The sequence below is a fragment of the Bradyrhizobium sp. 172 genome, assembly GCF_023101065.1.
In the GTDB taxonomy this organism is placed as follows: domain Bacteria; phylum Pseudomonadota; class Alphaproteobacteria; order Rhizobiales; family Xanthobacteraceae; genus Bradyrhizobium; species Bradyrhizobium canariense_D.
In genome coordinates, this window is the sequence record NZ_CP064701.1 from 4,788,929 (window position 1) to 5,019,614 (window position 230,686).

General features: G+C 59.4%; 192 protein-coding genes and 13 pseudogenes (2 of these 205 cut by a window edge). 80 read left to right on the plus strand and 125 right to left on the minus strand.

What is annotated here, in order from left to right; all coding sequences use genetic code 11:
- The 3 genes in view from gor to rpiA are tightly spaced (at most 55 nt apart) and all read right to left on the minus strand, a layout consistent with a single transcriptional unit that may run on beyond the window.
- On the minus strand, window positions 1-386 hold the beginning of the coding sequence (gor, locus tag IVB07_RS23275; RefSeq protein WP_018459374.1) for a glutathione-disulfide reductase. 1,003 nt of this gene lie to the left of the window's left edge; 386 of the gene's 1,389 nt are visible here — the first part of the coding sequence; it begins with the start codon at window positions 384-386; the stop codon falls past the left edge of the window.
- 55 nt (window positions 387-441) lie between these two features.
- Window positions 442-960 carry a DUF2059 domain-containing protein gene (locus IVB07_RS23280; RefSeq protein WP_018459375.1) on the minus strand — a complete coding sequence of 173 codons (519 nt, stop codon included), beginning with the start codon at window positions 958-960 and terminating at the stop codon, window positions 442-444.
- A gap of 2 nt (window positions 961-962) precedes the next feature.
- Window positions 963-1,676 (minus strand): ribose-5-phosphate isomerase RpiA, encoded by a 714-nt coding sequence (gene rpiA, locus IVB07_RS23285; protein ID WP_026233791.1) that lies wholly within the window; start codon window positions 1,674-1,676, stop codon window positions 963-965.
- A gap of 175 nt (window positions 1,677-1,851) precedes the next feature.
- Here rpiA and IVB07_RS23290 point away from each other — a divergent pair, with 175 nt between their 5' ends.
- The 5 genes from IVB07_RS23290 (at window position 1,852) to IVB07_RS23310 (ending at window position 6,746) form a co-directional block, all read left to right on the plus strand.
- Window positions 1,852-2,541: an HAD-IA family hydrolase gene (locus IVB07_RS23290; protein WP_018459377.1), complete on the plus strand. Its 690-nt coding sequence runs from the start codon at window positions 1,852-1,854 to the stop codon at window positions 2,539-2,541.
- Between the two features lie 139 nt (window positions 2,542-2,680).
- Window positions 2,681-3,178, plus strand: coding sequence for a hypothetical protein (locus tag IVB07_RS23295; protein WP_026233794.1), 498 nt, complete (start codon window positions 2,681-2,683; stop codon window positions 3,176-3,178).
- 107 nt (window positions 3,179-3,285) lie between these two features.
- Window positions 3,286-4,311 (plus strand): GTP 3',8-cyclase MoaA, encoded by a 1,026-nt coding sequence (gene moaA / locus IVB07_RS23300; protein ID WP_018459379.1) that lies wholly within the window; start codon window positions 3,286-3,288, stop codon window positions 4,309-4,311.
- Window positions 4,312-4,481: 170 nt separating this feature from the next.
- The gene (locus tag IVB07_RS23305; RefSeq protein ID WP_018459380.1) at window positions 4,482-5,063 is read left to right on the plus strand and encodes a TRAP transporter small permease subunit; all 582 of its coding nucleotides are present in this window, start codon (window positions 4,482-4,484) and stop codon (window positions 5,061-5,063) included.
- 27 nt (window positions 5,064-5,090) lie between these two features.
- Window positions 5,091-6,746: a TRAP transporter large permease subunit gene (locus IVB07_RS23310; protein WP_018459381.1), complete on the plus strand. Its 1,656-nt coding sequence runs from the start codon at window positions 5,091-5,093 to the stop codon at window positions 6,744-6,746.
- 78 nt (window positions 6,747-6,824) lie between these two features.
- On the opposite strand, the gene IVB07_RS23315 is transcribed toward IVB07_RS23310, so the two are convergent.
- On the minus strand, window positions 6,825-7,913 hold the full coding sequence (locus IVB07_RS23315; protein ID WP_018459382.1) for a TRAP transporter substrate-binding protein: 1,089 nt from the start codon (window positions 7,911-7,913) through the stop codon (window positions 6,825-6,827).
- A gap of 279 nt (window positions 7,914-8,192) precedes the next feature.
- Here IVB07_RS23315 and IVB07_RS23320 point away from each other — a divergent pair, with 279 nt between their 5' ends.
- Window positions 8,193-9,494, plus strand: coding sequence for a M20/M25/M40 family metallo-hydrolase (locus tag IVB07_RS23320; protein WP_039800683.1), 1,302 nt, complete (start codon window positions 8,193-8,195; stop codon window positions 9,492-9,494).
- A 72-nt stretch (window positions 9,495-9,566) separates the two neighbouring features.
- On the opposite strand, the gene IVB07_RS23325 is transcribed toward IVB07_RS23320, so the two are convergent.
- Both IVB07_RS23325 and IVB07_RS23330 read right to left on the minus strand, forming a co-directional pair.
- On the minus strand, window positions 9,567-10,976 hold the full coding sequence (locus tag IVB07_RS23325) for an ATP-binding protein (RefSeq protein ID WP_018459384.1): 1,410 nt from the start codon (window positions 10,974-10,976) through the stop codon (window positions 9,567-9,569).
- Window position 10,977: 1 nt separating this feature from the next.
- On the minus strand, window positions 10,978-11,652 hold the full coding sequence (locus tag IVB07_RS23330) for a response regulator transcription factor (RefSeq protein ID WP_007592584.1): 675 nt from the start codon (window positions 11,650-11,652) through the stop codon (window positions 10,978-10,980).
- Between the two features lie 306 nt (window positions 11,653-11,958).
- Here IVB07_RS23330 and IVB07_RS23335 point away from each other — a divergent pair, with 306 nt between their 5' ends.
- Window positions 11,959-13,005, plus strand: a complete 1,047-nt coding sequence (locus IVB07_RS23335) for an alpha/beta hydrolase (RefSeq protein ID WP_026233795.1) — start codon at window positions 11,959-11,961, stop codon at window positions 13,003-13,005.
- A 227-nt stretch (window positions 13,006-13,232) separates the two neighbouring features.
- The gene (locus tag IVB07_RS23340) at window positions 13,233-14,213 is read left to right on the plus strand and encodes a sensor histidine kinase (protein WP_157643099.1); all 981 of its coding nucleotides are present in this window, start codon (window positions 13,233-13,235) and stop codon (window positions 14,211-14,213) included.
- A 57-nt stretch (window positions 14,214-14,270) separates the two neighbouring features.
- Here IVB07_RS23340 and IVB07_RS23345 read toward each other — a convergent pair whose 3' ends face one another.
- The 4 genes from IVB07_RS23345 to IVB07_RS23360 form a co-directional block, all read right to left on the minus strand.
- On the minus strand, window positions 14,271-14,615 hold the full coding sequence (locus IVB07_RS23345) for a hypothetical protein (RefSeq protein WP_085395846.1): 345 nt from the start codon (window positions 14,613-14,615) through the stop codon (window positions 14,271-14,273).
- Between the two features lie 383 nt (window positions 14,616-14,998).
- Window positions 14,999-16,090, minus strand: coding sequence for a TRAP transporter substrate-binding protein (locus tag IVB07_RS23350; protein WP_018459388.1), 1,092 nt, complete (start codon window positions 16,088-16,090; stop codon window positions 14,999-15,001).
- A gap of 218 nt (window positions 16,091-16,308) precedes the next feature.
- The gene (locus IVB07_RS23355) at window positions 16,309-17,451 is read right to left on the minus strand and encodes an Mrp/NBP35 family ATP-binding protein (protein ID WP_018459389.1); all 1,143 of its coding nucleotides are present in this window, start codon (window positions 17,449-17,451) and stop codon (window positions 16,309-16,311) included.
- Window positions 17,452-17,504: 53 nt separating this feature from the next.
- On the minus strand, window positions 17,505-17,942 hold the full coding sequence (locus IVB07_RS23360; protein ID WP_018459390.1) for a VOC family protein: 438 nt from the start codon (window positions 17,940-17,942) through the stop codon (window positions 17,505-17,507).
- A gap of 182 nt (window positions 17,943-18,124) precedes the next feature.
- On the opposite strand from IVB07_RS23360, the gene IVB07_RS23365 reads away from it, so the two are divergent.
- From IVB07_RS23365 to IVB07_RS23385, 5 genes are all read left to right on the plus strand, one after another.
- On the plus strand, window positions 18,125-18,997 hold the full coding sequence (locus tag IVB07_RS23365) for an NAD(P)-dependent oxidoreductase (protein ID WP_026233796.1): 873 nt from the start codon (window positions 18,125-18,127) through the stop codon (window positions 18,995-18,997).
- Between the two features lie 22 nt (window positions 18,998-19,019).
- Window positions 19,020-20,297, plus strand: coding sequence for a sodium:proton antiporter NhaD (gene nhaD / locus IVB07_RS23370; protein ID WP_018459392.1), 1,278 nt, complete (start codon window positions 19,020-19,022; stop codon window positions 20,295-20,297).
- A 137-nt stretch (window positions 20,298-20,434) separates the two neighbouring features.
- A complete protein-coding gene (locus IVB07_RS23375) occupies window positions 20,435-22,030 on the plus strand; it encodes a HAMP domain-containing sensor histidine kinase (protein ID WP_018459393.1) in 1,596 nt (531 codons plus the stop codon).
- 44 nt (window positions 22,031-22,074) lie between these two features.
- Window positions 22,075-22,278 (plus strand): DUF1289 domain-containing protein, encoded by a 204-nt coding sequence (locus IVB07_RS23380; RefSeq protein ID WP_018459394.1) that lies wholly within the window; start codon window positions 22,075-22,077, stop codon window positions 22,276-22,278.
- A 28-nt stretch (window positions 22,279-22,306) separates the two neighbouring features.
- Entirely contained in the window at window positions 22,307-22,861 is a 555-nt protein-coding gene (locus IVB07_RS23385) for a TIGR02281 family clan AA aspartic protease (protein WP_018459395.1), read from the plus strand.
- 33 nt (window positions 22,862-22,894) lie between these two features.
- Here the strand turns inward: IVB07_RS23385 and dusA are convergent, their stop codons facing one another.
- The 3 genes and pseudogenes from dusA to IVB07_RS23400 all read right to left on the minus strand — a co-directional run bounded on the left by dusA (window position 22,895) and on the right by IVB07_RS23400 (window position 24,379).
- Window positions 22,895-23,890, minus strand: a complete 996-nt coding sequence (gene dusA, locus IVB07_RS23390) for a tRNA dihydrouridine(20/20a) synthase DusA (protein ID WP_018459396.1) — start codon at window positions 23,888-23,890, stop codon at window positions 22,895-22,897.
- Window positions 23,891-24,089: 199 nt separating this feature from the next.
- Window positions 24,090-24,179 (minus strand): annotated as a pseudogene (locus IVB07_RS23395) (DUF3606 domain-containing protein); the annotation flags it as partial.
- A 59-nt stretch (window positions 24,180-24,238) separates the two neighbouring features.
- Window positions 24,239-24,379, minus strand: a complete 141-nt coding sequence (locus IVB07_RS23400) for a hypothetical protein (protein ID WP_018459397.1) — start codon at window positions 24,377-24,379, stop codon at window positions 24,239-24,241.
- A gap of 168 nt (window positions 24,380-24,547) precedes the next feature.
- Here IVB07_RS23400 and IVB07_RS23405 point away from each other — a divergent pair, with 168 nt between their 5' ends.
- From IVB07_RS23405 to IVB07_RS23420, 4 genes and pseudogenes are all read left to right on the plus strand, one after another.
- Entirely contained in the window at window positions 24,548-25,006 is a 459-nt protein-coding gene (locus IVB07_RS23405; protein ID WP_026233798.1) for a YidB family protein, read from the plus strand.
- Between the two features lie 24 nt (window positions 25,007-25,030).
- A complete protein-coding gene (locus IVB07_RS23410) occupies window positions 25,031-25,294 on the plus strand; it encodes a GlsB/YeaQ/YmgE family stress response membrane protein (RefSeq protein WP_018459399.1) in 264 nt (87 codons plus the stop codon).
- A 64-nt stretch (window positions 25,295-25,358) separates the two neighbouring features.
- Window positions 25,359-25,697 (plus strand): hypothetical protein, encoded by a 339-nt coding sequence (locus IVB07_RS23415; protein WP_018459400.1) that lies wholly within the window; start codon window positions 25,359-25,361, stop codon window positions 25,695-25,697.
- Between the two features lie 238 nt (window positions 25,698-25,935).
- Window positions 25,936-26,109 (plus strand): annotated as a pseudogene (locus IVB07_RS23420) (DNA ligase); the annotation flags it as partial.
- 31 nt (window positions 26,110-26,140) lie between these two features.
- On the opposite strand, the gene IVB07_RS23425 reads toward IVB07_RS23420, so the two are convergent.
- On the minus strand, window positions 26,141-26,965 hold the full coding sequence (locus IVB07_RS23425) for a ribonuclease HII (RefSeq protein ID WP_018459402.1): 825 nt from the start codon (window positions 26,963-26,965) through the stop codon (window positions 26,141-26,143).
- Between the two features lie 260 nt (window positions 26,966-27,225).
- Between IVB07_RS23425 and IVB07_RS23430 the strand changes: the two genes are divergently transcribed.
- Together IVB07_RS23430 and IVB07_RS23435 are read left to right on the plus strand one after the other, a co-directional pair.
- Complete coding sequence (locus IVB07_RS23430; RefSeq protein WP_018459403.1) at window positions 27,226-28,329, plus strand: DNA topoisomerase IB; 1,104 nt, start codon at window positions 27,226-27,228, stop codon at window positions 28,327-28,329.
- Window positions 28,330-28,367: 38 nt separating this feature from the next.
- Window positions 28,368-28,505 (plus strand): hypothetical protein, encoded by a 138-nt coding sequence (locus tag IVB07_RS23435; RefSeq protein ID WP_018459404.1) that lies wholly within the window; start codon window positions 28,368-28,370, stop codon window positions 28,503-28,505.
- 169 nt (window positions 28,506-28,674) lie between these two features.
- Here IVB07_RS23435 and IVB07_RS23440 read toward each other — a convergent pair whose 3' ends face one another.
- The 5 genes from IVB07_RS23440 to IVB07_RS23460 are packed head-to-tail and all read right to left on the minus strand — an operon-like array spanning window position 28,675 to window position 33,617.
- Window positions 28,675-29,514, minus strand: coding sequence for an endonuclease/exonuclease/phosphatase family protein (locus IVB07_RS23440; protein WP_085385585.1), 840 nt, complete (start codon window positions 29,512-29,514; stop codon window positions 28,675-28,677).
- Window positions 29,514-30,323 (minus strand): carbohydrate ABC transporter permease, encoded by an 810-nt coding sequence (locus IVB07_RS23445; RefSeq protein WP_026233799.1) that lies wholly within the window; start codon window positions 30,321-30,323, stop codon window positions 29,514-29,516. Before IVB07_RS23445 ends, IVB07_RS23440 begins: the two co-directional genes overlap by 1 nt.
- Window positions 30,320-31,240, minus strand: a complete 921-nt coding sequence (locus IVB07_RS23450; RefSeq protein WP_018459407.1) for a sugar ABC transporter permease — start codon at window positions 31,238-31,240, stop codon at window positions 30,320-30,322. Before IVB07_RS23450 ends, IVB07_RS23445 begins: the two co-directional genes overlap by 4 nt.
- A 45-nt stretch (window positions 31,241-31,285) precedes the next feature.
- Window positions 31,286-32,539 carry an ABC transporter substrate-binding protein gene (locus tag IVB07_RS23455; RefSeq protein WP_018459408.1) on the minus strand — a complete coding sequence of 418 codons (1,254 nt, stop codon included), beginning with the start codon at window positions 32,537-32,539 and terminating at the stop codon, window positions 31,286-31,288.
- Between the two features lie 58 nt (window positions 32,540-32,597).
- Complete coding sequence (locus tag IVB07_RS23460; protein ID WP_018459409.1) at window positions 32,598-33,617, minus strand: ABC transporter ATP-binding protein; 1,020 nt, start codon at window positions 33,615-33,617, stop codon at window positions 32,598-32,600.
- Between the two features lie 232 nt (window positions 33,618-33,849).
- Between IVB07_RS23460 and IVB07_RS23465 the strand changes: the two genes are divergently transcribed.
- On the plus strand, window positions 33,850-34,653 hold the full coding sequence (locus IVB07_RS23465; RefSeq protein WP_018459410.1) for a DeoR/GlpR family DNA-binding transcription regulator: 804 nt from the start codon (window positions 33,850-33,852) through the stop codon (window positions 34,651-34,653).
- 188 nt (window positions 34,654-34,841) lie between these two features.
- Here IVB07_RS23465 and IVB07_RS23470 read toward each other — a convergent pair whose 3' ends face one another.
- Entirely contained in the window at window positions 34,842-35,867 is a 1,026-nt protein-coding gene (locus IVB07_RS23470; protein ID WP_018459411.1) for an aldo/keto reductase, read from the minus strand.
- A 199-nt stretch (window positions 35,868-36,066) separates the two neighbouring features.
- On the opposite strand from IVB07_RS23470, the gene IVB07_RS23475 reads away from it, so the two are divergent.
- A complete protein-coding gene (locus IVB07_RS23475; protein ID WP_018459412.1) occupies window positions 36,067-36,966 on the plus strand; it encodes an SMP-30/gluconolactonase/LRE family protein in 900 nt (299 codons plus the stop codon).
- A gap of 280 nt (window positions 36,967-37,246) precedes the next feature.
- Window positions 37,247-38,467 carry an IS701 family transposase gene (locus tag IVB07_RS23480; RefSeq protein ID WP_247285483.1) on the plus strand — a complete coding sequence of 407 codons (1,221 nt, stop codon included), beginning with the start codon at window positions 37,247-37,249 and terminating at the stop codon, window positions 38,465-38,467.
- A gap of 182 nt (window positions 38,468-38,649) precedes the next feature.
- On the opposite strand, the gene IVB07_RS23485 is transcribed toward IVB07_RS23480, so the two are convergent.
- The 4 genes from IVB07_RS23485 to IVB07_RS23500 all read right to left on the minus strand — a co-directional run bounded on the left by IVB07_RS23485 (window position 38,650) and on the right by IVB07_RS23500 (window position 43,449).
- Window positions 38,650-39,609, minus strand: coding sequence for an ABC transporter permease (locus tag IVB07_RS23485; RefSeq protein WP_018459505.1), 960 nt, complete (start codon window positions 39,607-39,609; stop codon window positions 38,650-38,652).
- Window positions 39,606-40,718, minus strand: a complete 1,113-nt coding sequence (locus IVB07_RS23490) for an ABC transporter permease (protein ID WP_018459504.1) — start codon at window positions 40,716-40,718, stop codon at window positions 39,606-39,608. Before IVB07_RS23490 ends, IVB07_RS23485 begins: the two co-directional genes overlap by 4 nt.
- Window positions 40,711-42,252 (minus strand): sugar ABC transporter ATP-binding protein, encoded by a 1,542-nt coding sequence (locus IVB07_RS23495; RefSeq protein ID WP_018459503.1) that lies wholly within the window; start codon window positions 42,250-42,252, stop codon window positions 40,711-40,713. Before IVB07_RS23495 ends, IVB07_RS23490 begins: the two co-directional genes overlap by 8 nt.
- A gap of 66 nt (window positions 42,253-42,318) precedes the next feature.
- Complete coding sequence (locus IVB07_RS23500) at window positions 42,319-43,449, minus strand: sugar ABC transporter substrate-binding protein (RefSeq protein ID WP_018459502.1); 1,131 nt, start codon at window positions 43,447-43,449, stop codon at window positions 42,319-42,321.
- 688 nt (window positions 43,450-44,137) lie between these two features.
- Here IVB07_RS23500 and IVB07_RS23505 point away from each other — a divergent pair.
- From IVB07_RS23505 to IVB07_RS23530, 6 genes are all read left to right on the plus strand, one after another.
- Window positions 44,138-45,139 (plus strand): autoinducer 2 ABC transporter substrate-binding protein, encoded by a 1,002-nt coding sequence (locus tag IVB07_RS23505; protein ID WP_007608730.1) that lies wholly within the window; start codon window positions 44,138-44,140, stop codon window positions 45,137-45,139.
- A 102-nt stretch (window positions 45,140-45,241) separates the two neighbouring features.
- The gene (locus IVB07_RS23510) at window positions 45,242-46,726 is read left to right on the plus strand and encodes a sugar ABC transporter ATP-binding protein (protein ID WP_026233826.1); all 1,485 of its coding nucleotides are present in this window, start codon (window positions 45,242-45,244) and stop codon (window positions 46,724-46,726) included.
- Window positions 46,719-47,723: an ABC transporter permease gene (locus tag IVB07_RS23515; RefSeq protein ID WP_018459499.1), complete on the plus strand. Its 1,005-nt coding sequence runs from the start codon at window positions 46,719-46,721 to the stop codon at window positions 47,721-47,723. The genes IVB07_RS23510 and IVB07_RS23515 overlap by 8 nt, the downstream gene beginning before the upstream one ends.
- Window positions 47,720-48,727, plus strand: coding sequence for an ABC transporter permease (locus IVB07_RS23520; RefSeq protein WP_018459498.1), 1,008 nt, complete (start codon window positions 47,720-47,722; stop codon window positions 48,725-48,727). Before IVB07_RS23515 ends, IVB07_RS23520 begins: the two co-directional genes overlap by 4 nt.
- 6 nt (window positions 48,728-48,733) lie before the next feature.
- Window positions 48,734-50,152, plus strand: a complete 1,419-nt coding sequence (locus tag IVB07_RS23525; RefSeq protein ID WP_026233825.1) for an FGGY-family carbohydrate kinase — start codon at window positions 48,734-48,736, stop codon at window positions 50,150-50,152.
- Entirely contained in the window at window positions 50,149-50,862 is a 714-nt protein-coding gene (locus tag IVB07_RS23530; protein WP_026233824.1) for a class II aldolase/adducin family protein, read from the plus strand. Before IVB07_RS23525 ends, IVB07_RS23530 begins: the two co-directional genes overlap by 4 nt.
- 433 nt (window positions 50,863-51,295) lie before the next feature.
- On the opposite strand, the pseudogene IVB07_RS23535 reads toward IVB07_RS23530, so the two are convergent.
- A pseudogene (locus tag IVB07_RS23535) lies at window positions 51,296-51,908 on the minus strand (PfkB family carbohydrate kinase); the annotation flags it as partial.
- A gap of 221 nt (window positions 51,909-52,129) precedes the next feature.
- Here IVB07_RS23535 and IVB07_RS23540 point away from each other — a divergent pair.
- Window positions 52,130-52,576 (plus strand): annotated as a pseudogene (locus IVB07_RS23540) (class I SAM-dependent methyltransferase); the annotation flags it as partial.
- Between the two features lie 16 nt (window positions 52,577-52,592).
- The gene (locus IVB07_RS23545; protein ID WP_245288542.1) at window positions 52,593-52,994 is read left to right on the plus strand and encodes a hypothetical protein; all 402 of its coding nucleotides are present in this window, start codon (window positions 52,593-52,595) and stop codon (window positions 52,992-52,994) included.
- A 171-nt stretch (window positions 52,995-53,165) separates the two neighbouring features.
- On the opposite strand, the gene IVB07_RS23550 is transcribed toward IVB07_RS23545, so the two are convergent.
- Window positions 53,166-53,525 carry a hypothetical protein gene (locus IVB07_RS23550; protein WP_247363306.1) on the minus strand — a complete coding sequence of 120 codons (360 nt, stop codon included), beginning with the start codon at window positions 53,523-53,525 and terminating at the stop codon, window positions 53,166-53,168.
- Window positions 53,482-54,525: an adenylate cyclase gene (locus IVB07_RS23555; RefSeq protein ID WP_247363308.1), complete on the minus strand. Its 1,044-nt coding sequence runs from the start codon at window positions 54,523-54,525 to the stop codon at window positions 53,482-53,484. Before IVB07_RS23555 ends, IVB07_RS23550 begins: the two co-directional genes overlap by 44 nt.
- A 1,284-nt stretch (window positions 54,526-55,809) precedes the next feature.
- On the opposite strand from IVB07_RS23555, the gene IVB07_RS23560 reads away from it, so the two are divergent.
- The 3 genes from IVB07_RS23560 (at window position 55,810) to IVB07_RS23570 (ending at window position 57,734) form a co-directional block, all read left to right on the plus strand.
- Complete coding sequence (locus IVB07_RS23560) at window positions 55,810-56,091, plus strand: hypothetical protein (RefSeq protein ID WP_247336339.1); 282 nt, start codon at window positions 55,810-55,812, stop codon at window positions 56,089-56,091.
- Between the two features lie 39 nt (window positions 56,092-56,130).
- Window positions 56,131-56,460, plus strand: coding sequence for a GcrA family cell cycle regulator (locus IVB07_RS23565; protein ID WP_018459493.1), 330 nt, complete (start codon window positions 56,131-56,133; stop codon window positions 56,458-56,460).
- A 518-nt stretch (window positions 56,461-56,978) separates the two neighbouring features.
- The gene (locus tag IVB07_RS23570; protein ID WP_157643109.1) at window positions 56,979-57,734 is read left to right on the plus strand and encodes a ThuA domain-containing protein; all 756 of its coding nucleotides are present in this window, start codon (window positions 56,979-56,981) and stop codon (window positions 57,732-57,734) included.
- On the opposite strand, the gene IVB07_RS23575 is transcribed toward IVB07_RS23570, so the two are convergent.
- The 4 genes and pseudogenes from IVB07_RS23575 to IVB07_RS23590 all read right to left on the minus strand — a co-directional run bounded on the left by IVB07_RS23575 (window position 57,731) and on the right by IVB07_RS23590 (window position 62,070).
- Entirely contained in the window at window positions 57,731-58,186 is a 456-nt protein-coding gene (locus IVB07_RS23575) for an AAA family ATPase (protein WP_247336336.1), read from the minus strand. The genes IVB07_RS23570 and IVB07_RS23575 overlap by 4 nt on opposite strands.
- Before the next feature lie 91 nt (window positions 58,187-58,277).
- Window positions 58,278-58,487 carry an adenylate/guanylate cyclase domain-containing protein gene (locus IVB07_RS23580; RefSeq protein ID WP_245288539.1) on the minus strand — a complete coding sequence of 70 codons (210 nt, stop codon included), beginning with the start codon at window positions 58,485-58,487 and terminating at the stop codon, window positions 58,278-58,280.
- Window positions 58,488-58,980: 493 nt separating this feature from the next.
- Window positions 58,981-60,272: pseudogene (locus IVB07_RS23585) on the minus strand (IS1182 family transposase).
- Between the two features lie 1,312 nt (window positions 60,273-61,584).
- A complete protein-coding gene (locus IVB07_RS23590) occupies window positions 61,585-62,070 on the minus strand; it encodes a hypothetical protein (protein WP_157643136.1) in 486 nt (161 codons plus the stop codon).
- Window positions 62,071-63,548: 1,478 nt separating this feature from the next.
- On the opposite strand from IVB07_RS23590, the gene IVB07_RS23595 reads away from it, so the two are divergent.
- Window positions 63,549-64,373 (plus strand): FkbM family methyltransferase, encoded by an 825-nt coding sequence (locus tag IVB07_RS23595; protein WP_247363309.1) that lies wholly within the window; start codon window positions 63,549-63,551, stop codon window positions 64,371-64,373.
- Between the two features lie 23 nt (window positions 64,374-64,396).
- Here the strand turns inward: IVB07_RS23595 and IVB07_RS23600 are convergent, their stop codons facing one another.
- The gene (locus IVB07_RS23600) at window positions 64,397-65,386 is read right to left on the minus strand and encodes a glycosyltransferase (protein ID WP_247766693.1); all 990 of its coding nucleotides are present in this window, start codon (window positions 65,384-65,386) and stop codon (window positions 64,397-64,399) included.
- Between the two features lie 258 nt (window positions 65,387-65,644).
- Window positions 65,645-66,079 (minus strand): hypothetical protein, encoded by a 435-nt coding sequence (locus tag IVB07_RS23605; RefSeq protein WP_247336328.1) that lies wholly within the window; start codon window positions 66,077-66,079, stop codon window positions 65,645-65,647.
- 597 nt (window positions 66,080-66,676) lie between these two features.
- On the opposite strand from IVB07_RS23605, the gene IVB07_RS23610 reads away from it, so the two are divergent.
- Complete coding sequence (locus IVB07_RS23610; protein WP_018459967.1) at window positions 66,677-67,096, plus strand: DUF2939 domain-containing protein; 420 nt, start codon at window positions 66,677-66,679, stop codon at window positions 67,094-67,096.
- Between the two features lie 2,236 nt (window positions 67,097-69,332).
- Here IVB07_RS23610 and IVB07_RS23615 read toward each other — a convergent pair.
- The 10 genes and pseudogenes from IVB07_RS23615 to ligD form a co-directional block, all read right to left on the minus strand.
- Window positions 69,333-69,659: a hypothetical protein gene (locus IVB07_RS23615; protein ID WP_247336324.1), complete on the minus strand. Its 327-nt coding sequence runs from the start codon at window positions 69,657-69,659 to the stop codon at window positions 69,333-69,335.
- A gap of 76 nt (window positions 69,660-69,735) precedes the next feature.
- A pseudogene (locus IVB07_RS23620) lies at window positions 69,736-70,633 on the minus strand (IS3 family transposase); the annotation flags it as partial.
- Window positions 70,634-72,001, minus strand: a complete 1,368-nt coding sequence (locus tag IVB07_RS23625) for an IS110 family transposase (RefSeq protein ID WP_247337952.1) — start codon at window positions 71,999-72,001, stop codon at window positions 70,634-70,636. It lies immediately after the preceding pseudogene.
- Between the two features lie 237 nt (window positions 72,002-72,238).
- Window positions 72,239-72,493: pseudogene (locus IVB07_RS23630) on the minus strand (transposase); the annotation flags it as partial.
- A 170-nt stretch (window positions 72,494-72,663) separates the two neighbouring features.
- On the minus strand, window positions 72,664-72,927 hold the full coding sequence (locus IVB07_RS23635) for a GlsB/YeaQ/YmgE family stress response membrane protein (RefSeq protein ID WP_247363320.1): 264 nt from the start codon (window positions 72,925-72,927) through the stop codon (window positions 72,664-72,666).
- Between the two features lie 26 nt (window positions 72,928-72,953).
- A complete protein-coding gene (locus IVB07_RS23640) occupies window positions 72,954-73,412 on the minus strand; it encodes a YidB family protein (protein WP_247337956.1) in 459 nt (152 codons plus the stop codon).
- A gap of 201 nt (window positions 73,413-73,613) precedes the next feature.
- Window positions 73,614-73,925, minus strand: a complete 312-nt coding sequence (locus tag IVB07_RS23645) for a hypothetical protein (RefSeq protein ID WP_247337958.1) — start codon at window positions 73,923-73,925, stop codon at window positions 73,614-73,616.
- Between the two features lie 23 nt (window positions 73,926-73,948).
- The gene (locus IVB07_RS23650; protein ID WP_247337960.1) at window positions 73,949-74,356 is read right to left on the minus strand and encodes a PIN domain-containing protein; all 408 of its coding nucleotides are present in this window, start codon (window positions 74,354-74,356) and stop codon (window positions 73,949-73,951) included.
- Between the two features lie 5 nt (window positions 74,357-74,361).
- Window positions 74,362-74,859: a hypothetical protein gene (locus IVB07_RS23655; RefSeq protein ID WP_247337962.1), complete on the minus strand. Its 498-nt coding sequence runs from the start codon at window positions 74,857-74,859 to the stop codon at window positions 74,362-74,364.
- Between the two features lie 5 nt (window positions 74,860-74,864).
- Entirely contained in the window at window positions 74,865-76,682 is a 1,818-nt protein-coding gene (gene ligD, locus IVB07_RS23660) for a DNA ligase D (RefSeq protein WP_247363340.1), read from the minus strand.
- A 499-nt stretch (window positions 76,683-77,181) separates the two neighbouring features.
- Between ligD and IVB07_RS23665 the strand changes: the two genes are divergently transcribed.
- Entirely contained in the window at window positions 77,182-77,649 is a 468-nt protein-coding gene (locus IVB07_RS23665; protein ID WP_247364712.1) for a hypothetical protein, read from the plus strand.
- Between the two features lie 42 nt (window positions 77,650-77,691).
- On the opposite strand, the gene IVB07_RS23670 is transcribed toward IVB07_RS23665, so the two are convergent.
- Together IVB07_RS23670 and IVB07_RS23675 are read right to left on the minus strand one after the other, a co-directional pair.
- Window positions 77,692-77,940, minus strand: coding sequence for a hypothetical protein (locus IVB07_RS23670; RefSeq protein ID WP_247335577.1), 249 nt, complete (start codon window positions 77,938-77,940; stop codon window positions 77,692-77,694).
- Between the two features lies 1 nt (window position 77,941).
- Complete coding sequence (locus tag IVB07_RS23675) at window positions 77,942-78,166, minus strand: hypothetical protein (RefSeq protein WP_026233688.1); 225 nt, start codon at window positions 78,164-78,166, stop codon at window positions 77,942-77,944.
- Between the two features lie 169 nt (window positions 78,167-78,335).
- Between IVB07_RS23675 and IVB07_RS23680 the strand changes: the two genes are divergently transcribed.
- Window positions 78,336-79,262, plus strand: a complete 927-nt coding sequence (locus IVB07_RS23680; protein ID WP_018458923.1) for a Ku protein — start codon at window positions 78,336-78,338, stop codon at window positions 79,260-79,262.
- A gap of 549 nt (window positions 79,263-79,811) precedes the next feature.
- Here IVB07_RS23680 and IVB07_RS23685 read toward each other — a convergent pair.
- From IVB07_RS23685 to IVB07_RS23715, 7 genes are read right to left on the minus strand one after another with little or no spacing between them, the layout of a single operon-like run.
- Window positions 79,812-81,368, minus strand: coding sequence for a class I adenylate-forming enzyme family protein (locus IVB07_RS23685; RefSeq protein ID WP_247363369.1), 1,557 nt, complete (start codon window positions 81,366-81,368; stop codon window positions 79,812-79,814).
- Window positions 81,369-81,378: 10 nt separating this feature from the next.
- The gene (locus IVB07_RS23690) at window positions 81,379-81,795 is read right to left on the minus strand and encodes a Zn-ribbon domain-containing OB-fold protein (RefSeq protein ID WP_018458925.1); all 417 of its coding nucleotides are present in this window, start codon (window positions 81,793-81,795) and stop codon (window positions 81,379-81,381) included.
- Window positions 81,796-82,968, minus strand: a complete 1,173-nt coding sequence (locus tag IVB07_RS23695; protein ID WP_247335553.1) for a thiolase family protein — start codon at window positions 82,966-82,968, stop codon at window positions 81,796-81,798.
- A 2-nt stretch (window positions 82,969-82,970) separates the two neighbouring features.
- Window positions 82,971-83,765: an enoyl-CoA hydratase-related protein gene (locus tag IVB07_RS23700; protein ID WP_018458927.1), complete on the minus strand. Its 795-nt coding sequence runs from the start codon at window positions 83,763-83,765 to the stop codon at window positions 82,971-82,973.
- A gap of 20 nt (window positions 83,766-83,785) precedes the next feature.
- Window positions 83,786-84,547: an ATP-binding cassette domain-containing protein gene (locus IVB07_RS23705; protein ID WP_018458928.1), complete on the minus strand. Its 762-nt coding sequence runs from the start codon at window positions 84,545-84,547 to the stop codon at window positions 83,786-83,788.
- Window positions 84,544-85,401 carry an ABC transporter permease gene (locus IVB07_RS23710; protein ID WP_026233689.1) on the minus strand — a complete coding sequence of 286 codons (858 nt, stop codon included), beginning with the start codon at window positions 85,399-85,401 and terminating at the stop codon, window positions 84,544-84,546. Before IVB07_RS23710 ends, IVB07_RS23705 begins: the two co-directional genes overlap by 4 nt.
- Window positions 85,402-85,422: 21 nt before the next feature.
- Window positions 85,423-86,412, minus strand: coding sequence for an ABC transporter substrate-binding protein (locus IVB07_RS23715; protein ID WP_026233690.1), 990 nt, complete (start codon window positions 86,410-86,412; stop codon window positions 85,423-85,425).
- A 193-nt stretch (window positions 86,413-86,605) separates the two neighbouring features.
- On the opposite strand from IVB07_RS23715, the gene IVB07_RS23720 reads away from it, so the two are divergent.
- The gene (locus tag IVB07_RS23720) at window positions 86,606-87,559 is read left to right on the plus strand and encodes a LysR family transcriptional regulator (RefSeq protein ID WP_018458931.1); all 954 of its coding nucleotides are present in this window, start codon (window positions 86,606-86,608) and stop codon (window positions 87,557-87,559) included.
- Between the two features lie 31 nt (window positions 87,560-87,590).
- Here IVB07_RS23720 and IVB07_RS23725 read toward each other — a convergent pair whose 3' ends face one another.
- The 9 genes from IVB07_RS23725 to IVB07_RS23765 all read right to left on the minus strand — a co-directional run bounded on the left by IVB07_RS23725 (window position 87,591) and on the right by IVB07_RS23765 (window position 99,030).
- Window positions 87,591-89,045, minus strand: a complete 1,455-nt coding sequence (locus IVB07_RS23725) for an aldehyde dehydrogenase family protein (RefSeq protein WP_018458932.1) — start codon at window positions 89,043-89,045, stop codon at window positions 87,591-87,593.
- 93 nt (window positions 89,046-89,138) lie between these two features.
- Window positions 89,139-89,945: an enoyl-CoA hydratase-related protein gene (locus IVB07_RS23730; RefSeq protein WP_018458933.1), complete on the minus strand. Its 807-nt coding sequence runs from the start codon at window positions 89,943-89,945 to the stop codon at window positions 89,139-89,141.
- Window positions 89,946-89,974: 29 nt separating this feature from the next.
- Window positions 89,975-91,528 (minus strand): AMP-binding protein, encoded by a 1,554-nt coding sequence (locus IVB07_RS23735; RefSeq protein ID WP_026233691.1) that lies wholly within the window; start codon window positions 91,526-91,528, stop codon window positions 89,975-89,977.
- Entirely contained in the window at window positions 91,521-92,045 is a 525-nt protein-coding gene (locus IVB07_RS23740; protein ID WP_018458935.1) for a (2Fe-2S)-binding protein, read from the minus strand. Before IVB07_RS23740 ends, IVB07_RS23735 begins: the two co-directional genes overlap by 8 nt.
- On the minus strand, window positions 92,042-92,857 hold the full coding sequence (locus tag IVB07_RS23745; protein WP_018458936.1) for an FAD binding domain-containing protein: 816 nt from the start codon (window positions 92,855-92,857) through the stop codon (window positions 92,042-92,044). The genes IVB07_RS23740 and IVB07_RS23745 overlap by 4 nt, the downstream gene beginning before the upstream one ends.
- On the minus strand, window positions 92,854-95,859 hold the full coding sequence (locus tag IVB07_RS23750; RefSeq protein ID WP_247335551.1) for a molybdopterin cofactor-binding domain-containing protein: 3,006 nt from the start codon (window positions 95,857-95,859) through the stop codon (window positions 92,854-92,856). Before IVB07_RS23750 ends, IVB07_RS23745 begins: the two co-directional genes overlap by 4 nt.
- Window positions 95,860-95,988: 129 nt before the next feature.
- Window positions 95,989-96,828 (minus strand): helix-turn-helix transcriptional regulator, encoded by an 840-nt coding sequence (locus IVB07_RS23755; protein WP_018458938.1) that lies wholly within the window; start codon window positions 96,826-96,828, stop codon window positions 95,989-95,991.
- 130 nt (window positions 96,829-96,958) lie between these two features.
- Window positions 96,959-98,380: a UbiD family decarboxylase gene (locus tag IVB07_RS23760; RefSeq protein ID WP_026233693.1), complete on the minus strand. Its 1,422-nt coding sequence runs from the start codon at window positions 98,378-98,380 to the stop codon at window positions 96,959-96,961.
- A 32-nt stretch (window positions 98,381-98,412) separates the two neighbouring features.
- Window positions 98,413-99,030, minus strand: a complete 618-nt coding sequence (locus tag IVB07_RS23765; RefSeq protein WP_026233694.1) for a UbiX family flavin prenyltransferase — start codon at window positions 99,028-99,030, stop codon at window positions 98,413-98,415.
- Window positions 99,031-99,193: 163 nt separating this feature from the next.
- Here IVB07_RS23765 and IVB07_RS23770 point away from each other — a divergent pair, with 163 nt between their 5' ends.
- The 3 genes from IVB07_RS23770 (at window position 99,194) to IVB07_RS23780 (ending at window position 101,474) form a co-directional block, all read left to right on the plus strand.
- Window positions 99,194-100,159 (plus strand): LysR family transcriptional regulator, encoded by a 966-nt coding sequence (locus IVB07_RS23770; protein ID WP_026233695.1) that lies wholly within the window; start codon window positions 99,194-99,196, stop codon window positions 100,157-100,159.
- A gap of 84 nt (window positions 100,160-100,243) precedes the next feature.
- Window positions 100,244-100,489 carry a hypothetical protein gene (locus IVB07_RS23775; RefSeq protein ID WP_018458942.1) on the plus strand — a complete coding sequence of 82 codons (246 nt, stop codon included), beginning with the start codon at window positions 100,244-100,246 and terminating at the stop codon, window positions 100,487-100,489.
- A 115-nt stretch (window positions 100,490-100,604) separates the two neighbouring features.
- The gene (locus tag IVB07_RS23780) at window positions 100,605-101,474 is read left to right on the plus strand and encodes a tripartite tricarboxylate transporter substrate binding protein (RefSeq protein WP_245288519.1); all 870 of its coding nucleotides are present in this window, start codon (window positions 100,605-100,607) and stop codon (window positions 101,472-101,474) included.
- A 350-nt stretch (window positions 101,475-101,824) separates the two neighbouring features.
- Here the strand turns inward: IVB07_RS23780 and IVB07_RS23785 are convergent, their stop codons facing one another.
- From IVB07_RS23785 to IVB07_RS23815, 7 genes and pseudogenes are all read right to left on the minus strand, one after another.
- Window positions 101,825-102,529 (minus strand): TetR family transcriptional regulator, encoded by a 705-nt coding sequence (locus IVB07_RS23785; RefSeq protein WP_157643080.1) that lies wholly within the window; start codon window positions 102,527-102,529, stop codon window positions 101,825-101,827.
- Between the two features lie 228 nt (window positions 102,530-102,757).
- The gene (locus IVB07_RS23790; protein WP_026233697.1) at window positions 102,758-104,452 is read right to left on the minus strand and encodes a long-chain fatty acid--CoA ligase; all 1,695 of its coding nucleotides are present in this window, start codon (window positions 104,450-104,452) and stop codon (window positions 102,758-102,760) included.
- Window positions 104,453-104,598: 146 nt separating this feature from the next.
- On the minus strand, window positions 104,599-105,813 hold the full coding sequence (locus IVB07_RS23795) for an ABC transporter substrate-binding protein (RefSeq protein ID WP_247335525.1): 1,215 nt from the start codon (window positions 105,811-105,813) through the stop codon (window positions 104,599-104,601).
- Window positions 105,814-105,893: 80 nt separating this feature from the next.
- A complete protein-coding gene (locus IVB07_RS23800; RefSeq protein WP_247363378.1) occupies window positions 105,894-108,029 on the minus strand; it encodes an alpha/beta hydrolase fold domain-containing protein in 2,136 nt (711 codons plus the stop codon).
- A gap of 295 nt (window positions 108,030-108,324) precedes the next feature.
- Window positions 108,325-108,467, minus strand: a pseudogene (locus IVB07_RS23805) (transposase); the annotation flags it as partial.
- Between the two features lie 209 nt (window positions 108,468-108,676).
- Window positions 108,677-108,819: pseudogene (locus tag IVB07_RS40720) on the minus strand (IS5/IS1182 family transposase); the annotation flags it as partial.
- A gap of 772 nt (window positions 108,820-109,591) precedes the next feature.
- A complete protein-coding gene (locus tag IVB07_RS23815) occupies window positions 109,592-109,792 on the minus strand; it encodes a hypothetical protein (protein WP_026233801.1) in 201 nt (66 codons plus the stop codon).
- A gap of 178 nt (window positions 109,793-109,970) precedes the next feature.
- Between IVB07_RS23815 and IVB07_RS23820 the strand changes: the two genes are divergently transcribed.
- Complete coding sequence (locus tag IVB07_RS23820) at window positions 109,971-111,485, plus strand: DUF2235 domain-containing protein (protein ID WP_018459415.1); 1,515 nt, start codon at window positions 109,971-109,973, stop codon at window positions 111,483-111,485.
- A gap of 584 nt (window positions 111,486-112,069) precedes the next feature.
- A complete protein-coding gene (locus tag IVB07_RS23825; protein WP_088930821.1) occupies window positions 112,070-112,861 on the plus strand; it encodes a Crp/Fnr family transcriptional regulator in 792 nt (263 codons plus the stop codon).
- Here IVB07_RS23825 and IVB07_RS23830 read toward each other — a convergent pair.
- On the minus strand, window positions 112,819-113,022 hold the full coding sequence (locus IVB07_RS23830; protein ID WP_083926557.1) for a hypothetical protein: 204 nt from the start codon (window positions 113,020-113,022) through the stop codon (window positions 112,819-112,821). The genes IVB07_RS23825 and IVB07_RS23830 overlap by 43 nt on opposite strands.
- A 119-nt stretch (window positions 113,023-113,141) precedes the next feature.
- On the minus strand, window positions 113,142-113,624 hold the full coding sequence (locus IVB07_RS23835) for a phasin family protein (protein ID WP_018459417.1): 483 nt from the start codon (window positions 113,622-113,624) through the stop codon (window positions 113,142-113,144).
- A 1,374-nt stretch (window positions 113,625-114,998) separates the two neighbouring features.
- Between IVB07_RS23835 and IVB07_RS23840 the strand changes: the two genes are divergently transcribed.
- A complete protein-coding gene (locus IVB07_RS23840) occupies window positions 114,999-115,271 on the plus strand; it encodes a hypothetical protein (RefSeq protein WP_039800762.1) in 273 nt (90 codons plus the stop codon).
- Window positions 115,272-115,283: 12 nt separating this feature from the next.
- Here IVB07_RS23840 and IVB07_RS23845 read toward each other — a convergent pair whose 3' ends face one another.
- Complete coding sequence (locus tag IVB07_RS23845) at window positions 115,284-116,030, minus strand: response regulator transcription factor (RefSeq protein ID WP_018459419.1); 747 nt, start codon at window positions 116,028-116,030, stop codon at window positions 115,284-115,286.
- Between the two features lie 202 nt (window positions 116,031-116,232).
- Between IVB07_RS23845 and IVB07_RS40445 the strand changes: the two genes are divergently transcribed.
- Complete coding sequence (locus IVB07_RS40445) at window positions 116,233-116,364, plus strand: hypothetical protein (protein ID WP_256465122.1); 132 nt, start codon at window positions 116,233-116,235, stop codon at window positions 116,362-116,364.
- Between the two features lie 638 nt (window positions 116,365-117,002).
- The gene (locus tag IVB07_RS23850; RefSeq protein WP_026233804.1) at window positions 117,003-117,344 is read left to right on the plus strand and encodes an H-NS histone family protein; all 342 of its coding nucleotides are present in this window, start codon (window positions 117,003-117,005) and stop codon (window positions 117,342-117,344) included.
- A 55-nt stretch (window positions 117,345-117,399) separates the two neighbouring features.
- On the opposite strand, the gene IVB07_RS23855 is transcribed toward IVB07_RS23850, so the two are convergent.
- On the minus strand, window positions 117,400-117,621 hold the full coding sequence (locus tag IVB07_RS23855) for a hypothetical protein (RefSeq protein ID WP_026233805.1): 222 nt from the start codon (window positions 117,619-117,621) through the stop codon (window positions 117,400-117,402).
- A 463-nt stretch (window positions 117,622-118,084) separates the two neighbouring features.
- Here IVB07_RS23855 and IVB07_RS23860 point away from each other — a divergent pair, with 463 nt between their 5' ends.
- Window positions 118,085-119,077 carry a hypothetical protein gene (locus IVB07_RS23860; protein ID WP_018459422.1) on the plus strand — a complete coding sequence of 331 codons (993 nt, stop codon included), beginning with the start codon at window positions 118,085-118,087 and terminating at the stop codon, window positions 119,075-119,077.
- Here IVB07_RS23860 and IVB07_RS23865 read toward each other — a convergent pair.
- Together IVB07_RS23865 and IVB07_RS23870 are read right to left on the minus strand one after the other, a co-directional pair.
- On the minus strand, window positions 119,067-119,465 hold the full coding sequence (locus tag IVB07_RS23865; protein WP_039800752.1) for a VOC family protein: 399 nt from the start codon (window positions 119,463-119,465) through the stop codon (window positions 119,067-119,069). The genes IVB07_RS23860 and IVB07_RS23865 overlap by 11 nt on opposite strands.
- A 95-nt stretch (window positions 119,466-119,560) precedes the next feature.
- Complete coding sequence (locus IVB07_RS23870; protein ID WP_157643101.1) at window positions 119,561-120,184, minus strand: GNAT family protein; 624 nt, start codon at window positions 120,182-120,184, stop codon at window positions 119,561-119,563.
- 328 nt (window positions 120,185-120,512) lie between these two features.
- On the opposite strand from IVB07_RS23870, the gene IVB07_RS23875 reads away from it, so the two are divergent.
- The 5 genes and pseudogenes from IVB07_RS23875 to IVB07_RS23895 form a co-directional block, all read left to right on the plus strand.
- Window positions 120,513-122,195 (plus strand): HAD-IIIC family phosphatase, encoded by a 1,683-nt coding sequence (locus IVB07_RS23875; protein ID WP_245288536.1) that lies wholly within the window; start codon window positions 120,513-120,515, stop codon window positions 122,193-122,195.
- On the plus strand, window positions 122,182-122,424 hold the full coding sequence (locus IVB07_RS23880) for an acyl carrier protein (RefSeq protein WP_018459426.1): 243 nt from the start codon (window positions 122,182-122,184) through the stop codon (window positions 122,422-122,424). Before IVB07_RS23875 ends, IVB07_RS23880 begins: the two co-directional genes overlap by 14 nt.
- 419 nt (window positions 122,425-122,843) lie before the next feature.
- Window positions 122,844-127,487: a DUF4082 domain-containing protein gene (locus IVB07_RS23885; RefSeq protein WP_247363380.1), complete on the plus strand. Its 4,644-nt coding sequence runs from the start codon at window positions 122,844-122,846 to the stop codon at window positions 127,485-127,487.
- A 15-nt stretch (window positions 127,488-127,502) separates the two neighbouring features.
- Complete coding sequence (locus tag IVB07_RS23890; RefSeq protein ID WP_247338537.1) at window positions 127,503-128,735, plus strand: hypothetical protein; 1,233 nt, start codon at window positions 127,503-127,505, stop codon at window positions 128,733-128,735.
- Between the two features lie 102 nt (window positions 128,736-128,837).
- Window positions 128,838-129,747 (plus strand): annotated as a pseudogene (locus IVB07_RS23895) (IS3 family transposase); the annotation flags it as partial.
- A 286-nt stretch (window positions 129,748-130,033) separates the two neighbouring features.
- On the opposite strand, the pseudogene IVB07_RS23900 reads toward IVB07_RS23895, so the two are convergent.
- Both IVB07_RS23900 and IVB07_RS23905 read right to left on the minus strand, forming a co-directional pair.
- Window positions 130,034-131,064 (minus strand): annotated as a pseudogene (locus tag IVB07_RS23900) (IS110 family transposase).
- A gap of 314 nt (window positions 131,065-131,378) precedes the next feature.
- Entirely contained in the window at window positions 131,379-132,398 is a 1,020-nt protein-coding gene (locus IVB07_RS23905; RefSeq protein WP_247338542.1) for an IS110 family transposase, read from the minus strand.
- A 54-nt stretch (window positions 132,399-132,452) separates the two neighbouring features.
- Between IVB07_RS23905 and IVB07_RS23910 the strand changes: the two are divergent.
- Together IVB07_RS23910 and IVB07_RS23915 are read left to right on the plus strand one after the other, a co-directional pair.
- Window positions 132,453-132,740: pseudogene (locus tag IVB07_RS23910) on the plus strand (transposase); the annotation flags it as partial.
- A gap of 228 nt (window positions 132,741-132,968) precedes the next feature.
- Entirely contained in the window at window positions 132,969-133,205 is a 237-nt protein-coding gene (locus IVB07_RS23915; RefSeq protein ID WP_018459943.1) for a hypothetical protein, read from the plus strand.
- 403 nt (window positions 133,206-133,608) lie between these two features.
- Here IVB07_RS23915 and IVB07_RS23920 read toward each other — a convergent pair whose 3' ends face one another.
- The 17 genes from IVB07_RS23920 to IVB07_RS23995 form a co-directional block, all read right to left on the minus strand.
- Complete coding sequence (locus IVB07_RS23920; RefSeq protein ID WP_018459944.1) at window positions 133,609-134,223, minus strand: transglutaminase-like cysteine peptidase; 615 nt, start codon at window positions 134,221-134,223, stop codon at window positions 133,609-133,611.
- Window positions 134,224-134,931: 708 nt separating this feature from the next.
- Complete coding sequence (locus IVB07_RS40450) at window positions 134,932-135,066, minus strand: hypothetical protein (RefSeq protein ID WP_256374453.1); 135 nt, start codon at window positions 135,064-135,066, stop codon at window positions 134,932-134,934.
- A gap of 34 nt (window positions 135,067-135,100) precedes the next feature.
- The gene (locus IVB07_RS23925; RefSeq protein ID WP_157643133.1) at window positions 135,101-135,697 is read right to left on the minus strand and encodes a 2OG-Fe(II) oxygenase family protein; all 597 of its coding nucleotides are present in this window, start codon (window positions 135,695-135,697) and stop codon (window positions 135,101-135,103) included.
- 99 nt (window positions 135,698-135,796) lie between these two features.
- A complete protein-coding gene (locus IVB07_RS23930) occupies window positions 135,797-137,110 on the minus strand; it encodes an HlyD family type I secretion periplasmic adaptor subunit (RefSeq protein ID WP_018459946.1) in 1,314 nt (437 codons plus the stop codon).
- A complete protein-coding gene (locus tag IVB07_RS23935) occupies window positions 137,107-139,041 on the minus strand; it encodes a type I secretion system permease/ATPase (protein ID WP_247338536.1) in 1,935 nt (644 codons plus the stop codon). The genes IVB07_RS23930 and IVB07_RS23935 overlap by 4 nt, the downstream gene beginning before the upstream one ends.
- 93 nt (window positions 139,042-139,134) lie before the next feature.
- A complete protein-coding gene (locus IVB07_RS23940; protein WP_247363381.1) occupies window positions 139,135-141,597 on the minus strand; it encodes an Ig-like domain-containing protein in 2,463 nt (820 codons plus the stop codon).
- A 527-nt stretch (window positions 141,598-142,124) separates the two neighbouring features.
- Window positions 142,125-143,649, minus strand: a protein-coding gene (locus IVB07_RS23945) for an IS66 family transposase (RefSeq protein ID WP_247338541.1) whose coding sequence is annotated in 2 segments (ribosomal slippage) — window positions 142,125-142,559 and window positions 142,561-143,649 — 1,524 coding nt in all. Because the reading frame shifts where the segments join, the coding sequence is not laid out codon by codon here.
- 121 nt (window positions 143,650-143,770) lie between these two features.
- On the minus strand, window positions 143,771-144,118 hold the full coding sequence (gene tnpB, locus IVB07_RS23950) for an IS66 family insertion sequence element accessory protein TnpB (RefSeq protein WP_018456721.1): 348 nt from the start codon (window positions 144,116-144,118) through the stop codon (window positions 143,771-143,773).
- The gene (locus tag IVB07_RS23955) at window positions 144,115-144,525 is read right to left on the minus strand and encodes a transposase (protein WP_026233229.1); all 411 of its coding nucleotides are present in this window, start codon (window positions 144,523-144,525) and stop codon (window positions 144,115-144,117) included. Before IVB07_RS23955 ends, tnpB begins: the two co-directional genes overlap by 4 nt.
- A gap of 43 nt (window positions 144,526-144,568) precedes the next feature.
- Window positions 144,569-144,847, minus strand: coding sequence for a hypothetical protein (locus IVB07_RS23960; RefSeq protein ID WP_247452512.1), 279 nt, complete (start codon window positions 144,845-144,847; stop codon window positions 144,569-144,571).
- A gap of 17 nt (window positions 144,848-144,864) precedes the next feature.
- Entirely contained in the window at window positions 144,865-146,031 is a 1,167-nt protein-coding gene (locus tag IVB07_RS23965; protein ID WP_245288449.1) for an IS4 family transposase, read from the minus strand.
- A gap of 296 nt (window positions 146,032-146,327) precedes the next feature.
- The gene (locus IVB07_RS23970) at window positions 146,328-147,365 is read right to left on the minus strand and encodes a glycosyltransferase (RefSeq protein WP_026233230.1); all 1,038 of its coding nucleotides are present in this window, start codon (window positions 147,363-147,365) and stop codon (window positions 146,328-146,330) included.
- A 200-nt stretch (window positions 147,366-147,565) separates the two neighbouring features.
- Entirely contained in the window at window positions 147,566-148,291 is a 726-nt protein-coding gene (locus tag IVB07_RS23975; protein ID WP_018456725.1) for a polysaccharide deacetylase family protein, read from the minus strand.
- The gene (locus IVB07_RS23980) at window positions 148,288-149,454 is read right to left on the minus strand and encodes a glycosyltransferase family 4 protein (protein WP_018456726.1); all 1,167 of its coding nucleotides are present in this window, start codon (window positions 149,452-149,454) and stop codon (window positions 148,288-148,290) included. The genes IVB07_RS23975 and IVB07_RS23980 overlap by 4 nt, the downstream gene beginning before the upstream one ends.
- A gap of 398 nt (window positions 149,455-149,852) precedes the next feature.
- Entirely contained in the window at window positions 149,853-150,695 is an 843-nt protein-coding gene (locus IVB07_RS23985) for a glycosyltransferase (RefSeq protein WP_198293373.1), read from the minus strand.
- A gap of 83 nt (window positions 150,696-150,778) precedes the next feature.
- Complete coding sequence (locus IVB07_RS23990) at window positions 150,779-152,227, minus strand: O-antigen ligase family protein (RefSeq protein WP_157642980.1); 1,449 nt, start codon at window positions 152,225-152,227, stop codon at window positions 150,779-150,781.
- A 97-nt stretch (window positions 152,228-152,324) separates the two neighbouring features.
- Complete coding sequence (locus IVB07_RS23995) at window positions 152,325-153,332, minus strand: glycosyltransferase family A protein (RefSeq protein WP_083926440.1); 1,008 nt, start codon at window positions 153,330-153,332, stop codon at window positions 152,325-152,327.
- Between the two features lie 490 nt (window positions 153,333-153,822).
- On the opposite strand from IVB07_RS23995, the gene IVB07_RS24000 reads away from it, so the two are divergent.
- Together IVB07_RS24000 and IVB07_RS24005 are read left to right on the plus strand one after the other, a co-directional pair.
- A complete protein-coding gene (locus tag IVB07_RS24000; protein ID WP_247338534.1) occupies window positions 153,823-154,575 on the plus strand; it encodes a class I SAM-dependent methyltransferase in 753 nt (250 codons plus the stop codon).
- Between the two features lie 126 nt (window positions 154,576-154,701).
- Window positions 154,702-155,595: a class I SAM-dependent methyltransferase gene (locus IVB07_RS24005; protein ID WP_157642981.1), complete on the plus strand. Its 894-nt coding sequence runs from the start codon at window positions 154,702-154,704 to the stop codon at window positions 155,593-155,595.
- 174 nt (window positions 155,596-155,769) lie between these two features.
- On the opposite strand, the gene IVB07_RS24010 is transcribed toward IVB07_RS24005, so the two are convergent.
- The 19 genes from IVB07_RS24010 to rfbC all read right to left on the minus strand — a co-directional run bounded on the left by IVB07_RS24010 (window position 155,770) and on the right by rfbC (window position 182,885).
- Window positions 155,770-156,690, minus strand: coding sequence for a glycosyltransferase family 8 protein (locus IVB07_RS24010; RefSeq protein ID WP_083926442.1), 921 nt, complete (start codon window positions 156,688-156,690; stop codon window positions 155,770-155,772).
- 65 nt (window positions 156,691-156,755) lie between these two features.
- On the minus strand, window positions 156,756-157,736 hold the full coding sequence (locus IVB07_RS24015; protein WP_018456734.1) for a glycosyltransferase: 981 nt from the start codon (window positions 157,734-157,736) through the stop codon (window positions 156,756-156,758).
- Between the two features lie 17 nt (window positions 157,737-157,753).
- Window positions 157,754-158,896 (minus strand): DegT/DnrJ/EryC1/StrS family aminotransferase, encoded by a 1,143-nt coding sequence (locus tag IVB07_RS24020; protein ID WP_018456735.1) that lies wholly within the window; start codon window positions 158,894-158,896, stop codon window positions 157,754-157,756.
- A 452-nt stretch (window positions 158,897-159,348) separates the two neighbouring features.
- Entirely contained in the window at window positions 159,349-159,753 is a 405-nt protein-coding gene (locus IVB07_RS24025) for a hypothetical protein (RefSeq protein WP_018456737.1), read from the minus strand.
- A 299-nt stretch (window positions 159,754-160,052) separates the two neighbouring features.
- Window positions 160,053-160,910 carry a glycosyltransferase gene (locus IVB07_RS24030; protein WP_018456738.1) on the minus strand — a complete coding sequence of 286 codons (858 nt, stop codon included), beginning with the start codon at window positions 160,908-160,910 and terminating at the stop codon, window positions 160,053-160,055.
- Window positions 160,911-161,062: 152 nt separating this feature from the next.
- Window positions 161,063-162,064 carry an NAD-dependent epimerase/dehydratase family protein gene (locus tag IVB07_RS24035; protein ID WP_018456739.1) on the minus strand — a complete coding sequence of 334 codons (1,002 nt, stop codon included), beginning with the start codon at window positions 162,062-162,064 and terminating at the stop codon, window positions 161,063-161,065.
- Entirely contained in the window at window positions 162,061-163,239 is a 1,179-nt protein-coding gene (locus IVB07_RS24040; protein ID WP_247766695.1) for a DegT/DnrJ/EryC1/StrS family aminotransferase, read from the minus strand. The genes IVB07_RS24035 and IVB07_RS24040 overlap by 4 nt, the downstream gene beginning before the upstream one ends.
- A 96-nt stretch (window positions 163,240-163,335) precedes the next feature.
- Window positions 163,336-163,857, minus strand: coding sequence for an acyltransferase (locus IVB07_RS24045; protein ID WP_039799870.1), 522 nt, complete (start codon window positions 163,855-163,857; stop codon window positions 163,336-163,338).
- A gap of 25 nt (window positions 163,858-163,882) precedes the next feature.
- Window positions 163,883-165,385 carry an oligosaccharide flippase family protein gene (locus IVB07_RS24050; protein ID WP_051113004.1) on the minus strand — a complete coding sequence of 501 codons (1,503 nt, stop codon included), beginning with the start codon at window positions 165,383-165,385 and terminating at the stop codon, window positions 163,883-163,885.
- A gap of 22 nt (window positions 165,386-165,407) precedes the next feature.
- A complete protein-coding gene (locus tag IVB07_RS24055) occupies window positions 165,408-166,472 on the minus strand; it encodes a Gfo/Idh/MocA family oxidoreductase (protein WP_018456743.1) in 1,065 nt (354 codons plus the stop codon).
- A gap of 292 nt (window positions 166,473-166,764) precedes the next feature.
- Window positions 166,765-167,274: a glycosyltransferase gene (locus IVB07_RS24060; RefSeq protein WP_051113014.1), complete on the minus strand. Its 510-nt coding sequence runs from the start codon at window positions 167,272-167,274 to the stop codon at window positions 166,765-166,767.
- 852 nt (window positions 167,275-168,126) lie between these two features.
- Window positions 168,127-169,443, minus strand: a complete 1,317-nt coding sequence (locus IVB07_RS24065; protein ID WP_018456745.1) for an HlyD family type I secretion periplasmic adaptor subunit — start codon at window positions 169,441-169,443, stop codon at window positions 168,127-168,129.
- Window positions 169,444-169,550: 107 nt separating this feature from the next.
- Window positions 169,551-171,692: a peptidase domain-containing ABC transporter gene (locus tag IVB07_RS24070; RefSeq protein ID WP_247363385.1), complete on the minus strand. Its 2,142-nt coding sequence runs from the start codon at window positions 171,690-171,692 to the stop codon at window positions 169,551-169,553.
- 49 nt (window positions 171,693-171,741) lie between these two features.
- Entirely contained in the window at window positions 171,742-172,065 is a 324-nt protein-coding gene (locus IVB07_RS24075) for a hypothetical protein (protein WP_018456747.1), read from the minus strand.
- 10 nt (window positions 172,066-172,075) lie between these two features.
- Window positions 172,076-179,353, minus strand: coding sequence for a DUF4082 domain-containing protein (locus tag IVB07_RS24080; RefSeq protein WP_157642983.1), 7,278 nt, complete (start codon window positions 179,351-179,353; stop codon window positions 172,076-172,078).
- Between the two features lie 108 nt (window positions 179,354-179,461).
- Window positions 179,462-180,349, minus strand: coding sequence for a glucose-1-phosphate thymidylyltransferase RfbA (rfbA, locus tag IVB07_RS24085; protein ID WP_051113005.1), 888 nt, complete (start codon window positions 180,347-180,349; stop codon window positions 179,462-179,464).
- On the minus strand, window positions 180,258-181,295 hold the full coding sequence (rfbD, locus tag IVB07_RS24090) for a dTDP-4-dehydrorhamnose reductase (protein ID WP_018456751.1): 1,038 nt from the start codon (window positions 181,293-181,295) through the stop codon (window positions 180,258-180,260). The genes rfbA and rfbD overlap by 92 nt, the downstream gene beginning before the upstream one ends.
- Window positions 181,255-182,313: a dTDP-glucose 4,6-dehydratase gene (rfbB, locus tag IVB07_RS24095; protein ID WP_026233237.1), complete on the minus strand. Its 1,059-nt coding sequence runs from the start codon at window positions 182,311-182,313 to the stop codon at window positions 181,255-181,257. Before rfbB ends, rfbD begins: the two co-directional genes overlap by 41 nt.
- A 14-nt stretch (window positions 182,314-182,327) precedes the next feature.
- Entirely contained in the window at window positions 182,328-182,885 is a 558-nt protein-coding gene (gene rfbC, locus IVB07_RS24100) for a dTDP-4-dehydrorhamnose 3,5-epimerase (protein ID WP_018456753.1), read from the minus strand.
- 349 nt (window positions 182,886-183,234) lie between these two features.
- Between rfbC and IVB07_RS24105 the strand changes: the two genes are divergently transcribed.
- From IVB07_RS24105 to IVB07_RS24115, 3 genes are all read left to right on the plus strand, one after another.
- A complete protein-coding gene (locus IVB07_RS24105; protein ID WP_026233238.1) occupies window positions 183,235-185,568 on the plus strand; it encodes an AAA family ATPase in 2,334 nt (777 codons plus the stop codon).
- A 47-nt stretch (window positions 185,569-185,615) separates the two neighbouring features.
- A complete protein-coding gene (locus IVB07_RS24110; RefSeq protein WP_245288451.1) occupies window positions 185,616-187,652 on the plus strand; it encodes a hypothetical protein in 2,037 nt (678 codons plus the stop codon).
- A 219-nt stretch (window positions 187,653-187,871) separates the two neighbouring features.
- The gene (locus IVB07_RS24115; protein ID WP_245288453.1) at window positions 187,872-189,227 is read left to right on the plus strand and encodes an exopolysaccharide biosynthesis polyprenyl glycosylphosphotransferase; all 1,356 of its coding nucleotides are present in this window, start codon (window positions 187,872-187,874) and stop codon (window positions 189,225-189,227) included.
- Between the two features lie 68 nt (window positions 189,228-189,295).
- Here the strand turns inward: IVB07_RS24115 and IVB07_RS24120 are convergent, their stop codons facing one another.
- The gene (locus IVB07_RS24120) at window positions 189,296-189,664 is read right to left on the minus strand and encodes an H-NS histone family protein (RefSeq protein ID WP_026233240.1); all 369 of its coding nucleotides are present in this window, start codon (window positions 189,662-189,664) and stop codon (window positions 189,296-189,298) included.
- A 713-nt stretch (window positions 189,665-190,377) separates the two neighbouring features.
- On the opposite strand from IVB07_RS24120, the gene IVB07_RS24125 reads away from it, so the two are divergent.
- Entirely contained in the window at window positions 190,378-190,764 is a 387-nt protein-coding gene (locus IVB07_RS24125; RefSeq protein WP_026233241.1) for an H-NS histone family protein, read from the plus strand.
- 144 nt (window positions 190,765-190,908) lie between these two features.
- Here IVB07_RS24125 and IVB07_RS24130 read toward each other — a convergent pair whose 3' ends face one another.
- From IVB07_RS24130 to IVB07_RS24140, 3 genes are all read right to left on the minus strand, one after another.
- Window positions 190,909-191,988, minus strand: coding sequence for a nucleotidyltransferase family protein (locus IVB07_RS24130; RefSeq protein WP_256469147.1), 1,080 nt, complete (start codon window positions 191,986-191,988; stop codon window positions 190,909-190,911).
- Entirely contained in the window at window positions 191,975-193,090 is a 1,116-nt protein-coding gene (locus tag IVB07_RS24135) for a hypothetical protein (protein ID WP_018456760.1), read from the minus strand. The genes IVB07_RS24130 and IVB07_RS24135 overlap by 14 nt, the downstream gene beginning before the upstream one ends.
- Window positions 193,091-193,303: 213 nt before the next feature.
- Window positions 193,304-193,549 (minus strand): hypothetical protein, encoded by a 246-nt coding sequence (locus IVB07_RS24140; RefSeq protein ID WP_018456761.1) that lies wholly within the window; start codon window positions 193,547-193,549, stop codon window positions 193,304-193,306.
- 697 nt (window positions 193,550-194,246) lie between these two features.
- Between IVB07_RS24140 and IVB07_RS24145 the strand changes: the two genes are divergently transcribed.
- The 7 genes from IVB07_RS24145 (at window position 194,247) to IVB07_RS24180 (ending at window position 202,840) form a co-directional block, all read left to right on the plus strand.
- Window positions 194,247-194,462: a hypothetical protein gene (locus IVB07_RS24145; protein WP_083926445.1), complete on the plus strand. Its 216-nt coding sequence runs from the start codon at window positions 194,247-194,249 to the stop codon at window positions 194,460-194,462.
- 2,404 nt (window positions 194,463-196,866) lie between these two features.
- Complete coding sequence (locus IVB07_RS24150; RefSeq protein WP_247363387.1) at window positions 196,867-198,255, plus strand: hypothetical protein; 1,389 nt, start codon at window positions 196,867-196,869, stop codon at window positions 198,253-198,255.
- Window positions 198,256-198,378: 123 nt separating this feature from the next.
- Window positions 198,379-199,398, plus strand: a complete 1,020-nt coding sequence (locus tag IVB07_RS24155) for a TAXI family TRAP transporter solute-binding subunit (RefSeq protein WP_026233243.1) — start codon at window positions 198,379-198,381, stop codon at window positions 199,396-199,398.
- Window positions 199,395-199,946 carry a hypothetical protein gene (locus IVB07_RS24160; protein WP_157642984.1) on the plus strand — a complete coding sequence of 184 codons (552 nt, stop codon included), beginning with the start codon at window positions 199,395-199,397 and terminating at the stop codon, window positions 199,944-199,946. Before IVB07_RS24155 ends, IVB07_RS24160 begins: the two co-directional genes overlap by 4 nt.
- A 34-nt stretch (window positions 199,947-199,980) precedes the next feature.
- Entirely contained in the window at window positions 199,981-200,577 is a 597-nt protein-coding gene (locus tag IVB07_RS24165) for a DsrE family protein (RefSeq protein ID WP_026233244.1), read from the plus strand.
- Window positions 200,578-201,058: 481 nt separating this feature from the next.
- The gene (locus IVB07_RS24170) at window positions 201,059-201,355 is read left to right on the plus strand and encodes a hypothetical protein (protein WP_026233245.1); all 297 of its coding nucleotides are present in this window, start codon (window positions 201,059-201,061) and stop codon (window positions 201,353-201,355) included.
- A gap of 1,326 nt (window positions 201,356-202,681) precedes the next feature.
- Window positions 202,682-202,840, plus strand: coding sequence for a hypothetical protein (locus IVB07_RS24180; RefSeq protein WP_018456767.1), 159 nt, complete (start codon window positions 202,682-202,684; stop codon window positions 202,838-202,840).
- 672 nt (window positions 202,841-203,512) lie between these two features.
- On the opposite strand, the gene IVB07_RS24185 is transcribed toward IVB07_RS24180, so the two are convergent.
- A complete protein-coding gene (locus IVB07_RS24185; RefSeq protein WP_018456770.1) occupies window positions 203,513-203,728 on the minus strand; it encodes a hypothetical protein in 216 nt (71 codons plus the stop codon).
- Window positions 203,729-203,808: 80 nt separating this feature from the next.
- Here IVB07_RS24185 and IVB07_RS24190 point away from each other — a divergent pair, with 80 nt between their 5' ends.
- The 4 genes from IVB07_RS24190 (at window position 203,809) to IVB07_RS24205 (ending at window position 207,189) form a co-directional block, all read left to right on the plus strand.
- Entirely contained in the window at window positions 203,809-204,234 is a 426-nt protein-coding gene (locus IVB07_RS24190; protein WP_157642985.1) for a hypothetical protein, read from the plus strand.
- Between the two features lie 772 nt (window positions 204,235-205,006).
- Window positions 205,007-205,375, plus strand: coding sequence for a hypothetical protein (locus IVB07_RS24195; RefSeq protein WP_143274148.1), 369 nt, complete (start codon window positions 205,007-205,009; stop codon window positions 205,373-205,375).
- Window positions 205,375-205,590, plus strand: a complete 216-nt coding sequence (locus IVB07_RS24200) for a hypothetical protein (RefSeq protein WP_143274149.1) — start codon at window positions 205,375-205,377, stop codon at window positions 205,588-205,590. The genes IVB07_RS24195 and IVB07_RS24200 overlap by 1 nt, the downstream gene beginning before the upstream one ends.
- A gap of 1,386 nt (window positions 205,591-206,976) precedes the next feature.
- Window positions 206,977-207,189: a hypothetical protein gene (locus tag IVB07_RS24205; RefSeq protein WP_018456774.1), complete on the plus strand. Its 213-nt coding sequence runs from the start codon at window positions 206,977-206,979 to the stop codon at window positions 207,187-207,189.
- Between the two features lie 99 nt (window positions 207,190-207,288).
- On the opposite strand, the pseudogene IVB07_RS24210 reads toward IVB07_RS24205, so the two are convergent.
- Both IVB07_RS24210 and IVB07_RS24215 read right to left on the minus strand, forming a co-directional pair.
- Window positions 207,289-207,484 (minus strand): annotated as a pseudogene (locus IVB07_RS24210) (cold-shock protein).
- A 395-nt stretch (window positions 207,485-207,879) separates the two neighbouring features.
- Complete coding sequence (locus IVB07_RS24215; protein ID WP_026233247.1) at window positions 207,880-208,179, minus strand: hypothetical protein; 300 nt, start codon at window positions 208,177-208,179, stop codon at window positions 207,880-207,882.
- Between the two features lie 1,138 nt (window positions 208,180-209,317).
- Here IVB07_RS24215 and IVB07_RS40725 point away from each other — a divergent pair.
- Window positions 209,318-209,623, plus strand: coding sequence for a hypothetical protein (locus IVB07_RS40725; RefSeq protein WP_345947049.1), 306 nt, complete (start codon window positions 209,318-209,320; stop codon window positions 209,621-209,623).
- 1,676 nt (window positions 209,624-211,299) lie between these two features.
- On the opposite strand, the gene IVB07_RS24225 is transcribed toward IVB07_RS40725, so the two are convergent.
- Complete coding sequence (locus tag IVB07_RS24225; RefSeq protein ID WP_240543874.1) at window positions 211,300-211,779, minus strand: hypothetical protein; 480 nt, start codon at window positions 211,777-211,779, stop codon at window positions 211,300-211,302.
- Between the two features lie 628 nt (window positions 211,780-212,407).
- On the opposite strand from IVB07_RS24225, the gene IVB07_RS24230 reads away from it, so the two are divergent.
- Entirely contained in the window at window positions 212,408-212,746 is a 339-nt protein-coding gene (locus IVB07_RS24230) for an H-NS histone family protein (RefSeq protein WP_085357172.1), read from the plus strand.
- A gap of 1,129 nt (window positions 212,747-213,875) precedes the next feature.
- Here IVB07_RS24230 and IVB07_RS24235 read toward each other — a convergent pair.
- Entirely contained in the window at window positions 213,876-214,124 is a 249-nt protein-coding gene (locus tag IVB07_RS24235; RefSeq protein ID WP_158091481.1) for a hypothetical protein, read from the minus strand.
- Between the two features lie 1,233 nt (window positions 214,125-215,357).
- On the opposite strand from IVB07_RS24235, the gene IVB07_RS24240 reads away from it, so the two are divergent.
- Together IVB07_RS24240 and IVB07_RS24245 are read left to right on the plus strand one after the other, a co-directional pair.
- Complete coding sequence (locus tag IVB07_RS24240; protein ID WP_018458808.1) at window positions 215,358-216,098, plus strand: Crp/Fnr family transcriptional regulator; 741 nt, start codon at window positions 215,358-215,360, stop codon at window positions 216,096-216,098.
- Window positions 216,099-216,506: 408 nt separating this feature from the next.
- Window positions 216,507-216,698 (plus strand): hypothetical protein, encoded by a 192-nt coding sequence (locus tag IVB07_RS24245; RefSeq protein WP_026233663.1) that lies wholly within the window; start codon window positions 216,507-216,509, stop codon window positions 216,696-216,698.
- 248 nt (window positions 216,699-216,946) lie between these two features.
- Here IVB07_RS24245 and IVB07_RS24250 read toward each other — a convergent pair whose 3' ends face one another.
- Window positions 216,947-217,210, minus strand: coding sequence for a hypothetical protein (locus tag IVB07_RS24250; RefSeq protein WP_007592736.1), 264 nt, complete (start codon window positions 217,208-217,210; stop codon window positions 216,947-216,949).
- A gap of 1,137 nt (window positions 217,211-218,347) precedes the next feature.
- Here IVB07_RS24250 and IVB07_RS24255 point away from each other — a divergent pair.
- Entirely contained in the window at window positions 218,348-224,227 is a 5,880-nt protein-coding gene (locus IVB07_RS24255; protein WP_247363388.1) for an AAA family ATPase, read from the plus strand.
- Between the two features lie 528 nt (window positions 224,228-224,755).
- Here the strand turns inward: IVB07_RS24255 and IVB07_RS24260 are convergent.
- The gene (locus IVB07_RS24260) at window positions 224,756-224,956 is read right to left on the minus strand and encodes a hypothetical protein (RefSeq protein WP_018458805.1); all 201 of its coding nucleotides are present in this window, start codon (window positions 224,954-224,956) and stop codon (window positions 224,756-224,758) included.
- Between the two features lie 1,435 nt (window positions 224,957-226,391).
- Between IVB07_RS24260 and IVB07_RS40575 the strand changes: the two genes are divergently transcribed.
- The 4 genes from IVB07_RS40575 (at window position 226,392) to IVB07_RS24280 (ending at window position 227,925) form a co-directional block, all read left to right on the plus strand.
- A complete protein-coding gene (locus IVB07_RS40575) occupies window positions 226,392-226,892 on the plus strand; it encodes a dodecin family protein (RefSeq protein WP_275991566.1) in 501 nt (166 codons plus the stop codon).
- Between the two features lie 31 nt (window positions 226,893-226,923).
- Entirely contained in the window at window positions 226,924-227,235 is a 312-nt protein-coding gene (locus IVB07_RS24270) for a hypothetical protein (protein ID WP_018458802.1), read from the plus strand.
- Between the two features lie 152 nt (window positions 227,236-227,387).
- Complete coding sequence (locus IVB07_RS24275) at window positions 227,388-227,558, plus strand: hypothetical protein (RefSeq protein WP_018458801.1); 171 nt, start codon at window positions 227,388-227,390, stop codon at window positions 227,556-227,558.
- A 37-nt stretch (window positions 227,559-227,595) separates the two neighbouring features.
- Window positions 227,596-227,925 (plus strand): GcrA family cell cycle regulator, encoded by a 330-nt coding sequence (locus tag IVB07_RS24280; protein WP_018458800.1) that lies wholly within the window; start codon window positions 227,596-227,598, stop codon window positions 227,923-227,925.
- A 128-nt stretch (window positions 227,926-228,053) separates the two neighbouring features.
- On the opposite strand, the gene IVB07_RS24285 is transcribed toward IVB07_RS24280, so the two are convergent.
- Together IVB07_RS24285 and IVB07_RS24295 are read right to left on the minus strand one after the other, a co-directional pair.
- Window positions 228,054-228,368 (minus strand): hypothetical protein, encoded by a 315-nt coding sequence (locus tag IVB07_RS24285; protein ID WP_157643069.1) that lies wholly within the window; start codon window positions 228,366-228,368, stop codon window positions 228,054-228,056.
- A 1,485-nt stretch (window positions 228,369-229,853) separates the two neighbouring features.
- A protein-coding gene (locus IVB07_RS24295) for a cytochrome b5 domain-containing protein (RefSeq protein WP_018458797.1) crosses the window boundary here: on the minus strand, window positions 229,854-230,686 show its 3' portion. It continues 829 nt past the right edge of the window; the window shows 833 of its 1,662 coding nt (coding positions 830-1,662); its start codon lies beyond the right edge, outside the window; it ends in the stop codon at window positions 229,854-229,856.

Sequence of the window (230,686 nt, forward strand, 5' to 3'; positions counted from 1 at the left end):
TCGTTCTCGAGCAGGCGGACGGTGTGCTTGTCCTCGATCACCGCGCGGCTCTTGACGATTTGCGCGCCCGACTTCTCGACATTGGCGGTGTAAGCCGCCTCCAGACGCGCGATCTCCTTGTCCTTGTTGGCGATCAGCGTCGGCCAGTCGAAGGTCGCAGACGGAACGGTCCAGCCAAAGCCGGCGGCGTCCTCGATCTCATGGCGGAAATGCGAGCCGATGACGAACAGCTTCTTCGGCACACAGCCGCGGATCACGCAGGTCCCGCCCATGCGGTACTCTTCCGCGATCATGACGCGGGCGCCGTAGCCGGCCGCGATGCGGGCGGCGCGCACGCCGCCCGAACCGCCACCGATGACAAAGAGGTCGACGTCGAATTCAGCCATTGTCCACTCCGACCTCTTTCAGAACATGATCCGGATTCCGATCAGATAGGGACTGTCAGATCTCCTTGCCACGCTTGCGCATCTCGGCGCGGAAGGCACCCATCACGGTCTCGGAGAAGTTCTGAGCCCAGGAGTTCATGAAGGCCATGCTCAGCCCGATCGCGCGCGGCTCGGCTTCGATCAGCTTCTTGCCCAGCGGCGACTTGTAGAAGGTGACGAGATCCTTCAGCTCCTGCTCGGTGAACTCGCTGGCATAGACCTGCGCCATGCCTTCTCCGATCTCCTTTTCGCGGCCTGCCAGCTGCTGGTTGACGACCCCGGCGACCTCGGTGAGATCCTTCTGATAGTTGAGGTTTTGCTGGATCAGCGCGATCCTGGTCTTATCGACCAGGCCGGGCACGGCGTTGGCATACATCGCACTGGCGCTCTTGATCGCGAGGATCTCCTTGGCGGCCGCGATGGCCGTCGGCGACGATTTCGGCGGAGCCGCCTGCTGGGCCCCGGCCGGGGCGACCGAGAGGGCCAGTCCCACAGCGAGGGTCGCGACCGGCAACAATTTCAAAACGCTCTTCATTCCTAGTCTCCTTTCGGCTTTCGCCGTTCAATCACGCGAATTCCCTCGCCACCCGCCAAGACAGCCGAGCTGGCCAAGCCGATGAACAAACCATGCTCGACGACGCCGGGGATCGCGCTCAACGCCGTGGCGAGGCGGGCGGGATCCTCAATCTTTTCGAGCTGGGCATCGAGGATCCAGTGGCCGCCATCGGTGACGAAAACGTGGCCGTCCTTGCCGTTGCGGACCGCCATCTGCCCGGAAACGCCGCATTCCGCAAACGCCTTCTCGATCGCGCGTCGCGTTGCGCCGAGCCCGAACGGGATGACCTCGACCGGCAGCGGAAAGCGGCCGAGTGTCGGGACCCATTTGGTGTCGTCGGCAATCACGATCATGCGATCCGAGGCGGCCGCGACGATCTTCTCGCGCAACAGCGCACCGCCGCCGCCCTTGATCAGATTGAGTTCGGGATCGATCTCGTCGGCGCCGTCGACGGTGATGTCGAGATGATCGATCTGATCCAGCGTGGTCAGCGGCACGCCGCAGCGGATTGCATCGAGACGCGTCGCCTCGGAGGTCGGCACGCCGATCACTTTCAGTCCGGCGCGGACCCGCTCGCCGAGCAGCTCGACGAAATGTTTTGCAGTCGAGCCGGTACCGAGCCCGAGTTGCATGCCGTCACGGACGTCCTCGAGGGCGCGCGCCGCAGCCTGCCGCTTCAACTGGTCCATGTTCACGTTGCGCCGTCCCTGAATTACGAGTGTGCTGCCTCATAGGCTCGCGGCGGCCTGTGTAGCCTCGTTTTCCCTCGGAGAACAGGGTCTGGGGGAACCGGCCTCCGGACCCACCTTATAAGGTGATCTTATGGCTTCGGCCCTTGCGCGGGCGGGGCCGGGCCGGTAGCGCTGGACCATGACCCCCTCCCACACCATCGTCTTCGATCTCGACGGCACGCTTGTGGATACGGCGCCCGACCTGATCACCGCGCTCAATTACGTGCTCGACCGCGAAGGGCTGCCGCCCGTGCCGATGGCCTCGGCCCGCAACATGATCGGCGCCGGCGCCCGCAAGCTGATCGAGCGGGGGCTGGAGGCCGAGGGCCGCAGCGTCACGGTTGCCGACATGGACCGGATGACGGCCGATTTCATCGGCTATTACGCCGACAATATCGCCGTCGAATCCCGGCCCTTCGAGGGTCTGGAGGCCGCGCTCGACCATTTTGCAGCCCAGGGCCATCGCCTTGCGGTCTGCACCAACAAGCTGGAATGGTTGTCGAAGCGCCTGCTGGATCAGCTCGACCTGAGCCGGCGCTTCGCCGCGATCTGCGGCGCTGACACTTTTGGCGTCCAGAAGCCCGATCCGACCATTTTCCGGGAAACGGTGGCGCGGGCCGGCGGCGAGGTGAAAGCCAGCATCATGGTCGGCGACGCCGGACCCGATGTCGGCGTGGCCCGGCGCGCCGGAGTTCCCGTGATCGGGGTCAGCTTCGGCTATACGGACGTCCCGATTGCCGAGTTGAAGCCGGACCGGCTGATCCATCACATGCGCGACCTGCCGGCAGCCGCCAGCAGCCTGATGACCGCGCAGGCAGGTCTCAAGTAGCTGAGATAGCTTAGTTATTCCACGGAATCCCGCTTTAACCATCTACTAACGATGTGCGGCCGGCCGGTTGCTCGTTCGGAACGACACTCCTAAGTTTGTCCGGGGATGTGGCGGTTCGTCGCAGTAGAAGTGGATGGTCATGCGTCGTGTCATTGCGATTGCGCTAGCTGGGGTCAGTCTCTTGGGAGCAGCGACCCTTGCCGGCTGCTCCTCGATGTCTTCGACGTCCTGGGACATGTTCAAATCGGCCCCGCCGACCGTGCAGGTCCGGCTCGAATCCAATCCCCCGGGTGCTGACGCCACGACCTCACTGGGTGCCGGCTGCAAGACGCCCTGCTCCGTCGCGGTTCCCGCCCCCGACGCCCCCTTCACGGTCGCTTTCGCGCTCCCAAAATACCAGCCGGTGAGCGTACCGGTGAATGTCATCAAGAATCCCGGCGACCTCACCACGCCCGCCTCGATCACCACCGACCCCAACCCGATTTTCGCGGAGCTCCAGCCGGCCGTTCCGCCAAGACCGGTCCGCAAGCCGCACCGCCCGAAGAAACCGAAACCGGCGGCGGCCGCGGTCGCCCCGGCTGCTGCCGCACCGGCTGCGGGCTCGCCTTTCCCCGATCCGAACGCGGGCAAGCGCTGACCTCCGTCATCCCCCATTTGTCTCTGACGCATTCGATGCTTAGATTGCTTCCAGGACACCGCTGAAGCAAAACTGCTCGCGTTGCCGCAAGTGACAAGGCATTTGGTATGAACGGACTTTCCGCGAGCCCCCTGTCGAGCACGATGACCGATCCGTTCGGACGGACCATCTCGTATTTGCGCGTCTCCGTCACCGACCGCTGCGACCTGCGCTGCTTCTACTGCATGTCGGAAGACATGACGTTCCTGCCCAAGGCGGACCTGCTGACGCTGGAGGAACTCGATCGGCTCTGCTCGGCCTTCATTGCCAAGGGTGTGAAGAAGCTGCGGCTCACCGGCGGCGAACCGCTGGTCCGCCGTAACGTGATGACGCTGGTGCGCTCGCTGTCGCGGCACCTCAAGAGCGGCGCGCTGAGCGAGCTGACGCTGACCACCAACGGCACCCAGCTTGCGAAACATGCCAGCGAACTCGCTGATTGCGGCGTCCGCCGCATCAACGTTTCGCTCGACACGCTCGATCCGCAGAAGTTTCGCGAGATCACCCGCTGGGGCGAGATCGACAAGGTGCTGGAAGGCATCGAGGCCGCACGCGCCGCGGGCCTCGCAGTCAAGATCAACGCCGTTGCGCTGAAGAACCTCAACGAGGACGAACTTCCCGACCTGATGCGCTGGGCCCACGGCAAGGGCATGGGGCTGACGCTGATCGAGGTCATGCCGATGGGCGAGATCGGATCGGGACGAATCGACCAATATCTGCCGCTGTCGCTGGTTCGCGCGCGCCTTGCCCAGCAGTTCACGCTGACCGATCTGGCCGAGAGCACCGGGGGGCCGGCGCGCTATGTCAGCGTCGCCGAGACCGGCGGCAAGCTCGGCTTCATCACCCCGATGACCCATAATTTCTGCGAATCCTGCAATCGCGTGCGCGTCACTTGCACGGGAACGTTGCACACCTGCCTCGGCCACGAGGATGCCTCCGATTTGCGCAAACCTCTGCGTGCATCGGACGACGATTCGCTGCTTGCGGATGCGATCGACCGCGCCATTGGGCTGAAGCCCAAGGGCCACGATTTCATTATCGACCGCCGCCACGACCGCCCCAGCGTCTCCAGGCACATGAGCGTCACCGGCGGCTAACATCGGCTGGCCGGCCGCGGCTTATTCCCCTTAACTATCAACAAACTTCCGATTGACTGGCGGCACGCTCGCTGGTTTGGTGCGGCAGCCTCATGCCTGCGCGGCGAGACAAGCCAACGCGCCCACTCGGCGCAGTCAAGACGGCCGGGGCAAATCGGGGAGGACCAATCTTGCAAGCGCTCCTGAAGCTGAGCAATGGAATTGACGCGTTCACACGTTGGACGGGCAAGCGTCTGGCTTGGCTGATCCTGCTCGCCGTCGTCATCTCGGCGCTGAATGCGATCATCCGAAAGACATTGGACACGTCCTCCAACTCGTGGCTCGAGCTGCAATGGGTGCTTTTCAGCATCGTGTTCCTGCTATGCGCGTCCTGGACGCTGCTCGACAACGAGCACATCCGGATCGACATCTTCAATAGCATGATGCCGAAACGGGCTCGCAACATCATCGACATCATCGGGCACATCTTCTTCCTGATCCCGCTGACCGTTGTCATGATCGTGACCGGAATACCGTTCTTCCTGCGCTCGCTCCAGATCAACGAGCAATCCGGCAATGCGGGCGGCCTGCCACAATGGCCGGCAAAAGCGCTGATCATGATCGGCTTCGCCCTCCTGCTCGTTCAAGGCATCTCCGAGCTGATCAAGCGAATCGCGATCATGCGCGGCATGATCCCGGACCCACACGAGTCGCAGGTGTCCGCACTGGAGGCCGAGGTCGAGCACCTCGTCGAAGCGATCGAAAAGAAGTAGCCGTTGGCGACGGTTTAGGGGGAAGTCATGACCGCGTTTATTATCGCCAATCTGGCGCCCATCATGTTCGCGACGCTCGTCGTCGTGCTGCTGCTCGGCTATCCGGCGGCATTTTCGCTCGGCGCAGTAGGCCTGTTCTTCGCCATCATCGGCGTTCAGCTCGGACAATTTCACCCGGACTTTCTCCAGGCCCTGCCGGAGCGCGTCTACGGCGTGATGAACAACGACACGCTGCTCGCCATTCCCTTCTTCACCTTCATGGGACTGGTGCTCGAGCGCTCCGGCATGGCCGAGGATCTGCTCGACACCATCGGCCAGTTGTTCGGCACCATCCGTGGCGGCCTCGCCTACGCGGTGGTTTTCGTCGGCGCCCTGCTTGCGGCGACGACCGGCGTCGTGGCGGCCTCGGTGATCTCGATGGGCCTGATCTCGCTGCCGATCATGCTGCGTTACGGCTACGACCGCCGCGTGGCGACCGGCATCATCGCGGCCTCCGGCACGCTGGCGCAGATCATTCCGCCCTCACTCGTCCTGATCGTGATGGCCGACCAGCTCGGCAAGTCGGTCGGCGACATGTACGAGGGCGCATTCATTCCGGGCCTGGTGCTCGCCGGCCTCTATGCAGGTTACGCGTTCCTCGTGACCATGATTTTCCCGAAGGCGGCGCCGGGTCTTCCCAAGGAGGCGATCGGCTTCCGCGAGGAGAGCGGCGACCGCGGCCTCAAGTCGCTCGGCGTGCTGTTCCTGGCGAGCTGCGTCTTCGGCTGGTTCATGATGCGGAATTCGGAGACACACGGCGCCGACTTCGTCGTGCTCAGCATGTTCTTCGGCATTCTCTTCGCGTTCTTCGTCGCCATCGCGAACTGGGTCCTCGACAAGCTGACGGGCTACCGCTTCCTCTCGAAGATGGCGCAACAGACCACCTTCGTCATGGTGCCCCCGCTATTCCTGATCTTCCTGGTGCTGGGCACGATCTTCATCGGCGTCGCGACGCCCACCGAAGGCGGTGCGATGGGTGCAGCCGGCGCCCTCATTCTCGGAGCCGCGAAGCGGCGGCTGACCTGGGACCTGATCCGTCAGGCTACCGAATCGACGGCGAAGCTGTCCGCGTTCGTCGTCTTCATCCTGGTCGGGGCACGCGTGTTCTCGCTCACCTTCTACGGCGTCAGCGGCCATGTCTGGGTCGAGCACCTGCTGACATCCCTGCCCGGCGGCCAGATCGGCTTCCTGATCTTCGTCAACGCCTTCGTGTTCGTGCTGGCGTTCTTCCTCGACTTCTTCGAGCTTGCCTTCATCGTGATCCCGCTGCTCGGGCCGGCTGCCGAGCATCTCGGCATCGACCTGATCTGGTTCGGTGTCATCCTCGGCGTCAACATGCAAACGTCATTCATGCATCCGCCGTTCGGATTTGCGCTGTTCTATTTGCGCTCGGTCGCGCCGAAGGAGCGCTATACCGACCGCGTCACCGGCAAACGCATGGAGCCGGTCACGACGGGACAGATCTATTGGGGTGCGGTGCCGTTCGTCGTCATCCAGCTCGTCATGGTGCTGCTCGTGATCATGTTCCCGTCGATGGTGATGCACTACAAGGGTGTGCAGTCCACCGTCGATCCCAACAGCATCAAGATCGACATTCCCCAGATCGATCTGCCGCCGCTCGACTTCGGCCAGCCGAAACAATAGCGCCCGGCCCGCCTACAAAAAGAAACCCGGAGCGAAAGCTCCGGGTTTTTTCGTTTGGGCCGATCGTGCGCTCTGCGATCAGCTCTGCGAGTTGCGCGCCATGAAGTTGTCATAGCCGACTTCGGCGACCTGGAACCACTGATATCCGTTGTTCGAGAACGCGGTCAGCGATTCGTAGACCTTCTTGAAATCCGGGTTGGTGGCCGAGACTTCGGTGTGCAGCTCCTTTGACGCCTTGAAGCAGGCCTGCATGACCTCTGGCGAGAACGGATGCAGCTTGGCACCGGCCGCGAGCAGGCGCCGCAACGCCGGCGGATTGGACTGGTCGTACTTCGCCATCATCCAGTTGTTGGCGTAGTGCCCCGCCTGCTCGAGGATGCTCTGGTAGTGCTTCGGCAGCGCATTCCACTTGTCCTGGTTGACGAAGGCGAGAAGCATGGGCCCGCCTTCCCACCAGCCCGGGAAGTAATAATGCGGCGCGACTTTCACGAAGCCGAGCTTCTCGTCGTCATAGGGCCCGACCCATTCCGCCGCGTCGATGGTGCCCTTCTCCAGCGCCGGATAAATGTCGCCACCGGCGATCTGCTGCGGCACCGCACCGAGTTTGGCCATCACCTTTCCGGCAAAGCCGCCGATGCGGAATTTCAACCCGCTGAAGTCCTGAGGCGTCTTGACCTCCTTGCGGAACCAGCCGCCCATCTGACAGCCGGTGTTGCCGGCAAGCAGCGAGACGACGTTGTACTTCTTGTAGAACTCGTTGAGAATCTCCCTGCCGCCGCCGAGTGTGTACCAGGCCTGGTTGATGCGCATGTTCGGCCCGAACGGCACCGACGATCCGAAGGTGAAGGTCGGGTCCTTGCCGAAATAATAATAAGACGCGGTGTGGCCGATTTCGCAGGTGCCGTTCTGCACGGCATCGAGCACCTGAAGGCCCGGCACGATCTCGCCGCCGGCAAATGTCTGAATCTGGAATTTGTTGTCGGTCGCTTCCGCGACCATCTTGGCCATCATCTCGGCGCCGCCATAGAGCGTGTCGAGCGATTTCGGCCAGCTCGTCGGCATGCGCCATTTGATCTCGGGCGTCGTCTGCGCGATCGCTGGAGCGGCGAGCGTGGCGACACCCGCCGCACCAAGCCCGGTGACCTTGATGAAATCTCGTCTTTTCATGATGTCCTACCCTGATGGATTGTGACGATGGGCCTTCTTGCCGAGGCTTGGAGGCCAGCATGGAACATGTGTCGTCCGATTTCCATCCCTCACGATGTGAGGGACGAAAATGCCCAGCTCCCGCGCCATCCGGTCCTACGACTTTAGGCTTAGACGGCCGCGGCCCTGGCCGTTCCCATCACGCCCGCCTCGGCCGGGCATGACGGGCGCGCCGGGCACGTGAAAAGCGCCGGAAACACGGGCATACCGCGCCATTCCCCCAACCTAAGGCCGCCACGCATGTCGCGATCCTACCCTGCTCCATCGCTCGTTGGTTCGTTGATCGCGTCGCTCTGGCTGGGATGTGCGGCAATGCCGGCGCATGCTGAGCTGAGCGCGAATGTCATGGCCGACGTCCATGCGTTGGCACAAAAAGAGCAGCAGCCGCTGCTCGATACGCTGCGCGATCTCGTCAGCATCGAATCCGGCAGCAAGGATGTCGAAGGTCTGAACCAGATCGCCCAGCGCGTTGCCGGCCAGCTCAAGCAGCTCGGCGGCACGGTGGAGATCCTCGAACCCACCGACGTCTATCGCCTCGACGACACACCCGAGAAGATCGGCCCGGCCGTACACGCCGTATTCAAGGGCACCGGCAGCAAGAAGATCATGCTGATCGCCCACATGGACACCGTGTACCTGAAGGGCATGCTGAAGGATCAACCGTTCCGCATCGACGGCGACAAGGCCTACGGCCTCGGCATTGCCGACGACAAGCAGGGCGTCGCGCTCATTCTTCATACCGTGGCGTTGCTGCAGAAGCTGAGCTTCCGGGATTACGGCACGCTGACGGTGCTCACCAATGGCGACGAGGAGATCTCCTCACCGGGCTGGCGCAGCACCATCACCAGGTTCGCTGCGGATCAGGATGTGGTGTTCTCCTTTGAAGGCGGCGGTACCGACGGCACGCTGCGGCTGGCCACCAGCGGCATCGGCTCGGCCTATCTCACGGTGCAGGGCAAGTCGTCACATGCAGGCTCACGGCCCGAGGGCGGCGTCAACGCGCTGTACGAACTCTCCCACCAGCTGCTGCAGATGAAGGACCTGTCCAAACCAGAGCAGGGCCTGAAACTGAACTGGACGGTCTCCAAGGCCGGCACCAACCGCAACGTGATCCCCGCGGAGGCCACGGCCCAGGCCGACGCACGTGCACTTAAAGTCACCGATTTCGACGAGCTCGAGAAGACACTGCAGGAGAAGATCAAGAATCACCTGCTGCCCGAGTCCAAGGTCGAGCTGAAATTCGAGGTGCGCCGTCCGCCGCTGGAGGCCAACGACGCCTCACGTCGAGTCGCGGCCCACGGCAAGACGATCTATGAGGAGATCGGACTGCCTCTCAAAGTCGACGAGAAGGCGACCGGCGGCGGCACCGACGCGGCGTTTGCCGCACTCAAGACCAGCGGAGCCGTGGTCGAAGGCATGGGTCTGTCGGGCTTCGGCGCGCATTCCAACGACGCCGAATATGTCAAACTCGACAGCATCGTGCCGCGTCTCTATCTGACCACGCGCATGATCATGGATTTGTCCACCGGCAAGCTGAAATAGCCGTCGCTTTCGCCTTCTCCCCTCATGTCCGCCGAAGCCTTGGCGAAGGCGGATGCGGGAGAAGGTGGCGCGTCAGTACCGCACTGCGTTCAAATTAAGGTCGTCCGACTTCTCCGCCAGCCTGAACCGCAGCGTGAACTGCGCGCCGCCGCCCGGAAGATTCTCCACCGCAACCGTCGCCGCGTGATCATCCGCCACGGCGCGCACGATCGACAGCCCGAGGCCGGCGCCGTCGCTGCGCTGGCGGTCGGCGCGCCAGAAGCGGTGGAAGATCAATTCGCGCTCGGCTTCCGCGATTCCCGGCCCGCAATCGCGCACGCGCACCGCGCCATCCTCGCTCACATCGACATCGACCGACGTGTCCATTGCCGTGAACTTGATGGCGTTTTCGGCGAGATTGAAGATCGCGCGCTGGAGCATCACCGAATTGCCGTGGATCAGCACCGGCGCCTCGGTGCCCCTCAGCGCGATATCCTTGTGCTGTGCGATCGCGAGCGGCGCGATCGAACCGACCACCTCGGCGCAGACCGCGCGCAAATCCGCGGTCTCGCCGGGATCGAGCACCAGCGTGTCGAGCTCGGCGATCTCCAGTAGCTGCGCGACGATGCGGCTCATGCCCTCGATGTCCGCATGCAGCGCATGCCGTGCGGCGCCATCGCCGAGCGTCTCGATCCGCGTGCGCAGGATCGCGAGCGGCGTGCGCAATTGATGCGCGGCGTCGGCGGTGAACTGCCGCTGCACCCGAAAGCCGTCCTCGAGGCGGTCGAGCGCCTGGTTGACGGCGGTGACGAGCGGCATGATCTCGCGCGGAATCTGCTCCGTCGGCAGGCGGATGTCCGTGCGCGCCGGGCCGATATTGCTCGCCTCCTCGGAGGCCTTCCATAGCGGCGCAACAGCGCGGCGAAAGATGATGATGTCGATGCCGAGCAGGACCAGCAGGATCGGAATGGTGATCCATCCGACCCGCCGGAAGAAGTTCGATACGATGTCGTCGATGATGACGTCGCGGTGCGCGAGGTCCTCCGCGACGCGAATGCGTATCACCTTGCCGTCGATAGTGCGGGTGACTCCAGCCCCGGAAATCGTTTCGGAGAGCGGCGGTGGCGCGGCCGCCGCAGTGCCGGTCTTGCGCCGCGACGAAAACAGCAGATTCCCCCCGGCATCGCGAATGTCGTACTGGTAGCGGCCATAGGCTTCTGAATAAAGGCCCTTGAGACTGTCCGGCAGGTTGAACGTCAGCAGCCCGTCGGGCTGGGCGACGATGCGCTCGGCCAACACCTCGGCCTGCGCGCGCATGGCATCGCGATGCAGCTGGTCGATCTCTGAATTGAGCAGCCAGAACAGCACCAGCGGCAGGAAGATCGCGACCACCGCGACCGCCACGATGTGCAGGAACACGATGCGCCAGATCAGCGATTTGAACGTCGGCGACCTCCCATGGATCCCGGCGCGGAATCCGGCGTGAGATCCGATCCGGGCCACGCTATTTCTCCTCGGCCATGAGATAGCCGACGCCACGGATGGTGTGGATCACGACCTTGGCGCCATGCTCGGCGAGCTGCTTGCGCAGCCGCGAGACGTAGACCTCGACCGCGTTGGAGGCGACCTCGCCATCGAGGCCGAAGATGTGGTCCTCGACGTTCTTCTTCGGTACCACCCGCCCCTGCCGGCGCAGCAGGATCTCGAGCACCGAGGTCTCGCGCGCGGAGATGATGCGCGGCTGGTCGTCGACGAAGATCTGGCGGCTCTCGGTGTCATAGACGAGGTTGGCGAGGCGCAGCGAGCGGCCAAGCAACTGGCCCGGACGGCGCAGGATCGCCTCCAGTCGCGCCACCAGCTCCTCCATCGCGAACGGTTTTGCGAGATAGTCGTCGGCGCCGCTGCGCAGGCCGCTGACACGATCTTGCAAGCCGCCGCGGGCGGTCAGCACCAGCACCGGCAACGGCTCCATCTGCCGGCGAAGCTCACGCAGCACCGACAGGCCATCGCCGTCGGGTAGTCCGAGGTCGAGGATCATCGCGGCATAGCTGACGCTGCTGACCGCCTCGCGCGCTTCGGCAGCGCTGCCGACGATGTCGCTCTCATAGCCGGCCGCCGACAGCCCGCCGGCAACGAGCCGCGACAGCTCGGCATTGTCCTCGACGATCAGAAGGCGCATCGCATTTTCCCGCGGGATGTTCCGGTGTCACCGCACGGCTTCCGCCGCATCTTCGCTGTCTTCCATCATCCGGGGCATCTCGGCCAGCGAAAAAGCACCCGGCGGGCCGGCCGCTCCCTTCCGTCAGGTTCCTGTAAGCCAGTCCGGGCACGAGCGGATGAGGTCGCGGATGGCCCGGAAATTTACCTCCTTGGGCCCCGCCGCCGTCGGCCCTGCCGAGGAACGAACACCCCCGCGAACCGTTCAACTCAGCTGCAACATTTCTCATTTGATGGGGCGTCGTGCAGACCACCTAAGGTAATGCACATGCGCCTTGCACGACGAACACGTTCCAGCTCCCTTCTATCCGATTGCTTGAGCGCCATCACGCGACATCCAGGCGCCGCCGCGTTTGCTGCCGCAGGTACCCTCGTTGCGGCTACCGCAATCATAAACCGGCGGCTCGCGAACAAAGCGCAACGCGATAATCCTCCGCAGGGTCGGTTCATCGACGTCGAGGGGGTTCGCCTGCACTATTTGGAACGCGGCAGAGGCAAGCCGCTGGTCTTGTTTCACGGCAATGGGAGCATGGTCCAGGATTTCGTCTCGAGTGGATTGATCGATCTCGCAGCCGAGAACTACAGGGTCATGGTGTTCGATCGTCCCGGTTTTGGGCATAGCTCGCGGCCAAGGCACGTCGTCTGGACTCCGGATGCCCAGGCGGACCTGTTCAAGAAGGCCCTCGATCAGTTGGGCGTCTCTCAAGCGATTGTCCTTGGCCATTCATGGGGAGCGTCGGTTGCGGTTGCGCTGGCGACAAGACATCCTTCGTTCGTGCAGGCTCTCGTATTGGCCTCGGGCTATTATTTCCCGACTCCCCGCGCGGACAGCGCGGCGTCGGTGCTGTCCGCCCTACCGGTGGTCGGGGACGTCATCAGCTCCACGATTTCGCCGCTAGCCGGTCGGATGATGTGGCCCGCGATGTTGCGCAAGCTGTTTGGCCCCCGGCCGGTCCCGAACAAGTTCGCCGGCTTTCCGAAAGAAATGGCGTTGCGCCCATCACAGATGCGGGCCACAGCGGCCGAAGCGACCATGTTGATCTCCGCCGCATTCTCAGGTTCGAAGACTTATGCAGAACTCAAGATGCCGACGATCATTATCGCGGGCCAGAACGATCGTCTGATCGATATCAAGCAGTCGGTCAGGCTGCATGGCGAGGTCAAGCAGAGCAAATTGCACCGGATCGACGGAGCGGGACACATGATTCATCATTCCGCAACCGCTGATGTGATGGCGGCCATCGACGAAGCTGCTGCCGAGGCGGTGTTGACTCATGGAAGGGAAGGCCCAGGCGTTTCGCGAAGCAACGCGTAATCGCTCACGAACAACGCCGCTGATCGCCGTCGGCGAACCTCACGGCTCGTTTGCGGAGGATCGCTTCTGAGCCAACTCGGGCGCGGGACCACACTTCAACCCGCCCTCTCGGTCGAACGGAGACCTTTTCGACCGGGTATGGTATCTGTCGATCGCCCGTTGGCCGAGGTGCCGATTGGTCAGATAAAGCGGGAAAACGAAGCACAATGGTTCCTAGCCAGGTGACGATGCCCTTGTGGCACGAAAAGCACCTCCGGGCTGCCACTCGCGCCGCCGGTGTCGCTCTATGGTCCTGGAACGTTGATACCGACGCCATCACCATGGATGAACCCGCGTACGACCTTTGGGAGGTGCCCAAGGGCGAGCAGAAAATTACGTTCGAGATACTGTCCAAGAACATCCACCCTGCCGATCTCGAGAGGGTGAGATCGGCATTTGCCGCTACTCGCGCAGTCGTAGGCTCCTACGAAATAGATTTTCGTATTCTGACCGGCAGCGATATCCGTTGGATTTCCGCGCGGGGCCAGGGCGACGATGCCGACATCGCGGATCGAACGATGTTCGGTATTTTCCTGGACGTCACCCAACGCAAGCAAGCCGAGGAAGCCAACGAGCTCCTGGCGGGCGAGATGAGCCACCGGCTGAAAAACCTTCTCACCGTCGCAACGGCGCTGACGCAAATGAGCTCACGCTCGGCAGCATCAAAAGAGGATATGGCCCAGGAGCTGACCAGTCGCCTGATCGCTCTTGGACGTGCTCAGGACCTTGTGCGCCCGGTACCGGGACGAAATAGAGAAGGGACGCTTCTCGGAGACCTCATCTCTGTTCTGCTTGCGCCGTACGATGAGGAAGGAGCCAGCGTTCGTATTCGTGTCTCGGTCCCCAAGATGAACGTGGGAGAGGCTTCCAGCACAGCACTCGCCTTGGTGATGCATGAACTGGCAACCAACTCTGCGAAATACGGTGCGCTGTCCCTTTCAAGTGGCACCCTGGACGTATCGTGCAACGCTCACGAGGACGAGGTCGTGGTCAAGTGGACGGAGCGGGGTGGTCCCCCCGTTGTCGCTCCAACAAAGCTCGAAGGCTTTGGAAGCCAGTTGGTGCACCGAAGTATGGCCGCCCAGCTTGGCGGGACCATAACTTTTGACTGGTCGGAAGAGGGTGTGGTGGTCATCCTGCGCATGAGCAAAGACCGTCTTGCGAATTGATGTTCAGCTGATTCCCCGCGCCCACTCCTCTCACCCGTCTGCGATCGGCCCTTGGCTTTACTTCGTACGACGCTCCTGAAAAGCGGCTCTGAGTTCGGCCAGTTCATCGCTTGTCGCTCCCAATTCCACATCGGCACGGCTTGCGGGCAAATCCTTGTAAGCAATCGGCTGATCGAACTGGCTCGCCGTGAAGTCGTACCGCCGGCCTCTAATGCGATTGTAAAAATGGTCGCCGGCCGGCAGCGGCGTCCTCAGCAACTCGCCGCCGAAGAGCTCGTGAATCAGCAGCGAGGTGACGTTGCATTGCCCTGCCGCCGGATTGCTCGCCGTCCATTGACTGGCGGTTGCCAACGACCAGGCCTTGCGCAGCGCGCTTTGAACCTCATCGGGATCGAAGCTCATCATCAACCCCAGGCCAGCCGCCGAGGCGCTCATTTCGGATTTTGCGATAATGCCTTTATGCCACTGTTTTGCCCGACGAGTCAAACGATCTCGCTGAAGCACGCGCGCCTGCCCGCTTTGACGCCCAAAAATACGAAGTTGCCCTCGACCGCGCGATGCTCGGGCGTGCCTGCCAATTAGCCCATCGCATCAAGCTGTTGGCTACACTCGCAACGCCTTGTCCTCTCACCCCTCGTCTACTGTGCATGGGGTTGTTTTTCAGATTTTTTGTTGGAGGCCCCGCCCGTCCCCCGGCGACAACGCCGCTCCGCAGCGTCGCCCCAAAGAAAAAGCCCGGCCTCGCGAACGAGACCGGGCGTGTCGTCTTGCGACTTGTTCGAAGATCAGCCGCGGGTGCGCGAGCGGATCATGAAGCTGTCGTAGGTGTATTCGGCGACCTGCCACCACAGATATTCGTCGGAGCGGTAGGCCTGCATGGCGTCGATCGACTTCTTGAAGTCGGGATTCTTGGCCGAGATCTCGCCCCACAATTCGTTGGTCGCCTTGAGGCAGGCTTCCAGAACCTCATTGGTGAACGGGCGAAGCTGCGTTCCGCCGGCGACCAGACGCTTCAGCGCGCCGGGGTTCACCATGTCGTAGCGCGCGGCCATCCAGGTGTTGGTGTTGACGGTCGCGTTGGTGAGGATCGCCTGATAGTTCTTCGGCAGCTCGTTCCACTTGTCGATGTTGGCGAAGGCGTGAACGGTCGGACCGCCTTCCCAGAAGCCCGGGTAGTAGTAGTACTTGGCGACCTTGGCGAAGCCGAGCTTCTCGTCATCGTAGGGACCGACCCATTCGGCCGCGTCGATGGTGCCCTTCTCGAGCGACGGATAGATGTCGCCGCCGGCGAGCTGCTGCGGCACCACGCCGACCTTCTGAAGCACCTGGCCGGCAATGCCGCCGATGCGCATCTTCAGGCCCGACAGGTCGGCAACGGTCTTGATCTCCTTGCGGAACCAGCCGCCCATCTGGGTGCCGGTGTTGCCGCAGGGGAAGCCCACCACGTTCGTCTTCTTGAAGAACTCGTTGGCGAGCTCGTTGCCGCCGCCTTGGTACAGCCAGGAATTCTGCTGGCGTGCATTCAGGCCGAAAGGCACCGACGCGAAAATCGCGAAGGTCGGGTCTTTGCCGACGTAATAATACGACACCGTGTGGCACATCTCGACGGTGCCCTTCTGGGTCGCATCCAGCGCCTGCAGGCCCGGGACGATTTCACCCGCCTGGAAGACCTGGATCTGAAACTTGTTGTCGGTCATCTCGGCGACGTACTTCGCCATCTGCTCGGCACCGCCATAGATGGTGTCGAGCGACTTCGGGAAGCTCGACGTCAGGCGCCACTTGATCTCGGGCGAGGACTGCGCGATCGCCGGCGAGGCCACCGCGGCGGTCGCCGCCGCGCCGGCTGCCGACACTTTCAGGAAATCACGACGCTTCATCTTCAGTCTCTCCTTGTTGGGGCGTTTCCCCTAACTTCCTCTTTGCTGCCGCTCATTCCGGCGACGCGTTCTTGGGCCGCGTCGAACCGAAGGGGCTTGACTGCCGTGGGCCTTTAACACGGAAGCCCTGCTTTCGAAACGCGACATTGGCATGACAGGGCTCTACGAAAGTCGCATGTCCCCAAGGTATTGGTTTCAAGGGATCGGCTTGGATCCGCTTAGGCCGCGGCGATGACGCCCTTGAGCTGGTCCCGCACCTGTCCCGCAATGGCGCGGTAGATCGCCGCATGGGGACCATCCGGCTCGCTGTCCACTACGGGCGTGCCCGCATCCGAGGTGGCGCGAATCGCCATGTGCAGGGGGATCTCGCCCAGGAATGGTACCCCGAGCTTCTCGGCCTCGTGGCGCGCGCCGCCATGGCCGAAAATGTCGGATTTCGTGCCGCATTGCGGGCACTGGAAATAGCTCATGTTCTCGACGATGCCGAGCACGGGCACGTTGACCTTCTTGAACATCGCAAGCCCCCGCCTTGCGTCGATCAGCGAGAGGTCCTGCGGGGTCGAGACGATCACGGCGCCCTTCAAAGGGACGTTCTGCGCCAGCGTGAGCTGGGCATCGCCGGTGCCTGGCGGCATGTCGACGACGAGCACATCGAGCTGGCCCCATACGACGTCGCGCAGCATCTGCGTCACTGCCGACATCACCATCGGCCCGCGCCAGATCATCGCGGTCTCTTCCTCCACCAGGAAGCCGATCGACATGATGGCCAGGCCAAAGCGCCTGAGCGGAATCATCTTGCGCTCGTCGTTCAGCTCCGGCTTCTCGTGCAGGCCCGTCAGCCGCGGCACCGATGGGCCGTAGATGTCGGCATCGAGCAGCCCGACCTTGAGGCCGAGATCGCGCAGACCGAGTGCCAGGTTGAGCGCGGTGGTGGATTTGCCGACACCGCCCTTGCCCGAGGCGACCGCGATCACGGCCGCGACGCCCGGAATCTCGGACTGCCGCGCCATCGGCGATTGGGCGCCGCCCTGCGGCGGCGGCTTGTGGGCGTGGACGGGCTGCACGCCCGGCGTGCCGCGGCTGGGAGTTGGCGGCGGTGGCGGCGCCGCGCCGGCCTTCCGCTCGGCGGTCAGCGCCACCATGACGGTGGTGACGCCGGGAATGGCGCGCACCGCGGCCTCGGCCTCGGCCCGGACGGATTCCCAGGCTCGCGCTTCGGCGGCATCGACATTGATCGAGAAGAACACCTTGCCGTCGGCCGCGCTGATCGCGCTCAGCACATTGGCATTGGTGAGCGCGACCCCGCGGGGCGACTTGATCCTGGCGAGGCTGTCGAGAACCTGTTGCTGCGTCACGCTCAAAGCGCATCTCCTAGAATTCAAGATGCCCCATTAGAGCGGAAACGCCCAAAAGGCTACTGCCTGCCGATATCGTCAGCCATCTCGGCGGGCGCGGCCCCCTGCTCCAGGGCCGCCTCGTAGTTGAGCTCGATCATGACCCCGTTGGGGTCGTGGACGAAGATCTGCCAGAGCTCACCGCCGGGCACTTGGCGGGAGTCGAACTTCATCCCCTTTGAGGCCAGCCGCTGCTTCATGCCGTCAAACCCGCGGCTGGCGAAGGCGACGTGGTGGACAACGCCGGAATCCGGCTTTTGTGGCTCGGCAGTCGGAGAAATATCGACGAGGTGCACCACCGGCTTTCCCTCGCTGTACATCCAGGCGCCGGGGAAGGCGAAATTCGGCCGGGCGCCTTTTTCCAGGCCCAGCACGTCCTCGTAGAAGCGGACGGTTTCGGCCAGATTCCGGGTCCGGACATTGAAATGATCGAGCACGCCCACGCTTACGCCGCCCATGCCTTCGCTCCCTTTTTTTGAAGTCCTTAGGTCCACCATCCTAACACAGGCGGGGGCCAAACGAACCCGTTGCCCTCCGGCCTCAAGGGTTTATGGTGCGCCCGATCTGCCGCAATGGCGGAACCGGACGGCCCTCGCCCGGCAAGAACCGTAAAACCCAAACTACGGACAAGGTACTACAGATGGCTAAAGTCGCTTTCCTCGGTCTCGGCGTGATGGGCTTCCCCATGGCCGGACACCTCGTGAAAAAAGGGGGCCATGAGGTCACCGTCTATAACCGCACCGCGGCCAAGGCGAAGGAGTGGGCGGACAAGTTCGGCGGCAAGACCGCGGCGACCCCGAAGGCCGCGGCCGAGGGCCAGGATTTCGTGATGTGCTGCGTCGGCAACGATAACGATCTGCGCGCGGTCACGATCGGTGCCGACGGCGCGTTTGCCGGCATGAAGAAGGGTGCAACCTTCGTCGACCACACCACCGCTTCCGCCGAGGTCGCGCGTGAGCTCGATGCGGCCGCGACCAAGGCCGGCTTCAAGTTCATCGACGCACCCGTGTCCGGCGGCCAGGCCGGCGCCGAGAACGGCGTGCTGACGGTGATGTGCGGCGGCGCGCAGGACGCCTATGCCGGCGCCGAGCCGATCATCACAGGCGCCTATGCGCGGATGTGCAAATTGCTGGGGCCCGCCGGCTCCGGCCAGCTGACCAAAATGGTCAACCAGATCTGCATCGCCGGCCTCGTCCAGGGCCTCTCCGAGGGTATTCACTTCGCCAAGAAAAGTGGCCTTGACGTCGCCGCCGTGATCGAAACCATCTCCAAGGGCGCCGCGCAGTCCTGGCAGATGGAGAACCGCTACAAGACCATGAACGAGGACAAATACGATTTCGGCTTCGCGGTCGAATGGATGCGCAAGGATCTCTCGATCTCGCTGGCCGAAGCCCGTCGCAATGGCGCCAATCTGCCGGTGACCGCGCTCGTCGACCAGTTCTACGCCGAGGTCGAGAAGATGGGCGGCAAGCGCTGGGATACATCGAGCCTGCTCGCGCGCCTGAATCGCTGACACCTCACGAAGTGATCCTGCCTTGCTGACCGCACTCGCCGCAATCTTCATCCTCGCCTATGCGGCGATCGCGCTCGAGCATCCTATCGGGGTGAACAAGAGCGCGTCTGCGCTACTCGGCGCGGGCGTGCTCTGGACAATCTACGCGCTCGCGACCGGCGACCACACGCTGGTCGGCCGTCAGCTTGACGAGTCCGTCGCTGCCACCGCGCAGATCGTGTTCTTCCTGGTTGGCGCGATGACCATCGTCGAGGTCATCGACGCCCATGACGGTTTCGAGGTCATCACCTCCCGCATCAGCACGACCAGCCAGGTCCGTCTGATATGGCTGATTGGCTTCGTTACCTTCTTCCTCAGTGCAATCCTCGACAATCTGACCACCACCATCGTCATGGTCTCGCTGATCCAGCGGCTGATCGCCAAGCGCGACGACCGCTTGCTGTTCGCCTCCCTCATCGTCATCGCCGCAAATGCCGGCGGCGCATGGACCGTGATCGGCGACGTCACCACGACCATGCTGTGGATCGGCGGACAGATTTCGCCCCTGAAAATCATGAGCGCGGTGTTCCTGCCCTCCTTGCTCAACCTGCTGGTGCCGCTCGCATTCATCAGCTTTTCACTCAAGGGCAAGACCATCGCACCACCGCCGAAAGAGGACGGATTGCAGGGCGTCGATCCGTTCGAGCGGAACGTGATGTTCTATCTCGGACTCGGGGTACTGATCGCGGTGCCCGCCTTCAAGACGGTCACGCACCTGCCGCCCTTCATGGGCGTCCTGCTCGGGCTTGGCATCGTGTGGTTGGTCGGCGAGATCGTTCATCGCAAAAAGGATGAGCATGTCCGCGGTCCCCTCACGCTTGCGAATGCGCTGACGCGGATCGACATGGGCTCGATCGTATTCTTCCTCGGCATCTTGCTCGCGGTCGCCTGCCTCGAACATGCCGGCCTGCTCTCCATGGTGGCCAAATGGCTGGACACCGCGATCGGCCGACAGGACATCATCGTGATCGTGCTCGGCCTGCTCAGTGCTGTCATCGACAACGTGCCGCTGGTCGCCGCGACGATGGGCATGTACGACCTCGCGCATTATCCACCCGACAGCTTCATCTGGGAGTTCATCGCCTATTGCGCCGGAACCGGCGGCTCGATCCTGATCATCGGCTCGGCCGCAGGCGTCGCCGCCATGGGGCTCGAGCGCATCGAGTTCCTCTGGTACGCCCGCCGCATCGCCGTTCCCGCGCTCGCCGGCTATCTGGCGGGCGCCGTGGTGTACATCGCGCAGCACGCGGCGCTGCATTGAGCGGCTCACGCCGGATCCAAAATTAACGCCGGGTTAACGTAATTCTTTAGCTCCTTAAGTCACCTCTTAAGGATTTCTTGCCAGAGATAGACAATGCAGAAGGCCCGTCCCGCGCGGGCAGGAATTGTTGTTGTGCGATGAGTAAACCCGCTGAAAAGCCCGAGGTTGTGCAGCTTCCGGCCGAGCCGGTGAGCGTGCCGTCGGCGAGCCATCGCCGGGCTGCGGCACAGCGGGTGCGCGAGGCGCGCGATAAGTTAACGTCGACCAGTGGAACCCGGCCGGCTTTCGATGCCGAAATGCTGCGCCAGTACGCCCAGACGCGGCTGTCGGCCTCCTATGTCGTGATGCTGCTTGTGGTCGCGACAGGCGTGCTGTTTGGGCTGTGGATGCAGCCGATCCCGGCCGCGGCCTGGACCGCCGGCATGCTTTGCATTCATGCCGCAATGATCCGCAGCTGCCACCGCTTCCTGGCCGAGCCCGCCTCGCCCGCGGCAACGCGCGCATGGCAGACGCGTTTCGTCGTGCTCGACCTGCTCTATGGCCTTTGCTGGATGGCGATCCTGATCCATCCCGTGCTCGACATGATCACGGAAACGCTGATGATGTTCCTGATGCTGCTGGTGATCGCAGTATCAAGCATGCTGGCCGCCAATCTGCCGATCGCCGCCCTCGCCGCCACCGCACCGGTCGCGGTCGCGATGGCGCTGAGCTTCGTGATGACTGGCTCGCTGGATAATTACATCCTGGCCGCGCTCGCCGTCGCCGCCGAAGGCTATTTCGTGTTGCTGGCTCACCGCCTGCACTCTTCGACCTTCGCCACGCTCGAGGCGCGGGCCGAGAAGGACGCGCTGATCGGCGAGCTCGAACAAGCCAAGGCGATCTCGGACGAAGCGCGCCACCGCGCCGAATCCGCCAATGTGGCCAAGTCGCGCTTTCTGGCGCAGATGAGCCACGAACTGCGGACGCCGCTCAATGCAATCCTCGGCTTCTCGGAAGTGATGAAGAGCGAGATTTTCGGCGCGCATGCCGTGCCGGTCTACAAGGAGTACTCGGCCGACATCCACAATTCCGGCGTCCACCTGCTCAACCTCATCAACGAGATCCTCGATCTGTCGCGGATCGAGGCTGGCCGCTACGAGCTCAACGAGGAAGCGGTCTCGCTGGTCGGCATCGTCGCCGACTGCCATCATTTGATGAAGCTGCGCGCCTCGAGCCGTGGCATCACCATCCACGAGGTGTTCGAGCAGGCGATGCCGCGGCTGTGGGCCGACGAGCGCGCGATCCGCCAGGTCGTGCTCAATCTGCTCTCCAACTCGATCAAGTTCACTCCGCAGGGCGGCGAGATCTGGCTCAAGGCCGGCTGGACGGCCTCAGGCGGACAATATCTCTCGGTGAAGGACACCGGCTCCGGGATTCCCGAGGACGAGATCCCGGTCGTGCTCGCATCGTTCGGCCAAGGTTCCAATTCGATCAAGTCGGCCGAACAGGGCGCCGGTCTCGGCCTGCCGATCGCCAAGAATCTGGTCGACCTGCATGGCGGTACATTCACGCTGAAATCGAAGCTGCGCATCGGCACCGAAGTGATCGTCACCTTCCCGCCCGAGCGCGTGATGAGCGCGCTGGCGCCGATGTCGGATGATTCTCCGCCGCTCCAACCCGAGAGTTCCGCGGTGGCGGACGAGAAGCGCCGGCCCCGCCGCAAGCCGATCATGAGCGCGGGTACGGGCTCGTAACGAGATGCTTGCAGACATGCCCGACCATCCGCCACTATGCCCCAATGAGCAAAGAAACGCCGTGCGTGGCGGTCTGCATGATCGACCCCAAGACCAGGCTGTGCTTCGGCTGCGGACGCACATTGCCGGAGATCGCGCGCTGGCACGCCATGGAGAGCGCGGAGCGGCTCGCCCTCATGGCGCTGTTGCCGGCGCGCATGAATCAGGCTGGACTTCCGCCCATCGCGGGATCGCCGAAACACACCTGACCGGTCGGCGCGCATCTGGAAATGCGCAATGATCCGCTTTCTGCTCGTCTTCATCATGCTCGCCTGCACGGCCGGTGCCGTCGTCGCCTATGGCGATTCCGACCAGATCGCGCGCGCAAGCAGCAAGGTCTCGCATATCTTTCGCACGCAGACCGCAGCGCCCGCGCCCGCCGTGCAGATTCCGCGCGGCCAGGGCGGCGAATTCGCGCTGCGCGCGAAGATCAACGGCGTGGCCGCACCGATGGTCATTGACACCGGCGCGACCTCGGTGGTGCTGACCTGGGAAACCGCGAAGGCGATCGGGCTGCCGCTCGAGATGCTCGAATACGACGTCGATCTCGAAACCGCGGGCGGTCATACCAAGGCGGCCCGCCTCACGATCGACCGCCTCTCCGTCGGTCACCTCGTCGAGAAATCGGTGCCAGCCCTCGTCGTACAGCGCGGGCAGATGAAGACCAACCTGCTCGGGATGAGCTTCCTCGATCGCCTGGAGAGCTGGGGCGTGCGCGCCGACAGGCTGATGCTCACGGGTTATCCGGAGCTCCAGACCAGTCGCCGCCGCTCGCGCCTGGCAGTCGACTAGACTCTTGCAATCCGGCTCGTCATGCGATTACGGCTAGGCCGCCGCCTCCGCCGGTGCGCGCGCACCGACACGCGCAATCGCTTCGCGTAGCACCTCGAGGCCAGCGCCCGGCTTCACCCCCTGCTCGGCAAGATGCCGGCGGAAGGCGCGCGCGCCGGGGACGGCGTGGAATGCGCCGACGAAATGCCTCGCCATAGAGTGCAGCCTCGTGCCGCGCGCGAGCTGCTGTTCGATGTAGGGCACCATCCCTTCGAGCGCATCCTGCATCGAGGCATGCGGCGCCGCCTCGCGGAAAATGTCGGTATCGACCGAGAGCAGCCGCCACGGCTCCTGATAGGCGGCTCGTCCAAGCATCGCGCCGTCAACGTGATCGAGATGTGCCCTTGCCTCGTCGACACCGGGGATGCCGCCGTTGATGATGACAGGCACATCCGGCATCGCGCGCTTGAGGCGATAGACGCGATCATAGTCGAGCGGCGGGATGTCGCGATTCTCCTTTGGTGACAAACCGCTGAGCCATGCTTTCCGGGCATGTACGATCAGCGCATCGCAGCCGGAGTCAACGACTGCGTGCGCAAGGTTGTCGAGCGCGACTTCGGGATCCTGGTCGTCGATCCCGATGCGGCACTTCACGGTCACGGGCACGGCCACCTCACCCTTCATCGCCTCGACGCACCTCGCCACGAGATCAGGCTCTGCCATCAGGCAAGCGCCGAAACGGCCGTCCTTCACGCGGTCGGAGGGGCAGCCGACGTTGAGGTTGATTTCGTCATAACCGAACTCCTCGCCGATCCGCGCCGCCAGCGCCAGCTCGCGTGGGTCCGACCCGCCGAGTTGAAGCGCGACCGGGTGCTCGACTAGGTCGAACCCAAGCAGCCGCTTCCGGTCACCATGAATGATGGCGCCAGTGGTCAGCATCTCCGTATAGAGCAGCGCCCGCCTCGTCAGGTGACGGTGGAACACCCGGCAATGCCGGTCGGTCCAATCCATCATGGGCGCCACGGAAAAGCGATATTCTTGATATTCCAAGTAGTTATCCTATCCTTACAATGGACTAGAGCAGGAACAAGTGCACACGTGTGCACTCCAAACTAGCCAAAATTGCACACGTTTGTACCGCGTTTGATCTCCCGGTGCACACTAGCGCACATGAAATCCGGGTGGAGCGCACACGCGGTGCCGACCTTTAAGAAGCTCAAGTCGGGCAGCTGGCGCGTTCAAGTCAGGAGGAATCGTATCGCACTTCGTAGTCCTGGCCGTTAGCCACGCGGGCGCGATCTTGTTTGCGTCCCCGTGCGGTCTCCTTCTTCGCTGCCATCTGCTCCTCCGTCCGCGAAACTCATCGCGGTGCGACGCTTCAAGGAATCGCGAGTTCCTTCAAAGAAGCTGTTGCGAGCGCGAGGCCGAACGAACGCGAGCGACGCAGCATCGCGGCTCCAACTTGGTGGGCTTTTCCATTTTCAGTTCCTCGACCGCCTGCACGAAGGCTTCGTCGCGCCGCATGAGCAAAGCGGCCATTTGGCGCACGTCGCGCGAGCTGGTTTGCTCCGGACTTTCGCCCGGAGCCCGCTCCCGTTTTCTTGCAGATGCTTCTCTAGATCCTCCTAAAACCCACGGCTCGGGAAAACTTGGAACTTCTCAGCCCAGCGTAGGTTGGTTGCCGATCGTTGAACTCAGGAGCCGAAAATGAGCCGCGGAATGCCATCGATGACCGCCCTCTTGGGTATGCTCGCAATCGCGGGGTATCAAAATCGGGACAAGCTGGCGGACATGTTTCGCAATGCGACCTCCGGCCAGCCGGCGGGTGCCAAGGATTCCCTGAGCGGCATGCTCGGCAGCCTTGGCGGCCTAGCGGGCACCGGAGGCGTGGGTTCGCTGCTGAACGGCGGGATCGGCGAATTGCTCGAGCACTTCAGGCAGAACGGGCAAGGCGATGTGGCTCAATCCTGGATCAATCAGGGGCCGAACCGCGAAGTCACCCCGCCCGAACTCCAGCAGGCTATCGGTCCGGACGTCCTTCAAAAACTGGAGCAGCAGACCGGCTTGTCGCAGCAGGAGATTCTCGACCGTTTGTCCCGAGAGCTTCCGACTGCCGTGGACAAATACACGCCTGATGGACGTCTTCCGGCTTCATCGGCGGGATAACACCACAGCGATCGAGGGAGAGACATGAGCATCATCTGGACGATCATCATCGGTTTCATCGCAGGCGTCATCGCGAAGTTCATCATGCCCGGCGACAACGAGCCCTCGGGTTTCATCCTGACCACCATCCTGGGAATAGTGGGCGCGTTCGTTGCGACCTATCTTGGCCAATCTCTCGGCTGGTACCGGCCAGGAGAAGGCGCAGGACTAGTGGGGGCAGTGGTAGGCGCCATCATCGTGCTTTTCGTCTACGGTTTTGTAGCCGGTCGCAGCCGTCGGGCCATCTAACCACAGTGCACGGAATTCTGCGCGTCAGCGGAGAATTCGCCCGGTGTGAAAGGCGATCGGCAAGATGAAATGGATGCTCGTTGTCCTGGTAGGAGGCATGACCCCGGTCAACACCGACCTGGTGTTCGACAAGTTCGCCGATTGCCTTGCCGCCGAGGAGCAGATGCGGAAACATTATACCGACGCCTTCGAAGTCTGGGACCGATGGGCCGCCGCGAATATCGAGCGAAGACGCGAATACACGAAGGTGCGCGACCTCCAGGCCAAACGCCTGCTCAGCAACATCGGTACGTGCGTTCCTCATGCGGGCGGCGACCCCGCGGCGCTTCAGCAGCAGAGCAATCCGACACCTCCCCAAACTCCTCAAGCCGCACCTATGCTTCAGCCAAGTCCGAAAACGTGATGTCTGAACGTTTCGAACAGGCGCAGCCGCAAACGAATGTTGCAGCTGCGCATTCATCGCCCCTGCCTTCATTGTTCTCGCCCGCGCTGACCTTTGGCCTGCTGACGATTATAGGTGAACGCCTAAATGTCGCCCTGACGGACCTGCGGGCTGACGATGTCGGCCGAACTATAGCGCAAGCACCGGCTCAAGGCCCTCCTGCCGCGCCACAAGCTGATCGCGTTCAGCAAGCACCGCAGCCAAAGTAAAGGATGAGCGGGTCACGACCTGGGTGCATCCTTCGTTGGTCGTGGAAGTGAAATTAGCGGAGTGGACCAGCAAGGGCGAGCTGCGCCAGCCGGTCTATCTCGGCCTGAGGTCGGACAAATTGGCCAAGGACGTCGTTCGCGAAAAGAAATGGCCGCGAAAATAGTACGCCGAGACGAAACGTGGACCCCAGGAGTTCAACCAGCGGTGCGCTCGGATGCCGAAGGCCACGGCGGCAGGGGCGGCAGTCCGAGGGCCTTGCGTACTGGTCCGAACGACCTCCGGTGAGCTGCGCATGCACCAAGCCTGGCGAGCGCCTGATAATGAGCCGGCACCGGGTAGCCCTTGTGATCCGCGAATCCGTAGCCGGGGTGACGCACATCGAGCGTCCGCATTATGCGGTCGCGCTCGACTTTCGCGAGGATGGAGGCGGCGGCGATGCTGGCGGACTTGGCGTCGCCTTTAATGATGGACTGCTGAGGGATCTCGATTTCCTTCAACCGCTTCGCGTCAATCAGCAAGTGCTGCGGCGCCAACCCTAGCCCCCGGACCGCACGCTGCATCGCCTGGATGCCTGCCCAATAGATGTTGATCGCGTCGATCTCCTCGACCTCGACGAATGCCACACACCAACTCTCTGCCTTTTCCTTGATCTCCTTCGCGAGTTCTTCGCGAGCGGCGGCATCGAGTTTTTTCGAGTCGTCAATTCCGATTATCCGCGTGCCGGGTTTCAGGATCACGGCGCCGGCGGAGACTGGCCCGGCGAGAGGGCTCATTCCCGCCTCGTCCACGCCTGCCACAATATGATGGCCGCTTGCCCAGAGAGAGGTCTCGAAGCGGAGCATCTTTCGCAGGCGCTGCCCTTCGGACCTGTTTTCGGAGCGCCGTTTATCGATGGAAGCCAGGATGGCACGGGCTCCCGCGCGGGCGTCGGCCCGTAAGACCTGCTCGACGCTGGCCTCGAGGGGTCTTTTCTCGACGACATAGCGCCGCCGCAATTCATCGAGTGAATACTGGGACATGGCGGCCTTCCTGAAGATTGACTGCGGGAAGCGTGTCGGTGAAATTTGTGGCGATTGTCTGAAGCTAGACCATGCCGTCATCGACTGCGCAGCGCCTTGTCGAAAGAACCGGACCGGCTCTCCATCTGAGGTCCCGCTGTTCTGGAGGCCACTGATCCACACCTCGCGTCCACCGACCTCCGAGCGGAACCAACCGGTGTCTTCATCCCTTTAGAATGAGTGGAGCCTCGATCCCAGGGTGCTTCCGAGGGGACCGGCCCATGCTCCGACAAACCAGCAACGAAGAAGAGGTTCTGGACCGCACCGCGGGGGTCGCGGCCACCATCGCGGAAGAAGGCCTCCGGTATGTCAGCGACTCCGCGCCGGGGTACACGCGCAAGCGGACTGGAACCACTTTCAGCTACTACGACAAGGACGGCAAGCGCATCACCGATGCCGCCGTCATCCGACGCATCAAATCAATCGGCATCCCGCCGGCCTACGAATCCGTGTGGATCTGCCCGTCTTCGAACGGCCACATCCAGGCAACCGGGCTCGATGCGCGTGGCCGCAAGCAGTACCGCTACCACGCAAAATGGCGCGAGTTGCGCGACCAGAACAAGTACGAGCACATCATCCAGTTCGCGGCCGCGCTGCCAGCGCTGCGGGAGCGGGTCGCCGCCGACATGAAGCGGGACGGACTGCCCCGCGAGAAGGTGCTGGCCACGATCGCCAGTCTTCTGGAGAAGACGTTGATCCGGGTCGGCAACGCCGAGTATGCCGAGAAAAACAAGTCCTACGGGCTCACCACTATGCGCCGCAAGCACGTCGCGGTCGGGCGCGGCGTCCTTCGGTTCGACTTTACGGGCAAGTCGGGCAAACAGTGGAAGCTTCGCATCGAGGACAAGCGGATAGCCGCGATCGTGAAGCGCTGCGCGGAGATCCCCGGACACGAGCTCTTCAAGTACCTGGACGACGACGGACAGCCCCGCACCGTCGATTCCGGCGACGTCAACGCCTACATCAAGGATATCACGGGCGAGGACTTCAGTGCCAAGGATTTTCGGACTTGGGCGGGAACGGTTCTGGCAGCGTTGGCCCTGACCGAATTCAAGAAGTACGATAGCCAGGCCGAGGCGAAGCGCAACGTCGTCGCCGCCATCGAAAGCGTCTCGAAGCAGCTCGGCAACACACCGGCGATCTGCCGCAAGTGCTACGTGCACCCGGAAGTCCTGAACGCCTACATGTCTGGTGACCTCGTGAAGATGATTGATGCCAAGATCGCGCAGAAGTTCAAGCGCCAGTACGCCAAGCTCACTCCCGACGAGATCGTGGTGCTGGCATTTCTCCGCAAGCGTCTCAATTCTCTGAAGGCGCCCGCCTAGCCTCGCGTACCAGTCTCCGGACGCCCGCGTCCTCCTCGATGCTTGCGCGCACGCCTCGGCAGGTGCCGGAAGCTGTCGAAGGCGAACAGAAGCTGGCCGGCGTGCTTGTTATTGTCGGCTTGCTTGCCGCCTTCGCGCTTTCGGCCAAACGTAAAAGGGCATTGGACGCCTTCTGAATCAATCACGTGTTGGCCCACCTGCCAGAGTGCATAAATTCAGGCGGGGCTTTGGGGTCAGCCGCCGTCGCGTTCATCGTGGCGTGTTTGACCGAGTTCAGACGTATCGCGATGTAGACCGAGGAAGCCCCCCTTGCAACGACAACTTTTTAGTAGCTCCTCTATTCCTCTATTCCGAAACTTCGATTGCAATGGGTTGGTGATCGGATGCATCCGTCGCTTCGTTGACCTCGATGCTGCGAACGTAGCCGGTCAAATCTTCCGTCACGAAAATGAAGTCGCGGCAGTCGGGCCCCTCGGCCCACTGCGCGCGGTCGTAGATTCCGCAAGTCGGCGCACGCGCGCGGCCGGGACGATCGGCGGTCCATGCATCCCGATACGCCAGACCAGGCCGGCCAGATCGGGCAATCAATGCGTGCTGAGGGTCGGCAACGTCAAAATTGAAATCACCACACAGCAGGCTCGACGCCGCGACGGTCTGACTTTCATACGGCTCATCGTGCCGGGAGCCGGCCTGCTTCGGACTCATTGACGCGTCCTCCTGCAAATCCAGCAGGCGAGCGATCTGTGCCTCGCGCTGGCCGGCCGAATGGAACTCGAGATGCGTGTTGACGACGCGGACCACGCCAAACGAGGCCTGAACCGTCACCTCCAGGGCGTGACGGCGCATGCTCCGCACCGCGGCTGCGGCGGGCCATGGCAGCAGATGGTTTGCAATCTGCAGCACCGGCAACCTCGACAGCGTCATGTTACCGAAGCGATGGAGGTTGCCATCAGGATCGACAGTTTCGATCGCGGGCCGGAATATTGCGGAGTAGCCGGGCAAAAGGGCTGCCAGCTGTTCGCTCTGATCCGCTCCATCACCAAATCTCGAGAAGTTCGCGCTCACCTCCTGGAAGCAGAACACGTCCGCATCGAGCGTCTGTCGGGCGACGGCAACGATCCTTGCCAGATCGGTCACGCCGTCGCAGCCCTTTCCGCACTGTATGTTCCAGGTGAGAAGTCTCATTAACGGATGCCTGCACGCATGAATGACTGGACGAACTGACGCTGGAACAGCAGAAACGCGATCAGCAGCGGCGCCATCGTCATCACGGTTGCCGCCGTGATCACTGACCAATCCACGCCGGTCTCAGGCGCGCCGAACACGGCAAGCCCCACGGTGAGCGGCCGCGCTTCCACCGAATTCGTGACGATCAACGGCCACAGGAAATTGTTCCAGTGATAGCTGACGGAGACGAGGCCAAAGGCGACATAGGTCGGGCGAGCCAGCGGGACATAGACCCGCCACAGGATTCCGAGCGGACCCGCTCCCTCGACCCGCGCGGCTTCGACCAACTCCTGGGGCACACCCTTGAAGGTCTGCCGCAGCAGGAAGATGCCGAAGGCGCTCGCGAGATAGGGCAGCGCGATCGCAGGGATCGTATCGAGCAATCCCAACCTTGCGATCGCGCGGTAGTTCTCGACGATCAGGACGTCGGGCATGATCATCAGCTGGAGCAGAACGAGGGCGAAAGCGATGCCGCTGCCCCGGAACCTGAAGCGCGCAAAGGCATAGGCGGCCAGCGTCGACAGGATGAGCTGACCAACCAGGATCAGCGTCACCAGCACCACCGTGTTGAGATAGTACCGAGCGAACGGCGCCTGGTTCCAGGCCCGGGCAAAATTCTCCAGCGTCCAGGGCGCGGACAGGCTGAACGACGTGGCGTAAGCGGCCGGATGCAGCGCGCTCCAAAAGGCATAGGCCAATGGGGCAAGCCAGATCAAAGCCAGGAGCCATGCTGCGACGGCCTCAATGGGGCGTGTCCGGCCTCTCATTGATAGTGGATCCTGCGATCGAGGTAACCGAACTTGATCAGCGCAACCGAGCTCAGCAGCATCAGAAGCACAACCGTCAGCGTTGCCGCGTAAGAGGAATCTTGGAAGGTGAAGGCAACTTCATAAATGTAGTAGAGCAGCAGCGTGCTGGCGTTGTTCGGACCGCCCTTGGTCATGATGACCAGATGGTCCACCAACTTGAAGGAGTTGATGACTGCGTTGATCGTCACGAACAACGTGGTCGGCATCAGCAATGGGAACGTGATCCGGCGGAACGTATACCACCGGCTCGCGCCTTCGATGGACGCGGCCTCTTCGAGGTCCGGCGAGAGCTGCTGCAGCGCCGCCAGGTAGAAAATCATGAAGAAGCCGGCCTCCTTCCAGATCACCATCACGACCAGACAGCCCATCACCGTCGAGGGATCGCCCAGCCAATTCCAGCCGCCGAAACCGAAAAGGCCGCGCAATTGATCCACCAACCCGTAATCCGGCGTGTAGAAGAACAGCCAGATATTGGCGACGGCGATCATCGGCAGCACGGTCGGCGTGAAATAGGCCAGTCGCAGAAAGCCGCGGCCGCGTATGTTGCGATTGACCCAGATCGCCATCACCAGGGCCAGGGCAATCGAGGTCGGGATCGTGCCGAGCGCGAACCAGAAATTATTGACCAGCGCCTTCCAGAAGATCGGATCGGCCGCCATGGACCGATAGCTGTCAAGCCCGACGAAGGCGTCCGTGCCGTTCCGCCGTGTGACGAATAGCGAATGCCGGATCGTCGCCAGAATCGGAAAGTGCGTGAATGCGATCAGCAGGACGGCCGCCGGCAACAGCAGCAGCCAGGCATTCACGGCGTTCCACCACGCCTGCGATCGGACGCGGCGCGGGGCAATCGGCGATGAGGCGATGGAGTCGGACATCTGTGAGCCGGCGGGATGGCGGTGGCGCGCCATCCCGCCACGTCCCTATTTGTAGGCGCGCAAGACGCGGTCGGACTGCTGTTGCGCGGAGGCCAGCGCCTCCTGCGGCTTCTGCGCGCCCGTGATCGCGGCCTGCACGGCATCCCCGATGAACTTGTAGATGCGGCCGTTCTCATGAACGGAGAGCTCCGGCACCGCGTGCTCCAGCTGATCGCGCGCAACTGTGGCCTGCGGGAACGCCTTTGCGTAGGCCTCCATCGTCGGCGTCTTGTAGGCGGCCGGCGACACTGCCACGTAGCCGGTCTTCATGCTCCATTCGGCCGCGCGATCCGGAGCCGTCATCCATTGAATGAACTTGACGGCCGCCTTCTGCTGTTCGGGAGACGCACTCTTGAAGATGTAGAAATTGCCGCCGCCGGTCGGTGATCCGCGCCGCTCTCTGGCCGGCAGCATGGCCACACCGAACTGGAATTTCGCGGCGTCCTTGACCGCCGTCAGATTGCCGGTGGTGTGCCACATCATCGCCGTCTTGCCTTCGAGGAAATCGTTGCGCAGCGTCGCCCAATCGATGCTGCCGGCCGGGGCGACGTTGTGCTTGCGCGACAGGTCGACCCAGTACTCGAGGGCAGCGACCGTCTTCGGAGCGGTCAGATAGACCTCGTTGCCGGGTTCGTTCATCATCTTCTGCCCGTTCTCGATCGCCAGCGCCTGCAGCATCCAGTAGGCATATCCGGTCGAGGGAATTTCGATGCCCCAGCGCGTCGTGTTGCCGCCATCCTTCTTGACCAGCTTCTTCGACATCTCGACCATTTCGTCCCAGGACGCCGGCGCCTTCTCGGGATCAAGGCCCGCCTCCTTGAAGGCGTCCTTGTTCCAGTACAGCACGATGGTCGAACGCTGGAACGGCTCGCTCCAGGTCTTGCCGTCGATCTGCCCGTTCGCCATGAACGCCGGATAGAACTCCTTGAACCAGGCCTTGTCGCCGACGAGATCGTCAAACGGCACGATCGCGTTCTCGTCCATCAGCGTGAACACGTCGGTCGACAGCAACACCGACAGTTGCGGCGGCTGCCCGCCCTTCATGGCGGTCATCGCCTTGGTCATCGTATCCGTGTAGTTGCCGGCATAGACCGCCGTCATCTTGATGTCGGGATTGTCCTTCTCGAAGCGCGAGACCATGTCGTCGATGATCTTGGTGACGGGACCGCCGACCGCGACCGGATAGTACATGGTCAGATCCACCGCGGCGGCCGGGCGTGCAGCCATCGAGAGTACGGCAAACGCCGCTGCCATCAACATCGTTCGTCGCGCAAACATGGGACAATCTCCTTCGTTACTGCGTTTGAAACAGCCGCTGCTATCGACCGGATATCGCCCGCTGGCCCTCTGTGACGATGGTCTCCAAGCGAGTTTCCAAACTTGAATCGAACCGATGCTCGAGCCCGGGTTCCCACGCGATCCGGACATCCTCGCCTGGCCGAACCTTGCTGAAACCTTCGAGCCGCACCGAGATGGGCTGACCATCGACCTCGCACAGAACGATGCTGTCGGCCCCAAGATGCTCGATCGCCCTGACGCGCGCAAAACGGTCCCCGCCCGACACGATGCGGATATGCTCCGGCCGGATGCCGATGAGATGATCACCCTGGCGCAACAGGTTCATCGGCGGCGTGCCGATGAACCGCGCCGTGAATGCCGTCGCCGGCCGGTTATATAGCTCCTCTGGTGTGCCATTCTGCTCGATACGACCATCGCGCATCAGCACGACGCGATCCGCCATCGTCATGGCTTCGGTCTGATCGTGGGTCACGTAGACCATCGTCATTCCGAGCCGCTGTTGCAGGGCGCGGATCTCCGTCCGCATCTCATGCCGCAGCTTGGCGTCCAGATTTGAAAGCGGCTCGTCCATGAGGCAGACCCGCGCTTCCGCAATGATGGCTCGTCCCAGTGCAACCCGCTGGCGCTGGCCGCCAGATAGCTGCGACGGCTTGCGTTCAAGCAGATGCGCAAGGCCAACAATCTCGGCCACACGCCGGAGCCGCTCGTCTCGTTCCGCGCGCGACACGCGACGCACACGCAGTCCGAAGACGATGTTCTCGGCTACGCTCAAATGCGGAAACAGCGCATAGGACTGGAAGACCATGGAGATATTCCGCTGCGCCGGGGTCAGATGGGTCACGTCGACGCCGCCGATGGCGATCGTACCGGCATCAGCATCCTCAAGGCCGGCGATCAGCCGCAGCGTGGTCGACTTACCGCAGCCGGACGGTCCCAGCAGCACAAGCAGCGAGCCCTCGTTCGCCGTCAGACTGACGTCATCGACGGCGCGCATCGCGCCCCAGAACTTGGAGACATGACTCAGCGTGATCGCTGACATGGCCTGTTCGCTCTCACCGTGATGCAGCTACGCCGCTGGCGACGGCTCGCTGCAACGGACCAATGCAACGCCGCTCACCGCAGACAGACCGGTCCATGCGCCCTCCCTCGTGCCACGCGCATTCGTCGGCGTAGCCACTACGATGTTCATTTGAACATAGCGTAACACCATATGAAACAGAAAATTGCGTCCTTGGAGTTCAAATGATACTTTCGTTGAGAACGGAGGGCCTATGCTCAGGACCGCCACGACCCGTCAGACCTACATACTAGAGATCGTGCGCGAGCAAGGCTTCGCCTCCATCGAGCAGCTCGCGGTGCGTTTCGACGTCACTCAGCAGACCATTCGCCGCCTCGTGAATGCACTCTGCGACCAGGGCCTGCTCCGGCGGGTGCATGGCGGGGTCGGCCTCCCGGTCCAGAACCAGAACCTCGCCTATGGCAGCAGGCACAGGTTGAACGCCAGCGCGAAACGGCGGATCGCGCACGCAACCGCCAACCTCATCCCTGACGGGACGTCACTGATGATCGGACTTGGCACGACGCCCGAATACGTCGCGCAGGCGCTCTCCCGCCGTCGGGATCTGCGGGTGATCACCAACAGCCTGAACGTGGCCGCAGCATTCGCGCACAATCCGGACGTGGAGATCAGCATCGCGGGCGGCACGCTGCGGCAACTCGATCGCGATATCATTGGCGAGTCGGCTGCGCGCTTCTTCGCGGGTTTCCGCGCCGACTTTGGTATATTCGGTGTCGGGGGGATTGATGAGGACGGCACGCTGCTCGATTTCCATGCCGATGAAGTCAAGGCGCGTCAATCCATTGTGGCCAATTCGCGAACGTCCGTGCTAGTGGCCGACATCACCAAGTTCGGTCGCAATGCGACGGTCCGGGGCGGCCATCTCGACGACTGCCACCATCTCGTCATCGATGATCGATTGCCTGGATCGTTTAAGCCAATCGCGGACAGGTATGGCGGTCTGATCCACACGGCCCGCGACGCCCGCGCAGATTTCGAACGCCTTGGCCATACCTAGCGGACAACATAGACTCCCTTGCTCAGATCGATCGCGGACTTCAACGCACGCCGACAATCCGCGCCGCAATCGGCACTGAGCCAGTCCCACGTGCCGCGCACCTACGGGGGCGAGCTCGAGCGGTGGGGAGCTGTTTTCCCGGTGATCCGAGCCCTCGGCTTGAACCAATTCAAGCGTGTTCATCCGGTCTACCTCGGAACAGGCGCTTCCGATTCCAGCAGGGACGCGGCCTTGAGATCGCTCCAGAGCGCGCCCGGCACTGTGGTGGTCAGCGCTGCCACATTGCGCTCGACCTCCTGCGCATTATGCGCCCCGAGAACCACGCTCGCGACCGCGGGATGACCCAGCGCAAAATGTAGAGCGGCCGTCGGCAGCGCTACGTCATGAGCTGCGCAGATACGCTGGATCTCAGCAACCTTCGAAAGGATCTGCGGCGGTGCGTCTTGATAATTGTACTTGGCGCCCTTGATGGCGCCCGTCGCCAGAATCCCCGAATTGAACACGCCGCCAAGCAGCACCGCGATGCCCTGCTTCAGCGCCAGCGGCATGAACTCCTCGAGTGCTGGCTGCTCCAGCAGCGAATAACGCCCGGCGAGCAGCATCACCTCGAAGGACCCGGCCTGCGCAAAGCGCACGCACATCTCCGCCTCGTTGACGCCGATCCCGATGCCCGCGACCACACCTTCGGAACGAAGTTTGTCCAGCGCTACATAGGCCCCGGACATCGCTTCGCGAAACCGATCCTCGATCGCGTCCTTACCGTGGGTCCACACATCGACATCATGGATCAGCAACAGGTCGATCCGGTCGGTGCCAAGCCGCAACAGCGACTGCTCGACCGAGCGCATGGTGCCATCATAGGAATAGTCGACGACGGCTCGGTGCGGCTGTCCACCAATAAATCCGGACCGAGTCTCCGGCTGGTGAAACGGATCCATCCAGCGACCAGTTTTTGTGCAAAGCACCACATCCTTGCGCGGCACGCGCCGGAGCGCCGTTCCGCAGCGATGCTCCGACAGGCCGTTGCCATAGTGCGGCGATGTATCGAGCAGATTGATGCCGAGCTCGAAGGCACGGCTCGCTGCGGCAATTGCAGTGTGGTCGTCGAGCTCGAGAAAGAGATCGCCGAGCGGTGCGGTTCCGAACCCGAGGATGGAAACTTCGAGACCGGTCCGGCCAAGTGTGCGGCGCGGCAAAGCCGATTGCGAAACCATGGTGGATTGCTCTTCCTTCTCCGCGCCTCGATCCGCGCTAGTCTCATTGCAGCGACGCGCAGCGTATGTATTTGCCGTCAGGTGTCAACGCGAGGATTACGGGTCTCGTACAAGACTATTCCGCTCATACATTCGGGTTGCTAAGAAAAGCGGAACCGGCACGCGGGCACTTCACGGCCCGCGGCAACGAGGAGGAACGATGCTCCCCTATGTTACGCACGATGCACGCTTTGCTCGCCTGGTCTTTGGTCACGCCAATCTCGAAAAACTCACCAGCGGCTGCCGCTGGGCCGAAGGACCCGCTTACTTTCCGGCCGGCCGCTATTTGATCTGGTCCGACATTCCGAACAACCGGATGATGCGCTTCGACGAGACGGATTCATCGGTGTCGGTGTTCCGCTCGCCGAGCTTCAACTCGAACGGCAACACGACCGATCGCGAGGGGCGGCTCGTCACTTGCGAGCACTTCATGCGCCGCGTCACCCGGACCGAGCATGACGGCTCCATCACGGTGCTTGCCGAGCAGTTCGAAGGGCGTCGGCTGAACTCGCCCAACGATGTCGTGGTGAAATCGGACGGCTCGATCTGGTTTTCGGATCCGACATACGGCATCGACAGCGATTACGAGGGCCAGCAGACCAAATCCGAGATTGGCGCCTCCCACGTGTATCGGATCGATCCAGCGGGCGTCGAGATCAGCCTCGTCGTCTCTGACCGCGTGCAGCCGAACGGGCTGGCGTTCTCGCCAGACGAGAAGCTGCTTTATGTCGCCGATACCGGCGCGACCCACGTCGACGGGCTGCCCGCGACGATCTGGTCCTACAAGGTCCAGGGAAACAAGGTCGCTGAGCCCTCGCTGTTTTCCACCTGCCCCGACGGCCTCTACGACGGATTTCGCTGCGACATCCATGGCAACGTTTGGACGTCGGCGGGACGGAGCGTGTTCTGCTACGCAGCCGACGGGACACATATCGGCACCATTCCCATCGGCGAGATCGTGGCGAATGTCTGTTTCGGCGGTCCGCAGCGCAACCGTCTCTACATTTGCGGACAGACATCGCTGTATTCGATCTTCCTCAATACGCGCGCGGCCGTGTGAGGGAAAAGGCGGCGCGGGGCGGCGTGCGGCGCCATCCTCAGCCGTTCTGACCGCGCTTTCGCCGGCCGTCGGTGCCCTCGTCACCCTGCAGATCGGATTCAAGTTCCTCGATAGCGCGCGATCCGAACTTGCCGGTCTCTGAGCTCGCGGATACTGTGTCGAGCAAGGCAGTTCGTTTCGCTAAAATTTTGATTTACGATGATTTCCAATTTGTAAAGAAGGCGGGCCACCTTAGCATTACAGTTGCTTTTGTTGCGGGCTTCTGAATCCATGGGCAACCATGATTCGAATGTCGTGGGCGCGGGCCGCGTCGGTTGAGGCGACGCTTGCGTTGTGGGCGGCGTCGCTTCGAGAGATCAAGCAACGGATACGTCCGTTGTTCACGCAAGAGCGTGTTGCGACGAATGCAGGTCTGTTCCTGGAAGGTCTGCTCGGAGATGAGCAGCGCAAGACCGGTTGGATGCGCGCGGAGGCGGCTGGCGATCCCGGCCCATGGCGGCAGCAGGCGATTCTGGGTCGTGGAGACTGGGACGCTGATGCCCTGCGCGATATCGTGCACGACTATGTCATCGAGCATTTGGCGGATGACGATGCGGTGCTCGTGATCGACGAGACCGGTTTTCTCAAACAGGGCAAAGCGTCATGCGGAGTGGCGCGGCAATACACTGGTTCGGCAGGAAAGATCACGAACTGCCAGATCGGCGTCTTCGCTGCCTACGTTTCGCGTCATGGCCATGCGTTCATCGATCGCGCGTTGTATCTTCCGAAGGAATGGACCGACGATCCAGATCGTCTGGAAGCCACATATGTGCCTGCCGATGTCGGCTTTGCGACCAAACCAAAGCTTGCGACGAGAATGATCGCACGCGCGATAGCCGGGTCTGTACCATTCAAGTGGGTTGCCGGTGATACCGTCTACGGTGTTGGCAACATCGAACAGCAACTACGTCGGGCAGGCAAAGGCTACGTGCTTGGGGTCAGCAGCGCTCATGTGTTTCGATCCTGGGGCAAGCGACCGCCGGTCGCCGGTACGGCTGCAGACCTCGCCCGGACGCGGCGCTCATCCGACTGGAAGCGCCTGTCGGCGGGAGCCGGAACCAAAGGACCGCGGCTGCACGATTGGTGTTATCTCGAATTGGCGGATCTCGAGGCCGAGCAGTCCAACAGTGCAAATGACGGTTTGTGGACACGCGGTCTACTGATCCGTCGTCGCATTGCCGATGATGACCTCGCCTTCTTCACCACCTGGTGCCCAGCGGGAACAGCCATTGAAACGCTGGTCGCGGTCGAAGGCCATCGATGGGCGATCGAGGACAGCTTTGAAACGGCGAAAAACGAGTTCGGGCTCGATCACAACGAGAGCAGATCCTGGCATGGCTGGCACCGTCATGTGTCCTTGGTGATGCTCGCCTTCGCCATGATGGCCGCGATCCGACATCGCGCTAATCCGCCACCGCCCAAAAAAACGAAACGGCGCCCCCCGGCAAAAGCCAAAACATAACCACCCCACCACTGATCCGTTGGTCAATCCAGGAAATCCGCCGCATTGCTATCAGACTTGCGCGGAAGCGGATTCAACCCGCACACATCATCGCATGGTCCTTCTGGCGCAGAGCTCACCAGGCTGCCGCTCAACGCGCCCACTTCAAATCAAAAAAGCAACTGTAATGTTAGGCTGGCCATCTAGCTCGTGACGCGTTCGCCCCGCCCGTAGACGAGCAGCATGAAGATGATAACGAGACCATAGATCACTTGGCGGCCCGCCTCCGGCATCTCCATGATCGACAATACACTGTTCAGGAGCACGATCAGGACGACGCCGATCAGCGTGCCGAGATAGCGGCCGCGGCCGCCGAGGATGTTGGTGCCTCCAATCACGACGGCGGCGATCGAGGGCAGCAGATAGGCGTCTCCCATGCCTTGGTAGGCCTTGGTGGAATAGCCGGCGAGCAGCACGCCCGCGAGCGCGGCAGCAAGGCCGCAGAGGACGAAGCAGACCACCGTGACGCGGCGCGTGTTGACGCCGGCGAGATAGGCCGCCGCCTCCTTGTTGCCGATGGCGTAGATGTAGCGGCCGAGCGACATGCGCTGCAGGATCACGACCACCAGCACGGACACCCCGGCCCAGACGAACAGCGCGTTGGGAATGCCGAGCGTACGATCGCCCGCCAGCATCCGCATCAGGTCGGTCGCCCCGGTCTGAGGTGCGTAGCCGCCAGTATGCGCGACCATCAGGCCGCGCATCACGGCATTCACGCCCAGCGTAAAGATCATCGAGGGGACCCGCAGATACGCGACCCCGACGCCGTTGACGAGCCCGACCAGAACGCCGACCCCGAGCCCGACCGGAATTGCGAGAGGACCGCCGACCGAGGTCGCCATCATGGCCGCGGCCGCGAGCGTCCAGGGCACCGACAGATCAATCTGCGCTATCAGGATCACGATCATCATGCCGGCCGAGACGATCCCGAGGAACGCACCGATCTGCAATTGCTGCAGAAGATAGGCCGGAGACAACAGGGGAGCGCTGCCGAAACGGGCGAATGTGTAAACCGTACCCGCGACGAGAATGACGACGATGAACACCGCCGCAATCAGGATCGGGCGATCGTCGCGCGAGAGGCTGAATGAGGCCGCCGTCATCGAAACAGCTCCAACGTGTTCTTGACGCGCAGCATACCCAACGCGCCGATGCTGACGGCAGCGAGCAGGATCACGCCCTCGAACAGCGGCTGCAGAAGAGGGGCAATGTCGAAGATGCGGAAGAAGAAGGAAATCACGCGCAAGACCATAGCGCCGAAGATCGACCCGATCGCACTGCCGGTTCCGCCAAGCAGCGAAGTGCCGCCGATCACCACGGAGGCGATCGAGTTGAGCGTATAGGCGCCGGCCTGCGGAATGTCCGCATTCCCAGACGAAGTCTGGATAGCAAGGAAGAGACCGCCGCAGCCGGCGAAGAAGCCCGCGAGCGTGAAGGCGGCGATCTTGGCGCGCTCGATCGGAAGGCCGGACATATAAGCTGCGCCCTCGGCCGAGCCGATCGCATAGACGGCGCGGCCGAGAACGGAGCGGCGGAACGGCACCCATACCAGCAGCGGAATGAGAACGAGAAGCACGAAGGGGACCGGGATCCAGGCGAACGGCGCAAACCAGGCAGCCGCGCCATCGTCGAAGATGTGCACGGTCGAGGCGAAATCGCCGAGCGAGTTAGTCAGCGCCCAGTTCAGATCAACATCGATCTTGCCGCCCGGGGTCGGACGCAGGAAAAGCGCGATGCCGATGTAGACCGCGCCGGTCGCAAGCGTCGCGATGATCGGCTGGATGCGCCCATAGACGACGACGCAACCATTGATAAAGCCGGCAGCCGCGCCGATCACAAGGCACACGGCGATCCCGAGCAGAATGCCGCTCACGCCGCCCGGAAAGGTGCCGAGGCCGAGATGCACGCCGAACAGGTCGAGATGCAGCGGCGCACCACCTGCCGCGCCGGTCAGGAGGTAGCTTGCAAAGCAGCCGACCATGGTCATGACCGCTCCGACGGAGAGATCAAGGCCCGACATTAAGACCGGCACTGTCTGCGCCATCGCCAGCATGGCGAGCGCAAAGATTTCGTCGCCATTCTGCACCAGCACGGCGGAGGAGAAGCCGCGGGGATGCGCGGCGTTGTAGAAAATGTAGAGAGCACAGAACAACAGGATGGCGGTGACCAGACCAATGTTCTGGCGGATCCTGATCGCGAGATCGTCAAGCATGCGCCGCCCTCGCTGCGGTATCGGTGTCGACATTCAGGGAGCTTGCGACAATGTTGGTCTCGGTGAGGTCGTCGCCCTCGAGCTCGCGCACGATGCGGCCGTCATACATGATGACGACGCGGTCGCAGCAGCCGATCAGCTCGTCATAGTCGGTTGAGTAGAACAGGATTGCGGCGCCCTGGTCGGCGAGTTCGCGCATCAGCCGGTAGAGCTCCTGCTTGGTGCCTACGTCGATTCCGCGCGTGGGATCGTTGAGCAGGATGATGCGCGGATCGGTCATCAGCCATTTGGCGAGCACGACCTTCTGCTGGTTTCCGCCCGACAGCGTCGAGACCGCATCACTCGCGGCGTCCAACTTGATCTGCAGCCTCGCGATGGCTCGCTGGATCGCGGTGCGTTCCTTCCCGGTATCGATGAATGGGCCAGTCGAAAGCGCGTCGAGCGATGCGATCGCAAGATTGTCTGCGATCGACATCGGCAGCATCAGTCCTTCGGTCTTGCGGTCCTCAGGCACGAGTGCGATGCCGACCGATTTTGCCGCCGCCGGGGAGCCGGGACGTACCTCGCGATCTGCCACCGTGAGGCGACCAGTGACACCGCGCAAAACACCGAACAGCGCAAGCAACAGGGATTTCTGGCCCTGCCCGTCGAGACCGCCGAGCCCGACGATCTCGCCGGCGCCGATGCTCAGTGAAATGCGATCGAGCTGCCTCTCCCAGCACAGGTTCTCGAGCGCCAGCACCGGCTTCGCGGCATTTCGCGCCGGCTTGGGCGGATACTGGGCCGCGATGTCACGCCCAATCATGAGCTGGATGATATCGGCGGTCGAACGCCTCCCCTTGTCGAAGGTCTCGATATGGCGGCCGTTGCGAAACACCGAGGCCCGGTCGGCGAGCGCCTCGACCTCGTGCATGCGGTGCGAGATGTACAGGATTGCGACGCCCTCGGCCTTGAGCCGCGCCAGCATCGCATAAACCTTCTCCACATCGGCGCTCGTCAGTGCCGATGTCGCCTCGTCGAGGATCAGCAACTGCGGCCGCTTGCCGAGCGCCTTCGCGATCTCGACCACCTGGCGCCTCGATAGGGGCAGATCGCGCACGCGCCTCAGGGGGTTGACGTCCTCACAGCCGATCTCGGACAAAAGCTCTTCGGCGCGGCGGCGCTGCGCCTTCGCATCGATCAGGCCGAACCGCCGCGGCGGGGATGCAATGGAGATGTTGTCCGCGACCGAGAGGTCGGGCATCAGCGATAGTTCCTGAAAGATGCAGACGACACCGGCCGCATTCGCCGCCGACGGCGTGGCGAAGCTGACCTCGCTCCCCGCGAGGCGCATGCGACCGCTGTCGGGCTGCACCACACCGGCAATGATCTTGATCAGGGTCGACTTGCCGGCGCCGTTCTCGCCCAGCACGGCATGAATCTTGCCGCGTTCGCAGGCGAAGTCGACGCCTTCAAGCGCGCGAACGCCGGCATAGCGCTTGGAGATGCCGGCAAGCTCCAGGAAGGCGGATTGCGTCGGATCGGCAGCCGGCATGGCCGGGCCTTCACGCAACGACGGCCCGGCGAATGCCGGGCCGTGACAGAGACATCGCTGGAGCCGTCACTGGGTGTTCTTCTCGCTCTGCGACATGATCTCCGGTGCAGTGAAGTTCACGCCGCACGGTGTGAACTGGTTCGGCGCAAAGAAGTTGGCATTGAGCTCGGGCCAGTAATTCGTGCCCGGCTTGAGATCCTTGTAGGTCGCCACTGGAATCGGGATCGAGATCAGCTGCGGCATAATGTTGCCCTGCAGCGCCGAGATCGCCGCCTTGGTCGCGATCGCCACCAGCGCCGGCGACTGGCCGTAGGACATTCCCTTTAGTCCGTCCTTGGCGTGATCGGCAATCTGTTTGCGGTACTCGTTTTCGCCCTCGCCCGACATCGGCACAAAGGGATGCTTGGCAGCCATCAGTGCCTGCACGGTGCCGTCGGATCCGCCTTGGGTGAATACTCCGTCGAAATGACCATGCACAGCTAACGCATCTGCAGTCACCTTCTGCGAGGTGCCGGTGTCCCAATTACCAACCACCTCGGTGATTTTGAAGCTGTTGCCGGGCGATTCTATTACCTCGCGGAAACCGAGATGACGGTCGCGGTCAACGGAGTTTCCCGGGAGGCCACGGACTTCGAGGATGTCGCCGGATTTCTTGCCGCTCTCGTCGATCAGCCATTTGGCCGACATGCGGCCCATTTCCTTCTGGTCCTCGTTGACCATCATCACCTTGTCGGTGTCGAGGACGTTGTCGAACGGCACCACCACGACGTTGTTCTTGTCGGCAAGACGGATGATGCGATCAAAACCGTCGGGAGCTACCGCAATGGTAACGATTGCGTCGAAGCCTTGGTTGATGAAATCCTCCATCGCGCCAAGTTGCGCCGCGACATCGGTCCCGGTGGAAACAACCTTGAACTCCTTGATGTTCTCCTTGATACCCGGCTGATCGGCGAAAGCCTTGGCAGTCTTCACCATCTGGATGCGCCAGGTGTTGCCGACAAAACCGTTGACCAGCGCGATTCTGTAGGGGCCCGCCTTCTTGGGCCACTGAAAGAATTTGGTCTCGGACGACCACGGCTTGAAGCAGGCGGGGTCGGCGCCGGGACCGGAGACGACCTTTGGACCTGCCAGAGCACTCACCGATGACAACAGCAAGCCGGCGCAAGCCAGCCCCGCCAGACGAAGCGTCCACACCATGTCGTGTCTCCCTGAGCGTTTGTGTTCCACCCTAACGCGGCGCGTAGCCATGCCGGGAATTGACTTTCCCATGCGCGTGTCGGGCTAGGATGGCACGCAGCTTGCGATGCTGACAAGCCGAGGGCGGACGCTCCGGCGCGAGACACGATCTGAACGCACGGCCAAACCGACGGCAATTGTGGAAGCAGAAAACGTAACAATGACAGTCGGGTGTTCGTGGGCGGCAAGGGATTGTGCAACGGCGAAGCTGGCGATGGCCGGGCTTTCATGGTGGCATCCACGCGCGTGACGAAAAAAATGACACTCAGGGAAAAGTGTGAATCGCTACGCGAAGCCGAACGAAGCCCGCTTGCGGAAGCCGGGTTTTGAAAACCAGAGGCTGGGACTACTTGCTTTCGTCCGGCGGCCTGGCGCTCCTCCGCTAAGATAATGGCTGTAGCAACGCCGATCGCTCGCAGCTCCTCACTCAGCAGCTCGACGGCGAGATCAGGTATCGCACCGCGACGGTGGCTGGCGAACATGTCACTTGCTTGACACGTTCTGAAGCGCCGGTCTCTAATGTCCTTCAAGGTCCTGCGGTTGGACAGGCAACACTTTCTGCCCCCAAGCAAGAACAGGCTCGACTGCCCCACCCAGCGACTGTCAGGTCAAGGGTGCGGAATCCAAGATCGTTTCCTGGGAGGGAACAATGGACAGACGCCAGACGCTCAAGCTGATCGGTGGTACGGCCGCGTTGGCCGGTGCCGGTTTTCCGGGCTTTGCCTTTGCGCAAGCCCAAAAGGAAATGGTCACGGTCGTGAAGATCGCGGGAATTCCGTGGTTCAACGCACTTGAAAAGGGAATCCAGAAGGGTGCGAAGGATTTCAGCATTAATGCCACTATGGTTGGCCCGGCGAACGTCGATCCGGCACAGCAAGTAAAGCTGCTTGAGGATCTGATTGCCAAGAAGGTCAACGTGATCGGCTTGGTGCCGCTTGATGTAAAAGTCTGCGAGCCCGTACTGAAGCGCGCCCAGGCCGCCGGAATCAAGGTCATCACGCATGAGGGTCCGGAACAGGAAGGCCGTGACTGGAATGTGGAATTGATCGACTCCGTTCGGTTCGGCGAGGTGCAGATGGAACGTCTCGCCAAGGACATGGGCGGCGAAGGTGATTATGTGGTTTATGTCGGGACTCTTACGACGCCACTTCACAACAAATGGGCCGATGCCGCGATTGCCTACCAGCAGAAAAATTTTCCAAAAATGAAGCTCGTCGCCGACCGCTTCCCTGGCGCCGACGAGATCGACACCAGCCAGCGCACGACGCTTGACGTGATCAAGGCCTATCCCAACCTGCGTGGTATTCTCGGCTTCGGTTCGAACGGACCAATCGGGGCCGGAAATGCTGTGCGTCAGCAACGTCTTGGCAAGAAGATCGCCGTTGTCGGCACCGTGCTGCCAAGCCAGGCGAAGTCGCTTATCGCGGATGATACGATCCGCGAGGGTTTTCTGTGGAATCCCACCGATGCGGGTTACGCGATGGTCGCGGTGGCCAAACTCGTGCTCGATGGCAAGCCGATCACGGATGGCGTCGATGTACCCGGCCTTGGCAAGGCAGCTGTCGACGTTGCAGGAAAGCAGATCAAGGTGGACAAGATCATGCGCATCAACAAGGAAACCATCGACGGTCTGATCGCCGGAGGGCTCTAGGCCGGACCGGTTTAGTCGCCTCGTCGCGCTGCATTCCCGGCCCTTCCGGTCGGGAATGCGGGACCACTCGAGTGATCGCACGACTCCATTGCAGGCGAACCTTTGGTGACTTTCCTGGAAATGTCCGGCATATCGAAGCGCTTCGGCGGCGTGCACGCGCTCCGCGACGTCGATCTCACTCTGGAAGTCGGCGAGGTGCATTGCCTGGTCGGTGAAAACGGCTCCGGCAAGTCCACCCTGATCAAGATCATTTCGGGCGTCGAGGCAGCGGAGCCTGGCGGCCGTATCGCAATTTCCGGCAAGGAATATCCTAAACTGAACCCGGTCTACTCCACGCATTGCGGCATTCAGGTCATCTACCAGGATCTTTCGCTATTCCCCAACCTCACCGTCGCCGAGAATATCGCGATGGCGCACCATCTTGGCGGCCTCCATTCGGTGAACTGGGCCTCAATGCGCGCCACCGCGAAGGCCACAATGGCAAAGATCGGCGTTGCGTTCGACCCGGACGCGAAAGTGTCAGAGCTCAGCATTGCCGGACGCCAGCTGGTCGCGATCTGCCGCGCCTTGGCTGCGGATGCCAAACTCCTGATTATGGATGAGCCGACGGCATCGTTGACCCGCCACGAGGTGAACGCCCTGATCGCGCTCGTAAGCGAGCTGAAGCGTGCCGGCATCTGCGTCGTTTTCGTCAGCCACCGTCTCGATGAGGTGCTTGAAATCGCCCAGCGCGTAACGGTGCTGCGGGATGGCGCCAAAGTCGGTACTTTTGCCGCAGACACAATCGATGGGCGGAAACTCAGCCAGCTGATGACTGGCAAGTCCTTCGAGTATCAGATACAGGCGCCTGAGCTTGCCGCTGGCCCGGTTGTGCTGGAAGTTAAGGGCCTGGGCCGCGAGGGCGAGTATGAGGATGTAAGCTTGCAGTTGCGCGCGGGCGAAGTAGTGGGTCTCACCGGTCTGCTCGGCTCAGGGCGAACCGAATTGGCGCTATCCCTGTTCGGCATGAAGCCGCCCGATCGCGGCACTATCGCACTTGACGGGCGGCCCATCGCCCTCCGTACAAATGCAGAGGCGATCGATCGAGGGATCGCCTACGTATCCGAAGATAGGCTTACGCTTGGTCTCATCCTGAATCAGTCCGTCACGGCGAACGTCACGCTTACGGTGCTGGATCGTCTGGCTGGCGCGTTCGGCCTGATTGCCGCACGCGCGCGACAGACCCATGTCGCTCGGTGGGTTGCTGAACTCGGGATCAAGGTCTCCAATCCCGCCAACCCGGTGAAGACGCTCTCCGGGGGCAACCAGCAGCGGGTCGTGCTCGCCAAATGGATGGCGACCAATCCGCGGGTGCTTATCCTCGATAGCCCCACGGTGGGCGTCGACATCAGCGCCAAGGACGGCATTTACGAAATCATCCGGCGGTTGGCCCGCGACGGCGTCGCGGTCTTGATGATATCGGACGAAATCCCCGAGGTCCTTTATCATAGTCATCGCGTCTTGGTGATGCGGGAAGGTCGTTTGACAACCGACGTGCCTGCCGCAGCCACTTCCGAAGATGCGCTTCGGCAGGCCGTCAATGCCTGAATCGCACATGGCATCATTCGGCAGGTTTCGTCGCAGCCATGAGTTCTGGCTGCTGATAGTGATCCTTGGGCTCTGCGCCAGCTTGGGCTTCGCGAACGCCCAATTCCTGACCATGCAGAATCTGTTTGATCTGCTGACCTCCTATGCATTTGTCGGCATCCTAGCGCTCGGGCTGCTGGTCGTCCTGATCGCCGGCGGAATCGACATCTCATTCACCGCGACCGCGTCGGTGGCGCAATATGTCACACTTTCGCTTGCCAATGCTTACGGGGCGAACTGGATCGGCGTCTTCGCCATCGCGATTGGAATTGGCGGTGCGCTCGGTGCCCTCAACGCGATTTTCATCCAGAAACTTCGAATACCATCGATCATCGTTTCGGTCGCGACGCTGAACATCTTCTATGGGCTTCTGATCTTCTTCACCGGCGGCAAATACATCTATTCGTTGCCCGACTGGTTTGCGACCGGAATATTCTGGTTCGAGTTCGAATGGGGCAAGGATAGCTCGTACGGTGTCAATCTGCAGATCCTCGCGCTCGTGCTGGCATTTCTCGTCACCTGGCTCCTGCTTAACCGAACCAATATCGGCCGGCAAATCTATGCCATGGGAGGCAATACCGACGCCGCACAGCGGCTCGGCTTCCACATTTTCGGCCTCAATATACTGGTCTATTGCTACATGGGTGTCATGGCCGGAATCGCCTCTCTGATTCAGGCACAACTCGCGCAGTCCGTTGCCCCGACGGTGCTGGTGGGCAAGGAACTCGATGTGGTCGCTGCCGTCGTGCTCGGCGGCGCCAGCCTGATGGGCGGCGTCGGCACGGTCTTCGGCACGTTTTTGGGCCTGACACTGCTCGCGGTACTCCAAAATGGAATCATTTTGCTGGGCGTTTCGTCCTACTGGTCGCCGTTCTTCGTCGGCTTGGTTATTCTCATTTCGGTCTCTGCGACCGCCTGGTCGCAGCGCGAGCGGCGAACCCGGAGCGCGCCCCGATGAGCAACGCCCCTGCCCTCTCGCTTCGCCGGCGCATGGTCGGTCTCGCCAGCAGCGGCACAGTCGCCACCCTCATCCTGCTGTTGTTCGCACTCTGGGTCGTGTTTGCGATCACGATCGGCGATCGGTTCTTCTCGGTCAACACGCTGCAATCCATGGCTTTCCAGATGCCCGAACTTGGCATCCTCTCACTGGCGATGATGCTGGCCCTGCTATCTGGTGGACTCAACCTTTCCATCATCGCAACCGCCAATCTGTCCGGACTGACCATCGCCTTCCTGCTGACGCGCTACATCCCGGGGAGCCAGGGCCTTGCCTGGGTCGGCATTCAGGTCTTTGCGATCGCTGCAGGATTTGCAGTGGCTGCATTGGTCGGCCTCCTCAATGGTTTTGTCATCGCCTATCTCGGCGTTTCGCCGATCCTGGCCACGCTCGGCACGATGACGCTCTGCAAGGGTCTCGCGATCGGCCTGTCGCGCGGTAACGTCATCTCCGGATTCCCGGAGCCGATTGTGTTTATCGGCAACGGAACGGTTTTCGGGGTACCCTTTGCTCTGATCGTACTTGCGTTCTGCGCCTTGCCCGTCGCGCTCATGCTGAACGCGACGCCGTTCGGTGCAAAGGTTTACATGATCGGCTCGAACGAGAAGGCGACCCGTTACTCAGGCGTCAATACCCGCGCCGTCCTCCTCAAACTCTATGTATTTTCCAGCTTGCTCGCGGGCGTGGCGGCGGTCGTCATGTTGGCACGTTTCAATTCGGCCAACGCGGCATACGGCGAGAGCTATCTGCTGGTCACCATTCTCGCGGCCGTGCTCGGCGGCATCGATCCGTTTGGCGGCTTCGGCAAAGTCGGCGGGCTATTGCTTGCGTTGATCATCCTTCAGGTGATCTCCTCGGCATTCAACCTTCTGAACCTCAGCCAATTCCTCACGCTAGCGATCTGGGGTGGAATCTTGATTGCCGTCGCGGCGGTTCCTCATGTCGCCGGCAAAGCGCCGCGGTAGCCGGCGATGATGCGCTCGATAGTCTCGAACCCTATTGCAGTTCTCGACATCGGCAAGACCAATCTCAAACTGGTCGTGGCGAGCGACGACGGCTGGCCGCTCGAAACACATGGGCTTCCAAATGTGCCTATGGCTCAGGGGTCGTACCTCGCCTATGACCTTGCCGGGTTAGAAGAGTGGTTTCTCGATACCCTTGCCGACGTGTCTCAACGCCATGCCATTGGCGCCGTGATCGTGGCTGCGCATGGATGCGGCGCGGTTCTCGTCGACGGTGATACGCCAGTGCTGCCGATGATGGACTATGATGCCGTCTCTCCGCCCGCAATCGATGAAGCATATGCCCGGATCGCGCCTGGTTACGATGAGGTGTTTTGCGGAATCGGAGGGGCGATGCGGCTCGGAAAACAGCTGCTTTGGCAGGAAAGCGCGTATCCCGTCGAATTCGCTCGCGCAAAAGCCTATCTGACCACCGCGCAGTTTTTCGCCCTGCGGCTTGGTGGACGTGCGGCCAGCGAAATCTCGCAGCTCGCGGCTCAGAGCCATATCTGGGACCTCATCCACCGTCAGCCTTCTTCTCTTATGCGTAAGCGCGGTTGGAGCCATCTGTTGCCCGAATGCGTACCCGCCGGTGAGGTGCTAGGGACGGTTTCGGAATCTGTAACCAGGCGCACGGGCCTGGCGCAATCGACCGAGATCCTCTGCGGCGTGCATGATTCCAACGCCAACCTGTTTCGCTACAAGGCCGCCGGCATGGCCGATGCCTCGATCCTATCGACCGGTACTTGGATGATCGGCTTTCAGCGCGGCCTCCCCCTGGACAAACTCGATTGCGCGCGCGCGATGGTTCTCAATATCGATGTCGATGGGGAGAATGCACCTTCGACGTTGATCGCGGCCGGCCGCGAATACGACCTCATCCGCGGGGAACATTTTACTTCTGATGCAGCCGTCCTTGCCGCATTGCCCACCCTGCTGTCGAGAGGAACCCTGGCGCTCCCCTCATTCGTCGGCGATGATGGATTGTTTCCGGGCGCTGCTCGCCGCGGACGGGTCATCGGGCCGCCCCCCGAAACGCCTGCCGAATGGCAGGCATTGGCGGTGCTCTACGCAGCGTTCAGCGCAAACCGCTGCCTTGATGCGCTCGAGAGCTCAAAACGCATAGTCATCGATGGTGGCTTTGCCGCAAACCTGCCCTTCGCCCGTTGTCTTGCGACTTTGCGATCCTCGCAGAGTGTCTGGGTGAGTCGATCTCCCGACGGAACGGCGCTTGGCGCTGCGCTGCTGTGGCGGCGATTCTCGCGTACGCTGCCGGTTTCAAGCGTGATCCTTGAAGCCGTCACATCACTCAGCAACGATAGGTTCGAACCGCGCGACCTTTCCACCGCTTACCAGTCCTGGATCGCTTTCTCGGAGCCCGCTTCATGACAGACCGTAATCATGCCGATCTCCGCCAAGGCATTGTCGATACCTGCAGGGAGATGAATCGAAACGGTCTCAATCAGGGCACATCCGGCAATCTTTCGCACCGGATTCCAAACGGCATGCTAATCACGCCTACCAGTCTGCCCTATGATCGGATGCAGCCAGAGGACATTGTCGCGATGGATTTTGCCGCGAACTACCAGGGCAACCATCGGCCTTCATCCGAATGGCGCTTTCATCGCGATATTCTGCGAGCACGCGAAGACGTCAACGTCGTGCTGCATACGCATTCCACCTTCAGCACGATTCTCGCCGTTCACGAACGTGATATTCCCTGCTTCCACTATATGGTCGCAGTTGCGGGTGGCAACGATGTCCGGTGTACGCCATATGCTTGTTTCGGCACGCAGGCACTATCGGACTACGCCCTCAAGGCCCTCGAAGATCGCGACGCTTGCCTCCTTGGCCATCATGGCTTGATCGTGACGGCCCAGACCTTTGAAAAGGCGCTTTGGCTCGCCTTGGAGGTGGAGACGCTGGCGAAGATGTATGTCCATGCGTTGGCTATCGGCGAGCCGCCGCGCCTCAGCGACGCTGAAATGGCGCAGGTACATGAGCAGATGAAACGCATGGGATACGGCCAGGCGCCTGACCTTGACGATGTCGGCGATGTTCCGCGCGCCCTACTGGACTCGAAACGGACAGCACATTGATGGTGGATTTGCTGGACAGCTGCCAGCGAGTTCCTCAGTACCGGCCACGCAGAACGGAGGCCGCGGCCGGATGGGCGGGGTTGACCGTCACAGCTCTTGGGCAGAAGACGCGAGCGAACAATCTGATTTGCTCCCTTCACCACTCAGCCGATCAACGACTTAGCTTGTCGATCGGCGCCGCGTGAATACGGCAGGATGCGCCGTCGCCAACCTTCAGCAGCTTATTCTCATGTCTTGGCGCATGCTGCCTTTCCCATTGTAGCCAGCATGCTCGGGCATGCGGCACGCTGGGTACCGACCTCGCTTGCGGAGCGAACGTCGCGACGGGAGCGCATCGTCAGCACACCGGACCCGACCGCCCGCATCTGCCCTTCGCCGCACCGCCGACCAGATAGAGACATGCTTGATCGGATCGTTCCGCATCATGAGCAGGTCATCCCTTCAACAAAGTTTCAATCTCAGCGCGCCCCGGCATGGCAGGCGCAGCGCCCGCGCGTGTCACGGAAATCCCCGCTGTCGCCGAACCGAAGCGCGCCGCTTCCAGTGGACCGGCGCCACCCGCGAGCGCGCTTGCGAAGCCGCCGACGAATGCATCGCCCGCGCCCGCGGTTTCGACCACCCTTGCCGGCGGCAAACGACGGCACGTGCAGCGAGCGATCCTGCCCGTGAAACAATGCTCCGGCTTCGCCGAGTGTGATCAGCACGGTACCCGCCCCTTTGCCCAGCAGCGCATCTCCGGCGCGGCGGGCGCCGGCAAGATCGCTCACCGGGATTCCAGTCAGCGCCTCGGCCTCAGTCTCGTTGGGAACGACGTAGTCGCATAAGGCAAACAGGCTGTCGTCGAATGCGTCCGCGGGTGCCGGGTTGAACACGGTGATGCTGTCCGCGGCGCGCGCGATCTCGAGGCCGAGCTGCGCAGCTGCGACGGGTTGCTCGAGCTGGGTCACGAAGACGCGGCTAGTGCGGATCGCATCCGCCGCCGCATCGACGTCGGCGGGGCTGAGACCGTCGGTCGGTCCGCTCACCGCGATGATGGCGTTGTCCCCGCGTGTGCGCTCTAAATCGCGTTTCCTTCCGAAGCCTTGTGTCAGTGCGGCTGGCGTAAGTTGTTGGCGCTCTGTTCAGTCGATGGCCAGCTTTCATCGCCTATTCTAGTCTATTGTCCGTACGCGCCAGATCGCCCTAGTACTCAGCGAGACAAGCCGTCCCAGGAAGGATCGGGATGATGGACTCATTGCCCAGCCGCACCGCACTGACAACGTCGCTGATGAGAGCGCTGCATTCGCGGTTCGACCCGTCTCCCCTTTTCGACGATCCCTGGGGCGATCGACTCGTTTCCGAAGCTGAACGCGAAAGGATGACTGAGCGGGTATTGGCCCGCATGGATAAGGACGCGCGTGCCCGTGCCTTGCAGGGACCCGGTTCAGTGTTGGACAACTTCCTGCTGACCAATACCGCACTGCCAGGAGTGGTAATCCGCTCTCGTTATGCGGAGGACGCGTTGCGCGCGGCGACAATCAGGGCATAAGTCAATACGTTCTTATCGGTGCCGGCTGGATAGCTTCGTGTTTCGCCGCCCGCTTTTTCCGACGCCCTGACGATCTTCGAGATAGACCATCCGGTGGCACAAACGATGAAGATCCAGCGTATTAACGAATGCGGCATATCGCTTCCGCCGTCGGTGCATTTCATCGCTGCCGACCTCACGAACGAGGATTTGGTGTCTGCTTTTGCTTGCTCTTGCTTCCGGGAAAGACAAGAAAGCATTCTTCTCGTGGCTCGGCGTTTCGGTGTACCTGACACGTCAAGCCAATCTGGCAGCCTTGCGTGCAGTGGCAACTTGCGGTGCCCCGGGAAGCGAACTTGTATTCACTTATATTGACCAAGCCGAGTTCGCCCAGAACACATCTCAAGCACCACACAACGAGAATGCCAATCTGGTAGCGCAGACCGCCGAACCTTGGATTTCGGGATTCTATCAGGATGACATCGTCAACGATCTCGCCTCTGTTGGACTTGACCTGGTCGAAAATCTGGACGGAAAGGCAATGTGGGAACGCTATCGGCGAGCAAAGCACCACACTCGCACAACCCCCTGCCAGCTTGCACATAGCCCTGGCGCGAGTGGGTAAGGGACATTGGTGAATACTGTCGACGCGGCACGGATGTGGGTTTTCGGGGACAGGTGCTTGTTGAGGCGTCTGGCCCTCAGCGACAGCGGACGTTACCGCGCCTCAAGCGCGTTTCGGCTTAGGGCCAGAAGAGACTCTTCTGGTGAGCAAGCAACGAAGATTCTGGCGACCTCACTGTTCGCGTACGCCAGCCTTTCTAAGTCCATCAAGGATGTTGTCGTACTCACGACGAAACTGCGCATTGCTCGAACGTGCGTAGCCTATTTGACGGAACCATTGGACCGTGAAATCCGGCAGGATTGCATCCAATTCGGCCGTCATTTGCGGGATCATTTCAAGTTGGCCTGTGGCTCCATAGGCTGAAACCAGATCCACATACGGCATCCAGTATAATTTATTCAGATTGATCGAGCGCCTGCATTCCTCAATGGCTTCCTTGTATTGCTGCACATGGACGTGAGCGTGACACAGGAAGAAATGCCAGGTGCTACGCGCCGGATCTTTGGGGCTTAGGCGCAAAGCAATCTGCACTGGTCGAAGGAGATTCGTGCGCGCGTCCCGCTGTAACAAGTGCAATTCCCTTTGTTGCGTCTGCAATCGGCGAATTTGGGTCGGCTTCCGAAGCGGCGTCGAATTCAGGTAATGCCGCCTCGGGATCTCGATAGAGTAAAATATTTCCTTTGGTTATGTGCGCATTCGCGCTCGTTGAAATAACTTGATCAATTAAGCTGGTGGCGATCTTTTTGTCTTCCGTCACGGACGTTGACCATCCGCTGAGTATGCCGTTGGCTATGCGCCACGCTTTACCGAGCATTGCATCAATGTGGTCCGGATCGAGATGCAGCGCGGCCTCAAACAAGTCCTTTGCCTCGGTGATCGTTACCTTGCCCTGAGGTCCATAGACTTTTGCCCACCCGCGCATGGTGAAATCGACGGCATCTGGATTCGCGGGCTGGTCCATCAGACTGCGCCGACTTTCGGCTTGGATGAGTTCAACGTTGAGAGAGCGGGCAAGCCGCGCCGTGACCTGGTCCTGCAAGGCGGCGAGATTCATCCGATCGCCGTCAAAACGATCCGACCAGACGTCACGACTGGCCGAAAGGTCTGCAAGGGATACGTTCATCCGGACCCGATCTCCGGCCCGTTGCACAGCTCCCTGTACCGCCCATCGAATACCAAGGTCCTTGCCGAAGGTCTTGAGATCGACCTGCTTATTCCTATAGGTGAAAGCCGTCCCGCGCCCGATCACGAATGTATCGAGCATTTGCGCGAGGCCGGTCGTCAGATCGGTCGTAATGCCATCGGCGAAATAGTCCTGCTCTGCGTCGTTGTTGAGGTTTGCGAATGGCAGGACAACGAGAGACAAACGGGGAGCAATGTCGGGCCGTGCCGTAGCCTCCTTCTGCGTTTTTTGGCTCTCCGAAAACACGTCTGTGCGGAGCGTCTTCCATACGCTCCAGTAGTCGACGAGGCCGCCCTCGATAGCACCGACGGCGGCAATCGACGCAAGCGCGCCGCCGATCAACTGCAATCGTTCCCGCAAGCGAATCACTTAAACTGCGATCAGATAGGGGCTTCCCCGGTCGCTCCTGATCGGATGCTGGTTTGTCCGGCTGCCTATTTTCGGATGGCGGCTCGCCAGATGGATCGTTGGAGACATCCCAGTTTGTCACTGCTCCCTCCCCGCGCATGGGCCACACGCCCAGATTTTTACCCTAGCAGAATTGCACGGCTTCAGGTTGGGTGGCGGCCTCTGACTCATTCGCGTTCTTTTGAATTGCCGGCTGCTCGAAATATTTTCTCGATTGGGCCAGCCGACGTTCAGAAATTCACTTCACGTCGGCTGGCGGCTTCGGGTTAAAAGCGGTTGGCGCGGCAAGTGCAGCTGGCGTCCGGTTTACCAGCGATTGTGTTGCAAAAGTCGAAAGTTGCAGGGGTCACGATTTTTCGCGAAAACGCTACGCAGCGAGCGACCGCTGATTCGTATGACCTCAATCGCGTTACCGAAGTCGCCTGTGAATTTTGCGTGAGGCCGTGAGGTTCTCGCATCTTGTACGCGAAAGTCGCGCCCACGGCCCGCAGAATTTTGGTCATCGGCGAAAGACGAGTTTTGCAACAATATCCCAGCGACTGCAGACATTGGGGCGGTTGAACCGCTCTTCGGTTTAGGGCCAGAAGCTGACGTGGCTGCGTCCAGTCGATCCTCAGAGAACGGGTTCGTCGGAAGCGCCCGCGAGCAACGCGGGGGCATTATCGCCAGCTGTCGATCGGAAGCGCCAAACAAGAATGGCCTCAGCTCCAAGGGATTGGGGGAGCTGGGGCCCGACTGCATTACGCACTTTGGGACGCGTGCCGGGAACACTCGGTAATCGGCGAAGCGTTCCAAACGCCGCACCGTCGCAAAGACTCGGCCGGCTCAGAGCCTCGGACGAAGTCAAGGGAAGGCTAAAGTTGGCGTGCCACAACTTCAAAGAGATGAACGGGCTGGGGAAACTCGAAAAGGCGTATGCCGCAATGTCGCTCGCGAACGGGACGGAGCGGTTTCGACGGTGATCAGCACGCTCCGCTCCGCTTCGCGCACGCGGGCCCGAAGACACTCCAGTTCGGACAATTGAGACGTAAGCCGTTCTAGGCGCTCATGCAGCCGCACAGTGGCGTCAACCGCTAGACCAGGATGTTCACGCATGTCGTGTAACCCCCAACCAAGCCTTCTAACAAGCTTGGATCATGGCCCGGCGGCGGACCAATCGGGAAAATGATGCAACGGAGACTGAAATCCGCCGACGTTGTTCCAGCATCCACATATGTGAATCGTATGTTGCTGTTGGAAGTTAATTCGGCGGAGTGCATCAGGCGCCGCGCGAAGGCGCAGCCGAACTGTCCGGTGGTGAGCGCCATTCCGCAGCGATGCAGGGCTTTACGTTCGGTCGACCTGTCCCAGCTCAGCGACCCAGCTCTTCTCGCCAGTTGTCCGAACAAGAGACGCGGCGCTGGCTGGGATTTCGTCCACGTCTGCATAGACGACCATTCCCGCGTCGCCTTCTCCGAGATCAAGCTCGACGAACCGGCGGCCGTACGCGAGCCGGACGAAGACTAGATTGACGCGTGTTCGGCCGTGGGTGCTATAATATCCCCCATGGGCTGGGATGCGAAAGACATAGGGCTCCTCATCAGCCTCTGGTCCGCAGGACATAGCGCGGCGCAGATTGCGCGCCGGCTCGGATGCAGTCGTAACGCGGTCTGCGGCATGCTGACCCGTCAGGGCCTGAAGCGCGGTCGCAAGCTGCCAACGGCGAGGCCCAAGATAAGGCCGACCCCAAAGCTGAGGGCGACGTCGTCGGCAGCTTGCGCCGGTCCAGTCGCAAAGAAGGTGTCGCGAAACGCAGCGGAGAGGCAGCGGCCTAAGCAATTCAGCAAGCAGCAGCTTTACGAGATACTGGCTGAGGCGGTCAAAAATACTGGCTAAGAGGTCACCGCGAATGCCGTTGCGCTGCGCTCAGTACCGGCTCGGCTCGACGGTTCGGGGGTCGCGCCCCTTCCCAAGTTCGTCTCATTCGGGTCAAAGTGCGAAGAACCCGACCTGAGCAAAACCAGTCCGCTTCCACCCAGATATTGTTGCAAAAGTCGTCTTTCGCCGATGACCAAAATTCTGCGGGCCGTGGGCGCGACTTTCGCGTACAAGATGCGAGGGACCTCACGGCCTCACGCAAAATTCACAGGCGACTTCGGTAACGCGATTGAGGTCATACGAATCAGTGGTCGCTCGCTGCGTAGCGTTTTCGCGAAAAATCTTGCCCCCTGCAACTTTCGACTTTTTCAACACAATCACCCACGAAGCTGACCTCAATGAGACGATTCGCCACTTCGCTGATGGGCCAGCAGCGTTGCATAGGACGCCAGAGGGCGATGCCCGAAGGCCGGTGCTGGGCTGATCTGTGCTAGGCTTCTTCAAAACATGGTTGGTTGGCGTTGGCGGAGGCGATTGTGAGGCGACGTGAGTTCATCGCGCTCCTCGGCGGCGCGGCGGCAATCCGACCACTCGGCGCGCATGCGGAGCGTCCGCCAGAGCGCATCCTCTATTTCACATACTCCGCTGGCTACCGGCATGATGTCATACCGCTTTCCAAGGCAATCCTGACCCAGCTCGGAAGCAATTCGGGTGTCTTTGAAGTCATTGCAACGGAAGACACGTCCGAATTTTCTACCGAAAACCTCGAGCGCTACGCGGCGGTGATGTTCTACACAACCGGAGAACTTCCAATGAGCGCCGCGCAAAAGAGAGCTCTTCTCAACTTTGTGCGCTCGGGCCGCGGGTTCCTCGGCGTTCATTCGGCGGCGGACACATTCTACACTTGGCCGGACTATCTCGATCTGGTCGGCGGCTACTTCAATGGTCATCCTTGGCATCAGGCCGTGAAGATCGAGGTGGTTGATCCTGGCGATCCCCTGGTGGCTTTGCTCGGGAATTCGTTGCAAGTCGAGGACGAGATCTACCAAATCAGCGACTTCGACTATCGTGGTTCACGCGTGCTCCTGCGCCTCGACCCAAGCTCGGTGGACCTTGGCAAGACCGGCGTGCATCAACGATTCTATGGCTGGCCTCTCACCTGGACCCGATTCTATGGCGAGGGACGAGTATTTTATTCGGCGCTAGGCCACGAGCCGTCAGTTTGGCAGGACGCCCGCTACCAGCGAATCCTCACGAACGCTATCCTCTGGTCTGTGCGAAGGTCGCCCTAGGAGATGCCGCCGCACTTCGCATTTGCGCCACCGCCGGATTCGTCGGGTGGTCTCCGTGCCAGAGGGTTGGCCAGAGGTAGCACTACGCGGTCGGCATCAGCGCCTGACCGAACCAGCAGAGCTTCAAGCTTGGCGAACTTCTCTGCTGCCGGGTCGCTCCGCTCGAGCTGGGCAGTGCGTTCGAGCTGACGGATGAATGGATACAGCGCACTATTAGTGTGGTGCGCCGAGCAGAACTGCCGCACCCTGATGTGCGGTTGGGCGGGGAGTCGCTCATCAAGCGCCAAGGCAATATGCGACTTGCCGATACCGGGCTCACCGGTGAGCATCACCGCGCAACCTTCGCCACGCCTGGCGTGCTGCCAGCGACGGAACAGCATCTCGATTTCCTCGTCGCGCCCAATTGGTGGCGCCAATCGGGTTTTGTGCTGTGCCTCGAAACGGCTATCCACTTCGGTCGTTCCCAGGACCTGCCAGGCTGGTATTGGCTCCGCCCATCCCTTAAGCTCGACAGGACCGATATTGCGGAATTCGAAGTGCCCATCAGTGAGCCGGTGCGTACTCTCTGAGATCAGCACGGTACCGGGATTGGCGAAACGTCAGCAGGCGCGCAGCCAAGTTCGGCGTCCCGCCAATGACGACCTGCTCTTGAGCAGCGCCTTCGCCGGTCAGATCGCCGACGACCACCATACCGGTAGCGATGCCAACGCGAACCTGGAGCTCGGTGGCGGGCTCTGCCTGGAGCTTGGCCACGGCATCGACCAGCGCCCGGCGCGTGTCGCCTGTTCGGCATCATCCTCGTGCGCCTGCGGATAGCCGAAATAGGCGAGCACGCCATCTCCCATGTACCGCGCGATAACGCCCTCATTCCGGGCAACAACCTGTGCGATGCAGCGGTGATAGGTGCCCATTACGGCCCGCAGGTCCTCCAGATCAAGGCGGGCCGAGAGTGCCGACGAGCCGACCAAATCGCAAAACGTGGCCGTAAGTTGACGCCGCCCGGCGTTGTTCGCCGACGCCGGCTTGGTGACCGTTCGAGAACTGTTCGACGCTTCACTACTCCCTCAGGAGCTGCGCGATGCGCTGGAGTCCGCTTTGGGTCTTGGTTGTGTGGAAACACAGCTCAAAGGCGGCGGTGGTCGACAATCGTTGCAGGCCGCCGATGTTTTCGCGTCGGATCGTCTATGTAACCGGCTGAGGTGGTTATTGGGACGCGCGGCGTCGCTTTTGGACGCACTTCCCGCCTTCAGGTAGCTCGGATAGCTGCAATCAGGCTCGGTTTGCCGACGATGTTCATCACCCGAGTGAGGTTATAGGCCAGGACGTGCAACGCCATCTCAGCGGCAACATTCCGTAGGCGCTTCATCAGGAAGTGGGTCGCTCCCATACGGGCTTTAATCGTGCCGAAGGGATGCTCGACTGTCTCACGTCGCGTCCGCATGGCGTCGGGATTGGAATCGAGCCGTCTCTGGACCTCGTCGACGACATGCTCATGCTCCCAGCGCGTGATGCGGCGCTCCTTTGACGGCGTACATTGGCTCTTGATCGCGCAGCCCTGGCACGCTGCTGTCGACCAGTAACGGCGTAGCGTCATTCCATGCTCGATGTTGGTGAAGTGATATGGCAGCAGCTGGCCTGATGGGCAGCGGTAGACATCCTCATCAGGCAGGTAAGCGAAGTCCTGTTTGCCGAACCGGCCCTCAGCCTTGGCGTTCGACGTCATGGGCTTGGGCAAGGTGACTGCAACACCAGCTTCTTCACAGGCTAATATCTCCTCTCCGTCGAAGTAGCCACGATCGGCGACCGCATCGAGTTTGTCCACTTCGAGCACTTCCTTGGCTTGCTTCGACATCCGAGCAAGCTGCCCTCGGTCGTTGCCTACGTTTATGACCTCGTGCGTAACAATCAGATGGTGTTCCGTGTCCACCGCGACCTGGACATTGTAGCCGATGACACCCGATCCGCGTCCGCTGGTGGCCATCGAACGGGCATCTGGATCGGTGAGCGATATCTGTTGATCCGGCGTGTTGCGCATCTGCGCATCTAGCATTTCCAGACGGCTCATCTCCTGCTTCAGCCGAGCGATCTTTTCCTTGATCCGCGTCGTCTTGATGCTGATCGCCTCCGATGGCTCCTGCCGATCGGCGCTATCGAGTTGACGCAGATATCGGCCGACGCTTTCCTCGATCTGCGCCATCCGCCTCGCCATCTTGGCATGCGTGAAGTTGCGGTCGCGGTTGTTCACCGCCTTGAACTTGCTGCCGTCGATCGCGACGCTTGGGCTCTGCAACAGGCCCATTTGCCGGCATAGTGCGATGAACTTCGCACAAACCTTCCTGATCGCCGCACCATTGTCCCTCCGGAAATCGGCGATCGTCTTATGATCGGGACCCAGGCGACCGATCAGCCACATCACCTCGAGATTGCGGCACGCCTCACGTTCCAGGCGGCGACTGGATTGCACCCGATTGAGATAACCGTACAGTCCGGCAAGAGCGTCAGCTGGGATCTGTCCGCGCCTTCAACGAAACGTCCCATCCGTATCCTCCAATCAGGAAGCGGAGGAATAGTAGCCGACTCGTGGCTTTTCACACACCCAGGGTCACTAGCGTCGGTTTAGTCCGCCCGCGATGACTTCCGTTAGCCCCGATGAGCAGACATCTTCGGCGTCCATCGCAGGGTCCAAACGGGCCACAAGGGCTGTAGTCCACTCGGGTGCGCGGACCCGGCAATCTCCGGTCATCAGTATGCAGCGTGATGATATCGAGCAGCCTATGTCGGAGATTTAGTTCGCACTCAGCGACGAGTGCGCGACGTTCCGTGGCTAACTGACGACTTTGAGCGATGGTTTCGTTGGCTCGCTCGAGCAGGCGACGTGTCTCGGCGCTGAATTCTTCGGCCATTCTGCGCTCCTAACATACAAGGCGGAACGCGGAATTCTCTCAGCCACCGACGCCTACAGTCAGACCCTCGGCCGGCGATACGTATCAACGTGCGGAGCCGCCTATCGTTGCTGGCGGTTCCCTGGGGCTCGTCCACTCCCCCTCAGGAGGAGTCAAGGCGCGGTAAGCCAGCCCTTGGAGAGGTTTTAGGAGGAAGCCCACCATGCCTCGGGGAATGGCGTCAGCAAAGTCCGATTGACTTGGTTGTCGTTGCCAGGGGGCCCGATAGCTCCTGCATCCAGCTTGGTGGCACGCGGCGACGGAAGCGGACAGACAGGGCGCCTGGTTCACGACTTCGCAGGCTGCGCGAAACGGGATGTGTCAAGCGTAATGGAGGCACACCGAGGGCCCTCCGCTGCTTCTTCGACTAGACCCCGAAGATATTCCAATTCTGAGAGCTGAGAGGTGAGTTCGCCAAGTCCTTGGGCATAAAGGATTGCGCGAGAGCTTCGCATAAATGTCCTCCCCACCACAACAAAATCACTATCAGGACAGCATCAGAGCAAATGAGAAGACTAAATCAGGGACCGCGCTCGGCTTCATTAAAGCATGTGAATCCCGTCTGCGAGCCCGAGTAGTTCCGGAAATTCGGAACCCCACTGTCTCCACTCAGGTAGGGGGCTGCCGTCTGCTCAAAATGAATTTCTTGACTGCTTGAATCGTGCGAGCAAGCTGTCGCCGCCGGCGCGACCTACGCGGTGGGGTGACTAGCACAACGAAGAGCAGGTTCAGCAGCAGCCAGCAGCCGGCCGCGATGAAAATGTACTTCATAACTCCTCAGAGGTACCCTCGGCTCGCCTGCGCCCGACTCGCGATCGCATCCGACGTGAGGGATGTCGACTGGAGTAGCCTACGGCAGGTCGCCGATGGGCCGATACCCGCCATCAGCTCTTGGCAATCAATGGCGTTCAACGCGGATCTCTCCTGATACCTTCTAGCTCACCCCACGGAAGTCCCTCGCCATTGCACGATGAGTTCACCGCTACGCTAATGACGGGCGTAATGTGCTTAATCAATCCAAGCTCGCGAAGAAATTTGGACCAAAAGTAATCGAGTACTGTCCAGAATACGGGCTGTTGGACGTATACCGTGCCGCGAAAGACAACGAACGAGCAATCTGTAGCTGCAGCAAGATGCCGAATGAGATCCCGGTTCGAGCCATCGGGAATAAGTGTCGCGATCTGCAGATGGCACGAGGCTCTGCTCGCCCGGATAATCGGCGTGTAATTCACGACCTCGTCGGTCACGACGACGTTGAAGTGGTTGCGTTCAAAGAATTTGATAAGGTCGTCCTTTAAATAGTTTTGAGTTTCGGGCTGGCTTGCGATCTTCCATCCAATCGTCAACAAAAGCACGGCAGCAATAGACCACCTAAATGCGCTGGAATAGTTCACGCCGCACCCCAAGAACACTGAAGCCGACTATCAGGCCGAGTATGATTGTGTTGCCGACCGTGTCTCCCCACGGTCCATGGACGGCGGCGTAATGCCATTGGCTCAAACCCATCAAACTTATCCGCGTGACGTTCACAGCTATTACTGAAACGCAGGCCAAAAGGCACCACGACACGTCGTAAACGGATTTCTTGGAGCCCGCTAATTGGCTCAAGGTAACCCAACACAGTACTGCAAGAGACACGTTCGCAAGCGAAGAACAAGCTGGCCAGATTACAAGAACTCCGGATCCGTCAGCAAATTCCACAATGTCTCCGGTCCGATGCGTCCCCAGTATCCAACCAACGAGTGACGCGTCGATCTGCAATATTAGATTTGCAAAAAACTGAAATAGCAATCGGCTCCAAAGCATGGGCACGGTGGTAGCCAGTAATATGAAAGCGCCCCGTCGAGATGAGGCGACATCAGCGGAGATAATGATGTAGAGACTAAGAGCGGTTACTGCGAGCCAGCTTAGGGCTCCGATCGGAAGAATGACCAGAAAGAGAAAACCTGCCCCCAGGGCCAGCTCTGACGGACGCACCCCAAACGTTCGGTCTCGAAGAACAAGAGATACCCCGGCGGCACACGAGATCCACACAATTATGCTAATCCCGAAAGTATTGAAAAGCGCCTCCGCCCATCCAAGCCGGTTAACTGATTGGATGATGCGTGATGCGAGGCCACTTACACAGCCGAGAGTGAATAGTCCCGCAAAGAATTCTCCACGTGACAACCGCCTCGATATTCGCAATGTACCACGTGCAATCCACTCGATTGAATATGCGACCACAAGCCAGCGCCTCGCCTTGTTTTCAGCCGCCGAGTATATGCCAAATCACCATCGAGTCTTGCTTGAGAACCAGAATCCCTTGAACTCTGGCGTAGATGAAAGCGGACACAACGATTTCGTCCGGCTAGTATCAGCGGAGATTGCGATTAACTAACTGCAACGCCTCGCGTGCGCGGCGTGCTCATTACAACAGGCTAGCAATCGCTCTCTTCGGGATTGGCGTGCAGCCCGTTGCGACCGCTTGAAGTACCCACCGAAATATCAGGTAAGACAGGCTGCCCCGGGAAGGCGAGCTACCAGTGTCAGCCAACCTTACGACGGCGTTTAACCAACCAGTAGACACCGTAGCCAATGGCGAATCGGAAGGCCGGCGCCAGCAATCGGACCGGGGGCTCCCCTCACTTGGCCGGGCGCGTTTTCGCAATTTCCATTGCCGTTGCAGGCTAGGGCGGGCGGCGCACAAATTATTAGAGTGAAGGCCAGAGCTAATGCAGACAAAACTCCCGAGGCGATCTTCATTGCTCTGCTCCACATTTTTAAACGGGTCAGATCTTGTTTTTCGGATTTATTGAGCTTTAATTTGCATTAAATGATAGTTAATGCCTACCAAAACGTCAATTGCTGGAAAAACCCCCGAGTGGCAGTCATGCTGACCTTTAAGCGGCTCCTGCAGAATATCGCCTTTAACAAGATGTCGATTGGAATCGCGCATGCGCATCGTTTCCCCCTGCTGCATGAGAAGCATGCGCTCCGCGAACTGCTCGTCTATCTCGACGTCGATTGCGTTTTCGACGTGGGCGCAAACGAGGGGCAACATGCCGAGTTGCTGAGATCTATCGGTTACGACGGCCAGATTGTTTCGTTTGAACCTGTCCCGCGACTCGCAAAGGCGCTGCACGCAAAAGCTGTCTACGACGCGAGTTGGCATGTTGAGAGCGTTGCATTGGATTCAACGCGACGACATGTCGAATTTAATGTGGCATCGTCCCATTCACTATCGTCTCTGCATACGCCGCTGTCGGGTGGCGTGTTTGAGCGGGATATAGCCGCGTCAGAGAGAATCGGCATCGACACAGACACGCTCGATGATTGCTTTCGCAAATATCAGAAAACGCTTGGGTTCAAGCGTGCCTTCCTGAAAATGGATACTCAAGGGCATGACCTCTCCGTTGCCGCGGGAGCCGGCGAGATGCTCTCAGAATTCTATGGCCTCCAATCCGAAGTGGCAATCGCTCCGTTGTACCAAGACCAGCCGAGCCTGAGAGAAGCCGTAACATTTTACGAAGAACGAGGCTTTGCCATAAATGCAGTCCTTCCCACGCACTACGCCTTTCCCACGCTGATCGAGGTCGACTTCCTATTCATAAACAGGCGTCGCATCCACACTGACCCAACAACGAGCTATCGACGGCAGCGCCGTAGATCCGCTGAGGTATGGCCAGGCGCGAACGAAACTAACAAGGTCGTATAGAAGCCCAGTCGTTTTGGCGGTGTTCAGCGGTGGTCCTTCCGCACGATAGATCTAAACCATTCAACTGCAGGCCGCACCAGCTGCCATTCTCGCGACCCAAGAACCTTCTTGCAGGCGAGAAACCACCAACGACGCGATCTTTGAACGCTCGGATCAATACTCAGGGCAAGTTTAGACAGGCGTGCTGAGCTCTCCATCGCGCCTTCATTGAAGGCAGCGCTTGCGCAGCCGATCGCTTCAAGTGCCAACATGTGGTTCATCCGGATACGAAGATCAGCAGCGTTGGTGAACCTCGCGGCGCTACTATCCAGGAAATATTCTATCGCTGCCTTGCGTTGGAGCAGGTCTTGCTCTCGCGAAGGCTCACTTGACATATTGGCCGAGTGCGCTCGATACACGGCTTGGTCAGCGGCAATGACCCCGACATCGCCGTGTGCGGCCAGCCGTAACCACATTTCCATGTCAGAGGCGTAGGGTAAATCAGCCAAATACCCGCCGCGTTTCTGCAGGCATGTGCGAACCACGACGGTTGGTGACAGCACAATGTTTTTTGCGCCGCTAAGTGCAATGAAATCAAGTCCGGACAAAACACGGGTTCTCGATCCCACGCCTGTTCGACGCCGCGAACGCTCCCCGTGTTGATCAAGAACAACCGCGCCGCCGAAGGTGAAAGCGACGGACGGATGATCGTCCATCAGCTCGACTGATCTCGAAAGGGCACCGGGCAACAGGTAATCGTCCGCAGACAGCAGAAGCATGTAGTCGGCTCTCGCCCAGGCGATGCCTTCATTGGCGGTAGCAATCAGCCCTTGATTCGAGGTGTGCCGGCAATAACTGACGCGGGGATCGGAGCAGACTAACCCTTCCGCAACTTCCGCTGTATTGTCCGGCGACGCATCATCGATAATAAGCACGCGCAGTTCGGGGCCGGATTGCGTCAAAACGCTCTCGACGCACTCTCGCAGGAAGCGCCCATACCGGAAGCAGGGAACAACCACGTCTACCGAACTCATTTTCGCAAACAGACCGTCACAAAGAGGGCTGAGCCCGCCTGTCTGAGAAAATCAAATCCAATTAAAAGGGTTCCTGGCCGGCTGCTGCAACAGGCAGCCGGTCGACTCCCTTCAAGGCAGCTGCTACAGCAAGCCTTTCCATTCTCCTGAACTGGCGGACACGGAACGGTACCAAAGGAACAGAACGCGCAGCGGTTGCCGAGGAGCGGCTTAACGCGCTGGCCGCCCCAAGATTCCCGCGGAAGACGCCTTACGCGACTACATCGCAAGCTGGTTAGTTGATGAACCGGTGTATTTGCTCCACGCGCAACGAACAAAAGCCGGCGCACGTCGGCCTAGAGGACTTGGCCACTTGCCTTCTAGGTCAGCAAGAGGCCATGCGGCGCGAAATATGAAATCCTGAGGCCTGAGTGCTTCCTGTACGAGCACGTCGTTGCCTGCGCTGAACGTGATCGTGCTTTCGTGTGCTCTCGTGTCAAATGCCGAGATCGTAAGTTCGCTGAAGTTCTCAATACCAAGCGCAGCGACATCAATGTAGTCGGTTCCTAAATTCGAAATACCCTGGCCAAGATCCGCGACTTTGTCGTGGCCGTTATTGACGTTGAACACGAAGGTGTCGTTGCCTCCTTTCGCGAGCCCAAGCATCACCTGAGCGTCGCCCCACATGTCATCTTTTCCGGTGCCGCTGATCAACTGGTCGTTCCCTCCACGCGCGTTGTCAGCATGGTCTGCCCATCCCCGACAAGCATGGTATCGTATGTTCCGGCAGGAACCGGGCTTGGAACATTGCCTCCGGTCAGACTGTCGTCGCCGCCCTGAGCGTCGCCGGAGATGGTCAGCGCATCGCCGTAAGCTCTGCTCAAGCCGGATGCGATGCCGCCGCGTTGCAATGCGCTGCCGCCGAACTAGGAATTCTCGGCAGGCCGTTACCGCCGTTAGCCTACAGGTTCAGTGCGTGGTGGGGAAACGAGAGTTCGCGCAAAGCTGGGCACACGCAAGCCATGGCGTGACTGCAGTCAGGCTTCGCGGCTAGGGTTTCCCTGAAACAGCGAGCAGTGGAATTTCATCGAACTTGAAGGCTTTCACGGCCACCCACCTTATGAGCAGCACCTTTAGGCCCTGGGTCTTTCCCACACGCCGCAAGTGCGAACGCGGCGCTCATTGCGGCTACTTGCCAACCTCCAACGATCAAGATGATTAAACTTCTCGGCTGACAGCCGCGCAAGAGGCGTTAGAGGTCCTTGCCGATCGCATCTTGGAGCAATGCCCCTCCACCGTGATTGCCGCTCCATGAGGTGGCTCATTGGCATCCTGGCGGCGTTCCTGATCTGCCTCTTCATCTACGCCGGGTCAGCCTTCGTTTCGGTCTTGGGCCTGGTTTCGGCCGTGCGAAGCGCAGACGCCGCTCAGGTGATCGTCCGGACGAATCTGCCGCGGGTCCGCCATTCAATCGTCGATCAGATTGTGTCAGCCTACCTTGATCGAATTGGGCAAAGGCGGCCGGTGCGCCCGTTCGAACGGATGGCAATCAAGGCATTCGGTGCGACAATTGCCGACGATCTCGCGGTCAAGCTCATGACACCAGAAAACTTGTCCGTCCTGTTAAGCAGTGGCAACATCCGGACGCAGCAGAAAACATCGCGTTTGGGACGATGTCGTCGTTGGCCGAGCTCGGCGTTTCGAACATCTTTGTTCTCGCCGGACGGATAACACTGGTGAAGCCGGTCGAGTTTGCGGTGCGGCTCGGAGAAAGTCAGGACACGGGGAGCGTTAGCCTGCATTATGAAACGACGACCTAGAAGCTGCCCGGCATCACGTTGCCGCCAAAGGTCTTGTCCAGCATGGTGGACCGGCTACCGACGCGCTGAGCCCGCCACGTTCAGAAGAAGCGAGGTTCGCGCTCTACTTTGCGCCACGTCCGACAACCAGCCATTGCTGGCGTGCGGGGGGAGGCTTGATGCCGGAGACGAGTTCGTCTCCTGGCAGATGAAACGCTCGCCTCGGACTTTCGAGCTCAAGCCAAGTAGTCCTCCGGCGGCGCCTTCCTTCAGCCCAGAATGATAGTTTCAACTCTCAGGCAGGGCATGCACCTGTAGCGTAGGCGGCGGGCAGGTTTGCAATTGCCGGCAGGGACGCGAGAAACTCCATTGGACGCTGACATCTGTTGCAGATGAGGGTTGGTACCTTTGTCCGTGCCACCGCCTTGCGCCATGGCTGGTCCGCCAAAAGGTGAGAACGGTAATTCCAATGGCCGGCGTTTACACCTCCGGACGACTACCGGGCGGCTGTATCGAAAATAGGCCCCACCACCGTGAGCCGCTATTGCTCCTGAACTGAGACTCAGTTCCGATTTCGATCATTGCGGCCAAATTGCTTGCGGGGGTGATCGTGAACGGCGAAGCCGGATGCACCGTTTGTAGCCAAGCTCGACTCCTCAAAGCTGTTTTCGCCGTGACCAAAGGCTACGAACTGAAGCGTTATGAATGCGCCAGCTGCCGCAGCGATCTGTGGCTAGTTACGCGAGTGTCCCGATCATCCGCGCCTAAGCAGCAAAGCGGAAGATCCCGCCGAGGTACGCGGCTCAAGACCATCGAAGCGGCCTTGAGGGGCGGTCGTGGCACAGCTAATCCCAAGCTGAAAGGCCGGGCAACGTGAACCGCCGGGCTCCTCTTGCCTGGGGTGAAGGCCTTCTGCCGGCTGTGAACAGATCATATCGGTGAGAGCTGAACCCGCCGCTATCGCAATCTTGCACGAAGCCATTTCCCCGCCCCGGCGAAATCTCGCTGAAACAGAGGGGGTCGAAGCTGCCGGCATCGAACACGGGGGATGCTACATGCTAATCCTGATGAACCTGATCTGGCGGCGCCTCGCCTACAAGATGCTGGCCGGTATGCGGTCCAAGCTCGTCCGCCAATGACGAAAAGGGCGGCCGCGTAAGATGGAGAGCATCCGTCAGGACTGTCCACCAGCACGCTCCGGAGCCGGCGCCCTCCCCTTGGGCGCCGCGACTTCACCGCGGGCGGGCCTCCGTACGAAAGGAGCTTCCGTTAGACTGCCAGCGTCGAAGCCGCGACATTCTACGGCGATGCCACCCTGCGCATTAGTGTGTGACTCGTCTTTCGGTCAGGCTTGCCAAGAAGCGGCCCTAGGAGGGGAGAGACCTGAAGCGGAAAAACTGCCTTCCCTCGCCGCCGCAGGGTGATAGGCGAACTAAGCTCGAGACGATGGTGCTTCTGCGCTAGAACGTCCCTCACTATCCGCAACAGGCCAACCAAGTGAACCGGCGCGCCTTGTTTATCGGCCTTGCGCGCGTGCTGAGCCGCTAATGGTCGACGATCGACTCTCGCCGCCATGGCGCGTGAATATCGGCATGCGGCTTCAGAAGATCACCTTTGGTGAGATGCGCGAGATGGCCTAAGCGGCTCCTGATCTGCTGCCATTGCGGTCGCAACTCCCTGGCCAAACGATGTTCGTTGTCTGGTATCGAGCCGCGCGGTGTGTGTGCGCCGGGTGCGGCTACCGAGGGGCGGAGGTCAGGCCGGATTTAGCAGCGGCAAGCGGCCTCAACCTCGAGCGCTCGTTAGCCAACGCGTATTTTGCCAAGGGCAAGGCGCCGCCAGCCTACGTATGCGCGATTACGGACTCGCGGCCCGACGCGTCCGTGTCCGGTGAGATGCGCCGAGCCTAACCATTCGCTGCTTCCCCCTAAGGTTTGGCTAAGTCAAGCATAGTGCGATTCTAGAAGCGGCTGATACGTCTGCGTCTTTGTGAAGCGCTCCTCGCGCTTCGAGCAAAAGGCCCATGTCCGCGGCCACACGTTTGACGGACGCGATATACCTCCCAAGCTCGGCCGCCGTCGAACCTCCGTTGATCATTTTGATCAGGATCTGTACCTCGGCGTCGGAGGGGCTGGCTGCATATTTCACTTGGTCCTTTTAACCCGGCTTCATTTGACCCCGCGGGGCCGCAGCGATTTAACCTCCCGCTGCGGCCTTCGCCGTATGGCCGCCAGCGTGAACCGGTGGGTCGTCCGAAATGGCCGCTCGACAAAGCGCCTGGTCAGTTTTGCTTCCCATGCATGCAGGCGATCACGAACTCCCGCTTGCGCGACCTTGTCCCTTTCCTCTTCCGCCCGCCTCGAAAAACCACGTTCGGTAGCGAGCTGCTGGCTTTTTTCCAATTTTTGCGGGTGGCGAGGCGCGCCCTGCTGAGCCTGTACACCGCCTCCCACCAAAGCCAGAGCAAAGGAAGCAAATAAAATCGCCTTAATCATTCTGCGCACTCCCTACCTGCTGGCGTGAGCCGGCGGGCTTTAGGGTTGAGCTGCTGCCGGTTTGATGGACACCGGGTTAAGCTAATCCTACCTTGCGCTCGAACTCAACAGGGCTGAGGTAACCGATCGTCGAGTGACGTCGGGTCGTGTTGTAGAACCGCTCGATGTAATCGAACACATCTGCTCTGGCCTCGTTCCTGGTGCGATAGGTTTTGCGCTCGGTGCGTTCGGTTTTAAGCGACGAGAAGAAGCTCTCCATCGCCGCGTTGTCCCAGACGTTGCCGGACCGACTCATGCTGCAGACGATGCCGCTATCAGCCATCAAGCGCTGGAACTGCTCGCTGACGTACTGGCTGCCGATCGGAATGATGCATCAGGGCATCCGGCTTGCCGCGCCGCCAGACCGCCATCAACAGGGCGTCCGCAACCAACTGGGCGGTCATGCTGGCGCTCATCGACCAGCCGACCACCCGGCGCGAGAACAGGTCGATCACCGCCGACACATAGAGCCAGCCCTCAGCCGTCCAGATGTAGGTGAAGTCGGCGATCCACTTCTGGTTCGGGCGCTCGGCCTCGAACTGCCGATCCAGAAGGTTCGACGCCACGTTCGCAATCTGGCGATGGCCTGCGTCCTTCGGCAGACGCCGGCGTCGTGGCCGCGCCCGCAGGGCCTGCAGGCGCATCAGCCGTTCGACCCGGTGCAGGCCGCATTCGACGCCGTCCGCCAGAAGGTCTCGCCAGACGCGCCGCGCGCCGTAAGTCCGGTCACTGGCAAGGAAGCTGACCTTGACCTGCTGGCCTACGGTCTCGTCGCTTCGGGATCTGGCGCTGGGCGATCGGTTCAGCCAGGCATGAAAGCCCGACCGCGACACGCCCATCGCTTCGCATAGCCATGCCACCGGCCAGATGCCCCGGTGCTTCGCGATGAAGCCGAACTTCATGTCGCTTCCTTCGCGAAGTAGGCAGCGGCCTTCCTAAGAAACAGCCGGATTGGCGTCCGTCGGAATGGCCTGCAACACGAAGCCCAGAGATTTGGCCCGGCGCTGAAGGTTGGCGAGAACGCGGCTGCGATATTGTTGCTCATATTGGTTGGCACCTGGATCCCTGTAGCTCATGCCGTGCCGGAGGGTGTTGTAAAATAGAACCGCAATCTTGCGGGCGGTCGCTGTCACCGCCTTTGACTTACCCGCACGTAAGGACAGGCGGCGATAGAATGCTCCGAGCGCCGTATCGCTTCGCCCCACCGTGGTGGCCGCCAACCGCAACAGTGCGGCAGCCCGGCTGGAAGATCTCCGGGTGCGCGAAGAAAGCACTTTGCCGCCGGAGATTTTGTTGCCCGGTGCAAGGCAGAGCCAGGACGTGAAGTGCTTGGCGCTCGGCCATGCCCTCAAATCCGTGCCGCACTCGCCGATAAGCTTCAATGCGAGCGACGGACCCAGTCCATGGATCTCAGTCAGATCGACGCCGAGCACGCCGTGCAGCGCGGTCCTGACGTCAAAGGTGGGCGTGTTGATCTGTTTGGTCTTGATGCGCGGCTTGGATAGCTTCCCGACCGGCTTTGCCCCTTTATTTCCTAGCGCGGCGATCAGGACTTCGAGCTTGCGGTCACAGTCCAGCATCTTCGCCTGGTAGACGTCGTAGAGTTCTAGCGATTGGCTCAGGGCGAAGACATGTTCGTGCCGGTCGTTGCCTACCAGTGCCGCGCGAATGGTCTCGGTGGATGAATGGCATCGCACGTCCCGATAGGTTGCCAAAACATCAGGATTGCGCTCGCCTGCAACAATGGCCCGGATAATCCGCATGCCAGTGGCGCCCGTGATGTCCGAGACGACATGATGGAGCTGCAGGTTCATCTCCATCAAGGCCTTTTGCATATGCTGGATATGGGCGGCGGCATATTCCACAAGCCGCTCGCGCTGCCGCAAATAGGCCCGCAGTGTTGCGATCTCGGCATCGGGTCGGAAGCTGCCTCGTAGCAGTCCATAGGAATGAAGCTGCCGTAACCACGCGGCATCGCTGACGTCGGTCTTGCGTCCGGGCACGTTCTTGGCGTACCGGGCGTTGACCAGAATAACCTCAAATCCACGCTGCTCCAGGATTTCATAGGCTGGGATCCAATAGACCCCGGTGGATTCCATCGCGACACTGGTCACGCCGCATGCGCTAAACCAATCCGCCAGATCATGGAGATCTTGTGTAAATGTGCCGAACGCGCGCACGGGAATGTCAGTGCAGTCCGGGTTCACCGCAGCCATGTGCATCTTTGATCCGATGTCGATGGCGGCCGCGCTGACGTTGACTGGCTTCAATTCCGGCCGGTCACCGGTCGTCCTCTGGGGCATCGCAAATCCTCCATTCACTCATGAGCGGAAGGGTCTGGGTTATGCCAATCGTCATCTTCCTATTCGGGATCGCAGCCGAAGCGGCGTCACCACTCTCAAGTCCGCATGCACCCATGGACCACGTTTTTTAACGGGGACAGTGCCTCCAATAAGCTGACGGCCGCTACCCTCCCAGCCGCAGAGGATAACACAGTGCTGTTTCTACCCCGCACAGGCGCGCAACGGCCCTGGACAGTTTTTTAGGATATCCCGCTCCGCCTTCAGCTTGTTGACCTCGCGCCGCAGCCGCTCGATCTCCAATTGCTCAGGCTTCATTTGCCCGTGGCCGGGGAAGGACTGCGCAGCGTCGAAGCCGAACTCCTTCACCCATTTGCGCAGCACGTTCTCATGAACGCCCAGGTCTCGGCCAGCTTGCGCCACAGATACCCCGCGCTCCCTGACGAGCTTGACCGCCTCGATCTTGAACTCTCGACTGAACTTCCGTCTCTGCATGACCCACCTCTGGCTCGATAAAACACCCAATCTTGGTGTCCATCAAACCGGCAGCAGCTCACATGATGTCAGTAAACGCCCACTCTCGCCTTTAGTTCTGTGGCCAGAGTGAGACCCGCAAGCCAATTCGGGTCCGCGTTTAGGCGGTACCAAAGAGCCTCAGCTTTCTCTTAGATAGCCCGTCGGCTGCGACCGGCCACAAAACCGTAGACAAGAAGCACGATGATGGCGCCCACGACCGCCCCTACCAGTCCTGCGCCTTCTCCGGGCCGATACCAGCCCAGAGACTGGCCAAGATAGGTCGCAACGAACGCTCCCACTACTCCCAGGATCGTGGTCAGGATGAAACCAGAGGGCTCGTTGTCGCCGGGCATGATGAACTTCGCGATGACGCCTGCGATGAAGCCGATGATGATCGTCCAGATGATGCTCATTGTCTCTCCTCGAGCCTTAGGTAGTGTTATCCCGCCGATTGCGCCGGAAGACGTCCGTCAGGTGTGTATTTGTCCACCGCTGTCGGCAGTTCGCGAGACAGTCGATCGAGAATCTCCTGTTGCGACAGACCCGTCTGCTGCTCCAATTTTTGAAGGACATCCGGACCGATAGCCTGCTGGAGTTCGGGCGGGGTGACTTCCCGGTTCGGCCCCTGATTGATCCATGATTGGGCGGTATCGCCTTGTCCGTTCTGCCTGAAATGCTCGAGCAACTCGCCTATCCCGCCGTTTAGCAAGGAACCGACGCCACCCCCGCCCACCAGGCCGCCGAGATTGCCGAGCATACCGCTCAGTGAATCCTTGGCGCCCGCCGGCTGACCGGAGCTAGCGTTGCGAAACATGTCCGCCAGCTTGTCCCGATTTTGGTACCCGGCGATCGCGAGCATACCCAAGAGGGCGGTCATCGATGGCATTCCGCGGCTCATTCTGAGCTCCTGAGTTCGAGGATCGGCAAACATACGTAAGAAAGGGGCGACCCGCCTGGGCGGGCCGCCGCACGATTCATCGCCCACAACATACGCGGGGCTGAGAAGTTCCAGGTTTCCGTTCCGGAGGGGGTCACTAGCGGCCGATCACGCTAGCAGGGTGACTTCCGGTTGGCTTGCAGAGCCGGGGGTTATGCGAGGCTATGCCAGAAGCTGTGGTAGTCGCGTCGCCTCCAAGTGCACCTGATCGACACATCTCTGCACCGGACCCGGGTATTCTTGCTCGATCCAGGGCTCATCGGCAAAGCGAACGCCGTCGATCTTCGATAGCCGAAGGCAGATCCACTTGGCCTGGGTCGGACGCTTCGTGCGCGCACTCGCATCCACAAGGAGGGCGAATGCGCGCTCCTCTCCGGTGGTGTGGCCCAAGATGTACGGGCAGACCGTCTGGCACTTGCCGTCGCGGCCGACGTGAACGGGCCGGCGTTCAAGAAGCGCTTGTCTCAGCGCCATGAAGACTTCGCTGTGGCCTTCGCTCAGGATCTGGAAGGGCCGCTTCTGACCGCGGCGGGTCGGTACGCTGCGAAGTCCGGGTTGAAGGTCGCTGCTCGCGTGATCCCCATGCGCTCCATGAGCGCAAAACTCGTCCGGTCGACGAAGGAAAAGCTCTCGTCCGGGAAGCGCGCCGCTATCTCCGAAGCCGCATCCAGATCGGCGCGGACGATGGGTTCGATCCGAACTCCGCTGTCGCGCAGCCGCTCCCAAAAGACTTCCGCCACACCGCGGCCAAATCGGGCTCTTAGAAGCTGGCACGTCTCGACCAGCACCAGGTCCGTCGTGAGGTATTCGTCGATGCTCTGAAGGATCGACTTGGCGCGCTCGTTCTGAGCATCCCGCTTGGCGGCCACAGCGAACCAGACGGAGGTGTCAACGAACGCACTCATGCGCGTCACTCCTGAACCGAGTACTGCCAAATCTCGCGCTTTGGCCCGTTGCCCTCAAGCCATTTTTGCGCGCGCTCTTTCGAGGCAAAGAGCTTGATCCAGTCGGGCTCACCGATCGCTCTGGACGCCGGATCGGGCAAGCAGAGCCAAACCGATCCTTCGGCTGGACCGCCTTCCACTTCGTACTCCCAGGCAACGCCTTCGGGGTCGTTGTCCTGGAGCCAGGCGTCGGCGGCACCCCCAGATGCAAATACCTTGACCCACTCTGGATGCCCCGCCGTGCGCGCCTCGCCGTTCTCGTAGTCATCAAGGTAGAGCCATACGGTTCTGCCCTCTCGGCGAGCCGTGTCATGGCGGCGTACCACCTCGTTGACCCTCTGCCGGTTGGAACGATCGGTTTCAGGCAGCGACGTCACCGCCGCATAGAGTTCGGCGGGAATGCTGCGCCTGTCGCCGGGGGGCTTGGAGCGCCATTCCACCCATTGATCGAATGCGTCCGACATCTTGTTCACCTCCTTGGTTTGGCGCGGAACGGACTGTCGATGGTGAAGGCGTCCGGCGCGATCCCGCTCTCGATGCGCTTCCAGGTCACGGGCGCTGCGATCGGAAATCCCTCTCGCGCTCGCGGGGAATAGGTGCCGATCGCGGTGGTGCCACGGCCATTGCGCAGATAATCGAGGAAGATGCGATCGCGACGCTTTGCCTGAGCAGAGAGGAGGTAGCGGTCTGGATGGCGCGCTGCGAGGGCGGAGACCAGCTGATGCGCGACCCGGTGCGCCTTGTCGTGCAGCATCGGCTGATCCAGCGGCGCCATCAGATGAATTCCTTTGCCGCCGGTGAGCTTGGGCCAGGTCTCAAAACCCTCGCGCTTCATCAGCGTGCGTAGATCGAGCGCGGTCTCCACGACGCCATCCCAGTCGATGCCCTCTCCGGGATCGAGATCGATCACGATGCGGTCGGCGTGTTCGAAGTCTTCGACGGTCGCATTCCACGGGTGCAGTTCCACAGCCCCGATTTCGACGAGCCCAAGGAAACCATCCAGGCTGTCGACCCACAGGCGCGTTCCCTGGCCGCCCTCGCGCTTCTGAATACGAAGCTGGTGCACGGCGGCCGGAATGTCCTTCGGCAGCGGCCCCTTGTGATAGAAGGTCGTGCCGTGCACGTGACGGACGAGCTTCAGCGGACGGTGCCCGAGGTGCGGTAGCGCCTTCTTCCAGACCCGGGTCCAATACTCGGCGAGTTCGTCTTTGGAGGGAGCAACGGCTTCAGGCAGAAGTTGCAGGATGTTCTCGCGCGACACCCACAGCTTCGGCCGGCCGGCGACAGACGGCACCAGCCGTGGCGCCTTGATCTTGCGCAATGCGAGATCATCGCGAAAGCCCTTGAACACAGCTTCGCGGAGCAGGCCGTCATCGGTTAGCGCGCCATATTGGACCTCGATTGCAAGGGTCGGCTCGACCCAGGTCGCCTTCGGCTTTTTGATCGCCGCATCGAGCGGAGAAGTCTTGCGGATCAACGGATCAAGCCGCTCGCGCAATTCGCGCGCGGTCGTCTCGGTGTAGCCGGTACGCACCTTGCCGGCGTAGAGCAGTTTGCCATTCTGGCGCCGGCCGACGTAGAGGGAGGCGACCTTGCGCGGGCGCGCCCCAAGCTTCTCCACGAAGGCGACGATCGGAAATGTCTCGCTCTTCTTGCACTTGAGCTTGATCCAGCTCTCCTGCCGACCCGAGCGGTATGGTTCGCCGAGTCGTTTGGCGATCAGACCTTCGAGGCCCAGTTTGCACCCCTTGTCGAAGATCACGTTGCCGTCGGCCGCAAGCGCCTCGACATAGATGAAGGTCTCTGGCGCGTCCTTCAGAAGCCGCTGCAGCAGGCGCTTGCGATCCTCATACGCGACGCCGCGCAAGTCATAGCCGTCGAGGTACAGGAGATCGAAAGCGTGGTAGCGCACGCGCTCGCTGCGCTTCGGACCGAGCTCCCGCCTCAGCTGCTGGAAGTCCGGCAGGCCGGCACTGCCGTACACCACGGCCTCGCCGTCGATGATCGCACCGTTTGCCTTGAGCAGCTCGGCGCTCGCTGCAATGGAGGAGAATTGTTCGGTCCAGTCCAGGCCCGTGCGTGAATAGACTTTGACGTCCCCATCTCGCAGGTGCAGCTGCGCACGGTAGCCGTCCGCCTTGATCTCGTAGACCCAGTCTTCGCCGCGCGGCGGCTTCTCGCGTAACGTGGGATCACACGGCTCGATGTAACCAGGAATAGCAGCTTTGATGGCGCCGTGGACACGCGGTACTCCCGAACGAGACTGACGCAACGCCACCGCACACATGCCGATTCAACGCGGTCGCGCTGATTCGTTCCGTGTCTCATCTGCGGATCCCCGGAACGTGGCTTGCCTCCGAGCGTTGGCGAGCGGTGGTGCAGGGGGGGAGCGAGTGCGATGATCGAAACGGAGACCCTACTCGAAAAATGTCCCCGATGCGGCGCATGGCCCATGGCAGCGAACATCCCGAAGTCCGCTTCCGTGCGACGCGAAATCCAGTTCAGGTGTCCGAGGTGCCGGGCGGAAGAGGTCGGCTGGCTCCGTCGTCCGCAGTCGCCGCTGCGCGCTGCCTGATACCGAAGCGGCCCAAGAGCCCGTGGAAGTGTCGGCGCGCGTTCTTCCAAAGAGGCAGATGCCGTGTGGTTTCTCGCAAAGATGGCTTGAGCCCAATAATCCGGTCGAGGAAGGGCAGTGGCTCACCTGTTTTCAACAATCAGCAGCAGCAGGCGTTTTGGAACGTAATTGCCCTTCTCCGCTTTTTCTCCGTGATCGCCGGAGGAACGCGATGAAATCGACGTGGGCAGCTCTCACATTGACACTTGCCGCCTCGACATTGGGGGCTTCGGCCCAGCCGGTCAGATGGACCAGATACAACATTCCGGAGAGCGGCACCTCCGTCGACTTTCCGTCCGCGATTTTTACCGAACCAGCGGGCCGACCCGACGGTTACGGGCAACGCTTCCGCACCGCCGACGGACGCGCAGACCTCACGATCCAGGCGGCGCTGAACGTCGAGAACGATTCTCCCGCTGCTTTTCTGGCAAAGAAGCATCCGCCTTCACGCATTCAATACAAGCGAGTGACGCCACGGTTCTTTGCGGTCTCCAGCTACAAGGGCGACAAGGTTTGGTACAACCGCTGCAACTTCTCCGGGCGGCTGATCCATTGCATCCTCATCAACTATCCCGCCGACGAAGAGCGCGACTGGGACAACATCGTCACTCGCATCAGTCTGTCGCTCAGCGGCAAATAGCTTCTCCACGGGCTCACGCTGACATCTTCGCAGTCCCGCCGTTCAAAGCGCGCTGAGGTCGTCCGGGACTTCGCCGAACTTGCGAATGACGGTGGCGTCTCCGAACTCGCCGGTCGCAGGATCACCGCTACGGCTGAACGCGACCGCGCCCAGGACCCCGGGCTGGCGAGACAGCGCCTCGGCACGCATCACGGCGGCATTGGCCGAGAAGCACTCCGTCGCCTCGCCGGCGGCGGTCCCATCGTCGGCGGCAACGAAGGGCAAGGCGACGTAGTAGGTGACCTCGGCCATCTCAGTCGTACCAATCCTTCCGATCGCGCGGGATGTCGAGCCGGCGGCGCGAGTAGCCGGCGGAAACCGAGGCGCGTAGCTCCACGACCTGAGCCTCCAGGAAGCAGTTGGCGACAAGCAGCGATTTGACCGCTTCCCGCGCATCTCCGCCGCAGGCGGCGATGGCCTGGTCGGCGGCGGCTTCCACCTCGAAGGTGGCTGGTTTGGATGGCTCGGGTCGGGTCACGGGAGTATGTTCTCAGTTTGTTCGCAAGAGTCAAGGCTGCACGTGTCGTGTGATGGTGCCTCGCTGGGCAGTCAGGCACGGATATGCGTGGACGGGGGCGGCAGTGTCGGAACTGTGTCGCGCCGTCCGTCTTGAGTCCGAGTCCCCGTACCTGGAGCGTTGCGTACCGATGGCCCCCCGCGCGAACTGGAAAGGCTTCCTGCGCCTGTCGCTCGTCACCTGCCCGGTGGCGCTCTACCCGGCTACTTCCGAGAGCGAGAAGATCTCGTTCAACCAGCTGAACCGGCAGACCGGTCACCGAATCAAGTACCTCAAGGTCGACACCGACACCGGCGAGGAGGTCCCGAACGAGGACATCGTCAAGGGCTACCAGTTCGAGAAAGATCAGTTCATCGAGGTCTCCAAGGAAGAGCTCGAAGCGATCGCGCTGGAGTCCACGCGGACCATCGAGATCGACGAGTTCGTCGACAAGGCCGACATCGACCCGCGCTACCTGATCCGTCCCTACTACATCCGCCCCGACGGGAAGGTCGGCCACGACGCCTTTGCCGTGATCCGCGAAACCATTCGCGAGATGGACAAGGTCGCAATCGGCCGTGTGGTGCTGACCAACCGCGAGCACATCATCGCGCTCGAGCCTATGGACAAGGGCTTGGTCGGCACGCTGCGCTACCCCTACGAAGTGCGCAGCGAGCAGGAGTATTTCGAAGAGATACAGGACGTCAAAGTCACCAAGGATATGCTCGATCTCGCCAGGCACATCGTGAACCAGAAGGCGGGGCGCTTCGATCCGGAGAAATTTGAGGATCACCATGAAAACGCGCTGATCGAGCTCATCAACCAGAAGCGCGCCGGCAAGCCGATTACCCCGAAGGAGCGTCCGCGCGGTGATAACGTCGTCGATCTAATGGACGCGCTACGCAAGAGCGTCGGCAGTGCAGCAGCCGAGAGTAAGACAGCGAAGAAGCTCACGAAGAAAGTGAAGAAGGCGGCGGCTGGCCAGAAGGAAATACTGATGCCGATCGCCGGCAAGAAGCCGGCAAAGGAAGTCACCCCGAAGAAGCAGACGGCCGGGACGCGGCGGAAGTCTGCCTGACGTTGAAACAGGGGTCGCATGGAGGCGAAACGCGTGCTTGGAGAGCACGGTTTGGGTGGAAGACGCTGCGCCCGACCCTAACGGGTACGCCCTACAGAATACTTAGTAGGCCGATCGGTACGCCAAAACTAAGCGGCGACCTTCAGAGCGCCCAACCGCTTACGGAGAAACGCCAGGACATAATCTCGTTGGCGGTGAGCTTCGACTAACGCGCTCCAGATCTCGACAATGTCGCCGGCCGTATTTGAAGGGATGCTAAGGTCGCCGGACGAAAAGCGAAATCTGCGGTGTGGAATGCACTTGTTCTACTGGAGTTGCGGCCTTTCCGCCGTACTCTTTTGGCCAATGCGGTGCGTTCCCCCCACGCTCTGCGCGTTTGCGGTACCACGGCATTCCGTCAACAGGCGGCGGGCGGAAGGTAAGAAACCGAAGGTGATTCGGAAGATTTTCTTCTAACCAGATCCGGACACCCCGCCGAAAGCCAAGCTGCTCCTGCGTTTCAGAACGCAACATCCTTTAGGTTGCCGTTCTTTTTCAGCTACAATGACGCTAGGCGCTCTTCTCAAGGAGCTGGGCGCTTTTGATGAGGTCGGTTGCCCGATCGCGCAGTTCGCGTTTGATAACCTTACCGAGGGAATTTCGCGGCAATGCGTCGACGATGAAGACGTACTTGGGCTTTTTGTAGCCAGCGACCAGGTTGCGGACGTGTTCAACAACCGAACCCGACGTAGGAGCGGCTCCTTGTTCCCGCTCGATAAAGGCCGCAACCGCCTCTCCGAAAACGGCATCGGGTACCCCGACTACGGCGGCGTCGGCGACATCGGGATTTTGCAGCAGGGCCTGCTCGACTTCTTTGGTGTAGATGTTGAAGCCGCCGCTGAGCACCATGTCCTTCTTGCGATCGACGATATAGAGGTAGCCATCGTCATCAGCCTTGGCGACGTCACCCGTGTATATCCACCCGTCCTTGATGGCGTTCGCTGTTTCGTCGGGTCTGTTGTAGTATCCACGCATGACGGAATACCGCCCTGGCTGCCCCACGCGCACGAGCAGTTCGCCTGGCTCGCCCGTCTTCACCTCGACGCCTGTATCGTCGACGATCCGAATCTCGACACCAGGCGTCGGCCGACCGATCGATGAGGCGTGATCGAACTGCTCCTCATGCGAAAGCGAGGTCACGCCCCCTACTTCGGTCATCGCGAAGAACGAAACCAGCCTTACGTCTGGAAGCAACGCAAGAAACTGCTGCTTCAGCTCAACCGGAAACGCCTCGCCCGTCACGACGATGCGCCTGAGCGACGCGCAGCGCGCGGGATCGGCCTTGATCTCGGGAAGCAGCATGCGGCAAACCGTGGGGACCATGCCGACGACGGTAATCTTTTCCCTTGCGATCACGTCGACGGTCTCACGCGGGTCGAACTTTTTCATGACGACCAGGGTGCCACCTAGCGTCAACGAGTTGGCGAGCCGGGCGAAGCCCGTGCGATGAGCGAGCGGCGTAGTCACCAGATAGTGGTCTTCGCTCGAAATTCCCCATTCGACAGCGTTTATGAAACAATGCTGAACAACGACATTCGAGTGGGTCAGGATGGCTCCCTTCGGTTTTCCCGTCGTCCCCGAAGTGTACATTATTATTGCGTCATCCGATTCGATCGATAGCCGCGGTAAGAGATCGGGCTCCGTCTTTCTAAGCTCCGCATATTCAACTGCGCCCTCTACGTCCCTTCCTGTGGTGATCCATATGGCGTCCGGATTTGCCTGCAGCACCTCGGAGATAGACGCGCCATTCCCTTCGAAAACAATCGCAAAGGGCTGACTGTCGAAACAGATATGCTGCAGTTCGTGGGGCGTGAGCCGCGTCGTGACCGGGATCACGATGGCGCCGACCGAGAATGCCGCGTAGAATATTTCGACGATCTCGATGCCATTGGAAAGAAACACGACAATCCGGTCACCCTGACCAACGCCTTGCGTCCTAAGACCACTTGCGACGCTTCGGATTCTGCGGTCGAGATCCCGGTAGGTAAGCCGTTCGTCGCCGCAGACCAAGGCAATCTTGTCCGGGTGACGCAGGGCTTGCGCACAGAATATGGTTTCCAGACGCATGCCGGATGCCTCAGACCACGTTGAATGCTGGATATTGTACGTCGTCAGAAAGACGATCCCATGCCACCTCGACGCGTTGACCGATTGCGACCGTTTCCGCGTCCTTGTTCAGGATGTTCCCAATGATGCGCACCCCTTCGTCGAGTTGAACGGTTGCGACCGAAAGAGGAAGCCGGCCGTCGAGACCGGGGCCGGGAACGCGGATCACGGTGCAGGCATAGATCGTGCCCTTGCCTGCTACCTCGCGCCATTCCAGATTTCGGCTGCCGGTGAAGATGCTCACCGGGCGCGGGTAATGCTGAAACTGTCCAGTGTCCTTGCAGAACTGCAGGATCAGCTTGCCCGCCTTGGCACCATCCCAAAACGGCTTGGTGTCGACGTAAACCGAAGGTTTGGGGACCGGACGTCCCGCCTTGTCATCAGCCATTTATGCCTCCAGGATCATAGCGGCGCTGGTACCCCAGTTCCGCGCGTAGGGAATAACGCCAATGCCGGTCACCAGCGCGTTCTTCGGATTTGGCACCTGACGCCCGCCACCCTCGCCGAACATCTGACGCACAGCTTCTGCGAGATTCAGTCCTCCGCTCGCCAATCCCGGCTGGCCGGCCGAGATCTGGCCTCCTCCCGTGTTCAACGGCAGCGTTCCCTTGTGCGAGAGATCGGTATCGAGGGTGAAGTCGCTGCCTTGACCACGCTTGCAGAAACCGAAATCCTCAAACTTCATCATCACGGCGATCGTGAAATCATCGTAGGGCTGGAACATACGGATATCTTTAGGGGTCAGCCCGGATTGCTTGTAGACGCGGGGTGCAACCTGCGAAAAACCGGTCTCAGTAATCTCCGAGAGGGGCTCGGTGCCGTTGAAGTTGGTGACTTCGGCATAGGCGGTCGGATAGACCATTTTGGTGATCCCAAGACTGCGAGCCTTCTCTTCGGTCGTCACCAGGAACGCGTTGGCTCCGTCGCAGAACATGACGCAGTCAAGAAGACGCAATGGATCGGCAATGACGCGGGACTTTTCATAATCCGCCATCGTAATCGGCGTCTTGAACTTGCCATAGGCATTCTCGTTGTGCAGAGCATGCTCGCGTTGTGTGATGGCGATCTTGCCAAGCGCTTCCGGCTTGATGCCAAACTGATGATTATACCTGCTCATCAGAAGCCCAAAGGTCGCCGGCGGCCCCTGGACGCCGGGTGGATCCTGGAATTCCGACCGGTAAGCCCCGTAGTTAGCACGCCACGCCGTGCTTGGAGCGTCGGCGGACAGAACGACGACAACCTCGCAATGTCCATCGCGGATAGCGGAGGCAGCGCGGGCAACGCCTCCGGTCGCCGAGCATCCGCCGGTCCCGCCGTAGTTGAGCCAGGTTGGCGTGAGGCCCAACGCTTCGGTCATGTAGACAGCAAAAAATGGATTGGGACATTCACTCAGCGGCGTCGTCACCGACAGGCCATCGATGGCATCCTTTGGAATGCCAGTTGCGGCGAGAAGCTTGGTCAAGGCCTCGCCTCCGAGATCGAACGCGCTTCGTCCGGTCTTGAAGTCAATGGCCGTCTCCGAATAGCCGGCGATCACGATGTCTCGCTTTTCTGCAGTCATTTTCACTCTCCCCGGAATTCTGGCGACCGCTTCTCACGAAAGGCCTTGAGCCCTTCGTCACGATCCTTGGTGAAATAGAGCAGGAAGGAAGCATCGCCCTCGGCGTCGAAGCCGTCCGCGAGCGACATGTCGATGCCACGGTCGATGACGGACTTCGTCATCATCACTGGGATCGGCGCATTGTCGCTGATGCTCTTCGCGATCTCGCGAGCCTTTTCGAGTGCCTTGCCGTGCTCCGTCACGTGATTGAGGATGCGATAGCGCTCCGCTTCCGCGGCGGTGATCCGCCGACCGGTCCACATCAATTCCTTTGCAAGCGGCTTGCCTATCAGCCTTGGGAGCGTCTGGGTACCGCCGCCGCCCGGCATCATTCCCAACTTGATCTCGGGCAGACCGAATTTTGCATTCGCACCGGCGACGATGATGTCTCCGACCAGTGCAAGCTCAAGTCCGCCGCCCAAAGCGAAACCTTCGATAGCGGCTATCAGCGGCTTGGTGAAGCCTCCGATATCCTTGAACAGCCGATTCACCTTCCGGGTCCTCTTGCGGAACCGATAGAAATCAAAATAGCCGTTTTCCTCGATTCGGAATTCGCTGGTATCGATGCCCGTGCAAAACGCCTTCTCGTTACCGAGCAGGATCACGGCGCGCACGTCTCTGTCGTGCTCGACTTCGTTGAGAATCCCGAGAATTTCGTCGGCTGTCTGTTCGCGAAGCGAATTCAGCTTGTCGGGCCGGTTGATCGTGATTTCGATCCACCCTTTTTCCCGGTTCAGGATAACGTCCTGGTATTTCATATGACTTGCTCTCCGGTGATTCAGTGTGCGGCTTGGAAGGCACCACCCATCGCGGATGCGATCAGGGCGTGAAGCTCTGCGATCTTGTGCGGATTTGACCTTGCCTCGTCGCTGATCCGGACTTCGAGTGCTACCTTTGCCGGGGCGCTCAAGACCAACGCACGGTCGGCCATCTCGAGTGCATCGTCGATTCGGTGAGTAATTAGCAGACAGGTCTTTTGGAATTCGCGCGCTATCTGAAGGAAGTCCTGACGCAAAGTCTTTGATGTGACATGGTCGAGCTGGCTGAAGGACTCGTCGAGGAATACAATTTCGGGATCGATGGCGAGCGCGCGGGCAAGCGAGACGCGCTGCCGCATGCCACCCGAGAGTTCGTGGACATACTTGTCGTCGGCACCGTCGAGACGAACCCGCGCAAGCCACTCTCTTGCGCGCGCTCGTGCCTGTGATTTGGTTTTTCCCAGAATGAGAAGCCCAAGTTCGACGTTCTCCACTGCCGTGCGCCAGGGTAAAAGTCTGTCCGTCTGGAAGCTGACCGAAAGCTGTCCCTTAAGCGCTTTGAAAGACGCGTAAGGATCGACTCCTGCTACGCGGATCTGGCCGGAATTCGGACACGTCGTGCCCATGATCAGATTCAAGACGGTACTTTTCCCAGCACCGGTTTGCCCGAGCAAAACCACGATCTCACCGCGCCAAACATTCATCGACAGATTGTCCACTGCCAGATAACTGCCGAACGTCTTCGTGACGTCGCGAACTTCGATAAGATTGTGCCTGGTCATCTTACCGTCGCCTCCGCACGCCATTTCAGTGAAATCTTCTCCAGACCGTTCACGAATGCCTGTAGCAGCAGATTCAGGATCACGAGGAAGAAGGTCCATGCCAGCACCTGATCGATCCGAAACGTTGATTGGGAAAGGTTCATGCGCGCGCCGATTCCGACTGCGGATGCGACGAGCTCGGCGAAGATCACCATGCGGATCGCGTAACCGATTACCGATTTTGTGGTGAGGAAGATGTAGGCCACGATATGCGGGAGAATGAGATAGCGAAGCACCTGCCACCGCGACGGGCGGAAGCTCTCGATCATGTCGACGAGCTCCTTCGGCAACGCCCGTACGCCTTCGTAGACATTGAGAGCGTAGAACGGCAGCAGGATGACGAGCAGAATGAAGAATATCCGGGACTCCGGATTCTTGAACCAGAACACCGCGATCAGCATCCACGACAGCGCCGGAATGCCGGTATCGATAACGACGATGGCCTTCAGGTACGGGCGCACCGAGGGAAACATTCCCATCGCGAGACCGATCAGCACACCCGTGATCATCGCAATCATGACGGAAATGGCGAGACGTACGAGCGTGACCGCAACGTGATAGGGGTCCGAAAAGAACAGCTCCCGCGCCGCCTTCCAGACGGTCACGGGCGACGGCATGATGTAGTCCGGCACGAAGCGGCTGGTGATTTCCATCGCCGCAAGAAGAACAACGACGACGACGCACGTCGCAAAGATATCGCGTCTACCCTCGGGGCTCTTCCGAACCGCGATCACTCCGGTCAGGGGCTTAACCAGTTCCGCAGCGACTGAGCGCTCTGGACCTGACGTTCGTCCGGTATTTACTGTAATGGACATCGGTCTTTCCGTCATGATCTGTCAGACGGCAAAGAAGTTTGCATCAACCGGCTTGGTCAGCAGGCCGTTGCGCGCCAGAAAATCGCTCGCGAGCAGTATGGCTGATCTGGAAAGTTCGTCGCTCATAGGCCGATAGTTGAAGGTGAGTCGCTTCGAACCCATCGCCTCCTTCAGCGCGTCTGGCGCAACGCCAGTCTTGCTGCCAAATAGATCGACCGCCTTGGCGGTATCCGCGTTGATGCCGCTGAGGCAATCTTCAAAGACCTTACTGACCTTCGCTGCGATGCCAGGATTTGCGTCGGCCAATTCCTTCCGGATCGCCACGCCAAAGTAGGGCAGCTCCAGCCCTCCCGAGAGTCTTTTGTAGGCGTCGCCCGCCTTCAGAATCACGCGCAGGTCAGGCTTTTTCATCAGACCCGTCGTTATGTTTGGCTCCCACGACAAGGCCGCATCGGCGCGATCGGCCATTAGCAGCGTTACCGACGCGGCGGGATTGTCGACGTTCTGGATCGTCGCGTCCTTTTCGATGTCGAAACCGAAGGCTTCGTTGATGAGGGCCTTGACCATCCGGTAGGTGCCGGTCGACTGCAGGGCAGCGATCGTCTTGCCTTTGAGCTGCGATACATGGTCGACACCGCCCTTGGCCCCCAACAGCGCGATCATGTTGGCGTCGGTAATCGTGCAGAGGTATCTAATGGGCACGCCGGCCTGGTAGCGGGCAGCGAAGGTATCCCAACTGCCGATGCAGACGTCGTAGTTTCCGGCGACGAAATCGTTGTAATAGGTCGACACCGCCGTATACGGGGCAGGATCAGGAAAAGAGAGGCCGTTCTTGCCCCCAAGATCGTTGGCCAGAATGTACTGAACAGGTAGCACCGTAAAACCCGGCTGGAGCGACGCCCAGCGAACGCGAATATTCGCAGCCGCGAATGCATGTCGGATAGCCGATGGCAGCGTGAGAGAACTCGCGGCCGAAGCGGCAAGGAAGTTCCGCCTTGTAAAGTGCGCCATTTTCTCCTCCCAGAGCGATGCGTGCCCGTCTTTTCTTGCTTTTTGGGCCCAGTCCGGAAGATCGAAGCCATCACGATCCGAACCTTGAATTGACCCTAAGCTTGCCAAAGCCGGGACGATAGCGCATTTCTAGACTACCATCGTTCCATAAATGGGACGAGCGGACGGGGTCCGAGATGGAGGAGTGCAGTCGATGGCCAGAAAACTGGACCTGAACGCGCTGCTGCTGTTTTTTGAAGTCGTGAACGCTCGCAGCATCAGCAGCGCTTCGAAAAAACTCGATATCCCAAAATCCACGGTCAGCCGTAAGCTGATGTTTCTGGAGGATCAGCTTGGCGCAGTGCTGTTCAAGAAAGGAGGCCGCAAGCTTGCGGTCACCGACATCGGTCAGGCTCTCTACGAACATTGCGAACGCATCGCCGCCGAAATAGAGGAAGCTGGTCTCGGCACGACGCGAATGCAAACCGAACTGCGGGGAATGCTGCGCGTGAGCATGCCTGTGGATTTTGGCACCGGTTGGCTCAGCAGCGCTATCGCCGCGTTCGCTGTCAGTTATCCCGACATTCATCTTGTGATCGACGCTAACAGCCGCTGGATCGACGTATCGGTCGAGCCCTACGACGTCGCAGTACAACTCGGCACTCTTCCGGAGACGCACGGTGGCATCCGCCACCTGGCAAGCATCACGCGAGGCGTTTATGCAAGCCCGTCATTTCTGGAAAGAAAGGGCGTTCCCCTCAGCGTCGACGATTTCGAACGCTTCGATTGCATCGTGACCGAACATCAACGCGCCGAAGGCGTCTGGAATTTTCGCAGCGAGCTTGGTGTCAAGGTGATCGATGTGGTGGGGCGGATTTCCGTGAATCACATCGGCGTCGCGCGCGAGCTCGTGATCGGCGGGGTCGGACTTGGCATCCTCCCGAACATCATGTGTCAGAACGATGTAAGGGCGAAACGGCTGGTGCGCGTACTCACCGACTGGGAAAGTCCGTCGCTGCAGGTCAGTGCGACATTCCTCGGCAAGCGCAAGGAATCGCGCCGCCTGCGCGCGTTTCTCGATTTCATGGAGCGCAAGCTCAAGATCGAAGGCAGCGCCGGCCAACCATTGTCGGCTACGCAAGGTGTGGCTGAACTGACAAAGACTTGATGGTAGCAATATCGAAGGAGATCGCTCGCCTCTACACCACACCGCAATTCTGATAGACGTGCTTGATCTCGACAAAATCGTTCAGCGCCTCATAGCCGTGGAGGCGGCCAAGACCGCTGCGGCGGTAGCCGCCCGTCTCGGCTTCGGCAAACAGCTTGTTGTGGTCATTGATCCAGACGGTTCCATTGCGCAGCGCACGTGCCACCCGCATCGCGCGTGCGCCGTCGTTGGTCCATACACTGGCTGAGAGGCCATATTCGCTGTGATTGGCGCGGGCGACGGCCTCCTTTTCGTCTTCAAACTTCTCGATCACCACCAACGGGCCGAAGATTTCCTCCTGGACGAAGAATGCCGCGGTGTCGCGGTGCGCGACAAGCGTCGGCGTCAAAAAGAACCCCCGGCAAAGATCGCCGTCCGGTCGTCCCCCGCAAAGGACAACCTCGTCGGCAACGTCCACAGCTTCTGCAATTCGCCTGGAGACGTTTTCCAGAGATGTCGCGTCGATCAGGGGGCCCATCTCCACTGCGCTTTCTGTGCCTGCTCCAATCTTGACGCGTGCGAGCGCGGACCCGAGTGCAGTCTTCATTTCATCGTAACGCGAAGCGTGGACCAGTACGCGGCGGGCTGCGGTGCATTGCTGCCCAGCGATGATCGTAGCCGCCGCAGCAAGCTTCGGCGCAACGTCAGCCACTTCCGCATCTTCGAAAACAAGACAGGACGATTTTCCGCCCAGTTCAAGCGACAGCTTCTTCATGGTCGGGGCCGCCGCTGCCATAATGCGCTGGCCAGTGGCGTTTGAACCGGTGAAGCTTATGACGTCGACTTCGGGTGAGGTGACGAGATATTGCGCAACCTCATGCCCCTGTTCTGAGAGAAGATTGACGACTCCTTTGGGCAACCCCGCGATTTCGTGGAGGCATTTTACAAGCTCGGCGGTAATCAACGCGGTCTGCGGCGCAGGTTTTATAACGGCGGTACAGCCCGCGCAAAGCGCCGGCGTAAGCGCGCGGATTAAAAGCACTGCAGGCGCATTCCAAGGGATGATGAGCCCGGCGACACCGGCCGGTTCCTTGAGCAGGGTCGAGTATGCCCCGGGTTCGACCTCGAATACGTGTCCGGGAATGTAGCGTGTCAATCCAGCATAGTAACGTATCTCCGATACGCTGGCCGCGATCTCGCCGCGCGAGTGCGCGAGCGGCTTCCCATTCTCCAATGTAAGGAGATGGGCCAGTTGCTCCCCGCGGCTCTCCATCAGATCGGCCCATCGCAGCATCACAACTTGGCGGAGCCGTGCATTCTGCGCCCACTCCGGACGGTCGAAAGCCCGGCGTGCCGCAGCAACGGCCGCTTCTGCATCCGCGAGCCCGCTTGCTGCATAACTTCCCAACACCTGCTGGGTCGACGGGTCAATGCTCGGCACGGTCCGGCCGGATTGAGCAGGTTGCCAGAGACCGTCGATGAGATTGCGAGCCTGCGTTGATGTCATGGAATGCTGATCCTGAATGTTGCTTGCGAGGCGCACAGCGCGACGTGACCCGGCGAACGGTGGTCTTTCTGCCGTGGCACGTTCGATGTTGGCCTAGAGTCCGGTAAAATTCGGAGCGCGTTTGGCGTTGAAGGCCTCGACACCTTCCTTGAAATCCGCCGATTGGCGTAGACGGCTGTAGCAATGGCCCTCGAGTTCGATCGCAATCGCCAGCGTCGAATCCTCAGTATCGTTGAGCAGCTTCTTTGCCGTGCGCTGAGCCAACGGCGAGAACGTGCGAAGCTCGTCGACGAGCTTGTCGGTCGCCTTTTCCAGTTCACCATCAGGCACGCACTCGGTCGCAATTCCCCATTCCTGCGCCTGCTTTCCCGTAATCCGCTTCGAACGCATCACGATGTCCTTGGTGCGGGTGATGCCGATCATCTTCTGCAGGCGCGCGGATCCGCCCGAACCGGGAATTTGTCCGAGTTTCTGCTCCGGCAAGGCGTAAAATGTGGTCTCAGATGCGATCCTGAAGTCGCACGCCAGAGAGAGCTCGAACCCGACCCCGAAACAATATCCCCGGTTGGCGACGATCACCGGCTTGGCGCAGCGCGCCGGCGAGGCGATGTTCCAGGCGAGCTTCGACACGTGCTCCGGCGTTGCTTCCATGAAGCCTCCGATATTTCCGCCGCTCGAGAAATGCTCGCCGATTGATCGCACGACAATGACCCTGACACGGGGATCCTCGTCCAGCGTCTCGAACACCAGCCGAAGCTGGTCGCGCTGCGGCATCGCCACGATGTTGTAGGGAGGCCGGTTGAGAATGATGTCGGCCCGTTCATGCGCCTCGTCGATTTCCACCTGAAAGCCGTCGAGTTTACCGAGACGCGGGTCAGTGAAGTTGAAAGGTGATGGCATTTTCGTTTTTCCTTTTTTGACACTTAAAGCTAGGCTGTGGCTGATGGCGATCGACTTTCGGCTTCATATTCACCGGCGACGAGCAGTCGCCTCAGCAGTTTTCCCACGGGGGACTTCGGGATGGCGTCGACGAAGACGAAGCGGCGCGGACGCTTGAAGTTGGCCAGTCCGGAGTCGCGGCAGAATGCTTCGAGTTCGCCTTCGCTGACCGGAGCACTGCGCTTCACGAAAGCAGCGACGATCTTGCCCCATTTCTCGTCCGCGAGACCGACGACTGCTACCTCGGACACGGCGGGATGCAGCGACAGGCAGCTTTCGATTTCGACGGGAGATACGTTTTCTCCCCCCGTGATGATCATGTCATCGACGCGACCGGTGACGAACAGATCGCCATCCCGATCCGCAAAACCGGTATCGCCGGTGAAATACCAGCCATCTCGCAGAGATTTGGCGTCCGCATCAGGACGCCTCCAATAGCCCTCGAACGATTCGTCGCCCGCGAGCAGCGCGATGATTTCGCCTTCCTCGTTGAGCCCGGCCGTGTCCGCCGCCGACCGGGCCTCGAGTTTGACGACTTTGACGTGCTGGTTGATGCCCGCCCTGCCCGCCGATCCTGGTTTTGCAACAGAGTTCGGCTCGATAGTGAAGGTGTAGATTTCGGAGCTGCCGTAATGATTGACGAACAGGTCAGGTTTGAACGTCTGGTCCAATTTTTTCAAAAGGCCATCGGTCATTGGCGCGCCCGCGAATCCGAGCTTGCGCACGCTGGAAATATCGGTGTGCACGAAGTCGGGGTGATGGACGAGGTCGTGATAGAGCGTCGGAACCAGATAGAGATTCGTCACCCTCTCTCGCTCAATAGCCGCGAGGGCCTGTCTGGTGTCGTAGCGCGGCAGACACACAAAGGTTCCGCCGATCAACGACATTGAAATCAGCGATCGCACGCCCATGGTATGATAGAGCGGCATGACGCCGAGGGTACGTTCATCACGACCGTACAGATTTTGCGCCACATGGGCGACGCTTGCGGCGCGCTCCGCCCGGTGGCGGCGCGGAACCCCTTTTGGTTTCGACGTCGTCCCCGACGTGTAGAGCATGATCGACCAGGCGTCCGGACCCACGCGTGGCGTGATCTCAGGCACCGATTTTGCCAGCATCTCTCCGAACGAAACTGAACCTTGCTCCTCTGCGGCGATGCCGCCGACCGCGATACGCAGCGTGCGGCGCCCGAACTTCGAGCTCGCCACGGCTTCCGCCGAAACGCCTTCGTAGATCACCGCCCGCGATTCCGAGTTCTCGATGCAGAAATCGAGCTCCTCGGACTTGGCCCGCCAATTGACCGGAGTGATCACGATACCGGCGAATTGGCAGGCCCAATGGATGGTTGCGGCCTCCCAGCGGTTCTGCAGCGCAGTCACAATGTGATCGCCCGGCTTCAGCCCAAGCTCGTCGAACAACGCGACCACTGATGATATTCGCGCGTACCACTGCGAATATGTAAGGCGAAGGTCGCCATCGACGATCGCTACAGCAGTAGGGTCACGGGCCACGCTCGCAACGAAGCTGGTTCCAAGATCAAGCATCTGTCTTCTCTTCGCTTGTGGAGGAACTTGCCAGCTCACGCGCGGCATCGAGAGCCGCGCGGACGATGGGCGTATAGCCCGTGCAACGGCACAGATGACCACTCAGCAGGTCGCGGATATCGCCCTCATCGGGCGTCGGATGGTCGCGCAGCAAGTGATCAAGCGACATGAGGATTCCGGCCGTGCAAAAGCCGCACTGCAGCGCGTGATGGCGTTTGAACGCGGACTGCAGCACGCCGAGGCGGTCAGATGCCGGTGCGAGACCCTCCACGGTCCGCACTTCGCTGCCGTCGATCTGGACGGCGAGCGTCAGGCACGCCCGTGTGACCATGCCATCAACGGTGATGGTGCAAGCTCCGCAGACACCGTGCTCGCATCCGACATGGATTCCGGTGACGCCGATCTGGTGGCGCAGAAAATCGGTCAACAGCATCCGGGGTTCAGCCTCGCCATGCGCCGTCGAACCGTTCAAAGTGAAGCTGATATGATGCCGCCGCTCCGATTGCAGACGCGTCATTGCAATACCTCCCGCACGAGGTCGCGTCCGATCAAGCGGACCAGATCACGCCGATATCGGGCCGTTGCATGTACGTCGTCCCGCGCGTCCAGTTCGTATGCGAGCGCGTTCAACGCATCGTCGAGGGCGCTGCCGTCGAGGTGCGGCCAATCGCGCACGACGGCGGTGTCCGCAACGCCGCCGACCGCGAAGCGGACGCCGTTCAGATCGGCGACCGCCGCGCATGCGACGATCGCGAAATCGCCGTGACGCCGCGCCACCTCACGAAACGCGCAACGTGTCGCGTTGCCCGACGGAAAGGAAACCGCTTCGATCAATTCGTCGTCGGCGCGGGCCGTTGACATCATGCCCGTGAAGAATTCGCTGGCCGCAACCCTTCGGCGCTTCCTGGCGGTTCGCAAATGGACCTCACCACCCAGCGCCAGGAGAGCCAGCGGCATTTCCGCACTCGGATCAGCGTGCGCAATCGAACCGCAGATGGTGCCGCGGCTGCGGGTCTGGACGTGGCCTGTCCACGGCAGCGCCAACGCCACAAGATTCAATTTCTCGGCAAGCGAGGGCCAGGTCAGCAGAGCCGTTTGCCTGACTCCGGCACCGACCGTTACGGATCCGGCCCTGGTTTCGATGCGGTCGAGTTCCTTTAGCCGCATGATGTCGATCAGGACTTTCGGCTTTGCCAGCCGCGTGTTGAGCATCGCCATCAGCGACTGCCCGCCCGCCATGATCCGCGCGTCGCCGCCTTCGGCGGCCAGAACGGCAAGGGCTTCCTCGAGCGTCTCCGCGCGGACATAATCGAACCGAGCCGGCTTCACGACGGCCTCCTGAACAGATACCGCAGCTTGCCGATCAGGGACGCCCCGGTAACTGCAGCCGCCGCGCCGCCCGCCTGGCGGGCCAAGGCCGAAAAGAACTGTCCAATGATGACGCGTGCCGCTCCGTCCAGGAGACGCCCGCCGATAGTGGCGACCTTGCCGCCGATCGCGGCGTCGTATTCATAACGCACCAGCGTACCACCGTTCTCGGGCGCCAGCGTGATGCGACCTTCGCCACTGCCGAACCCGAGAGCCCCTTCAGCGGAGCCCCCCAGCGTCACGGCGCGGGGCGCGTCGAGATCGGACAATGTCACCTCGGCGCGGTAGCGGCCCTTGACCGGCCCGATTCCGATCGTGACGTCGGCACGAAAATGCGTGTCGGAGATCTTCTCTACCCCGTGACACCCCGGAATGACGGCCTGCAGTGTTGCGGGGTCGAGCAGCATCTCCCAGACCGCCTCGGGCGAAGCATTTACGTTCGCGCTGCCTTCGCCATTGAGTTGACGACCGCTCCTGCCGGATTCTGGCGTTTCGGCACGACGCCCAGCCGGAGGGATCGGCTCGGCCCCGCGAACGATCTCGGTCAATCTGGCGGGAACGATCGGCAGCTCCACGTCTTTGGTGCCAAGCGCATCGGCTACCGCGTTGGCGATGCAGACCGGCGTCGACATGCAATTCCCCTCCCCGACCCCCTTCGATCCGAGCGGAGTGAAGGGCGACGGTGTCTCCATATGAAGGATGACGGGATCCGGGACTTCGGCCGTGGTCGGCAGCAGGTAATCGGCGAATGTGCCCGTCAGGAAACTGCCGTCCGGCGCGTAAGCGTACTCTTCGTAGAGGGCGGCGCCCAACGCCTGCGCGAACCCGCCGCGGATCTGCCCGTCGACCATTGCAGGATGCAGGATGGTGCCGCAATCGTGCATGGTCACATAGCGATCGATGCGCGTCATCAGGGTCGTGCGGTCGATTTCAACGCCGCAGAAATCGAAGATGAAGCCGTAGCAAAGCGACGAGTTGATCCTGTCCTCGTCGTCCGGCGGCGTGAGTTCGGGCGGCGTCCAGAACACAGTCTCGCGAATGGTCTGTTGGACGTCATCGGGCAAGGTGCCGGGCGCCCAATGGCTCAGTGCGGCGAGCCGCGAGAACGCTATTCTGTTGTCCGGGTTCCGCTTCGAGTTCACGCTGCCGTTTGCGAACATGATGTCGTCCGCATCGGTATTGAACCGGCTCGCGGCGACGCGCGCCAGACGTGCTGCAATGCGTTCGGCAGCAAGCTTCGCGGTACCGGCGACCGCCGCAGCGAAGCGGCTCGCATAGTTGCCGGACGCGATCGACCATGCATCTTTCGCGGTATCGATTTCGGTATTGACCCCTACGTCAGCAGGAGTGAGGCCGAAGACGTCGGCCACCACCTGAGACAAAACGGTTCGGTGCCCCTGTCCCTGGGGGACCGATGCGACGTGAACGGTGATGCTACCGACGGGGTCGAGGGTCACGGTGGCCGTGGCTTGCGCGCCGTTTTTCGGTCCGGCCTTGCGGCGCTCGGCCGCGGTCAACACGGTGGTGATATACCCCATGTTTGAGACGCTTGGCTCGACTACAGCCGCATATCCGATTCCGTAGAGCCTGCCTTCGGCCCGAGCGGCGTCTCGGCGGGCTTTCAGCTTGTCGAGCGCCCCACCCGCGGTACCGCGCGCGATCGCTTCCTGATAGTCGCCGGAATCGAGCAAGGCGCCTGTCGCGGTCCGGTAGGGAAACGCATCAGCCGGAACCAGATTTCGCTTGATGACATCCAACGGATCGAGATTTAGCTCGACAGCGATCCGCTGCACCAACCGTTCCAGCGCAAAATAGACCTGCGGTCCGCCGAAGCCGCGATTCAAGCCAGTCGGCGTCTTGTTGGTAACGACGACCCGGTTCCGCACCGCGACGTGACGAACGTCATATGCGCCCGTCAGGTTGCCGTGCATGCGGTAGAGCGTGGCGGGTTCGGGCGCCCGCAAATGCGCACCGCAATCCTCCACCTGATCCCAGTCGAGCGCCAAAATCCTGCCATCGGATGCGACTGCCGCCGAAAGCGTGGTGGCACGGTTTGTCGCGGACACAGAGGCCGTCAGATGCTCCAGGCGGTCTTCGATCCACTTGACGGGACGATCGACCGCGCGCGATGCAGCGCAGAGAAGCACGATGTAGGGAAACACGCCCTGCTTGACGCCGAAACTGCCGCCGGAATCCGGAGGGGTACGCAGCCGCACGCGGTTGCCGGGCACTTTTAGGGCACGCGAGATCACCGCATGGATGCTGAAAGGTCCCTGGAAGTTTGCGAGTATGTCGAAGGCATCTTCTGACGCGTCATAATCAGCGATGACGCCATAGGTTTCGATCGGCGTGCATGAATTGCGGGGATATCTGATGTCGACCGAGATACGATGGGCAGCTTCGGCGAATGCGCGATCGGGATCGCCGTAGCGGAAGGCCCGGTCGCTCGCGACGTTCCCACGAAATCCATCATGAAGAACGGGGGATTCGGGCGACAACGCCTTGAGCGGGTCAATGTTGGCGGGAAGTGCCCGGTACTGCACGTCGATCAAGTCGATCGCATCTTCGGCCTTATATCTGTCAGACGCGATCACGACGGCGACCGGCTCCCCGACATAGCGGACCCGCCCGACGGCGATCGGCCAGCATTCGACCGGAGCCTTCACGCCGACGACAAGGCTGGCGGTCAATGCCTTGATGTCTTCGCCGGTCAAGACCGCGACAACCCCGTCCGCATGCCGCGCGACTTCGCTATCTATCCCAGCTATCTCAGCGTGAGCGTGGGGCGAACGCAGGATGGCGGCGTACAGCGTGCCGGGGCGGACGCCGAGGTCGTCGATAAAACGTCCGCGACCGGTTAGCAGCCCAGCATCCTCGACGCGATCGATCGAACGCCCGACCCACGGCCGGTCGGCGCCCCCGCTCTCGATCAATGTTGCGGTTCGGGCCGCGTCCTGCACCATGTCTTCGCCTGCTTCCCGACGCATTATTCGATGCGACGCAGACACTTGTCAGGACTGGGGGTGCAGGGCCATACCGCCCGCTCTCAGGACTTACCAAATCGTCTCATTTGAAGGAGCAGCCGCCGCAAATCAGCTCGCAAGACGCGAGACGTTGCGGAATTCGCGCGGGCTGACGCCGGCATGATCACGGAAGAAGCGCGTGAAGTGCGCGGGCTCGGGAAACCCGAAGCGCTCGCTGAGCTCGCCGAGCGGGGTGTCCTCGCGCATCACCGCGCCCAGCGCCCGTTCCATCCGCACGACATTGAGATAGAGCTTTGGCGAGACTCCGAGCGAGGTCTCGAACAGCCGGAAGAACTGCGCACGCGAGAGGCCTGCGCCCCTCACGAACTGATCGACGCTCGCGTAGGAATCCCTGCTACGCATGGCATCCATCGCGCGTCGGATCCGCCAGTCGCAGCTCACCGCGCTCATGCCCCGGATCGAGTTTGAAAAACTGCGCCAGGGCGTGAACCGCTCGATCACCGCAATCATGAGATCCGACAACGTCTGCTCATGGGCGCACAGGGCGTCCGGATGCGCCATCATATCGGCCGCGAGGCGCAGCGTAAGCTGGCGAATGCGCGGAGAAATCTCGCCCGACGGTTGCTCGAAGAACCCGGGCGCGCCGCTGGCGGCCCATCCCGGCCGGAACTCCTTTAGCCATTCAGGCTCTATATAGAGCGCCAGGATAAGGGTTCGCGGCCGGTTGACGTTATGCACGTAGGCGTGCGGCTTCCACCCGTCGACGAGCACGGTGGCCGTGTCCGTAAGCGGATAGACCCGGTCGCCAACCAGGAACTGCGTGTCGGCGCCTTCGACCTTGAGCAGGACATGGCAGTGATGATGGGCGTGACGGACCAGCGAACGGTCCATGTCGAGCAGAGCCACCCTGCCGAAAGCACCGTGAGCGATGCGCAGGGCCGTAGACATCAGGAGGACTTCCCTTGAGGCATTGCGATGCGGAATGATCTGGTTTCGGAAGCGCCAGTATAACTGGGATCTGGAACCGACGCTATTCGTGCGGATAGATTCAAGATGCAGTCATGCTGCGGCAATTGGATCACGACCGGACCTCTGCCAGAATTCGCGCGAATGCGGCGTTCGGATCGGCTTGCAGAGCCGCGGCCAGGTCGACCTGGTCCTCACCCTTCACACGTATCCGCTTGAAGGCGAGCTCGGGCGCATCGATGGGCGCTGTCGCGTCGAGGCCCATTTTTGCGCTAATACCATCGTTCGATGTCGGATCCAGCTTGGAGCCGAGGGCGCCGGCAACGACCAGCAAATCCCGGTCTGCCTGGAAGCGCGTGGCGACCGCCCATTCGATCTCGTCGGTGCTGCTGATATCAACGTCCCTGTCCACCACGATCACCTGTTTGACGTCGTAATGGGCCCCGAACGCCGACATCATGACGTTCTTCGGCTCGCCATCATTGGTCTTGTCAATCTTGATCGCGAGATGGTAGCGGCACGTGCCACCGCGCGTGAGGCGAACATCGAGCACATTGGGAAAGCTGCGCCGCAGATGCTGCAGCAGGGTCGCCTCTCGTGGAACGCCGCCGAGGATGAGGTGCTCGTAGCCACCGCCGACGATGGTGTGGAAGATGGGCTGCGCCCGATGCGTGATCGCGTCCACCTCGATCACCTCGCGATTGGCACGGGGACCGTAATATTGAGGAAATTCACCGAATGGTCCCTCCGGCTCGCGCACACCGGGCAGGATTCGTCCTTCGATCACAATTTCCGCGTGCGCGGGAACGCGCACCGAATTGGTCCGGCATTTCACGACGTCCACGGGTTTGCCCAGCAGCGCACCGGCAATCGCCATTTCGTCCTCGTCCAACGCCGCAATCGCCTGCGAGGCAAGCAGCAGGACCGGATGAGCGCCGATGACGATCGCGATTTCAAGCGCCTGCCCCTTCTTTTCAGCGATACGATGGTAGGAGAACGTGTGGCGCGGAAGCAGCAGGACGCCGATACGGTTCGGGCCGCTAATCTGGCAGCGGTGGATTGAGACGTTCTGGACGCCGGTTTCGGGATTGCGTGCGATCAGCAATCCGGCCGTGATATACGGCCCGCTGTCGCGCTCGTTGTGCTTGGGAATCGGAAGCTGGTGGAGCAAATCGACGTTGCCATGGACGACCTCCTGCACTGGCCCGCTTGCCACTTCATTGGTCGGCAGCGGCTCGCGCGCGGCCGCTAGAAATCGCGGCAGCAATTGATCCTCGCTGACCCCAATGGCGTCAGCGACCCAGTCACGACCGGTAAACAGATTGGCGACGATTGGAATCTCGTGTCCGCCGGGGCGCGGAAACAACACGGCACGGTCGCGCTCAAGGCGCTTGGCGACCGCGGCCAGTTCGTCGACGAGGCCAACGCCTTCGCGAGCAATCGCGAGCCTGCCACGTCCGATAAGATGGGTAAGCCATGCTCGCAGATCGGAAGGCGGATTAGCCTCTTGCCTTACCATGTGTTCAGTTCGCATATGACTGGTCTTTCCTCAAGTCGTCACAATCGTCAGGGAACGATCTTGCGCACCGCTCGCGGACGATGCTTCAGCGCATCGTCCTCGCCCCAGCGGCGCACGATGCCGACATCCACGTCGAACAGGTCGAGCACGCGGCCAACGGTATGATCGACCATCTCTTCCAGGTTCTCAGGCTTGGCATAGAACGCGGGCACCGGCGGCGCGACGATTGCGCCCATCTCGGACAATGCCGTCATCGTGCGCAGATGGCCGGTGTGCAGCGGGGTTTCGCGCACCATGAGCACCAGGCGTCGACGCTCCTTGAGCACGACGTCGGCGGCGCGGGTCAGCAGCGTAGTGGTCACGCCAGATGCAATTTCGGACATCGAACGCATCGAGCAAGGTGCTACGATCATGCCGGCGGTGCGGAACGAGCCGCTCGATATCGAGGCAGCCATGTCATCGATCGCATGGCTGACATTGGCAAGCCCCCTCACCTCCGCGATCTTCAGGTCCGTCTCATAGGCGAAAGTCAGTTCGGCGGTCTTCGACATCACCAGATGTGTCTCGACGCCGGCGTTGCGCAACAATTGCAGCATGCGCACGCCATAAGTGACGCCCGATGCACCCGAAATACCGATGATGAGCCGCTTGGGCGTGGCCTGCATGTTTGTCATTCCGCCCCCATGATTGGCGTTCGGGGGCCCATGACCGAGCCGCGCAACCGATGGACCAGACTATGCAGTGGCCATCATCAGCACAAATAATGATTGATTATGGTATCGATCACCTGAAATGATGGCTTCATCCGCAGAACGAGAGGAGAACGCCGTGGAAATCAGGCAGATGCAATATTTCCTGTGCCTGGCCGAAGAAAAGAGCGTCACCCGCGCGGCACGCCAGCTCAACATCGTGCAACCCGCGCTGAGCATGCAGATCGCTAAGCTCGAGGCCGAGCTTGGCCAGAAGCTGTTCGACCGCAGCGTTCAGGGGATGACGCTGACCAGCGCGGGCGAGACGCTGCTGCGGCTGACGGCGCCGATCGTGCGCGATGCCGAGCACGCGCAGCAGGAGATGGCGCAACTCGGCGGACGCATCTCCGGCCGGGTGTCTGTCGGCCTCATCACCTCGGTCGCGCAAAGCATCATGGCAAGGTCATCGGCAACCGTTGCCAGCCGATACCCCGAGATCACTCTGTCCGCCTGTGAAGGCTACACCGAAACGCTGGTCGATTGGGTCAACACCGGCCAGCTCGATTTCGCGCTCATCAACGTACCGCGCCGGCGGACTTCCCTCGCCGCGCATCACGTGATGGACGAGGAAATGGTCTTGGCCTGCCGGAAAGAGGGACCGATCAAGCCACCGGCAAGACTGCGCTTCGATCGCATCGCTGATTTCGATCTGGTGTTGCCCTCGAAACGGCATGGCTTGAGACTGATCCTCGACGAGCACGCTGCCGCGGTCGGCATCGACCTGAGACCGCGGCTAGAGCTCGACACGCTGCCAGCTCTGTGCGACGTGCTCGCGACGACCGATTTTGCAACGGTTTTGCCGACCATCGCGCTGCGGCAGTCCCTTTCGGCCGGGACCATCCGAGCCCATCGCTTCGGCGAACAAAAAATCGTTCGCTCGATTGCCTGGGTTCATCATCCACGAAGGGCGGTATCCGTCGCTGCAAGGGCCGTGCTTGACATTATCAGCCATGATCTGGCGGAGGCTGCGGCTTCGGTTCGGACGCTCGTGGGGTCGCCTTCTAGCGGCTCGCGCCAACAGCTTCGCAGACGAACTACCTTCTAGACTTCGATTCGCCGAACCCACTCGGAAGGATGACGCGCCGTAGCTCAGAATGAGACCGGTTGGTAAGTTTCGAGACGAACCGGCATGACGGTTACATTCCCGCCTGATTACGTTTTCGCCGCAAGCGCAGAATTCGTGGCGGGACAAGTTTTCCAGGCGAACGTCAAGGCCGCGGCCGCGGTGCCTCGCGCCATCCTAGCTCCCGGATATCTGGGCGAATTCCAACAGACTGCAATTCAAAAAGGCAGTCGAAAGATGGAGTCCGAACATGGGAAGGCTTGGTTGCAGCAGGACTACAAGGTGTACGGCGCGGCATGCAGAAGGCTTTAGGAGCGCCCGGAGATCGCTCCTGCCCATATGCGCGGCTGTGATCCTTGCGGTCGCGGGGGCGCCCTCCGCTGAAGCGCAACCCACCGATTATCCCAGTCGACTGATCCAGGTGTACGTGCCTTTTGCCGGAGGCAGCGCCAGCGACGTGATCACGCGTATCCTGCTCAACAGGATGGCCACGTCGCTGGGGCAGACTTTCGTGGTCGACAATCGCCCCCGCGCCGGCGGAAATATCGGCACTGCGGCAGCCGCGCATGCCGCACCGGACGGCTATACGCTGTTGATGAGCACCTCCGGGCCTCTGGCCGCGAATAAGTCGTTGTTCAGGGACCTCGGCTACGATCCACTGAAGGATCTCGCGCCGATTGGCCTGTTCGCCGTCCTGCCGAACGTCGTGGTCATCAATTCGAAACTTCCGCCGAAATCGCTTCGCGAATTGATCGGATACGCAAAGACACATCCCAAGGAACTGAACTATGGCACGGTCGGGGTCGGTTCGTCACAGCATCTGGCCGGCGCCTATTTCGAGCAACTCACCGGCACCGAACTCACACACGTCTCCTATCGCAACATTACCAACTACACGCCGGACTTCCTCTCCGGCCAGGTGCCGCTCGGATTCCAGCTTTTGCCCAACGTGATCGGCCTGATCAGGAACGGCGATGCGCGGGCACTCGCGGTCGCCAGCAGCAAGCGCATGACTGCGCTACCCGGCATCCCGACGGCTGCCGAGGCAGGCCTTCCGGACTACGAAAGCTCTGCCTGGCTTGCCCTGCTCGCGCCGGCCAACACTAACAAGGCCGTGATCGACAAGCTTTATGCCGCTGTGGTGGACGCCATGAATGATCCCAAGGTGCGCACCCTCTTCGTCGAGCAAGGCGCCGAACCGCTTGTCCTCGGCCCGGAAGAACTCAGAAACTTCATGGCGTCGGAAAGTGCCAAATGGGCCGCGATCATCAGAAAGATCGGAATTGAACCAATGTGAACGCGCCAGTTGAAACGGCCTGGGGCGGCGGCGCTACTCACCGCCGGCTGAGCGACCTTTGCCTTGGCGCCGCCCTGCTGACGCTTTTCTCTTCATGAACGAGCATGAACTAAGTGATCCGCCGAACATCCGTGAGATTGGGATCTCTGGGTTATCTAACAACAAGTGATCGGTGGTTCTCCAGGAATTCCTCCGGCGGAGCTTCCAACCGCGCTGATCTCAACTAAGCTATCCGCGCAGGACAATTATTCGGCCCTAGGCTGCGCGCTTCATCAGCAGCCTGCGTTCTCGCGAATACCTGTTTTATTCGTGAGCGAAAAGCGCATCAAATTTATTCCCGTTGATCGGAGTCAACGTTGGCGCTTGGATTTAGGGAGGCCCTTGCTTTGTCCATCGACGTCTACATTCAAAAGACGGCGTGTCAATATCAATATCTGCTCCAGCGTTTCCGCATGTGATAGCCTTCCCTCAGGGTTGTACCAATAGGCCGAACGATCCCATTGGTTCATAATGGAAAGCGTGACGAACATTGGATCGACTGGATCGCTTTCACCGACGAAGTCTGTAACCAAACCGTGTATCTTGTATCTGTAATCGTCGAGACGCCTGCCAAAGTGTTTTCGGTCATCTTCGGAAAGAAACAGCTTCCCAAACTGAGGATCAATGAGCCGATCATTGGCCCGAGCGATCACCTGATGACGTAACTTATAACCCACATGACGCCGAGCGATTTCGAACAAGCGTTGGCCTCGCCCTATTTGATCGATATCTTTGAGGACGCACGAGAAGAAATTATCGATACCGAAATCAATCGCTGCTACGAGCAAAGCCTCCTTTGAAGGGTAGTAATTGTAAAGCGTCGGTGCACGCAGATCGACAGCGCTGGCAATTGTGCGCATACTGCAGGTCTCGTAACCTCGTTCAGCAAACAACGCTATGGCGGCCAGGAGAATGCGAATACGTGCCCGGCCAGCAGAAGATTCCGGCAGCTGAACAATGGCTGCCTCGTCGATTGCCTCGCCAAGATAACTGAGGGCTGCTCCGTCAGTTGGCACTAGCGCTCCTGTTCGAGTCCGCTTCATTACTGTCCGGCTCATCTACGTCTTGCTCCACACGACCAATCGACCTCAGCAAAAGAGTTGGCCGAACCATGCCGAACTGCCAAGCGCATCGATCCTCCAGACGGATAGTAGATACAGCCTAGACGCGCCGCACCTGCAACGACGATTCAGAAGTACATAATTCAACCCCGGTGATCATCTCCGGGCAACTGTTAGAGACGATTATCTATTCGCGGATTCGCCTTCCTGCAGAAAGCGCCACATCACCTTGCCCGAGGCGTTCTTTGGCAACCCAACTACAAACTCGACAATCCGAGGAACTTTGTACGCGCTGACTTGGGTGCGGCACCATTCAATCAGGCTTTGCGCGGTGAGATCCCCATGCGACGGCTTGCGCACGACAAGGGCTTTCACTGTTTCGCCCCGGTAAGTGTCCGTTGAACTGATGATGCAAACTTCCTGAACTCCCGGATGTCGGAACATGAGCGCCTCGATCTCGGCAGGCCATATCTTGTACCCCGACGCGTTGATCATGCGCTTGAGGCGATCCGTGATGAAGAAATAGCCATCCTGGTCCTTATATCCGATATCTCCCGTACGCAGAAACCGCTTCCCGCCGATTGTCATAAACGCCTCTTTGGTGGCGTCTTCGCGCTTCCAGTACCCTCGAAAAATCTGCGGACCATGTACGACGATTTCGCCTTGCTCCCCGTCGGCCACCTCAAGCCCGCTATCGAGATCTATGATCCGCGCGTCGACGCTCATAAAGGGGATACCCAGGCATTGCAGCTTTGGCGTGTCGCACGGGTTCATCAGCGTAACCGCTGATGACTCGGTGAGACCATACCCTTCAACGAATTGCAGCCCAAATTGATCAAGCAGACGTTCGGCGATGGTCTGAGGCATCGCCGCACCGCCGCCCCCGATATAGACGAGGCTGGATAGGTCGTAGCTATCGAGACGGGGACTGGCCAACAGATCGATTATCATGGTGGGAATCGACGTCCAGTGGCTCACACCGTACTGCGAAATGAGTTGGCCGGCCACTTCGCGATCCCACCGCGGCATGATGACCATCGTTCCCCCCGAGAAGATCGAAGCGTGCATTACGCACACGATGCCCGTAATATGAAACAAGGGCAAAACCGCGAGACTCACCATTTCCGGCGTGCCGCTGGTCCAGAACGACATCGTTATGGCGTTGTGCATGACGTTCGAATGAGGCAGCATACACCCCTTCGGCAGACCGGTGGTCCCGCTGGTATACGGAAGAAGCGCGAGGTCATCGCAATTTATGAGCAGTTCGCCGGGCGCGTCATCTGTCCGCACTGCATCACGCCATTGGACGACGTTGCCGCGAGCGAGGTTCGGCGAAGGATGCCGCGCCGTTAGCCAGTCCCGCCACCCTTGCGGTATCGCCAATTGCTCGTCTTCACTGAACACATCGGCGAAGTGACTGAGGATCAGATGCTCCAGATGACTGCCGGATTCGATGCCATTGCTCGCAGCGGCTAGCTCCCCGGCCAAATCCGCTGTCGTAATCGCCACCTTTGCTTGCGCATCCGTGATGTAGTGACGCAGTTCTTCCGCTCGATTCATCGGATTGACAGGCACAACAACGGCGTTTGCTCGAGCAATTGCAAAGTGCGCGATCACGAGTTGAGGGCAGTTCTGCATCACCACGAGGACGCGGTCTCCCCGCCGAACGCCAAGCGCATGCAAACGGCCAGCCAATCGCTCAGAGGTCTGCTTCAGCTGCTGATAGCTGATGTTACCACCCAGGAAAGCCAATGCTGTCCGATCCGGATATCGGCGCGCATTGACGGCCAGATTGTCCCACAACGAGGTGGCGGGAGGCTCAACTGCAGCCGGCAGCCGCTTTGGCCAGGCCGTTAACGATCGCTTATCACGCTGCATTTTGCCAACCTTTAGTCCAGACGAAGAATTCGAACAGTCGCTCAACAGCGGCGCGGTTTCCGGGGTGTAGCTGTCACAGCATCGTTGGCGAGAATCCTCTTAGCTACATCCGTAGCTTTCCGGTCAGCCCACGCCGCCAACTCTGGTCATTTGTACACCAGCGGGCACTTTGACTCGGAAAGCGGCTGATAGACGTCTGCCCCGGATACTGTTTCGCGAACGTTGAGATCGTCCCATTCGCCGTTGGATGCCGCGGGTTTCTTCACGTCCAGGACGTACATGTCGTAGACCATGCGACCGTCCTCACGAATCCGCCCTCCCTTAGCGAAAACATCATTGATCGCCATTGTCTTCATGTGATTAAGCACCGTCTTCGCTTCGTCTGTCCCGGTCTCCTTGACCGCCTTCAGGTAAGTCGTGATGGCGGAATAGAGGCCGGCCTGGAGCATGATCGGCATTCTATTGCGCTCCTTGAAGAAACGCTGACTCCACGCCCGCGACTCATCGTTACGATTCCAATAGAATCCCTCCACCAGAACCATGCCTTGCGCGGCTTCCAATCCGATCGCATGCACATCCATCAGCGTCGCGGCCATCGGGGCAAGTGTCTGGGAAACCCCGAACTCGCGCGCCGCCTTAACCGCGTTGATCAGATCGCCGCCCGCATTTGCCAATCCGATCACATCCGCTCCCGAGCTTTGAGCGCTCAGCACGAATGACGAAAAATCAGAGGTTCCGGTCGAATGCTTCCGCGACCCGATGACCTTGCCACCCGCAGCGATGATCGCTTTGGTCGCATCCTTCTCGATCGCCTGACCCAGCGCATAGTCAACGGACAGGAAATACCAGTTCTTGTTACCTGAGCGCGTGATGGACCCGGCCAGAGCGCGGGAGATTCCGTACGTGTCCCAGGTATAAAGCACAGTATTTGGCGAGCATTGCTCGTTGATCAAACTGACGGTTCCTGCACCAGTGACCATCAGGACGCGATTTTTTTCGCGCGTAAGTCCCGATACCGCCAAAGCAACTGCTGAATTGATCGAATCCGTGACCATATCGACACCGTCGACATCATACCACTCGCGAACGCGGGTCATCGCGATATCCGGCTTGTTCTGATGATCGGATACGACCAGTTCGACCCTGAATGGAGGTTCTTCATTCTTGACGAAATCATCAATGGCCATGCGCGCCGCGACTACCGAGCTTGCCCCGCTGAGATCCTGAAAGACACCAGACATATCGCCGAGGATGCCGATCTTCACGACGTCGTTTGAAATACCCAGTCGCTGCGCTTGCAGGCCTCCCGTGAACATCACTCCGAGAGCGGACGCGAGCATTAATCCCCTGGCAATCCCCATAGAATTCTCCTCCTCATTTCGTGATTGGTCTTTCAACGAGGTGAGGCCACACCGAAGCGAGCCTGACTTCGCATCCAGGCTTATCGATTAAAACTTCCTTCGATCCATTCCCCAATCGCCTTCATTGTCGAGGCGGTCTCCGGCAGGAACGGAAAGATTGTGTAGACATGCACGGAATCATCCACGATCCGCGAGGTCACATCGACTCCGGCCTTCTGTGCACGCTCGATCAAGCGAGTTGTATCGCTCAGCAGCACCTCTCCTTCGCTCGCGGTCAGGAACAGCGGCGGAAGCCCGGCGAGATCGCCGTAGAGAGGAGAGACCATGGGGTCTGTGGGCTCATGCCCCTGGAAATACGAAGCGCCGAGATATGTGAGCATGTCGCGATTTGCGGCGGGATCATCTCCGGCGAACTGGGATACGCTCGGTCCGCGCAAAGTAAGGTCGACGAATGGGCACACGCCGATGATGCCGGCCGGCAACGGAGTTCCTGCGGTCTTCAGCGCCAGCGCCAACGCAAGCGCGAGTCCGCCGCCGGACGATTCTCCGCTGAGGATGATGGAAGACGCCGGAACGCCGCTATTAACAAGGCCACGATATGCGTCGAGCGCATCGTCTATCGCAGCTGGGTACGGATGATCCGGCGCCAGCCGATAATCCACGGCAATGGACGTACCACCGACGGCTTCCGCGAGCCGATGCGCATATTCAAGCGATCCGCGCGCTGAACCGAGCACGTAGCCCCCACCATGAAAATGCAGAACGGTCGGCGCGTTTGCGCGCTTCCTCAACGCATGCACACGCAGCGACGGGACGCCATGCAACTCAAGGGACTCGACCCCAACCTCCTTACTGAGGGGAAAATTCGTCGCCAGAAATTCCTCGTATCCTTCTCGAAGCCCGTCATGCCCACGCGCAACTTGCTCGGGCGAGAACGCATTTTTCCAAAGAGAAAACGCGCGCTGGCTCTCCGGCCGCTTCAGGCTCTTGCCTTCCTTGGTGGCCGACAAACCCAAAACTTCGCCGGCAGGCAGCTTGACGGCCTTCAACACATCATATCCCCAGACAAATCCCCATGTTGTCTCCGTCATGGGATCGATGTGCTGCATACCCTTCCAGCGTCCATTCCTTGCTCGAATGCGATCAGGCTCCGTTTCGTGGGTGAGTTTCACCATCGCACGAGCGCCTGCTTGCACACGCGTTGTCCGTGGACGGCGGCGTTGCTCGTATTCCTGAAGCGCAGTTGGAACGTCTTTCTTCGAGGCCTTTTCCAGCACCGTCGCCATAGTCCAGGCGTCCTCGATGCCTTGCGCAGCACCTTGCGCCAGGAAAGGCACCATAGGATGCGCGGCATCCCCCATCAGCGTCACGCGCCCATACGTCCAACGGTCGATTGGATCGCGGTAGTACATGCCCGTGATAAAGCCGGATTCGATCTGCTCCATCATCTTCCGCGCCCTCGGCTCGATGTCGGAAAAGGATCGTCGCAGGTCTTCAATGTCGCCGCTTTCGGTCCAAGATTCGCGTTGGACCTCCGCAGCGGGTACCGAGGCCAGAATGCTGTAGAGATTGTTCGGCCGCACCCAGTAGGTGATCAGCGTGCGCCCCGGCCCAAGCCAATAATTTCCCTTCTCTTCGAGATGAACATCACGCAACATTTCCGCGGGGATCAGCGCTCGCCACATCAAGATGTTCGAAAACTGCGTCGGCTCCGCGCCCCGCAACTGTTTTCGGATTACGGAATGGATACCGTCCGCACCGATCAGAATATCGCCGCGCACTTGCTCGCCCGAAGCGAGGCGAACGGTCACACCGTCGTCGTCTTGCTCAAAGCCAGCGACTTGCGCACCGAATCTCAATGTTCCCGATGGAACGGCGCTCGCTAATAGATCAAGAAGGTCGGCGCGATGAATATTGTACAGCGGCGCGCCCCAATGCCTGGTTCCGAGATCGCCAAGCGGTGACAAGTTTAACAGCTTACCGGTGCTGATATCCCGCATCTCGTACGACTGCGGAATCACGCTGACGTTTGCAACGTCTTTTTCAAGGCCTAGCTCGCGAAGGACCAGCGTAGCATTGGCGGCAATCTGAATGCCGGCACCGATCTCCTTGAGCGCTGTCGCCTGCTCCAGGACGAGGACCTCGTGCCCCTTCTGATGAAGCGCAATTGCTGCAGTCATGCCGGCAATTCCGGCTCCTACGATAATCATCCGCATCGGTTGTCTCGCTCCACCAGCTGCCGTGATCGACTACTAACGAATGTTCGTAAGTAGCTTCACTCCGGCAACCTCGTCAAGCGGATGCTCTTGGTTCACCGCGCTTGGCCGAGCCGGACCACCACAATGCCGTCGCTTCAACCAATTGATTTTGCTGAGGACTCTATGAAAAGAGAGAGAGAGAGAGAGCCCGCCGGGACGGAGGTAGCGCCTACGATCCGGGACCAGGATCTTCCCTGGTATCGCGGCGACAACACCCGCCACGCGGCCAGCTGGCCCCTCAAGCCCCGGCGCCCTAGGGTCCGGGCTCAGTTGGCCACCGCGAGATTGCGGCTGCGAGCAGACTGCAGACAGGAAGATGTCTGCGCGCTTGTCATATCGAGTTGCGATACGGCGGAAGTCTTTGAGCCGGCAGAACATGCGCTCGATGACGTTTCGACCTCATATGCTGCTTTGTCGTAGCTGCGGATGCTTGCGGGTCGGATTTAGCGGGATCATGGCCTTGATACGGCGTGCGGCCAGTTCGTCGCGTAAGCTCTGGCGTCGTAGGCTCGATCGGCCAGCAAGCGGCGCGGATTGCGGATTATGCCGATCAGGTCGCGTGCACCGACCAGGTCGTGGGTGTTGCCCGGGGTAATCAGGAAGGCCAAGGGACGGCCGACATCGTCAGTCAGCGCGTGGATTTTGGTGGTCTGCCCGCCCCGCGAGCGGCCGATTGCATTGTTGAAGGCCCCCCTTTTGCGCCAGCTGCGGAGCGATGGGCTTTGATGTAGGTCGAGTCCAGCGAGATCGATCCGTACATGCCGGTCGATCCGGTCAGCGCGTAAACGCGGAAGCTACTCTCAACCACCTCTCAGTTTTCAGAGATCGCCTCATGCCGCCGAATCGCGAGGAGTGTTGAGTAATTTTCATCAGGTGGAAATGGTGCGGTAAAGAGACGCGAAGCTGTGACCTGTCGTTAAGCACGCCTGTTTTTGGAACTAGACGACGTATCCTGTCGGTGCGGTAGCTATGTGGTAAGCAATCGGATCGTTCGAGTGGATACTGGGGTAACGCTTTGATTTTGTTGGTACAGTTGGGTGGGCTCGAACCACCGACCTCCTGTTCCACAGAACGAAGGTCGAGATTAGACCGCACCAATTTCGCACCAGAAACGGCGCTAGCGAAACGCCACAAACGCGATCTCCCCGAACGAAAAAGCAGAAAAATCCACGAAGGCGATCGATATTCTGCGGCTCATAACGATCTGGTTGCTGGTTGAAGGCGTGCCGCACACGTCGGGAGATCGTTCGCCCTCGATTTGACTAGCCTCTTTTACCCTGCGGCTTCGAAGCCGCCATTACTTCGTACGCTCGACCGCCGCGTGATAGCTTCGCCACTAGATGGGCTTTTTTCTGCTCAGCCTTCCAGGATATTCCTCTGGTCAACCGCCAATTGCGGTCGCCCAGCTGACATCATAATGAGCGCTCAACAACTTCATTGCGAGGACAGCAACGAGAACGCAGACGATTTGCAACAACGTTCTGGTCGAGAACACTCTATTGAGCGCCATAATGCCGCCTTTAGCGCTGGTGACCGAGTCGGATTCCAAGCTTGAGTGCCTTTTGGCGGAGTGAGCCTTCGGAGCGCTTTGTGAGCTTCGCGATTTTTGCAACGGGCGTCTTTGCTTTCGAATGAGCACGCAGCTCTTTCACGTCAGCCGTTGTGTATTCACGGCGCACAGTTTTCTTCTTTGTAGCCGTCTTCTTTGCGTTCTTCGCCACTCTAAGCTCCTCGATTCGAGAGTGGGCGTACTAGCACAGCCGCATTGAGGCGCAACTCTCGATCAGTTGACTCTGAACCCTGGTCCCGGCGCGCTGTCCGCAAGTGGGCCAGCTCACAGTTGGGCTTACGCAATCTGTGATAGATTGGCTTTTTGCGCACTTTTGGGGGATGGTGTGAATGCCGAAGAACATTGTGATCTTTTCCGACGGCACAGGTCAGGCTGGCGGCATCAATTTCGACGAAGCGCGGACAAACGTTTACAAGCTCTACCGCGCCTGCCGCGTCGGCCCGGACACGAAGGTCGAACCATCCGAACAGGTCGCCTTCTACGATGCCGGTCTCGGTTCGGCGTCGGATGGCGGTCATTTCAAGATTGGCTGGATGCGATGGCTGTACAATCTCGCCAGCATGGCGACGGGCCTGGGGATCACTCGGAACATTGTCGATTGCTACGCCGCTATCATCGCCCTGTATGAGGAAGGCGATCGGATCTTCCTGATCGGTTTCAGCCGGGGCGCCTACACGGTCCGATCGGTTGCAGGGATCATGACCCATTGCGGCGTCCCGCGCCATATGCCCGATGGCTCGCACTTGCGCCGCGATCCAAAGAGCATCCACAAGCTGGCCGAGCATGCGGTCAAGGATGTCTATCAATTTTGTCCATCCTACTCGCGCAAGATTCTTGGATACCGGCGGTTCCTGCTGGAGACTCGAGATGCAATCGCTGCACAATTTAGACGGCAGTACGGCAGTACAACCACCGTCAACGGCGCCGAGCACGCGAACGTCTTTCCCTACTTCATCGGCGTGTTCGATACTGTCGCCGCCCTCGGCCATAAATATCTGGGCGCGGCGCTCGTGACCGCCGGCATTGCGCTACTGATCGGGTTGCACTGGCTCGGTGGCTTCCTTCAGCCGGTCTTTCCATGGGCCGGATGGGTGGCCTGGATTCTGAGCTACCTCGGCATCGCCACAGCGCTGATTGCTTTTCTCATGAACTATCTGAAGATCGCGCCATCCTTGCCCGGCTATGGATTATGGAAGCGCCTCCAAACCGTGCATCTCGCCCCGCCGAAGCACAAATTCTACGACACCACCCTCAATCCCAACGTGGGCTACGCCAAACATGCGATCTCGATCGACGAGAACCGCGCCGATTTCAAGCGCGTCGGCTGGTCGCCCACAGCCGAGAAGCAGGACCAACGAGACGCGCACGGCAATCTTTACTTCGAACAGGTCTGGTTTCCGGGCGTGCACGCCGATGTCGGCGGCGGCTATATCGAGAACGAGGCTCGGCTCTCAGACGTCGCGCTCAATTGGTTGCTCGCCGGAGCTTCGCTCATTCCGGGCGGCCTGAAACACGACGGCAGTGTGCTACGGCTGTCGCCCAATCCCGCGGGTCCCCAGCACAATGAGCAGGCGGGAGGCTTCCTCAAGGCCGGGGTTCGTGACCTACCGATCGATCCCGAGACGGAAGAATCGAGATCACCGATGCACAAATCGGTGTATCGGCGTTTCGAGGCGGCGTCCGTTCTTCTCTACGATCGCATAGTGGCCTACCGCCCGGACAACATGAGGGTCCACGTCGACTTCAAGCACTATTTCGATGGGAGCGCGGCGCAGCTGCCCCAATGCGTCGCCGATGACATTGAACAGAAGTGGGAATACGCCGGCCATGTCGGGCGGCTCTGACCCAGATACAACAGTGAGGAAGCGGTTCTGTCGGGCGGCCTTCGAGACGCGTTTGGCCTCCGCCGAGACGAGGATGGCACATCACAATGCCGAGAGTGGACTCGCCACCCGGCCATCAAAAACACCGTTTGAAAAACCGTTTTAGTTCGACCTTCTCAAACGGTTTCTCTCGCTAAGGTCTTGATTTATATGGTGGGCGCACCAGGGCTCGAACCTGGGACCCGCTGATTAAGAGTCAGCCACGAGTTAAGAACGTTCAATGATTAGGCGGGTCGCCGCCTTAGCATACTCGGCCAAAAATTGGCATCCGTCGCACAGGCATAGAGCGTCCGCTCGGATGACACTATTTCCGGACGAGCGATAGGCTTGGCCGACATCAACTGCAATGCCCGCGAGCCTGCCGGTCCCAGTTGGAGCCAATCGCAGGATCTAGCGGGATCGTGCGTGGCGGTGCCGTCGCACACGCACGACTCTACAAAGGGAACCATATCTCCGGTGACCGGTTGGACCCCTGTTGAGTTGTGCGGCCAGTTGGGCACCAGCGGCCCCGTCCCAGCACCGGCCATCCGTCGGGGACGAATCCCGTGATGGATCACGCGACCAGAGTTGAGAATCGATTGTTAGCAGCGTTGCCGCCGGCGGATTTTGCCTTGCTTGCACCTCATCTGCGGAAAGTCGTGCTCGAGCGCGACGCAGTGCTGGTCCGATCGGGCGACCGGATCAATCACCTTCTCTTCCCCTGCAGTGGCGCGATTGCCTTTATTGTGGACTTGCCGAACGGGCAGACCGTCGCCACGGGGCTGGTCGGCCATGAGGGTGCCATCGGTCTGACGTCGGCGCTTGGCGCATCCCGCTCCCCCCTGACGGCGGTGGTCCGCGTCCCAGGGGCCGTGCTGCAGATCCCGGCGGCGCAATTTCTGCCGGCGCTGGGTCGCAGCCCCGCGATCGCATCCATGGTGCAGATCTTCACGAGATCGCTGCTGACGCAATTTCAGCACGTCGCGGCCTGCAATGCACTGCACTCCGTCGAAGCTCGGATGGCCTGCTGGCTGCTTCAAATTCATGACCGGGCGAATGGCAGCAATCTCCTCCCTTTGACCCAGGAGACTATGTCGGAGCTACTGGGCGTCCGACGCACCACGGTCACGCATGTTGTGAGGGCGTTGCGCGCGTCAAGAGCGTTGAAATCCAACCGCCGCGGTCAGCTCGAGATTGACCGGCCGCGGCTCGAAGCCGTGGCATGCGAGTGCTACAAGGTGATGAGCCGCAGGATCGATCGGATAATCTCGCGTGGCGGAGCAGGACTTATTCAAGCGGCGCCGGCACGAGACGCCTACCAGCCGCCCGGCAACCGACTATCCAGGGCAGGCTCGTAGACCCAGGCCTCTCGCGCGAACCACTCGTGTGTAGCCGCGCAGACCCGACAATAGGTGCGCGAGAAGAATACCGCGCTGCAGCGAAACCTTTCGCGATCAGTCTCGATACCCGTCGAAATAGCGTCGCCCGTTTCCGGGCACTTGATCATTACCACACCCATCTTGATTTCCTGCAATCTGTTGCGGACCCTGAGCACGTTGGCCCGCCATCGACTGGACCGAGCGTCCCCCCGTTGCGGAGACGCCTGTCCAGTCGATCCGCGCGGCCGGTAGCCTCGGTTCAGACGGTCTTGTGCAGCACTCTGTTGAAGCTGGTCTTGATGGGCTCGGTCGTCTCGATCGCAACTTTCTGCGCGAGCTCCCAAAGCTCCCTATTCTGTGCGGAGACGACTTCGAAAGCCTCGCGGCTTCGGGCGGTCGAAAGATGCACGATATCCAGCAGCGACCTGGTCTCAGCGAGGCGAGATAAAAACTCCAGGGTGGCGCTGGTATTGTCTTTGGAAATCTCGATGACCTTGGCGCCGTAATCGACGGCCCCTCTGGCGTTCATAGAGCAGGCTTCACGGAGAATGTCGCTGATCTCCTCGGAAGTCGCTTTCATGCTCGCGATATTGTTCTTGGTCTGTGCGGCGCCCTGCTCGGCGAAGCCACGGAGGAGTTCCTGGAAATTCAAAAGCGGCAAATCGAACCTTGGTTTTGCACCATTCGTGTTCTCATTCACCGGATCGGCCTGCGTTTCGACTTTCACATTGGCATCATTCACGAGCTTTCATCCTTTCGAGCGAAACTAGTTAATGGATTGAAGACTCCCCGCTCCCGGCACGTACTGCGCCAGAAAACCAGCGCCCCTGTTCTCGGCGTGACCGGAGGCTGCTGCGGATGAACCGCTCGGCCCCTGCCGAAGCCAAATATGATCGATTAAATTCGAAACATCCGTTCGCTTTCGGACTCTCGCTGAAATAATTTGATGGGTTGCGACCAGGCGGAGCTTTAGATCTGCGACGTTGCAGCGACCGCTCGGTTGCACTCTGAGCTTGCTCGTCGTCTGAGATAGCCGGACTGGCGCAGCTCGCGCTGATGGTTCTCTTCTCGATCCACCCGGTCCCTGAGACTCTCAAGTTCTGCGAGTTGAGAGGCAAGCGCTTCGAGACGCTGGCGAAGAACAGCGGCAGGATTGTCCACTCGAGCGCAGATTTTCATGTGAGGTCTCCTAGCAATATGTCCGCGAGAATTCCGCCAGCTTTGACGTGGGCAAAAAAATATGAAATCAAAGGAAAACGCGACTAATTCGGCATGCTGCGTTGCCGATGACGATGCGGCGGCGCGTTAAAAAAGTACTCATGTGCCCCGGCGCACGGCACGCTGCATTGGGTCTGGCTGCTCAGCTTGCAACAACAGCGGATCCAACCGTTGTCAAGGCTCGGAGCGGGTTGCGCTCGAAAGTCGAGAGGCGGCTCGCTCGCACTCGGGCTTGTGCCTCCGCTCGTCGTCTTCTTCATCTGCACAATCGACCCCTCCATATGCGGCCGGATTTCCGGAGTTCCCTCCCGTCGCGAAAGGTCCTTTGCCACCGGTCGCTCCGCCCGATCTGCCGCCCCCGCCGGATGGCTTTCCAGCAGCAGATGAGCCACCACGGCGCCCCCCAGGTCCGCCACTACCTCCAGGTGACCCGCCGCCAGAGGACCCCGAGGCCGCAGAGGACGGACGATCGTTGTCGAAGAATGACTGGTCCCTGTCATCGCCATGCGTTGCTCCGTTCTGTCCGCCTGAACGTGCGATGGCTGTCGAGGTCAGCGAGGTCGACAGCAGCAGCGTTATGACGGGGGGTGTCACGGCCGCGAATCTTCCGCAGGTTTTCAGGAACGCCCGCCGGTCGTCATCTTCATTGCCACCTTGGGTCACGATGGGCTCCCCTTGATTTAATTTGCTTTATTGGTATTATATATTAAATAGACTTTCAACCAAAATTTTGTTTGAAAGATGGGGATTGCGAGGCGTGCGCCGCCGGCAGATTGCCAGCATGGCCTCGGGCTTGCTCGCCCCGGCGCCGGGACCCCAATCTGGAGTGTCAAACTAATATTTAATATGCATATATCTGATTAGCTTGATTAAGGGCAGCGCACGACGGATGATTGCCATGCCACTGCAATTTCACCGGCCCATCGAAAACATGGAGATCTGGAGCGCGAGCGGCGATGGCTTCTCGTTTGTGATCAGCCTGGAGAGCCCTACCGGTCCGGGCTTTCACGGACGCTCCGGGTACCTGGCGAGTTGGCGACCACTCTACGAGAACAATGGCGCGATCAAGATCAGCGGGTCGCCCTTCCGAACATTGGCTGAGGCCGAAGGAGTCTGCCGCAACATGGCCGAGCATCTGCGCGCCGCAACCGATGCTCACGGCCCAGCATGATGCGATGTCCAGCTAACGCGTGCGTTCCGGAAGGACATTGCTGCGCTTGACGTCCTCGTCGTTTCGAACCGCCGAACCCTGCTGTAGTAGGCCGGAAGAGGCGAGTTCACGTGCGGCCGCATGTTTCCCGTTTTGCGAAATTGCAAATGCCGCGAGAACTGTTCGATTGCTGATATCGAGCTTCTGGAAGATGTGGTGAAGGTGGACTTTGATCGTACCATCGGTAATGCTCAGGAAACGCCCAATCTCCTTGTTCGACAGCCCCTCCGATACAAGTCTCATGATCTGCCGCTCCCGGTCGGTCAGCTGCGTCGGAGCCTTTTCCTCACCGGTGTGAGACTCCCCACGGCCCTCGCCACCTGTGCACGGCGACCGCGATACCGGTCCCTGGCGTTCCGCAACCTTCCTCAGGGTCGCGACCAGCATCTCCGGCTCAGCATCCCTCGTGAGGACGAGGCAGGCGCGGCCCGCGGCCAGCGTCTGCAACCTTTGATCGCCGGTCTTTTCAGCGAAGAAAATGACCCGGGTACCTTGGCCAGCGGTGTTTGCGATAGCCAGAATGTCCGGTCGACTGATACTGGGCATTGCAATATCGACCAGTGCAATGTCGGGCACCAGAAGTCGGATGGCCCCAATGCAGCTTGCAGTATCGCCGCAGGCGGCCACGATCGCAAAATCGCGCTGCGCCGCAAGGACGCTGCTGATCCCCTGCAAGACGATCGGGTGCCGATCCGCGATGACGACTCTGATGCGGCGCATGCTTCCCCTGCCTATTCCTGATACCCCGCGCGGCAGTTTTTATTCCTGCATTCACCTCACGACGCGCGGGAAGCACAACCAATCCGTTCTGCCAAAACGCCGCACTGTCAATTCGTCACGGCGCGCATCGGCAACGCATGATGGCCACACCACTGTAACTCGCTTTGAGAATGCGTGCAGCACCGTAGGATTGCGGTCCTCCATGGAAAATCCGAAGCAGCCGATTCATCTACAAAACAGCGCCTTCTCAGCTGGCTATGATCTGCAAAACTCTCCCGCAGATCTGGCGCTCCAGTATGTGGCTGCCTTGTCAGGATTGGTTAACCGCCATTAAGCTCATCACCGACCACTTATTACGAACGATATATAGTCACATTCATGATTCAAATCTAACATTCGACAAACTTGACCGGAGCGAGGCAGCTGAAAAGCCTCGACCCACAACTCGAAGAGGAGGCTCAAAAAGTAATACTATTCATCCAACCTCAATATGAGGAGTGGAAATTTTCCAACCATTAATCAGACGTCTCGAACGATAACGGCTCTGCTTCGGCAGCAGCACCGATGAAAACCTGGTCAGCAAAGTTCGGGCGACATTTTCGCTAACCCGGCAAACTTCAATCTGCGGTCACGGGTCATCGCTGGTAATGAGTAGGTGGTCATATGTATTCTTCGGCTGTTTTGCGGCAAACGCATGAATCTCTGATCGTTCAATTCACCGAATTGCAGAATTTACGTAGTCGCGTGTCGATGGCCGAGCAGCGCTTGCTCGGCCCGATGCGAAGGGTCCGCCGGCGGAGACCGGCTGGGAGGCGACCGGCCGGTCGAAGGCACAGGCCCGGCTGGTAGCGTCAAGAAGTACCGCACTGCACACTAGAGTTCTGTGCGCGGGCCGATCAGGCTTGCCCGACGGGGCTTCGACCTGATAAGCCCCCCTCCTATTTCAAATCGGAAGTAGTGGGGACGGCTTCCATGAGGAACGACGAGTGGGCATCCGCGACCACGGCTGAGCTGTGGCGGCTTTACGATGAAGTGACGACTGTTCTTAGTCGGAGAATGATCGCGGAAAAAGCCAAGCTCGAAGAGCGGCTTCGCAGGATCGAGGGAACTTCCGGGGCCCCCAACGGGGAACGTGCGCGCCGCCCCTACCCGCCAGTGCTGCCGAAGTATCAAAATCCGAAAAACCCGTCCGAGACCTGGTCCGGTCGTGGCAAGCAACCCCGCTGGCTGAAGGCGCAGCTCCGAGCCGGCAAGAAGCTGAATGATTTGTTGATTAACCGCTCATCCAGCCAAAAGCGCCGCCGCACCGGTTGAGCACGGCGTGGCCCCGACACACCGCAACGGCGCGGCCGTCCATGGACCGCAAAATCTAGCGATCGCGATCCTCTTTATTGTTAGGACTGCCGTCACCGCCGCCGTTGCCGTAGCCATTATTGCCATGCACAATACGGCCGCCTGAACTGGCCATGGCGGTTGAAGTCAGAGAGGTGGACAGCAACAGCGTCATGGCAGGAGGGGTGACGGCGGCAAATTTTCCGCAGCTCTTCAAGAACTCACGACGATCTTCGCCGTTGGTATCCAGGTGGGTCATCAGTGTCCTCCAATCGTCGTTGAGATAAAAATAGGCCAGAATGGACATGCGGCAGGTTAAATTTGTTAATTCAACGATTTAAAATGACGACCCGCCGTCACAGCATAGCCCTCAACGGCGACCCGGTCGCACAGTCCATTACGAGCATTGAGGTTGCACTACCGCGCCGTCTCTGCCAGAGCGCGGTCACGGCCCGTCATTGACATTAAATTCGCAATATTATAAACATAAATACATCAATTAACTCGCAAACAACTTTCGCTTATAAAACCTTTTCGGCGCACAACGAGCTCACGGCAGCTCGACCACATAGGCGGCGCACAAAGCATCGCTCTTGCCAAGTGTTAAAAACGAAAGTCAATTCATGACCGGAACCGAGACCGGAGCAACATTCAGGCAATTGCGGCCTGGCTTCGACACGGCCTTGCGACCAGGATTCTCACTCCCGCGTCTAGGAGCCTTGATGAGCCGAGCGCTAACGGCAACGCTCTTAGACCTGTCGGAACTAACGGTCCTCACCGAGGCTGCGACCGGCGCGTATGCCGTGACGGCCGTCCTCGCAGCGATGGCCGGAGCCAGGCACGTCTATGCCTTCACGAAACCCACGCGGCACGGCACACCAGCTGACGCAAGGCAACAGACTCTGGAGCTTGCAGATTCGGTCGGTGTGGCCGATCGCATCGACGTCCTGGAGCAGATCACCCCGGATATCCTCCATCAAACGGATATTGTAACTAACAGCGGCCATCTTCGGCCTCTTACCGCGGCGCTCATTGATGAGTTACCAAGGGAGGCCGTCATCGCCCTGATGTTTGAGGCTTGGGAATTTCGCCCCAAGGACCTCGACATGGAAGCATGCTTACGGCGCGGAATTCCGATTGTCGGCGTGAACGAACGCCACCCGTCAGTCGATGTCTTCTCGTTTCTCGGTCCACTGTGCGTGAAGCAACTCCACGATTGCGGTTTACCCGTGTACAGGAATCGCATTGGTGTGCTGTGTGACAATGACTTTGTTGGCTCGCTCCGCGCCGGTCTCACGAGCTCTGGAGCGAGCGTGGACACCTTTGACAACGTCCAAGCTGTGTATCGCGACGAGTGGGACGCAATCATCGTCGCGCTGCGACCGGCGGCTCAGCCTCGTATCGGTTCGCCGGAAGCAACGCACCTCGCTGCTTGCGCGCCCGCCGGTGGCGTTATCGTGCAGTTCTGGGGCGATATGGATCGAACTGTATTGTCAGCAAATGGATTGGCCGTTTGGCCAACAGCGCCTCCGGCATTGGGGCACATGGGCATTCTCCTGTCGGAGATTGGCCCTGAACCGATCGTGAGACTGCAGGCAGGCGGCCTCCGCGCTGCTGAGTGGGTTCGGCGCAGTAGAACCGTTTCGTCTGACGGATTCGCGCAACTCATTACTCGGCCCCTCGTCGAGCTTTCGCCAATTCACACTAGGTCCTAGCCTCGATGAGCTCGATGAGTGTGCGCGTCGCGGAGGCGAGAAACACTATGCGACGCATGTCGAACGCGACCGCGGGCGCAGGCGACGATACGGGAAGATACTGCCGCTCCCTGAAGCAAGCGATCGCGTCGTCGAGCCGCCCCACTTCGTAAGCAAGATGATAGAATTTACCGCCGCGCTTAAGGATACCCTCCACCGGCGATTGTGCGCCGGCCGGCTCAATGAGTTCCAGGCGCGGACCGCCGCCTGACACGAACTGGATCCGAACTTGCTGGATCGGGTCCTCGAATATCGGTCCTTCAGGCCTGTAGCCAGCTATCGCGAGTTCCGGCAACTCCGCCGCGATCTTTCGGCACGCCATTCCCAAATGATGAAAATGCAAGTCCATCTGCTATTCCTTCTTCCCTTGCTAGCGCAAGGAGACGGGTGCGTCCGGAAGCGCGATGCGCTGCTTCCGTTGCTCTGGCCAGTTGCTGGGGGCAGTTAACCTTCCCGCGCATCAAGGAGCAGCGCCGACCAGGCCTGCTTCAACCGCGGATAATCTTCGCGCGACATCCAAAACGTAATCACGTCGTCGCCGTTCCACCAAGCCTTCGGCGAAATCTTTTCGATTTGGAAGCCAAGGCGAATATGGAAGTTCTTCGCAGGCCCGTTCTTGCTTTGCACGTTGGCTACGACGACCGAAAGCCCTAGCTGCGCGAACGCGAAGACTAAAAGCAGATCGAATATCTCGGCCAGAAAGAGGCGCGCACCCGGATCGACGATCAACCGCGCCACCTCGCCGCGTTTCGCCGCGAAATCCAGGTTCGCAAGGGCGATGCTGGCAGCCGGTTTTCTCGAGCGCTTGAACTCCGCAATGAAATAGTAGTCGTCCGCCCTCGCCTGGTAACTTCGGAAAAACTCTTCCTGCTGGGTCAAGGTCAGCTTTTCGCGGGTCATGAACTTGCCGAGAACGGGATCGTTCCGCCAAGCGATGATTTGCGCGGAGTCCTCCAGCCGGACCTCTCGAAGGACCAGGTTGTTTCCCTCAGGAAGCCGTTTTAGATTCTCAGTCTTGGCGGCAAGCGTGCCCGAGCTCGGCGGCTCTGATCCCATATGCGCCGTCATCTATTTATTTCACCTTAATTTAATGCGCTTAAATATATTTAATTGACCCGAACGTTATCATTATTTAATGTGACTGACAATCAAACGATGCTTCTTTTCTGGGTGGAGGCTCGCTATTCTCGCCGCTGTCCCCGTTTTGCCGGTCCGGCATGTAAATGATGCCGAACTCAAGTCCTTAGCGCTGTCCGGCGATGCCGCGTTCTGGGGGCATCTCGCCGCCCGCTCGCGGGAGGCCGCGAGTTTTTCCGAACTGTTCTTTCTGTCGACGCTTCGAAAAAAGGCGAAGCTACATGCGACCGAAAGTGGTCAGCCAAGACTCCGACTCGCCTTGATCGGCGGCTACAACCTGTATCCGTTGCACGAACTGGTTGAACACCTCCTGGCCATTCGTGGAATCGAGTGCGAACGCTTCCTCGGCGAGTACGATAATTTCGTCTCGGAAATCCTCGACGGCTCGAGTCCGCTGTACGCCTTCAAGCCGGATCTCGCCTTCATTCTGCCGAACGCGAGCCATTGCCGCTTTTCGGGCTCGCTCCTCGATGCCGTGAAACATCAGCGCGAAGCTGCAGTCGGCGCCGCGGAGCAGCTCCTCAACCTCGCGCGGACTTTCATCGAACGCTCAGGTGCGGCGGTGATTCTCGCCAATCTTGCGCTGCCCGCCGACCTCGATCTCGGCTCGTTTCGTTCGCGCACGCTTGGGGCCGATTGGAGTTTCCGCAAGGCGGTGAACCTTGAGCTCGGGCTCCGGGCCCCGGCTGAGGTGCAAATCTGTGACGTCGAGTTCCTCTCGGCACGCCGAGGGATCACGGCTGCGGAGGATGCGCGAGCATGGTACGAATCGAAGCAGCTCGGCTCACCTGATTTTCTGGTGGACGTCGCGCAAGAGCTAAGCCATCTGATCGCCTGCCGTAAGCAAGGCCCGAAGAAGGTGCTGGCGCTCGATCTCGATCAGACGCTATGGGGCGGCGTGATCGCGGAGGACGGTATCGAGGGAATCGAACTTGGGGACTCGTCTCCCCGCGGCGAAGCTTTCAAGGCTTTCCAGAAGTACCTCCTTGCGCTTTCCGAACGCGGCGTCCTGCTTGCGGTGTGCAGCAAGAACGACCATGCGCGTGCGATCGAGGTATTCGAGAAGCATCCCGAGATGGTTCTCCGGCTGGAGCACTTCGCGGCCTTCAAAGCCAATTGGGACCCGAAGTCCGACAACCTGCAGCGGATCGCGGATGAACTCCGCGTTGGCGTGGACAGCTTCGTCTTTGCCGACGACAACCCGGCGGAGCTCGAGATCGTGCGCCAGTTTCAGCCCCAGGTCGAAGGCGTGCTCCTAGGGCCGGATCCCGCCGAGTTCATCGGCCGCCTCCAGGCCGGACGCCATTTCGAGCCACGGAACGTCACCGAGGAGGATCTCGAGCGGACGGCGCAATACGGGCAGGAACGGCGACGTACGGAGCTCGCGGCGAGCGTAACCGACATGCCAGCCTACCTCGCCTCGCTCGAGATGCGAGGCACGATCAAGGAGTTCGACCCGCTCGACCTACCCCGCATTGCCCAGCTGATCGCGCGCAGCAACCAGTTCAACCTGACGACGGTCCGTCGATCCGAAACCGAGATCCAGGGGCTCCTGAAAAGGCCGGACTACCGGTGCTTCACGATGCGGCTCGAGGATCGGTTCGGCGATTCCGGGCTCATCTCTGTGGTCATTGCAAAGATCGAGGGCGGCGTCTTTGTTCTCGATACCTGGCTCATGAGCTGCCGCGTGCTTAAGCGCCAGGTCGAGGACGAGATCATGAACGAGATTTTTCGGCTTGCAGAGGTCGCCGGCTGCGCGAAAGTGCGCGGCATTTATCTTCCGACGGCCAAGAACGGGATCGTCGCCGGGATCTACGAGGAGTTTGGCTTCGTGCGTACGGAAGACTCCGCCGCCCGAAAAGAGTTCGAGCTCGCGGCGGAGAAGTATCAGACGCGTTCGACAAAGATCCGCGTAACCCGGAGGGCTTATGAAGCAGGCTGAGGTACTGGCGAAGTTGCAGGAGGTATTCGACGGTATCTTCCTTGAGAAGATCGTGGCCAAGCCCGAGCTGTCGGCGGCCGACGTCGAGGAGTGGGACTCGCTCATGCAGATCTCGCTCGTCATCGCCGTCGAGCAGAAGTTTCGCGTGCGATTCCGCGTTGGCGAAGTCGAGACGGCCCGGAACCTGGGTGAGTTCGCCGATCTGATCGCGAAACGGATAGAGCCATAGGAGCTCGACATCGCGAGGACGATCGCGCGAGTGCGCGGCCCGCCACCCGTTTTTGGTGTCTCTCGCCCAGCTTATGGGCGTGACGCGGCACCGCACCGCAAAACCGCCGCCGGCGATTGTGCGTCTGGAAGCGCGCGGAACCCCTGCGCCGAGATATTCGCCTCCACTGAAGCGAGCGCGCCTGGGGCGGGCTGCATCAACGGGAGCAGCCGACAGCAGCTGTTCATGATCCGAAGGCTGACTGGGACCACACCTTCTCAAGAGAAATTGACACCTTGCAAACGCCGCTTGCTTCACAAGCGTATTAAAATATGTCATTAATAAATATAAATTCTTTTTAATTCATTTAACTTCGCGTTCCCTGATTTGATTCGTTGAATTTTCCTTACTGAGTAGAACCGACTGCGCGGGAGAACAACATGGCAAGCTTGTTCACCACTCAGGCCCCCGTCCTGACCAACAACACGGATGGGCCAGGGGCTGATTACGAGCTGGGGATGCGCTTCACCAGCGACGCTTCCGGCGTGATCCAGGCGATCCGGTACTACAAGGCCTCGAACGAGACCGGCACCCATATCGGCCACATCTGGTCGGCAACGGGCCAGGAGCTGGCGACGGTCACGTTCACCAACGAAGGCGCATCGGGCTGGCAACAGCAGGCGCTCGCCACGCCGCTCACCATCGCGGCCGGTACGACCTACGTGGTCTCGGTCAATATCAACAGTTACTACGTCTCCACCACCCAAGGCTTCGCGTCCGGCATCAGCAATGGTGGCCTGAACGCTGCGGCCGGCGCCGGCGTCTACGACTCCACTGGCGGCGTCTTCCCGACCAACGTCTATCAGAACGCAAACTACTTCCGCGACGTCGTATTCGCCGCAGGCTCGACAAATCCTAACAATCACCCCGGCGCGGTGGGCGTCAGCGGGACGCCAACGCAGAACCAGATTTTGACCGCGACGGTGAGCGATACGGACGGAGTGCCAGGTACCATCTCCTATCAGTGGCAACAGAGCGCGAACGGCAGCACGTGGACCAACATCAGTGGCGCGACGGCGCGCACGCTGACCCTCGGGCAGGCCCAGGTTGGCAGCTTCATACGCGCCACCGCCAGCTACACGGACCTGCTGGGCAGCAGCGAGGCGCCAGTGAGCACCGCGACCGCCACGGCCGTGGCCAACGTCAACGACGTCGGCGCCGTCACAATCAACGGCACGGCGAGCCAGAACCAGACGCTGACGGCCAGCGTCACGGATCCTGATGGCGTGCCAGCGAGCATCACCTATCACTGGCAGAGCAGCCCGGACGGCACCACCTGGACGAATCTCGCCGCCACGACCTCGAGCCTCACTCTCGACAGCAGCCTGGTCGGCAAGCGGATCCGGGTGAATACCACCTACACCGACCAGCTCGGCACCAGCGAGAACGTGACGAGCGCGGCCACCGCGACGGTTGCAGCTGCGAGTGCCACCACCACTCTGTTCACCACTCAGTCGCCGTCCATCACCAATGCCACCGACGGGATAGGGGCGGATTATGAGCTGGGTATGCGCTTCACCAGCGACGCTTCCGGCGTGATCCAGGCGATCCGGTACTACAAGGCCTCGAACGAGACCGGCACCCATATTGGCCACATCTGGTCGGCAACGGGCCAGGAGCTGGCGACGGTCACGTTCACCAACGAAGGCGCATCGGGCTGGCAACAGCAGGCGCTCGCCACGCCGCTCACCATCGCGGCCGGTACGACCTACGTGGTCTCGGTCAATATCAACAGTTACTACGTCTCCACCCCTCAGGGTTTCGCCTCGGGCATCAGCAATGGTGGCCTGAACGCCCCGGCGGGTGCCGGCGTCTACGACTTGACAAAAGGCATTTTCCCGACCGCCGTCTATCAGAACGCAAACTACTTCCGCGACGTCGTATTCGCCGCGGGCTCGTCAAATCCTAACAATCACCCCGGTGCGGTGAGCGTCAGCGGGACGCCGACGCAGAACCAGATTTTGACCGCGACGGTGAGCGATACGGACGGAGTGCCAGGTACCATCTCCTATCAGTGGCAACAGAGCGCGAACGGCAGCACGTGGACCAACATCAGTGGCGCGACGGCGCGCACGCTGACCCTCGGGCAGGCCCAGGTTGGCAGCTTCATACGCGCCACCGCCAGCTACACGGACCTGCTGGGCAGCAGCGAGGCGCCAGTGAGCACCGCGACCGCCACGGCCGTGGCCAACGTCAACGACGTCGGCGCCGTCACAATCAACGGCACGGCGAGCCAGAATCAGACGCTGACGGCCAGCGTCACGGATCCTGATGGCGTGCCAGCGAGCATCACCTATCACTGGCAGAGCAGCCCGGACGGCACCACCTGGACGAATCTCGCCGCCACGACCTCGAGCCTCACTCTCGACAGCAGCCTGGTCGGCAAGCGGATCCGGGTGAATACCACCTACACCGACCAGCTCGGCACCAGCGAGAACGTGACGAGCGCGGCCACCGCGACGGTTGCAGCTGCGAGCTCGGGTACCACGCTGTTCACCACCCAGGCACCCGATCTGACCAACAACACCGATGGACCAGGAGCGGATTACGAGCTGGGTATGCGCTTCACCAGCGACACGTCCGGCGTGATCCAGGCGATCCGGTACTACAAGGCCTCGAACGAGACCGGCACCCATGTGGGCCACATCTGGTCGGCCACCGGCCAGGAGCTGGCGAGGGTCACCTTCACCAACGAAGGCGCATCGGGCTGGCAGCAGCAGGCGCTCGCCACCCCGCTCACCATCGCGGCCGGCACGACTTACGTGGTCTCGGTCAACATCAACAGCTACTATGTCTCCACCACCCAAGGCTTCGCGTCCGGCATCAGCAATGGTGGCCTGAACGCTCCCGTCGGCGCCGGCGCCTACGACCCCACTGGCGGCGTCTTCCCGACCAACGTCTATCAGAACGCAAACTACTTCCGCGACGTCGTATTCGCCCAATCCAACGTCATCGCACTACTTAACAGTTCCACAATCTATGTCAGTGAAGCGGCGGGCACGGCCACCATCACTGTTGTACGCTCTGGCGACCTCCAGTCTCAAACGACCGTGGAGTACACGACGAACGAAATCGGCACCGGAGGCACGGCTACGGCGGGACTGGACTACACCCAGCCCACGTTCAATGGTCGGTCGAACACCGGTCAGATCGTCTTCGGACCCGGGGAGAGCACCAAGAGCTTCACCATCCCAATTGTGAACGATCAGCTCACCGAGGGTACCGAGACGTTCGCTGTCGGGCTTCAGAATCCCGGTTCCGGCTCCCTTGGAGCCCCGCGCACTGTGCTCGTCTCCATCATCGACGACGACTCACCCGCCTCCATAGCAATGGCGGACGCCGCCGTGAGCGTTGCCGAGAGCACAGCGACAGCGACAATCACGCTGCTGCGCAGCGGCAGCGCCAATCAAGCAGCTACGGTCGGCTTCACAACAAGTAACGGCAGCGCGGTCTCGGGATTGGACTACACGATCTCGTCCGGCACGGTGACCTTCGCCGCTGGCCAGGTGACCCAGACCATCACGGTCCCGATCATCAATGATACGACACCGGAGGGCGACGAGACCTTCACGGTCACCTTGAGCAACCCGACGGGCGCCACTCTCGGCGCACAGGCGACGACGACAGTGAAGATCCTGGATAATGACAACCCCGACCTCGGCAATTTGGTGGGCCAGACGGCCGTGACGGGGCTGAACGAACCAACAGCGATCGAATGGACTCCCGACGGCCGCTATATGCTCGTCGCGCAGAAGGACGGTGTGGTGCGCGTGGTGGACAACGGAACCCTGCGATCTACGCCGCTCATCAACCTGTCGAGCGAGGTAAATGACGTCAGCGATCGCGGACTGCTGGGCATCGCGGTGAACCCAAATTTCTTCGCAGGCAGCCCCTATGTCTACCTGCTCTACACCTACGATCCGCCCGAGACGGCGGGCCAGACGGGCCTCGCGGGACCCGATCAGGCCGGAAACCGACCTTCTCGTCTGGTGAGGGTGACTGTCGACCCTACCACCATGATCGCCGATCCGGCGAGCGAGTTCGTGCTGGTCGGCAAGAACAGCACTTGGGCGTATACGAGCCGTCCGGACTTGGACAGCAACGGCGATCCCAGCATTCCTCCATCAGGTATCGTCAACGGCACCACCATAACGGCCCCCGCCAGCCAGATAGAGACCGGAGCGCAGGACAACGATCCGAACTCGGCAGGGATTCAGAATCAGAACATCCGCGATTATCTGGCGTCGGACGGCGACTCGCATACCATCGGTGCCGTTCATTTTGGCCCTGACGGCTATCTCTACCTCACCGTCGGCGACGGCACGTCGTATAATTTCGCGGACCCTCGCGCAGTGCGGGTCCAAGACATCCACAATCTCTCCGGCAAGCTGTTGCGGATCGATCCGACCACAGGTGAGGGAGCAGCCGGCAATCCATTTTATCAAGCTAGCGATCCAAACAGCAATCAGTCGAAAGTCTTCTACTACGGCGTCCGCAACGCTTATCGCTTCAGCTTCGATCCGGTCACCAATCTGCCCGTGCTCGGAGATGTAGGTTGGGACAGCTGGGAAGAGATCAATACTGGTCCGGCCGGGTCGAATTTCGGATGGCCCTATCTCGAGGGCCCAGACAGGACCGCCAGCTACCAAACACTCCCCCAGGCGATCAGCTTCTACAACAATGGCAACCGCAACAATACGTCGGACCCGCCTGCCGTATTTCCCATCCTAACTCAGAGCCACGGTGCTCCGGACGGTGCCCACGTGATAACCGCGGGAGATTTCTACAATCAGAACACCATGTTCTTCGACGATGTCTACAATGGAACGATCTTCGCTGCGACCTTGAACGCAAGCCGGCAGGTTGCCAGCGTCCAGCTGGTGGACAACAACGCACCAGGCATCGTCGACCTGCAGAAGGGCCCCGACGGGTGGCTCTACGGGGCCGATATATTTGATGGTACGATCCGACGTTGGGTGGACCCCTCAGCCGCCTCCGCTCTGGGGCTCGCGGTGGGGTCCTGACGGGCGCCGGCCATAGTGAGCGTCGAACTGCGACTGTTCGGGGACGCGATCGTTCTTCCCGCGTGGAATGGCATGGATATCGATGTCCGGGAAGCTGACCCTGATGCGGCCAATGGTGGTTTTTCTAAACTCAATTGTGAGCCCTGCGATTTTCTATCGAATTCCAGTTGGCGAAAAGCTGCAGAAGATCGAGGCCGTTTAGGGGGACTGATGAGAGTCGCAGAAATATTGACGTCTATCGCGTCGATCTCTTTGAGTTTGGGGATCGGAGCAATGTCGCCGACCGCCGCCGCTCAAGAGCAGAAATCATTTAGATTTTCAACTTCATCCATACCGCCGAGGTTTAACCTTGGCGATCGCGTCGAGGCCTCGCGGCAGGTGAGGGTTCGAGCCAGTGGTTCACTCGGTGGCCCCCTACTTGGCACTCAACCTGCCGGGGTTTACGATAAACTCGTCGCTGGTCGGGCAAGCCCAAACGGCTATATCCCATGGCGCATCGTTCACGATAACGGCGTAGATGGTCCTCGCGGTAACGACAATTCCAATCCTCCCCCAGCTAGCTCGTCGCCGGCTCCCGCAGCAGCCCCCGCTCCTACTCCTGCACCGGCTCCGTCATCCATGCCTTCGAGTGGACCGCCGCTTTCCTTTAACGATCCGCGCTTTACCAGTGCTATCTCCCACAGCCGTTTGGATGATGGCGTACCGGATGGTGGATCACTCACAGATCGAAGCTATATCTATTACGAAGTCGGCGACAACACGGTTGGCTGCTGGGGCAGCTGCACCTTAACAAGACTCCGAATCCAATCGCGCGAATGTATCCGAGCGATTAAAGGCAATATCGTAATTGCGGATTCTTATCTTGAGGCGACAGGACAAGGCGATGACCATGCCGATGTGATTCAGGCCTATGGTCCCGGCAATCACGGAACGATCACTCTGCGCAATACTTCCATTGTCGCGCACAACACCTCCGCAACCGCCGGGATATTTGTCGCCGACAGTTGGAAGCCCGATTTGATTGATCTGGAAAACGTCATGTTCCAGGGGGGCCCGTTTGGTCTGCGTCTTCACGCCGATGGTTACATGAACGCACACTTGCGAATGAAGAATGTGTGCTTTGTCGGACCGTTCCCCTTGCGCAAGTTTTTCATCACCGACTTTATCATCGATGAGTGGACGAACGTGAATGACTGCGTCATTCAAAATGGTCAACTTGTTATTGTAAAATCAATTCGGCGCCCCTGACCGCTCTTTGAGAGAACGCAAGATTTCCCGAGGACTCCGTGACCTGCCCCTGCGTATTTCCTCCAGATGGAGTTAGAGTCCGGCCCGAGGAAGGACGGACAGATGAAGCGAGCAAGGTTCACGGAAGAACAGATTATCGCAGTGTTGAAGGAGCATGAGGCTGGGGCAAAGACGGCCGACCTGGCTCGCAAGCACGGGGTCTCGGAAGCACGATCTACAATTGGAAGGCCAAATTCGGCGGCATGGACGTTTCAGAGGCGAAGCGGCTGAGGGCGCTGGAGGACGAGAACGCGAAGCTGAAGAAGCTTCTAGCCGAGCAGATGCTCGACGCCGCCGCCCTTCGCGAGCTTCTTTCAAAAAAATGGTAGGGCCCGCCGCCAAGCGCGCTGCGGTCGCGCATCTGCAGGCCGTCATGAGCCTGTCGGAGCGGCGGGCCTGTTCGATTGTCGGAGCGGATCGGAAGATGATCCGCTATCGCTCCAGCCGTCCTCCGGACGCGACTCTCCGTGGCCGGCTGCGTGACCTTGCCAACGAGCGGCGGCGTTTCGGCTACCGCCGGCTGTTCGTGCTGCTGAGGCGGGAGGGTGAGCCATCGGGGATCTACCGGCTTTATCGGGAAGAAGGGCTCACCGTCCGCAAGCGGCGGGCTCGCCGCAAGGCCGTGGGGACCCGTGCCCCGATCCTAGTCGAGGCGATGCCCAACGCGCGCTGGCCGCTGGATTTCGTCCACAACCAATTCGCCAACGGTCGGCGCTTCCGCATCCTCAACATCGTCGACGACGTCACCAAGGAATGTCTGGGCGCCATTCCGGATAAATCGATCTCAGGACGACGCGTCGCTCGCGAACTGACGGCCGTCGTTGAACGACGCGGCAAGCCAGCAATGATCGTGTCCGACCACGGCACCGAGTTCACCTGCAATGCCATGCTCGCCTGGTGCAGGGACGCAGCCATCGACTGGCACTTCATTGCACCGGGAAAGCCGATGCAGAACGCCTTCATCGAGAGTTTCATGTATAGACGTATATGGACCCCGCCCGATTGCAACGACCGGCTTGATCAGGATCGACGGCCACAACTGCTGACGTATATCCGGCTTCTTGATGCGGCTGGACAACGTCTCCGCCGCGAGCCTCGATGGTTTTCGCCCGCTTCCACCTCAACGGCCCCGAGACATCGGCGCAAGCCGTGCCGGTCCACACATCAGGTTCGGGAAGCGACGGGGTGACCGTTTCGCCATCTGCTGCCATTTGTTGCAATTGCCGGTGAGACCTCCTTTCCTTGATTGCCGCTTCGCTTCAGGCCGCCTTCACCGAAAGCGCCGGCTCATAAGCCGCGCCGCCTGTGAGCATAGCCCACACGATCCGCGCGTTCTTGTTGGCAAGAGCCACGGCCGCGACATTGGGATGGCGCCGTTGCCGCATCTTGCCGAGCCAGAGGCTTCGCGGATCCTGCTTGCCATTAGCACGGCTTAAAGCGGCGCGAGCTCCGTGAATCATCAGCGTCCGGAGTATCGATCGCCCCGTTTGCTGATGCCGAACAAGCGGGCCCGCCCTCCACTGGATCGCTGCTTGGGTACCAGACCAAGCCAAGCCGCGAACTGTCGGCCGTTCTTGAAACAGCTTCTATCGCCCACGGCGGCGACCAAGGCTGTTGCTGTCACAGGTCCGACGCCTTCGATTTTGCCGAGCCGCTGGCACTGCTCACTCGTACGGAAGATTTCCCTTATCCGCCGGTCATAGGCTGCAATGCGGGTATCAAGCTCGGACAACTCCTCTTGCAGTTCCCTCATGAGCGCTCGGAGCATCTCGCTGAGGCCGTCATTGATGTTTCCTACGATGACCGCGAGGCCACGCCGCAGCTGCGCGATGTCACGGGCAATGACAATCCCATGCTCGGACAGAAGACCGCGAATCTGATTGACGAGCCTGACTCGATCGGCGACCAGGCGCCGGCGAATGCGGTGGACGGCCTGTGCCGCCAGCTGATCGGTTGATTTCGGTGGCACGAAGCGCATGGACGGACAACCGACCGCTTCGCAGATGGCTTCCGCATCGTTCTGGTCGTTTTTGTTCGACTTGACGTATGGTGTCACGAACTGAGGGCTGATTAGTCGGACCTGATGGCCAAGCTCCGTGAGCACGCGAGCCCAATAGTGTGCCCCGTTGGAAGCCTCCATGCCGACCAGGCAGGCCGGTAAATTGGCGAAAAAGCCGGCCACCGCATCGCGACGTAACCTCTTTCGCACAACGACTTTCCCGTGGTTGTCGACGCCGTGAACTTCGAAGACATACTTCGCCAGATCTAGACCTATCCGAACGACCTGCATAACATCCTCCTTCGCTGCAGTTGACGCTCGAGATTCCACCGCGGCAAGGGCGGGGTCCATACCATTGGCCCCGCGGGTGCAAGAGATTTCGACAGCGCTTTGGAGATCGGTCGGGTGCGTTCATGTATACGGCCTGTCATTGCGACCGATAACATGGCCGCTGGCCCTGATGGAGGTCGCGGATCGAGGCCTCATCAACGGGTCGCGCTTGTTGCGCTTAAAGCTCTTCGGGCTTTCTCGATCCCCAGCTCCGCCGGTTTCCATCATGCTGTCGTTTGCCCTCACACCTTAAGGTGGCCAGCCTGCTAGACAGTTCATCCAGCAGCCTTAGCCCGATAGAACTCACCGGTCGTCATCATCGCCCAGACGATCCGGGTCAACTTGTTGGCAACGGCGACGGCGACGACCATGGGCCGACGCCGTTCAAGCAGGGCTTCGATCCAGCCGCCTCCAACCCGGGAGCGTGCCTTTGGGTACCGAACGACGTTACGCGCCCCGATGACAAGCAAGTGCCTGAGATAGGAATCGCCCTGTTTCGTAATCCGGCCGAGCCGATCCTTCCCGCCGGTGGACTTCTGCTTAGGCGTCAGGCCCAGCCAAGCCGCGAATTCTCGCCCGGAGCGGAACATGGTCGCGTCCGGCACCGTCGCGGCGAGGGCCATGGCCGTTATGGGCCCAATGCCGGGAATCGAGGAGAGCAACCTCGCCATCGGATTTACTCTCTGGATCTGAGCCAGCTCACGCTCGATAGCGTCGACCTGCCGGTCCAATTCCTTCAGTTGGTTCACAAGAACAGCCAGCGCCATACGGGCAGTGGCAGGTAGCGCGAGTTCCTCGTCATCCAACAAATCCACTAGACCCTCCACCCTTTGCCGGCCCTGTCCGACGATAATTCCGAACTCCGCAAAGTGAGCTCGAATAGCGCAGGCGGTCATGGTTCTCTGGCGGACCAGCAGGCCTCTTGCCCGATGAAGCATCAAGAAGCCTTGGTTCTCGACGCTTTTGATGGGAACAAACCTCATATTGGGCCGGCTAACTGCTTCACAGATTGCGGCCGCATCAGCGGCATCGTTCTTTGCTCCCCGCCGCACATAGGGCTTCACATATGCTGGCGGTATTAATCTCACATCATGTCCAAACCGCTGAATCTCGCGCGCCCAGTAATGGGCGCTGGCGCAAGCCTCTATCCCAACTAGGCAGGGCGACAGCGAGGAGAAGGAAACGATCTCACCGCGCCGGAGGCGTTGGCGGCTGGTCACTTGACCTTGAGTGTCAACCGCATGAACGTGAAATACGTGCTTCGCGATATCCAAGCCAATTGTCACGGCTTCCATGATGATTGCTCCTGTTAGGTACAGACATCGCCAGCATAGCGCCGGCGCCGAGGGAGCGGGGCCGTCTTCTCCATCAATGGCCGGATGCGTGACGAGCTGCTCAACGAGACTCTCTTCTTCGATCTCGACGACGCCCGCGCCAAGATCGCCAATTGGGTTGCCGACTACAATCTTCAGCGGCCTCACTCGTGGCTGAAATACATGATCCCCGCGGCTTATGCCGCCCACCTCACCGCAACGGACGATCGGCTACGCAACCCCGACTAGCTCCGCCGATCGTCCGTTGCTCCAACCGCGCCACTTGGAGTACAAAACCCCGATGCTCTAACCGCGGCCGGATGAAAGTTCGGTGGCAGGTCACCCCCCTCACCCCTGCAACATCCGAAGTGTCCAGGTTCCTGAATTTGGTCCAGCAGGCGACCGTGACTAGATATCGCACGATGAATAAGCGGCAAACTAGCGGTTAAGAAAGAACCAATATCCTATTTCCGGAGTTGACTCATGCGCGATCCGAGCAAGCACGGTTATTGTTTGCGCCGAGGATGAGTTTAGAATCTGAGCCGGGACGACATGAAGGATCTCAGGCCACGATTGGAGAGGCTCCGAGCTGACGCCAGAGACTTTGCCCTTATGAGTCAGCGGGCGAAGGACGCAGAAAAGCACGAGCGCTTCAAGCGCTTGGCGGATGAACTCGCCATAGAAGCTCTCGAGCTTGAGCTGATCCTGAAACAAACAGAGCATTTGGATTCAAGCGCCCAGCACCAGGTCGTCGAGTTTAAACCGTCCTCTGAGAGGAAGCGCGGCTGACGGGGAGAAGACGCTAAGCGCCAGCTTATCTTCCTCATCCGCCCAGCGCATAACGAGTACATCATCCGAGAACGGCCGCCGCAGCACCTTGGCATCACCCCAAGACACGCGCACCCACACATCGCGCTCCTCATCCGTCGTCCGGATTGCCGGCATCGCCTTCGGATGGATCGCTCGACCACCGCGTTGAGTATCGGAGTCCCCGGCAGTCTGCGGGACGAGTGTCGACGCGGTGCCACTTCATCTATCTGCTCCGCGAGAGCTTGAAGATGCGCTCGCCCGATCAAGCGAGCCAACGCGGCTCTCGTTTCATGAAGACCGGAAGACCGGCCAGCGCTGGCAGCCAGGTCGCGGCGGCAGCTGATCTCTGGAACAGCGCTCAGGCCTCCACAAAATCAGCCAGTCATGCACTTGGCCGACTAATCGTCGCCCACAGGCGATGATCGTTGGGTATCTGCACGCGAACCCAGTGATAGGGCGTCCTGGACCACGGTTTGATCTGCGGCGTGAGATTGTCGAGGACGAGATCGCCGCTCCTGGTCCGCACGAGAAGCACCAAATGATGCTCTCCGGAACTAACGACGACCTCGCTCAACAGCAGGGCCCGCGCGGGCCAGCCCCGTTGCAGCAGTTCATGACGCTTGCTCACTGCGTAGTCGTTGCAATCACCGCTATCGGGGTTAACGATCCACTCCTCACCTGCAAGGCCAAGTTCATTAGGCTGCGGAGCAATGGCGCGGTTCACGGCGCGATTGACTGCTTTCAGCTCCGCCCACCGTTCCTTCGTCAACCGGATCGGCCCGCCGCGGAAGGAGCGCCGCGGGCGACATTCGGCCTCATAGCGCAGGCAAAACACCGTGTAAGTGAGGGGCGGAAGCGTCGGGCGTCCCAACTCGATGTGCGCAAGAGCCGCTTGCGGCGCCGTCGGCACGGTCAACAATGCCGCACGCGCCCACTGAACGCCTCCGATCATGACAGCTATGGCTGCCGCGATGACTGGGCCCGAGGTTCGCTGCATCTGCCGATCCCTCTGCGCACGCCAAACTGAGGTCGGTTCCACAGCCGGCGCGGCCGCCAGCCAACCGCGCGAAAATGCTTATTCCGCGTTATTATATTTAATATAATTCTATTTAATTAAAACCGCAATAATAAATTAACGAATTAAGTTTGGCGCCGAAGATCGTTTGCAAAGGGCTGCAGTGACGCCAGCGGTGCGCCTGAAAGGACGAATGCAAAGGATGAATGGGATGAGAAGCCTTGCGGCTCCGGTTGTTCTCGGTGGAAGGGCGCGGCAAGCGCGGCGCGGCGCGGACGTGGTTCGCCGATCCAGAGCCAGGGCAAGAACTCAACTGCCCATATAATTATAACTGTTGATTTAATTATTCACCGAGCCCAAACCGTCTCGCCCAGGCTTCTGCCACGGTCGATCCGTCGAAAGCAGCGCGATTTACTGCGGTTGATCAGGAGGTGGGTCGATCTCACCACGTTCGCCCCACTAAATCTCTTGCGGCGATCCGACATCTTCAGAACGCTGGTGTCGACTCTGCAAAGCAGACGGCAGACTCCGATCCGGCTTGTGACGCGCACTCGTCGGCCGGGCCCGCCCGCTGCCGATGCGTCCGGCCGCCCAGCCGTGCCTTCAGAGGCTGGCCGCAACGCCGGCGCCCACGGATAGGGCGCCGGCCTCGAATGCGCGCAGTCGAACGCTGCTATCTTCCGCGAGGACTCAGCGTTCCTTGAACACCCGCCCCGCCTGATCATGCGGCGGCTTGAGAAGGTAGGACAGCGCAGGGCGACGTTGCGTCTTGATGAAAATCTCGACCGGCATGCCAGACAAAAGCTTGGCCGACCCGAGTTTCACCAGCTCACGTCCGCAAGCTCTGCGTCGCCCTTGTTCAGTTGAATTTCTTTTTCGTCTTGAACATCAATGTTATGCGCAGCAATGGGCAAACTCTTGAGATTCCTCTTGCGGCGTGCGGAACATTCCCCTGGAAAAGCACTAACCGATTTGGACGTGGCAGAATTGCTGCGATGATGTCTGCCGGCGGCTGTTGCGTTAGGAAGATGGTCTCACCCGACCAATTAGGGTCCCAAGTTGGATTAGAATAAAAGACTGCCGTGTAATCACTGGGATCGGCTGAATCCAAATGAGCCGAACCTTCGCATCCGTATGGATAACCGTTTGCATAGCACCTCATCAGTGTGTGATCTTTGAAGATCGTTTCCTCCAAGAGGCTCCACATTTTCCAGATGATCGGAGCTTCGTTCAACAAGGCACCTGAACAATCTGACGTGTCAGCTTCGTCGTATCCCCCGGCAAAATGCTTGTACCAATAGCGATAACTGCCGGGTGCCTTGTATGACACTGCTCCGAATTTCCATGATGTATTTTGCAGATAGTCTTGAACGTCGGCCAACAATTGTTGTTCTAGGACATCATCATAAAGACGAATGACCGGGCTTTGTGAGTGTATGATGGACTGCGATGTCACTTGTCGAATAGCTCCTTGATCGCGAGCTCGGTGTTCGTTGATACAAAGCCTCGAGTACTGGTGCACTCGGGGCTGTGTCATTTCGTGTCCACCAAAGACTCAGCGCTCCTTGAATGCGCGCTCTGCCTGATCGTGCAGCGGCTTGAGCAGGTAGGATAGCGCGGTCCGACCTGCCGTCTTGATGAAGACCTCGACCGGCATGCCGGGCAACAGCTTGGCCGACCCGAGTTTCGCCAGCTCTTCCGGCTTCAGCAGGACACGGCCCGTGTAGTAACTGGTGCCGGCACGCTGATCCTGTGTAATGTCTGCCGAGACCATGCTGACCTCTCCGTCGATTTCGGGCGTGGTCTTCTGGTTGAACGCCGCGAAGCGCATTGTCGCGGTCTGCCCCATATAGACCTGGTCGATATCGCGCGGTGCGATCTTGACCTCGACCGCAAGCGAGTCCGCATCGGGCACGATCAGCATGATCTGCTCGCCTGGAGAGATCACACCTCCAACGGTGTGCACGCTCAACTCGTGGACGCGGCCGGTTTGCGGTGCCCTGATATCGACCCGGTTCAATTGATCGACGGCCGCAGTCTTGCGCTCGCTCAGCTCGGAGAGCTTCGATCGCGTTTCGATCAGATCCTTGCCAACTTCCGTCCGCAGGTCCTGATCGATCTGAATGGTCTGGAGTCCGATTTCGGCGATCTTGCCCTTCGATTGAGCAATCATTCCTGCCAGCTGGCTGCGCTCGCCTTCGAGGCGGGCGGAATCACGCTCGAGAGAATTGAGCCGCGTGATAGGCACCAGATTTTTTTGCCAGAGACTGCGCACGCCCTCCAGCTCCTGCCGGATAAATTCGACCTCCTTCTGCTTGGCCTCGGTCTGCCCCGTAAGGCCTTTGATCTCGTTTTCCAGCTGCGCGCTTTTCTCCTGCAACTGCGCTTTTTGGCCGCCCCGCGCCTGACGACGCAGCTCAAAGAGCTTTCGCTCCGCAGTGATCGCACGGCTCGCCTCGGAGTTGCTCTCCTTGGCCCGGTCGAGCAGCACCTTGGGAAAGACAGCGTGCTCGGCGCCATCGCGCTCGGCCTCCAGACGAGCCTGCCGCGCGAACAGCTCATCGAGGCTGTTGGTGACGATGGTGGCATTCGCGAGCGTCTGCGTCTCGTCGAGGCGGATCAAAATATCCCCTGCATTGACCCGCGCGCCCTCCCGCACGCGCAACTCTCCCACGATCCCACCGGTGGAGTGCTGAACCTTCTTGACGCTCGAATCCACCACGACGACGCCTTGGGCGATCACCGCGCCCGCCAATTGGGTGGTTGTCGCCCAGCCGCCGACCCCAAAGGTTACCAAACCAAACATGATCATACCCACGATCATGTAACGCTGGATGGATTGCATCGCCGGCGTCACCTGGCCATTCATCGGCCACCTCCTTGAGCTTCCGCGACGACCTTGAGCGGCGTGGGATTTCGCAACACTCTCTTGAGGACCTCCTCTCTCTTGCCGAAGGACTGCACCTTGCCTTCCCCGAGGCACAAGACATGGTCCACGCCTTCCAACGCCTTCGGTCGATGCGCAACAACGGCGACAATTCCGCCCCGACGGCGCACGTTCAAGATCGCCTCGGTCAAGGCGTCCTCGCCCTCGGCATCGAGATTGGAAGAGGGTTCATCAAGGACGACCAGGAACGGCTTGCCGTAAAAGGCGCGCGCGAGCCCGATACGCTGCCGCTGCCCTGCCGACAGCGCTAACCCTCCTTCGCCGATCTTCGTGCCGTAGCCGTCTGGAAGCGAGAGGATGAGATCGTGTGCGCCCGCGGCATGCGAAGCTTCCAGAACTGCGGCGGCCGTTGCCTGCGGATCGAACCGTGCAATGTTCATTGCAATGCTGCCGTCGAACAATTCGACGTCCTGAGGCAGATAACCGATGTGCTTGCCGAGGGCGTCCGAAGACCAGTGATCGAGCGAAGCGTTGTCGAGCCGGATCCTGCCTCGAATGCACGGCCACACTCCCACCAGCGCGCGTGCCAACGTCGATTTGCCGGACCCGCTCGGACCGATGATTCCAACGGCTTGCCCGCTCCGCAGCTGGAACGACACTTCACTGACGGTGGGCCTCTCCGAGTTCGGGGCGCCAATATAGAGGTGCTCGGCAGTGAGAGTTTCAACGGGCGCAGGCAATGCCAACCGCTCCTCCTCGCGAGGCAGAAGCTTCAGCAAGCGATCAAGCCTTTGCCCCGATTGCCGCGCGGCGACGAATCCTTTCCAGTTCGCGATGGCCATTTCGACGGGCGCCAGTGCCCGCGCGGTGAGGATCGATCCGGCAATGATGATGCCGGCTGTGGATTCCTGATTGATAACGAGGACGGCGCCCACGGCAAGAACCAGCGATTGCAAGATCGCCCGGAAGAGCTTGGAGGCACCACCGAGTCCGTTTGCGACATCGCTTGCCTGCTCATGGGCCGCGAGGTACTTCGCGTTGACATCCCGCCAACGTAAGCCCGCCTGTTGCCGCATGCCCATCGCCTGCAGGACCTCGGCATTTCGCCGCCCTTCGAGCGCCAGTGCGGTCCGCGAGACGGCGAGGCGCGAGGATGCCTTTGCCGGCCCTCGCGTACGTGTTTCCGTAAGTATCGTAATGCCGACTAGGACCAGCGCGCCGGCCAGCGCAGTCACGCCAATCCAGAAGTGAAAGAGGAAGCAGATGCCGAGATAGATCGGCATCCAGGGGAGATCGAAGAGCGCCGTCGGCCCTCCACTCGACAGGAAGCTGCGGACCTGATCGAGATCCCGCACCGGCTGCAAGCCATCGCCATCCGCTCTAGTCTTCAAAGGCAGGCGAACAAGCGAGTCGAATATGCGAATGCTGAGCCTTTCATCGAAATACCGGCCGACCCGGGAGCTGATCCTGCTCCTGACGAGATCGAGCCCGCCCTGGAACAGGTAAAGAACCGTAGCCAGAACCATCAAGGCTATCAGCGTCGGTATGCTGCGCCCGGGGAGCACCCGATCGTAGACTTGCAGCATGAAAAACGAGCCGGTGAGCATGAGGAGATTGCTCATCCCGCTGAAGGCCGCGAGAGCCCAGAAAATCCGGCGGCAAGACCGCAGGAAAGCCGACATCTCTGACTGCGACTCGTCATAGTCCTCCGCCGGCCCGGGTCGACCAGCGAATATCCGTTGCCGCAGGGCTTCGACCGAGCGCTTTGCCCAGCCGATCAGTTGCGGCGTCCGCAGTTCGGCGTCTTCCGCCCACTGCCGTCCGACCGCCCAGAGCTCTGATAGGTAAAGAAGTGGAATTCGATAGAGATTCGCGGGCGGGGGGAATGCCCCCCGCCGTCCAAAGTCAATCATGGTAGCCGCCCTTGAACCATGCCCTTGTCTGAAGATCCCCCAAGAGATCCCCAAGGCAGTTGTTGAGTACTACTCGGTGTGGATGCCCGTCCCTTACGCGAAGTGGAAGTCCTGGCTAGTCAACGAACCGACCTTCATGTTCTTCAGCGTGAGCGTGTCGCCCCCCGTCGCCGCGATGACGACGTCCTGGCCCGATTGGGTCGCATGGGAAAGAACACTCGCAAAGCTGTCGAACACGCTCTTGCTGAACTCGATCGTGTCGTGAGCAGGTCCGCTGGCAGCGAAGTCCTTGATGACATCGTTGCCGAAATTCGCGGCAAACGAGAAAGTGTCGGCCTTGCTGGTGCCAACCAAGACGTCATTGCCTGAAGTGCTCGTCTGTACGTTGCTGCTTGTCGAGTTCGAAGTCGCAGCGAGCTGAGTGGTGCTCGTGGACGACGTAGCTACGCTGGAAGCACCGATCTGACCGTCACCGTTGAGATCCTGATGGAAGCTCGTCTCAAGCGATTTAAGGCCAGGGTCCGTACCCGTCACGAAGCCACCCGACGTGGAGCCGGTCAGTGTGCTGACATGGGATACGTAGTTGCCGTTGTTGTCGGTGTTCCAGGCCGTGTAATAACCGCCGCCCTCCTTCCAGACAACCTGATAGCCCGTCGCCGTCTTCTCCGCACCAATCGGTGCCCAGGTGCCATCTGACCCGTCCACAAAATCCACGCCGTGATTCTTCAGCGAGGGCCCGGATCCGCTGCTGCCGTTGAGGTAATATTTGCCGTTGCTCTCAACGAGGCTTGTCGCACCATCCGACTCGATTTGCTTACCAGTAGTTGGCGACGTCGGTGTGGTTGGCGACGTCGGTGTGGTTGGCGACGTCGGTGTGGTTGGGGACGTCGGTGTGGAAGCACTGGAAGTACCGATCTGCCCGTCGCCGTTGAGATCCTGATGGAAGCTCGTCTCGAGCGATTTGAGGCCAGAGTCCGTACCCGACACGAAGCCGCCCGACGTGGAACCGGTCAGGGTGCTGACATGGGATACGTAGTTGCCGTTGTTGTCGGTGTTCCAGGCCGTGAACAGACCGGCGCCCTCCTTCCAGACAACCTGATAGCCCGTCGCCGTCTTCTCCGCGGCAATCGGTGCCCAAGTGCCATCTGACCCGTCTACAAAATCCACCCCCTTGTTCTTCAGCGTGGGGCCCGATCCGCTGCTGCCGTTGAGGTAATATTTGCCGTTGCTGCTCTCAACGAGAGTTGTCGCGCCATTCGACTCGATTTGCTTACCAGCAGTTGGCGACGTCGGTGCGGTTGGGGACGTCGGTGCGGATGGAGACGTCGAGGTGCCGGTGCTGGCCGTGACCACGGTGGACGCCGCGCTGGTGTTGCCTGCCGCATCCGTTGCCTTCGCGGTGAGGCTGTGCGAACCGGCCGCAAGGCCGCTGGTGGTATAGTTCCACACGCCACTGCTGTTGGCGGTTGCGGTCCCGATCTGGGTCGTGCCGTCGAACACCTTTACGACGCTGCTCGCTTCGGCACTGCCCGACATCACCACCTGATTGGCGCTGTTCACCGTATTGCTAGCAATGGTCGGCGCAGTCGGCGCTTTGGTATCGACGGTGACTGCCAACGCAGACGACGCCGCGCTGACCTGCCCCGACGCGCTGGTCGCCGTTGCGGTGAGCGTATGCTTTGCGTCAGTCAGGACCTTTGTGATGTAGTCCCAACTGCCGCTTGAGTTCGCAGTCGTTGAACCGATTTGGGTCGCACCGTCGTAGATCTTGACCGTGCTGCCGGCAGCAGCGGCACCCTTGAGCTCGATGGTATTGTCGTTGGTGATCTTGTCGCCAGCCGTGCCGCTGTCGGTCGAGAACGAAGCGATAGTGGGTGCATCCGGTACGGTGGGCGTGGTGGGCGCGGAGGGCGCAGTCCCCCCTTCAACCGGCCATGGGGGTGGAATAAGATCACCCGGAACGAGTTGACCATTCACGATTGTTGCGGAGCGTACGTTTTCCCACTGAGTGATGTGTATGGGCGAATTGGTTTCCTGAAAGACAAACGGCGCCGCCCCAAATGGTCCTACAAAATACACGTCTTTCATTGAGACGTAGATGTCATCCGCATCCGAGGCAATACGCAGGCCATACGGACCACCTTCGAACATCACATTATCGAAATTGAACGTTCCGCTATAACTATCTGCAATGAACATCCCAGCGGTCGCAGAAGTCTCGTGGGACACAATTGCCGAGTTTGTGATTGTCACATTGCCAGTGCTGCCGGGAGCATAGGCCTGAATACCATCGGCGTGGTCGGCCCCCTGTCCCGTCGTTTCAATGTACGAATTGTTGATGGTTATATCTCCGCTCCCCCCAATGCGCACGCCTTCCCTTGCGTCAATGCGGATGTGGTCGAGGTTGAACGAGCCAAAGCCTCCAACGACCGCATCGCCGCTGAAATCGGTAATACTTGCGTTCGAAAGCGTCCCGCCATCAGCAATGGCACCCCCACTCGAATTCGTAACGCCGCTAAACATCGGGTCGTCCCAGCTCAGAGGAATGGTCGCCATCTAGTTTTTCTCCTGGTAGCTTCGATTAGATTTGTTCTGGCACGCGCCCATTTCGATTTCCCCGAGCGACGATACCCCAAGTGCGACCCTGCTGGCGCAGCGCCGTTGGAACCGTCTTCTCGGTGGGCGGAGGCTTTTTTGCGACGACACGACGGCTCACCCAAGGTAATTTCTTAGCTGCCCTGGCAAAGTCGCATCGCACAAATTTAAATGCGGCGTTAATTCCTTAGTCCGATCAAGCACTCGTGCACCGCGTTGAAAGAGTCACACGGAGAACGAACGAAGATATACGCAAGTATGCTTGGATCGAAGGTGCGCCGTCACCGCCAGATGACAGCTCGCCAAGAGTGGCCGTCGACGCCTCTACAGCAGAAAATAAATTAAATATTCGATGGTCAAGATTATCTGCCGTCAGATACGTCCGCTGAGGGCTCGTCCGGCTGGAAGAATATGTGGGCGACGACCATTTCATCGTACGCATCTGGCGAAGGCCCCCGGCTAGGCCGCTTCGGGAAGGTTGATCGCGCTCAAGCTGGGTGAGCGACGCTTTGAGGCTGCCAATTCCAAGGCAGCAGTTCGTCAATGCGCTTGGCGGAGTGATCCGGTAGGCGCGCCAGCACGTCGGCAAGCCAAGCCTGCGGGTCGACGTCGTTGAGCTTTGCGGTGGCGATGAGGCTGTAGATGGCAGCAGCACGCCGGCCGCCCTCATCAGAGCCGGCGAAGGTCCAATTTTTTCGCCCGATGGCGACCGCCCGTAGCTCACGTTCAGCAGCATTGTTCGACATGCGAAGCCGTCCGTCATCAAGGAAGCGGCTAAATGCATCCCAGCGGCTGAGGCAGTAATTGATCGCCTTGGTCGTGTCGTTGTTCCTGGAGAGCTTGGCGCGCTGCGCGCGGAACCACGCTTCCAACTCATGGACCAAGGGCCGGCTACGTTCCTGGCGCACACGCAAACGCTCCCTGCGCAGGAAGTCTGTTGATCTCGCGCTCGATGGCGAACAGGACATCGATGCGCTTGACCGCCTCGGCCGCGATCGGCGCCTTGCTGAGCCGTGCGAGATCGAAGAACTTGCGCCTGCCGTGAGCCCAGCATGCGGCCTCGATGATCGGGCCGCCCTTGCGATTGACCTCGTAGAGCCTGCCAAAGCCGGCGTAGGCGTCGGCCTGCATCAGTCCGGCATAGCCCGCCAGATGCTGCTCCGGATGCGCACCGCCACGATCGGGCGAGTAGAAGAACACGGCCGCCGGCGGATCTGGGCCGGCAAACGGACGGTCGTCGCGCACGTAGGTCCAGAGCCGGCCGGTCCGGGTCTTGCCCTTGGCCAGGACTGGCACCGTGGTGTCATCCGCGTGGATGCGCTCGGCTGCGAAGACGTGGCTCCGGATCGCATTGACCAAAGACATCAGGCTTGGGGCGAAGGCACCTACCCAGTCCGCGAGCGTTGATACGTCGAGCTCGATGCCTTCACGCTGGTAGACGTCGCTCTGACGATGAAGCGGCAGGTGCAGGCCGTACTTGGCGAACAGGACATGAGCCAGCAGCTTGGGCCCTGCACGCCCACGCGCGATCGGGTGCGAGGGGGCCGGCGGCTGGGTAATCGCTTCGCAGGCCCGGCAGACGAGCTTCTCGCGCACGTGCTGGATCACCTTCCACTGGCGCGGAACGAGCTCCAGCATCTCGGTCACGTCCTCGCCGATTTTGCGCAATCGGCTGTCGCCGCAGCATGGGCAGGTGGCAGGCACCGGATAGATAATGCGCTCCCGCGGCAAATGCTCCGGCAGCGGCCGGCGGGCTGGCTTGCGGCGCTCGAACGATGGCACCGCAATCTTCTCGGCTGCCATCTGCGCCGCGGTCTCAGATTGCGCCGCGTTCTCCTCCAGGTTGGCGAGCTGTAGCTCGAGCTGGTCCAGCAATGCGCCTCGCTCGGAGGACTGTCCGAACTGCTCGTGCCGGAGCTTCTTGATCGTAAGTTTGAGCTTCTCGATCAGCAAGGCCCCCGCCTGGGCCTCGGCTTCTGCGACCAACCGGGCCGCTCGCTCGGCGCGCAGCATCGTCTGCAGGGTGGTCACATCGTCGGGAAGAGAATCATCAGCGCCCGTCGCCGACCAGAGAATCACAAGACGCGGTCTCTGTCCGAACCGCTGATCGCGCCACCGATTCAAATCCCAGCGATCAGCCCGCCGCCTCCGGTCGCCACGTATGTTGCGGCATCCGCCAGTCGATACCCTCCAGAAGGTAGCTAAGCTGGGCTGGGGTGATTGTCACGACGCCATCAGCCGACGATGGCCACAGGAAGCGGCCGCGCTCCAGCCGCTTGGCATAAAGCGACATGCCCAGTCCATCGTGCCAAAGGATCTTGACCAGTTTGCCGCTTCTGCCACGGAACACATAGAGGTCGCCGCCGTGCGGGTCTCGCTTAAAGGCTTCCTGCACCAGCAAGCCCAGCGAGTTCATGCCGCGACGCATGTCGGTGTGGCCGGTCGCAATCCACACCCGCACGCCCGACGCAATGGGGATCACCGCAGGCGTCCATCTGCCAGCGCCGCCACGGCCGCCTTCAGCGTCGCCGCGTCGACCGCGCCCGTGATCCGCATCCGAGCCCCGGCTGCAAACTCGATCTCGATCGACCCGCCGCCGCTGGCCGGCGTGACTGGACAAGGCGTCGGCCCTGATTCCGCGACCACCATCGCCGGTACGAAGCCAGGGTGATCGGCGGCATCCTTCGGCTCCGGTCGAAACGATCGTCGCCATCGCAGCAGCAATGAACGCGAAACACCATACCGCCGCGCTGTTGCCGCGACTTGGCGCGGCGCCTGTAAGCTCTCCAGGACGATCTTGAGCTTCTCGTCCTCGGACCAGCGCCGCCGCCGGCCCGTGTCCACCACCTCAAGCCGTTCGATTTGGGCACTGCGCCTATCACTGTCCATAAGGACAGTTCTCAACAACACGCCTCATTCGGCAAGGCGGCCTTCACCGGCTTTCAATTACCCACAAATTCTCCTCCGACCATGGCGCCCAGCGCGATGTCGGTGAGGCGTGACAGCCACGCCATATGACGGTATTGCCGGGCGGATCGCTGGCGCGGGCGAGATAACCGCCGAGCCTGGCGATCTTGATCAGGTAGTGCGAGAGCGTTTTCTGTCTTGCTTTTGGTTTGTCATTGACGAGGCGATCGAGCACGCCGATTTCAGTCGCGGTCAACGCGAGGGTTGGCGGCGCGTCTGGGGCGGAACGGTTGAGCATCGTCATCCAGAAGACCCGCCAACTCAGGATGCAAAGAGCGAGATTAGATTGGTCAGACGCTGGGCCGTCCTGAGCTTCGACTCCTCAGCTTTGCAGCCCGATTTGAGGATCTTGTGGAACACCTCGATCTTCCATCTCAAAGCATACCATTCCAGCTTCTCAATGGCGTCGGTGCGGGAGCCAACGGGCAGGTCGGTGATCAGCTTCCAATCGATCTTCTTTCTGTTTTTCGGCGTCCCGCGCTCTTCGGCATGGATCACCGTCAGGGTCAGAGCGGGATAGCGCTTCTGCTTTCCGATCGGTGGCAGGACGCGAATCTTGCGATACCTGATCTCAAGAACGGCTTGGTCGGGATCGCCGTTGCTGTCTCTGACTTCGATGCGATGGCGCCCTTTGACGGCGACCTCGTCCATTTCGTCGGCGATCGTGTGATCCCCGTCTCCAGCCAAGCGGTCGACGCAGGTCCTGATCAGAAAAAGAGTTCCGATCTCCTGTGCTGCGCAGAAAAGCTCGTAGATGTCGCTCTCGCGATCACCGATATGGATGCATCGTCCCGGATGATTCACGAGTTGCGTAGACTGCTTGAGATTTTCCAACCACCGGACGCTTTCCTTCTTCTCGATGGGAATCCGGCTCGGATTGATCTTCTTTTTAAGCGCTGCCGTCCCCTTGAATTTCTTCCGGGTCCAGAACTTAACGGCCGCCAACCCCAGCGGCACACCCTCGATTGTAACCGCGAGGCTCGAATGCATCAGGATGCCGCAAACCGTGTGCGATCTGAGGCGGCCCGCCTTATCCCGTCCACTGTTTATGCTCTTGGTGATGCCGATCGCTTCTGACTTCTCGCGTTGATAGCTGAACTCGGTTGTGTCGTGCAGCACAAGAACGAGACCTTCAGCGGCGGCGGCACGATCACGTGTCGATTGGAAATGGCCGGCCAGAATGTCCGCTTCGCTGACCCGGTCATTGGAGAAGAAGCGGTAGGCTGCCTTGGTATTCGCCCAATCCTGGTAGACGAGCGGAATGCTTTGTCCCATGGCGCTTCCAATCTGCGTGAGCAGTTTGCGGAATCTGTCGCCGAGCCGCGCGTCCCTAAACTCGCATCCACTACTCTCTCGATCAATCCAACAATCGCCTTCCAAGGACCGCAAACAGCCTTTTGCCGATCGATCCCTTAATGTCAGCCCCATAGAGCACCCCCTCGCGAATCAGGTGCTCAGCAAGGAATCACAAGTGATTCTTTCGATTCAAGATTTCGCCGATCAGCGGATCAGCCCGAGTGGTCAAAGTTATGGGTAATTGAAAGCTTCACCGGACGGTACATTTCATCTGCGGACAATCAAGAGCATAACCGTCGTTGATTTTCAGTTCGATGGCTGCTGGACGATATTAGACCGACAATCGCCATGCCGGCGGAGCCCTCCGCCATCTCAGCGAGTTCAAATCTGGTGGCCAATGATGAGATGCTGACTGGGATCGTCGCAGATCAATCGAGCTGTTGCGGTGCGGGCGCGGCATCCGGCCGCCCTGTCTTGCCTTTGGCGCCGTCGAGCAAACCCACGAAAGCGACTCTTCCGGCCGACAAGGAGCCTTTGATCATGTATCGCACTACGAACAACAGTCCGACTCCGAAATGGCAGATCCAGCGCCATCCCGCGAAGCGCCGAGCATAGACAATGCCGTTGCGGGCAGACAAATAGATCGAGAGATGCGAGCGCTTCTCGGGGGCAACGGCCGAGCCGATGGTCGTTCCTCCAATGTGGCGAATGATAGCTTTGCTCGCGAAGCCGATGCGGTGCCTTCCCCGCCGCCGTCCCCAATCCAGATCTTCCATATAGAGGAAATAGTCCTCAGCCATGAGACCGACGTCTTCGACGAACGCTCGCGTTGCCAGAACACACGCTCCGCTTACCGCATCGATCCGGCCAAGGTCTTCGGCGGAGGGGGCACTACCAATTGGCGCATTCCTTCCTATAGCAACAACACGGCCTGTCATTTGCGACCAATGCAGTCCGTAGTTGATGATCTTTTCGGGGGTATTGTGAAAGACCAGGCTTCCGCCCACCATGCCGAATCCCTCAGCAGACTTGGCAATCAACTCAGACAGGCCGCGGCTATCCACTTCGGTATCGGGATTCAGGACAAGCACCGAACCCCAGCCGGGGACGCCAAGCAATGGCTCGAGCCACGCGTTGACGCCGCCGCCGTAACCGAGGTTCTCAATTGCGAGCCCAACTCGGACAGCATTCGTGCGATCCTTAAATCGGCATTTCGCCACTGCGGCCAATCGTTTCTGTGGCTGGTCAAGAGTATCCGACGCATCCGAAGTTCTCTGCAACGCTCGGTCCGGTCCCACGAGCGCAGCCAGCAATCTCCGGTAGGCCGCTTCCCCGCCATTTTCGCAAATGAAGACCTCAAACCGATCCCAATCCGAACGAGCAAGCGATTTCAAGCAGCGATCGACGTCATCGGCATTGCAGTATGAGACGATGATGACGGCAAGGTTGACGCTAGCAGTCGACATAGCCCAGACACCTTCTCATTTGCCCTCGACGATGACGAGCGACCGTCGGGAACGTAAACGCCTGCGCAGCTTCGAATGCGGCGTCCGACAGACGCCGCGCCAGAGAAGAAGCCGGGATCCACCAACGTCGATCCCGGTCGAGAGGAGGCGCCGGCGAATGATCAGGATGGCTGCGCATTTTGCAATCCGCCGCCAAAGCGCTATCGATACCGCCAGCGCATCAGCTGACGATAGAGCCCGAGCTTTGTGCTGATCCTCCAGGCAAAGCCGCGCATCTCATCCGGATCAAGCAAGTGCTGGCGAATGTACTCCGCATCCATGTTGTTCGTCAGGCAAAGGCGGGAATAGAGGAAGGGTTCGAATCCGCGATGATGCCCAAGCTGGATTGTAAAGAGGTGTGTGTAGCCAGCCCTCAGCGCCGCCTCCCAGACCCGCCGGGAGAACCGCCCGTATGGGAAAGCGAAAAGAGTAACCTCTTGTCCGAGGCGATCCTCGAGCATCGATTTCGACACCCTAAGCTCGCGTTCGAGTTTTGCATCCGAGACAGTCGTCAAATCGACGTGGGCCATGCCATGTGAGCCGATCGCAACGCCGCCCCGGCCGAGCTCCTCAATCATCTCCCAGCTCATACGTCCCGGCGAGCCTACAAAGTCGACCGGGATAAAAGACATGAAACCTGGAATACGACCGGTCGTCACGTAACGGGCATAGATATGCGTGTAGTCCGAAAGAAATCCATCGTCGAAGGTTAACAGGACCGCACCGGTACGGCTGGGTTTCGGATCGGAGCAATGCTTCAGAAAACTCTGAGGCGAGACCAGCCCTTCCTCGCAAAGCGCAAGATGCGCTTCGAACATTTCATGCGTCAGGCACCACGCATTCGAAGGCGAGGCTTCCACCAGCTCATGATAATTCAGGACAATCATAGAGTTTGAATCAGATCTGAGACGCGCCGGGCCCAAGCCTGCCAGTTCAATCGAGCCTCGAAGGCGTCCCGGCTCGATTGTCTCAGGCGTGCCAGCCGGTCCTTGTTAGCAAAGGTCTGGGAGATCACCGTCGCATAGTCCGCCTTCGTCGCATTGGGCGGTAACAAGATTCCCGTCTCCTCGTCGCGGATAGCGCAGGAGACGCCACCGGTGGCCGGCGCAATGCTCGGTACGCCATGGGCCGCCGCTTCGCAAAAAACGATGCCGTAGCAATCTGCCCGGGTCGGCAACAGAAAGAAATCCGCGTCGCGATAGAGTTGATCCAGCCGGCTGCGCTGTTCACGATCATTCTTGTCCAGGTACGGGATAATCGTCAGGCCATCCTGGGTGACTGGCTTGGGCGGAGTGCATCCGCAGATCACGAGCTCCGCCTCTACGCCCCTGTCCCTTAGTTCAGCGAGAGTGCCGACCGCGATGTCCGCGCCCTTCTCCTCCCAGTTGGCACCGATGAACAAGAGCCGGCACGGACCCGGCTTGCGGCACGCAAGCACAGAGTCACGATTGGGTGTTTCTTCGAGGTTGGCACCCCAGGGAATGACATGCACCCGTCCACGGTCGGCACCGTAATCTCTAACAGCAGATTCGGCGGCCCATTCCGACGGGTAGAGGACAAGATCCGCACGTGCGATGGTGTTGCGTTCCAGGCGTTCAGCAATCTCCCGAGCATTGCGTGACAAGTTCCGATAGTTAGGATGGTAATTGTCGACAAGCCGAAAGGTCGCATCGGACGCATAGACGAGGGGAACGCCCGCAGGCACTGCCCAGGCGAAGTTGGAGCCGGCGGGCGCGAAGACGAAGTCGGGTGAGACCGCGCAGATTTTGCGTGCTGCGTCCGCTGCATACTGTGCAACGACAGGCCCCGCATGAAATGGGGAGAGGCTCTGCTTGCGAAAGGCACGGCAAAGTCTGGAATACGTCTTGTAAAGAGGTAAGATCGGTGCGCTCAGGGGACCGATATGGACCACCTCATGACCTTCGTTTGCGAGCGATTTCGCCATGTGAAATGGCGTGCCGGACCAGAACCTGACCTCGCTTGCATCGCCGATCGTGGCGAAAGCAATCCGCCGCGCTGTTTGGCCGCCGGAGAGGGAGCGCTGATTCATCTTATTCCCTCGCACGGCGCAACCGGCTTACAAAAACCTACGATAAGATCAGCCACCTCGGTAACGTGACCGCCCTGCCCTGCTCCGACAAACACAGCCGGCTCCTCAGAATTCAACATCGTATCGCAACTCCGCCATAGCGCTGGAGCCTCCATATTAATTACCAGAGATTGTAATTATTATCCAGTTTATTTAATTCTGGCTGCAGTCGGCGCGAAGATCCGCGGCGCGAGGCATCGTTATAAGATCGCGAATTTGGGCGCTTCGCGCATGAAAAAATACCCTGTTGTCGCGGGTGCAAGGTTTGCACTCATTGACCAATGAACTTTCATCCAGGAGCTGTAGAGCTTAGGGGTCCGAGCCCCTAGGGCTCAGTGGAGCAACGGCCGGATCGTGCGCTACGCCGGGGGCTTTAAAAGAAGCTGGCGATAGACATTGCGCGCCTGAGAATAGATATGATGCGCTGGAATGGAAAGCCATCCATCCATCGAGACTATGGGATCTGATAGTAACCCGTAATGCTTACCGAAAAGATGAGAGGGATCGCTGCATATGTTGTATTGCAATGACAGCTCCGTCTCGTTTGCGACCATGCGGTAACTGTTGCTACTCATCAGCGGCTCGATGGCCAGCATATACGCTATGGGGCCCGTTGTTCTCCAGACGCCCTTGTTTCCCACGCCATGCACCCACGATCGGTAATTTTGGATATTTGTCAAAACCCGCTCGATCACCGCCTTTAGAAACGGATGACCGGGAGCGGCTATGATATGCCACTGTTGAAATTCGCGTTCCCGGTTAGCCCCAAACTCTTTGTGCACGCCCCAGCCCGCGTGCGGCTCGCCAGGGCTATTCCGCCAACGTGACAGAATGAACCTGTCGTCTGATCGAATGGCTCCGTCGAGAGGCTCGACCGTTGTGCTTTTGATATCAAGATAGACCCCACCGCGCTTGTACATGAGGAGATAGCGGAAGAGATCAGCTCGCGCCGCTCCGTACTGCGGATTGATCTTATAGAACAGGCTCGCAATTTCTGGGCCGTAATGCTCGACGATGAACGTAGCAATCGCTTGTTCGTCGTATAGTCTGTGTTCCCAGCCGGGATTCATTGTTTTGATGGCTTGTATATTCCTTGCCAAGATGATCGGTAACGGATTTTTCGAGAAATATATTTGATGAATAACGCGGGGGATCTGAGGCCCCAGATCAAACGTCGGAACTTGAATATTTTGGATCGTCATGATCGACATCCCAGGTTCAGACCGACGCAGCGCGAGAAATCACGACGATCGCTATGGTTGGCGGCGCCTAGATTCCAGAGCGATCACCCGAGAACAACGGAGCTCCTCTGCGTGGCACGCGCGTCACCGCCCTGCAGTAAAACGCCTCCGGTAATCGAATCATATCCCGTTTCCGCGGCTCTATCGCGCAGCACCGCGGTTTCCGCGAGGTTCGCCCGCATTCCGGCAAAGACAGCGATAAGGATGAAACAGATGCCCCAAAAGTGAACCATGAACCCCAGAAAAACGATGGTTACTATGACAATTCCGAGCGCCACCGATAGCCGTCCTTCCTCGGGAGTAAGGTGACGCGATCTATCGATCGAACCAAGCCAGCATGCGCCCACAATTGTCAAAAGGATCAATGCGCTGCCAGGAATTCCGTAATTCATTGCGGCGGCAAGCCAAAAAGCATCCACGCTCCCGCTCACGAGCGCGCCGTGAGACTGCCAATTCCAGTCACCGTTCAAACCAATTCCGAAGATCGGCGAACCGAGTACTACAGGCCCCCCGGTCTCCCAGATCGCTTGACGGTACCAGGCCGCCTCCGGACTTACTCCGCCAAGGCGTACAAGCGTTACGACGGGGTTGCCAGAGAAAGTGAAAACGGTAAGGAGAACAGCAGTCACAGCCAGTCCGACCAACTTCCATCTGGTTGTAAAGCGAGGGGTTGCAGCATAAAAAATCGCGAGAGCAAATCCGATCACATAGGCTAGCAATGGACTCCGCGCCTGCGAAGCCAAGACACCTACCAGCGCGATCCCTGCAACACCCCAGCCCAACACCTGGGGCCTAAACGTAGTGAGGGCCAAGTGTCCAAACCACACACAAACGGCACCGAATAATATCGAATGCTCCATTGGACCCATGGCACGAATGACCCCGTCCCTAAACAAGGTCTCCGACTTCAACGCGAATGCACCTTCATAACTGGGTTTCACATAACCAGTAATTCCTTTGACGAAGTCATAGGTGAACAGTCTATCAGTCAGAGAGTCGAGAAGCGCGACACCGACAATCAGAATAATCAACTTGCAAGAGAAGCGTACGATCCGCACGGAACTATCGACCGCCGGACCGAGAAGATACCGGAAACTCAAATATGCGCCGGTGAATGAAATTGCCTCGATCCCGGCTCCTTTAAGACCCGTGGAACCATCCGTTACGGTGGCAGCCAACATCATCCAGACGCCTGCAGCCGGAGCTAATATATCCGATGGAACGCAGACTACAGCTCGCGGGTTGCGCTGGGAGAGCCGCGATATCGCTGCGATCGAGAACACAAAAATCAGAACTCGAGCGACGGTGAGGCGAAAGTCACCGACGAAGAAAGATAGACCCTCGGGCAAAACAATTGTGACCAATAATAGTTTGAGATATAGTTCGGCACGTGAGGGCGAACCGCCTGTAACACGCCTAACTACACTCTGCTGGCGATCCCGCAGATAGGTACGTTGAACATCCGAATCCAATTCAAAGCTTTTGCGGCTCAAAGCGAATACCTCGAATGCCGAAGACGTTGCGCCAACAAGAAGCAGCGCTCAAAATTGAGCCGCCGCATCAACACGACCGTTCCGCCGAAGAGGCGCTTCATTTCGTCGTCTCCAAAGGAATCGCCAAGAAGTCACGACGTAGGCGGCTCGTTACGCCGGGTGGAATCAGCGCATAAGCAAGCGCCTTGTAATAGTGTGGATCCGCGGGATGCAAAGAAGCACATTGCCAACCCGTCCTTAGCGCTGACAAACGATGGTTTGACCGACGTAAATCCAGCACGCTCCTGATGAAATGGGCGGCGATATTGTTATCCAGCAAGCTATTGCGGGACCTGTGGCCTCTATCCTCGCATTCTGGCTCGAACCGTAAACCTCGCCGCTCGCAGGCCCGCCTGAAGGCCTCAGATTCAAATCGTTTGCGCCACGCTGGCGCACGTCGGGTAAGTGAATTGGGAAGAATGCGGTACGCGTAAAGGCACTCACCCAATACAATCATCGGATGCTCTTCGCCAATTCTCAATATGTAATCGTAGGTCTCGGCGACCTGCAACGAAGGCTCGAATCGCAAATGGCCGATCAATGACATCCGAAACATTCCTGTGGGATCAAGGGCAGGCATTCGAAAGGCTCGGATCTCAGAGTGGCAGTCGTCCTCTCCTTTCGGTGCAAACACGGGGGCCATGGCTCTTCCGTCAATGATAAGCTCGTTACCGCAGAATACGGCGGCCAAATGCAGCCCGTTGAGCAGCGCACGAACCTGTCTTTCAATTCTCGTTGGATAGCTGATGTCATCCGCGTCTTGAATTGCGTAGTACTCGCCGCGGATCTGATCGAGCGCTCGATTGATCGCCACGGGCTTGCTTGCGTTCGCTTGATGGATCACGCGAACACGCTCGTCTGCCAGCAAATCTTGAACTGAGTCGAAGCAGCCGTCCGTGCTTCCGTCGTCGATAATGAGGATATCTAAATTGGTATACGTCTGATCAATTATGCTCAACAACGAAGGCCGCAAATATTCCCCTGCGTTGTAAACGCACGTCACGACCGTGACGAGGGGACCTTCAGCTCCCCCTTCAGCATTGGGCCGACGTGCTTGGGACGTCATGAAACGCTCCTGGTCAGCCGAGGCCAGTGCATTGGCTTCGACACGCTAGCATGTCCCGCAAGAAGTCCGGCTGTGGACCGCGAGACGGTGATTGACATAACCTCGCACACAGGCTCCGACCGGGATTTAATAAACCGACGTTAATATTCCGATTGACTGCAATTAAATCACATTAATCGGTCAAAGAAAACAGGCTTGCGCCGCCACGCTCTAATTAACTCCCCGAGCCGATTGAGGGGGCATCGGGCGGCGAGGTGCCGGAACTTGGCAGCTTTGCTGCCCGCCTCCCCTCCCATCCGAGCCGTCACCGCCAGGACATTAGCTGTTCGCGCTCGGATTCCGCTGGAATCTGGCGCCCGGCCCGTGGAATGCGCATGGACCCGACAACACGAGATTCGACGCCGGGGTTAATATTCCGATTAATTCGTGCTATATTGCGATCGCTCGTAGCAATTAGTTAACGCGCGCGATTAAATATGGAGATAATGTGATGACCACGGTTTCCTCGCGAACTTTAGAGATCGCGCACGATTGGAAGAGCACAGATTATTACGATAAAGCGGAATCGGATGCCTGGACCGACCCGTTTTGGAAGCCGGGGACGCCATTCCGGCGTTTGTTCGAGAGATTGGATACGACGTCAACTGTCGAACTCGCGTGCGGGCACGGTCGGCATTCCGCTCGTTTTTTGAGCACGAAACGCGACCAGAGCACGCTTCGATCGCTCGTCCTGATGGACGTCGTTGAGGAGAATGTGCGGCATTGCAAGAAAAGATTCTCGGATGTTCCTGAAGTGAGCGCGCATACCAATAGCGGCTACGATTTCCATCCCGTCGAGGACGGGTCCGTCTCCGCGATATTCTGTTTTGATGCGATGGTGCATTTTGAATATGATGCGGTTTTTTCATACCTACAGGATGCTTCTCGTATCCTGCGACAAGGCGGCCGCGCACTGTTCCATCATTCAAACTTAGACACATACCCAGGCTCGGATTACAGAAACAATCCCCATTGGCGCAATTTTATGAGCAGAACTCTGTTTGCCCACGCTGCGAGTAGATCTGGTTTGCGGGTGCTCGAGCAAGTTACCATAGATTGGGACGAAGCCCGGAATTTGGACTGTCTGACCCTTGTCGAGAAGGCTTCAGATGGCTCGCCGGGCATGGAAAAACCGAGAGCGCGCAGCGGAAGCAGCCGGCTTACTCGCCTCGCGGACAGAGTCAGGTTCATCTTTCTAAAATAGAAAACGACTGGCGGGTTTGGTTGACGAACCCGGCCTTCTTACACCCGTTCCGGCTTCTCCGATGCTGGCTAAGCCGGATTGATACTCTGCTATGGCTGGGTACTTGAGATGATTTGTAAAGCTTGCTTGTCAGACGGCGAACATCCTCGCCACGTATTTGTTGAGATGATGTTTGGCACAAGAGAGCGGTTTGAATACCAGGAATGTATTGATTGTGGAACGATTCAGCGCCTGTCGGAAATAACAGACGAGAGTCGTTTTTACCCCAGTGGGTATTATTCGTTCGCCACGCCCCCGCGAAATTCGCGGCTTACCGCAATCAGGGACGCGCATGCATTTGGCATGAAAAGCGTATTGGGAGCCGTGGCTTCCTTTGTGAGGTACGATCCCATCGTAGGGGTCATCGGAGATTTTGGAATTGATCCTGGCTCTCGAGTGCTCGACGTCGGCTGCGGCTCTGCGAGGCTCCTTCATAGAATGTCTGCGGCAGGCTTCAGGAATCTTACCGGAGTAGACCCTTATATTTCCAAACCAGCATCAGGCGCCGTGAAGATTCACAAATCGGAACTTCAAAGTATGTCCGGCGAGTTTGATTTCATCATGTTCAATCACTCGTTAGAACATGTCCCTGATCCGGACCAAAGTCTTGCCAACGCAAGAAAGCTACTTGCGCCAGGTGGTCGCATCCTGGTTCGCATCCCGACGTCGGCCTCGCATGCATGGATCGAGTACGGCCCGAATTGGGTCCAACTGGATGCACCGCGCCACATTGTAATTCCCTCTCGCAAGGGAATGAACGCATTAGCAAAGCGCTGCGGCCTGTCTGTTAAACAATCGATTGACGATTCTACTGCGTTTCAGTTCTGGGGCAGCGAAATGTACAGAAAGTCTAAGCCGCTCACATCTGGGCCAAGCGATTTATTTAGCCGGCGCGAGTTGAGAAGGTTTGCCAAACGAGCGGCGAAGTTAAATCTCGAACAACAGGGAGATCAGGTAGCTTTCCTCTTGACCGCTGCTTAGATGGCCCGAGTCGGCGGCCCCACACACACGTTCAGGGCGAGCATCGACTTCAAAGGTCCAACTAGTCGGTTCCGCCCGGAACGCGGCCTCACCAGAGCATTTTTTAGTCAGCCAACATCGCGATCGAATGGTTAAAGAGGACACCGTTCGATCATTTGAGCTACTCCGATCAATCTAGGGATCGACCACCCCTTCCGAGCGAGTTGATTTGCCTCGTCTCCCGTCATGGAAGCTTTTAATGCGGGACCAACCGATACGCAGGGTGCTTTCCATTTTGTCCATAGAGTTGCGCGCGAACCGCGTGCGGCTTCGAAACGAGTCGTACAACGCGGCATTCGCGTTTGGAACACCAGGTCTCCAAGGTTTGTTCCAGGTCGTGAAGTGAACTATGCTGGGTTTGTACTCGCCTGCCAATTCAGAGACGTCAAGTTCCGTGTTGTAAGCTAGATAATTCCATCGGGAAGCGAGCCCTTTCCAAAGGCCATCGCACGCAACATTCAGTGCGTCTTGATCCGAGTAGGGCGATCCAGGATAGCGCTTGAGATAATCTAACGCCGTTTCGGAGATTTTCGCCTCTCGCCATTGGTGGAGGTCTATCAGAAGTACACCGGCGTTAAAGTAATCTTGCACGCGAGGTACCGATACGCGAACAGTTTGATTTTTCAGCTGAGAATCGAGACCGTCCAGAACCGCGCCAAGAACTTTTCCCTCGAGATCTGTTGCCCAGAGCGGCTGCAAGTCATCAAGAACGAGGAGATCGGAGTCTAGATACAACACCCTGGAGACAGTGTTCGGAAAGATGCGGGGGATAAGGAACCGGGCGTAGGTGACTTTTGAAATGTACCTAATGGTCGAGAAATCCCGAAACATTTCCAGGTCCACTTCGATCCATCGGATCGACGCAGAACCATGGGGGAGAGAGTCGAATATTCTCTTTCGAATACGCTCGGAAACACCGTCGACAAGTACATGAAACTCGAACGGTTCGCCGCGTCTATCCGTTTCCACAATTGACCGCAGGGTCGTTGCAAGTGGCATAGCATACCGCCGGTCACAAGCGAGGACGATCGGGCATCGCATCTGGTTTGATTCCATAGTGACCTAGATGGTTCCTAAGAACGAAATGATGTTTATCGACCTCACGCGCCGAAAGGTATCCATCACTCCAACAACTTGCCCGGCGTTCTTCTGATCACGGACAACGCCCATCGACGGCCATCCTTGCCCGGAAACTTCAGCACTCGCCAAATTGGAGGAAAGTATCGCAACCGGCGATCCATCGTCATGGCTTCGCGTAAGTGGCAAAGGCCGTCGCTAAGGCGCCCACGTCGCAGCAATCCGATCCCGCTGCGAAACATTTGGTGGGCCAATGTATGGCGCGCCAGGGCACGTAAACTCCGCGAATTTGGGACCCGATCCTCGCATTGATCAAAAAAGCTGTCGAACGCGAGCAAGCACTGCCGATAATCTAGTATTCTCTTGGCAAAGTAGGCGTTGGACATCGCCGACGAATGCTTGCGATAGATTGCCTGCACCGCATTAATCTGGGCAACTGTACCGTGCGCAGCGAAACGTAGCCACATCTCCATATCGCCTGCGTGAGGAAGCGACGTGCGATAGCCGCCGATCGCCTTCTGCGTCCGTGTCCGCGCAATCGCGGTCGGAGAGGGAACGTCATTTCTGGCTGTGGCGCACATCTCCGTTATCAGATCTTGCCGTGTCCAAGAATGGTTCTCGTCCGCAGGTAATTTAGGCAACGGTAAATCGTCAAACCAGAGGATGCATTCTCCATATGTAAGAACAACGTCGGAGTTTGCGTCCATGATCTCCGTTGCCCGCTGGAGGGCTCCGGGAACCAGCAAATCATCAGCGGACAAGAGCAAGAAGTATTCGGATGATGCCCACGCGATTCCTTCATTGAACGTATTGATGTGACCGTGATTGCGCGAATGCGCTCTCACCGTCACCCTCGGGTCGCTTTGCTCCAATTTCCTTGCGACTGACACCGAATCATCCGAGGAGCAGTCGTCGATGATAAGTACGCGCAAATCCGAAACGGATTGGCTGAGAATGCTCGACACGCAAGCCTCAAGGAAGCGCCCATAATTGTAACAGGGGACAACAATATCGACCTTCGCCATTCCCGTTATCCTGAGTATCAAGCTATTCGGATATGATGCAGCAGGGCATCGATGACTCGATTGATATCCTCCTGGCTCATTTGCGCGTAAATCGGCAGCAGTATCGATCGATCCTGCGCGAGTTCGGATTGACGGAGATCATGGCGCTGCTTCCCATTGGCGTAAGCGGGTTCGCGGTGCGAGCACATGATCCCCCGTCGTGTCGCGATTCCCTTATCGAGCAGGCCTTGCATCACGGTGCGCTGGTCGAGGTGGTCAGGCAGACGCACGCAATAGCTCTGCCAATTGGACCTGGTCCACTCGGGCTCCTCCGGCACGCGCAGACCCTCGAAATTGGAGAGTAGCTCGGTGTATCTGGCAGCGATGGCGCGGCGGCGCGCCACCAGTTGCGGAAGGCGTTCGAGCTGTTTGCGACCGATCGCCGCTTGTATGTCGGTCATGCGGTAATTGTACCCGACGACCAGATAATCCTCGAAGATTACTTGAGGCGAACCATGCCGCACCGTGTCAGGGACGCTCATGCCATGTTGGCGCAACAGTCTGAACCTGCGATCGAGCTCCGGATCCGCGGTGGTCAGCATCCCGCCCTCTCCAGTTGTGATCACTTTCCGAGGGTGAAAAGAGAAGCAGGCAATGCGGCCATGCGGTTTTCCAATCGACTCCCATTGCCCATTCATGCAGATTTTACTGCCGGCAGCACACGCCGCATCCTCAATCAGGACAATGCCATAGCGGTCAGTTATCGCGGTAAGCGCTGCAAGATCGCAAGGCATGCCCATTTGGTGGACGGCGATGATCGCGCGCGTTCGCGGAGTTATTGCTTCCACCAGACGGGCGGGATCGACGTTGTAGGTTAACGGATCGATGTCTACAAAAACGGGTGTCGCGCCCTGAAACCGGACCGAATTGGCCGTTGCGATGAAGGAATGACTCGGTGTGATCACCTCGTCACCGGGTCCGATGTCCAGCGCCGCCAGCGCGAGCTGCAGGGCTGTGGTACAATTTGATACAGCGCATGCGAATGGTGCGCCGACAAGGGTGGCGAATTCTTGCTCGAAGGCGGCGACTTGCGGACCTTGCGACACCCAGCCCGATAGAACGGCTGCGCGCGCGGCACCAGCTTCTTCATCGGCGAGGAGCGGCAGTGCGATCGGAATCATGATGCAACCGCCTCTCGCGGGCTGACCGCAACGTGCTCGCGTTCTACGCGCCGCCACTTAACGAATTGCGCCGGGCCCTGCTCAAGCGCACTGCTGGCCGCCCGGACTTTCAGCAGGCGCTCCGCGTCCATTACATGCGCGCCGGCGTGAGTTTCTTTCATTTCCACTTCCTTTAGCGAGGTCCGTTGTCTATGAACTACGTTGTACGCGCGGCGCCACGCTGCGGTTAGGCTCAGAATTTGAAGGCGCGCGCCACGGATATCTGCGTCTCTGCCACCCCACATTGCTCGCTTCCGCCCACAACAACAGTTTCTATCCGACAAACCAATGCGTGCGGTCTCGATAAACGGCGTGCGATGCTTGTGTGCCGAGTCGCTCAGCCCCGCTGGCCCACTCATCAACCGTGTGGATGAAGCGCTCAAGATATCCCGGCGTTCCGACCATCGCGAAGCTCATAGCACCGCGCCTGTGTAGTAAGGTCCATCGGGTCGCGCGAGATGAGGCCACTGCGTTAGCCAGAGGTCGGCGCAATGGCCAATTCGGTCTCCCGACATCGAAAGCTGCTCGACGTTTGCGATACTGTCGAGCCAGATGGTGCGCGCACCCATCATTTGTCCGAACCGCAGCGCCAAATATCCCGGAGCGGCACCCGTCGAGACTACGATGTCCGGCTTTTCATTCCAAACGATCCAGGCGATTCTGCGCGCTGCTTTCAACAGCGCGATCCTGGTCCAGCGGTTAGCATCGTTGACGAGGTAGAACTTGTGGTCGGGCACCTGCGCGCGATAAGATTCATGGACGGTGACGAACGTAACATCGCAATGCTCGAAAGCGGGTTTGATCCGCAACAGCTGCACCCAATGGCCCCCACCTGAAGCGACTGCCAGCACTTTCGGCCGTACGTTGCGTGACCGCTCCGTATTGGGGTTCAGCACCGCGTTGTGGTGAAAGACCGGGCTCCGAAGCATTGGCTGGCCTCCCTAAGATGCTGCAAGATTCGCGAGCTCCCCCTGAATGGGCGGATCGAAAGCCTCGAATTGCTTGCATTTAATATTAAATTTCGATTTAAATTAACAGTATTGGTATTTAAAATCAAGCATTTTATATGGCGCGACGCGTTCGATTTACCTACCACGCGCCCAATCGAATTAGGGCCTCATTTGGTCGAATCCGGCAGCGCCACCCGCGAAGTCTCGTCTCGTTGCCAGAGATGATCTCCAGGTCGGCCGCCTCTGGTAGCGTTACATCGAGCAGCAATGTTGACCCAGCAATAGATCAACAAGCCGAGCCACAAGCGAGGTTCTTTGAACAGTGTAACGAGTGTCCAATTATTGGCCGCTCCCTTGTTTGCGCGCAGCTCGGGAAAGCGCCGGGCGAGCTCGAATGTTCCCCTATAGGCCCGTGTTCTGACGGTGACGAGCTGCAGCAGAGTGCGTGGGGCGAACACCGTGGACCTCACGCAGGCCAGAGTCTCCCGCTCCTCCCGTCTGAACTGAAGTCGAACATAGGTGTCATCAGCAGTGATGTCTGGAAATTGCCCGAACCGCCTGCGTCCAGCCTCGGACAAGGCGTACACGCCTGAACCGCCGATTCCCTCGCGCGAGGACGGCAGCCGTGACCGAATTCCGAAGTATTTGCGAACCAGCCAGGAACAGCCCGCCAGATTGATCTCTGCCGTAGGCGCAACCGCCAAAACGTCACCCTCATTGAGGCGTCTTGCCAAAGCTAGAATGGCATCAACGGTAATAACGATATCGGCGTCAGCATAAATCCGCGGAAAGACGTTCGCGACTTGATCACCAAGATTCAGAGCGTGGGTCTTCCTTGCGGTGTCCGACTCCACAACCTTGATGGTCAGGCCGAAACGCCGGGCGATATTCGCGGTGTCGTCCGTACAGCCGTTGCAAACGACCACCACGCGCAGCTCGTCCGAATCTGGCTTGCCGACCCATTGGCTCAACGTCCGCGCAATCACGGAACTCTCGTTGTGGGCTGGGACGACGATCGAAATCATGGCTGGCCCGGTGGAATGGATCGGACTTCCGTGCCTCTCTGAGGCTGCCGCGGGGTCCGTCAGTCTCAGCGCGAACCCCTGCTAAGCTGCCATGGGCGGCACCAACGAAATCTATCCGGACGGTCCGGCCGCGCGTTCCGCCTCGGCCTCAATCACGATGCCGCCGCCTGTCGCTGGCGGTCCGAAGCGAGATCGCGCTCGGATCGCCACCATTTCACGAGATCGGCGAGCCCCTGCTCAAGCGAGACCGTGGTGCGGAAACCCAGCAAACGCTCTGCCTTGCCCGTCGATGCCAGCCGTCGCGGCACCGGATTGACCGAGCGCTCCGGCGCGAATTCGGGTGTCAAGCCGCGGTGTCCCATCACGGACGCAAGCACAGTCGCCAGCTCGGTCAGGCTGGTCTCAGTGCCGCTCCCGACGTTGAAGACCTCATCAGTAACCTTTGCCCTGGCCCCAAGGATGTTGGCACGCGCGATGTCGCGGACGTGGACGAAATCCATGGTCTGACGGCCATCACCAAAGATAATGGGAGGTAATCCGGCTTCCAGGCGCTCCATCCAGCGGATCAAGACCTCGGTGTACCGTCCGTGGATATCCATCCGGCTGCCGTAGACGTTGAAATATCGGAATGCCACATAGTCGAGGCCGCTTACATCGTTGAAGGCCCGCAGGAGCCCTTCGTTAAACGCCTTAGCAGCCCCATAGAGAGTTCGGTTGTTGTACGCATTCTGCCGCTCGGTCGTCGGAAACTCCTCGGCCATGCCATATACGGATGCCGAAGACGCTGCGATAATCTTCTCGATATCGTGCTTGATGCACAGCTCCAGCAGGTCGTAGGTGGCATCCACCATGACCTCCTTGGCCAGGCGCGGTTCGGCTGCACAATGAGTGATGCGGAGTGCGGCCTGATGAAAGACGATATCGGCAGCCTTGACCAGCGCTTCCATCAGCTTGCGATCGCGTATGTCGCCGTGAACCAATCTCACCGGCCCACGCCCGAGCGCGCGCCGGAGATTTTCCGGCCGGCCTCTTATCATGTTGTCTATGGCAACAATCTCGATACAGCCCTCGTCGCAGAGCAGATCAACGATGTGGGAGCCGATGAACCCCGCCCCGCCGGTGACCAGAACGCGCTTTCCCTTGAGATCAATCAAGACGCTCTCCTGTTGTGAGACCATGTCATGACGCTTTGTGGATGCTCCGCCGGGTCGCTGACGGCTTCGCTGGGCCGCAGGGCCGCCGCGTTCCTCAATGTAGAGACAACTTCGGCCGCCTGTTCCGCCCGCATCTCCGGATAAATGGGAAGAGAGAGAAACTCGTTCGAAAGCATCTCAGTGACGGGGAGATCACCGGCACGATAACCGAGTTCCGCATAGGCTCTTTGCAGATGCACCGGAACGGGATAGTGGATCCCGGCACCAATGCCGGCATCACGCAATAGCGTCAGCGCGTCGTCGCGCCGCTGCAATCTGACCGCATAGACGTGATACACGTGACGGGCGTCGCGGGGCGGCTGGGGACGCGCTAATGGGAGATCGGATAGCAGTGCATTGTATCGCTCAGCGAGCGACCGACGCGCTTCCGTCCAGCGCTCGATGTAGTCCATCTTGACGTTCAGTATCGCGCTCTGAATTTCGTCCATGCGATAGTTGTATCCGGGGATGACGTGGTCGTATTTCGCCTCCTGCCCCCAATCGCGCAGCAGTGACACGCGGCCCGCCAATTCAGGTCGATCGGTTACGACGGCCCCACCCTCGCCAAAAGCTCCAAGATTCTTGCCGGGGTAAAAGCTGAAGCATCCCAGATCGCCAATCGAGCCTGCGCGACGTCCGCGGTATTCCGCGCCGTGCGCCTGCGCGGCGTCCTCGATGACGACCAGACCGTGACGACGCGCGATCTCCATGATGGGATCCATGTCGGCCATCAGCCCGTGGAGATGGACCGGCAGGATCGCTTTGGTTCGTGGTGTTATCGCAGCTTCGATCGAGCCGGGATGCATCGTCCATGTTACCGGGTCAACGTCGACAAACACGGGCCTGGCGCCGCTGTAGAGAATGGCTGCGGTGGTCGCAACGAACGTCATGGACACCGTGATGACTTCGTCACCGGGCCCGACGCCTGCCGCAAGCAAGGCAAGGTGAAGCGCCGAAGTGCCGCTGTTCACCGCGCGGCAATGGGCGGTCCGGCAATAATCCGCAAAGCGTCCCTCGAAGGCCGTTACCTCCGGCCCGAGCACAAAGTGCCCGCTGCTGACGACCCTCGCTACTGCGGCGTCGATTTCCGGCTTGATCTGGCTATATTGGGCTTTCAAATCCAGGAAGGGTATCAAGATTCAAGACCTTGGATTGGATCAAAATTACAGAAACAAATTAACTCGAATTATTCTATTTAATCAAGCATTAAATTCGCTAAAATATCTTTCGATTTAAAATGGTTTATGAAGCGCAACTGACGAGCCTCGATCGCCCAGAACGGTGCTTTCAGCTCCGGACAGAGCCCGAGCGGGCACTCCGGCAACGATGGCGCCGGGCGGAACGTCCTTCGTCACCACCGCACCCGCGCCTACGGAGGCACCCGCACCGATTGTCACACCGCACAGAATGGTCGCGTTCGATCCGATGGAAGCTCCCCTACCGACATGAGTGCGCTGCAGTGTCCAGTCCGACGCTTGCTGAGGACGACCATCCGCGGTCGTTGCCTTCGGGAATTTATCGTTCGTGAACATCACACCATGACCAACAAACACTTCATCCTCGATCGTGACGCCCTCGCAGATGAAGCTGTGCGACGATATCTTGCAACGCGCGCCTATCTTTGCCCCCTCCTGGACTTCGACGAAGGTTCCGATTTTGCTCTCGTCACCAACGGTGCAACCATACAGGTTGACTAGATCGGGATGAAAAATCCTGACGTCCCTACCGAGCTTTACGTCGTTCGTAATGGGCATCTCCGCCTCCAAGAATCGCAAGGCCTCACAGGGCCGAACGCGATGGCCTCAGCTTCGGTGCATCACGGGCCAGACTAGCTGCAGCGAGATGGAGCTGATGCAGCAGCGGGTGGCCGGTCAGCAGCAGCCCCAGGCACCAGCAAAGCGCCGCAGCACACAATCCCGAGGCCAAACCGGCAAATGACGTCAGGATTCCCTGTTCCGTCAGCGCCGCGCAGCCGAAGGTGCCCAATGCTGTTATCGCTGTGACGACCCCACTCTTCATCAGCGCGCGAGCAATGTCCGTTGGTCTAAGGCCTAAGTGCCGGCCGATAAAATAGATCGCAACTGCAGCTTGGAAGGGCAACGTCAAAACGGCGGAGGCGGCGACAGCCTGCACACCGAAGAAGGATGCGCAAAAAATTACAAGAAGCGACGGAGGTAGGGAGATGAAGGAGGAGATCAAAGCGTCCCGCACGCTTCCAACCGCTACAAGCATGGGATAACTCAAGCACGCTGCAAAAAGCGCCATGTTTGCGATGCAGAGCAGCCGCACCAGAGGCACGACCTCCAGCCACGTCTCGCCGAGCCAGATCGCGATGATCGGTCGCGCCATAATGGCCACGAATATCAGGAATGGCCAGTGCGCGGCGGAAAGCAGCTCGATCGCCTCGAGATAGATGACCTTCAGGTCGTCCCCCGCTTCGCGCCTTGCGACAATCGCCGGCATGATCACAGGGTTCAATACTTGCGTAACGAGCTTGTCGAACGTTTGCGTTAGGTTAATCGCGCGGCTGTACAGACCGACGGACATAAAGTCCAGAGTTCTTGCAAGGAATAGCTGGGGCGCCAGATTGTAGAACACGTTGATGACGCTAACCCCGCTGGCATAAAGGCCAAAGCTGACGATCTCGCGGTATTTGAGGAGCGAGGGGCGCAGTGCGTTTAAGTCCCGATGACTGGCGAGCAGCGCCAAGGTCAAAATCACGCTTCCCGTCAGGGCTGCCCAGACCGGCGCCATATAGCTGAATCCCGCCATCGCTAGCCCGATCGAGACCAGAGCAACAGCCACACCCGCGGCGAAGTTGCAAATGGCTAACGTGCCGAACTTCATGTCCCGGCGCAGCAAGGCCGAAATTGTCCCCGAAACTGGTGCCAGGAAAAAATTCATCGCCGACACCTCAATGCCCCTCTTGAGACCGTCCTGGGCGAAAAGATCTGAGAGCGCGCCTGCAAGAACAAACAGAAGAAGCGCTATGGCCACCGAGATCCCGAGCGAGATGGTGAAAGCTGAGCGAACATCGGCTGGAGATAGATCACGCTTCTGAATCAGATAGTTTCCGCCCCCGAACTCCTGAAAGGATGCACCAATTACCGCGGTGACGGCATTGACGACCGCGTACACTCCGAATTCCGCGGGCGATAGCAGACGAGAGAGAACCGCGGTAGCGACCAGGAACAGCACAAGACTGCCATAGCGATCGACCGCCGAAAACAGGATGGAGCGTTGTACCGCACTAATCGCAAGACCGTCGCGCTGTTCTCGCATTTGAATATCGTCCGCCAATGATTCAGACCGTTGCCGTCGCACGTTCCGGGACCCTGCGCGGCTGGCGTTTCAGCAGGACCGGTTTGCCATGCTCGGCGATCGAGCGGGATGCAGCCTCCAGGACCTCGATCACCCGCAGTCCGGACATGCCACTTGAAATCGGTCGCGTCCCGCTGCGCACACAATCGATAAAGTGGTCGACCTCGACCTGCAGCGCTTCCTTCGGGGACACGTGGGGAGCCCACATATCGCCAGCCCGATAACCGATCCGGAATTGATGGGCTTTGTCGGAGGGGCCATCAACTGTGATGCCCTTGTCATATACCTTGATCTTTTCCGTCGGTTCAAGATCGTCGTAAACGATCATCTTCTTGCTGCCTCCGATGAACGTCTGGCGGACTTTGATTGGCGAGAGCCAGTTGACGCTAATGTGGGCTACACACGCGCTATCGAAGAACAACGTTATATGAGCCATGTTTTCCGGCGAGCCGACCACATGGCATGATCCTGTCGCCGAAACGGCAACGGGCTGCTCATCGAAGATATAGTGGATGATCGAAATATCGTGCACCGCCAAGTCCCAGATGACATTGACATCGCTCTGGAACAAGCCAAGGCTCGCGCGTGTGCTGTCGTAGTAGTAGACACTACCGAGCTCTTTCTTGACCAGGAGTTCGCGGATTTTCCGCACCGCGGGCGTGTAGATGAAAGTGTGGTCCACGCTCAATATCAGGCAGCGCCGAGCCGCCTCATCGATCAGGCGTCGAGCCAGATCTGAATTTTGTGCAAGCGGCTTCTCCACCAGAACGTGCTTGCCCGCCTTCAGTGCGGATAGAGCCAGTTCATAGTGTGTATTAACCGGCGTAGCGATGGCCACGGCATCGACGGCAGGGTTCTTGAGCAGCTCGTCGCAGGAGGACGTCGTTATCACCCCCGGATAAAGCCGCTTGCTTGCCGCGAGCTTTTCCGAATCAAAGTCGCATACGCCGACTAGACGAACCGAGGGATGAGCAGCGAAATTGCGGACCAAGTTCGGTCCCCAATAGCCGTATCCGATAACTCCAATTCCTATTGTGTCGTTCGACATAACTGCACCAGTGGTTTGAAATCGGGTGAAATGTAGAATTTACTTGGCTATGGCTTTCGGTTGCTCTGTCGATAGCCGAACTGCTGGCCAATACCCAGTCGCAAATGAACGCCGGCACACGCGCAGTGTATCTCCGACATTCCATCTCACGATCATGGAGGATACGTCGAGCATGGGTGCGCGTTCATTCGGCAGTCCTCGTTCTTGGTAAATGCACCCCTTCCATCATCGTTCCGGCGCGACCGGCTAGGAGAAGAGGCTCGACTGTCTTGTAACTCCATATTGAGACCGCCTAAGCAGCGCTGGTAGGTTGTGAACGGATATGTCCCGCTTCAATAAAAGTCCGAATTGTCAGGATCAGCTGTGGTGATGCTTCACCACCAAGGCGCTCGCATCGGTTGAGGACGTCCAATTGATCGAGTTTGTCGGATAATTCCCTTTCCTCGAAAGCGACCTCAATCCGGCCCTGTGCGGCGAACTGTTTTGCCGTTGCGACCTGATGATCGGTTCGGTGTTCGCCCAAGCTCGCACGACGCGGCATGACAATGATTCGCTTTCCAAGTTCGAGGGCGGTGATAATGGAGCCCATGCCTGCATGAGCGATCACGAGGCTTGCCGCCTCAACGCAATTCCTGAATCCACTGGGGTCAACAAATCGTTCGGTGCGGATGTGCTTGCACTGATGCTTTGATGGCCCGATCTGAGCGAAAACATCGCTTCTCGCCCGTGCACCGGCCCAATCGTCGACCGTTTGGATCAGACGGTCAAACTGGACTTGCGTACCGACGGTTACGAAGATCATGACACGCTCCTTCATAGCTAAGCGCTCGGCAAGCAGTCTTGGTCCTGATGTATCGCCGCCACATGCGCCGCCGGCTGCGCATGGCCTCGCTCGCGAGAGCCACGGTCTCGGCCATGTTTCGAATATCGACGCTGCGCGCGCATCACGGCTCCTGCGAGGAAACACGACCATTCAAATTATTTAATTTTAGTATTTGATTTATAATCCGATAATACAGAGGCAACTTTTATTTTCAAGTGATTAAGTTATCGGATTTTTAAAATACGTAATCGCTTGCAAACCCTCGATATTTTTGCATAATTTCACGTAAGGCGGATTAATCGGAGCCAGATAAGCCATGTTCTCGGTTATTATTCTGTACCTCAGCGGCCGACCCGCTTTGCAGTCTAGATGCGCAGAACATTCCAGGCGATCGGTTCGCCGCTGCACGTAGCTCTGCCGGGTGTCAGTCCCTTCGCAACACCGGTGTGGCGCGGACCAGGCGACGGTCGTCTTCGATCGGTCCCTGGCTCGCGCCGTGAGCCCTGTGCAAGTGAGACAGGCAGATCGCGCATTACCGGAATATGGCGAAAGGCCGCCCACCCCCGCAAATACCGCTGATAGCAGGCACCGCTCGTACTCGCGTCGGCATTAGCTGATATCTTCACGCGCGAGTCAGCAGGCCCGTGCATTCCGTCGGCGCGCACTTAAGCCATTGCGGTCCTGTGTGCCATCCGATCCCATCGGATCACGTCGATGGTGCCTCTGCTGTGCGGCCGTCGGACGATGGCCTGCAATCGTCTGCAATTCATGCGAAGCGTGCTGCCATGCCGTTGGAATTGCTTTCATTGAATCACCGTTGGCGCTGAATGCCTAGTACTCCCGGATGCTTTCATCCAAACCGCGAAGCAAGGGGTACAGGAAATAAGAAATCACGGTGCGCTTGCCGACTTTCAGTTCGGCCGTCACCGCCATGCCCGGAATCAGTTGAATGCGCTCAGCCGGCAGCCGAAGGTGCGTGTCGGACAAATCGACCAGTACGCGGTAATAGGGAGCTGGCGCGCGGCGCGCACCTTCGGCCTTCGGATCCGGCGAGAACGTGTCCTGGCTGATGACGCGGACCTCGCCCGTTGCCGTTCCATACTTCTGGAAAGGAAACGCTTCGAACTTGATCCGGACTGCTTGTCCAAGCGCCACCTGACCGATATCCCGACCCTCGACATTGACCTCCGCCTGGAGAGGCACATCACGAGGAACCAGGACAAACAGCGTTTCCGCTTCGCGAACCACCGAGCCGACTGTGCGGTTTGCGATGTCCAGCACCACGGCATCTGCCGGCGCCTGCAGGACGATCAGCTGCCGACGACGGTCGGCTTTCTTCAATTCCTCTGCTGCGCTGTTGCGCTTTGGCAGCGTCTCTGCCAGTTCCTGATAAGTGGTGCGACGAAACTCCTCGGTGAAGACCTTCTGGTCAGCGCGGGCCTTGTCCAGCCGATGGGTCGTATCGGCGATACTGCCACGAACGCGCGCCAGATTGCTCTCAACCTCGAGCCGTGCATCGCGAGACAGTAGAAAGTTCAGCCTCGAACCGACCTCTTTGTCCATCAGCGTGGTGCGCATGGTTTCAATTGAACGCATCGTATCGAGTCGCTGAAGGAGAACCGTCTCTTCGTCCTGCGCTGTCTTCAGATTGGCTCGAGCGGAAGCGATCTGTGCGTCATAGTTCTGGATCTGCGCCTCATAGGCGGCTCTCCTCTGCAAGAACAACTTGCCCTGCAGGATTTGGTCCGCATTTGTGAGCTCCTTGGCGGCATACTCCGTTCCATTCACTTCGGCGCCCAGGCGATCGATCGACGCATTGAAACCAGCCAGCCTGCCGCGCAATTGATCGAAATCAGCCTGCGAGAAGGTCGGATCGAGCGTAGCCAGAACGTCGCCGCGGTTGACGCGATCACCGGCCTTGACGTGGATCTCGCGTATGACCGACGTTTCCAACGGCTGTACGACTAGGTTTGGACGTGTCGTGGTCAATTTCCCCTGCGCCGTGACGATCATCTCCACTTGCGAAACGGATGCCCAGGTGACCGCGAAGGCAATTAGCCCAAGCACGCTGTAGAGGGTAAGACGCGCGAGCCGCGGCGGCGCTTGCTGCTCGACTTCGGTTGCATCCGACTGGAATTCGGCGATCACAGGCGCTCGCCTCGGCACCGGCCTGAATAGCTTCCGCCGTCGCTCGACCGTTCTGGCCAGGACCAGACCGTTCGTGTTCGCGTCCGTCCGTGGTTGCCTTGGCTCCATCATGCAATCTGTTTCATCTGTTGGTTCCACAAATGCCTGTAGATGGTGCATTTCGACAGGAGGTGGTCGTGGCGATCCACGTCAACGATTCGGCCGCGGTCCATCACCAGGATCCGGCTTGCTTCAGTCAGCATTGACAGGCGATGCGAGACGATGATGACGGTACGCCCTGCCGCCAAACGGCGGAGGTTGCGCTTGATGATCATTTCGCTTTCGGAATCGAGGGCACTCGTCGCCTCATCGAAAATCACGATCCGTGGATTGACGATCAGAGCCCTCGCAATCGCGAGCCGCTGCTTCTGCCCGCCGGACAGGTTCGAGGCATCTTCCTCGAGCATGGTGTCGAAGCCACGGGGCAACCGCTCGATGAACTCGTCGGCGCCTGCGAGCTGCGCCGCAGCGACGACTTCGGCGAATGTCGCGTCCCGTTTCACGCATGCGATATTGTCGCGGACCGTCCCTCGAAACAGGAAATTATCCTGCAAGACGATTCCGAGGTTTCGGCGCAGGTGTGCCAAGTCGAGTTCCCTCGAATCGTATCCGTCGACACGGAGCAGCCCCTGTTGCACCGGATACATGCCCGAAATCAGCCTTGTGAGCGTCGTCTTGCCGGAGCCGCTTCGGCCCACGATCCCGAAGATCGAACCTGGCTCGACGGTGAAGGAGACATCATCGAGCGCCGGCGCTCCCTCAGCTCCGTAGCGAAAAGAAACACTTTCGAACTCGATTTTTCCGGCGAAGTCGGGCCGCAGCCCATCTTTCTTGCCATCTCGCTCAGGCTTCTGATTCATCACCTCGCCGAGCATTTTCACGGCAAGAGCAACTTCCTGGTATTCGTGCACCATGGTCACGAGTTGGACGAGTGGTCCCGAGACCCTGCCGGCCAACATGTTAAACGCGACCAGCGCGCCGATTGTCATTTCTCCAGCGAAGACATCGAGTGCTCCGACAGCGATGATCCCAAGTGTCATGATCTTCTCGAGAAATCCGGTGAGCGCCTGGGCACCGGCGGAAATCTTCTCGACACCGAATCGCATGGTAATCGACTGTGCACAGCGGCTATCCCAAATCCTGCCCTGCACGGGCTCCATCCCCAGCGACTTCACCGTGCGCATACCGTGAACTGTTTCGACGAGGAGAGCCTGCCGCGCACCTTCCGCCTGGTAAAGATCGTAAAGACGTCGCCGGAAAGGGCCCATGAGCAGGCCGACAACAGCACCGCTCGCGGCAGTGAAGGCCAAAACCATAAGCGTCAACTTGACGCTGTAGATCGCAAGTACCGGCAGGAAGACGAATAGCGAAAGCGCGTCGAGGGTGGTTAAGAATAGTCGGCCGGTCAGAAACTCACGGATCCGCGCCGCTTGCTGCATGTGCTTGACTAAGACCCCCGCTGCCATGTGCTCGAAGAAGGTGACCGGCAGCCCGAGGAGATGACCGAACGTCTTTGTAGCAACTCGAATGTCGACTTTATTGGTCGCATAAAGTAGCAGGTAGCGCCGCAGAAAGCCGAATATCGCGTCAAAGACGAGTGCTGCGGCCGCGCCTACCGCGAGTACGTAGAGGGTGGTGTAGCTCTCGTGAACCAGAACTTTGTCGATGACGAGCTGGAAAAAGATCGGGACGACGAGGCCCAACGCATAGAGCATGATGGCGGCAATCGCGACGTCCCTGAACAGTCGCCATTGAAGAAGCAATTCCGGTACGAACCACCGGAGGCCGAAATTTCTGCGCCCATCCTGTGTCAACTGCTCGCGCTTGATCAGGATGGTGTCCCCGGCCCATTGGGCACAGAATCGGTCCCGGTCGACAACCAAGACCTCGTCCTTGCGGTCGGCGAGCGGGTCGAAGACGCTGACGACCTCAGTGCCCTCAGCTCCCTGTCCTGCACCAAGGACAACGATCCAGTTGCCATTGGTTAGCCTCGTCAGCGCCGGATAGGCTTCTCCGAGACGGATCAGCGCACCCCACGCGATTTTCGTGCTTCTCGCGCGCAGACCTGCATCCTTGGCCATGCGCAACAGAAGGTTCAACGAGAGCGGAGCGGCTACGGCATAGGCGTGCTTCAGACGCTCGACCGGCAGGTCTGTCCCATGATAACCGGCAATCTTGGACAGGCACTCCAATGCCGTCTGCGTCGCCAATCCAGACGGGTCCACAACCCGGCCTTTCGCGCCACCAGCGGCGTCGATTTCACCGGAAGTTCGAAGAGACATTATGAGACCGTGGCGTGCTGGGCGCGAGCGCATCGCGTACGACCGACGTACTGTTGTGCGACTCAGCTGGCTGATTTCGCCGGACTACGCCGGCGTCGACCAACCCCTGAAGCGCCTTCTGCATCACATCGACCGAATTGGCGAAGGATTCGACCGAAAAGATCAGCCGCTGAGAAAACACGCGTTTCGGGACATTGTTGGCGTCACGCTCCGTCGGTGAAAGACTGACCAGATCGACGCGGACGATGGTTCCGCTAACGGTAATTTCTTCGATTCCGTCGGTATAAAGTTCGGCGTGCATCTGGTATCTCCTATGCTGCGAGCTGCTGCCTGAAAACCACATCAACGCCGTAGCTCGTTGCGTTGTAAGTGTTGTTTGGAAATAGGCTATCCGTCCCATACGCAAACACACCGTTGCCTGCGATCGATGCCGAGGATGGAGCCGTCAGAGGTCCGTTGGTAATTGCGCTGGCGAGGAGGCCCGGATCAGCCGCGTAATTTCCGGCGGTGTGATAGGAGGCGACGTAGGTGGTTCCCGGCATGATCGTCACGGGCGTGGCGAAATTGACCTGCTGCCAGCTGCCGGCCGTTTCGCTGGTAAATGTCGCGGTTGCCAGCAAATTCCCGGTGCTGCTCCAAAGATCCGCAACGTGGGTGCCCGTGTTGGACGGCCCCTTGTAAAAGCGAATGCCGACAACATCGCCTGGGGTAGACGTCTGAAACTTGACGCCCAGTTCCACTGAATTTGGATCATTGGCTGCCACAATGCTAGGCACCTGGCTTGCGCTGAACAGGCTCACAGTCGTCGAAGACGCAGCGGTCACATTGAGAGCGACGGATGTACTGGCGGTGCCACCATGGCCGTCGGAGATGCTGTAGTTGAAGGACGCCGATCCCGTGTAGCCGGTCGTCGGAGTGAAGATCACGCTGTTGCTTTGGGCGTTGAAGCTGGCAACGCCATTCACACCGCCGCTCGCGCTCGTGATCGTGAGCTTATCGCCATCGGGATCGGTGTCGTTGGCAAGCAGTACCGAGGTCGGTATCGCGAAGGGGACGTTCTGCGTGGCGTAGAGGCCGCTGTCGTTCGCAGCGACTGGTAACTGGTTGGCGCCGCCGCTCAAGCTGTTGAACATGACATCCACCCAGTAGTTGGCGGCTTTGTAGGTGTTGGTCGGGAACAGATTGCTCGTTCCGTAGGTGTAGACGCCATTGATGTTGGCAGGAGCCGTGAGCGGACCACTGGTGCGAGCGGTGGTGAAGTAGCTGGTGCTGGAGGCATAGTGGCCGTTGCTGTGAAAGCTCGCGACGTAGGGGATGCCAGCGGCGATGGACACGGGATTGCTGAACGTGACGGTCTGCCAGCCACTGCTGCCCTCGTTGGTGAAAGTCGCGCTCGCCAGTAGCGTGCCGGTGCTGCTCCACAACGAGCCCGTATGAGTACCGGTGTCATTTGCACTCTTGTAGTACTTGATGCCAGTGATCGTGCCTGCCACGGAGGAGGTGAATTGCATGCCAAGGTTGACTTGCGACGTATCGGAATTCGACAGAATGGCCGGCGTGTCCGAGGTCGAGAACAGGCTCAGGCCTGAGGGCGCTGTCGTCACCGCGAGATTGAACGTCTCGCTGGCTGACAGACCGCCGAAATCGGTGACCGATGTCTTGACGCTGAGGGTGCCAGCACTGGTGGACGTTGGTGTCCCGCTGAAGGTCCGAGTCGAGGCATCGAAGGTCAGCCATGCGGGAAGTGCCGTGCCATCGGCGGCGGTCGCCGTGTAGGCCAGCGAATCCCCGGAATCGACGTCGGTGAAGGTGCCCGCAGGCAGCGTTAAGGAGAATGACGTGCCGACTGTCGCGGTCTGATCGCCGGTCTGGACGGCCAGCACTGGCGCGTCGTTGGCGCCATGGGTCGTGACGGTGAGCGTGGTCGATGACGTGGCGCCGGCAGTGTCGCGCATCGTGTAATTGAAGATATCGCTGAGCGTGTTGGTCGACAGCAAGGCCTGCACGGCCGGATCCGTCTCGTTGACTGTATACGTGAAGGTGCCCGAGGCATTGAGCACCAGGCTGCCGTGCGCTCCAGACAGCGCCGAACCGAGTGTGCCGCCGGTGGAGCCGAAGCTGACGGCGGTGACCGTCTTGGTATCGCCCGCGTCGGGATCGGTATCGTTGGTCAGCACGTTGCCAATAGCCGCCGTGCCAGCGGTGCTGTTGTTCACGCCGCCCTTCTCGGTGGCATCACCAACGTCAGCAACCGCGGTTGGCGGCGTATTATTGGTGGTGGAGGATCCGTTGAACACGACGTCCACCCAGTAGTTGCTGGCGTTATAGCTACTGGTCGGGAACAGATTGGTTGTTCCGTAGGTGTAGAGGCCATTGATGTTCGCAGGAGCCGTGAGCGGACCGCTGGTGCGAGCGGTGGTGAAGTAGCTGGTGCTGGAGGCATAATGGCCGTTGCTGTGAAAGCTGGCCACGTAGGTCGTGCCAGCCGCGATGGATACGGGATTGCTGAATGTGACGGTCTGCCAGCCACTGCTGCCCTCGTTGGTGAAAGTCGCGCTCGCCAGTAGCGTGCCGGTGCTGCTCCACAACAAGCCCGTATGAGTCCCGGGGTCATTTGCACTCTTGTAGTACTTGATGCCAGTGATCGTGCCTGCCACGGAGGAGGTAAATTGCACGCCAAGGTTAACTTGCGACGCATCGGAATTCGACAGAATGGCCGGGGTATCTGAACTCGAGAATAGGCTCACCGCTGAAGGAACTGACGACACTGCGATATCGAATGTCTCACTGCCAGTGAGGTTACCGAGATCAGCAGCAGAGACCGTAACGCTGAGCGTACCAAGGTCCGCAGACGTCGGCGTGCCGCTAAAGGTGCGGGTCGACGCATTGAACGCGAGCCAGGCGGGAAGGCTTGAGCCGCCAGCGGTTGCGGTGTAGGTGAGCGAGTCGCCAGAATCGACGTCCGGGAAGGTGCCGGCGGGCAGCGTCAGCGAGAACGCCGAGCCAACGGTCGCAGTCTGGCTGCCGGTCTGAATCGCCAGCACCGGTGCGTCATTGGCGCCATGAATCGTGACAGTGAGCGTGGTGGATGACGTGGCGCCGGCAGTGTCGCGCATCGTGTAATTGAAGATATCGGTGAGCGTGTCGGTCGCCAGCCGCAAGGCCTGCACGGCTGGATCCGTCTCGTTGACCGCGTACGAGAAGGTGCCCGAGGCATTGAGCACCAGGCTGCCGTGCGCTCCAGACAACGCCGAACCGAGTGTGCCACTGGTCGAGCCAAAGCGGACGGCGGTGACCGTCTTGGTATCGCCTGCGTCGGGATCGGTATCGTTGGTCAGCAAGTTGCCGGTGGCCGCTTTGCCACCGATGCTGTTGTTCACGCCGCCCTTCTCGGTGGCATCACCAACGTCAGCAACGGCGGTTGGCGGCGTATTATTGGTGATGGAGGATCCGTTGAAGACGACGTCCACCCAATAGTTGCTGGCGTTATAGCTACTGGTTGGGAAAACGCTTCCGGATCCGTAGCCATAGACACCATTGCCGCCAGCCGGAGCCGTTAACTGGCCGTTGGTAAGCGATGTCGTGAAATAGTTCTGCGTACCGGAATAATTACCGTTGGTGTGATAGGACGCGACGTAGGTGGTGCCTGCCGCGATGCCCACAGGGTTGGAGAAGTTGACCTGTTGCCAACCGCTGGCTGTCTCGTTCGTGAATGTGGCAGTCGCAAGCAGGGCTCCAGTCGAGCTCCAGAGATCCGCAACATGGGGACCGGTATTCAACGATCCCTTGTAGAAACGCAGACCGGTTATTGTCCCGTTCACGGATGCGGTAAACTTGACTCCAACTTCAACGGGGCTGGTATCGCCGGAATTGGGGGCCCCTGGCGCATCATTGGTGCCGAACAGGCTCTGCGCAGAGATCGGATAGCTGACGTTGAGCGATACCTGGCCGGATCCACTTTGGCCGCTCGTGTCTGTGATCGTGTAGGTGAAACTCGCTGTCCCAGCGTAACCATTGGTGGGGGTAAAGGTCACAGTCTGGTTTTGCGCATTGTAGCTTACGCTTCCATTGACCGGATTACTGACGCCGCTAAGTGAAAACGCCAATCCGGACGGGTTGGTGTCGTTCGCGAGCAGCGCTGATGCCGGTATGTTCAGCACACCATTTTGGGTAACCGTGAAGCCGCTGTCCCCGTTAGCTTGCGGCGAGGTCGCGCCTGAATCAGAGAATACGACGTCGACCCAGTAATTTGCGGCTTTCGTAGAGGAAACGTCGTCGGGGAAGATCGGGCCACTGCCATACGCAAAGACGCCGTTGAGACTGCTGCCAGGCGCAGTCAGCGCACCTTTCGTAAGGCCCCCATAATTGATGAAGTAGAAATCAGTTGAGGAATAGTGGCCGGTATTCGTGTGATAGGAAGCAACATATGTCACGCCAGCGGTGACACTGATAGGAGTGGCGAAATTAACCTGCTGCCAGCCGCTCGCGGTCTCATTGGTGAAGGTGGCGCTCCCAAGCAGGGTGCCGTTTGTGGTCCAGAGATCACCGATGTGAGTTCCGGTGTTCTGAGGTCCTTTGTAGAAACGAATGCCGGTGATCTTGCCCGACACGGCGGGAACGAATTTGACGCCAAGCTCAACCGAGCCGGAATCGTCGTTCGAGATCACCGCAGGCGTATCGGTAATGCTGAAGAGTGTCAGATTGGAAGACGGCGTGACGGTGTAAGTAACGCCTGCGCCCAGTGTTTCCAGATTCAGGCTGTCGTCGACAGCTCTGGTCTTGAGATTGTATGTCCCCTGAGCGCCTGTGACGAACGTGTATGACCACGTCACGTTAGCCGCGCCGACATTGCTGTTGCCTGGATGCCAGGTTGTTCCAGCATCAGTGGAGATTTCGACGCCGGCAATCTTTCCACCCGTGTCGGTGGCCGTCCCCGTCACCGTGATCGATTGCCCCTCGACAACGCTGGCAGCCGAGAGATTGGTGATAGCAGAGGTCGGCGCCGTAGCGTCTGTCGACTGGATCGCGGCAACCAAGTTCGCTTGCAGCGTCGCCGGCTGAACTCCCATATCGGCGAACAGGTTAACCATCGCCTGCTGTACGTTAGGATCTACCGGAGTCGCAGGTCCATCGTGGTCGCTGGCAAGCGCCCACGGCCAGTTGATTGAACCGGCCGAGAATATCAGTGCGCCACTGACGGGATCCCGATGCAGCACGAGATTGTGGGTCGCTGTGCCATTTGCGAACGTGTTGCCATAATCAAGGAGATACTGTCCAGTCACCTGCACTGTTGAAGATGAGACACTGATCAACCCCGCTGGGCGAAATCCGTTGTCCGGCGCGGTGTCCCATTCAACGCCTAACAGGCCAGGTACGAGAGAGGCGGTCTGCCCGGGTGACGTTTGCGCGACGGCCGTATTGCGCCAGAAGCGCAATTGGGTCATTGAGTACGGTATCGTGATCGTATCGTACCGAAATGCGTTGACCGCGAACAATGTACCGGTCAACTCATTCGAGGGAAGAGGCGGACCGAACCGCGGGTCAGAGTAATTTCCGGTCGCCTTTCCGGTCGGATCAATCAGCGCATTTGCGTGCGTATCCTTGTAGCTAATGAGCGTGCGATTGGCCGTTCCGCTGCCATCGATGCTGGGGGCCAACCTTGTTTTCCAAAAGATCTCATTGCCTGTAAGGAACGCAAGGTTGACGCCAGCGTGCGCTGCGGCCTCTACGTTGGCGCGCTGAGCTTCGGTCCAATACTCGTCATGCCCCGCGTCCATGAAGACTTTGTGATTGAGCAACAACGAGCCGTTTGTCGCAGCATCGATCCCAGAAATGTAAGAGACATCGTATCCGTTCTGCTCGAGCCACTGAATGGCTGCGAACTCAGCCGTGAACGGGGAGTCTCCCCCCTCGGAAAAGGTTCCCTCGCCGTCACGCGTTACGAGGGGGCGATTGTAACTGACCGCGAAGGCTGATCCGGCGATGCCCGGGCCGTTCCCGAAATAAAGATTGGCCCCTCCCCAGCCGTTGTAGGCTTGCCAGTCCTCATCACTTGTCTGGAGAACGATGTCGCTGTGCGAAGCGTCGTTCCTTATGATGAACGGGACCTGGAAAATCTCGGTGCCGTTGACGACGTTGGCGATGTAGACGCCCGAGACCGCATCGGTCGGCACGCTCCAGGAATCGGTCACGCTCCAATTGCCGGCATCTACGAGGCCCCTCGACGGGTCACTCAATGGAGCGGGTTGGACGACCGCGGCTGCGGCCTGATGCTGCAGGCTCGTAACCAGTCTGGCCCCATCGCCGCCGTAATAGCCCAGCCGGTAAAGATCTACGCGATAGTTCGGGTTGCCGGTCAGATTGTTGATCTTGAATTGGACCGTCCCGCCGACATTGGTGCTGATTGCTGTCGCAAACCCCTGGGTCAGATGCGAATTGTCGCCCGGCTGGATCTGCCAGACACTTTTCGGTGTGCCTGGCTTCTGATTTTCCAGCACGATGGGATTCGTGGGAGGATCGGAGACAATGGTGCCTCCCTGCCCATCGCTTTTGAAATTCCAGTTCAAGTCCATCCCCGAGAACAGCAAGGTGACATTGGCCGCACCGTTGCTGAAATCGACTGCGCTGATATTCGAGCTATTGTTATAGTGGACAGTCGCCGACATCGACGATGTGAAGGGTAGATCCTTCAAATCGATGAGGTTCCCTGGCGAAAGCGGTGCCCCAGGCGACGAACCTGCGATCAACCCGTGGAACTCGGCCGACTGATCGAGGACAAGCGCGCCACTTCCCGTGTCGAACGCCACGGTTATGCCGGAGAACGATCCGTTCAAGAACCGCCCGGAAACCGAACCTCCGATCTCCAGGATCGACTTGTCTGAAATTTCGAAAGATCCTGTGCCGCTGACGTCGCCCTTAAAGTCCCCTGTGGCAATGCGATCACCAAGGAACGCCCCAACTTCGACAGTCCCATTGTTCAGTACATCGCCTTCGACGATAAATGGCGACCCGGCACCGAACGAAAGCGTCGCGCCTGCATCAACGACCAGGCTCTTGATATCAACACTGGCCGTGCTGGTGACGACATACGCTCCCGCCGCATCGAGGAACGCAGAGTCAATGATGCCCGGGACGCCGGCGCTCCAGTTCGTAGCGACATTCCAGACTCCGTCGCTCGAATTGGTCCAGTGAGTGGTGCCCGGGGTCGAAACCGATGATGATGTCGGCGGCGTCCATTCGCTTGCCGCAGATGGGAATGTCGGGGCCAAGCTCTGATAGCGGCTCGTCAAAGACGTCGAAGACAGCAGAGCAGACAATCGCGACTGGAAAGATGGGGAGAAGAGACGGGGCATGACGCCGTGCAAGTCTGGCTGATCGCCCGGCCCGGCCCGAGACGATTGCGGGAAGAAAGTGGCGTCACCTGCTGGCGGATTAGCAAACGGCGGGCCCCACCGGCCGGGCGGATCGGAGCCATCGAATGCGTTCCAGAACGGCGCTTCTCGCCAAAAAACATCCGATGCCGGAATGTCTTCCCCTGGAAAAACGGCCCGGGCCCCTCGACCGAAGACGCTCGCCTTTTGAACCAGCATGGCTATACCGATTAAATAAATTACCCATATATATTTTAATTCTATTTTAAACCGCACGTCAATTCAATGGCGTACATTTAACATAATTCCAGTATCGGCTGAGTGGCGTTATTGCGGAGCGAAATGCGGTAGCCGAGTGATTTCGCTCAGATATTTGCCGTAGCCGCTTTTCTCCAACGGTTGCGCCAGCGCGAGAAGTTGATCACGATTGATGAAGCCGAGTCTGAAGGCAACCTCCTCGAGGCAGGCAATCTTCATTCCCTGTCGCTTTTCCAGGGTCTGCACGAACGTCCCTGCATCGATGAGAGACTCAACCGTGCCGGTATCCAGCCAGGCAAACCCCCGCCCCATGCGCTCAACGTGCAGCGCATTGGCCGAAAGGTAGCGCATCTGAAGATCGGTAATCTCGAGCTCTCCACGCGACGATGGCTCGACACGACGAGCGTAGCGGACAACGCGATTATCGAAGAAATACAGCCCGGTGATTGCCCAATTCGAAGCTGGCCGTCTGGGTTTCTCCTCGATCGATACTGGGCGGTCCGCCTCATCAAACGCGACGACGCCGTAACGTTCCGGGTCCCGCACGTGATAAGCAAAAACTGTTGCGCCTTCCTCACGTCCTGCCGCCCTGGCAAGCAGTTCGCTCAGGCCATCGCCGAAGAAAATATTGTCACCAAGCACCATGGCCACACGATCGCTTCCGATGAAATCGGCACCAACAATGAAGGCGTCCGCGAGACCGGCGGGACGGGTTTGCTCCGCGTAGCTGAGCCGAATGCCCCACTGGCTGCCGTCCCCCAGCAACAGTTCGAACTGACACCGGTCTGAAGGCGTGGTGATAATCAGAATTTCGCGGATCCCTGCCAACATCAGCGTGGACAGGGGATAGTAGATCATCGGCTTGTCATAGATCGGGAGCAACTGCTTGCTGACCACGCGCGTGATCGGATAGAGGCGCGTTCCGCTGCCGCCAGCCAGCACGATTCCCTTCAACATCGGTTTCTCCTTCTCCGACTAGCTGGTCGAGACAGGCTTCGAGCGAATGGCGCCAAGGCGGCAATCGAATCCCGAACACGCGTTCGGCCTTGGATGAATCCAGGCGCGAGTTTCGGGGTCGACGCGCAGCGGTCGGAAACTCTTCCGTCGTGATCGCCTCGAGCGCCGGAACCCGCGCTCCACGACGGGAAATCTCGTCGAAGATTGCCTTCGCAAAGTCGTGCCAGCTTGTCTCGCCCTGCCCGGCGAGATGAAAGATGCCGGCTGCTGCCCTGCGATCGACTGTTACTGACCGTTCTGCGATCTGAAGGATAGCCTCCGCGAGGTCGTATGCGTAGGTCGGATTTCCGTGCTGGTCTCGGACAACCCTTACGATGGGCTGCGTCCCGCATAACCGCAACATCGTTCGAACGAAGTTGCAGCTATAGGGGCTGTAAAGCCACGAGCATCTGATCACGGTCGCGAGCGGGTGCGCGGCCAATACAGCAGCTTCGCCGGCAAGCTTCGACGCGCCGTAGACATTTAACGGCGCGGGAATGTCGCTTTCGTCGTACGCATCCGGTTTTGCGCCGTCGAACACATAGTCTGTCGAGAGATGGATGAGTGGAACATTCATCTGCCAAGCGACATTTGCCAGCGTTGCCGCACCATCGCGGTTGATGCTGAACACTTTCGCCGCTTCAGATTCGGCCCGATCAACAGCCGTATATGCGGCCGTATTGATGATTGCAGACGGCGCGATCGACGCGATGAGCTGATCGACCCCTTCGCGGTTCTCCAGATCGAGTTCTCGATGCCCGAGAGCCACCGCGGGCAGACCGCGCATCGCAGCGAGATCACGAAGACACTTTGCCAACTGGCCGTTCCGCCCGGCAATGAGGATAGGTCGATCTGTCATCTTCACCTCAATGTTGAGCAGCGAGCAGACCCAGACGCGAGCCGTCATAGACACCGCAGCGAGCACGCTGCCACCATGCACGATTGTCGAGATACCATCCGACTGTTTCGGCCAAGCCCTGTTCGAAGGTTCTCGTCGGTTCCCAGCCTAGTTCGCGATGTGCCTTCGACGCGTCGATCGCATAGCGCGCATCATGTCCTGGACGATCCGGCACGAACCTAATGAGAGATCGTCTCGCTCCCGCGCCCGGGGCTAACCGATCCACCACGTCACAAATCCGGGTGACCACCTCCAGGTTGGATCGCTGGCCATCTCCGCCGAAATTGTACTTCTCGCCCAGTCTTCCTTCGTACAGAAGTCTTATCAAGCCAGCGGCATGATCATCGACATGAAGCCAGTCGCGAATATTTCTGCCGTCGCCATAGACCGGTAGCGGCTTCCGGTCGAGCGCATTGATGATCGTCAGCGGGATGAGCTTTTCCGGGAACTGGTACGGCCCGTAGTTGTTCGAACAATTCGATACGATGACCGGAAGACCGTAGGTTCGAAACCACGCGAGTGCGAGGTGGTCAGAGGCCGCCTTGCTCGCCGAATATGGCGAACTCGGGCTGTAGGGCGTGTCCTCGCGAAACAAGTCCTCCGGGCCCAATGACCCGTAGACTTCGTCGGTCGATACGTGGATGAAGCGGAACTGCTTGCGCCGCGGAAGCGGCAGACGTTCGTAGTAGGTCCTGGCCGCCTCCAACAGGGTGTAGGTACCAACTATATTGGTGCTGACGAAGGCCTCGGGTCCGGTGATCGAACGGTCGACGTGGCTTTCGGCGGCCAGGTGTATGATCGCATCCGGCTCGTAGTCGGCGAACGCGAGATCCATAGCGTCTCGATCGCAGATGTCGGACTGCAGGAATGCATAAGACCCCAGCCCCTCGATGCTCGTCAGCGAAGTCAGGTCGGCTGCGTATGTCAACTTGTCGATGTTGACCACAGCGGCACTGGTCTGCAGCACCAAACGGCGACACACAGCAGAACCGATGAAGCCCGCTCCGCCGGTCACTAGGATACGCATTCTACTCATCTCCACTATTCGAAAATGCAAGCAAGCTGGTTGAGTGTAGGCAAAATCTGGTCCTTTGGCGATATCTGAGCCTCTGACGGTGTGACGGGCCACTTGATCGCTAGTGCGGGATCAGCCCAATAGACGCCGCCGTCATGGCTCGGGGCGTAGACCTGATCGACCTTGTACAAGACCACGGTCTTGGGCTGCAGCGTACAGAAACCATGCGCGAATCCCTTCGGAATGAACACCTGCTCACCGCTTTCGCTATCCAACTGGATGGCGATGTGCTTGCCAAAGTCGGGCGATGAACGTCGGAGATCAACGGCAATATCGAGAATGGCCCCATTCAACACCCGTATGAGCTTGGCCTGGGCGAAAGGCGGTCGCTGGAAATGCAAGCCGCGCACCGTGCCGATCCGATCTGAGCTGGACTGATTATCCTGAACGAAGTCATGCAAGATTCCCTTCTCAGCAAAAGCCGATCGCTGAAAGGTCTCACAGAAGTAGCCGCGGCCGTCGGAAATGCGATCTGCTCGAATTACTTTGACATCGGGGATAGCCAAGGATCGCAGTTCCAGCATTAGGCACCTCCTGCCGGTCCTTAATTTCAATCGGGTTTCAAGCAGCGGACCATAATCATCGATAGAATTATTTTTTCCGTCCGCCAATCCGCCTCTGAACGCTCACATTATTTTCGATCCAAATACGATGTGCTGCAAGCTACGGAAATATCGTCTGTTTTGTCGGCACCGCGCCGGGGGCGATTGCCTCGTCCCTGTTTGCATCTCCCCCTAATTAATATAAGATTTATTTAATTTGGCAAGCAGATTTTTTTAATGTATATAATCTCCCAGCGCCCGGACGTCCGGCCTGAACGTTGGTCTACGGGCGGGCGGCCCCAACGTGACCCCACCGTCGGACAGGTACGTGATGCTCCAGAACAATCTTCAACACACGGATAGACTGCGGCTGCCCGTGAACCTGGCTCAACCCGCTCAGGCAGACGGCGGAGGAATCAGCGACGTCATCAATTACGGCATCGGGCTTCTACGACGCCAATATTTCGTAATCCTTGTCACTGCTGCACTCGCAACTGCGGCCAGCATGCTCTATCTCCGTTTGGTGACTCCAACCTATACGGCGCAGGTTCAGATCCTGTTGGCTAATCCAAGGCCCCTATTTGTCCAGCAGCAATCACTGCTCGCCGAGACGGCTTTCGATCTCAATCAAATCGAGACCCAGCTTCAGCTCCTGAGATCAAAGGCCACCGCGGTCGCGGTCATCGACCAGTTGAAACTGGCTGACGATCCGGACTTTAGTGCGTCAGGGCTATCTCTACAGTCGCTCTGGCAACGAATTCGGTCATGGGCACCGACTGGATCGAGGAAAGATAACCCGCCCGATACGAAGGGCGAACCATCGGACGCTCTCGTAGACGCATTTCTGAGTCGGCTTTCAACAGGGCGTGTCGGGTTCAGCAACGTCATTGAGATCAATTTCAGTTCGAGCAACGCAGCCCGAGCCGCGGAGATCGTCAACGCGGTAGCCAATACCTATGTTGCGGACCAGCTCAATGCAAAATTCGATGCCAATCGCAGGGCAACAAGCTGGCTGCAGGAGAGGCTGCGCGATCTCGGTGACCAAGCCCTCGCTGCACAACGTGCCGTCGATGTCTACAAGGCCCAGAACAATATCGTGTCTTTGGACGGAAAGCCCATCGACGAGCGGCAGATCACAGAAATCAACAATCGACTGGCTGCCGCACGCGCCCAGACCTCTGAGGCCACGGCCAAGTTGGCTCGGTATGAATCTCTCCTTACCTCCGATCCGCAAAAGCCGCCCCCGATGATCAATCTGGACGCAATCGGGGCCGATGCGACAAACAGTCAGATCATTACGGGGCTCCGCCAACAATATCTGGAACTCACGCGGCGAGAGGCCGAGTTGACAGCCAGGGTCGGTCGCGACCACCTGGCGGTTGTCAGTGTCCGTAACCGCATCCGGGAATTTCGCGCCTCCATCTTCGACGAGGTCAAGAGACTTGCCGAAGTCAGCCGAAGCGAATTCGAGTTCGCCAAACAGCGGCAGGAAGAAATCGAAAAGCAGCTGGCGAAGGCCGTCTCTCAGTCCCGTTCAGTCAATTCTGCTGAGCTGACTATCAAGGATCTGGAGAGCCGAGCAAAGGGCTTGCGGAGCTTGCACGAGACTTTCCTGCAGCGTTACATGGGCTCTGCACAGCAGGAGACATTCCCCATCTCGGAAACGCGGGTCGTTTTTCCTGCTTCGCCGCCGCCGAGCAAGAGCAAGCCTAAGACAAGGTTGGTGCTGACGCTCGGGATCCTCGGCGGTCTCGCGCTGGGCATCGGCTTAGCGCTGCTCAGAGACGTCATGGACCGCGTCTTTCGTACCTCTTCACAAGTGGAAACCGTGCTGGAATTGCCTTGCATTTCTTCGGTCCCATTGCTACCGGCCCGCAAATCCCCGAAGCCATCAGTTCGTCTCCAGCAAACCGATGATGATGTTCAGCAACGGATAGTTTCGTCGCCGACCGCAGTTCATCGGACCGTGGTCGGGATGCCGCTTTCTCGATATACCGAGGCAATTCGCTCCATCAAGCTAGCCATCGACCACAATCCGGCAAAAATCTCCTCCCAGGTCATCGGGATTACCTCGGCCCTACCGAATGAGGGCAAGACCACGATTGCTGCCTCGCTCGCGCAATTGATCGGGCACACGGGCAAGAAAGCCATCATCGTCGATTGCGACCTCAGGAATCCCTCGCTATCTGCTATCTTTGCGCCCAAAGCCCTCGCCGGAATCATCGAAGTTGCAAACGGCAGCCGCTCCCTCGCGGACGCAATTTGGCGGGATCCGACAACCAATCTTGCATTTCTACCCGCCGTGCGGCGGGGACCTCTGCTTCACACCAGCGAAATTCTTTGCGCCGACGCGATAAGCAAGTTGTTCGACCGTTTGCGAGCTGACTATGACTACGTCATCGTCGACCTTCCTCCCCTGACCCCCCTAGTTGATGTCCGAGCCACTTCATCTCTAATAGACTGCTACATTCTCGTTGTTGAATGGGGCCGGACCAAAATAGATGTCGTGCAGCACGCATTGCACACGGCACCCAACATTCACGAATCGCTGATTGGGGCGGTTCTCAGCAAAACGGATACCAAGGCCATGGCTCGATATGACGGACATCGGAGCTACTACTATCATGATAGCCACTACATCCGTTATGGTCTTTCCGGGTCTTAAGGCTGTCTCGTAGCGGCTCCACGTTCTCCGGCTAGCGGATCAGCGGAGTGGCCGCACCACAAGATGGTGTTTACATGATTATCCGGCTTGTCATGTTAGCCGAGTTAGTGGCGATCATCGCGGCGCTCGCCATGCCAGAAAGCCTGCAAATCAGGATATTGGCGTCGTTCGTGCTTGCAACGGCTGCGCTGGTCGTTGCGATCGTTCCATCATCCGCCTCCCTCGGGCTCGCCAAGCTGCTCCGGCCTGGTCTCGGCATTGTGCTTGCGGCTCCGGCGCTCTGGATGGCGTCACAGGCAGTGCCGATGCCTATGGGCACACTCGGCAATGCCATCTGGGCAACTGCATCGGCGGCCTTGAACGAACCCCTCGCCGAAATAATCACGGTCGATACCGGGGCGACGATGTTCTCGTTCGCCCAGTATTGCGCTGTGCTCGCCGCTGCCCTTGTCACTGCCGTCGTCACACTTGACCGATATCGTGCAGCGCAAGTCCTGCATATCCTGCTGTTGATAGCCACGATCACCACAGCTATGTGGTTCGGTAAGGAAACTGCTGGTGTCGCCGGGCGCGATGGCTCAACCGTCGCAGTGCTCGGCCTCTTGCTCTCCTGCGCGACGGCAATACGCGCAGTCGATCAATTTCGGCGCCGCAGTCGGCCAGGAACAATTGGGCCAGCCCCGCTCCCAGCTCTGTCCGCCGCGATCATCGCAATGACTGTCTGCATGGCCGCGCTGCTCATTCGGACCAACTCGACCGCCGTCGTTGCCGCGCTCCTCGGATCAGGAATTCTGCTCTCGGTGTTCGCAATTCGCAGGTGGTTCTTCAGTTTGTGGGGTACCGCTGGCGTTCTCGCAACCGCTGTAATATTTCTTATTACCAGCGCGACGGTCATTCCGTTCAGGACGAACACCGATCTGACGATCGCTTTGTCAACGAGCAGCCAGATCGCGACAGAACGGATGCTACAGGACGTCCGACCGGCGGGATCCGGTGCAGGCGCTTCGGCCGTTCTTTTGCCGATTTATCGGGACATCGGAAACGGTGCGCTGCGAGAAAGGCCAACGGCCGCCGCCGCAATTGTTGTGGATATGGGGTGGGCGTTCCTTTGCAGTCTCGTGGTTGTAGCAATGCTCGGCGCTTGTATTCTGATCAGGCGGTCTCTGTCGCGAACTTACGATTACGTGTACCCAGCCTTGGGCGCTGGCGCTTCGATTACACTGACGGTACTGGCCTTTGCCGACCATGAAATTTTGGATTTGGGCGCATCACTTTTGATCGCCGCGGTTTTTGGACTGGCGTTCGGTCAAAGCGTCCCCGGCGCAGGCCGTGACGCCATATCCCCGGGATCGAAAGAGACTTCAGATTGGATGGGCGGTCCAGCTCCGGCATCTCGTGCAAGATTCGCGTCAGCGCTTGTCACCGCCTGGCCCCGCGTTGCTCTAATGGTTCTTGGTATCACACTGCTCGTGCAGGCAATTTGGATGGTCTTGCCCGCCTGGTATCTCGGTGGTCATTCTTCTTTGCCGACAGGCGTATTGACCGCAGCATGGCCGAATGCGATCTCGAAACCGGCTTCAGTTGCGGCAGCACGTGAAGACCTATGGATCCGAGGGGAATCGAGATCCAGCTGGGATCCGGCATTATCCGCAGACGAGCAAAAGACGGCTCTTCCGGTGGCTTCGAATGCGTTTGCCCGTGCATTACGCTCTTCGCCGTTTCGCGGCGACATCTGGCTCATGCTCGCGGCGGCATCGAAGCACGATTTGACCCGGTCTGGGACGGCAGCGATGCTCAAGATGTCGTACTATACCGCGCCGAATGATTTGGATCTGCTTCCGTTACGGCTATCCGTCGCGTTCGCCACAGACGCTGTGGTATGGGAGCTTGAATTCCGTGACTTGATCAAGCGCGACGTCAGTTTCATCGTTACGCATCGGCCTGCCCTCAGGCCGGCGCTTGTGGCCGCATACCGGTTAGCCTCAGCCGACGGGAAGGTCTACCTCGAGAACCTGATTTCGGAGCTGGATCCGTCGTACCTCGACAGCATGCGCGCGCGGAATTCCCGACAGGGATCTCGATAGGTCTCCGAGCAGTGCGACATATTAAATAGCCAAACGAGTATTTTTTCTCTTGAAATATCAGATTAATTAATAATATATTAAATATTAACCGCAGGTGTCCTGACAATGAATTTCGTGAACCGACATTTCCCCGATCGGGGGGTTACGGATCGTGTCAGTCCCGGGCCGTCACTATCCCGCCAGCACAAATGGCCCCTCCGGTACGACTCGATCGAATACGTGGCGCCCTGTGCGGATGTTGCGACCATTGTTTTTGCGAGCGTCGTTTCGATGTGGCTGTGCCAAGCTCAGACTGGGTGGGCTGCAGGCGACTTAAGTAACGCACTTGGCCTGGCGCTCGTCAGCGCAGCATGTCTGGTTTGCCTCTTGAAGACCCACGGCCTTTATCGGCCAGCTGAGCTTCTCGTCCTGCGAAGTCAGATGCGCGCCGTCTGGATTGCATGGACGTCATTGTTGCTCTTGATATGGGCCGTGTACGGCTTTGCAATTGGTCCGGGCTCTTCTCACCAAGCGGGCACACTTTTCGCGGTCCTGGGCCTCGGCTTGCTGATGGCCGAGCGGTGGGGAGTGAGAGCGCTTCTCGGGAGGGGCCTGAGCGGCAGAAAATTCGCTATCACAAACATTATTCTGGTTAGCGACCAGCCGCAATCGAAAAACGCCGGACTGTCTGAAACGCTCGCGATGCATGGTTATTGCGTCCGAGGCCGATTCAGCTTGCCCCCAATCGGCTTCGGTCCTGCCTGTCGAAGGCGGCTCACGACTCGCGTGATTGACTACATTCGCAGCTCCGAGCTCGACGAGGTGGTTGTGGAAGCGAACCCGGAACGATGGCCCGAACTCCGAGCCTTCGTTGCCGATTTGCGGGTCTTGCCGCTACCGGTTGTGTTCGTGCCGGTCGGTACGACATCCGAATTGCTTCGACACCCCACGCGAAGCCTTGGAAGTGCGGTTTGTGTTGAACTCCAGCGTGGTCCGCTTACGCAGCTGGACTGTGCGACCAAACGAATCATTGATCTTTTCGGCGCCGCGCTCGCCTTGACGATACTTGCCCCGCTGCTTGTGCTGGCCGCACTTGCAATCAAGCTGGACTCGCCCGGCCCCATATTCTTTCGACAGCAACGCTGTGGTTTTAATGGCCGGATCTTCCTGATCCGCAAATTCCGGACGATGCATGTGCTCGAGGACGGGCCCGCGATCCTTCAGGCCCATCGCCTCGACCGACGCGTCACCCGCGTCGGCAAATGGCTCCGTCGGACAAGCTTCGACGAACTGCCACAGCTGCTAAATGTTCTCGACGGCAGCATGTCGCTGGTCGGTCCCCGTCCTCATGCCTTGGCTCACGACGGAGAATTCGACAAGCTCGTGCGGAACTACGCCTTGCGCCGCAGGGTCAGGCCAGGATTGACCGGATGGGCCCAAGTCCATGGCTGCCGTGGTCCAACCCCCACATCCATCACGGTGGAAACACGCGTACAATACGATCTGTGGTACATCGACAACTGGAGCCTTCGGCTTGATCTCGTAATCCTGCTGCAAACTCCCATCGAAGTGCTGCGGGGACGCAACGCCTACTAGGCGCACAGGATTACGGCGCTGCCCCGGCCACTTGACCGCAACCATTCCGTCGAGCAATGCAGATTAGGTTATGCGCGCTGACGAAGCTTCGGACTTGCATCCCCTATGCGAAAGTCCTCAATTCTCCGGCCAGACTTCATAGCAGCAACCAACCACCGGGGCCGCTTGCCACGCCCCGACCAGGTCTCTGACGTCTGGGGGTTCCGGTATTTCGGCAGCACCCGCGGATATTTGCGTCTCGCTTTGGCGGCCGGAGACACGCCGGACGCGCTTGAACCCGCCAAAACGGCCGTCCCGCCCCCGAGAACCGCCAGGCGCTTCTCCAATTCGTGCTTTTCTGCCTTAATCCGATCCGATAGGATCCCGCTAATTTCCTCATGAAGCGACCAGAGATCGTCAAGGGACATTGATTCTAATTCGAGTTTCTTAGCTGGCATGCTCGCATCCTGTAGTTGCGCCAAACTTGATATGCCCCAGATCCACATTAATCAAGATGGTGAACTCGATTTACCCAACAAAATGTATGGAACCGCACTTAAATCCGCATTCCAGATAACTGCGTCGCAACAGTCAATCAAGGCAAAAAAATAGGCTATCCTCATAACTTAATCTCGGAGGGGTAAATTTCACACGTCCAGCGGGCAGCCGTGGAACCATTCAAGCGAACTGATATGACGGGATCACATCAAGCGCCCTACGCGTCATCGCGACGCAATGTTCTCGATGGATAGGTTGGCGTAGGCTGCCCTTTGTTCTGGGCAATCTCGATATTGCAGCCTTCGAATATGCGCCAGCGCCAACGAACTCAATGTCCCTCAGCGCTAGCTGCCTGACCGCGATTTGAGCTTCACGTCCCGAATATCCGAGGGTGCAGCCGGGGAAGGATGCCCCGAGTTGAAGACGCCGGGAGGAACTCGATTGAGATACTCCCCTTTCTTGCTTGCAGCAAGTCATTGGGCTGCCAAGCCCCCATTTAATAAAATAACCCTAGTAATAATTATTAAATCATATATTATTTATTTATTGTAGCGTCGATTTGAAGCACTGGCTTTGGTCCATCGTTTGATTTTGGGCGTTCGGGCAGATGATGTGCTCGTAAGCTGAGGATGACAGATGGATCAGGCGTCAGTCGAACGGTGACGAGAATGCTATGCGTCGGCAAGATCTCGAAGCCATGGACTTTGAGGAACTCTGGCTCCTTCACGAAGAGCTGACAAAGATACTTGCCGAAAAGATCACAGTCGAGAAGCGAGAGCTCGAAAAACGTCTTGCGCAACTCAACCAGCCGGATCAATTCGGTGAAGCTGAAAGCCGGGCCGCCAACGCCGGAACGAGCGAGCCGCCGCGCCGCAAATACCCGAAAGTCGTGCCAAAATACTTCAATCCACTCCGCCCGACAGAGACTTGGTCGGGACGTGGTAAACAGCCTCGCTGGCTAGTTGCCGCGCTCCAATCGGGGCACACGCTCGAAGAGTTCAGGATTCGCGAGAACGACGAGTCGTCTGATCGGAATGCGGGTGGTCAAGGGCATTCCTAGCACTGCGCAACTGCACAAATGTTGGGCCCTGAGGATTCCGAAAATCTGCCACCTGATGCGCGCTCTGGAGGCGGCTGATGGAAAACTCCGTTCCGTTGAGGAATCTCCAATCCCCCGAAGGCGCTCGTGTGACCGTTACTGGCATTAGACTTTTCCGGCACGAACCGTCGTGGTCGCGCTCAACAGAAACTGTAAAGTGGACCCTCTTGGCACAGACCACAATCCACGCACGCGCATGCCGGCTTGCGCGTAGCCAGAGGTCATCCTCCTCCGGTAATTTCTGAGGTCCAAGACCGTCATTGCGAGGAATGGCACACGTGTGGCCGGAAAGCGTGCTTGGATCAATTGTCGCATGAACTGCAGACGAGGAATCAGTCGGCACCGCATCGAGTGCGGGACCTCGACTCCAAGCAGCGCAGCGAGAGCAAGTAGCTGGGTTTCGACTGCGTTCTTCATCAATCCGCCCGAGACATGAGAGGTAAGCTCACTCCAATCGATGCCCCCGACGGAACTGTTCAGATCTCGCAATTCAAGAAGATGTCGCAGATCGAGGTCACCGAGCCAATAACCAAAGTCTTGAAACTGATCGTGGATGATCAACAGAAGCGCTCGGTAGGTGGCCGTGGGAACATACGCGCTCCCCCGCCCCAAGCGCGCAGGGACGCAATGGTTCAGAGCATTTCCCGGGCCACGGTCAAAGTACGCCGGGTCTGAAGCGCCCTGCTGCAGATCAATGGTTCCGACATCCCGGGGCCGGTTCAACTCGACATACCATCTCTTGCTGTTGGGAAGGGTCCGCTCATGAATTTGATAGCCAATTGCGCCCAGAGCGGCGACCGCCCTTTCAGCTTCGTCCGGCACGACCATAATATCCAGATCACACATCAGCCGAACTCCTCGTCGCTCGACAGGTGCTGTGGCTAGCGTTGCCGCACCCTTGAGCAACACCGGCGTAACTCCCTGGCCGTTCATCGCAATGACGGCCTCTTCCAATTGACCGGCCAACCGATCGTTGCGCAGCACGTTTCGGCGATGGATCTGGCGGATATAGGTGCACACGTCCTCTGGCAACACCGATGCAAATTGATCGACGAAGTCAATGAGCGCAGGCGTCGTCAACGTCTGGTTTGCGAGCCCGATGACGGAGGTCCACTCCACTTCGACGGGCGGCAAGCCTCGCAAGCAGTTGCATAGGCTTGTCAGTGCCGCACTATGCCTTGTCATCGCACAAGTCCATCAGCAGCTGTCGAGCCTGCGCCGATTCCGAATAGATAAGTTGGAACGATCGTGCGCCCGCAACAATCCGCTTCAAAGCGAAGAAGCCGGACTGCGACAGCTTCCCGTCTGCGGCAAAAGCGCCCTCAATGAGCCGCTTGATCGAATCAAGCTGATCCAGGGGGGTCAGCTCGACGGGGCCGCTTGCAACCCGGTTCAGAAAGATGATCCAGTTGGCAGAGAGGCTCCCATTGTGCGCATCGGGAATCGGCAGATACCGCACGTCGGCGCCATCGGACCGGCGGTGCGTCACGTCGTTCCAATCGCCATACAGTCGGGATAGCAACCGCCACGATCCCTGCTTGAGGGTGAGGGCAAATGGGATGCCGCAGATCGTTCCGTCAGCCCCAATCAGCGCAACGTCATCGCCGGCATACTGAAATCCAGCGTCTACCAGTTCTAGTGCAAGAGTCGACTTGCCGGCTCCCGGTTGGCCGCACAGCAGCAAGCCCATGCCGCACTTTGCAAGAGAAGCGGCGTGGAGCGCGAAAGCCCACTGATTGCTTCGGATAAGTCGCTCGGTGATGTGAGCTTTGATTGTAGGGGCCAGAGCTGCGGCTTCACATCTTTGGATGCTCGCGTCATTCCCGCGGAAGAATACTCGGTCGCCGAGCATCATTGTCTCGATCGCAATATCCTCCTCCTCGCCGCTGTCGTCCGTAACACAAAATAGCGAAATCAACTGTTGCGAGAGCTCCCGATTTGCAGCCCGGACGCTGATCCTGCGCTGAGCAAGAACCGTTGAGAAGGCACAATCGGCCGACATTCGCCAATCGAGATCGAGCACCCCTCGATCGATCCAGACGTTCATCGCCTGCCACGTGAACTCGCGCGCTGCGCGCTCGCCAATGCCTAGCTGCACAAGCTCCTGATGGACGTCTTCCAAAGAAGCACATTGTGCCAACTTGCACCAAATGAATGCCCCTAGCTGGTCCAACTCATAGAGCTTCTGCCTTGTCTCGCTGAAAAGCACTGATCGACCGTCCACCAGCGCGAAGATTGCACCCGCGGCGGGTCTCAACACCATCTCTGCCGATGTTTTTTCCAGCATGGCTATTCCCGATAGCAACGATATCTGTTTCGCCGCCGTGTCGACGCGGTGGCGACAACATCCGGCACTGTCCTGTCCGCGGCGCGTTCAAACGAGCTGCAGTTGCCGAGGAAGTTCGGCTTGATGGCCGTGCTGCAGCGGCGTAAATCCACCTTCAGTGCGGATGCACATCGCCTGACTGAGATTCGTTTCGAATGACCATACGGCCCCGGGTCACGCCGCCAGCTGACCACCCTCGTTCACCCCAGATGGAGAAATATTCAACACTTGTCCTCCGAGAAAGGTCGCCCGCGCGGTCAACCGGTGAGAGTCCAGCAGATAGCGGTAAACTTCGCGAGCAGCACTCCGCTCTCGTAGAACGCGCTCCCTCTCGCTGATGCTCGCTAGCTTCTCGCGCATTTGAGCCAACTGCTTCGCAGCCGAGGTGGAGTTGCGCTTCTTCTGGACTGATTCCCACATCGTCTCCTCCGACCAAAAAATTGACGAAAACAGCTTACGTCATTGACAACAATTAACAACGAGATTTATATGATCCCAATATAATCAATATTTATTTCATGTTTGAACCGGATGCAACCATTCAAATACCAAGAAGCGGGCCCTGCGTCGAAATAACAGCCGACCGAGAAACAGCGTCGCAGAAATCGCCGCGATGATCTTGACCTCCCGCGTGCAGGGCAGCGCAAAATAAAACTCGACGAGAGTCGCAAACCAGACCGACAGCGCAAGGCGTAATTTGCAGGATTAAATCCTAACGAAAAATATTTCGCTGACGAGAGTGGAGTGAAACCGGTGATCGAATTAGCCAATTTGCCCATCACGGGCGATATGATCGTCTTCGTCGCGAGCGGCACAGCACGCGCAAAACTCCCACCCGCTCAGATTGGCCCATTTTCAGTGGCGCCCCAGGAGCTTTCGAGAGACGCATAATCAACGCCCGCGCTGCCGAGCCAAAGAGCGGCGGCGTCCAAGGAATCGCTCAAGCAGCGATCCGGCCGGTTGGAAAAACGTCGTCACGAGCAACCCGCCCTGCTCGAACAAGCACTCCCAGTGTGCGATGCCCCCCAAGTAACCCACACTGAGATGACGACGCACTCCAGCCGGCCGGGTTCTCTTTCGTTTGACAACGAATAATAATTTCCTAGGGAGGTCTCGCATGGGAATGATCATGGTCAAATGTCCGCAAACCGGTCGCGCGATTCCTACTGGTATTAGGTCGGACCGTGAGGCTTTCCTGCGGAGCGTTGTGTTTTATGGCAATACTCGTTGCCCGGTCTGTCGCGCCAATCACAACTGGTTCGCTCGCGAGGCCTGGGTCGATGAGCCGGTCGTGCGGCCAGGGGAGATATTCGAGGAAGCGCCGCTGGGTTGATCCGTCGCGGGCTTCGGCACAGACGCGGAGCCGAACTGACTAGCATTACACGAATTTGGGCCGACCGCCTCATTTGACGCCGCGTGTGCGGAGTTGATCTTTTGTGACATGGCTGCCGCACCAGCTGGGAACTAGTCTTGGCACGGACTGGATGCGCTCAATCATCGCGCAGCGTTCATCTATATTCCTGTCTCGGCGGCTATTTCTGCAGGGCTTACTGGAGGGATGCGAAATATTTTGGCCTATCGTCGTAAAGCGAACTGACGCCCTCATGAACCGTAAGTTAAGCGTCACACCGGCAGGTCGGCGCAACCTAACGATTCCGATCGCTGACCCTGCAAGGGCCTGTTTGGGGGTATTGTAGTGAGTAGTGGGGTTTGCAGCCGCTTGGCTGTTCTGCGTCAAACGGCGATGGAGCTCGTTAGCCTGCTTGCCCAATTGCACAGGCTACGAGAGCAAGTGCGAAGGGCGGAAGGGCGAAGCCTCGGAGAAAGAGCGAGACTAGGGCCGGTGTCACGGATGCGTAGGCCCCGGTTTGGGACGACTTGCCGCACGCGGATTCAATGATGGCGAGCGGCGCGCGTAGTTTCAGCGAACGCGAAGACGATCGTTTCACGGATCGATCTTGAAGCCTCCGGTAACCCTTTGGCACAGCTCCAAGCCGCCCGATCGCTCCCCAATGAGGCGTGCGCGCAGCGGAGTTTCAAGGCAGGCCGATGCGAGTGAAGGCTCTGCGCCAGGAAAAGTGCTGCACTTGGATCCGGCGTCCCTTTCCGGCTTCTGCCCGAGGTCATCCACGCGCGGCATGCTGCGGGTTATGTCCCGCACCTGAGTCTGATTTTTTTATCTGTTTTTAGTTTTATGAAGCAGCGCTTCATCTGAAAGACAATTTGGAAGCAAAGCGAAAGCCGTTCGCGTCAAATCGTTTCGCTAGTCGCGCCACGGAAGGCAAATTTAGTTATCCGGTATAATCATAATTAATATGACACAAAACAGAAAATAAGGTGGGGAAAAATAATGGGAGGAGTGGATGGAGACCGTACGCCGCTTGCGCGCGATGGCGTCGCTGTGCCGACAGACTTCTGCGCATCATCCAGATCGAAGCTGGAAGCTTCTCGCCGAAGCTGAGTTCTGGGAGCACTTGGCTAATGACGTGCTTCGCGATCATTTCGAACAATGCACGGCTGGCTCCTCGCTCCGGCCGATCGGACGTGATCCGAATGCCGCGGAATCGAGCGCTCGCATAACCGCGTGAATGCTCTCGCCTAGCCCAATCCCGCTCGGCCGTGTGCCGGGCGTCAGTCCTCTTCAAGGCGCCCCATGGAGAACCAAGCCCTGCCGGCGCCTTCGTCGGGCGGCGCGCAGACCTGAGCAGGGACGCCAAAGCGCGCTCGGCTGCCCAGCTCGGTCCGCTCAGACTACCGAGGTCTGTTTTCTGAGTCGGGAATGCGCTTATGCGAAACTGTCGTTCGCCGTTGGACTTGCACTTTGGCGTCCAGCACTTTTTCCCCAGGTCGTGCGGTGCGCGGCCGGCTCACCTGGTCCGAAAGGCTGGAGCCCCTACCAACTATTCCAGCGATATTTCCGTCGACCTTCGCTGCCGGTATTTTTCGGTTAGGTGAGGATCCAACGATCATCTGCTCCTCGTTGCTCGTGCCGGTGCCAATAGCTCCGATCGGCAGACCATTTTGAGCGTGGCCAGCGCCGGCATTTCTCTTGGCCTGCGCCGCCGCCCGCGACTTCGACGTGCTGGGTTGAACGTCCGGGCTGTTGGTTTGACTGGTGCGGTTCAGGTTTGCACCGGTACCAACGTCTCGTGTCCCTATTCCTAGAGGCGCCGATGGACCAGGGTTGGCGCTGCTCGCATTTGTACTCATGCCGGACGGAGCTGACCCACCAGTGTTGGCGCTGCCCGTGCCCGTCCCAGTGCCGGCACCCGCGGAGCCCGCCACTGCGCCGCCTGCTTGGGCCAGGGCCAGCACAGCTACGCTCGTGATAATCGCGATGATCAGCGAAGGGAGTCGGTGGAGCATTGGACGATCTCCTTCCCAAGCGACCGGCAGCACTGGCCGAACATTTAATTAGCGATAAATGATTGAATAAAATAAAATATGGTTTATTTTTTGCCTATGGGTAAATTGAAATTGAGAAACGGATTGACGCATTAATGTCGCGGATGTGGGCACAAGCGCCGATGCAGGCAGGGTCTGGCCTTGGATCGCCCGTTCGCCGCGCAGACGTGTGGATTGCCTCGGATTGTGTTCGTAACTGTGCGCGCACCTGCGCAACAAGGTCGGCGTGGGTTGCACCGACTGTCCTGACGGTAATATCGGTTTTGACCATACCCGTTCTCGCGCAGCAGCCTAATTGGCCGGCGAGCGACGCCCATGTCATGGCGACGCACTTGCGCGGCACGACCGGCTCGGGAGGGTGGCGCGCGGCGAGGCTGAAACCATCTGCCGACACGACACCCCTGAAGCTCGCACAAGCCACAACCAGCAATACCGAGCGATCGCGGCAAGTGCTCGCCACAGAACAGGAGAGGATACGGGCCCTTGCTGCTGACCTTCGAACATGCCGACGGGAGCAGGATACGGTGCTGGGGCTGTTGCAGCATGCACGCGAGCAATGGACCAGCATTGCGGAGGCCACCGAGAATGAAACCGATGAGCTGCAGAAATCGCTCCGGGAGGAGCGCTTGCACACGCAGCGTCTGGAACGGGAACTTGTCAAGGCGCGCAACGATTTCGAAGTGCAGGCACGGCTAAGCCGCGAAATAGGCACCGAGGGTCGCGAACCCGAACGCCGGGCACAGAATGATCCGAGAGAGCTGCAACAAGCTGTCGAGCGGGAGAAAGATCGGGCAAACCGGCTGGAGCAGAATCTGACAGCCGCTCATCACGACCTGGAGACCCAGTCCGCAGAGGTAACCAGACAAGCCGCAGAGATCAGCGCAAAAGAGGCAGCGGAGGCTCAGGTACAGGCAAGCCTCCGACAGGAGCACGATCGTACCAAACAGCTGGAGGAGACGCTCGCGACGACGCGAATCGAGCTCGACAACCGATCCCAGCAGATCGCGAAGGCAACCGAAGAAACGATGCAGACCAAACGAACAGCGGAGAATACCTCGGCTAAACTGGAGCTCTCATTAAAGGAGGAGCACGAAAGAGCAGATGCGCTGGCGCAAGAGCTCTCGTTGGCGCGTTCCAAGCTGTTCGCCTATGAAGCGCAAGCCGCGGCAAACGATGATCGAGCCGAACAGTTGAAAAAGCAGCTCCGGCGAGAATGCAAACAATCCGGCCGAGATGAGCAAGAACTTGCCGCAGCGCGCCCGAGTATCGGACCGTGGCTACCCGCCGGGGTGTCGGGTGAAGGCGGAGCCGGCAATTCGCCAACAAGGGAACTGCTCCGAACACTGCTGCTGGGATCGCCGCAGGCGCCGCCCGCGCAATTCGCGCGAGAGCTCGTGATCACAGCAGCTGAGCCGAAGGCGCCATCCCCGGTTCTCGGGAACGAAAACGCCGCCGAACTCGTGCGATTGATCGCTCGCGCAACCGGATTGCTTCGACAAGGCGATATTGGGGCGGCACGAGTTGTCCTGGAGCGTGCTGCTGAATTAGGGAGCGCACCGGCAAGTTTCGCCCTCGCGGAAACGTATGATCCGAGCCTGCTTGCAAAATGGGGCGCGAGCGGAACGCGCGGCGACACGTCCAAGGCGCGAGAGCTTTACGCCAGAGCAGCAGCCGGAGGGGTCAAGGAGGCAAGGGAGCGATTCGACGCACTTGGTCATTAGCAGCATCGGTGCAGACAAATGGTCGTGCGCTGTATCGACTAGCAGATCGAACTTAAACTTACGTGTCGAAGTGAAGAGCGCAGCGGACAAAACAGAGTAGACGTTCCTAGGGGAGCCGGATCGATGAAGCAGCTGGTTGGAATACGCTCTTGGTTTCTCCTCATCGTGATAGCCGCTCCGCTTTTGATCATGGGCTGTTGCCCAGCAATGGCCCAGCAGACTCCGCGGGCGCGTGCGGATCATGCAAGGGCGGAAATTGCGGCCATGAACGATTGGACTGTCGGAATAGCCGGAGGTCTGCTGGAAGGAGCTCCCATTCGGCTTGCCGCGGAAATGGCGCGAGTGGCCGATGATGGAACGGACCTCCACGTGCTGCCCATCGTGACCCGTGGCGCAACCGAAAACGTCAATTCGCTGCTGTATTTGCGGGGCATTGATGCAGCAATCATCAATTCCGACGCACTTGACGAGTACAAGAGCCAAGTGCCGGACATCCAGCGACGGATCACCTATGTGCTCAACCTGTTTCCATCTGAACTGCACGTATTCGTCAGGCCCGAAATTCAGAGCTTGAGTGATCTGGTCGGAAAGAAGGTCAATTTCAACACCCAAGGTACCGCCGCAGCTTATTCGGGCCCGCTGATCTTCAGCCGGCTGGGGATCGAGGTCGATAAGGCATTCATCCCCCATCAGGTTGCGATGGAACAAATGCGCAGGGGTGAGCTGGCCGCCGTCGTTTTCATAACATCGAAGCCGGTGGATGCATTCATACGTGGTCGCTGGGATGCCGGCTTCAAGTTCTTGCCGGTCCCCTACGAGAGCAAGTTCGAAGATTATTATCTGCCATCTTGGCTGGACGCAGCTGATTATCCAAACTTGATCAGGCAGGGGGAACGCGTGACAACTATTGCCGTTCCAACCGTGCTGGTCGCTTTCAATTGGCCGATCAAATCCAATCGCTTTCATCGTGTGGCGCGCTTTGTTGACCGCCTGTTCTCGCGGATCAACAAGCTGCAGGAGCCCGGTTTCGATCCCAAATGGAAGTCGATCAACTTGGCGGCGACGGTCCCTGGCCTGACGCGTTCTCCCGCGGCGCAGGCCTGGCTCGATCGTCTGCCGCGTTCGAGCCAGGCGGCACAATGACGTTCACCCTGATCGCTCTCGTCGTGACGCTCGCGATCGCAAATGACCTCGCTCGGGCTCGAGGCGCCGAAGACCCTGTGGCGCCGGTTCGCGTCTCTGATCGGCCCGCAAATGGAGCCGGGGCGTGGATCGTCAGCGAGACCACCTCGCCAGTTGATTATTCATCGATCATCAAGGCGACACTTCCATCTCAAGGGGACGCAGCAATGAGCCTGTCGATACGCTGTCGCGGCGGCCTGACCGAAGTGTTGCTTGATGGAGCCGGCCTGTCGGGCCGTCGCGAGGATTACACCCTATCCCTGCGCATCAATGATGATCCACCTTTTCAGGTCTCAACAATTACGTCGGTGCGCGGTGTCGCGCTTGAAGGCGATGTCGTTCGCCTGTTGCAATCGATCCCCGGCCACACCAAACTTTCCGTGCATGTGTCACGCCGAACGGGGACCAGCGCCGGTGCAGTGTTCGCTCTCGATGGTATCGAGAGCGTACGTGCAAAATTTGCGGCAACATGCAAATGGCCACGCGCGATCGCGAAGCCCAACAATTGATCATGAACCTCAGCTTGCTTGGAGAAACAACATAATGCCAAAATTTCCGAAGATTATCACAGCGATGATCGCGACAATCATCTCGCTCCTGGTCGGGCTGTCTAGTTCCGCGGCACAGGAGACTCGCCTGCTCTCGGCACAGCCCAGTTTGCCTGCAGCCTCAACACATGGCGCGGCAAGAACGCACGCGAATTCATCAGCGCGGGCCGCGACGCCAAAACAATTTGAGCTGGCGCGCATCGCGCCATCGTCTGCTGCCAAGAAAGAGCACCGCTTAATCCTTCAGGTCAACACAAGCGACTCCGCGTCAATGAATCTTGCATTGAACAATGCACTCAACGTCGCGCAATACTACAAGGAGGTTGGTGAAGAAGTGAAAGTGGAGGTGATTACCTTCGGCCCCGGCCTGCATATGCTCCGCGATGACACGTCGCCGGTGAAAGCGCGAATTGAGGAAATGGCTCTGAGCACACCGGAAGTATCATTCAAAGCCTGTGGAAACACGCAAGAGAAAATGCAAAAGGCCGAAAATAAAGACATTCCGATCGTTGCCCAAGCCCAAGTGGTGAGGTCGGGCGTCGTTAGGGTGATGCAGTTGCAGGAGCAGGGATGGACCTACGTCAAGCCATGAAATGGCGACCAGACAATGCCTATTGAGCGGCTAGGTGCCGGCCTGCGGTCGCGACACCCCGATCGAGTGGGTCGCCGCAGCCGACGCAAATTGACTGGCCTCGATCGGGACAGATCTATCGCGCGCTATTGACCGGGCAGCGCCAGACCGACTGTCTGATCATGCGCACGAGAGCGACTTCGGGAGCGGGTTGAGCGAACATCGGTTCGTCTCAGTCACTTGCGAGGTCTGGTAGCAATTTTCCGGGGCAGCCCCTGCCCCGTCCATCCTACTCGGCCGCCTGCTAAGGTCGATTGTCCCGTAGCGCATAGGGTATCGGAGATGCAGGGCGGCGCGAGCTGTGACGCACGGTGCTTCGATTTACGTCAGTTCTGATGACCTCTTTTTCGAGGGCAAGCGATTAAATTCCACTGGATTTTATTTTGTTAACGCGTCAGATTTCTAAGCTTAAAGCGAGTCGATTTTACGTTGGGGATGTTAAATGGCAAAACCTGCCGTTTCCCGTAATGCCTTTCGAGGGTTGTTCGCTTTTTATGCGAAAGCTGATCACAAGCACGATGGCGATTATTGTGTGTTGAAGCTGCCTGGATCCGCTCAAGGCATTCCTGATCGGCTGCTACAGCAGTGGTCGCACCAGGCTGATCTACCCGGCGCTGAAGCCATCGCCAGCACACTGGAGCCGCGCACCCGGGAGATCGTGAATGGTCGTAAACGCTATGACCACGCCAGCGACTTTCTCCACGTGCTGCTGAGAGACCTAGAGCTAAGGGAACACTGAAGAGACGTCGCTGCGTCAGGCTCCGCGAGATCTTGCAGACCTGAATGATAACGCCTTTCGCCTCCGCGCTCTATATGCACCAGTCTGCTATTCCAATGCCGGGCAGCCGGCCCATTTTGTCGATATGGTGCTCGCATGCCGAGGTCGATTTACCAGCCATTGCATGAAAGGCTGCGAACGGAGAACGGTCAAAGTCTCCGCCTGACCTTTTCAGAAATTGAAGCGATCTTGGGGAAGCCTCTGCCGAGATCGGCCTACACCTTCACTGCGTGGTGGAGCACACTGAAGAGAGCAGGTCCTCAAGCGAGAGCGTGGATATCCGCTGGTTATCGTGTCCGGGTCTCAATGAAGCACCGCATCGTCGAATTCTATCGTTCTGATGTGAACACCAATGATCGTCATGGAACGCCCTGGCTGCATTGAAGCTTCCCATGATGGCGGACCTATCAACCTCGGTGTTCGGGACAAACTGCGAGAACAAGCCGACGCAGAATCAAGTTGCAACTTCAGGGCCGCAGCGAAAACTGCTGCGGCCCTGTTTTTGAGCGGAAGCCGCGAACCGGATGCTCCGGAACGTGGCGAGAAACTCTAACGGGAACGCTGCGCGATGGCTTTAGGCCGCATGAGGGTTGACGATGGTGTACCCTCGCAGGGAGCGCGGGTGAATTCGCGTTGCGTGCCCACCTGAGTTGGCATCGTACGCCTTCCAGATGTCACCAGCGATGTGCTGTTCAAGGACGAAGACGTGTCCACGTCGCGCGGCAACCATTCCCGGTGCTGGCGAGGTGCGGGGAAAGCGCAGCCAATTGGCTGCGAGGTTCAGTTCCGGTACTACCCGACCAAACACTCGGATCGCCGCACCACATCCGCAGAACGATCGAGGGCAACCGGCCGGACGACCGCTAACGATCTCACTACTTAAGGCCCCTGAGCTGGCCACAGACATCCGTAGGCTAGCAACGGCACCTCGCTGCAGGCGCGGTGCCGGTCTCGTGTATCTCTGCGCCTGCACCAGCGAAGATGAAAAGTCGCATGGCATAATCACGTTGCATTCAGGTGGCAAAGCGGCGCGCAAGGGGCGCGCCTCAGATGAAATGGATGTCGCAAAAGCGAGCAATAAAGCTACGACTACTCGAGTGAACATGCAGGACTCCGGGTTAATAGCCCTGCCCCAACGCGCAGAAAGCGCCTTTTAATTTGGCGAAAATAAGTTGCAAAACCAGCATTAAATAGGATTTTATGGCCGAATTAAATCAAGAAAGGAACGTTTCGATTTGCCTCGAGTCCTGCTTGGGCGACCGATCCCTTCTTGTCGTGGATCGATAGATGGAAAAGGCAGTCGCCTACGCAATCTCAGCGGCCCTCGTAGGTATCGGTGTTTTGATACTGGTCGTTGGCCTGTCCTCCAGCTCGCCCGCTTTGTGGGTGATGGTCGCGCTCGTGCCGATCACGATCGGGATCGTGAGCGCTTTTGGCCCCGTGTAAGGATGGGGAAAACGGCCGATGCGTCAGATCGTCTGCATTTTCCGAATCGCGCCTCTGTGCACGCTCTCAACTGGTTTCAGATTTGCGGGTACACGCGCGTGAGCCATTTCGTCTCTATGCTTCTGCTTGCCCTCGCCCTGACGCTGACCTTGTGCTTCGGGGTGGCAGCCTGGCGCGTGTCGGCCGGCAATGACGTCGAGATCACCGCAACGATTCCGCATGGGGAATACGGATGGAGATCGAGGTCGAGGAACTGAATGCCTTGCGCTCACCCTTCGGCTACATCCTGGCGACTATGAACGTGGACCTTGACGACTCGCCATCGAGCGGAGGCTGCCCCGCGTCTCCTACCGTTCCTGCCTCGGGCTCGCCGACGGGCCTTTAGGACCGCAGGTCGTCCGTTCGCAACATAGCGATCAGGTTCGCGACCGCCAGCTCCAGGTGCGGCAGGGCATCACAGGGCTCTGCGGCATCGAGATCGTCCACGTGCCAATTCTGGACCCGGTCCGCGATGGCCAGGAAAGCGGCGTTCGACCATCGATTGATGCTCCGCCTCTTTTAATCCTATGACGATATCTGCTTGCCGGAAGTCAGGTAAGGTGCACGGCAGCGGAAGTTCATCAGCATCGTTGCCGAAAAATCCCCGACACGCGGCGAGGTCATAGCTTACCGTCAACTATTCTGACGAAGGAGGAATGGCATCAGCTTCTCAAAGATTTCTATCCGAAAGCGATCAATCTCCCAACTGAGCGCATCGCTGAATCCCGCGGCATACGCATGGATGATCGCTCGGTCCGCAGTCACTTTGGTCGTCACGCCATTTACGACCACCGAGCCTGTCAGGATCTTTCCGTCCCATTCAACAGCGCGACCATAACCCACCGACATGGCAACTCCAAACACAAGAAGGGTTGGTCTTATGCCGCACCAGGCGGTTATCTCACACCCACGTCGTCGCTTGTTTGTTCGTGCTGCCGCTCATCGTCCTCATCTCGGATAAGTTTGTGAGATTAGCGCAAACCAAAGCAAGGCACGACTGCGCACCACAGTCAGTTCCTTCCGATTCTCTCGATGAATTCCAACGCGGCTGGCGCAATGTCATCGAACTCGACAAAGCAGCGGCGCAGTTCATCTGCGATCTCTACGGTTACATCACGCGACCATCCCTCAACCGTGTTGAAGACCACGATCCGAGCAGGGTGCTTGTATTGACCTTCCATTATTTGGCGCATCAGCGTCGCTCGACCAGTGTCGTCTTCGGAGGTTTCGCTCCAGGCACGGCCGAGCCCACCTCCATAATCCTCGAGCACAAGATAGACGTCACGTGGATATGGATGAGGCACGATGGACGGAGAATGAGGCATGATCCCAAAACTCTGAAAATCGTCATTTAATTTCTCTATTAAACTATATTAAATATGGAATTTCAATCTAATTTACAGCCGTCCGGCTGCGCTTTCGATCGGTCGACACTGCCTATCGAGCGACCCACTCGCCGGCACACGCGCTTTTGGAGGCGAGCAAAAAGCGAGCCGTGGGGTAACGGCGGCGGCGATGGCTGTTCCGACGGCAAGGACGACAGGGGCCGCTAACGTTTTTCGGAGGCACGGCGGTTGGTACGGGCTCGCCAATTACCGCGTTTGCCCGATTCCTCTCCCCAAGTGGGCGATGCAGTCGGGCCCCAGCTTTCCCCATTGCCCCAAGGCAAGGCTCATTTTGTTCGGCTTGGAACGACTTACTGATTGCCAAGTTTTCCCGTGCCTCCCCAAGGGGCAGCTGCCTTCACCAAGGCGGCTCGATAGCCCCAGCTTCACCGCCCTGAGGCTGGGGTCCTTTTGCTGTCTGGATAGCTGCAGACTCAGGAGGGCGTTGATGCAGGGTTATAGCTCGATCCTTCTTGTCCAACGGTTGAACGACCTCGTTTGTCAACTGTCAGAGCTGGAAGATCTGCGGCTTAAAGTCCAAGAGGCGGAGCGACGCGCCTCGGCTGTACCTGCATTGCAGTCGCCTCCGAGCACTCAATCGCAGCGACGGCGAGCCGCGGGGGAGCGGACCCCCGAGGAGTGACTGGAACCCGATTTATCCTGCGTTAGCGAACGAGCGTAGAGGCTGTGCAGCTCGACTGCCCTGAAGGGAGTGAACTTCACGATCCTCGCGTGGTGAGGCTTGAGCAAGGGGCTTCGCATTCCGCATTTATCTTCGGCTTTCTCGCGCGACAACACGCGCCAGTCAATTATCCGCGCAGAGCGACTGGCCGCCGAACTGATTGAAAATATCGATCGGCTGTTTGCCCCTCTTCCTCTCGATGAGGGAAATAGGGCGCAGCGCGCTCGAGCCGTCGACCAGCGCAAGCGTGTATTGGCGGATTGGCGCAGGCCGCACGCGACAGCAATGGCGATGAGACAGCATGGCGTTCTGAAGCCTTGCCCCACGCTGATGTTCGTCAATGGCGCCAGCGAACTCGACAAAAGCACGACCAGGACTTACGTGATACCTGCGTCATGCTGCTCGATCGGGCTGGCTGCGACTTGCTGATGACCTGCGACATCACTGGGCATTCATACCGAAGCGCGCAGACCATTGTGAAGCACTACCGCGCCCGGAAGGCGGCTCAGGCCGAGTCCGGCATCGCCTGGCTTGAATTGCAGGTGCGGAAGGAAGGGCTGAACCTGGATCGTCATTCTGTCGGTGTTTTTCAGCGGTGCATGGCTCCGGCCAAAGCCTTCGGCTATGCGCGCTCTCGGGCGTGAGAGAGGTGCGCGTGAGCTAGTTCATGTCCGCGCTGCTAGTGGTGACTGCGTTGACGCTGACCCTATGCTTCGGCCTGGCAGCCTCGCGCCAGTCCACCGGCAGGGCAGCCGATTTCACCATTGCCTCCCAAAATTCCAGACTGGGACGCGGATGGGATGCCCCTGAAGACTAATGGCCTCGCCTCGGAAGCAGTAGCATGGCTTCCATTGACGGGGGCTCCCCACCTATCGTGAGCACCGCATCATCAACCGGCAATAAAGGATCTGGAACTATCTTACACGTAGGTTCTTCCGTTCTGATTGGTCACTGGAGGCTAACAGATGACGGATGAACAGCTAGCTCTTCAGGCTGTGAGTGACGCCCAGCGCATTTTGGAAAAATACTTAGAACCGAGGCCGGAATAACGAGCGCATCATCTTGGACAAGCTGGTGGAGGTGCTCGAGCGGCCAGATCTTCTGGTCGCTGTTCATCGGATGCAGCGCGGCTCGTAAGCGCGCCGTTGCTGGTCGGCTCGTGCGAATTCGAGCCAGTCCTCAGCAAGCTTTAGCCACGGCTCCGCGTCGACGGGACTGACGGGCTTGCGCCGTCCGTTCCCTGCACACGTCAGCTAACTGGTAGAAGCGAAGTACATCTTCAGACATGCAAAATGACGCGACTAGGCCCATCACCCCGCCTCAAGAGTATCGCCACTTCCGACACTGCCTGTCGAGTATCTTACATATCATCCTGATTGGGTGACTCCTCGCCCACTGTGCTAACTGGCAACCCCGCCGGCCCGCAGACGCTTTCAAGTGCCGGCTTTGCCGGTTGCCAGCACCATATAGGCAGACGCCGCGTCACAACTCAGCAGGTGGCGTACCAGCCATCAGGAAACGGGAGCGGAGGCCATTCGCCCGCGGTGTCATTCGCGGCCTCCGGCTCGGCGTCGATTGGTCCACCTGCCGAAGGACGCCACGCAGGAGGCGCACCCGGCTCGCGATCATAGGGGTGCTGGTCGGAAGGCGCTGTGCTGCCGAAGTGCATAGACTCTATCGAGGGCATAAGTGCACCCCGCGCTCTTGATATCTCGCAATTAAATAGACAATGCATCTATTAAATATATTAAATGTTTGACTTGTTCAATCGCGAAATGATTGAATAGGTTTGTCCTACGGCGCCCGTGAGCGCGGTATTTTGAGGCCAGCGACCATGTCCTTGGCATTCCCGCACTGGCTGATGATCGCAGGGCGGGGTGACGGCTATATTGGTGTCCTCGTCAGCGGAAAGAAAGCGAACCGGGTTGATCGACCGCCAGGCGAGCCGATCGATGTGCCGGCTTTACCGCTCCTCAACTCGCATGACCCGCAGTAGCTCGCGCGCGTTCCGCTAAGAGCGAGGGTTAGCAATGGCTGTCAGAATTGAATGGGGTCCGCTTGAGGCGATAACGAACGTCCGCAACGAAGCCTGCAAGGCCCGAGACTTCATCATCCAATCCCATGATGGACACGTGCAGGGGCAGATTGTCGTGCCTGACGACGCCGATCAGTTCGTCATGGGGGCATGTGAAATCCGGCTTCTCGAGCTGCTAAAGGACGCCATCAAGGAACTGGAGCGGTGAAAGCGCCGAAGATTGCCGCCAAAGCGAGTACTAAATTCGATACGTGGTCAAAGCGCCCGGCCCGCCTGTGCGAACCGGCGGGCCCTGTCCCAGCCACGCCTACCGTCTCAGATTACCTGCGGACTGCTCGCCCCGATCGCTCACGATCTCGTAGCTCACCTTTGCACCTTCTGCCAAACCACTGAAGCCAGCCTTCTCCACCGCTGAAATGTGGACAAAGACGTCCTTCCCGCCGTCGTCGGGCTGAATGAAGCCATAGCCTTTGGTTGAGCCACTTCACAATACCTGTCGCCACGCACGTCTCTCCTAAATGACCGTCGCCACATGACAGAAGCTGATAAAAACGAAAAGCCACCAACTTAGGATTTAGTTCAAAATGCGAGTTGGATGAATGACCGCCTGTACTGGGACAGGCGTCATGTTGCCCACATGAGGAAGGCAGCCAACGTGAACCGGCGCCCTCCCGTCAATTTCCCACGGTGGACCAGCAGGGAACGAACACCTCGATAGGGAGCTTGAGAATCTTGCCGGCTCCTCGCGAGCTAACTGAGCGGCCGCGGCCACCCAAAAGTCGGCCTGAAGCCGGAGCAATCTCACTGCTGGCGCCTACACAGCCGGGACGAACTCGTCGGCTTGGAAATGGCCCGCAGTGTGAACCGGCGAATTTTTGTCGCAATCAAATGCGACGCGCTAACGCACTGAGCGCAGATAATGGTCTGGTCGGTTGGCGCGATTCATCTCAGCGAAGGCCTTCCCCAACTCTTCCGCCGTATGCTTCGCCTTGAAATTCTCCCATGCGATCATGAACCGCCCCTTCGCTTCATCGAGTGAGCCAGCTTTCCCGAACGGCGGACCGGGAAGCGTCACGATGCACGTCCACAACCAGAACCCCGGGGAGCATTCGTTGGCATAGCGGATGCGCCCGACTAGCTGCCGGTCCTCGTGAACCGTGTAATCATCCAGGCCTATCATCCGCAGTGTCAGAGGCATTGTGGCTTGCCGCAGGGTAGAAACGAAGATAAAGCGCGGCGGATTACATTGTGCCAATTAAACCTCGCCTGACCTGCGCGGCGAGGAACCCGTGTCCTCCACTGCGCCGTTGCTGTCTCGCTGGCTTGCCCAAGCTGGCGGAGCGGCTCCGGCGTACCTCAAAAGCCAACCCTGAGGCCGGGGCCGTCTCTCCGCCATCGGTCTTTTCGGAGCATATGTTGTTGCGCGGCGCACAACGCAGGTCCTACCGCCATAACCCCAGCTTGAGTCACGACCGCGTGCAGGAAACCGTTTCGAGCCTCACACGCAATGACGCGAAACAACGCCCTCCAAGACTGAACGGCATTGACGTCCTCTCGAGTAGAGTAAGATGAGGAAACTATTTTTCGGTGCGGCCTTACTCGCGATCGCATTCGTGGGGTGTTCAACGATTATCTCGGCCGCTCTTTCTGCAGCCCGGGAGCCAAGGCCGCAACATTCTCCGAACGCTTTGCGCCCGCGCTGAAGTCCGCCTCGAGCGGCTAAATGCACTCATAGCCGTTATGAACCTGATCTGGCGGCGCCTTACTTACATGATACTGGCCGGCATGCGGTCTAAGCTCGTGAGAGCAACGACTAAAACGACCGGTGTGACCGGCGGGTCATTTTTCCACTTTGACAAGATAAATCGACCGCACGATGCGGCGAGCTGACTGAGACGATCATGCGTGATCGCGCGCCGCTTCTCATCGGCTGTTAGTTTCTCGCGTCAGTCAAATCGTGACGAGAACAATAATAATTGCGATTTCAACCAGTAACACCGCTGCTGTCATGGTGGGGACGATAAAAACGTAGCCATGCGGAGGATGATCCGCCTCACCATCGGCCAAGAAACGGCCCCTCACATCTCATGGCGTAAGCAGGGGCGGGATGCGGGAGCCGTTTCTCGGTGGCCAGACGCGTTCGTCCGGCGCCAGGCACTCTCAAATTAATTCTATTTTAAATATCGGTCAACATTTAAATTGGCATTATATTATTTATTTATTTAAAAATGGCCCTGTGCTTTAAAATCGCCCAGCTTGCCTTAGAGCGAGCGCATCCGTCGTTCCCCATCCTTTGCTGCCTCGCAAGAGAGCAGGACGTATCCCCGGACAAACGCGTGCCGGCCGCTATCGCGCATGGCACGGATTGGATCGAGCGTTACCCATGCATTGCCGCGGCCGCTCTGAAGAACCGCCAGAAGCACTTCGTCGTCGAGGGTGAGGAGGTAGTGCTTGGCGTCGATGACGTTTCCGATTTCAACGCCCTGCACTCTCTGCCAGGCAGCTTCAATTTCCCGTCTCCGTTGGATTTTTTCAAAGATCCGGTGGCTATGGGCAAGCAGATCCTCGCGCAGTTCGACCCGTCGAAGATACTCCCGAAGGCACCGAATCTGCCGATGCCTGACCCCGCCCAATCCTACTAAAGCGGGCCGCGACCTGGACCAGGTTCAATTGCACTTTCAGCACGAGGACGAGAAATTGCTTCCTCGCTTCTTGTCAAGCAAAACGGCCTCGGGACTTAATGGCGCGGTTTCTGCATCCAGGCTCGTTTGTTTTAGGGACTGACCGCTCGATGAATCCCCGGCTCCATGCCTATGAACTCACTTCGGAGAACGACACGTATGGCGCACGAACTGCAATTTCTCTTTCTCCACGAGATCACGCAGGAGCAGCCCACTGGAGAGGTTCCGAAGCACGACCCAATCCCGCTCCTGATACTCTTTCTTGATCCTCCCAACCGTGTTTGCTGCAAAGTCTTGCGCAACCCGTTGGCTCCTTCGCTTAGGCCGCCCACATACGCCATGATGAGAACTGTCGGCGCGAAGCCCAGCAGGCACGCGACATCTATTGCTTCTGGCCCTCTTGATGCTGTCTTGGTTGCCATCACCTTGAAAGCCAAAGAAGGATAACTGTCTCGGTAGCCGTCGCACGTGCCCTGGAGGCCGGCGAGAAGAGTCCTCGGCTAGGATTTCTGACGTTCCGATGCTCGCGCACGAAGCTTCGCCTCTCGTGTTGCTGCCCCGCGCACGTTTCTCGTTCACTTGAGCGCGCAACAGCGCCCCGCGAGCAAGCATTCGAAATCCATGTGAAGCTTAAACCGAAACCAGTTCCCGGTCGGCTTACAAATGGAACCAAATTGACTACCATTAAATGAGAAATTTGATTATGTCATATAATCATGATGACTCCATCGCAAAAACGAAAAATATGTTGGGGGAAAACATGGGAGGTCGAAATGGAAGCTGCCCGCCGCCTGCGTGCAATGGCGCTGCTTTGCCGACAGACTGCCGCACTCCAACCTGAGAGAAGCTGGAAACTGCTTGCAGAGGCAGAGTACTGGGAGCATCTGGCGGCTGCGGCTTCAGTTCATTGAGCTTCGGTGGAGTATTCTTTAGCTTTCGCTTTTCGTCGACTTCTTACTTCAAATCATTTCTGAGGCATGTGATGTCGAGTACGCGTCAGATTTTTTCTAGTGCTGTTCTGAATGAACGGCACCAGGCGCTTCTGGAGGAGCTTAGAGAGGTGGAAAAGCTTCGAAGTAAGCTCCGACATGTAGAAGCAAGAACAAGAAGAAAGCGTACCAAAGCGAGCGGCAGAGCAAGAGCCGTTTAGAGACGGCCGGGACCGCAGTAGCGAGCCCCGGTGACGACGTCGCTGCGAGATGTCGGCAACCAGCCAGGCCGCGGTGCCTCACAATGCTCGAACTAACTCGGCGGCGAGACCGGCCGTCTATTCAGGATCGCGCGTTAGCTCCGACCTTCATTCGACGTTGCACTTCGGAACACAGCAACGAGTCGATCGCCTTGCCAAAGCTCAACGTCGTGCTCGTCATGCATTTGCTCGGCTCGGCGTCTCGCCGCCTGCTCGTCAATGCAGTCGAGCTTTGCAGCGCAGATCAGTTGCCGGCTGCCGTCCACCACGAACACCTTGTACCGCATAATGCAGTCCGATCCCAAAGGCGACCGTCATCGTACTCGAATGTCCGTCTAAGCCGGTGCCAAACTAGGCGTGGCGCACGGAATCTTTGTACGTGTGGCAGTTCGGCTATACCGGCTCGTGGAATCCATTGATTGCGCGGCGGATGTACCTCGCATCTAAGCTAACGTAATCTCCACGCATGCCGAAGCGTGCGGCTCGAGCTCAAGAGCGAGAGGCCACCAAGCGTCATCAGCAGTACACCGAACCAGGCCGTCCAGCTGCGCGCTTCGCCGTGCGCCTCTGCAGTGCGCGCGCCCAGCGGCATATCTTGAGGTGCGTCGGCGAGAAGCTGCCCAACGTCGACTTGGCCCGGCACGGAGTGTTCGGAGGTGATCTGGTTGGGAAGATCGACAATGGGGGCCGCCGACCCCGTGCCGAGATTGGAAGCGGCATCAGCTACCTTCATTTCGGGTACAGGCGGCTGAGATTGCTCGGGCGGTGCGGAGCGCAGCACCTCCGCGCGCGCATCAACGACCGCGCTCCACCTCGTCCCGTTCTCGTCCAAACTGGCGCTGCGGTCTTTGGCCATGCGAGCCCGAATGGGCTTCTTCACCGTCGCGATGCCCTCGGCCAGGAACCAGCATTTGCGGCGACCGTCCATTCGGTAGACCCAATGCTGTCCACCAGTGGTCGAGGTACCGGGACGCGGCACGCATTCGGCTTGCGGCGGAGAGGTTACCGTGGGTTGGGGCGTAGCAGTATTGAAGAAGTCGGCAAGAGGGTTGGCAGACGCAGGCGCCGCCGATAAACCTCCGACAAGCACCAAACTGGCGAAGTATAATCGCAAATGACCGGACATCGAAAACTCCCGGGTGCGCCCCACCCCCGCTCGAACCTTAGCGGTGACAACGGCTCCCATGCGGCTTAAATCGGGCGGCGCGATGAATTAATTAATTGTACTCTTGGCTACCTGATTAATATGCCGGTCACGAGGCAGCGCGATTCATCGAGCCGTCCGCGCCGCCGTCCGGTCGATCGCCATCTTTGCGCTCGTCCCCGAGCACGAAAGCGCAACTGGCCTAGGGTGAGTTTGTGGAGGTCACGAGACGTGGCTACCCCGCGCGGCGATTTAAATACTCCGCCACGATATTACCACTGTCGCGCCTTTCTCCCTGCTACCTCTCGTATTAAATGTGGATTGCATGATCAATATTTAACTGAGGGCTTGTCTGCTCCCGGATTCCCGACTTGTCTGCCTGGGCCTTCTGCCCAAGATTAGGGATGGAGCCATGAACACCGCGCATTTCAATTCGCTCTCCGTTGACGAGCTCTGGATATTTCACCAAGAGGTCGCCGCCAAACTCACTCAGAAAATGTTGGTGCAAAAAGCACATTTGGAGGAACGGCTCCACAGGATTGGACTGGCCAACGAGGCCACGCGGTTCAATCGCGAGCGCCGTCCATACCCGCCCGTTCGTCCCAAATATCGCAATCCGAAGAACCCGGCGGAGACATGGTCGGGTCGCGGCAGGCTGCCTCGATGGCTGCGGCCGCAGCTTCGAGGCGGCCGAAAATTGGACGATTTCCTAATCGATCGGGCTTCAGCCGAAAAGCGGCAGACAAGTTGAGCGCGCGTTGCGGCATTTTGGGATGGAAATGCTGGCGCCGGCTGTTCCCCCTTGGGCTCTGAGCTCCTCACATCATCGTTGAAGCGCGGGTCATAACCATGCTTCGAGGCATGGCCATAGCGAGAGCGCTGGGCTGATGGTCTCGCTGAATCGCTCGGGGGGCCCGCGGCGCAGTGAGGACATCGACGAGAATCTCAAGCACGCGATGGCCATGTCTAGTTGTCGTGCCCGCTGAAGTGCCGCCTAACCGCATTCCACGCTCGAAGGACTGGAAGGATGAGCACGATGAAAAGAACCCTGATTGCAACCGGCCTCATTGCGCGCTGCAGGAGTGGTGGGTCGTGATCGTCCAAGCGACCGGCCGTCGTGTTAATCGTCACCGGAGATGGAATTCCTGCTCGCCGAGTAGGTGCCGGTCTGCGCGAGGGCAGGACAACTACAACAAACAGAACGTTCACCAGTAGCCATATTCCCACAATGAGAAGAAAAGTACGCACGAGAACGACCATCGTTGATCTAAATCTGCCGAGCTTACTCCTGCCTCATACCCGGCACGCAACCGGCAACACTGCGTTCGCGGACGGAGCCGCTTCAGCGCAGCCGGCACATTTTCGCATCTCCCCGAGGCCGTTGGGCCCCGAGCGCTTTGCGAGCGTCCAGGATCGCTCGCAGCCTAGTCCGGCGCAACACTCGCGTCTGTGCGCTTTCGAACATTCATGCCCCTTCAGGTATGCTAGTTCTATGCATCATCCGGCGAGAGCCGGACAGGGATGGCTCATCAGCCAAGACGGCCGTCCTCAGCCCGCAATCCCTGAACAGCGGCTGGGTCATGCAGCGGGGCCAAATATCGCAGAACGATGAGCGGCGAATTTGGCGGTCCGCATAGAACCAGTATCGAGTTTCGGCAGTTGACTCCGGGTGGATCCGAACCAGCAAACTGATTTGTTCGGGCCAAGGATAAGTTTAAGCTAAGCCGGCACACATGAAGGACCTCCGACGACGTTTGGAAAAGGTCCGCGCTGACGCCAGAGAGTTTATGCTGATGAGCCAGCAAGCGACGGACATAGAAAAGCGCGAGCTGTTTAAGCGCTTGGCGGATGAACTCGCCTTCGAGGCTCTCGAGCTTGAGCTAATCGTCAAGAAAAATGAGCGAGCTAATCCGTGCGACCAGCACGAGGTCGTGGAGTTTAAGCCGCCCTCTCAGCGAACGCGTGGCTGATGCGGAAGAGGTCAAGCCGGCTAGATCGGCGTGACAACGGAACTTTGCGCATGGCTCCGCCAGCGAACGCTGCTCCGCCTTCGCCGCATCGCATTGCGGTTGGGAGGGGCCCAATCCGGAAGCGGTGATGTCATTGTACGCCGCCAGCAGTTCATCCATGTGGTCCTTCCGTCGATTTCGAAGAACAGCGGGGTTTCAGGCAAGGCGCCGAGGCTACGGAAGTGGTCGACTATTTCTCGGTGAACCTCGATCGCAGCCCACGCGAAAGCTGAAGGGACCGGACCTGCCTCGGTAGAAGGAGGAAGCGTTCCCATGCGTCCGAGCCGGTCGAACTCGGCCGCCCGTTCTTCAGGCCCGCTGTCCCGCATCGCCCGCTTGTGGCATCGACCTGACTTTCAGAAAGTTCGCCGCGCTTTCGCGGCTGAGACAATCCGTACGAGCGCTCGAACCGCTGCCGTCAGAGTACAACATCGCAGAAGATCGTACTTTAGCGTACAAAGTCGTTGCCATGTTGGTGGCGATACGACTCGAATCCCGACCCGAACATTCTGGTTTTGGTTCTGCATCAACGGTATCTTTCTGCGGCAGACAGAACAGATCGTCCGTTTTGCCCGCTGCAATAGCCCCGCACGTCCGAACAATCCTTGCACCGCATGTAACGCTCCAACTCGTGGATCGGCGTCGTCTTCGTTCGTCGCACGACTGCGCTCACACCGTCTAATGGGACGTAAGCTCTGACAGATTGCGACGCGCGCAAGCAGGAGCCAGCGTGCAGCTTTAAACGTTTATGGGCGTGGATCGATCTCGAAGATGATCGACATGGACCGGACCGAGCGCTTCTTTGCCGGATGACTGTCGTGGGCACGATCTGCCTCTGCGCCGCGTTTACGATGTGGATGCTCGTTTGAGCCGCCACTCATGCGCCAACGGAGGCGCCCTATTTCGGTGGCTGCCATCTTGGCAAGGTCAGCCACTCGGTTATCTGAGACGTGAATTCGTTCTGCCGGGCCTTCCTAAGCAGACTGTCTCGTTTGTCCTGGCGGAAATGACCCGGCTTCATCACGTAGCTGTTGAGCTTCTAGGTCAAGCCGAGCCCCACACTTCCGAGATCGCCGCAGCGCTTGCCGCGTCCCGGAAAGCGGAACTCCCTATGGTGTTACCCATGCGCATTTCGCAATTGTGCAGCGGGGCGCTGGGACCTAACTCCTAAATCATCCTGAGAGACAACAATTCGCCTCCGAGGCGCGTGTGGTTGGAGTTTTTGAGATTGAGAGCTTCCGCAGCTGAATTGGACTTCGGGGCGCGAGGCGTAGGCGGATTCAAACAAAGTTCGAGTTGGCCGCCCTATGACGCTCGAAATGCGATGCGGCGGATCGTTCGAGGTAGGCCGCAGTGACGCTTCCCGCCGAAATTGGCAACCGACTTCTGGCAACACTGCCGGCGGCGGACCTCGAACTGCTGGCGCCCGAGCTAGAGATGGTAGCGCTCGATCGGGATGCGGTCGTCTCGCAGGCGGGTGACCAGACCGAGCACGTCCTCTTTCCTCATAGTGGCGCCATTTCTGTGATGATCGACATGGCCAACGGACAGACGGTCGCCAGCGCCGCAATAGGGCGCGAGGGAGCAGTAGGCACTCTTTCCGTGCTAGGGCCGTCCCCTTCGGCCGTTACCGCCGTCGTTCGTGCCGCGGGCATCGCCTCGCGGATCCCCTCATCGCGATTCCACGCCGCTTTTAGCCGAAGCCCCGCGATCCGCCACGCAGTCCAGATTCATTTCAAAGCGATGCTGATACAGCTACAAATCGGCGGCGCCTGCAATGCGCTGCATCCGGCCCAAGCCCGCATGGCACGCTGGCTGCTCCATCTTCGCGACCGTGCCGACCACGACGTCCTCGCACTCACCCAAGAGGCGCTTTCGCAAATACTGGGTGTGCGACGAACGACAGTGACGCTCCTGATGCGCAACCTGCGCGCTTCCGGAGCGATCAGATCTGAACGGCGAGGAGAAATCGAGATTGATCCATTGCGGCTCGCAGCGGTGGCGTGCGAATGCCACGATACCATGCGTCTCGAAATCGAGGGGATCTTCTCTATGAATGCAGCCCGGTCTCGCGCTTTGGTTCTGCCGACGTAGTAACTGAAACGGGGGGATGCCGCAAACCATCGCGCCTTTCGGCGTGATAGCCCGTTATCCCGGACATGGACGATGTGGCCAATGTGCAACGGGCGCCTAGCTTCTCCACGGCAATGTCCGCAACCGAACAATCCCGCTCATGAGGTACGCGTACTATCGGCGCGCCATGTACTGGAGGCCTGTGGATGACCTTTTCAAACGAAAGATCAGACCTTATTGTCTCTTTGGGAAAGCGTGCGGCGACAGGTGTTGGCTGATCGCGCAAATGGCGGACGCTCCCGCGTTGTTGGCGACAATCTGCGCACCTATGCTGAATCGCTCCGTTCGGAAATGGATCGGCGGGAGCTCAAGTACGCCTCAATCGGTTCAACTGAATGAAGCCGAGGGTGCCTTTGGGGCACACAGACGATGAGAGACATGCAAGAGCAGCTGGAGAACCTCCTCAAAGACGCAGCCGACTGCAAATCGATCAGCGATCTGGCCACCGACCTGCAAAAGCGAGAGTTGTTCGCGAGGCTTGCCGATCATCTGAGCGTGTTGGCTTCCGAGGTCGAGCGTGCAATTGCTGCGACAGCCTTTGGCACCAAATTGGAGCGATAAGAGGATATGGCCCGACACCGATGATTGGGAATCAGCATGCGATGAGCGGAGGAGGACATGACTGCGGAGCGGCCTCGCGTGCGAGTGTGCAATCGCGCGCTCGCCTGGCCACTAGTCGGAAGGCCTATCTGCGCGTGCAAGGCAATCAGCTAACTTCGATCGTCAGCTGCGACCGCGGGTAGGCGTACAGCCCCGACCTTGCAGGATATCCCCGGCCAGCGCGCTTTATTACGAAGGCTGCGTCATGCTCATTCGCTATAGGACCTGCGTTGCCCTGTTTCGGCAGCCTCATTCGAGGCCAAGCAACGCCGCGCCCGCTCGATCTGGGCGCCGGTGGCCCCGTGGTTACGGGCATACATCTCAGCCAGGGCCGCCGAATACTTAGCAACGTAGTATTTGACCTCTGAGCAAGAAATCCGCTCTCCCGGTCTGTGCTGGCGCGCAGCATAGGCTTCAGAGCTAAGCGTCATCAGAAACAAGGCAGCAGCGCCAATCGCACGCGTGACAGTCATTGTCATCCCCCGCAGCTACTAGGTTCGTTGCAGAGAGCAGGCCTGAATCGTCCCGATCGCGCAAATTAACAGTGGTGCGCTGGTGCAACGTGTTGTGGATTGTTGCTTTCATGCCCCAGCTTCGTGAGCACCGGCCCGCCTATGCTGGCGAACCCCGTACAAATCCAGGCTCGTCGACACAGATGTGCGACAATTGACGTCCCCATGTAAGCTGCATTGCGCAACGGGACAGGCCGCTCTGATCATCTCAGGAACCCAAGGGGGCGACACGCCGGCCGGCGCCGCTGTTAACGGGCTCTAACCTCTCCCGCGCCGCCTGGGGAGGACCTCACGATGCCGACCAGCAATTCAACCCTCTGCGCGGATGACCACCGGTACGATCATCCTCTCTCGCTCCGGTCCATCATGGCAAGTTTGAGCTACTTTCAGGAAGTGTCCTCGGACGTCGTACTATCTCACAAACGTTCGAACCAACGAACCAACGACACAGCCGCATAAGTGCAAATCAGGACCTGCAACTATCTCAATCTGCTATTTGAGGCTGTGGCCTGCACGGTCGACGGATCGGCCGATCCGCGCACAACATGAGAACCGAAACGCCAGCGCCGAAGCCAATCGACCCCGCGAGATGTAAAGGGCGCTGTCAGCGGCTGGCGCGCCTACATCCGATAGCTCTGAATTCTGAATGATGGTGACATTAACCACGGATTGTTACGACTGAGTAGGATGAAGGCCGGCGACCGAAATCAAAGGCGGTGCGCGTCCGCTTTATGAGCCAATCAGCTCGTGGGCCGCACCGCACAGCAATCCGGTGCCCAGACCACACCTGAGCCGCAGAAGCCGTTCGCATTCGAGCCGGTCCGGACGGCCAGCAGAAGTTGTGGCGACGCATCGGGCAGCATATTTCGAGTTCGATACACCGCTGAATTCGCCCGCCGGCTCGCGCGCGATCACGGTTGATGTCCGGCTAGCGCCGCTTCGGCTTTCTCGCCGTCATCTGCCTGGCGCCGCAGCTTACGCTGGGCAGAACCCCGCTTTTATGGCAGTGTCGATGTGGCCACAGAGCGCAACACAGTACCTCCTCACCTGACATTGGTCACGCGGAGGCTTCGGGGTTGAACCCAGTGTTTTGGGTTGATGCGCATGGACAGCAGGTTCCAAGTGCTATGGGAGGACGATGACCGCATCTTTTGTCGGCCATTGCGTCCGGCTTCCGATGGCGCATGCAGAACTGTATTGGCGGTACTTCCCAAGGCGAAACACGCTTCGTCCGGCCTCCTCGATCGTCTTGATCACGAGTTTGCGCTGAAAGACCAATTAGATGAGACCTGGGCAATGCGGCCGCTCGGGCTGGAGTGCGATGGTGACCGTCCAGTGCTGCTGCTTGAGGATCCTGGTGGCCAGCCGCTCGAACAGTTGCTTGGTGCGCCCATGGACATCGGACGCTTTTTGCAGCTCGCGATCGGCATCGCCGCAGCCCTGAACAAGGTGCACCAACGCGGCCTCGTCCACAAGGACGTGAAGCCGGCGCATATTATGGTGAACTGCGAGGACGAACGGGTCCGGTTCACCGGGTTCGGTATCGCCTCGCGCCTCGCCCGCGAGCGACGCGCCCCTGGGCCGCCGGAATTCATCGTGGGCACGCTGCCCTACATGGCGCCCGAACAGACCGGATGGATGAACCGCTCGATCGATTTCCGCAGTGACCTCTATTCACTTGGCGTTACGCTCTATCAGATGCTGACCGGCTCGTTGCCGTTCTCAGCGGCACATTCCATGGAGTGGGTGCATTGCCACATTGCGCGAAAGCCAGTGGCGCCCGGCGAGCGGGTAAGCACTGTACCGGCTGCAATCTCGACCATAGTCCTCAAGCTGCTCGCCAAATCCGCCGAGCAACGCTACCAGAGCGCTTCAGGCCTCGAACATGATCTACGCCGCTGCCTGATCGAATGGGAAACCGGAGGCCGCATCGAAGAGTTTGCGCTCGCACAATACGACACGCCCGACCGACTGCGGATCCCTGAGAAGCTCTACGGACGGGACCGCGAGATTGAAGCCATGCTGGCCGCCTTTGACCGGATGATCAAGAGCGGCGCGCCGGAATTGATGCTGGTTACCGGCTATTCCGGCGTTGGTAAATCCTCGGTAGTCAATGAGCTCCATCGTCGCCTTGTTCCGTCCCACGGGCTGTTCGCATCAGGCAAGTTCGACCAATACAAACGCGATATTCCCTATTCAACGGTAGTGGAGGCTTTTCAGAGCCTCGTGCGGTTCCTTCTGAGCAAGAACGAAGCCGAGCTGACGCACTGGCGCCAAGCGCTTCATGGTGCGCTGGGCGCCAATGGACGACTCGTTACCGACCTGATCCCTGAATTGCGGCTGATCGTGGGAGAGCAGCCACCCGTCCCTGAGCTCCCCCCGCAGCAAGCACAGAACCGCTTCCGTCTCGTGCTCCGGCGCTTCATAGGGGTGTTCGCACAGTCCGAGCATCCATTGGCGTTGTTCCTCGACGATCTCCAGTGGGTCGATGCCGCCACGCTCGATCTGGTTGAGGACCTTTTAACCCGCTCCGATCTGCAATACCTGATGCTCATCGGCGCCTTTCGCGACAACGAGGTCACTTTCGCTCATCCATTGTGGTACAGGCTTGAGGCCATAAAGAGTGCTGGCGCTAACGTGCAGCAGATCATTTTAGCGCCGCTTGCCAGCTCACACATTTCGCGTTTGATTTCCGATGCTCTTCGCTGCGATTCGAAGCGTGCCGCGCCACTCGCGAAGTTGATTCACGATAAGACGGCCGGCAACCCATTCTTTGTGATTCAATTCCTTCAGGCGCTTGCCGAAGAGGGATTGGTCCGCTTCGATCATGACGCACGGTTCTGGTGCTGGGATCTCGCTCGCATTCGCGTCAAGGGCCACACCGACAATGTCGTGGATCTGATGATCGCAAAGCTGACCCGCCTGCCTGCCGAGACGCAGATCACGCTGCAGCGGCTGGCCTGTCTCGGCAACGTCGCCGACACGAGGACAATTTCGATCGTCCTCGGTCGCTCCGAGCAGCGGGTACACGCGGATCTGTGGGAGGCCATTCGCCAGGAATTGGTCGAGCACCAGCCAGGAGTGTATCGGTTTGTCCACGATCGAGTGCACGAAGCCGCCTACTCGCTGATTGCTGATGATCAACGCGCGGCGCTGCATTTGCGAATCGGTCGGGAGCTACTGGCGCAGACCCCCCGGGAGAAGTGGGAGAAGGCTATTTTCGAGATCGTCAACCAGCTCAACCGTGGCGAGTCCTTGATCACCTCGCGAGACGAACGCGAGCAACTCGCAGAGCTTAATCTGACAGCCAGCCTGCGCGCGTGGGAGGCGGCGGCCTACGCGGCATCGCTCAACTATGCCGCTGCCGGTGCCGCATTGTTACCAGACGACTGCTGGGAACAACGCCAGCAGCTTGCCTTTGCGTTCGAGTTGCATCGCGCCGAATGCGAGTTCGTGACTGGCTCGGTCCTGGAGGCAGAACAGCGCTTACAGGAGCTGACGACGCGAACCGCGACCGCTGCCGACCTTGCTGTCGTCGCGCGCCGTCGGGTGGATCTGTATACGGCGCTCAGTGAGCCGGACCGCGCGGTTAGCGCCGGTCTCAGCTATCTGGAACAACTCGGGATTCGATGGGTAGTCCACCCAAGCGATGATCACGTCCGACGCGAATACGAGCACGTCCGATCTCGGCTCGGGAATCGGTCGGTCGAGGAGCTATTGGATCTGCCGCTAATGAGTGATGCACTCGCACTAGCGACCATAGATCTTTTGACGGCGCTCATGCCGCCGGCGTTTTTCACTGATGCGAACCTTCGCTCACTGGTGGCCCTAAAAGCGGTGGAGATCAGCCTCGAGTGGGGGAACAACGATGCTTCATGCGTTCCTTACGTCATGTTCGGCGCCATTGCCGGCGCGCGCTTCGGCGACTATCAGGCGGGCCTTCGATTCAGCCGTATCGGCACTGAGCTGGTCGAGCGGTGCGGATTTTCGCGCGTGCACGCCAGGACCTACCTGAACTATGGCAACCTTGTCCTTTCATGGACCAAGCACCTCCAGCATGCCCGAGACGCCTTTCAGCGGGCATTTGAGGCCGCGAGCAGCAGTGGCGATGTCACGTTCGCGGCCTTCAGTTGCGCCAGCTTGAATACGAATTTCCTTGCGGCGGGCGATGCGCTTGCAGAAGCGCAGCGCGAAGCCGAGCACGGGTTGCAGTTGAGCAAGAAGGCGAAGTTTGCGTTGGTGGCCGACATCATAATGCCGCAGGTTGCGCTAATCCGTATGCTGCGCGGCCTGACGCGGCGTTTCGGCGCTCTGCACGACGACCCGTCCGACGAGCTTCGGTTCGAACGGCGTTTGGCCGCCGATCCGGCATTCGCGCTGCCCGAGAGCTGGTATTGGATCCGCAAGCTGCAAGCGTGCTTCTTTGCCGGCGACTATTCGCTGGCCGTCGACGCCGCATCGAAGGCACGGAGACTGCCGTGGTCACCACCGCAGCTACTCGAGACGGTGGAATACGAGTTCTATGCAGCGCTATCGCACGCTGCATGCTGGAATTCGGCACACCCCGAACAACGTCAAGGGCACCTTGAGGCCCTGACTGGGCACCACACACAGCTCGATTTGTGGGCACAGAATTGCCCGGAGAATTTCGCGGACCGCGCTATTCTAACCGGCGCCGAGATCGCCCGTCTCCAAGGCAGAGAACTGGACGCGGAGCGTCTCTATGAACAAGCCATCCGCTCCGCTCGCGACAACGGCTTCGTCCACCACGAGGCGCTCGCTTATGAATTGGCCGCGCGGTTTTACGGCGAGCGTGGTTTCGAAGAATTTTCTGGCATCTATTTGCGGAGAGCGCGCGACTGCTATGTTCGTTGGGGGGCAGACGGCAAAGTGCGGCAACTTGAGGATATGCATCCGCACCTCAGGGAGGCGAGATCAGAGCCAGGCCCGATGAGCACGATTGGAGCGCCGGTCGAGCATCTCGACCTCGCCACTGTCATCAAGGTGTCGGAAGCGGTGTCAGGTGAGATGGTTCTGGAGACGCTTATCGAGACGCTCATGCGCACTGCCATCGAACAAGCAGGGGCTGAACGCGGTCTGCTGATCCTGTCGCACGACACCGAGCCGCGCATCGAAGCGGAAGCCACCACAACCGGCGATAAAGTTACTGTTGAAATGCGCAATACAGCGGTGACCGCGGATCTCCTTCCCGAATCCGTTCTCCATTACGTACTGCGAACCAGAGAGTGCGCGGTTCTCGAGGATGCCACGGTCCAGCCTCCCTTTGCCACGGACCCCTACGTTAATCAGCGCAACGCTCGTTCCATTCTCTGCATGCCCCTGATCAACCGTGCGAAAGTTATCGGCGTGCTTTACCTCGAGAATACACTGACGCCCTACGTTGTTGCACCGGCGCGAATTGCGGTGCTGAAGCTGCTCGCCTCACAGGCAGCAATCGCGCTGGAAAATGCGGCTTTGTACCGCGATCTCGGAGAACGGGAAGCGAAAATCCGACGCCTTGTCGATGCCAACATCATCGGAATCATCATCTGGGAGCTTGAAGGTTCGATTCTGGAGGCCAACGATGCGTTTCTCAGCATCGTGGGATACGACCGTGAGGATCTCGTCTCGGGCCGCCTGCGCTGGACTGACCTGACGCCGCCTGAATGGCTCGACCGCCACGAGCGATGGTGGATCCCGGAACTAAAAAAGATGGGTAGCGTGCAGCCGTTCGAGAAAGAGTATTTCCGCAAGGACGGAAGCCGCGTGTCGGTGTTGATCGGCATGGCTGCGTTCGACGAACAACGAGACCAGGGTGTCTCCTTTGTCGTTGACCTGACGGAGCGCAAACGATCGGAAGTGGCTCTGCAGGAGAGCGAGGAGCGTTTCCGGACTCTCGTACAGTTCTCTTTCGACGTGTACTGGGAATCCGATGCGCGGCATCGTTTCATTCGCCAGGAATTCGCCGAAGGCATGGTCGACGCACCCGCGTCGGTCTCTGAACTTGGTAAGACGCGCTGGGAAGTGCCCTACTTGGAGCCCGACGAGGAGGCTTGGCGCAAGCATCGGGAGACGCTCGATGCCCACCTGCCGTTCCGCGATTTCGAGCTCGCGCGCCCTACGCCCGATGGCGGCAAGCGCTACGTGTCCGTCTCCGGGCTACCGGTGCTCGACAAGTCCGGGCACTTCATCGGTTATCGCGGCGTTGGACGGCACATCACCGAACAGAAGCGGGCCGCAGAGGCGCTGCGCGAGATACAGAAGGAGCTTGCGCACGCTAACCGCCTCGCCACCATGGGCGAACTCACGGCCTCGATCGCGCATGAAGTGAGCCAGCCGATTGCCGCGGCATCCATGAATGCTGGTGCGGCCGCGCGCTTCCTGGACAGAAATCCGCCGGATCTTGACAGGGTCAGGGAATCACTGGACTGGCTTATGAACGATACCGCTCGGGCCAGCGACATCATCCAACGAATTCGCGATCTCGTAAAAAAAGCACCGCCCCGGAAGGATCGCTTGGACATCAATGAGGCGATCAGGGACGTTATTGAGCTTACCCGCGGCGAAGCGATGAAGAACGGCATCTCAGTGCAGACGGAATTTGCAGACAGCTTACCGCTTGTCGAGGGCGACCGCGTCCAATTGCAACAAGTGGTTCTCAACCTGATTATCAACGCTGTCCAGGCAATCGGCACGGTCGCGAATGGAGCCAAGAAAGTGCTGATCACCACCGCGCAGGGTGCACCGGACGGTGTTCTCGTCGAGGTGAAGGACTCGGGACCGGGGATGAGCTCTGAAACCTTCGAGCACGCCTTCGCCCCCTTCTACACGACGAAGCCCAGCGGTTTGGGGGTGGGACTGTCGATCTGTCGTTCGATTATCGAAGCGCATGCCGGACGCTTGTGGGTGACGCGCAACCAGCCCCACGGCGCAATTTTTCACTTCACCGTACCAGCCCACCCTGCCGACGCTTCTTGATTATGGCCGGATTGCTGGTTCCAACTTCGAGCACGCACCTCGCGCTTTGCGATCGAGAAGATCAAGTCGATCGCAGCCCTGCCGATCCTGGCTGCCGCGACGGGGATTAAATCACCAAGCTGTCGCAGAAACGGTCGAGGGATCACGAGGCGACTAGGCAAAACAGGTTGTGCATTTGCGCGCCTTAGTATCCTATTCTACGACGAGCGCGTAATCGACCTGTGCCGTTTAATCTGCACACCGTTTCGCATTGCGCGAAGATGCAGAAACAAAGGAAAAGCATAAGTCGCACTGCTATCCGGGGCACGATACGCAAAAAATGTCGCACGAGATCCGCCTTGTTCTCGTCGACCCCATCCGTAATTTAATTGAATACGAACAGTTTTGATATGGTTGGCGCACCAGGGCTCGAACCGGGGATCCGCTGATCCAACATCGCCGCTCGTTCTCATCGCTCTGTTCGCGCTCGTCACGTCAGCCACTGCGGCAATCGAGCCTATGGCCGACTCGGTGCCCGTAAGCCGTGCCTCAGGGGACCTCGATCACTGGCAATGGATCGATTTCCGCTTTTCCGAATTGCCCCGACGAAACAGGGCGCGGTTGGGCGTGATTGTTGCGATAGACCAGCGTGTCGATCTTGGCAGCGGACTTGTTGCTGAGCAGCGTCAGGCCGCCCCGCAGCGAGCCCTGAACCGCTCGCGCCAGTGCATCACTTCGTCCTAAGTGCATCCGCCTTCCACTAGATCGAGCATGGAAAGGCCATAGATCACGAGGAGGTAAGGATTAGTGGCCGCTCGCACACGGCTTCGATGGCAAACCACATCGATTCGGGGCACGCCCCCCAATCATCCTCACGCTGATTGGCGCGCGGCGCTGCAAACTGGTTGATCCGGTAACCCTAGGGCCCATTACGGCGCACACAGAGGAAATTGGCGCCCTGCGCGTCGGGCGCCCCTTGACACTCGTGTCAGTCGCCGGCGTTGCACGGCGCACCACATGGCGCGCGGTCGTAGGCGGCGCGGCCGTTGGCGCGGCCGCGGTAGGCACGGCATGTCTCCGCGTTCTGGTTAACGGTCGCTACGGCTGCCGCTGATAGCTGTCGGTTCTAGCTTCTGAAGAGCGCATCCTGCGGGATGAGGCTCATGCAGGATGTGCTGTTCAGGTTTCAGGGGCGCTAGCGACAGGGGCCAAGGCGCGACAGAGCAGAGATCGAGAGCTCCAGCGTCGCCAGCATCGCGAGCATGTCGCGTTGTCCTGCTCCAGGGCGGCGGGGATCGGCAGAACATCTTGACGCTCTTTGATCTCTGGCCGAGCCGAAAGGCATGAAGCTCGAGGCCGAGTGATCCATAAAGGTCGAACGCAAATCGCAAGCAAGAAGGAACGACGCGGCCACGGAGGGCTTCTGCTCCTCGTTCAAGACCGAATGGACAGTGAGCAAGATCTATTGCACTGCGAACACCGATATTCGCGCCAATGCGTCCCCACCGGCAAAGCCTTCGCGGCGATATGGGCCCCATGCGGCTTAAATCTGGCAGCGTGATGGATTAATTGCGGGCCTGGCCTCCGAATTCATAAGCTCACTTTGGCGGCAATACGCGGCAGCGCGCTCAATTAATCGAGCCGTCCACGTATCGCCGGGCGACGATCCTGTCCACGGTCCGCGACGCAACCACCCGGTTGATGGGCGACGCTGCGGTAAGATTTGGGCCGGTCTCCACGCTGGCATGGCAATGTGAAAGCGCAACCGGTCGGGAGGCAAGATTGTGGATATGATGCCGGTCTGCGGGCCTGAGCGAGGGTTGTCTCTAGCACTAAGTTAAATGCTCCGCCACGATGAGGTCGAAGACGACGATCATCGCCACGACGATCCTCGATCGCCAGATCAATGTAGTGCTCGTGCTTCCGCGGCAAGTCATGAGATCTGACCGATAGCTATCTACAGACCGTCGCTAAAGCAGGTGGACAAGGGCAAGCCTGCGCGGATGCGAATCCTGCCTCGTAGCAAGCGCCGGAGCCAGGGGCTTGGACGGCTTAGCCGGTCCGTATTTTTGGTTAGTCTCAGCAGCCGCGATCGAGTGACCCGAGACTGAAATGGTCGGCACCGGGTCAAACAGGAAAGTGACAGGCAATCGGACGTTTTTCCGTCTGCTCGCTAGGAGCGGACATGATGGCGCTGGCCCGGCAGATTGGCTCCGGCCAAAAGCTGCCCCCGCCAAATGCAATTTTGTCCCTTTCCGGCTCCGGACGGCATCCCCGTATCGGGGTCGAGATCCTGATGCTAGATTTCCTTCGTCATCCCGGACAGGAGGACGACACGCCTGATAGCGTCTACAAGGTCATTGAACTGGTCGGTACCAGCAACGACTCGTGGGAGAAGGCCGCCGCAAATGCGGTCGAGCAAGCTGCAAAATCTCTCCGAGATCTTCGCATTGCAGAGGTCGTCAAGCTGGATATGCAGCTCGATGACAAGGGAAAGGTCGAGGCCTATCGCGCCAAGCTCAACGTATCGTTTCAAGTTCGAGGGCTCCTGAGCCTCAGCACCTCGCCCCATGCGCAGGGCGAGGAGGACTCATTGGAAAAGGCGCGTTGCCCGGTTCGCCTAGCCGGACACTGTGGCCCGGTCTCGGAAGTTGGCCCTAGTCCGACCGGGACCGATATGCTTTGATGCGTCGAGGCGTGTGGTGCATGGTGGCCTCATGTACATGGTCATTCGCAAGTACACCAAGGTTCGTTCGGTAGCGGACGCCGCTCGCCGCGCCAAGAGCGGCGTTGGCCAGATCCTAAGGCAATCGCACGGCTTCAGATCTTACCAAGTTCTGGATGCGGGCGACGGCGTTGGTATCGCCGTGATGATATTTGACGATCGCGAAAGCGCCAATGCAGCGAACGCCAAGATACTCGCGTTTGTTCAAGCAAGTCTACATGACCTCGATCTTGGAGTTCCCGAAATCACCACCGGCGAGGTTTTGGTGAACATAGAGCCGAATGAGTTCTCGGGCATAAAGTAGCTGAAAACGCCGCCATTTGCGTGCCGGTTGCCCTCCTTTGCTCATGTCGTCGACTTGATGTTTCCATCTCGTTTGCACCGATCGCGCCCTGGACGCGCGTGCCGTCCGCCATGAATATGCGACTACGCGTATTCTCGAGGAGTAGCAGCCACATGAAGCAACATACCTTCGAAGCATTTTCCACCACCGCGATCTACTGGACACCGCTTGTGCTTATGGGCACCGCGATGCCGCCAAGAAATCCCGATGAAGACGACGAGGACGACGAAGAGGAAGATGACGCCGACGAACCGCCGGTCGTGCGCGAGCCAGACGAAGACTAGACTGGCGTGTTCGGCAGTCGGCGCTATAATATCTCTCATGGGCTGGAATGCGAAAGACATAGCGCTCCTCAACAGGCTCTGGTCCGCAGGACAGAGCGCGGCGCAGATTGCGCGTCGTCTCGGGTGCAGTCGTAATGCGGTCTGCGGCATGCTGACCCGTCTGGGCTTGAAGCGCGGCCACAAGCCGCCCACAGCAACGCCCGAGATAAGGCCGCGCCCGAAGCTGAGGCCGACCTCGTCGGCAGCCTGCGCCCGTCCAGTCGCACCGAAGGTGTCGCGGAACGCAGTGCAGAGGCAGCCGCCCAAGGAATTCAGCAAGCAGCAGCTCTACTCCATGCTGGCAGAGGCGGTCAGAAACACTGGCTAAGAGCTCACCAAGAATGTGGTTGTGCTCCCGCAAGTCCCCGGCCCAGTTCGACGGGTTCGGCAGTCGTATACCCATCCCAAGGCTTCATCTGCTTGGATTCAAAAGCAGCGGTAGATGCTAGGCTGAACTTACTTGTGGTTTGCCGCCGAAAGCCGACATGTCACCGATTCAAGAGATCTTCGACTAAGCGGCCTGAAGTGGAAGCCGTAATGCCGGATCTGGCCCTTTGAATGACCTGCCGTCGATATCGATGACGCCGCAACGTCGATGGCGATCGTCGTGCGCTCGAAAAGCGATGCTTGGCAACGATAAGGCGCTGCTTGCGGCCAACTCACCTGTTCCGCCGCGAGGAACGATTGCATCAGCCGTGCTTTAACCGTCCGCACCTTTAATTGTTCGATCAGCAGTTTGCGAAAGCCGCCGCCGATCGAAGAGCCAGTCAATGCGCATCCGTCTCGTTGGTGGCACGGGGCTTGTTCGATCGGCAATCCAGGCCAGACTGTCCGCCGAAGGGCCCGAATGCGCATTGGTGTCGCGCCACCCACCGCACCTGATACGCACCACATCACCCTCGATATGGTCGGACCACCGACGCTTTGGAAGGACGCTCTTGCCGGCGTTGATGTCGTTGTCAATGCGGCGGGTGCCCTGCAGGAACGGGACATGCAGGCGGTTCATGTTGCTGGCAGCGCGGCGCGGGGGCCAATGCAACAGTGCGAAGTCATTGGAGGTCTCAGCAGGCAGTTGCTGGGCCCGGCCCGGACCTAGCAGAATCCCGCGCTAGCTTCATTGTATGCGGCGCGCGAACCGTTGGGGCTGACTGACATCAGCGCCGAACTGAACCAAGGCTGGAGCCGAGTGACTTCCGCAGTTTGCCCGAAGCTGCAAATCAGAGTCCTCTGCTCTTGTCGCCGTTTGACCCTGAACGGACGTGCTAGGCATAAACAGCTGGACGCGGTGTGGTGTGAGGTCTTGGCTTTGGTTTGCTCGGACGTCCGCATCACGGACTGACGCGCTCGCACCAAACCCCTGTCTTACTGGGCTTGATCGCAGGCCTGCAGGATCCGGACAAAATCAGCCATGCTGGATCGATCTTCAGCCATAGCTGCAACCTGAGTATTGGACACGCGTTGGCTTCCCCGTCTGAACCACATCAGGAGGTCGGCGATGTTTCTCATGGCGAACACTCTGCACTAACTACGGCCGTAAGCGTCAGTTGAGCGGCGAAGCGCCGCTAGATCGGGAGAAGGGCCGGCGGGCGCTACGCCGCCGGTCTCGTCCCGCAACCGCCGGCTCGCAGGGCCGGTTCCGTTGCTTTTCAGTGAATGTATCAGTAACATTAGCCCTCGGCCGGCGCCATCGCGCGCAGGTATGAAGTGACCATACTTAGGTAGACTTGGGTTAGTGAATCGGGATCGGGAGCCATCCCGACCGGCACCGTTCGAATTGGAGGCTGCCGCCGACCAGGCCATCGCTGCCTGCGGTCGAGACACCCGGGAGGCGGTCAAGGCGCTCATTGTCGCGAACGGCTTCCTCGAGGCGCAGGTCGAGGATTGCGAGCCTCGGTTTCCCCCGGCTACTCGCGCGGCCGGTTCGTCGTCCGCGCGACCGTCCCCCGAATTGATCAAGTAGGACCTCGAAACCGCCGTCGAAAAGGCGTCCTCGATCAAGCTGCAGATCCGAGCTTCATCCTCCACGACCAGAACTCGAATGGCATTACTCGCCTCGGCGACCGATGCGGTCGTCTCGCGTGACGGTAAGTGCGTTGGCCCGCGAATGTCGTGCGCCTCAGCCGTCGCGAGCCGGCACGATATTTGAAAGTCTACCGGTTGTCGGAATGCTCTTCGCGATGTGCGAGGCGGGTCGACGGCGCGGCTCGGATGCGGCCTACGGCAGTGCCGCCAGGTGCCCGGCTACGACGAGGTGGTTCAATTCTCGACGAGAGCGCCCACGCAAAAATTTGCCATGTGCGCGACGGCCTCGGTGCTGTGATAGTCACCGAATTCGGCAGTGGCCTCCCTGCCAGCGTACATTCGTGCGATTCCAGCGCCGCCAGGGTGATGAGGGGCCCACTCGGTGATGTCATAAACTTTTCCCGAGATGATGATCCAGCAGTCGTTCTGTGTGTTGTGCAGAGCGATCTCTTCGCGCGTGACGCGGCGCGTACCCTTCGCCGGATTGGCGGGCATCCAGAGCTTGATCCCACCGTACCTTACCTTGGCGGTTCGGCGGAAGTCCCACGGACCTAGCCTCTTGGCAGGCAACTCGCTGCCGATCTTGCGGGCGTCATAGGCGTAGATCCAGGAATCGTCCTCGCCGCCGCGCTTATCATGGGCAAAGGCAGGACTCACACGCTCATCGAGTCTCTCCAGTAGCGCCTTCTGCTCAGCGGTGTCCTTCGCTCGCAAATGGTCGAAGGCGAATTTGGATCCCAATTGAAAGCGGGTAGCGCGGTAATGCCGCACGCGTTCGTAGTGCAACAAGGCTGTAGGCACATCGCGCTGGTGAAGCGCAAAGGCGCTGGCAAGGGCGGCGGCGTCTTCGAAGGACTGAGCAGCTCCTTGACCGAATGTGGGAAGCATCGGGTGCGCCGCGTCACCGAGCAGGCAGATGCGGCCCTGCACCCAGGTTTCGAGCGCATCGCGATCGTAGAGACCCCACTTGGTAGGACGAACGATCGCCCCCGACAGAGCGATGAGGTCGTCTCTGCTGGGATGGCCCGCGAATGCCTCGCCGACCTCGCGAACGATCTCCTGCTGAC

Bases quoted from the DNA above. Each gene is read 5' to 3' on its own strand.
- IVB07_RS23280 (WP_018459375.1), bottom strand. From the start codon at position 960: ATGAAGAGCGTTTTGAAATTGTTGCCGGTCGCGACCCTCGCTGTGGGA.
- IVB07_RS23290 (WP_018459377.1), top strand. From the start codon at position 1,852: ATGACCCCCTCCCACACCATCGTCTTCGATCTCGACGGCACGCTTGTG.
- IVB07_RS23295 (WP_026233794.1), top strand. From the start codon at position 2,681: ATGCGTCGTGTCATTGCGATTGCGCTAGCTGGGGTCAGTCTCTTGGGA.
- moaA (WP_018459379.1), top strand. From the start codon at position 3,286: ATGAACGGACTTTCCGCGAGCCCCCTGTCGAGCACGATGACCGATCCG.
- IVB07_RS23310 (WP_018459381.1), top strand. From the start codon at position 5,091: ATGACCGCGTTTATTATCGCCAATCTGGCGCCCATCATGTTCGCGACG.
- IVB07_RS23315 (WP_018459382.1), bottom strand. From the start codon at position 7,913: ATGAAAAGACGAGATTTCATCAAGGTCACCGGGCTTGGTGCGGCGGGT.
- IVB07_RS23320 (WP_039800683.1), top strand. From the start codon at position 8,193: ATGTCGCGATCCTACCCTGCTCCATCGCTCGTTGGTTCGTTGATCGCG.
- IVB07_RS23330 (WP_007592584.1), bottom strand. From the start codon at position 11,652: ATGCGCCTTCTGATCGTCGAGGACAATGCCGAGCTGTCGCGGCTCGTT.
- IVB07_RS23335 (WP_026233795.1), top strand. From the start codon at position 11,959: ATGCGCCTTGCACGACGAACACGTTCCAGCTCCCTTCTATCCGATTGC.
- IVB07_RS23340 (WP_157643099.1), top strand. From the start codon at position 13,233: ATGCCCTTGTGGCACGAAAAGCACCTCCGGGCTGCCACTCGCGCCGCC.
- IVB07_RS23345 (WP_085395846.1), bottom strand. From the start codon at position 14,615: ATGAGCTTCGATCCCGATGAGGTTCAAAGCGCGCTGCGCAAGGCCTGG.
- IVB07_RS23350 (WP_018459388.1), bottom strand. From the start codon at position 16,090: ATGAAGCGTCGTGATTTCCTGAAAGTGTCGGCAGCCGGCGCGGCGGCG.
- IVB07_RS23360 (WP_018459390.1), bottom strand. From the start codon at position 17,942: ATGGGCGGCGTAAGCGTGGGCGTGCTCGATCATTTCAATGTCCGGACC.
- IVB07_RS23365 (WP_026233796.1), top strand. From the start codon at position 18,125: ATGGCTAAAGTCGCTTTCCTCGGTCTCGGCGTGATGGGCTTCCCCATG.
- IVB07_RS23375 (WP_018459393.1), top strand. From the start codon at position 20,435: ATGAGTAAACCCGCTGAAAAGCCCGAGGTTGTGCAGCTTCCGGCCGAG.
- IVB07_RS23380 (WP_018459394.1), top strand. From the start codon at position 22,075: ATGAGCAAAGAAACGCCGTGCGTGGCGGTCTGCATGATCGACCCCAAG.
- IVB07_RS23385 (WP_018459395.1), top strand. From the start codon at position 22,307: ATGATCCGCTTTCTGCTCGTCTTCATCATGCTCGCCTGCACGGCCGGT.
- IVB07_RS23400 (WP_018459397.1), bottom strand. From the start codon at position 24,379: ATGGCCGCTTTGCTCATGCGGCGCGACGAAGCCTTCGTGCAGGCGGTC.
- IVB07_RS23405 (WP_026233798.1), top strand. From the start codon at position 24,548: ATGAGCCGCGGAATGCCATCGATGACCGCCCTCTTGGGTATGCTCGCA.
- IVB07_RS23410 (WP_018459399.1), top strand. From the start codon at position 25,031: ATGAGCATCATCTGGACGATCATCATCGGTTTCATCGCAGGCGTCATC.
- IVB07_RS23415 (WP_018459400.1), top strand. From the start codon at position 25,359: ATGAAATGGATGCTCGTTGTCCTGGTAGGAGGCATGACCCCGGTCAAC.
- IVB07_RS23425 (WP_018459402.1), bottom strand. From the start codon at position 26,965: ATGTCCCAGTATTCACTCGATGAATTGCGGCGGCGCTATGTCGTCGAG.
- IVB07_RS23430 (WP_018459403.1), top strand. From the start codon at position 27,226: ATGCTCCGACAAACCAGCAACGAAGAAGAGGTTCTGGACCGCACCGCG.
- IVB07_RS23435 (WP_018459404.1), top strand. From the start codon at position 28,368: ATGCTTGCGCGCACGCCTCGGCAGGTGCCGGAAGCTGTCGAAGGCGAA.
- IVB07_RS23440 (WP_085385585.1), bottom strand. From the start codon at position 29,514: ATGAGACTTCTCACCTGGAACATACAGTGCGGAAAGGGCTGCGACGGC.
- IVB07_RS23445 (WP_026233799.1), bottom strand. From the start codon at position 30,323: ATGAGAGGCCGGACACGCCCCATTGAGGCCGTCGCAGCATGGCTCCTG.
- IVB07_RS23450 (WP_018459407.1), bottom strand. From the start codon at position 31,240: ATGTCCGACTCCATCGCCTCATCGCCGATTGCCCCGCGCCGCGTCCGA.
- IVB07_RS23455 (WP_018459408.1), bottom strand. From the start codon at position 32,539: ATGTTGATGGCAGCGGCGTTTGCCGTACTCTCGATGGCTGCACGCCCG.
- IVB07_RS23460 (WP_018459409.1), bottom strand. From the start codon at position 33,617: ATGTCAGCGATCACGCTGAGTCATGTCTCCAAGTTCTGGGGCGCGATG.
- IVB07_RS23465 (WP_018459410.1), top strand. From the start codon at position 33,850: ATGCTCAGGACCGCCACGACCCGTCAGACCTACATACTAGAGATCGTG.
- IVB07_RS23470 (WP_018459411.1), bottom strand. From the start codon at position 35,867: ATGGTTTCGCAATCGGCTTTGCCGCGCCGCACACTTGGCCGGACCGGT.
- IVB07_RS23475 (WP_018459412.1), top strand. From the start codon at position 36,067: ATGCTCCCCTATGTTACGCACGATGCACGCTTTGCTCGCCTGGTCTTT.
- IVB07_RS23480 (WP_247285483.1), top strand. From the start codon at position 37,247: ATGATTCGAATGTCGTGGGCGCGGGCCGCGTCGGTTGAGGCGACGCTT.
- IVB07_RS23485 (WP_018459505.1), bottom strand. From the start codon at position 39,609: ATGACGGCGGCCTCATTCAGCCTCTCGCGCGACGATCGCCCGATCCTG.
- IVB07_RS23490 (WP_018459504.1), bottom strand. From the start codon at position 40,718: ATGCTTGACGATCTCGCGATCAGGATCCGCCAGAACATTGGTCTGGTC.
- IVB07_RS23495 (WP_018459503.1), bottom strand. From the start codon at position 42,252: ATGCCGGCTGCCGATCCGACGCAATCCGCCTTCCTGGAGCTTGCCGGC.
- IVB07_RS23500 (WP_018459502.1), bottom strand. From the start codon at position 43,449: ATGGTGTGGACGCTTCGTCTGGCGGGGCTGGCTTGCGCCGGCTTGCTG.
- IVB07_RS23505 (WP_007608730.1), top strand. From the start codon at position 44,138: ATGGACAGACGCCAGACGCTCAAGCTGATCGGTGGTACGGCCGCGTTG.
- IVB07_RS23515 (WP_018459499.1), top strand. From the start codon at position 46,719: ATGCCTGAATCGCACATGGCATCATTCGGCAGGTTTCGTCGCAGCCAT.
- IVB07_RS23520 (WP_018459498.1), top strand. From the start codon at position 47,720: ATGAGCAACGCCCCTGCCCTCTCGCTTCGCCGGCGCATGGTCGGTCTC.
- IVB07_RS23525 (WP_026233825.1), top strand. From the start codon at position 48,734: ATGATGCGCTCGATAGTCTCGAACCCTATTGCAGTTCTCGACATCGGC.
- IVB07_RS23530 (WP_026233824.1), top strand. From the start codon at position 50,149: ATGACAGACCGTAATCATGCCGATCTCCGCCAAGGCATTGTCGATACC.
- IVB07_RS23560 (WP_247336339.1), top strand. From the start codon at position 55,810: ATGTTGCTGTTGGAAGTTAATTCGGCGGAGTGCATCAGGCGCCGCGCG.
- IVB07_RS23565 (WP_018459493.1), top strand. From the start codon at position 56,131: ATGGGCTGGGATGCGAAAGACATAGGGCTCCTCATCAGCCTCTGGTCC.
- IVB07_RS23595 (WP_247363309.1), top strand. From the start codon at position 63,549: ATGCTGACCTTTAAGCGGCTCCTGCAGAATATCGCCTTTAACAAGATG.
- IVB07_RS23600 (WP_247766693.1), bottom strand. From the start codon at position 65,386: ATGAGTTCGGTAGACGTGGTTGTTCCCTGCTTCCGGTATGGGCGCTTC.
- IVB07_RS23610 (WP_018459967.1), top strand. From the start codon at position 66,677: ATGAGGTGGCTCATTGGCATCCTGGCGGCGTTCCTGATCTGCCTCTTC.
- IVB07_RS23615 (WP_247336324.1), bottom strand. From the start codon at position 69,659: ATGATTAAGGCGATTTTATTTGCTTCCTTTGCTCTGGCTTTGGTGGGA.
- IVB07_RS23625 (WP_247337952.1), bottom strand. From the start codon at position 72,001: ATGCCCCAGAGGACGACCGGTGACCGGCCGGAATTGAAGCCAGTCAAC.
- IVB07_RS23635 (WP_247363320.1), bottom strand. From the start codon at position 72,927: ATGAGCATCATCTGGACGATCATCATCGGCTTCATCGCAGGCGTCATC.
- IVB07_RS23640 (WP_247337956.1), bottom strand. From the start codon at position 73,412: ATGAGCCGCGGAATGCCATCGATGACCGCCCTCTTGGGTATGCTCGCG.
- IVB07_RS23645 (WP_247337958.1), bottom strand. From the start codon at position 73,925: ATGGCGCTGAGACAAGCGCTTCTTGAACGCCGGCCCGTTCACGTCGGC.
- IVB07_RS23650 (WP_247337960.1), bottom strand. From the start codon at position 74,356: ATGAGTGCGTTCGTTGACACCTCCGTCTGGTTCGCTGTGGCCGCCAAG.
- IVB07_RS23655 (WP_247337962.1), bottom strand. From the start codon at position 74,859: ATGTCGGACGCATTCGATCAATGGGTGGAATGGCGCTCCAAGCCCCCC.
- ligD (WP_247363340.1), bottom strand. From the start codon at position 76,682: ATGTGTGCGGTGGCGTTGCGTCAGTCTCGTTCGGGAGTACCGCGTGTC.
- IVB07_RS23665 (WP_247364712.1), top strand. From the start codon at position 77,182: ATGAAATCGACGTGGGCAGCTCTCACATTGACACTTGCCGCCTCGACA.
- IVB07_RS23670 (WP_247335577.1), bottom strand. From the start codon at position 77,940: ATGGCCGAGGTCACCTACTACGTCGCCTTGCCCTTCGTTGCCGCCGAC.
- IVB07_RS23680 (WP_018458923.1), top strand. From the start codon at position 78,336: ATGGCCCCCCGCGCGAACTGGAAAGGCTTCCTGCGCCTGTCGCTCGTC.
- IVB07_RS23685 (WP_247363369.1), bottom strand. From the start codon at position 81,368: ATGCGTCTGGAAACCATATTCTGTGCGCAAGCCCTGCGTCACCCGGAC.
- IVB07_RS23690 (WP_018458925.1), bottom strand. From the start codon at position 81,795: ATGGCTGATGACAAGGCGGGACGTCCGGTCCCCAAACCTTCGGTTTAC.
- IVB07_RS23695 (WP_247335553.1), bottom strand. From the start codon at position 82,968: ATGACTGCAGAAAAGCGAGACATCGTGATCGCCGGCTATTCGGAGACG.
- IVB07_RS23700 (WP_018458927.1), bottom strand. From the start codon at position 83,765: ATGAAATACCAGGACGTTATCCTGAACCGGGAAAAAGGGTGGATCGAA.
- IVB07_RS23705 (WP_018458928.1), bottom strand. From the start codon at position 84,547: ATGACCAGGCACAATCTTATCGAAGTTCGCGACGTCACGAAGACGTTC.
- IVB07_RS23710 (WP_026233689.1), bottom strand. From the start codon at position 85,401: ATGTCCATTACAGTAAATACCGGACGAACGTCAGGTCCAGAGCGCTCA.
- IVB07_RS23715 (WP_026233690.1), bottom strand. From the start codon at position 86,412: ATGGCGCACTTTACAAGGCGGAACTTCCTTGCCGCTTCGGCCGCGAGT.
- IVB07_RS23720 (WP_018458931.1), top strand. From the start codon at position 86,606: ATGGCCAGAAAACTGGACCTGAACGCGCTGCTGCTGTTTTTTGAAGTC.
- IVB07_RS23725 (WP_018458932.1), bottom strand. From the start codon at position 89,045: ATGACATCAACGCAGGCTCGCAATCTCATCGACGGTCTCTGGCAACCT.
- IVB07_RS23730 (WP_018458933.1), bottom strand. From the start codon at position 89,945: ATGCCATCACCTTTCAACTTCACTGACCCGCGTCTCGGTAAACTCGAC.
- IVB07_RS23735 (WP_026233691.1), bottom strand. From the start codon at position 91,528: ATGCTTGATCTTGGAACCAGCTTCGTTGCGAGCGTGGCCCGTGACCCT.
- IVB07_RS23740 (WP_018458935.1), bottom strand. From the start codon at position 92,045: ATGACGCGTCTGCAATCGGAGCGGCGGCATCATATCAGCTTCACTTTG.
- IVB07_RS23750 (WP_247335551.1), bottom strand. From the start codon at position 95,859: ATGGTGCAGGACGCGGCCCGAACCGCAACATTGATCGAGAGCGGGGGC.
- IVB07_RS23755 (WP_018458938.1), bottom strand. From the start codon at position 96,828: ATGTCTACGGCCCTGCGCATCGCTCACGGTGCTTTCGGCAGGGTGGCT.
- IVB07_RS23760 (WP_026233693.1), bottom strand. From the start codon at position 98,380: ATGCGAACTGAACACATGGTAAGGCAAGAGGCTAATCCGCCTTCCGAT.
- IVB07_RS23765 (WP_026233694.1), bottom strand. From the start codon at position 99,030: ATGCAGGCCACGCCCAAGCGGCTCATCATCGGTATTTCGGGTGCATCG.
- IVB07_RS23775 (WP_018458942.1), top strand. From the start codon at position 100,244: ATGACGGTTACATTCCCGCCTGATTACGTTTTCGCCGCAAGCGCAGAA.
- IVB07_RS23790 (WP_026233697.1), bottom strand. From the start codon at position 104,452: ATGCAGCGTGATAAGCGATCGTTAACGGCCTGGCCAAAGCGGCTGCCG.
- IVB07_RS23795 (WP_247335525.1), bottom strand. From the start codon at position 105,813: ATGGGGATTGCCAGGGGATTAATGCTCGCGTCCGCTCTCGGAGTGATG.
- IVB07_RS23800 (WP_247363378.1), bottom strand. From the start codon at position 108,029: ATGCGGATGATTATCGTAGGAGCCGGAATTGCCGGCATGACTGCAGCA.
- IVB07_RS23820 (WP_018459415.1), top strand. From the start codon at position 109,971: ATGCCGAAGAACATTGTGATCTTTTCCGACGGCACAGGTCAGGCTGGC.
- IVB07_RS23830 (WP_083926557.1), bottom strand. From the start codon at position 113,022: ATGGGTGTGGTAATGATCAAGTGCCCGGAAACGGGCGACGCTATTTCG.
- IVB07_RS23840 (WP_039800762.1), top strand. From the start codon at position 114,999: ATGCCACTGCAATTTCACCGGCCCATCGAAAACATGGAGATCTGGAGC.
- IVB07_RS23845 (WP_018459419.1), bottom strand. From the start codon at position 116,030: ATGCGCCGCATCAGAGTCGTCATCGCGGATCGGCACCCGATCGTCTTG.
- IVB07_RS40445 (WP_256465122.1), top strand. From the start codon at position 116,233: ATGGAAAATCCGAAGCAGCCGATTCATCTACAAAACAGCGCCTTCTCA.
- IVB07_RS23850 (WP_026233804.1), top strand. From the start codon at position 117,003: ATGAGGAACGACGAGTGGGCATCCGCGACCACGGCTGAGCTGTGGCGG.
- IVB07_RS23855 (WP_026233805.1), bottom strand. From the start codon at position 117,621: ATGACCCACCTGGATACCAACGGCGAAGATCGTCGTGAGTTCTTGAAG.
- IVB07_RS23860 (WP_018459422.1), top strand. From the start codon at position 118,085: ATGAGCCGAGCGCTAACGGCAACGCTCTTAGACCTGTCGGAACTAACG.
- IVB07_RS23865 (WP_039800752.1), bottom strand. From the start codon at position 119,465: ATGGACTTGCATTTTCATCATTTGGGAATGGCGTGCCGAAAGATCGCG.
- IVB07_RS23870 (WP_157643101.1), bottom strand. From the start codon at position 120,184: ATGACGGCGCATATGGGATCAGAGCCGCCGAGCTCGGGCACGCTTGCC.
- IVB07_RS23880 (WP_018459426.1), top strand. From the start codon at position 122,182: ATGAAGCAGGCTGAGGTACTGGCGAAGTTGCAGGAGGTATTCGACGGT.
- IVB07_RS23885 (WP_247363380.1), top strand. From the start codon at position 122,844: ATGGCAAGCTTGTTCACCACTCAGGCCCCCGTCCTGACCAACAACACG.
- IVB07_RS23905 (WP_247338542.1), bottom strand. From the start codon at position 132,398: ATGGAAGCCGTGACAATTGGCTTGGATATCGCGAAGCACGTATTTCAC.
- IVB07_RS23915 (WP_018459943.1), top strand. From the start codon at position 132,969: ATGAAGGATCTCAGGCCACGATTGGAGAGGCTCCGAGCTGACGCCAGA.
- IVB07_RS23920 (WP_018459944.1), bottom strand. From the start codon at position 134,223: ATGCAGCGAACCTCGGGCCCAGTCATCGCGGCAGCCATAGCTGTCATG.
- IVB07_RS23930 (WP_018459946.1), bottom strand. From the start codon at position 137,110: ATGAATGGCCAGGTGACGCCGGCGATGCAATCCATCCAGCGTTACATG.
- IVB07_RS23935 (WP_247338536.1), bottom strand. From the start codon at position 139,041: ATGATTGACTTTGGACGGCGGGGGGCATTCCCCCCGCCCGCGAATCTC.
- IVB07_RS23940 (WP_247363381.1), bottom strand. From the start codon at position 141,597: ATGGCGACCATTCCTCTGAGCTGGGACGACCCGATGTTTAGCGGCGTT.
- IVB07_RS23955 (WP_026233229.1), bottom strand. From the start codon at position 144,525: ATGGACAGTGATAGGCGCAGTGCCCAAATCGAACGGCTTGAGGTGGTG.
- IVB07_RS23960 (WP_247452512.1), bottom strand. From the start codon at position 144,847: ATGACGATGCTCAACCGTTCCGCCCCAGACGCGCCGCCAACCCTCGCG.
- IVB07_RS23965 (WP_245288449.1), bottom strand. From the start codon at position 146,031: ATGGGGCTGACATTAAGGGATCGATCGGCAAAAGGCTGTTTGCGGTCC.
- IVB07_RS23970 (WP_026233230.1), bottom strand. From the start codon at position 147,365: ATGTCGACTGCTAGCGTCAACCTTGCCGTCATCATCGTCTCATACTGC.
- IVB07_RS23975 (WP_018456725.1), bottom strand. From the start codon at position 148,291: ATGATTGTCCTGAATTATCATGAGCTGGTGGAAGCCTCGCCTTCGAAT.
- IVB07_RS23980 (WP_018456726.1), bottom strand. From the start codon at position 149,454: ATGAATCAGCGCTCCCTCTCCGGCGGCCAAACAGCGCGGCGGATTGCT.
- IVB07_RS23985 (WP_198293373.1), bottom strand. From the start codon at position 150,695: ATGACGATCCAAAATATTCAAGTTCCGACGTTTGATCTGGGGCCTCAG.
- IVB07_RS23995 (WP_083926440.1), bottom strand. From the start codon at position 153,332: ATGACGTCCCAAGCACGTCGGCCCAATGCTGAAGGGGGAGCTGAAGGT.
- IVB07_RS24000 (WP_247338534.1), top strand. From the start codon at position 153,823: ATGACCACGGTTTCCTCGCGAACTTTAGAGATCGCGCACGATTGGAAG.
- IVB07_RS24010 (WP_083926442.1), bottom strand. From the start codon at position 156,690: ATGGAATCAAACCAGATGCGATGCCCGATCGTCCTCGCTTGTGACCGG.
- IVB07_RS24015 (WP_018456734.1), bottom strand. From the start codon at position 157,736: ATGGCGAAGGTCGATATTGTTGTCCCCTGTTACAATTATGGGCGCTTC.
- IVB07_RS24020 (WP_018456735.1), bottom strand. From the start codon at position 158,896: ATGATTCCGATCGCACTGCCGCTCCTCGCCGATGAAGAAGCTGGTGCC.
- IVB07_RS24030 (WP_018456738.1), bottom strand. From the start codon at position 160,910: ATGATTTCGATCGTCGTCCCAGCCCACAACGAGAGTTCCGTGATTGCG.
- IVB07_RS24045 (WP_039799870.1), bottom strand. From the start codon at position 163,857: ATGCCCATTACGAACGACGTAAAGCTCGGTAGGGACGTCAGGATTTTT.
- IVB07_RS24050 (WP_051113004.1), bottom strand. From the start codon at position 165,385: ATGCGAGAACAGCGCGACGGTCTTGCGATTAGTGCGGTACAACGCTCC.
- IVB07_RS24055 (WP_018456743.1), bottom strand. From the start codon at position 166,472: ATGTCGAACGACACAATAGGAATTGGAGTTATCGGATACGGCTATTGG.
- IVB07_RS24060 (WP_051113014.1), bottom strand. From the start codon at position 167,274: ATGATCTTCGTAACCGTCGGTACGCAAGTCCAGTTTGACCGTCTGATC.
- IVB07_RS24075 (WP_018456747.1), bottom strand. From the start codon at position 172,065: ATGCACGCCGAACTTTATACCGACGGAATCGAAGAAATTACCGTTAGC.
- IVB07_RS24080 (WP_157642983.1), bottom strand. From the start codon at position 179,353: ATGCTGGTTCAAAAGGCGAGCGTCTTCGGTCGAGGGGCCCGGGCCGTT.
- rfbA (WP_051113005.1), bottom strand. From the start codon at position 180,349: ATGTTGAAGGGAATCGTGCTGGCTGGCGGCAGCGGAACGCGCCTCTAT.
- rfbD (WP_018456751.1), bottom strand. From the start codon at position 181,295: ATGACGGCTCGCGTCTGGGTCTGCTCGCTGCTCAACATTGAGGTGAAG.
- rfbB (WP_026233237.1), bottom strand. From the start codon at position 182,313: ATGCGTATCCTAGTGACCGGCGGAGCGGGCTTCATCGGTTCTGCTGTG.
- rfbC (WP_018456753.1), bottom strand. From the start codon at position 182,885: ATGCTGGAACTGCGATCCTTGGCTATCCCCGATGTCAAAGTAATTCGA.
- IVB07_RS24105 (WP_026233238.1), top strand. From the start codon at position 183,235: ATGCTCCAGAACAATCTTCAACACACGGATAGACTGCGGCTGCCCGTG.
- IVB07_RS24120 (WP_026233240.1), bottom strand. From the start codon at position 189,664: ATGCCAGCTAAGAAACTCGAATTAGAATCAATGTCCCTTGACGATCTC.
- IVB07_RS24125 (WP_026233241.1), top strand. From the start codon at position 190,378: ATGCGTCGGCAAGATCTCGAAGCCATGGACTTTGAGGAACTCTGGCTC.
- IVB07_RS24130 (WP_256469147.1), bottom strand. From the start codon at position 191,988: ATGACAAGGCATAGTGCGGCACTGACAAGCCTATGCAACTGCTTGCGA.
- IVB07_RS24135 (WP_018456760.1), bottom strand. From the start codon at position 193,090: ATGCTGGAAAAAACATCGGCAGAGATGGTGTTGAGACCCGCCGCGGGT.
- IVB07_RS24140 (WP_018456761.1), bottom strand. From the start codon at position 193,549: ATGTGGGAATCAGTCCAGAAGAAGCGCAACTCCACCTCGGCTGCGAAG.
- IVB07_RS24145 (WP_083926445.1), top strand. From the start codon at position 194,247: ATGGGAATGATCATGGTCAAATGTCCGCAAACCGGTCGCGCGATTCCT.
- IVB07_RS24155 (WP_026233243.1), top strand. From the start codon at position 198,379: ATGAAGCAGCTGGTTGGAATACGCTCTTGGTTTCTCCTCATCGTGATA.
- IVB07_RS24160 (WP_157642984.1), top strand. From the start codon at position 199,395: ATGACGTTCACCCTGATCGCTCTCGTCGTGACGCTCGCGATCGCAAAT.
- IVB07_RS24165 (WP_026233244.1), top strand. From the start codon at position 199,981: ATGCCAAAATTTCCGAAGATTATCACAGCGATGATCGCGACAATCATC.
- IVB07_RS24170 (WP_026233245.1), top strand. From the start codon at position 201,059: ATGGCAAAACCTGCCGTTTCCCGTAATGCCTTTCGAGGGTTGTTCGCT.
- IVB07_RS24180 (WP_018456767.1), top strand. From the start codon at position 202,682: ATGGAAAAGGCAGTCGCCTACGCAATCTCAGCGGCCCTCGTAGGTATC.
- IVB07_RS24185 (WP_018456770.1), bottom strand. From the start codon at position 203,728: ATGTCGGTGGGTTATGGTCGCGCTGTTGAATGGGACGGAAAGATCCTG.
- IVB07_RS24200 (WP_143274149.1), top strand. From the start codon at position 205,375: ATGACCTGCGACATCACTGGGCATTCATACCGAAGCGCGCAGACCATT.
- IVB07_RS24205 (WP_018456774.1), top strand. From the start codon at position 206,977: ATGGCTGTCAGAATTGAATGGGGTCCGCTTGAGGCGATAACGAACGTC.
- IVB07_RS24215 (WP_026233247.1), bottom strand. From the start codon at position 208,179: ATGCCTCTGACACTGCGGATGATAGGCCTGGATGATTACACGGTTCAC.
- IVB07_RS24225 (WP_240543874.1), bottom strand. From the start codon at position 211,779: ATGGACGGTCGCCGCAAATGCTGGTTCCTGGCCGAGGGCATCGCGACG.
- IVB07_RS24230 (WP_085357172.1), top strand. From the start codon at position 212,408: ATGAACACCGCGCATTTCAATTCGCTCTCCGTTGACGAGCTCTGGATA.
- IVB07_RS24235 (WP_158091481.1), bottom strand. From the start codon at position 214,124: ATGGATGAACTGCTGGCGGCGTACAATGACATCACCGCTTCCGGATTG.
- IVB07_RS24245 (WP_026233663.1), top strand. From the start codon at position 216,507: ATGAGAGACATGCAAGAGCAGCTGGAGAACCTCCTCAAAGACGCAGCC.
- IVB07_RS24250 (WP_007592736.1), bottom strand. From the start codon at position 217,210: ATGACTGTCACGCGTGCGATTGGCGCTGCTGCCTTGTTTCTGATGACG.
- IVB07_RS24255 (WP_247363388.1), top strand. From the start codon at position 218,348: ATGCGCATGGACAGCAGGTTCCAAGTGCTATGGGAGGACGATGACCGC.
- IVB07_RS24260 (WP_018458805.1), bottom strand. From the start codon at position 224,956: ATGCACTTAGGACGAAGTGATGCACTGGCGCGAGCGGTTCAGGGCTCG.
- IVB07_RS40575 (WP_275991566.1), top strand. From the start codon at position 226,392: ATGATGGCGCTGGCCCGGCAGATTGGCTCCGGCCAAAAGCTGCCCCCG.
- IVB07_RS24270 (WP_018458802.1), top strand. From the start codon at position 226,924: ATGTACATGGTCATTCGCAAGTACACCAAGGTTCGTTCGGTAGCGGAC.
- IVB07_RS24275 (WP_018458801.1), top strand. From the start codon at position 227,388: ATGAAGCAACATACCTTCGAAGCATTTTCCACCACCGCGATCTACTGG.
- IVB07_RS24280 (WP_018458800.1), top strand. From the start codon at position 227,596: ATGGGCTGGAATGCGAAAGACATAGCGCTCCTCAACAGGCTCTGGTCC.